This is a genomic window from Blastococcus sp. URHD0036, from assembly GCF_000701365.1.
Classification (GTDB): Bacteria; Actinomycetota; Actinomycetes; order Mycobacteriales; family Geodermatophilaceae; genus Trujillonella.
The window spans coordinates 1-228,734 of record NZ_JNIK01000018.1 but is presented as its reverse complement, the minus strand read 5'-3'; the positions used below and the strand labels follow the sequence as shown (position 1 = coordinate 228,734).

General features: G+C 73.9%; 222 protein-coding genes, 4 tRNA genes and 5 pseudogenes (1 of these 231 running past the window's edge). 182 read left to right on the top strand and 49 right to left on the bottom strand.

Annotated elements, in window-relative coordinates; translation table 11 throughout:
- From N555_RS0121450 to N555_RS0121380, 15 genes are all read left to right on the top strand, one after another.
- Positions 1 to 1,528 carry the 3' portion of a class I adenylate-forming enzyme family protein gene (locus N555_RS0121450; protein WP_029433545.1) on the top strand. It extends 23 nt beyond the left edge of the window, so 1,528 of the gene's 1,551 nt are visible here — the last part of the coding sequence; its start codon lies off the left edge, out of view; its stop codon occupies positions 1,526 to 1,528.
- Entirely contained in the window at positions 1,521 to 1,766 is a 246-nt protein-coding gene (locus tag N555_RS0121445; RefSeq protein WP_029433544.1) for a glutaredoxin family protein, read from the top strand. Before N555_RS0121450 ends, N555_RS0121445 begins: the two co-directional genes overlap by 8 nt.
- A gap of 214 nt (positions 1,767 to 1,980) precedes the next feature.
- Positions 1,981 to 2,670, top strand: a complete 690-nt coding sequence (locus N555_RS0121440) for a redox-sensing transcriptional repressor Rex (protein WP_029433543.1) — start codon at positions 1,981 to 1,983, stop codon at positions 2,668 to 2,670.
- Positions 2,667 to 4,025 (top strand): glutamyl-tRNA reductase, encoded by a 1,359-nt coding sequence (locus N555_RS0121435; RefSeq protein WP_029433542.1) that lies wholly within the window; start codon positions 2,667 to 2,669, stop codon positions 4,023 to 4,025. The genes N555_RS0121440 and N555_RS0121435 overlap by 4 nt, the downstream gene beginning before the upstream one ends.
- The gene (hemC, locus tag N555_RS0121430; RefSeq protein ID WP_029433541.1) at positions 4,022 to 4,960 is read left to right on the top strand and encodes a hydroxymethylbilane synthase; all 939 of its coding nucleotides are present in this window, start codon (positions 4,022 to 4,024) and stop codon (positions 4,958 to 4,960) included. Before N555_RS0121435 ends, hemC begins: the two co-directional genes overlap by 4 nt.
- Positions 4,961 to 5,063: 103 nt before the next feature.
- The gene (locus tag N555_RS0121425; RefSeq protein WP_029433540.1) at positions 5,064 to 6,605 is read left to right on the top strand and encodes a bifunctional uroporphyrinogen-III C-methyltransferase/uroporphyrinogen-III synthase; all 1,542 of its coding nucleotides are present in this window, start codon (positions 5,064 to 5,066) and stop codon (positions 6,603 to 6,605) included.
- Complete coding sequence (gene hemB / locus N555_RS0121420) at positions 6,602 to 7,600, top strand: porphobilinogen synthase (protein ID WP_029433539.1); 999 nt, start codon at positions 6,602 to 6,604, stop codon at positions 7,598 to 7,600. The genes N555_RS0121425 and hemB overlap by 4 nt, the downstream gene beginning before the upstream one ends.
- 20 nt (positions 7,601 to 7,620) lie before the next feature.
- Positions 7,621 to 8,166, top strand: a complete 546-nt coding sequence (locus tag N555_RS0121415) for a hypothetical protein (protein WP_029433538.1) — start codon at positions 7,621 to 7,623, stop codon at positions 8,164 to 8,166.
- Positions 8,163 to 9,542, top strand: a complete 1,380-nt coding sequence (gene hemL / locus N555_RS0121410) for a glutamate-1-semialdehyde 2,1-aminomutase (RefSeq protein ID WP_029433537.1) — start codon at positions 8,163 to 8,165, stop codon at positions 9,540 to 9,542. The genes N555_RS0121415 and hemL overlap by 4 nt, the downstream gene beginning before the upstream one ends.
- A complete protein-coding gene (locus N555_RS0121405; RefSeq protein WP_029433536.1) occupies positions 9,542 to 10,189 on the top strand; it encodes a histidine phosphatase family protein in 648 nt (215 codons plus the stop codon). The genes hemL and N555_RS0121405 overlap by 1 nt, the downstream gene beginning before the upstream one ends.
- The gene (locus N555_RS0121400; protein ID WP_029433535.1) at positions 10,186 to 10,761 is read left to right on the top strand and encodes a TlpA family protein disulfide reductase; all 576 of its coding nucleotides are present in this window, start codon (positions 10,186 to 10,188) and stop codon (positions 10,759 to 10,761) included. The genes N555_RS0121405 and N555_RS0121400 overlap by 4 nt, the downstream gene beginning before the upstream one ends.
- A gap of 1 nt (position 10,762) precedes the next feature.
- Entirely contained in the window at positions 10,763 to 11,572 is an 810-nt protein-coding gene (locus N555_RS0121395; RefSeq protein ID WP_029433534.1) for a cytochrome c biogenesis CcdA family protein, read from the top strand.
- A complete protein-coding gene (locus N555_RS0121390) occupies positions 11,569 to 13,212 on the top strand; it encodes a cytochrome c biogenesis protein ResB (protein WP_029433533.1) in 1,644 nt (547 codons plus the stop codon). The genes N555_RS0121395 and N555_RS0121390 overlap by 4 nt, the downstream gene beginning before the upstream one ends.
- Positions 13,209 to 14,174, top strand: a complete 966-nt coding sequence (gene ccsB / locus N555_RS0121385) for a c-type cytochrome biogenesis protein CcsB (RefSeq protein ID WP_029433532.1) — start codon at positions 13,209 to 13,211, stop codon at positions 14,172 to 14,174. Before N555_RS0121390 ends, ccsB begins: the two co-directional genes overlap by 4 nt.
- Before the next feature lie 139 nt (positions 14,175 to 14,313).
- Positions 14,314 to 14,604: a hypothetical protein gene (locus N555_RS0121380; protein ID WP_156036481.1), complete on the top strand. Its 291-nt coding sequence runs from the start codon at positions 14,314 to 14,316 to the stop codon at positions 14,602 to 14,604.
- Positions 14,605 to 14,619: 15 nt separating this feature from the next.
- Here N555_RS0121380 and N555_RS0121375 read toward each other — a convergent pair whose 3' ends face one another.
- The gene (locus N555_RS0121375; RefSeq protein ID WP_029433530.1) at positions 14,620 to 14,847 is read right to left on the bottom strand and encodes a hypothetical protein; all 228 of its coding nucleotides are present in this window, start codon (positions 14,845 to 14,847) and stop codon (positions 14,620 to 14,622) included.
- A gap of 46 nt (positions 14,848 to 14,893) precedes the next feature.
- Between N555_RS0121375 and N555_RS0121370 the strand changes: the two genes are divergently transcribed.
- Positions 14,894 to 15,391 (top strand): Lrp/AsnC family transcriptional regulator, encoded by a 498-nt coding sequence (locus N555_RS0121370; RefSeq protein ID WP_231503071.1) that lies wholly within the window; start codon positions 14,894 to 14,896, stop codon positions 15,389 to 15,391.
- Positions 15,384 to 15,710, top strand: a complete 327-nt coding sequence (locus N555_RS26300) for a DUF4229 domain-containing protein (protein ID WP_029433528.1) — start codon at positions 15,384 to 15,386, stop codon at positions 15,708 to 15,710. The genes N555_RS0121370 and N555_RS26300 overlap by 8 nt, the downstream gene beginning before the upstream one ends.
- Positions 15,711 to 15,724: 14 nt before the next feature.
- On the opposite strand, the gene N555_RS0121360 is transcribed toward N555_RS26300, so the two are convergent.
- The gene (locus N555_RS0121360; protein ID WP_029433527.1) at positions 15,725 to 16,597 is read right to left on the bottom strand and encodes a 1,4-dihydroxy-2-naphthoate polyprenyltransferase; all 873 of its coding nucleotides are present in this window, start codon (positions 16,595 to 16,597) and stop codon (positions 15,725 to 15,727) included.
- Positions 16,597 to 17,727: an o-succinylbenzoate--CoA ligase gene (gene menE / locus N555_RS0121355; protein WP_029433526.1), complete on the bottom strand. Its 1,131-nt coding sequence runs from the start codon at positions 17,725 to 17,727 to the stop codon at positions 16,597 to 16,599. Before menE ends, N555_RS0121360 begins: the two co-directional genes overlap by 1 nt.
- Positions 17,728 to 17,768: 41 nt before the next feature.
- Between menE and N555_RS0121350 the strand changes: the two genes are divergently transcribed.
- From N555_RS0121350 to N555_RS0121335, 4 genes are all read left to right on the top strand, one after another.
- Positions 17,769 to 18,716: an o-succinylbenzoate synthase gene (locus N555_RS0121350; RefSeq protein WP_029433525.1), complete on the top strand. Its 948-nt coding sequence runs from the start codon at positions 17,769 to 17,771 to the stop codon at positions 18,714 to 18,716.
- Positions 18,713 to 20,413 carry a 2-succinyl-5-enolpyruvyl-6-hydroxy-3-cyclohexene-1-carboxylic-acid synthase gene (menD, locus tag N555_RS0121345; RefSeq protein WP_029433524.1) on the top strand — a complete coding sequence of 567 codons (1,701 nt, stop codon included), beginning with the start codon at positions 18,713 to 18,715 and terminating at the stop codon, positions 20,411 to 20,413. The genes N555_RS0121350 and menD overlap by 4 nt, the downstream gene beginning before the upstream one ends.
- 85 nt (positions 20,414 to 20,498) lie before the next feature.
- Positions 20,499 to 22,163 carry an ABC transporter ATP-binding protein gene (locus tag N555_RS0121340; RefSeq protein ID WP_029433523.1) on the top strand — a complete coding sequence of 555 codons (1,665 nt, stop codon included), beginning with the start codon at positions 20,499 to 20,501 and terminating at the stop codon, positions 22,161 to 22,163.
- On the top strand, positions 22,160 to 23,968 hold the full coding sequence (locus tag N555_RS0121335; protein ID WP_231503069.1) for an ABC transporter ATP-binding protein: 1,809 nt from the start codon (positions 22,160 to 22,162) through the stop codon (positions 23,966 to 23,968). The genes N555_RS0121340 and N555_RS0121335 overlap by 4 nt, the downstream gene beginning before the upstream one ends.
- Here N555_RS0121335 and N555_RS0121330 read toward each other — a convergent pair.
- Positions 23,965 to 24,606, bottom strand: a complete 642-nt coding sequence (locus tag N555_RS0121330) for a class I SAM-dependent methyltransferase (RefSeq protein ID WP_197029111.1) — start codon at positions 24,604 to 24,606, stop codon at positions 23,965 to 23,967. The two genes, N555_RS0121335 and N555_RS0121330, sit on opposite strands and share 4 nt — an antisense overlap.
- Positions 24,607 to 24,617: 11 nt before the next feature.
- Positions 24,618 to 25,895, bottom strand: coding sequence for an isochorismate synthase (locus N555_RS0121325; RefSeq protein ID WP_029433520.1), 1,278 nt, complete (start codon positions 25,893 to 25,895; stop codon positions 24,618 to 24,620).
- A gap of 95 nt (positions 25,896 to 25,990) precedes the next feature.
- Here N555_RS0121325 and N555_RS0121320 point away from each other — a divergent pair, with 95 nt between their 5' ends.
- The 19 genes and pseudogenes from N555_RS0121320 (at position 25,991) to N555_RS0121230 (ending at position 47,448) form a co-directional block, all read left to right on the top strand.
- Positions 25,991 to 26,692 carry a demethylmenaquinone methyltransferase gene (locus N555_RS0121320; RefSeq protein WP_029433519.1) on the top strand — a complete coding sequence of 234 codons (702 nt, stop codon included), beginning with the start codon at positions 25,991 to 25,993 and terminating at the stop codon, positions 26,690 to 26,692.
- A 36-nt stretch (positions 26,693 to 26,728) separates the two neighbouring features.
- On the top strand, positions 26,729 to 27,424 hold the full coding sequence (locus N555_RS0121315) for a phosphoribosyltransferase (RefSeq protein WP_231503067.1): 696 nt from the start codon (positions 26,729 to 26,731) through the stop codon (positions 27,422 to 27,424).
- A gap of 129 nt (positions 27,425 to 27,553) precedes the next feature.
- On the top strand, positions 27,554 to 28,840 hold the full coding sequence (locus N555_RS0121310) for a geranylgeranyl reductase family protein (protein ID WP_051684320.1): 1,287 nt from the start codon (positions 27,554 to 27,556) through the stop codon (positions 28,838 to 28,840).
- A gap of 90 nt (positions 28,841 to 28,930) precedes the next feature.
- On the top strand, positions 28,931 to 29,290 hold the full coding sequence (locus N555_RS0121305) for an NADH-quinone oxidoreductase subunit A (RefSeq protein WP_029433516.1): 360 nt from the start codon (positions 28,931 to 28,933) through the stop codon (positions 29,288 to 29,290).
- A 10-nt stretch (positions 29,291 to 29,300) separates the two neighbouring features.
- Positions 29,301 to 29,768: pseudogene (locus N555_RS0121300) on the top strand (NADH-quinone oxidoreductase subunit B family protein); the annotation flags it as partial.
- Between the two features lie 209 nt (positions 29,769 to 29,977).
- A complete protein-coding gene (locus N555_RS0121295) occupies positions 29,978 to 30,715 on the top strand; it encodes an NADH-quinone oxidoreductase subunit C (protein WP_029433514.1) in 738 nt (245 codons plus the stop codon).
- Entirely contained in the window at positions 30,712 to 32,034 is a 1,323-nt protein-coding gene (locus N555_RS0121290) for an NADH-quinone oxidoreductase subunit D (RefSeq protein ID WP_029433513.1), read from the top strand. The genes N555_RS0121295 and N555_RS0121290 overlap by 4 nt, the downstream gene beginning before the upstream one ends.
- Positions 32,031 to 32,954 carry an NADH-quinone oxidoreductase subunit NuoE gene (gene nuoE, locus N555_RS0121285; protein WP_029433512.1) on the top strand — a complete coding sequence of 308 codons (924 nt, stop codon included), beginning with the start codon at positions 32,031 to 32,033 and terminating at the stop codon, positions 32,952 to 32,954. The genes N555_RS0121290 and nuoE overlap by 4 nt, the downstream gene beginning before the upstream one ends.
- 1 nt (position 32,955) lies before the next feature.
- The gene (gene nuoF / locus N555_RS0121280) at positions 32,956 to 34,284 is read left to right on the top strand and encodes an NADH-quinone oxidoreductase subunit NuoF (RefSeq protein ID WP_029433511.1); all 1,329 of its coding nucleotides are present in this window, start codon (positions 32,956 to 32,958) and stop codon (positions 34,282 to 34,284) included.
- Entirely contained in the window at positions 34,281 to 36,767 is a 2,487-nt protein-coding gene (locus tag N555_RS0121275; protein WP_034511816.1) for an NADH-quinone oxidoreductase subunit G, read from the top strand. The genes nuoF and N555_RS0121275 overlap by 4 nt, the downstream gene beginning before the upstream one ends.
- Positions 36,764 to 38,281: an NADH-quinone oxidoreductase subunit NuoH gene (nuoH, locus tag N555_RS0121270; RefSeq protein WP_029433509.1), complete on the top strand. Its 1,518-nt coding sequence runs from the start codon at positions 36,764 to 36,766 to the stop codon at positions 38,279 to 38,281. Before N555_RS0121275 ends, nuoH begins: the two co-directional genes overlap by 4 nt.
- Entirely contained in the window at positions 38,274 to 38,906 is a 633-nt protein-coding gene (gene nuoI, locus N555_RS0121265; protein WP_081866396.1) for an NADH-quinone oxidoreductase subunit NuoI, read from the top strand. The genes nuoH and nuoI overlap by 8 nt, the downstream gene beginning before the upstream one ends.
- Positions 38,903 to 39,727 (top strand): NADH-quinone oxidoreductase subunit J, encoded by an 825-nt coding sequence (locus N555_RS0121260; protein WP_029433507.1) that lies wholly within the window; start codon positions 38,903 to 38,905, stop codon positions 39,725 to 39,727. The genes nuoI and N555_RS0121260 overlap by 4 nt, the downstream gene beginning before the upstream one ends.
- A complete protein-coding gene (gene nuoK, locus N555_RS0121255; RefSeq protein WP_029433506.1) occupies positions 39,724 to 40,023 on the top strand; it encodes an NADH-quinone oxidoreductase subunit NuoK in 300 nt (99 codons plus the stop codon). Before N555_RS0121260 ends, nuoK begins: the two co-directional genes overlap by 4 nt.
- A gap of 15 nt (positions 40,024 to 40,038) precedes the next feature.
- A complete protein-coding gene (nuoL, locus tag N555_RS0121250) occupies positions 40,039 to 41,952 on the top strand; it encodes an NADH-quinone oxidoreductase subunit L (RefSeq protein WP_029433505.1) in 1,914 nt (637 codons plus the stop codon).
- A gap of 40 nt (positions 41,953 to 41,992) precedes the next feature.
- Positions 41,993 to 43,645, top strand: coding sequence for an NADH-quinone oxidoreductase subunit M (locus tag N555_RS0121245; protein ID WP_051684319.1), 1,653 nt, complete (start codon positions 41,993 to 41,995; stop codon positions 43,643 to 43,645).
- The gene (gene nuoN, locus N555_RS0121240) at positions 43,645 to 45,207 is read left to right on the top strand and encodes an NADH-quinone oxidoreductase subunit NuoN (protein WP_029433503.1); all 1,563 of its coding nucleotides are present in this window, start codon (positions 43,645 to 43,647) and stop codon (positions 45,205 to 45,207) included. The genes N555_RS0121245 and nuoN overlap by 1 nt, the downstream gene beginning before the upstream one ends.
- Positions 45,207 to 46,265, top strand: a complete 1,059-nt coding sequence (locus N555_RS0121235; protein WP_081866395.1) for a polyprenyl synthetase family protein — start codon at positions 45,207 to 45,209, stop codon at positions 46,263 to 46,265. The genes nuoN and N555_RS0121235 overlap by 1 nt, the downstream gene beginning before the upstream one ends.
- Positions 46,266 to 46,287: 22 nt before the next feature.
- Positions 46,288 to 47,448, top strand: a complete 1,161-nt coding sequence (locus N555_RS0121230) for a PQQ-dependent sugar dehydrogenase (protein WP_029433501.1) — start codon at positions 46,288 to 46,290, stop codon at positions 47,446 to 47,448.
- Between the two features lie 54 nt (positions 47,449 to 47,502).
- Here N555_RS0121230 and N555_RS0121225 read toward each other — a convergent pair whose 3' ends face one another.
- The gene (locus tag N555_RS0121225; protein ID WP_029433500.1) at positions 47,503 to 48,606 is read right to left on the bottom strand and encodes a 2-oxoacid:ferredoxin oxidoreductase subunit beta; all 1,104 of its coding nucleotides are present in this window, start codon (positions 48,604 to 48,606) and stop codon (positions 47,503 to 47,505) included.
- Positions 48,603 to 50,498, bottom strand: coding sequence for a 2-oxoacid:acceptor oxidoreductase subunit alpha (locus N555_RS0121220; protein WP_231503065.1), 1,896 nt, complete (start codon positions 50,496 to 50,498; stop codon positions 48,603 to 48,605). Before N555_RS0121220 ends, N555_RS0121225 begins: the two co-directional genes overlap by 4 nt.
- Positions 50,499 to 50,796: 298 nt before the next feature.
- Here N555_RS0121220 and htpX point away from each other — a divergent pair, with 298 nt between their 5' ends.
- Both htpX and N555_RS0121210 read left to right on the top strand, forming a co-directional pair.
- On the top strand, positions 50,797 to 51,675 hold the full coding sequence (gene htpX, locus N555_RS0121215; protein ID WP_029433498.1) for a zinc metalloprotease HtpX: 879 nt from the start codon (positions 50,797 to 50,799) through the stop codon (positions 51,673 to 51,675).
- Between the two features lie 37 nt (positions 51,676 to 51,712).
- Complete coding sequence (locus N555_RS0121210) at positions 51,713 to 52,489, top strand: SGNH/GDSL hydrolase family protein (RefSeq protein ID WP_029433497.1); 777 nt, start codon at positions 51,713 to 51,715, stop codon at positions 52,487 to 52,489.
- Positions 52,490 to 52,530: 41 nt separating this feature from the next.
- Here the strand turns inward: N555_RS0121210 and N555_RS0121205 are convergent, their stop codons facing one another.
- Positions 52,531 to 53,022 carry a YajQ family cyclic di-GMP-binding protein gene (locus N555_RS0121205; RefSeq protein WP_029433496.1) on the bottom strand — a complete coding sequence of 164 codons (492 nt, stop codon included), beginning with the start codon at positions 53,020 to 53,022 and terminating at the stop codon, positions 52,531 to 52,533.
- Positions 53,023 to 53,115: 93 nt separating this feature from the next.
- On the opposite strand from N555_RS0121205, the gene N555_RS0121200 reads away from it, so the two are divergent.
- Positions 53,116 to 53,197, top strand: a tRNA-Tyr gene (locus N555_RS0121200).
- A gap of 47 nt (positions 53,198 to 53,244) precedes the next feature.
- Here the strand turns inward: N555_RS0121200 and N555_RS0121195 are convergent.
- A complete protein-coding gene (locus tag N555_RS0121195; RefSeq protein WP_029433495.1) occupies positions 53,245 to 53,682 on the bottom strand; it encodes a pilus assembly protein TadG-related protein in 438 nt (145 codons plus the stop codon).
- A gap of 624 nt (positions 53,683 to 54,306) precedes the next feature.
- Between N555_RS0121195 and N555_RS0121190 the strand changes: the two genes are divergently transcribed.
- From N555_RS0121190 to N555_RS0121065, 26 genes and pseudogenes are all read left to right on the top strand, one after another.
- A complete protein-coding gene (locus tag N555_RS0121190; protein ID WP_231503063.1) occupies positions 54,307 to 56,820 on the top strand; it encodes a putative bifunctional diguanylate cyclase/phosphodiesterase in 2,514 nt (837 codons plus the stop codon).
- A gap of 67 nt (positions 56,821 to 56,887) precedes the next feature.
- A tRNA-Thr gene (locus tag N555_RS0121185) sits at positions 56,888 to 56,960 on the top strand.
- 55 nt (positions 56,961 to 57,015) lie between these two features.
- Positions 57,016 to 57,089, top strand: a tRNA-Met gene (locus tag N555_RS0121180).
- Positions 57,090 to 57,194: 105 nt separating this feature from the next.
- Positions 57,195 to 57,359, top strand: a complete 165-nt coding sequence (gene rpmG / locus N555_RS28860) for a 50S ribosomal protein L33 (protein ID WP_029433493.1) — start codon at positions 57,195 to 57,197, stop codon at positions 57,357 to 57,359.
- A gap of 35 nt (positions 57,360 to 57,394) precedes the next feature.
- Positions 57,395 to 57,841: an FAS1-like dehydratase domain-containing protein gene (locus N555_RS0121170; RefSeq protein ID WP_029433492.1), complete on the top strand. Its 447-nt coding sequence runs from the start codon at positions 57,395 to 57,397 to the stop codon at positions 57,839 to 57,841.
- Positions 57,838 to 58,266 carry a MaoC family dehydratase gene (locus N555_RS0121165; RefSeq protein ID WP_029433491.1) on the top strand — a complete coding sequence of 143 codons (429 nt, stop codon included), beginning with the start codon at positions 57,838 to 57,840 and terminating at the stop codon, positions 58,264 to 58,266. Before N555_RS0121170 ends, N555_RS0121165 begins: the two co-directional genes overlap by 4 nt.
- A 197-nt stretch (positions 58,267 to 58,463) precedes the next feature.
- Positions 58,464 to 58,536, top strand: a tRNA-Trp gene (locus N555_RS0121160).
- Positions 58,537 to 58,654: 118 nt separating this feature from the next.
- Positions 58,655 to 59,206: a preprotein translocase subunit SecE gene (gene secE, locus N555_RS0121155; protein WP_029433490.1), complete on the top strand. Its 552-nt coding sequence runs from the start codon at positions 58,655 to 58,657 to the stop codon at positions 59,204 to 59,206.
- 42 nt (positions 59,207 to 59,248) lie between these two features.
- Entirely contained in the window at positions 59,249 to 60,127 is an 879-nt protein-coding gene (gene nusG / locus N555_RS0121150) for a transcription termination/antitermination protein NusG (RefSeq protein ID WP_029433489.1), read from the top strand.
- A gap of 43 nt (positions 60,128 to 60,170) precedes the next feature.
- Positions 60,171 to 60,599 carry a 50S ribosomal protein L11 gene (rplK, locus tag N555_RS0121145; protein WP_029433488.1) on the top strand — a complete coding sequence of 143 codons (429 nt, stop codon included), beginning with the start codon at positions 60,171 to 60,173 and terminating at the stop codon, positions 60,597 to 60,599.
- Positions 60,600 to 60,705: 106 nt separating this feature from the next.
- Positions 60,706 to 61,425: a 50S ribosomal protein L1 gene (gene rplA / locus N555_RS0121140; protein ID WP_029433487.1), complete on the top strand. Its 720-nt coding sequence runs from the start codon at positions 60,706 to 60,708 to the stop codon at positions 61,423 to 61,425.
- A gap of 312 nt (positions 61,426 to 61,737) precedes the next feature.
- Positions 61,738 to 62,265, top strand: a pseudogene (rplJ, locus tag N555_RS0121135) (50S ribosomal protein L10); the annotation flags it as partial.
- 107 nt (positions 62,266 to 62,372) lie between these two features.
- Complete coding sequence (rplL, locus tag N555_RS0121130) at positions 62,373 to 62,765, top strand: 50S ribosomal protein L7/L12 (protein WP_029433485.1); 393 nt, start codon at positions 62,373 to 62,375, stop codon at positions 62,763 to 62,765.
- Between the two features lie 282 nt (positions 62,766 to 63,047).
- Positions 63,048 to 64,175: an ABC transporter ATP-binding protein gene (locus tag N555_RS0121125; protein ID WP_029433484.1), complete on the top strand. Its 1,128-nt coding sequence runs from the start codon at positions 63,048 to 63,050 to the stop codon at positions 64,173 to 64,175.
- A 29-nt stretch (positions 64,176 to 64,204) separates the two neighbouring features.
- Positions 64,205 to 64,987 carry an MlaE family ABC transporter permease gene (locus N555_RS0121120; RefSeq protein WP_029433483.1) on the top strand — a complete coding sequence of 261 codons (783 nt, stop codon included), beginning with the start codon at positions 64,205 to 64,207 and terminating at the stop codon, positions 64,985 to 64,987.
- A gap of 2 nt (positions 64,988 to 64,989) precedes the next feature.
- Positions 64,990 to 65,856 (top strand): MlaE family ABC transporter permease, encoded by an 867-nt coding sequence (locus tag N555_RS0121115; protein WP_081866394.1) that lies wholly within the window; start codon positions 64,990 to 64,992, stop codon positions 65,854 to 65,856.
- Between the two features lie 5 nt (positions 65,857 to 65,861).
- Positions 65,862 to 67,241: an MCE family protein gene (locus N555_RS0121110; protein WP_029433481.1), complete on the top strand. Its 1,380-nt coding sequence runs from the start codon at positions 65,862 to 65,864 to the stop codon at positions 67,239 to 67,241.
- Positions 67,238 to 68,275, top strand: a complete 1,038-nt coding sequence (locus N555_RS0121105; RefSeq protein WP_029433480.1) for an MCE family protein — start codon at positions 67,238 to 67,240, stop codon at positions 68,273 to 68,275. The genes N555_RS0121110 and N555_RS0121105 overlap by 4 nt, the downstream gene beginning before the upstream one ends.
- Positions 68,275 to 69,306 (top strand): MCE family protein, encoded by a 1,032-nt coding sequence (locus N555_RS0121100; RefSeq protein WP_029433479.1) that lies wholly within the window; start codon positions 68,275 to 68,277, stop codon positions 69,304 to 69,306. Before N555_RS0121105 ends, N555_RS0121100 begins: the two co-directional genes overlap by 1 nt.
- The gene (locus N555_RS28040; RefSeq protein ID WP_156036480.1) at positions 69,303 to 70,559 is read left to right on the top strand and encodes an MCE family protein; all 1,257 of its coding nucleotides are present in this window, start codon (positions 69,303 to 69,305) and stop codon (positions 70,557 to 70,559) included. The genes N555_RS0121100 and N555_RS28040 overlap by 4 nt, the downstream gene beginning before the upstream one ends.
- Positions 70,556 to 71,716 (top strand): MCE family protein, encoded by a 1,161-nt coding sequence (locus N555_RS28035; protein ID WP_051684317.1) that lies wholly within the window; start codon positions 70,556 to 70,558, stop codon positions 71,714 to 71,716. Before N555_RS28040 ends, N555_RS28035 begins: the two co-directional genes overlap by 4 nt.
- Complete coding sequence (locus tag N555_RS0121085; protein WP_051684316.1) at positions 71,713 to 72,987, top strand: MCE family protein; 1,275 nt, start codon at positions 71,713 to 71,715, stop codon at positions 72,985 to 72,987. The genes N555_RS28035 and N555_RS0121085 overlap by 4 nt, the downstream gene beginning before the upstream one ends.
- A gap of 55 nt (positions 72,988 to 73,042) precedes the next feature.
- On the top strand, positions 73,043 to 73,720 hold the full coding sequence (locus tag N555_RS0121080; RefSeq protein WP_029433475.1) for a hypothetical protein: 678 nt from the start codon (positions 73,043 to 73,045) through the stop codon (positions 73,718 to 73,720).
- 76 nt (positions 73,721 to 73,796) lie between these two features.
- Positions 73,797 to 74,534, top strand: a complete 738-nt coding sequence (locus N555_RS0121075; protein ID WP_029433474.1) for a hypothetical protein — start codon at positions 73,797 to 73,799, stop codon at positions 74,532 to 74,534.
- A gap of 462 nt (positions 74,535 to 74,996) precedes the next feature.
- A complete protein-coding gene (gene rpoB, locus N555_RS0121070; RefSeq protein WP_051684353.1) occupies positions 74,997 to 78,392 on the top strand; it encodes a DNA-directed RNA polymerase subunit beta in 3,396 nt (1,131 codons plus the stop codon).
- An 88-nt stretch (positions 78,393 to 78,480) separates the two neighbouring features.
- Positions 78,481 to 82,383: a DNA-directed RNA polymerase subunit beta' gene (locus tag N555_RS0121065; protein WP_029433472.1), complete on the top strand. Its 3,903-nt coding sequence runs from the start codon at positions 78,481 to 78,483 to the stop codon at positions 82,381 to 82,383.
- A 98-nt stretch (positions 82,384 to 82,481) separates the two neighbouring features.
- Here N555_RS0121065 and N555_RS0121060 read toward each other — a convergent pair whose 3' ends face one another.
- The 3 genes from N555_RS0121060 to N555_RS0121050 all read right to left on the bottom strand — a co-directional run bounded on the left by N555_RS0121060 (position 82,482) and on the right by N555_RS0121050 (position 84,841).
- Entirely contained in the window at positions 82,482 to 83,525 is a 1,044-nt protein-coding gene (locus N555_RS0121060) for an LLM class F420-dependent oxidoreductase (RefSeq protein WP_029433471.1), read from the bottom strand.
- A gap of 61 nt (positions 83,526 to 83,586) precedes the next feature.
- Positions 83,587 to 83,802, bottom strand: a complete 216-nt coding sequence (locus N555_RS0121055) for a hypothetical protein (RefSeq protein WP_029433470.1) — start codon at positions 83,800 to 83,802, stop codon at positions 83,587 to 83,589.
- Positions 83,803 to 83,854: 52 nt separating this feature from the next.
- Positions 83,855 to 84,841: a chymotrypsin family serine protease gene (locus tag N555_RS0121050; protein ID WP_029433469.1), complete on the bottom strand. Its 987-nt coding sequence runs from the start codon at positions 84,839 to 84,841 to the stop codon at positions 83,855 to 83,857.
- Between the two features lie 515 nt (positions 84,842 to 85,356).
- Here N555_RS0121050 and rpsL point away from each other — a divergent pair.
- The 37 genes and pseudogenes from rpsL to truA all read left to right on the top strand — a co-directional run bounded on the left by rpsL (position 85,357) and on the right by truA (position 108,431).
- The gene (gene rpsL / locus N555_RS0121045) at positions 85,357 to 85,731 is read left to right on the top strand and encodes a 30S ribosomal protein S12 (protein ID WP_014377998.1); all 375 of its coding nucleotides are present in this window, start codon (positions 85,357 to 85,359) and stop codon (positions 85,729 to 85,731) included.
- Entirely contained in the window at positions 85,731 to 86,201 is a 471-nt protein-coding gene (gene rpsG / locus N555_RS0121040) for a 30S ribosomal protein S7 (protein WP_026857011.1), read from the top strand. The genes rpsL and rpsG overlap by 1 nt, the downstream gene beginning before the upstream one ends.
- 88 nt (positions 86,202 to 86,289) lie before the next feature.
- Complete coding sequence (gene fusA / locus N555_RS0121035) at positions 86,290 to 88,389, top strand: elongation factor G (protein WP_029433468.1); 2,100 nt, start codon at positions 86,290 to 86,292, stop codon at positions 88,387 to 88,389.
- A gap of 88 nt (positions 88,390 to 88,477) precedes the next feature.
- Entirely contained in the window at positions 88,478 to 89,671 is a 1,194-nt protein-coding gene (gene tuf, locus N555_RS0121030) for an elongation factor Tu (RefSeq protein ID WP_029433467.1), read from the top strand.
- Between the two features lie 124 nt (positions 89,672 to 89,795).
- On the top strand, positions 89,796 to 90,101 hold the full coding sequence (rpsJ, locus tag N555_RS0121025; protein ID WP_014742859.1) for a 30S ribosomal protein S10: 306 nt from the start codon (positions 89,796 to 89,798) through the stop codon (positions 90,099 to 90,101).
- Positions 90,102 to 90,110: 9 nt separating this feature from the next.
- Complete coding sequence (rplC, locus tag N555_RS0121020) at positions 90,111 to 90,776, top strand: 50S ribosomal protein L3 (RefSeq protein WP_029433466.1); 666 nt, start codon at positions 90,111 to 90,113, stop codon at positions 90,774 to 90,776.
- The gene (rplD, locus tag N555_RS26295) at positions 90,773 to 91,648 is read left to right on the top strand and encodes a 50S ribosomal protein L4 (RefSeq protein ID WP_081866391.1); all 876 of its coding nucleotides are present in this window, start codon (positions 90,773 to 90,775) and stop codon (positions 91,646 to 91,648) included. The genes rplC and rplD overlap by 4 nt, the downstream gene beginning before the upstream one ends.
- Positions 91,645 to 91,947, top strand: coding sequence for a 50S ribosomal protein L23 (gene rplW / locus N555_RS0121010; protein ID WP_029433464.1), 303 nt, complete (start codon positions 91,645 to 91,647; stop codon positions 91,945 to 91,947). Before rplD ends, rplW begins: the two co-directional genes overlap by 4 nt.
- A 44-nt stretch (positions 91,948 to 91,991) precedes the next feature.
- The gene (gene rplB, locus N555_RS0121005) at positions 91,992 to 92,825 is read left to right on the top strand and encodes a 50S ribosomal protein L2 (protein ID WP_029433463.1); all 834 of its coding nucleotides are present in this window, start codon (positions 91,992 to 91,994) and stop codon (positions 92,823 to 92,825) included.
- Between the two features lie 21 nt (positions 92,826 to 92,846).
- Positions 92,847 to 93,128, top strand: a complete 282-nt coding sequence (gene rpsS / locus N555_RS0121000) for a 30S ribosomal protein S19 (RefSeq protein ID WP_029433462.1) — start codon at positions 92,847 to 92,849, stop codon at positions 93,126 to 93,128.
- A gap of 20 nt (positions 93,129 to 93,148) precedes the next feature.
- The gene (gene rplV, locus N555_RS0120995) at positions 93,149 to 93,613 is read left to right on the top strand and encodes a 50S ribosomal protein L22 (RefSeq protein ID WP_029433461.1); all 465 of its coding nucleotides are present in this window, start codon (positions 93,149 to 93,151) and stop codon (positions 93,611 to 93,613) included.
- Positions 93,613 to 94,551 carry a 30S ribosomal protein S3 gene (gene rpsC, locus N555_RS0120990; protein ID WP_029433460.1) on the top strand — a complete coding sequence of 313 codons (939 nt, stop codon included), beginning with the start codon at positions 93,613 to 93,615 and terminating at the stop codon, positions 94,549 to 94,551. Before rplV ends, rpsC begins: the two co-directional genes overlap by 1 nt.
- A gap of 3 nt (positions 94,552 to 94,554) precedes the next feature.
- Positions 94,555 to 94,971, top strand: coding sequence for a 50S ribosomal protein L16 (gene rplP / locus N555_RS0120985; protein WP_029433459.1), 417 nt, complete (start codon positions 94,555 to 94,557; stop codon positions 94,969 to 94,971).
- Complete coding sequence (rpmC, locus tag N555_RS0120980; protein ID WP_029433458.1) at positions 94,971 to 95,204, top strand: 50S ribosomal protein L29; 234 nt, start codon at positions 94,971 to 94,973, stop codon at positions 95,202 to 95,204. Before rplP ends, rpmC begins: the two co-directional genes overlap by 1 nt.
- Positions 95,201 to 95,500, top strand: a complete 300-nt coding sequence (rpsQ, locus tag N555_RS0120975) for a 30S ribosomal protein S17 (protein WP_029433457.1) — start codon at positions 95,201 to 95,203, stop codon at positions 95,498 to 95,500. The genes rpmC and rpsQ overlap by 4 nt, the downstream gene beginning before the upstream one ends.
- Before the next feature lie 190 nt (positions 95,501 to 95,690).
- Positions 95,691 to 96,059, top strand: coding sequence for a 50S ribosomal protein L14 (gene rplN, locus N555_RS0120970; RefSeq protein ID WP_029433456.1), 369 nt, complete (start codon positions 95,691 to 95,693; stop codon positions 96,057 to 96,059).
- 47 nt (positions 96,060 to 96,106) lie between these two features.
- Positions 96,107 to 96,421, top strand: coding sequence for a 50S ribosomal protein L24 (gene rplX / locus N555_RS0120965; protein ID WP_029433455.1), 315 nt, complete (start codon positions 96,107 to 96,109; stop codon positions 96,419 to 96,421).
- 5 nt (positions 96,422 to 96,426) lie between these two features.
- Positions 96,427 to 97,011: a 50S ribosomal protein L5 gene (gene rplE / locus N555_RS0120960; protein WP_029433454.1), complete on the top strand. Its 585-nt coding sequence runs from the start codon at positions 96,427 to 96,429 to the stop codon at positions 97,009 to 97,011.
- 34 nt (positions 97,012 to 97,045) lie between these two features.
- Complete coding sequence (locus tag N555_RS0120955; RefSeq protein ID WP_029433453.1) at positions 97,046 to 97,231, top strand: type Z 30S ribosomal protein S14; 186 nt, start codon at positions 97,046 to 97,048, stop codon at positions 97,229 to 97,231.
- A 151-nt stretch (positions 97,232 to 97,382) separates the two neighbouring features.
- A complete protein-coding gene (gene rpsH / locus N555_RS0120950; RefSeq protein ID WP_029433452.1) occupies positions 97,383 to 97,793 on the top strand; it encodes a 30S ribosomal protein S8 in 411 nt (136 codons plus the stop codon).
- 14 nt (positions 97,794 to 97,807) lie between these two features.
- Complete coding sequence (gene rplF, locus N555_RS0120945; RefSeq protein WP_029433451.1) at positions 97,808 to 98,347, top strand: 50S ribosomal protein L6; 540 nt, start codon at positions 97,808 to 97,810, stop codon at positions 98,345 to 98,347.
- The gene (rplR, locus tag N555_RS0120940) at positions 98,347 to 98,763 is read left to right on the top strand and encodes a 50S ribosomal protein L18 (protein WP_029433450.1); all 417 of its coding nucleotides are present in this window, start codon (positions 98,347 to 98,349) and stop codon (positions 98,761 to 98,763) included. Before rplF ends, rplR begins: the two co-directional genes overlap by 1 nt.
- A gap of 52 nt (positions 98,764 to 98,815) precedes the next feature.
- Entirely contained in the window at positions 98,816 to 99,439 is a 624-nt protein-coding gene (rpsE, locus tag N555_RS0120935) for a 30S ribosomal protein S5 (protein ID WP_029433449.1), read from the top strand.
- Position 99,440: 1 nt separating this feature from the next.
- Complete coding sequence (gene rpmD / locus N555_RS0120930; RefSeq protein ID WP_029433448.1) at positions 99,441 to 99,620, top strand: 50S ribosomal protein L30; 180 nt, start codon at positions 99,441 to 99,443, stop codon at positions 99,618 to 99,620.
- Positions 99,621 to 99,633: 13 nt separating this feature from the next.
- On the top strand, positions 99,634 to 100,077 hold the full coding sequence (gene rplO / locus N555_RS0120925) for a 50S ribosomal protein L15 (protein WP_029433447.1): 444 nt from the start codon (positions 99,634 to 99,636) through the stop codon (positions 100,075 to 100,077).
- A gap of 179 nt (positions 100,078 to 100,256) precedes the next feature.
- Complete coding sequence (secY, locus tag N555_RS0120920) at positions 100,257 to 101,567, top strand: preprotein translocase subunit SecY (protein WP_029433446.1); 1,311 nt, start codon at positions 100,257 to 100,259, stop codon at positions 101,565 to 101,567.
- Positions 101,567 to 102,181, top strand: a complete 615-nt coding sequence (locus N555_RS0120915; RefSeq protein WP_029433445.1) for an adenylate kinase — start codon at positions 101,567 to 101,569, stop codon at positions 102,179 to 102,181. The genes secY and N555_RS0120915 overlap by 1 nt, the downstream gene beginning before the upstream one ends.
- 65 nt (positions 102,182 to 102,246) lie before the next feature.
- Positions 102,247 to 103,050, top strand: a complete 804-nt coding sequence (gene map / locus N555_RS0120910; protein WP_029433444.1) for a type I methionyl aminopeptidase — start codon at positions 102,247 to 102,249, stop codon at positions 103,048 to 103,050.
- Between the two features lie 245 nt (positions 103,051 to 103,295).
- Positions 103,296 to 103,517 (top strand): translation initiation factor IF-1, encoded by a 222-nt coding sequence (infA, locus tag N555_RS0120905; protein WP_012950459.1) that lies wholly within the window; start codon positions 103,296 to 103,298, stop codon positions 103,515 to 103,517.
- Positions 103,518 to 103,588: 71 nt separating this feature from the next.
- A complete protein-coding gene (gene rpmJ, locus N555_RS0120900) occupies positions 103,589 to 103,702 on the top strand; it encodes a 50S ribosomal protein L36 (protein WP_012950458.1) in 114 nt (37 codons plus the stop codon).
- A 15-nt stretch (positions 103,703 to 103,717) separates the two neighbouring features.
- Positions 103,718 to 104,092 carry a 30S ribosomal protein S13 gene (gene rpsM, locus N555_RS0120895; RefSeq protein ID WP_029433443.1) on the top strand — a complete coding sequence of 125 codons (375 nt, stop codon included), beginning with the start codon at positions 103,718 to 103,720 and terminating at the stop codon, positions 104,090 to 104,092.
- Positions 104,093 to 104,210: 118 nt separating this feature from the next.
- On the top strand, positions 104,211 to 104,618 hold the full coding sequence (gene rpsK, locus N555_RS0120890) for a 30S ribosomal protein S11 (protein ID WP_014377968.1): 408 nt from the start codon (positions 104,211 to 104,213) through the stop codon (positions 104,616 to 104,618).
- Positions 104,619 to 104,653: 35 nt separating this feature from the next.
- Positions 104,654 to 105,280 (top strand): 30S ribosomal protein S4, encoded by a 627-nt coding sequence (gene rpsD / locus N555_RS0120885; RefSeq protein ID WP_029433442.1) that lies wholly within the window; start codon positions 104,654 to 104,656, stop codon positions 105,278 to 105,280.
- A 110-nt stretch (positions 105,281 to 105,390) separates the two neighbouring features.
- Complete coding sequence (locus N555_RS0120880) at positions 105,391 to 106,455, top strand: DNA-directed RNA polymerase subunit alpha (protein ID WP_029433441.1); 1,065 nt, start codon at positions 105,391 to 105,393, stop codon at positions 106,453 to 106,455.
- A gap of 185 nt (positions 106,456 to 106,640) precedes the next feature.
- Positions 106,641 to 106,988 (top strand): annotated as a pseudogene (rplQ, locus tag N555_RS29285) (50S ribosomal protein L17); the annotation flags it as partial.
- Positions 106,989 to 107,281: 293 nt separating this feature from the next.
- Entirely contained in the window at positions 107,282 to 107,572 is a 291-nt protein-coding gene (locus tag N555_RS0120870; protein ID WP_231503059.1) for a hypothetical protein, read from the top strand.
- On the top strand, positions 107,544 to 108,431 hold the full coding sequence (gene truA, locus N555_RS0120865; RefSeq protein WP_231503057.1) for a tRNA pseudouridine(38-40) synthase TruA: 888 nt from the start codon (positions 107,544 to 107,546) through the stop codon (positions 108,429 to 108,431). Before N555_RS0120870 ends, truA begins: the two co-directional genes overlap by 29 nt.
- On the opposite strand, the gene N555_RS0120860 is transcribed toward truA, so the two are convergent.
- Entirely contained in the window at positions 108,418 to 109,080 is a 663-nt protein-coding gene (locus N555_RS0120860; protein ID WP_029433437.1) for an NAD(P)H-binding protein, read from the bottom strand. The genes truA and N555_RS0120860 overlap by 14 nt on opposite strands.
- A gap of 30 nt (positions 109,081 to 109,110) precedes the next feature.
- A complete protein-coding gene (locus tag N555_RS0120855; protein WP_029433436.1) occupies positions 109,111 to 110,136 on the bottom strand; it encodes an ABC transporter substrate-binding protein in 1,026 nt (341 codons plus the stop codon).
- A gap of 110 nt (positions 110,137 to 110,246) precedes the next feature.
- Here N555_RS0120855 and N555_RS0120850 point away from each other — a divergent pair, with 110 nt between their 5' ends.
- A complete protein-coding gene (locus N555_RS0120850) occupies positions 110,247 to 111,038 on the top strand; it encodes an AraC family transcriptional regulator (protein ID WP_051684315.1) in 792 nt (263 codons plus the stop codon).
- Here the strand turns inward: N555_RS0120850 and N555_RS0120845 are convergent.
- Positions 111,020 to 111,616 (bottom strand): molybdenum cofactor guanylyltransferase, encoded by a 597-nt coding sequence (locus N555_RS0120845; protein ID WP_034511772.1) that lies wholly within the window; start codon positions 111,614 to 111,616, stop codon positions 111,020 to 111,022. The genes N555_RS0120850 and N555_RS0120845 overlap by 19 nt on opposite strands.
- Before the next feature lie 41 nt (positions 111,617 to 111,657).
- Between N555_RS0120845 and fdhD the strand changes: the two genes are divergently transcribed.
- Positions 111,658 to 112,485: a formate dehydrogenase accessory sulfurtransferase FdhD gene (gene fdhD, locus N555_RS0120840; RefSeq protein ID WP_029433433.1), complete on the top strand. Its 828-nt coding sequence runs from the start codon at positions 111,658 to 111,660 to the stop codon at positions 112,483 to 112,485.
- A gap of 32 nt (positions 112,486 to 112,517) precedes the next feature.
- On the opposite strand, the gene N555_RS0120835 is transcribed toward fdhD, so the two are convergent.
- Genes N555_RS0120835 through glp form a run of 3 tightly spaced genes read right to left on the bottom strand, consistent with a single transcriptional unit; the run spans position 112,518 to position 114,666 of the window.
- Entirely contained in the window at positions 112,518 to 113,006 is a 489-nt protein-coding gene (locus tag N555_RS0120835) for a MogA/MoaB family molybdenum cofactor biosynthesis protein (RefSeq protein ID WP_081866411.1), read from the bottom strand.
- Complete coding sequence (gene moaC / locus N555_RS0120830) at positions 113,003 to 113,476, bottom strand: cyclic pyranopterin monophosphate synthase MoaC (RefSeq protein WP_029433431.1); 474 nt, start codon at positions 113,474 to 113,476, stop codon at positions 113,003 to 113,005. Before moaC ends, N555_RS0120835 begins: the two co-directional genes overlap by 4 nt.
- Positions 113,473 to 114,666 (bottom strand): molybdopterin molybdotransferase MoeA, encoded by a 1,194-nt coding sequence (gene glp / locus N555_RS0120825; protein WP_029433430.1) that lies wholly within the window; start codon positions 114,664 to 114,666, stop codon positions 113,473 to 113,475. The genes moaC and glp overlap by 4 nt, the downstream gene beginning before the upstream one ends.
- Positions 114,667 to 114,736: 70 nt before the next feature.
- Between glp and N555_RS0120820 the strand changes: the two genes are divergently transcribed.
- From N555_RS0120820 to glmM, 5 genes are all read left to right on the top strand, one after another.
- Positions 114,737 to 115,225, top strand: coding sequence for a beta-class carbonic anhydrase (locus N555_RS0120820; protein ID WP_029433429.1), 489 nt, complete (start codon positions 114,737 to 114,739; stop codon positions 115,223 to 115,225).
- A complete protein-coding gene (locus N555_RS0120815; protein ID WP_029433428.1) occupies positions 115,222 to 116,424 on the top strand; it encodes a DUF7373 family lipoprotein in 1,203 nt (400 codons plus the stop codon). The genes N555_RS0120820 and N555_RS0120815 overlap by 4 nt, the downstream gene beginning before the upstream one ends.
- A 145-nt stretch (positions 116,425 to 116,569) precedes the next feature.
- Positions 116,570 to 117,013 carry a 50S ribosomal protein L13 gene (rplM, locus tag N555_RS0120810; RefSeq protein ID WP_029433427.1) on the top strand — a complete coding sequence of 148 codons (444 nt, stop codon included), beginning with the start codon at positions 116,570 to 116,572 and terminating at the stop codon, positions 117,011 to 117,013.
- Positions 117,010 to 117,429 carry a 30S ribosomal protein S9 gene (rpsI, locus tag N555_RS0120805; protein ID WP_034511769.1) on the top strand — a complete coding sequence of 140 codons (420 nt, stop codon included), beginning with the start codon at positions 117,010 to 117,012 and terminating at the stop codon, positions 117,427 to 117,429. Before rplM ends, rpsI begins: the two co-directional genes overlap by 4 nt.
- An 8-nt stretch (positions 117,430 to 117,437) precedes the next feature.
- Positions 117,438 to 118,787: a phosphoglucosamine mutase gene (glmM, locus tag N555_RS0120800; RefSeq protein ID WP_029433425.1), complete on the top strand. Its 1,350-nt coding sequence runs from the start codon at positions 117,438 to 117,440 to the stop codon at positions 118,785 to 118,787.
- Between the two features lie 2 nt (positions 118,788 to 118,789).
- Here the strand turns inward: glmM and N555_RS0120795 are convergent, their stop codons facing one another.
- Both N555_RS0120795 and N555_RS0120790 read right to left on the bottom strand, forming a co-directional pair.
- The gene (locus tag N555_RS0120795) at positions 118,790 to 120,577 is read right to left on the bottom strand and encodes an N-acetylglutaminylglutamine amidotransferase (RefSeq protein ID WP_029433424.1); all 1,788 of its coding nucleotides are present in this window, start codon (positions 120,575 to 120,577) and stop codon (positions 118,790 to 118,792) included.
- The gene (locus tag N555_RS0120790) at positions 120,577 to 123,117 is read right to left on the bottom strand and encodes a carboxylate--amine ligase/circularly permuted type 2 ATP-grasp protein (RefSeq protein WP_034511765.1); all 2,541 of its coding nucleotides are present in this window, start codon (positions 123,115 to 123,117) and stop codon (positions 120,577 to 120,579) included. The genes N555_RS0120795 and N555_RS0120790 overlap by 1 nt, the downstream gene beginning before the upstream one ends.
- Before the next feature lie 157 nt (positions 123,118 to 123,274).
- Here N555_RS0120790 and glmS point away from each other — a divergent pair, with 157 nt between their 5' ends.
- The 9 genes from glmS (at position 123,275) to N555_RS0120745 (ending at position 133,865) form a co-directional block, all read left to right on the top strand.
- Positions 123,275 to 125,155 (top strand): glutamine--fructose-6-phosphate transaminase (isomerizing), encoded by a 1,881-nt coding sequence (gene glmS / locus N555_RS0120785; protein WP_029433423.1) that lies wholly within the window; start codon positions 123,275 to 123,277, stop codon positions 125,153 to 125,155.
- Between the two features lie 88 nt (positions 125,156 to 125,243).
- Positions 125,244 to 125,768: a PadR family transcriptional regulator gene (locus N555_RS0120780; RefSeq protein WP_029433422.1), complete on the top strand. Its 525-nt coding sequence runs from the start codon at positions 125,244 to 125,246 to the stop codon at positions 125,766 to 125,768.
- Positions 125,765 to 126,451 carry an ABC transporter ATP-binding protein gene (locus tag N555_RS0120775; RefSeq protein ID WP_029433421.1) on the top strand — a complete coding sequence of 229 codons (687 nt, stop codon included), beginning with the start codon at positions 125,765 to 125,767 and terminating at the stop codon, positions 126,449 to 126,451. Before N555_RS0120780 ends, N555_RS0120775 begins: the two co-directional genes overlap by 4 nt.
- Positions 126,448 to 128,673 carry an FtsX-like permease family protein gene (locus tag N555_RS0120770; RefSeq protein WP_029433420.1) on the top strand — a complete coding sequence of 742 codons (2,226 nt, stop codon included), beginning with the start codon at positions 126,448 to 126,450 and terminating at the stop codon, positions 128,671 to 128,673. Before N555_RS0120775 ends, N555_RS0120770 begins: the two co-directional genes overlap by 4 nt.
- Before the next feature lie 104 nt (positions 128,674 to 128,777).
- Positions 128,778 to 129,641 (top strand): alpha/beta fold hydrolase, encoded by an 864-nt coding sequence (locus tag N555_RS0120765; RefSeq protein ID WP_029433419.1) that lies wholly within the window; start codon positions 128,778 to 128,780, stop codon positions 129,639 to 129,641.
- Between the two features lie 37 nt (positions 129,642 to 129,678).
- Positions 129,679 to 130,071 carry a holo-ACP synthase gene (locus tag N555_RS0120760; protein ID WP_029433418.1) on the top strand — a complete coding sequence of 131 codons (393 nt, stop codon included), beginning with the start codon at positions 129,679 to 129,681 and terminating at the stop codon, positions 130,069 to 130,071.
- Positions 130,068 to 131,516, top strand: a complete 1,449-nt coding sequence (locus tag N555_RS0120755; protein WP_029433417.1) for a bifunctional ADP-dependent NAD(P)H-hydrate dehydratase/NAD(P)H-hydrate epimerase — start codon at positions 130,068 to 130,070, stop codon at positions 131,514 to 131,516. The genes N555_RS0120760 and N555_RS0120755 overlap by 4 nt, the downstream gene beginning before the upstream one ends.
- Before the next feature lie 4 nt (positions 131,517 to 131,520).
- Positions 131,521 to 132,660, top strand: coding sequence for an alanine racemase (alr, locus tag N555_RS0120750; RefSeq protein ID WP_029433416.1), 1,140 nt, complete (start codon positions 131,521 to 131,523; stop codon positions 132,658 to 132,660).
- Positions 132,660 to 133,865: an alpha/beta fold hydrolase gene (locus tag N555_RS0120745; protein WP_051684314.1), complete on the top strand. Its 1,206-nt coding sequence runs from the start codon at positions 132,660 to 132,662 to the stop codon at positions 133,863 to 133,865. Before alr ends, N555_RS0120745 begins: the two co-directional genes overlap by 1 nt.
- Positions 133,866 to 133,867: 2 nt before the next feature.
- Here the strand turns inward: N555_RS0120745 and N555_RS27085 are convergent, their stop codons facing one another.
- Complete coding sequence (locus N555_RS27085) at positions 133,868 to 134,626, bottom strand: TIGR04222 domain-containing membrane protein (RefSeq protein ID WP_081866389.1); 759 nt, start codon at positions 134,624 to 134,626, stop codon at positions 133,868 to 133,870.
- Between N555_RS27085 and N555_RS0120735 the strand changes: the two genes are divergently transcribed.
- The 5 genes from N555_RS0120735 to tsaD are packed head-to-tail and all read left to right on the top strand — an operon-like array spanning position 134,571 to position 137,822.
- Positions 134,571 to 135,206 carry a uracil-DNA glycosylase gene (locus N555_RS0120735; protein WP_034511761.1) on the top strand — a complete coding sequence of 212 codons (636 nt, stop codon included), beginning with the start codon at positions 134,571 to 134,573 and terminating at the stop codon, positions 135,204 to 135,206. The two genes, N555_RS27085 and N555_RS0120735, sit on opposite strands and share 56 nt — an antisense overlap.
- On the top strand, positions 135,203 to 135,658 hold the full coding sequence (gene tsaE, locus N555_RS0120730) for a tRNA (adenosine(37)-N6)-threonylcarbamoyltransferase complex ATPase subunit type 1 TsaE (protein ID WP_029433412.1): 456 nt from the start codon (positions 135,203 to 135,205) through the stop codon (positions 135,656 to 135,658). The genes N555_RS0120735 and tsaE overlap by 4 nt, the downstream gene beginning before the upstream one ends.
- 27 nt (positions 135,659 to 135,685) lie before the next feature.
- Positions 135,686 to 136,345: a tRNA (adenosine(37)-N6)-threonylcarbamoyltransferase complex dimerization subunit type 1 TsaB gene (tsaB, locus tag N555_RS0120725; RefSeq protein WP_029433411.1), complete on the top strand. Its 660-nt coding sequence runs from the start codon at positions 135,686 to 135,688 to the stop codon at positions 136,343 to 136,345.
- Positions 136,342 to 136,791: a ribosomal protein S18-alanine N-acetyltransferase gene (gene rimI / locus N555_RS0120720; RefSeq protein WP_029433410.1), complete on the top strand. Its 450-nt coding sequence runs from the start codon at positions 136,342 to 136,344 to the stop codon at positions 136,789 to 136,791. Before tsaB ends, rimI begins: the two co-directional genes overlap by 4 nt.
- On the top strand, positions 136,788 to 137,822 hold the full coding sequence (gene tsaD, locus N555_RS0120715) for a tRNA (adenosine(37)-N6)-threonylcarbamoyltransferase complex transferase subunit TsaD (protein ID WP_029433409.1): 1,035 nt from the start codon (positions 136,788 to 136,790) through the stop codon (positions 137,820 to 137,822). Before rimI ends, tsaD begins: the two co-directional genes overlap by 4 nt.
- Positions 137,823 to 137,843: 21 nt before the next feature.
- Here the strand turns inward: tsaD and N555_RS0120710 are convergent, their stop codons facing one another.
- Positions 137,844 to 139,088 carry a class I SAM-dependent methyltransferase gene (locus N555_RS0120710; protein ID WP_231503056.1) on the bottom strand — a complete coding sequence of 415 codons (1,245 nt, stop codon included), beginning with the start codon at positions 139,086 to 139,088 and terminating at the stop codon, positions 137,844 to 137,846.
- Between the two features lie 202 nt (positions 139,089 to 139,290).
- Here N555_RS0120710 and groES point away from each other — a divergent pair, with 202 nt between their 5' ends.
- Together groES and groL are read left to right on the top strand one after the other, a co-directional pair.
- The gene (groES, locus tag N555_RS0120705; RefSeq protein ID WP_029433407.1) at positions 139,291 to 139,599 is read left to right on the top strand and encodes a co-chaperone GroES; all 309 of its coding nucleotides are present in this window, start codon (positions 139,291 to 139,293) and stop codon (positions 139,597 to 139,599) included.
- Positions 139,600 to 139,715: 116 nt separating this feature from the next.
- Positions 139,716 to 141,353, top strand: coding sequence for a chaperonin GroEL (gene groL, locus N555_RS0120700; protein ID WP_029433406.1), 1,638 nt, complete (start codon positions 139,716 to 139,718; stop codon positions 141,351 to 141,353).
- A 107-nt stretch (positions 141,354 to 141,460) separates the two neighbouring features.
- Here the strand turns inward: groL and N555_RS0120695 are convergent, their stop codons facing one another.
- Entirely contained in the window at positions 141,461 to 141,760 is a 300-nt protein-coding gene (locus tag N555_RS0120695) for a WhiB family transcriptional regulator (protein ID WP_029433405.1), read from the bottom strand.
- A 260-nt stretch (positions 141,761 to 142,020) separates the two neighbouring features.
- Here N555_RS0120695 and N555_RS0120690 point away from each other — a divergent pair, with 260 nt between their 5' ends.
- Entirely contained in the window at positions 142,021 to 142,773 is a 753-nt protein-coding gene (locus N555_RS0120690; protein WP_029433404.1) for a response regulator transcription factor, read from the top strand.
- A 73-nt stretch (positions 142,774 to 142,846) separates the two neighbouring features.
- Here N555_RS0120690 and N555_RS26290 read toward each other — a convergent pair whose 3' ends face one another.
- Together N555_RS26290 and N555_RS0120680 are read right to left on the bottom strand one after the other, a co-directional pair.
- Entirely contained in the window at positions 142,847 to 143,560 is a 714-nt protein-coding gene (locus N555_RS26290) for a phosphatase PAP2 family protein (protein WP_029433403.1), read from the bottom strand.
- A 50-nt stretch (positions 143,561 to 143,610) separates the two neighbouring features.
- The gene (locus tag N555_RS0120680) at positions 143,611 to 144,006 is read right to left on the bottom strand and encodes a DUF5319 family protein (protein ID WP_029433402.1); all 396 of its coding nucleotides are present in this window, start codon (positions 144,004 to 144,006) and stop codon (positions 143,611 to 143,613) included.
- A gap of 121 nt (positions 144,007 to 144,127) precedes the next feature.
- On the opposite strand from N555_RS0120680, the gene guaB reads away from it, so the two are divergent.
- Genes guaB through guaA form a run of 3 tightly spaced genes read left to right on the top strand, consistent with a single transcriptional unit; the run spans position 144,128 to position 148,363 of the window.
- A complete protein-coding gene (gene guaB, locus N555_RS0120675; protein ID WP_051684312.1) occupies positions 144,128 to 145,645 on the top strand; it encodes an IMP dehydrogenase in 1,518 nt (505 codons plus the stop codon).
- Between the two features lie 4 nt (positions 145,646 to 145,649).
- Positions 145,650 to 146,801, top strand: coding sequence for a GuaB3 family IMP dehydrogenase-related protein (locus N555_RS0120670; protein WP_029433400.1), 1,152 nt, complete (start codon positions 145,650 to 145,652; stop codon positions 146,799 to 146,801).
- On the top strand, positions 146,801 to 148,363 hold the full coding sequence (gene guaA, locus N555_RS0120665; RefSeq protein WP_029433399.1) for a glutamine-hydrolyzing GMP synthase: 1,563 nt from the start codon (positions 146,801 to 146,803) through the stop codon (positions 148,361 to 148,363). The genes N555_RS0120670 and guaA overlap by 1 nt, the downstream gene beginning before the upstream one ends.
- Positions 148,364 to 148,438: 75 nt before the next feature.
- On the opposite strand, the gene N555_RS0120660 is transcribed toward guaA, so the two are convergent.
- Both N555_RS0120660 and N555_RS0120655 read right to left on the bottom strand, forming a co-directional pair.
- Positions 148,439 to 148,744: a hypothetical protein gene (locus tag N555_RS0120660; RefSeq protein ID WP_029433398.1), complete on the bottom strand. Its 306-nt coding sequence runs from the start codon at positions 148,742 to 148,744 to the stop codon at positions 148,439 to 148,441.
- A complete protein-coding gene (locus N555_RS0120655; protein ID WP_029433397.1) occupies positions 148,737 to 149,672 on the bottom strand; it encodes a PspC domain-containing protein in 936 nt (311 codons plus the stop codon). Before N555_RS0120655 ends, N555_RS0120660 begins: the two co-directional genes overlap by 8 nt.
- A gap of 123 nt (positions 149,673 to 149,795) precedes the next feature.
- On the opposite strand from N555_RS0120655, the gene N555_RS0120650 reads away from it, so the two are divergent.
- Positions 149,796 to 150,998, top strand: a complete 1,203-nt coding sequence (locus N555_RS0120650; RefSeq protein ID WP_231503055.1) for an ATP-binding protein — start codon at positions 149,796 to 149,798, stop codon at positions 150,996 to 150,998.
- Positions 150,995 to 151,669 (top strand): response regulator, encoded by a 675-nt coding sequence (locus N555_RS0120645; protein ID WP_029433395.1) that lies wholly within the window; start codon positions 150,995 to 150,997, stop codon positions 151,667 to 151,669. The genes N555_RS0120650 and N555_RS0120645 overlap by 4 nt, the downstream gene beginning before the upstream one ends.
- Before the next feature lie 107 nt (positions 151,670 to 151,776).
- On the opposite strand, the gene N555_RS0120640 is transcribed toward N555_RS0120645, so the two are convergent.
- The 4 genes from N555_RS0120640 to N555_RS27080 all read right to left on the bottom strand — a co-directional run bounded on the left by N555_RS0120640 (position 151,777) and on the right by N555_RS27080 (position 155,162).
- Positions 151,777 to 152,511, bottom strand: coding sequence for a PIG-L deacetylase family protein (locus N555_RS0120640; RefSeq protein ID WP_029433394.1), 735 nt, complete (start codon positions 152,509 to 152,511; stop codon positions 151,777 to 151,779).
- A 10-nt stretch (positions 152,512 to 152,521) separates the two neighbouring features.
- Complete coding sequence (gene sigJ / locus N555_RS0120635; RefSeq protein ID WP_029433393.1) at positions 152,522 to 153,421, bottom strand: RNA polymerase sigma factor SigJ; 900 nt, start codon at positions 153,419 to 153,421, stop codon at positions 152,522 to 152,524.
- Positions 153,418 to 153,969, bottom strand: coding sequence for a carboxymuconolactone decarboxylase family protein (locus N555_RS0120630; RefSeq protein ID WP_029433392.1), 552 nt, complete (start codon positions 153,967 to 153,969; stop codon positions 153,418 to 153,420). Before N555_RS0120630 ends, sigJ begins: the two co-directional genes overlap by 4 nt.
- A gap of 71 nt (positions 153,970 to 154,040) precedes the next feature.
- Positions 154,041 to 155,162, bottom strand: a complete 1,122-nt coding sequence (locus N555_RS27080) for a GGDEF domain-containing protein (protein ID WP_051684311.1) — start codon at positions 155,160 to 155,162, stop codon at positions 154,041 to 154,043.
- 106 nt (positions 155,163 to 155,268) lie between these two features.
- Between N555_RS27080 and N555_RS0120620 the strand changes: the two genes are divergently transcribed.
- Positions 155,269 to 157,611, top strand: coding sequence for a putative bifunctional diguanylate cyclase/phosphodiesterase (locus N555_RS0120620; RefSeq protein WP_156036479.1), 2,343 nt, complete (start codon positions 155,269 to 155,271; stop codon positions 157,609 to 157,611).
- Positions 157,612 to 157,635: 24 nt separating this feature from the next.
- On the opposite strand, the pseudogene N555_RS0120615 reads toward N555_RS0120620, so the two are convergent.
- A pseudogene (locus N555_RS0120615) lies at positions 157,636 to 157,911 on the bottom strand (chorismate mutase); the annotation flags it as partial.
- 255 nt (positions 157,912 to 158,166) lie between these two features.
- Here N555_RS0120615 and pcrA point away from each other — a divergent pair.
- Positions 158,167 to 160,476: a DNA helicase PcrA gene (gene pcrA / locus N555_RS0120610; protein ID WP_029433388.1), complete on the top strand. Its 2,310-nt coding sequence runs from the start codon at positions 158,167 to 158,169 to the stop codon at positions 160,474 to 160,476.
- Between the two features lie 166 nt (positions 160,477 to 160,642).
- Here the strand turns inward: pcrA and N555_RS0120605 are convergent, their stop codons facing one another.
- Complete coding sequence (locus N555_RS0120605) at positions 160,643 to 161,548, bottom strand: M23 family metallopeptidase (protein ID WP_231503054.1); 906 nt, start codon at positions 161,546 to 161,548, stop codon at positions 160,643 to 160,645.
- 218 nt (positions 161,549 to 161,766) lie between these two features.
- The gene (locus N555_RS0120600) at positions 161,767 to 162,657 is read right to left on the bottom strand and encodes an esterase/lipase family protein (protein WP_029433386.1); all 891 of its coding nucleotides are present in this window, start codon (positions 162,655 to 162,657) and stop codon (positions 161,767 to 161,769) included.
- A gap of 338 nt (positions 162,658 to 162,995) precedes the next feature.
- Here N555_RS0120600 and N555_RS0120595 point away from each other — a divergent pair, with 338 nt between their 5' ends.
- The 13 genes from N555_RS0120595 (at position 162,996) to N555_RS0120530 (ending at position 175,102) form a co-directional block, all read left to right on the top strand.
- Complete coding sequence (locus tag N555_RS0120595) at positions 162,996 to 163,928, top strand: hypothetical protein (protein ID WP_231503053.1); 933 nt, start codon at positions 162,996 to 162,998, stop codon at positions 163,926 to 163,928.
- Between the two features lie 252 nt (positions 163,929 to 164,180).
- Complete coding sequence (gene sucC, locus N555_RS0120585; RefSeq protein ID WP_029433384.1) at positions 164,181 to 165,341, top strand: ADP-forming succinate--CoA ligase subunit beta; 1,161 nt, start codon at positions 164,181 to 164,183, stop codon at positions 165,339 to 165,341.
- Between the two features lie 31 nt (positions 165,342 to 165,372).
- Positions 165,373 to 166,251 (top strand): succinate--CoA ligase subunit alpha, encoded by an 879-nt coding sequence (gene sucD, locus N555_RS0120580; RefSeq protein WP_029433383.1) that lies wholly within the window; start codon positions 165,373 to 165,375, stop codon positions 166,249 to 166,251.
- A 160-nt stretch (positions 166,252 to 166,411) separates the two neighbouring features.
- Positions 166,412 to 166,978 carry a hypothetical protein gene (locus N555_RS0120575; RefSeq protein ID WP_156036478.1) on the top strand — a complete coding sequence of 189 codons (567 nt, stop codon included), beginning with the start codon at positions 166,412 to 166,414 and terminating at the stop codon, positions 166,976 to 166,978.
- Positions 166,975 to 167,625 (top strand): hypothetical protein, encoded by a 651-nt coding sequence (locus tag N555_RS0120570; protein ID WP_029433381.1) that lies wholly within the window; start codon positions 166,975 to 166,977, stop codon positions 167,623 to 167,625. The genes N555_RS0120575 and N555_RS0120570 overlap by 4 nt, the downstream gene beginning before the upstream one ends.
- On the top strand, positions 167,622 to 168,629 hold the full coding sequence (locus N555_RS0120565; protein ID WP_029433380.1) for a hypothetical protein: 1,008 nt from the start codon (positions 167,622 to 167,624) through the stop codon (positions 168,627 to 168,629). The genes N555_RS0120570 and N555_RS0120565 overlap by 4 nt, the downstream gene beginning before the upstream one ends.
- Positions 168,630 to 168,760: 131 nt before the next feature.
- On the top strand, positions 168,761 to 169,519 hold the full coding sequence (locus tag N555_RS0120560; RefSeq protein ID WP_029433379.1) for a hypothetical protein: 759 nt from the start codon (positions 168,761 to 168,763) through the stop codon (positions 169,517 to 169,519).
- Positions 169,520 to 169,592: 73 nt separating this feature from the next.
- Positions 169,593 to 170,561, top strand: coding sequence for a hypothetical protein (locus N555_RS28455; protein ID WP_029433378.1), 969 nt, complete (start codon positions 169,593 to 169,595; stop codon positions 170,559 to 170,561).
- Between the two features lie 136 nt (positions 170,562 to 170,697).
- Positions 170,698 to 171,870 (top strand): cell division protein PerM, encoded by a 1,173-nt coding sequence (locus N555_RS0120550; protein ID WP_029433377.1) that lies wholly within the window; start codon positions 170,698 to 170,700, stop codon positions 171,868 to 171,870.
- A gap of 56 nt (positions 171,871 to 171,926) precedes the next feature.
- Positions 171,927 to 172,550 (top strand): phosphoribosylglycinamide formyltransferase, encoded by a 624-nt coding sequence (gene purN, locus N555_RS0120545; protein WP_029433376.1) that lies wholly within the window; start codon positions 171,927 to 171,929, stop codon positions 172,548 to 172,550.
- Complete coding sequence (gene purH, locus N555_RS0120540) at positions 172,547 to 174,097, top strand: bifunctional phosphoribosylaminoimidazolecarboxamide formyltransferase/IMP cyclohydrolase (RefSeq protein ID WP_029433375.1); 1,551 nt, start codon at positions 172,547 to 172,549, stop codon at positions 174,095 to 174,097. Before purN ends, purH begins: the two co-directional genes overlap by 4 nt.
- Entirely contained in the window at positions 174,097 to 174,729 is a 633-nt protein-coding gene (locus N555_RS0120535; protein WP_029433374.1) for a pentapeptide repeat-containing protein, read from the top strand. Before purH ends, N555_RS0120535 begins: the two co-directional genes overlap by 1 nt.
- Before the next feature lie 64 nt (positions 174,730 to 174,793).
- On the top strand, positions 174,794 to 175,102 hold the full coding sequence (locus tag N555_RS0120530; protein ID WP_156036477.1) for a hypothetical protein: 309 nt from the start codon (positions 174,794 to 174,796) through the stop codon (positions 175,100 to 175,102).
- 1 nt (position 175,103) lies between these two features.
- Here N555_RS0120530 and N555_RS0120525 read toward each other — a convergent pair whose 3' ends face one another.
- Positions 175,104 to 175,811 carry a hypothetical protein gene (locus tag N555_RS0120525; protein ID WP_231503052.1) on the bottom strand — a complete coding sequence of 236 codons (708 nt, stop codon included), beginning with the start codon at positions 175,809 to 175,811 and terminating at the stop codon, positions 175,104 to 175,106.
- Between the two features lie 137 nt (positions 175,812 to 175,948).
- Between N555_RS0120525 and N555_RS0120520 the strand changes: the two genes are divergently transcribed.
- The 5 genes from N555_RS0120520 (at position 175,949) to N555_RS0120500 (ending at position 180,891) form a co-directional block, all read left to right on the top strand.
- Positions 175,949 to 176,818: a bifunctional methylenetetrahydrofolate dehydrogenase/methenyltetrahydrofolate cyclohydrolase gene (locus N555_RS0120520; protein ID WP_029433371.1), complete on the top strand. Its 870-nt coding sequence runs from the start codon at positions 175,949 to 175,951 to the stop codon at positions 176,816 to 176,818.
- Entirely contained in the window at positions 176,818 to 177,153 is a 336-nt protein-coding gene (locus tag N555_RS0120515; RefSeq protein WP_051684308.1) for a DUF3017 domain-containing protein, read from the top strand. The genes N555_RS0120520 and N555_RS0120515 overlap by 1 nt, the downstream gene beginning before the upstream one ends.
- 36 nt (positions 177,154 to 177,189) lie before the next feature.
- Complete coding sequence (mdh, locus tag N555_RS0120510; RefSeq protein ID WP_029433369.1) at positions 177,190 to 178,143, top strand: malate dehydrogenase; 954 nt, start codon at positions 177,190 to 177,192, stop codon at positions 178,141 to 178,143.
- 32 nt (positions 178,144 to 178,175) lie between these two features.
- Positions 178,176 to 179,390 carry an NADP-dependent isocitrate dehydrogenase gene (locus N555_RS0120505; protein ID WP_029433368.1) on the top strand — a complete coding sequence of 405 codons (1,215 nt, stop codon included), beginning with the start codon at positions 178,176 to 178,178 and terminating at the stop codon, positions 179,388 to 179,390.
- 163 nt (positions 179,391 to 179,553) lie between these two features.
- Positions 179,554 to 180,891 carry a hemolysin family protein gene (locus tag N555_RS0120500; RefSeq protein ID WP_029433367.1) on the top strand — a complete coding sequence of 446 codons (1,338 nt, stop codon included), beginning with the start codon at positions 179,554 to 179,556 and terminating at the stop codon, positions 180,889 to 180,891.
- A 4-nt stretch (positions 180,892 to 180,895) separates the two neighbouring features.
- Here N555_RS0120500 and galE read toward each other — a convergent pair whose 3' ends face one another.
- Positions 180,896 to 181,855: a UDP-glucose 4-epimerase GalE gene (gene galE / locus N555_RS0120495; protein WP_029433366.1), complete on the bottom strand. Its 960-nt coding sequence runs from the start codon at positions 181,853 to 181,855 to the stop codon at positions 180,896 to 180,898.
- 74 nt (positions 181,856 to 181,929) lie between these two features.
- Here galE and hisC point away from each other — a divergent pair, with 74 nt between their 5' ends.
- The 4 genes from hisC to N555_RS0120475 all read left to right on the top strand — a co-directional run bounded on the left by hisC (position 181,930) and on the right by N555_RS0120475 (position 185,669).
- Complete coding sequence (gene hisC / locus N555_RS0120490; protein WP_029433365.1) at positions 181,930 to 183,054, top strand: histidinol-phosphate transaminase; 1,125 nt, start codon at positions 181,930 to 181,932, stop codon at positions 183,052 to 183,054.
- Positions 183,055 to 183,133: 79 nt separating this feature from the next.
- Positions 183,134 to 184,153, top strand: coding sequence for a tryptophan--tRNA ligase (gene trpS / locus N555_RS0120485; RefSeq protein WP_029433364.1), 1,020 nt, complete (start codon positions 183,134 to 183,136; stop codon positions 184,151 to 184,153).
- Positions 184,150 to 184,734, top strand: a complete 585-nt coding sequence (locus N555_RS0120480) for a 2'-5' RNA ligase family protein (protein WP_029433363.1) — start codon at positions 184,150 to 184,152, stop codon at positions 184,732 to 184,734. Before trpS ends, N555_RS0120480 begins: the two co-directional genes overlap by 4 nt.
- Positions 184,689 to 185,669 carry a YihY/virulence factor BrkB family protein gene (locus tag N555_RS0120475; RefSeq protein ID WP_369794044.1) on the top strand — a complete coding sequence of 327 codons (981 nt, stop codon included), beginning with the start codon at positions 184,689 to 184,691 and terminating at the stop codon, positions 185,667 to 185,669. The genes N555_RS0120480 and N555_RS0120475 overlap by 46 nt, the downstream gene beginning before the upstream one ends.
- On the opposite strand, the gene N555_RS0120470 is transcribed toward N555_RS0120475, so the two are convergent.
- Positions 185,629 to 186,882, bottom strand: coding sequence for a D-alanyl-D-alanine carboxypeptidase family protein (locus N555_RS0120470; RefSeq protein WP_081866387.1), 1,254 nt, complete (start codon positions 186,880 to 186,882; stop codon positions 185,629 to 185,631). The two genes, N555_RS0120475 and N555_RS0120470, sit on opposite strands and share 41 nt — an antisense overlap.
- A gap of 299 nt (positions 186,883 to 187,181) precedes the next feature.
- Here N555_RS0120470 and N555_RS0120465 point away from each other — a divergent pair, with 299 nt between their 5' ends.
- The 11 genes from N555_RS0120465 to N555_RS0120415 all read left to right on the top strand — a co-directional run bounded on the left by N555_RS0120465 (position 187,182) and on the right by N555_RS0120415 (position 199,433).
- The gene (locus N555_RS0120465; protein ID WP_029433360.1) at positions 187,182 to 188,240 is read left to right on the top strand and encodes a BMP family lipoprotein; all 1,059 of its coding nucleotides are present in this window, start codon (positions 187,182 to 187,184) and stop codon (positions 188,238 to 188,240) included.
- Positions 188,241 to 188,367: 127 nt separating this feature from the next.
- Positions 188,368 to 189,951, top strand: coding sequence for an ABC transporter ATP-binding protein (locus tag N555_RS0120460; protein WP_051684306.1), 1,584 nt, complete (start codon positions 188,368 to 188,370; stop codon positions 189,949 to 189,951).
- Complete coding sequence (locus tag N555_RS0120455; protein WP_051684305.1) at positions 189,948 to 191,150, top strand: ABC transporter permease; 1,203 nt, start codon at positions 189,948 to 189,950, stop codon at positions 191,148 to 191,150. Before N555_RS0120460 ends, N555_RS0120455 begins: the two co-directional genes overlap by 4 nt.
- On the top strand, positions 191,147 to 192,415 hold the full coding sequence (locus N555_RS0120450) for an ABC transporter permease (protein WP_029433357.1): 1,269 nt from the start codon (positions 191,147 to 191,149) through the stop codon (positions 192,413 to 192,415). Before N555_RS0120455 ends, N555_RS0120450 begins: the two co-directional genes overlap by 4 nt.
- A 1-nt stretch (position 192,416) precedes the next feature.
- On the top strand, positions 192,417 to 192,830 hold the full coding sequence (locus N555_RS0120445; RefSeq protein ID WP_029433356.1) for a cytidine deaminase: 414 nt from the start codon (positions 192,417 to 192,419) through the stop codon (positions 192,828 to 192,830).
- A complete protein-coding gene (locus tag N555_RS0120440) occupies positions 192,827 to 194,107 on the top strand; it encodes a thymidine phosphorylase (RefSeq protein ID WP_029433355.1) in 1,281 nt (426 codons plus the stop codon). Before N555_RS0120445 ends, N555_RS0120440 begins: the two co-directional genes overlap by 4 nt.
- Positions 194,108 to 194,135: 28 nt before the next feature.
- Positions 194,136 to 195,041, top strand: a complete 906-nt coding sequence (locus N555_RS0120435) for an ABC transporter ATP-binding protein (RefSeq protein WP_197029107.1) — start codon at positions 194,136 to 194,138, stop codon at positions 195,039 to 195,041.
- Positions 195,038 to 195,853: an ABC transporter permease gene (locus N555_RS0120430; protein WP_051684304.1), complete on the top strand. Its 816-nt coding sequence runs from the start codon at positions 195,038 to 195,040 to the stop codon at positions 195,851 to 195,853. Before N555_RS0120435 ends, N555_RS0120430 begins: the two co-directional genes overlap by 4 nt.
- On the top strand, positions 195,853 to 196,941 hold the full coding sequence (locus N555_RS0120425) for an adenosine deaminase (protein WP_029433352.1): 1,089 nt from the start codon (positions 195,853 to 195,855) through the stop codon (positions 196,939 to 196,941). The genes N555_RS0120430 and N555_RS0120425 overlap by 1 nt, the downstream gene beginning before the upstream one ends.
- Positions 196,942 to 197,193: 252 nt before the next feature.
- Complete coding sequence (locus tag N555_RS0120420; RefSeq protein ID WP_029433351.1) at positions 197,194 to 198,753, top strand: DEAD/DEAH box helicase; 1,560 nt, start codon at positions 197,194 to 197,196, stop codon at positions 198,751 to 198,753.
- 77 nt (positions 198,754 to 198,830) lie between these two features.
- Positions 198,831 to 199,433 carry a class I SAM-dependent methyltransferase gene (locus N555_RS0120415; RefSeq protein ID WP_029433350.1) on the top strand — a complete coding sequence of 201 codons (603 nt, stop codon included), beginning with the start codon at positions 198,831 to 198,833 and terminating at the stop codon, positions 199,431 to 199,433.
- Positions 199,434 to 199,467: 34 nt separating this feature from the next.
- Here N555_RS0120415 and N555_RS0120410 read toward each other — a convergent pair whose 3' ends face one another.
- The 5 genes from N555_RS0120410 to N555_RS0120390 all read right to left on the bottom strand — a co-directional run bounded on the left by N555_RS0120410 (position 199,468) and on the right by N555_RS0120390 (position 204,887).
- Positions 199,468 to 200,967 carry a hypothetical protein gene (locus N555_RS0120410; protein WP_029433349.1) on the bottom strand — a complete coding sequence of 500 codons (1,500 nt, stop codon included), beginning with the start codon at positions 200,965 to 200,967 and terminating at the stop codon, positions 199,468 to 199,470.
- Between the two features lie 43 nt (positions 200,968 to 201,010).
- The gene (locus N555_RS0120405) at positions 201,011 to 201,883 is read right to left on the bottom strand and encodes an aldehyde dehydrogenase family protein (protein ID WP_231503048.1); all 873 of its coding nucleotides are present in this window, start codon (positions 201,881 to 201,883) and stop codon (positions 201,011 to 201,013) included.
- Entirely contained in the window at positions 201,880 to 203,328 is a 1,449-nt protein-coding gene (locus tag N555_RS0120400; protein ID WP_029433347.1) for an aldehyde dehydrogenase family protein, read from the bottom strand. The genes N555_RS0120405 and N555_RS0120400 overlap by 4 nt, the downstream gene beginning before the upstream one ends.
- Positions 203,328 to 204,323 (bottom strand): deoxyribose-phosphate aldolase, encoded by a 996-nt coding sequence (gene deoC, locus N555_RS0120395; RefSeq protein WP_029433346.1) that lies wholly within the window; start codon positions 204,321 to 204,323, stop codon positions 203,328 to 203,330. Before deoC ends, N555_RS0120400 begins: the two co-directional genes overlap by 1 nt.
- A 75-nt stretch (positions 204,324 to 204,398) precedes the next feature.
- Positions 204,399 to 204,887: an SRPBCC family protein gene (locus N555_RS0120390; protein WP_029433345.1), complete on the bottom strand. Its 489-nt coding sequence runs from the start codon at positions 204,885 to 204,887 to the stop codon at positions 204,399 to 204,401.
- A gap of 56 nt (positions 204,888 to 204,943) precedes the next feature.
- Here N555_RS0120390 and upp point away from each other — a divergent pair, with 56 nt between their 5' ends.
- Positions 204,944 to 205,567, top strand: coding sequence for a uracil phosphoribosyltransferase (gene upp, locus N555_RS0120385; protein WP_029433344.1), 624 nt, complete (start codon positions 204,944 to 204,946; stop codon positions 205,565 to 205,567).
- A gap of 2 nt (positions 205,568 to 205,569) precedes the next feature.
- Positions 205,570 to 206,460, top strand: a complete 891-nt coding sequence (locus tag N555_RS0120380; protein WP_029433343.1) for a Gfo/Idh/MocA family protein — start codon at positions 205,570 to 205,572, stop codon at positions 206,458 to 206,460.
- 4 nt (positions 206,461 to 206,464) lie between these two features.
- On the opposite strand, the gene N555_RS26280 is transcribed toward N555_RS0120380, so the two are convergent.
- The 6 genes from N555_RS26280 to N555_RS0120350 form a co-directional block, all read right to left on the bottom strand.
- A complete protein-coding gene (locus N555_RS26280; RefSeq protein ID WP_051684303.1) occupies positions 206,465 to 207,121 on the bottom strand; it encodes a TVP38/TMEM64 family protein in 657 nt (218 codons plus the stop codon).
- Positions 207,118 to 207,528, bottom strand: coding sequence for a GtrA family protein (locus N555_RS0120370; protein ID WP_029433341.1), 411 nt, complete (start codon positions 207,526 to 207,528; stop codon positions 207,118 to 207,120). Before N555_RS0120370 ends, N555_RS26280 begins: the two co-directional genes overlap by 4 nt.
- Positions 207,525 to 208,223 (bottom strand): haloacid dehalogenase type II, encoded by a 699-nt coding sequence (locus N555_RS0120365; RefSeq protein WP_029433340.1) that lies wholly within the window; start codon positions 208,221 to 208,223, stop codon positions 207,525 to 207,527. The genes N555_RS0120370 and N555_RS0120365 overlap by 4 nt, the downstream gene beginning before the upstream one ends.
- On the bottom strand, positions 208,223 to 209,848 hold the full coding sequence (locus tag N555_RS0120360; RefSeq protein WP_029433339.1) for a phospho-sugar mutase: 1,626 nt from the start codon (positions 209,846 to 209,848) through the stop codon (positions 208,223 to 208,225). Before N555_RS0120360 ends, N555_RS0120365 begins: the two co-directional genes overlap by 1 nt.
- Positions 209,845 to 210,657 carry a purine-nucleoside phosphorylase gene (locus N555_RS0120355; RefSeq protein ID WP_029433338.1) on the bottom strand — a complete coding sequence of 271 codons (813 nt, stop codon included), beginning with the start codon at positions 210,655 to 210,657 and terminating at the stop codon, positions 209,845 to 209,847. The genes N555_RS0120360 and N555_RS0120355 overlap by 4 nt, the downstream gene beginning before the upstream one ends.
- A 104-nt stretch (positions 210,658 to 210,761) precedes the next feature.
- Positions 210,762 to 211,940, bottom strand: coding sequence for an HNH endonuclease signature motif containing protein (locus N555_RS0120350; RefSeq protein ID WP_197029106.1), 1,179 nt, complete (start codon positions 211,938 to 211,940; stop codon positions 210,762 to 210,764).
- 303 nt (positions 211,941 to 212,243) lie between these two features.
- Here N555_RS0120350 and N555_RS0120345 point away from each other — a divergent pair, with 303 nt between their 5' ends.
- Genes N555_RS0120345 through mptB (N555_RS27075) form a run of 7 tightly spaced genes read left to right on the top strand, consistent with a single transcriptional unit; the run spans position 212,244 to position 222,760 of the window.
- Complete coding sequence (locus tag N555_RS0120345) at positions 212,244 to 213,380, top strand: glutamate--cysteine ligase (protein WP_029433336.1); 1,137 nt, start codon at positions 212,244 to 212,246, stop codon at positions 213,378 to 213,380.
- Positions 213,377 to 214,627: an amidohydrolase gene (locus tag N555_RS0120340; RefSeq protein WP_051684302.1), complete on the top strand. Its 1,251-nt coding sequence runs from the start codon at positions 213,377 to 213,379 to the stop codon at positions 214,625 to 214,627. Before N555_RS0120345 ends, N555_RS0120340 begins: the two co-directional genes overlap by 4 nt.
- A 55-nt stretch (positions 214,628 to 214,682) precedes the next feature.
- Positions 214,683 to 216,587, top strand: a complete 1,905-nt coding sequence (locus tag N555_RS0120335; RefSeq protein ID WP_029433334.1) for a methylmalonyl-CoA mutase subunit beta — start codon at positions 214,683 to 214,685, stop codon at positions 216,585 to 216,587.
- Positions 216,584 to 218,791, top strand: coding sequence for a methylmalonyl-CoA mutase (scpA, locus tag N555_RS0120330; protein ID WP_029433333.1), 2,208 nt, complete (start codon positions 216,584 to 216,586; stop codon positions 218,789 to 218,791). Before N555_RS0120335 ends, scpA begins: the two co-directional genes overlap by 4 nt.
- On the top strand, positions 218,791 to 219,789 hold the full coding sequence (gene meaB / locus N555_RS0120325; protein WP_029433332.1) for a methylmalonyl Co-A mutase-associated GTPase MeaB: 999 nt from the start codon (positions 218,791 to 218,793) through the stop codon (positions 219,787 to 219,789). The genes scpA and meaB overlap by 1 nt, the downstream gene beginning before the upstream one ends.
- Entirely contained in the window at positions 219,786 to 221,255 is a 1,470-nt protein-coding gene (gene mptB / locus N555_RS0120320) for a polyprenol phosphomannose-dependent alpha 1,6 mannosyltransferase MptB (protein WP_029433331.1), read from the top strand. The genes meaB and mptB (N555_RS0120320) overlap by 4 nt, the downstream gene beginning before the upstream one ends.
- Positions 221,252 to 222,760 carry a polyprenol phosphomannose-dependent alpha 1,6 mannosyltransferase MptB gene (gene mptB, locus N555_RS27075; RefSeq protein WP_156036475.1) on the top strand — a complete coding sequence of 503 codons (1,509 nt, stop codon included), beginning with the start codon at positions 221,252 to 221,254 and terminating at the stop codon, positions 222,758 to 222,760. Before mptB (N555_RS0120320) ends, mptB (N555_RS27075) begins: the two co-directional genes overlap by 4 nt.
- Here the strand turns inward: mptB (N555_RS27075) and N555_RS0120310 are convergent.
- Complete coding sequence (locus N555_RS0120310) at positions 222,712 to 223,173, bottom strand: gamma-glutamylcyclotransferase (protein ID WP_029433329.1); 462 nt, start codon at positions 223,171 to 223,173, stop codon at positions 222,712 to 222,714. The genes mptB (N555_RS27075) and N555_RS0120310 overlap by 49 nt on opposite strands.
- A gap of 114 nt (positions 223,174 to 223,287) precedes the next feature.
- Here N555_RS0120310 and N555_RS0120305 point away from each other — a divergent pair, with 114 nt between their 5' ends.
- From N555_RS0120305 to N555_RS27070, 3 genes and pseudogenes are all read left to right on the top strand, one after another.
- Entirely contained in the window at positions 223,288 to 224,694 is a 1,407-nt protein-coding gene (locus N555_RS0120305; RefSeq protein ID WP_029433328.1) for an NAD(P)H-quinone dehydrogenase, read from the top strand.
- Between the two features lie 94 nt (positions 224,695 to 224,788).
- Entirely contained in the window at positions 224,789 to 226,471 is a 1,683-nt protein-coding gene (locus N555_RS0120300) for a zinc metalloprotease (RefSeq protein ID WP_156036474.1), read from the top strand.
- Between the two features lie 71 nt (positions 226,472 to 226,542).
- Positions 226,543 to 228,734, top strand: a pseudogene (locus tag N555_RS27070) (hypothetical protein); the annotation flags it as partial.

Genomic DNA, 228,734 nt, shown 5'->3' with positions numbered 1-228,734 from the left:
CGCCGCGCTGGTCCGGAGCGCCGCGCAGGACCGTCCGGACGCGCCCGCCGTCGTCGCCGGGGACACCCGTCTGACCTGGGCCGAGCTCGACGCGCTGGTCGACCGCGCGGCCGCCGGTTACGCCGACCGCGGGCTGACGCCGGGGGAGCGGGTGGCCGTGCAGCTGCCCAACGGCGTCGCCTGGCTGCGGGCCACGCTCGGTGCCCTGCGGGCCGGGCTCGTCGTCGTCCCGGTGAACACCGCCTACACCGACCCGGAGCTCGAGCACGTGCTCACCGACTCCGGCGCCGTCCTGCTGGTGACCCGCGGGGAGCGGGCGCCGATCGCCGGCGTGCCGGTCTCCCCCGGGCCGCCGGAGGGTGACGGCCCCCCGCCGGACGTCGAGCCCGATCCCGACGGACTGGCCTTCCTCGCCTACACCAGCGGCACCACCGGCCGGCCGCGCGGCGCGATGCTGACCACCGCCGCGGTGCGCGCCAACCAGGAGCAGTGCCTCGCGATGGACCCGCCGCCGGTCCGCTCCGACGACCGCGTGCTCCTCGTCCTCCCGCTGTTCCACGTCTACGGGCTCAACGCCGGGTTCGGCCTGGTCGCCGCCACCGGCGCCTGCGCCGTGCTCATGGAGGCCTTCGAGCCGCGGGCGGCGCTGGCGCTGATGACCGACGAGCAGGTCACCGCCGTCCCCGGCGCGCCGCCGATGTACCAGGCGTGGCTGGCCGTCGCCGACGCCGACGGGGACGCCGTGCTGCGGCGGGCGTTCGCCGCGGTGCGGCTGGCCTCCTCGGGCGCGGCACCGCTGCCCGAGGACGTCTGGACGGCGATGCGCGAACGGGCCGCGATCCGCGTGCACGAGGGCTACGGCCTGACCGAGGCGTGCCCGGTGGTGGCCAGCACCCTGGCCACGGGCCGGTCGAAGCCGGCCTGCATCGGTGGCCCGCTGCCCGGTGTGGAGGTCCAGCTGCGCGACACCGCGACCCACGGCACCGACCCGGCCGGACCGGTGGAGGAGGTCGGGGACGAGGGCCCCGGCGAGATCTGGGTGCGCGGGGCCAACCTCTTCTCCGGCTACTGGCCCGACGGCGCCGACGGTCCGGACGCCGACGGCTGGCTGGCCACCGGCGACTTGGCCTATCGCGACGACGACGGCGACCTGCACCTGGTGGACCGGCGCAGCGACCTGATCCTCGTCAGCGGCTTCAACGTCTACCCCGCGGAGGTGGAGCGGGTGCTCGACGCCCACCCCGCGGTGCGGGAGAGCGCGGTGATCGGCGTCCCCGACGCCCGCACCGGCCAGGCCGTGCGCGCCGTCGTCGTCCTGGAGCCAGGCACCTCCGCGACGCTGGAGGAGCTGCAGGAGTACGCGGCGTCGTCGCTGGCGCGCTACAAGGTGCCCACCTCGGTGCACTTCCTGGCCACGCTCCCGCACTCCCTCACCGGCAAGGTGAGCCGCGCCCGTCTCCGCGAGCTCGGGCTCACCCGGGCCGGCGAGGAGCCCGCCGAGGGGTCGGAGGCACTGAGCCGTGACTGACCCGGCCCGGCTGCAGCTGGTCGTCCGGGACGGCTGCCACCTGTGCGAGGCGGCCGCCGAGGCGCTCGTACCGGTGGCCGCGGCGGCCGGACTGGCCGTCGTCCCCGTGGACGTCGACGCCGACCCGGACCTGCAGGCGGAGTACGGCGACCGGGTGCCGGTGCTGCTGCTCGACGGGCGGGAGCACTCCTACTTCACCGTCGACCTCCCCCGGCTGCGCCGCGACCTCGGTCTCTGAACTCCTTCGGGGGTTCGTCCCTATGGTCCTCACCACAGGGACCGGCATCTGCGCTGCCCAGCGGCCCGGGCGCCTGGCGGCGACTTTGTTCCTGCGTTCACAAGCGGTTAACGTGGGCCGCGCCGGTCGGCGTCTGCGTCCGGTACCCGATGTCGTCCGTCCCGTCCCGGCAGCTGCCGGGTGCGACGGCGCGCCCGCTGTGGAGACAGTCCCCGTGAACCCGTCGAGGCCCCGGATCCCGGAGGCCACCGTGGCCCGCCTGGCCGTGTACCTCCGGGTGCTCGGCGGCCTCGCCGACTCCGGCCGGGCCAGCGTCTCCTCCGGTGAGCTGGCCGGTGCCGCCGGCGTGAACCCGGCCGGGCTGCGCAAGGACCTCTCCCACCTCGGCCCCTGCGGCGTGCGCGGCGTCGGCTACGACGTGGCGGGGTTGCGCGACCGGATCGCCCGCGTCCTGGGCGTCGAGCGCTCCCGCGCCTGCGTGCTCGTCGGCCTGGGCAACCTCGGGTCCGCGCTGGCCGACTACGCCGGGTTCGGCAGCCGCGGCTTCGAGTTCGTCGGCCTGTTCGACAGCTCGCCGCAGCGGATCGGGCAGGTGATCGGCGGCCGCCCCGTGCTGGCGCTGACCGAGCTCGACGACGTGGTCACGGGGACGGCGGCGACCATCGGCGTCATCGCCACCCCCGCCGAGGTCGCCCAGGAGATCTGCGACCGGCTGACCGCGGCCGGCGTCCGCAGCATCCTCAACTTCGCGCCGGTCACGCTGACCGCGCCCGCCGGGGTGGACGTCCGCCAGGTCGACCTCTCCGTCGAACTGCAGGTGCTGGCGTTCCTGGACACCAGCAGGGACGCCGGCCGGGACACCGGCAGCGACGCGCGCGTCCCGGCCGTCGGGGGGATGGCATGAGCCTGCTGGCCGTCGGCATCAGCCACCAGACCGCACCCGTCTCGCTGCTCGAGCAGTTCGCGATGACCTCCGACGACACCGTCAAGGCGCTGCACGAGCTGGTGGGCAACGACCACGTGAGCGAGGCGATCGTCCTGGCCACGTGCAACCGGGTCGAGGTCTTCGCAGAGGTGGACCGCTTCCACGGCGGCGTCACCGAGGTGAGCCGGGTGCTGGCCCGCCAGGCCGGCGCGACCGTCGAGGAGCTCTCGCCCTACGTCACGGTGCACTACGAGGACCAGGCCGTCGCCCACCTGTTCACCGTCGCCGCCGGGCTCGACTCGATGGTCGTCGGCGAGACCCAGGTGCTCGGCCAGCTGCGCAACGCCTACGCCCTGGCCCGCGACCAGGGCACGGTCGGCCGGGAGCTGCACCCGGTGGCCCAGCACGCGCTGCGGGTCGGCAAGCGGGTCCACTCCGAGACCGGCATCGACAAGGCCGGGGCATCCCTCGTGTCGGTCTCCCTCGACCACGCCGAGGAGCGGATCGGGTCGCTGCAGGGCCGCCGGGCGCTCGTCGTCGGCGCCGGCTCGATGGGCGCGCTCGCGGCCGCCACGCTCGCCCGCCGCGGCGCCCGGGTGACCGTGGCCAGCCGGACGCCGGAGTCCGCGGCCCGCCTGGCCGCCGCCGTCGACGGCTCGACCGCCGCCCTCGACGACCTGCCGGCCGCCATCGCCGCGGCCGACGTGCTGCTCACCTGCACCGGGGCCACCGGGCTCGTCGTCGGCACCGACGCGGTCGCCGGCGCGATGCGCGGGCGGGCCGACCGGCCGCTGGCCGTCGTCGACCTCGCGCTGCCGCGGGACGTCGACCCGGCCGTCGCCGGGCTCCCCGGGGTGCACGTCGTCGACCTGGCGCTCCTCCAGGGGGAGCGCACGGCCGCGCACGACACCTCGCTGGCCGGTGCGGTCGCCCGCGACGACATCGCCGCCGCCCATGCGCTGATCGAGGCCGAGACCGCGCTGCTGCGGGCCGAGCGGCAGGCCGCCGCCGTGGCGCCGACCGTGTCGGCCCTGCGCAGCCAGGCCGCGGAGGTGGTGGACGCCGAGCTGCTGCGGCTGTCCACCCGGCTGCCCGACCTCGACGCGCGGGCCCGGTCGGAGATCGCCCGCACGGTCCGCCGGGTCGTGGACAAGCTGCTGCACGAGCCGACGGTCCGGGTGAAGGAGCTGGCGAGCACCCCGGGCGGGGTCGACTACGCCGACGCCCTGCGCGAGCTGTTCGGCCTCGGCATCGACACCGGTGTCCCGGCCGAGCGGGGCCGGCTGGCCGAGGCCGTCGCCGTGGACCCGGACGAGTTCGGGGGGACGGCGTGACCGCCACCCGCACCACGACGCTGCGCCTGGGCACCCGCGCCAGCCAGCTGGCGACGACGCAGTCCCGGCACGTGGCCGACGCCATCACCGCAGCCACCGGGGTCCCGGTCGAGCTGGTGCACATCAGCACCGAGGGCGACCGCTCCGCCGCGGCGATCGCGCAGCTCGGCGGCACCGGGGTCTTCGTGACCGCGATCCGTCAGGCGCTGCACGAGGGCACCGTCGACGTCGCGGTGCACAGCTACAAGGACCTGCCCACCGCGCCCGAGCCCGGGCTGGTGCTGGCCGCCGTCCCGCCGCGGGAGGACCCGCGCGACGCGCTCGTCGCCCGCGACGGCCTGACCCTCGGCGAGCTGCCCGCCGGCGCCCGCATCGGCACCGGTGCGCCCCGCCGGGTGGCCCAGCTGCGCGCCCTCGGCCTCGGCCTCGAGGTCGTGCCGATCCGGGGCAACGTCGACACCCGCATGGCGCGGGTCGTGCCGGGAGACCTCGACGCCGTCGTCCTGGCCCGCGCCGGCCTCACCCGCCTCGGCCGGCTGGACGCGATCACCGAGACCCTCGACCCGCTGCAGGTGCTGCCCGCACCGGCGCAGGGGGCGCTCGCCGTGGAGTGCCGGGCCGACGACGAGGCGACCCGCCGGCTCCTCGCCCCGCTCGACGACGCCGTCACGCGGGCCTGCGTACGCGCCGAACGGACCACGCTGGCCGCACTCGAGGCCGGCTGCAGCGCGCCGGTCGCCGCCTACGCCGAGGTGGCCGAGGGCGAGGACGGCCCCGAGCTGTTCCTGCGCGCGTCGGTGACCGCGCTGGACGGCAGCGACGGCGTCCGCGGCTCGGTCACCGGCCCGGCCGAGGACGCCGAACGGCTGGGCCGCGAGCTCGCGGCCGACCTGCTCGACCGCGGCGCGGCCGAGCTGATGGCCGCCTCCCGGTGAGCCCCCACACGACCTCCCCCCGCCGGGCACCGCTGCCCGGCCACCCAGACCCCAGAACGAGCCCCGGGAGGGGCTCTCAAGTGAAGTGGAACAGGAGCACGCGATGACGCGCTTCCGCAAGCAGAGCGGCGGAGCGGCCGGCACGGTCGTCTTCGTCGGCGCAGGCCCGGGCGACCCCGGCATGCTGACTGCCCGGGCGACCGCGGCGATCGGCGAGGCAGACGTCCTCGTCGTCGACGCAGGAGTGGCCCCGGCGGTGACCGCCGCGGTCCGCGAGAGCCGGCCGGACCTCGAGCCGACGACGGCGACCGGCGAGCCCGACGAGATCGCCAAGGCCACCGTCGCCGCGGCGAAGAAGGGCGACACCGTCGTCCGGCTGGTCGCCGGCGACCCGTTCACCTCCGACGCGGTGGTGAAGGAGGTGCTCGCCGTCGGCCGCACCTCGGTGCCGTTCGACGTCGTGCCCGGGGTCGCCCCGGCCTCGGCGGTCCCCGCGTTCGCCGGCGTGGCCCTCGGTGGCACGACGCTCACCGCGGAGCTGCGCGGCACCGCCGACCTGGCCGCGCTCGGCTCCGCCGCGCACGGTCTCGGCGCGCCGCTGGTGCTCACCGGCGACGCCGCCGACCTCCCCGACGCCGCCGCACGGCTGGTCGAGGGCGGCCTGCCCGGGACCACCCCCGTCGTCGTCACGGCCGCCGGGTCGACCACAGACCAGAAGAGCGTGCTCACGAAGCTCGCCGCGGTCGCCGAGAAGACCGCCGGTCTCGACGCGCTCACCGGCGCCGTGGTGACCACGGTCGGCGCGGTCGTGGACAAGCGCGGCAAGTTCTCCTGGTGGGAGAGCCGGCCGCTGTTCGGCTGGCGGGTGCTGGTGCCGCGCACGAAGGACCAGGCCGGCGACATGAGCGAGCGGCTGCGTGCCTACGGAGCGGTGCCGGTCGAGGTGCCGACCATCGCCGTCGAGCCGCCGCGCAGCCCCGCCCAGATGGACCGGGCGATCAAGGGCCTGGTCACCGGCCGCTACGGCTGGATCGTGTTCACCTCCGTGAACGCGGTGAAGGCCGTGCGCGAGAAGTTCGCCGAGCTGGGCCTCGACGCCCGCGCCTTCGCCGGCGTGAAGGTGGCCTGCGTCGGCGAGCAGACCGCCGCGGCGGTGCGGGAGTTCGGCATCGTGCCGGAGCTCGTGCCCTCCGGTGAGCAGTCCAGCGAGGGCCTGCTCGCGGACTTCCCCGAGTACGACGACGTCCTGGACCCGATCGACCGGGTGCTGCTGCCCCGGGCCGACATCGCCACCGAGACCCTCGCCGCCGGGCTCAAGGAGCGCGGCTGGGAGATCGACGACGTCACCGCCTACCGCACCGTCCGGGCGGCGCCTCCGCCGGCCGCGGTCCGCGAGGCGATCAAGGGCGGCGGGTTCGACGCGGTGTGCTTCACCTCGTCGAGCACCGTGCGCAACCTGGTCGGCATCGCCGGCAAGCCGCACGCCAAGACGGTCGTCGCGGTGATCGGTCCGCAGACGTCGGCCACCGCCGCGGAGTTCGGCCTGCGCGTCGACGTGCAGCCCGAGACCGCCGCGGTCGGCCCGCTGGTCGACGCGCTCGCGGCGTTCGCCGAGGCGCGCCGGGAGGAAGGCGACTCCAAGTGACCTCCGCCGGTGGAGCGAACCCGGGCTTCGCGCGCGGGCGTCGACTGCGGTCGACGCCCGCGCTGCGGCGGCTGACCGCGCAGACGCGGCTGTCGCCGGCCGATCTCGTGCTGCCGGTGTTCGTCAAGGAGGGCCTCGACTCGCCGCAGCCGATCGGCTCGATGCCGGGCGTCGTCCAGCACACCCAGGACTCGCTGCGGAAGGCCGCGCACGAGGCGGCCGAGGCCGGCATCAGCGGGCTGATCCTCTTCGGCATCCCCGCCGACAAGGACCCGCTGGGCACGCAGGCCGACGCCGCCGACGGCGTGGTCAACGTCGCGCTGCAGCAGCTGCGGGCCGACCTCGGCGACGAGCTCGTGCTCATGGCCGACCTCTGCCTGTGCGAGTACACCGACCACGGGCACTGCGGCGTCGTGACCCCCGCGGGCGTGGTCGACAACGACCCGACGCTGGACCGGTACGCCGCGGTGGCGCTGGCCCAGGCCCAGGCCGGGGCGCACGTCATCGCCCCCAGCGGGATGATGGACGGCCAGGTCGCGGCGATCCGCCGGGCGCTGGACGGCGGCGGGTACACCGAGCTGCCGGTCCTGGCCTACGCCGCCAAGTACGCGTCCTGCTTCTACGGCCCGTTCCGCGAGGCCGCCGAGGGAGCGCCGCAGTTCGGCGACCGGTCGACCTACCAGATGGACCCGCCCAACGCCGACGAGGCGCTGCGCGAGGTCGCGCAGGACCTGGCCGAGGGTGCCGACGCGGTGATGGTGAAGCCGGCGCTGGCCTACCTGGACATCATCGCCCGGGTCGCCGACGAGGTCCGGGTGCCGGTCAGCGCGTACCAGGTGAGCGGCGAGTACGCGATGGTCGAGGCCGCGGCGGCCCACGGCTGGGTGGACCGCGAGCGGGCCATCCTCGAGACGCTGACCGCGATCCGGCGGGCCGGCGCGGGCTCCGTGCTCACCTACTGGGCGGTCGAGGCCGCCCGCCTGCTGCGTCGCTGACCCGGGCGCCGGGGCAGGTCATGACCGAGGAGTACGTCGAGCCCGGGGGCTCCTGGCGGGCGTTCTGGCTGGTCGCCGGGGCGCTGGCGGTGCTGCTGGTCATGGACCTGGTGCTGCCCGGGCCCGACGTGCCGCCGCTGCTGTGGGCGCTGGCCGTGCTCGTCGTCCTCGGCATCGTCGCCGCCGGGGCGCTGTCGGCCGCCCGCGTCTGGACGGTCCGGGTGACCGGACCGGACGCCGGCGGCGACGACGCCCGGCCGGCGCTGTCCGTCGGGCGGGAGCGGGTGCTCCTGGCCGACGTCGACACCGCCCACCTGCGCGCGGTCCCGGGGGGTGAGGCCGGCGTCGACGCGGGCGCACCGATCCTCGGCGGTGGCTGGTCGCTGCCCAGCGGCCGCACGGGTCTGCCGCTGCGGCTGACCGACGGGCGCACCGTGCTCGTGCCGACCCGCGACCCGTCCGCGCTCACCCGGGCGCTGCTGGCCGCCGCACCCGGGGAGGCCGGCGCCGATGGGACGGGGCCCACACCCGGCCTGTCAGGAACAGAGGGGACACTGGGCCCGTGACCTCGCTGGACGGTTCCCGCTACCCGTACGAGGCCCCGGTCTCCGCCGAGCTCTTCGCCCGCGGGCAGCGCGTGACCCCGGGCGGGGTGAACAGCCCGGTCCGCGCCTTCCGTGCCGTCGGCGGCACCCCCCGCTTCATGGCCTCCGGGCAGGGCCCCTGGATCACCGACGCCGACGACCGCCGCTACGTCGACCTCGTCGCCTCCTGGGGGCCGCTCATCCTCGGCCACGCCCACCCGGCCGTGGTCGAGGCGATCACCGCCGCCGCCCGCCGGGGTACCTCCTTCGGCGCCCCCACCGAGGGGGAGCTGGACCTCGCCGACGAGATCATCGCCCGCATGCCCCCGGTCGAGCGGGTGCGGCTGGTCAACTCCGGCACCGAGGCCGTCCTGTCGGCCGTCCGCCTCGCCCGCGGTGCCACCGGCCGGCGGCTGGTCGTCAAGTTCGCCGGCTGCTACCACGGCCACGTCGACGCGCTGCTCGCCTCGGCCGGCTCCGGCGTGGCCACCCTCGGCCTGCCCGACACCCCCGGCGTCACCACCGGCGCGGCCGCCGACACCGTGGTGCTGCCCTACAACGACGTCGCCGCGGTCGAGGCCGTCTTCGCCGAGCGGGGCGCCGACATCGCCTGCGTGATCAGCGAGGCCTCGCCGGGCAACATGGGCGTCGTCCCGCCGCTGTCGGGCTTCAACTCCGAGTTGCGCCGGATCACCGCCGAGCACGGTGCGCTGCTGGTCCTCGACGAGGTCATGACCGGCTTCCGGGTGTCCCGGTCGGGCTGGTACGGCCTCGACCCGGTCGACGCCGACCTCTTCACCTTCGGCAAGGTCATGGGCGGTGGCCTGCCGGCCGCGGCGTTCGGCGGCCGGGCCGACCTGATGTCCCAGCTCGCCCCGACCGGGCCGGTCTACCAGGCGGGCACGCTGTCCGGGAACCCGGTCGCCGTCGCCGCCGGGTTGACGACACTGCGGCTGTGCACCGACGAGGTCTACGCCCGCTGCGACGAGGTCGCCGTGACCCTCCGGGGCGCCGCCAGCGCCGCCCTCTTCGCCGCCGGCGTGCCGCACCGGGTGCAGCAGGCCGGCTCGATGTTCTCGGTGTTCTTCGTGCCCGACGAGCGCCAGGTGCGCGACTTCGACGACGCCCGCAGCCAGGAGACGTTCCGCTACACCGCGTTCTTCCACGCCATGCTGGCCCGCGGGGTGTACCTGCCGCCGTCGGCGTTCGAGGCGTGGTTCGTCAGCGCCGCTCTGGACGACGCCGCTGTCGAGCACGTGCTGGAGGCTCTCCCCGCCGCCGCGCGCGCGGCCGCGGAGGCCACCCCGGAGGACGCACCGCGGGCGACCGGCCAGGACCCGAGCGAGGTCAGCACCTGATGAGCGAGACGACCGTCGTCCACCTGCTCCGGCACGGAGAGGTCTTCAACCCCTCGAAGGTCCTCTACGGCCGGCTGCCCGGGTACCGGCTGTCCGAGGCGGGCGAGGAGATGGCCCGGGATGCCGCGCGCTGGTTCACCGGCGTCGCCGCCGACCCGCCGATCACCCACCTGGTCGCCAGCCCGCTGGAGCGCGCACAGCAGACCGCGGCCCCCATCGCCGAGGCGCTCGGCCTGCCGATCACCACCGACGACCGGCTGATCGAGGCCGCCAGCGACTTCGAGGGGCTGCGGGTCGCCGTGGGCGACGGCGCGCTGCGCGACCCCCGGCACTGGTGGAAGCTGCGCAACCCCTTCCGGCCCTCGTGGGGCGAGCCCTACGTGGAGATCGCCGCCCGGATGCTCGCCGCGGTCGAGGCCGCCCGGGACGCCGCCCGCGGCTCCGCGGCGGTCTGCGTCAGCCACCAGCTGCCGATCTGGACGCTGCGCCTGCACCTGGAGGGCCGCAGCTTCGTGCACGACCCGCGTCGCCGGCAGTGTGCGCTGGCCAGCGTCACCTCGGTGACCTACGAGGGCGACCGGTTCGCCGGCGTCACCTACGCCGAGCCCGCCGGTGCCACCGACCCCGACGCGGTCCCCGGCGCATGAGGCGCCTGCTCCCCGCCCTGCTGGGCGGCCTCCTGCTCGCCGCCGGGTGCACCACCGGCGAGGGCTCGGCCGTCGACGTCAACAACGGCGGGGAGTTCCGCTTCGAGGCCGGCACGCCGTTCGGCGAGGTCATCCCGGAGGACGAGCGGGCCACCGCGCCCCAGTTCACCGGGGACCTGCTGGGCGGCGGGGACTTCGACTCCGCGGAGCTGGACGGCGACGTCGCCGTCCTCAACTTCTGGGGATCGTGGTGCGCGCCCTGCCGGGTGGAGACGCCGGAGTTCCAGGAGGTCTACGCCGAGGTGCGCGACGCCGGCGTCCAGTTCGTCGGGCTGAACGTCAAGGACCCCGAACAGCTGGCCCAGGCCTTCGTCGACACCAAGGGCATCGAGTTCCCGTCGGTCTACGACCCGCGCGGGGAGGTGGCGCTGGCGTTCCGGGACTACCCGGCCAACGCCGTCCCGTCCACCATCGTGCTGGACCGCGAGTACCGCGTCGCCGCCGTCTACACCAGCCAGATCTCGCAGGAGGACCTGCGCGCGGTGGTCGACCAGCTGATCGAGGAGGGCTGAGGTGGGGGACACCTTCAGCGGCCTGGTCACCGACGGCCCGCTGCTCGTCGCCGCGGCCGTCGCGGCACTGGTCGGGCTGATCAGCTTCGCCTCGCCGTGCGTGCTCCCGCTCGTCCCCGGCTACCTCTCCTACGTCGCCGGCCTCGCCGGGACCGGTGACCGGCGTGCCGAGGCGGCCGGCGCGGGCGGCGGCACCGCGACGGCCACCGCGGTCGACGAGCGCACCGGCCGCCGCCAGATGGTCCTCGGCGCCCTGCTGTTCGTGCTGGGCTTCAGCGCGGTCTTCGTCGCCCTCGGCACCGCGGCGGGCAGCCTCGGGCGGCTGCTGCTGGTGCACCAGGACGTCATCACCCGGGTCATGGGCGTCGTCGTCATCCTCGTCGGGCTGGGCTTCCTCGGCTGGTTGCCCCTGCTGCAGCGCACGAAGCGACTGGCGCTGCGGCCGGCCACCGGCCTGGTCGGGGCCCCGCTGCTGGGCGTCGTCTTCGGGCTGGGCTGGACGCCGTGCCTGGGCCCGACGCTGGGTGCCGTCCTCACCCTCGCGTACTCGGAGGGGACCGCCGGCCGCGGGGCGTTCCTCTCGGTGGCGTACTGCGTCGGCCTCGGGGTGCCCTTCGTGCTGGTCGCGCTCGGCGCCCGCTGGGCACTGGGGGCCACCTCCTTCCTGCGCCGGCACGCGCGAGCCGTCACGCAGGTCGGCGGCGGGCTGCTCGTGCTGGTCGGCGTCCTGCTGGTCACCGGCGCGTGGGGCGAGATGATGGACTGGCTGCGCTCCTGGGCCGCGTCCACCGGCATCGGGTCGTCCCTGTGACGGTCACCGCGCCGCCGCGCGAGGCCGCGGCGCCGAGCCCGCCGCCGGCCCGGCCGTCCGCCGGCCGCCGGGCCTGGAACCTGTGGGTGCGCTGGTGGCGCCGGCTCACCGCCATGCGGACGGCGATCATCCTGCTGTTCCTGCTGGCGCTGGCCGCCATCCCCGGCTCGCTGCTGCCCCAGCGCTCGCTGTCGCAGACCAACGTCGCCCGCTACTTCGCCGACCACCCGACGCTCGCGCCGGTGCTCGACCGGCTGTACCTGTTCGACGTCTTCAGCTCGCCGTGGTTCGCCGCGGTCTACCTGCTGCTGTTCATCTCGCTCGTCGGCTGCGTGCTGCCGCGGGCCGCCGAGCACTTCCGCGCGCTGCGCACGCCGCCGCCGCCGGCCCCCCGGAACCTGCTGCGGCTGCCGGACTCGGCCGGGCTACAGACGCGTCTCGACGACGCGGCGGCCCTCGACGTGGTCGAGGAGGAGTTGCGGGTCCGGCGCTTCCGCGTCGTCCGCCGCCAGACGGCGGCCGGCCCCGAGCTCTCCGCGGAGAAGGGCTATCTCAAGGAGGCCGGCAACCTCGTCTTCCACCTCTCCCTCGTCGCGCTGCTGCTCGCGCTGGCCGGCGGGAAGCTCTGGGGCTACGAGGGCAGCGTCCTGGTGGTCGAGGGCGGCGGGTTCTGCAACAGCTTCCAGAACTACGACACCTACTCCGCCGGCCCGCTGGTCGAGGGCAACGACCTCAGCCCGCTGTGCGTCGACCTCGAGGACTTCCAGGCCGAGTACGAGGAGAACCTGACCGCCTCGTCGTTCACCGCCGACATCCGCTACGGCGGCCCCGGCGAGGAGGGCACGCCCCAGACCATCGGCGTCAACGACCCGCTGCGCACCGAGGGCGACCGGGTCTACCTGACCGGGCACGGCTACGCGCCGCGGTTCACCGTGACCACGCCGGACGGGCAGCCTCCCCTCGACGTCTCGGCGCCGTTCCTCCCCACCAACCCGTCGACGATGGCCAGCGAGGGCGCGGTCAAGCTGCCCGACCTCGGCGCCGACCAGCCGCAGCTGGCGCTCCAGGGCTTCTTCGCCCCGACCGGGGTCGTCCAAGGCGGGATCCTGACCAGCATCGACCCGCGCCCGCTCGAGCCGCAGGTCGCGCTCATCGCCTACCAGGGCTACCTCGGCCTGGACACCGGCCGCCCGCAGTCGGTCTACGCCATCGACCAGGAGCAGATCGCCCGCGGCGCCCTGAACGAGGTGGGCTCGGCCAACCTCGCCCTCGGCGAGACCCTGACGCTGCCAGACGGCACCGCCATCACCTTCACCGGCTACGACGAGTTCGCCGCGCTGCAGCTGTCCCACGACCCGGGCCAGGTCTGGGTGCTCGGTGCCGCGATCGCCGTCCTCGTCGGGCTGCTGGGGATGCTCCTGCTGCGCCGCGAGCGCGTCTTCGCCCGCCCCACCGCCGCCCCGGGCGGCGGCGGTACCGTCCTGACCGTCGGCTCGCTGACGCGGGGCGGCGGTGAGGGCGGGGAACGCTTCGCCGGCCTCGCCGACGAGCTCCGGGCCGCGCTCTCCGCCCGTGCTCCCGCACGCCCGACCCCGCCGGCCGGCGGGGTCTCCCCGGACCCGGAGGTCCCCACCCCGTGACCGTCGACACGACCCTCGCCGAGCTGTCGGACGCCCTGTTCTCCGTCAGCGTCGGCCTGTACTCCCTCGCGGTGGTCGCCTTCTGCGCCCAGCTGGCCTTCGGCCGGCGCCCCGCCGCGGCCCGCGAGCTGGTCGGCGCGGGTGCGGCGGCCGAGCCCCCGGCGGCTCCGGAGGGACCGGCGGCCGAGCCGCCGGCCGTCCGCCGCTACGGCATCGCGGCGATGGTCCTCACGGTGCTGGGGGCGCTGACCCACGCCGGCGTGCTGCTGTTCCGCGGGCTGGCCACCGACCGGCTGCCCTGGGGCAACATGTACGAGTTCGCCACCGCCGTGGTGCTCGTCGCGGTGGTCTCGTTCGCGGTCCTCGCGGTGCGCCGGCCGGTGCTGCGCCACCTCGGGGTGTTCGTGATGGCCCCCGTCGTCCTGGCGATGGTCGCGATCGGGCTCTTCCTCTACGCGGAGGCGGGGCCGCTCGTGGCGGCACTGCGCTCGAGCTGGCTGGCCGTGCACGTCACGACGGCGATCCTGGGCTTCGGCATCTTCTTCGTCAGCGGCATCGCCAGCGTGATGTACCTGCTGCGGCTGCGCCACGACGCCCGCGTCGCCGAGGGCACGGCCGAGCGGGGGAGCCTGCTGGACCGGCTGCCGGCCCCCGCCGCGATCGACCGGCTGGCCCACCGCACCGCGGTCTTCGGCTTCCCGATCTGGACGTTCGCCGTCATCGCGGGCGCGATCTGGGCGGAGAGCGCGTGGGGCCGCTTCTGGGGCTGGGACCCGAAGGAGACGTGGGCCTTCATCGCCTGGGTCGTCTACGCCGCCTACCTGCACGCCCGCACGACGGCCGGCTGGCGCGGCAAGGGCGCCGCGTGGGTCAACGTCGTCGGCCTGGGCGTCATGGTCTTCAACCTGCTCTACGTGAACATGGTGTCGACCGGCCTGCACAGCTACGCCGGCGTCGAGTAGGGCCTCCGGCCGCGGCTCCGCGAGTGGCCGGGTTGCTCACTCCGGGTGATGCCGGACCCGGTCGGGGGACGCCGCCGGGTGACGGATGCCCCTGCTCCGTGCTGGGATGCAGGCATGGACAGGTGCGAGGCTGATCACTGTGGGTAGGCACGCGGCGCCGGTGGGCGCCGAGGTGGACCCGGTCGTCGCGGCCGCGCTCGCCCAGCGGCCGGACGGCGGAGGCCCCCGACACTCGGGGGAGGCCGGTGAGCGGCGCGAGGGCCCGGTCGGCTGGCCCGGCCGCGAGGACGACGGGGCGCCGGCCGGATCACCCGTCGGCTGGCCCGGGGACATCACCGGCGAACCGGTCCAGCGGCCCGCTCGGGAGGCCGAGCCGGCGCCGGAGCGCGCCACCGGCTGGCGCCGGCTGTTCGGCGGCCGCGCCGCCTAGAGAGGCGCCTGGGCGCTAGGCCGGCGAGCCGTCGTCGCGGCGGGTGCGCCGCTCCAGCTCCCGGAGGAACTCGGGGTCGTCGTCGGGCGCCAGCGGACGTGCCTGCGTGCGCGGCGGCCGTGGACGACGCTGCGGACGGGGAGCCCCCAGGCCGGGACCGCCGGCACCGCCGGACTTCTCCGCGGCTCGCATGACGAGCACGACCACGGCGATCGCCATGACCAGGAACACCAGGAAAATCACGCGGCGCCACCTCTCCGTCTCCCCCTGCACCGCCCACAGTACGTCCGTGGCGATACTCGGGGGTGGTGCCGGATCCTCCCGGCGCCGATCCCGGACGGAGGACGTCATCGACGCGGTCGACCGCAGGCTGATCGAGCTGCTGCAGGCCAACGGCCGGGCGAGCTACGCCGAGCTGGCGCGACAGGTCGGCCTCTCGGCTCCCGCCGTGCACGAACGGGTCGGCAAGCTGGAGGCGGCCGGGGTCATCACCGGCTACCAGGCCGTCGTCGACCCGATGGCGGTGGGGCTCGACGTCACGGCGCTGATCGGCGTCATCGAGAGCGACTCGGTGGACGAGACCGGCGTGGAGGCCGCCCTCGCGGCGATGCCGGAGGTCGAGGACTGCTGGCGGGTGGCCGGCAACGAGGGCTACGTGCTCAAGGTCCGCGTGACCGACATCCCGGCACTGGAGGCGGCCATCAGCGCGTTGAACCGGATCAGAGGAGTCGCACGCACCCGGACCACCGTGGTGCTCTCGACCAAGTGGGAGGGCCGGCATGGCTGACGGGACCGGAGCAGGGACGCCCGGGGCGCCGACCGGCGGACCGGCGACGCCGCCGCGGGTGGGGGGGCCCCTGGCGCTCTACACGGTGGGCCGGGTGCTGATCACGGCCGCGCTCGTCGCGGTCATCTGGGTGGCCGGGCTGCCCGGCTTCCCGGCGCTGCTGTTCGGCCTGCTGCTGTCGATGCCGGTCTCGCACCTGCTGCTGCGCGGGGTCCGCGACCGCCTCACCGAGGCCCTCGCCGCCCGCAGCGTCGCCCGACGGGCCGAGAAGGAGGACCTCCGCGCGCGGCTGTCGGGGGACGATCCCGGCGACGACTGACGGGCCGGTACCGGTCAGCCGCTGAGTGCGAGCCCGGCGGCGAGCAGCACGCCGGTGACCAGCGTGAGCCGGCCGGTCGCGGCCAGCCCGGCGATCAGCGCCGGACCGCGAGCCCCGGACAGCACCAGCCGGGCCGGCGGCACGGCCAGCGGCGCCGCCAGCAGGGCGATCAGCGCCCACGGCCGGACCACGCCGATCGCGACGACGACGACGAAGGTGCCGGCCAGCAGCCCCGCGTAGGCCCACCGGGTGCCGCGCTCACCCAGCAGCACGGCCAGGGTCCGCTTGCCGACCGCGGCGTCCCCGGCGATGTCGCGCAGGTTGTTGATCACGAGGATCGCCACGATCGGCAGGCCGATGGCCACCCCGCCCGCGAACGCCAGCCCCTCGACGGTCTCGGTCTGCACGAACGTCGTCCCCACGACGGCGACGAGGCCGAAGAAGACGAAGACGAACACCTCGCCCAGCGCCCGGTAGCCGTAGGGGATCGGGCCGCCGGTGTAGGTCCAGGCCGCGAGGATGCAGACCGCGCCGACCGCGACGAGCCACCAGCTCGACAGGGCGGCGAGCGCGATGCCGGCGACCGCCGCGACGGCGAAGGAGACCATCGCGGCGACCAGCACCTGCCGGGCCGTGGCCGCGCCCGAGCCGACCAGCCGCATGGGGCCGACCCGGTCGGCGTCGGTGCCGCGCCGGCCGTCGGAGTAGTCGTTGGCGTAGTTGACCGCGACCTGCAGGGCCAGCGCGACGAGCAGTGCCAGCAGCGCGGGGCCGAGCCGGAACCCGTCGAGGGCGGCCGCGGCGCCGGTGCCCACGAGCACCGGGGCGACGGCGGCGGGCAGGGTCCGCGGGCGGGCGCCGGCCACCCACTGCGCAGGCGTGGCCATCAGGCCGCTCCGCCGCTCAGCGCGGCCGCCACACCACGACGGTCGGGCTTGCCGGTGTGCAGGCTCGCGATCTCCTCGATCAGCTGGAGCTCGCGGGGGGCGGACGGGGCGCCCAGCCGCTCGGTGACCCACGGCCGGAGCTCGGCCAGGTCGGGCGCGGCACCCGGTGCCGGGACGACGGCGGCCACCACCCGGTGTCCCCACTCGTCGTCGGGCCGGCCGAAGACCACGGCGTCGGCCACCGACGGGTGCTCCCGGAGCACGCCCTCGACCGCCTGGGGCGCGACGTTGACCCCGCCGGTGACCACGACGTCGTCCAGCCGCCCGTGCACGGTCAGGACGCCGTCGATGAGCTCCCCGGCGTCCCGGGTGTGGAACTCCCCGCCGGCGAACGCCTCCGCGGTCGCCGCCGGGTCACCGCGGTAGCCCAGCGCGAGGACGGGTCCGGCGAGGCGGATCCCGGAGTCGTCCACGGCGACGCGGACGCCGTCCAGCGGGACGCCGTCGTACACGCAGCCGCCGGCGGTCTCGGTCATGCCGTACGTCGTCACCACCGCGACGCCGGCCTCCCGCGCGCGGGCCAGCAGCCCGGGGTCGGTGGCGGCGCCGCCGACCAGGACCGCGTCGAACGAGCGCAGGGCGGCGGGCTCGGTCTCGAGGTACCGGCGCAGCTGGGTGGGCACGAGCGCGGCGTACCGCCGTCCGGCCGGCATCCGCGCAACGGCGGTGGCGAGCGGCTCGCCGCGGCCGAGGACCGTCGGCGTCGTCCCGGCCAGCACCGAGCGGCACAGCACCTGCAGGCCGGCGACGGCCGACACCGGCAGCGCCAGCAGCCAGGCGCCGGGGCCACCGAGCCGCTCGGCGGTGGCCGTCGCGGAGGCGCGCAGCGCGGTCGCGGGCAGCAGGACGGCGCGCCCTCCGCCGGTGGAGCCCGAGGTGACCACGACCAGGTCGGCGCCCTCCTCGAGCGGCTCCTCCGGCCGCAGCACGGCACGGGCCGCGTCGACCGCGGCCGGCGGACCGGCGGGGAGGACCGCCAGCGGTGCGGTGCCGGCCAGGCAGGCGCGCAGTGGCTCCAGGAGCGCCAGGGGATCGTCCGGCGCGGGCACGAGGGTCAGGTGCCGGGCCACGACGAGCGAGCGTACTTCGGCCGCGAACTACCCTCACGACCATGGCGGACGCGGCGGGGATCGACGCCGTGCACGTGTACTCCGTGCCGATGCGCACCCGGTTCCGCGGCATCGACGTCCGCGACGGCGTGCTGGTCCACGGGCCGGCCGGCTGGGGCGAGTTCAGCCCGTTCTGGGACTACGGCGTCGCCGAGAGCCGCCGCTGGTGGGCCGCCGCCCGCGAGGCCGCCGTCGAGGGCTGGCCGGAGCCGGTCCGTGCCGAGGTCCCGGTGAACGTCACGGTCCCGGCCGTCGACCCGGAGCGGGCGCACGCGATCGTGGCCGCGAGCGGCTGCCGGACCGCCAAGGTGAAGGTCGCCGAGCCCGGTCAGACCCGCGCGGACGACGTCGCCCGCGTCGAGGCCGTGCGGGCGGCGCTGGGCCCGTCCGGCGCGATCCGGGTCGACGCCAACGCCGCCTGGGACGTCGACACCGCCGTGGCCCGCATCCGCGAGCTCGACGCGGCCGTCGGCCTGGAGTACGTCGAGCAGCCGTGCGCCACCCTCGCCGAGCTGGCCGCACTGCGCCGCCGCCTCGACGTGCGGATCGCGGTCGACGAGGGCGTGCGCCGGTCGGCCGACCCGCTGCGGGTCGACCTGCGCGAGGCCGCCGACGTCGTCGTCCTCAAGGTGCAGCCGCTGGGTGGGGTGCGTGCCGCGCTGCGCGTGGCCGAGGCGCACGGGCTGCCGTGCGTGGTGTCCTCGGCGCTGGAGAGCTCGGTCGGCATCGCCGCCGGGGTGGCGCTGGCGGCCGCGCTCCCGGAGCTGCCGTTCGCCTGCGGACTGGCCACGGTCGCCCTCTTCACCGACGACGTCGCCACCGACCCGCTGCTCCCGGTCGACGGCGCCCTGCCCGTGCGGACCGTCGTCCCCGACCGGCTCACCGCGCTCCCCGCCCCGGCCGAGGTCGACGCCCGCTGGCGGGCGCGCCTGCAGGAGGTCACCGCGTGAACCCCTCCACCGCCCTGGCGACCGTGCTGGTCGACGAGCTGATCCGTGGCGGGGTGACCGACGCGGTCGTCGCGCCCGGCTCGCGGTCGGCCCCGGTGGCGCTCGCGCTGGCCGCCGCGGAGCGGGCCGGCCGGCTCGCCCTGCACGTGCGGATCGACGAGCGGACGGCGGCCTTCCTGGCGCTGGGCCTGGCCAAGGCCTCCGGGCGGCCGGTGCCGGTGCTGACGACCTCCGGGACGGCGACGGCGCACCTGCACGCGGCGGTGCTCGAGGCCGACGCGAGCGGGGTGCCACTGCTGGCGCTCACCGCCGACCGGCCACCGGAGCTGCGGGCCACCGGCGCCAACCAGACGATCGAGCAGGCGGGGCTCTACGGCCGCGCGGTGCGGTTCGCCGCCGACGTGGGCGTGCCCGAGAACGGCCGCGAGGAACCGCAGAACCGCTACTGGCGGTCCCTCGCGGCCAAGGCCCTGGCGCTCGCCACGGGTGCCCTGTCCGGCGACCCGGGGCCGGTGCACCTCAACCTGGCGTTCCGCGAACCGCTGCTCCCCGACCACTCCGACGGCGCGCTCGACGGCTCCTGGTCCGGCCGACCGGACGGGACGCCCTGGACGGCCGTCGCACCGCTCCCGGGTGATCCGGATCCTGCCTCGGTCCCGGACGGCGGCCGCACGCTCGTCGTCGTCGGGGACGGGCCGGCGGGCTCCGCGCAGCGGGTGTCGGAGTGCGCCGATGCCTTCGGCTGGCCGGTGGTCGCCGAGCCCAGCGGCGGCGTCTGGGGATCCCACGGCACCCTGCGGGCGGGCGCGCTGGTCCTGGGCGCGGCGGACTGGCTGGCCGCACACCGGCCCGACCGCGTGGTCGTCGTCGGCCGGCCGACGCTCTCCCGCCCGGTCGGCGCGCTGCTGGCCGACCCCGCCGTCCGCGTCGAGACGGTGAGCGCCGCGCCGCGCTGGGCCGACGCGGGCCGGTCCAGCGTCCAGGTCACGCGGGACCTGGCCGGGGGAGCACCGGCTCAGCCGGGGGACCCGGCCTGGTCCGAGGCGTGGCAGCAGGCGTCGGGCCGGGTGGGCGCCGCGGTCGACGCGGTGCTGGACGCCGCGCCCGGACTGACCGCCGCCCGCCTGGCCCGCGACGTCGTGGCGGCGCTGCCCCCGGGTGCGCTGCTCGTGCTCGGCTCCTCGACCCCGGTCCGCGACGTGGACCGGCTGGCGGTGCCCCGCCCGGACGTGACGGTGCTGGCCAACCGCGGCGTCGCCGGGATCGACGGCACGGTCTCCACCGCGGTCGGAGCCGCCCTCGTGCACGGCGGCCCGGCGTTCGCGCTGATGGGTGATCTCACGTTCCTGCACGACCTCACCGGGCTGCTGCTCGGCGCGGGGGAGCGGCGGCCGGACCTGACCGTCGTCGTGCCGGACAACGACGGCGGCGGGATCTTCGCCCAGCTGGAGCCCGGGCAGCAGCGCTACGCCGCCGACTACGACCGGGTGTTCGGCACCCCACACGGCCGCGACCTGGTCGCCGTGGCGCAGTCGCTGGGCTGGGCGGCGACGGCCGTCGCGGCGCCGGACGAACTACCGGCGGTGCTCGCCCGCGGCGGACCGCGGGTCGTCGTCGTCCGGACCGACCAGCGTGCCGAGGCCGACCTCGCCGTCCGGCTGCGATCGGCGGCCGACACCGCACTCGCGGACCGCTGACCAGGCCGGCCCGACACTTAGGTTAGGGTGCCCTGACCTGTTGTCCGGCGGCCGAGGAGGAGCCCTGCCTCCCACGGCGCGCACCATGCTCCGGCGAGCCCTGCGCCGGCATCCCCGGCGGCTGGCCGCCTCGGTCCTCCTGCTGTCGCTGCACCAGACGTGCGAGGCGCTGGTCCCCGTCGCCATCGGGCTGACCATCGACCGCGCGGTCGCCACCGGCGAGGTGCCCGCGCTCGTCGTCTGCCTGCTTGGCACCGGGCTGCTGTTCGTCGTCCTCTCCCAGGCCTACCGGTTCGGCGCGCGGGCGGTCGTCGCGGCGTGGTGGGAGGAGACCCACCTGCTCCGCGTCGAGCTCACCGAGCGGGTGCTGGACCCCCGCGGGCTGGCCGACCCGCCGGCGACCGGGGAGCTGCTGTCCACCGCGACCTCCGACGCGGACCGGGTGGGCCGGGTGATCGAGGCGGCGTCGCTGGTCGTCGCCGGCACCACCGCGGTCGTCGTCGCGGCGGTCTCGCTGCTGCTGGTGCACGTGCCGCTGGGCCTGGCGGTCCTGGTCGGCGCCCCGCTGCTGGTCGCGGCGATCCAGCTGCTCGCGCCGCTGCTCACCCGCCGCACCGCCACCCAGCAGGAGGACGTCGCCCGCACCGCCGGGATGGCCACCGACCTGGTCCGGGGCGTCCGGGCGCTGCGCGGCATCGGCGCCGAGGACGCGGCCACCGAGCGCTACCGGCGGACCAGCCGCACCGCGCTGGCCTCGACCCTGCACGCGGCCCGGGCGGTCGGCGTCTACCGCGGGGTCACCACGCTCGGCAGCGGCCTGTTCCTCACCGGCGTCGCGGGCTTCGCCGGCGCCCTGGCGTTCGACGGCGAGCTGAGCATCGGCGACCTGGTCACCGTGGTCGGGCTCGCGCAGTTCCTCGCCGAGCCGATCGGCCTCCTGGGCTTCGCCGGGCAGAAGTACGCCGAGGCGAAGGCGTCGGCGGCCCGGATCGCCGAGGTGCTCGGCCGTCCGCTGCTGACCTCGCGCGGGGGCGGGGGCTCCCCGGCCGGCGAGGGCCGGCTGGAGCTCCGCGACGTCACCGCGCGCTCGCTGGCAGGGGTGTCGCTCACCGCGGCCCCCGGTGAGTTCGTGGGTGTGGTCGCGCCCGACCCCCGGGACGCCGAGGCGCTCGTCACCGTCCTCGCCGGCCGGTTGCCGGCCGCGGAGGTCGGCGGCGCGGTGCTCGTCGACGGCGCCGACGTCTCCGGGCTCGACCCGGCCGCCACCCGGCGCGCGGTGCTGGTCGAGCCGCACGCCGTCGTGCTGTTCGAGGGCACCCTGCGGACGGCGGTCGACCCCGACGGCGCCGCTCCGGACGACCGCTTCCTCGCCGCCGTCCGGGCCGCCGGCGCCGACGACGTCCTCACCGGGCACCCCGACGGGGAACGGCGCGCGGTCGGCGACGGTGGGCGCACCCTCTCCGGCGGTCAGCGCCAGCGGATCGCCCTGGCCCGCGCGCTGCTGGCCGACCCGCCGGTGCTCGTGCTGCACGACCCGACCACCGCCGTCGACGCCGTCACCGAGGAGGCCATCGCCGCCGGCATCGCGCGGCTGCGGGCGGGACGGACGACGGTGCTGGTCACCAGCAGCCCGGCGCTGCTCGGCCGCTGCGGGCGGGTACTGCTGCTGGACGGCGGCCGGGTCGCCGCCGAGGGGACCCACGCGGAGCTCTCCGCCGCCGACGCCTACCGGACGGCGGTGCTGCGGTGACCGTGGAGGCCACGGCGGAGACGGCGGCCGAGGCGGTCGTGGTCGAGCCGCCGGCGGGCGCCGGCCCGGGCGACCTGCTGCCCACGGCGGCCGGACGGCGGGCGGCGCGGGTCGTCGGCCGGTACGCCCGCGAGCGGCCCGGCCTCGCCGTCACGGCGCTGGTCGTCAGCGTCGCCTCGGCCGCCGCCGGTCTCATCGCCCCCGCCGTCCTGGGCCGCCTCGTCGACGCCGTGTCCGGCGGCGGGTCCATCGGCGGGTACCTGCTGGCGCTGGCCGGTGCCGCCGTGCTGGCCGCCGTCCTGACGGGGCTGTCGGCCGTCGCGATCAGCCGCCTGGGCGAGACGGTGCTGGCCCGGCTGCGGGAGGCCGTCGTCGCCCGCGTGCTGCACCTGCGCACCGCCACGCTGGACCGGGTGCGCTCCGGCGACCTGCTCTCCCGCGTCGGCGACGACGTCGCCCGCGTCAGCGAGTCGGTCACCACAGGCCTGCCCGAGGTCATCGGCGCCTCGCTCGCGGTGCTGCTCACCATGCTCGGCCTCGGGGTGCTCGACTGGCGCCTGGCGGTGGCCGGGCTCCTGGCGCTGCCCGCCTACGTCCTCGCCCTGCGCTGGTACCTGCCGCGCTCCGCGCCGGTCTACGCCCGCGAGCGGATCGCCGTCGCCGAGCGCGCCGACGGGCTGCTGGGTGCCGTCGACGGCGCCGACACCATCCGCGCCTACGCCCGCAGCGGCCCGCACGCCGCCGAGGTGGAGCGCCGGTCCGCGGCGGCCCGCGACGTCGGCATCGGCGTCTTCCGGCTCTACACCGACTTCGGCTGGCGGATGAACCGGTCGGAGTACATCGGGCTGGCCGCCGTCCTGGGCGTCGGGTTCGTGCTCGCCCGCACCGGCTCGGCGTCGGTCGGCGAGGTGACGACGGCGGCCCTGCTGTTCCACCGCCTCTTCGGCCCGCTCGGCACCCTGCTGTTCTCGTTCGACGAGGTGCAGGCGGCCGGTGCCGCCCTGGTCCGGCTCGTCGGCGTCGTCGACCTGCCCGATCCGGAAACCCCTCCGCAGCGGCCGGCCCCCGGGACCCGTCCCGGGGTCGAGCTCCGCGGGATCGGGCACCGCTACGGCGACGGGTACCCGGTGCTGTCAGACGTCGACCTCCGGATCGCGCCGGGGGAGCGGGTGGCGCTGGTGGGGGCCAGCGGAGCGGGCAAGACCACGCTCGCCGCCGTGCTCGCCGGCGCCCTGGAGCCGGCCGGGGGCGAGGTGCTCGTCGACGGGGTGCCCGCCGCCGCGCTGCCGGGCCGGGGCCTGCGCGACGTCGTCGCCCTGGTCAGCCAGGAGGTGCACGTCTTCGCCGGCACGCTGGCCGACGACGTCCGCCTGGCCCGCTCCGCCGCGACCGACGACGAGGTGGCCGCGGCGCTGGAGCGGGTCGGAGCCCGCTGGGTCCAGGCCCTGCCCGAGGGGACGGCGACCCGCGTCGGCGAGGGCGGCACCGCGCTCACCCCCGCCCAGGCCCAGCAGCTGGCGCTGGCCCGGCTGGTGCTCGCCGACCCCCCGGTGGCGGTGCTCGACGAGGCCACCGCCGAGGCGGGCAGCTCCGGGGCGCGCGACCTGGAGGAGGCCGCCTTCGCCGCGACGGCCGGGCGGACGACGCTCGTGGTCGCGCACCGGCTCACCCAGGCGGTGCGGGCCGACCGGGTCGTCGTCCTCGACGCCGGGCGGGTGGTCGAGGAGGGGACCCACGCCGAGCTGGTCGCCGCCGGCGGCCGCTACGCCGCGCTCTGGGCCGCCTGGCAGGGCCGCGACCGCTAGCCCGCCGCGCCGGGGCGGTGCCAGACGAGCGAGTACCGCCAGAACAGCAGCCGGCGGACCCGGACGCCGGGGAGGACCTCGGCTGCGCGGCGGCGCACCTCGCGCACGGTCAGCTCGGCGTCCCGCACGGGCATGCCGGCCGAGGCCGGGTCGCCGGAGCGCCGTCCGTGCCACCCCAGGACGCGGCCGGCCGCCAGGGCGAGGCCGACGAGGCGGGCGGCCGCGGCCGCGGCGAGCTCCACCGGGAGTTCCCGCGGCAGGTCCTTGGCGGGCAGGGCGACGACGGCCAGGACACCGCCCGGCCGCAGGGCCGCGGCCAGGTGCCGCAACGCCGGCTCCAGGGGGAGGTGGTGCAGCGCGGTCAGGCTGACGACCGCGTCGTAGCTCCCGGGGGCCAGCTCGAGGGCCAGGACGTCGTCGTGCAGCACCCGCACGTTCGAGGGCGCGCGGGCCCGGGCAGCGGCCACCATCGCGGCGGAGCTGTCCACCGCGTCGACGTGGTCGGCCCGCGCGGCCAGCCGGACGGCGAGCGCCCCGGCGCCGCAGCCCACCTCGAGGACCCGGCCGCACGATCTCGGGAGCGCGCGCAGCAGCAGCCGCTGGTGGTGGGCGTTGTGGTCCCAGGCCAGCCGCCGCACGGTCCGGCCGGTCAGCCCTCGAGCGCGGCCTGGAAGGCGGCGAACTTCGACTGCGTCTCGGCCAGCTCCGCGGCCGGGTCGGAGCCGGCGACGATGCCGCAGCCGGCGAACAGCCGGGCACTGGCGGGGTCGTCGGGGGAGAGCTGCGCGCACCGCAGCGCCAGGCCGAACTCGCCGTCGCCGCGGCCGTCCAGCCAGCCGACCGGGCCGGCGTAGCGACCCCGGTCCATCCCCTCCAGCTCGCCGATCAGCGCGGCGGCCCGGTCGGGCGGGGTGCCGCAGACCGCGGCCGTCGGGTGCACCGCGGCGACGAGGTCCAGCAGTCCGGCCGCGCCCCGCGGACCGCCGCGGCGCTGGACGCCGGTCACGTCGCTGGCCAGGTGTCGCACGTTGGCCAGCGTGAGCAGGGACGGCTCGTCGGGCGCGGTCAGCTCGCTGCAGTACGGCTCCAGCGCACCCACCAGCGAGTCGACGGCGAGGGAGTGCTCGGCCAGGTCCTTGGCCGAGCCGAGCAGCTCGGCGGCCAGGCGCTCGTCCTCGGCCCCGGCGCCGCGCGGTGCGGTCCCGGCGAGGACCCGGGAGGACAGCTGCCGGCCGGTCCGGCGCAGCAGCAGCTCCGGGGTGGCGCCGAGCAGGCCGTCGACGGCGAAGGTCCAGCAGTCGGGGAACCGGGTGGCCAGCCGGTCCAGCAGCCGGCGCGGGTCCAGCGGCACGTCGGCGGTCACGAGCAGGTCGCGGGCCAGCACGACCTTCGCCAGGTCGCCGTTCCCGATGCGGCGGACGGCGGCGGCCACGGCCGCGCACCACGACGCCGGGTCCAGCGCGCCGTCGGCGTAGCGCAGCCGCCCGGGCGCCGGTGCCGGCGCGGACCGCGAGGGGAGCGGGGCGGGGTCGGGGCGGGTCGGCGAGGCGATCGTGGTCATCCAGGCGACACCGTCGCGGCGGCCGACCACCACCTGCGGGAGGACGAACACCGACGTCCCGGCCGCGGGGTCGAACGCGACACTCGCGAAGGCGACCGGTCCCGAACCGGGCACGGCGACCGGGTCGTCGGCGGCGAGCCCGGCCGACAGCTCCGCCCACCAGGCGGCCGCCTCGGCCAGCGCGCGGGGGCCGGAGACCTCCAGCCGCGCGGCCTCGCCCCACCCGACGAGGCCCTCGCCGCGGCGCACCCAGGACAGCCCGCCGGCGGCCGGCAGCAGCCGGAGCAGGTCGGGGGAGTCGGGGAGCTCGACGGTCGTGACCGCGGACGCGGCAGCGTCCGGCGAGGTCACGGCCACTGTCGTCACCTCACCAGAGTAGGCAGCCGCGGCGCTCCGCGGCCGGGGAAGGCTCTGTAACGTCGGTCGCCGTGGCAGACCGGCGAGACAGGGCATCGGGCGACGTGGCATCCCCCGCGGGGCTCCGGGCCGGCCTGGACAAGGCACCCGCCGAGGTGGCCGCGATGTTCGACCGCGTCGCCCGCCGCTACGACGTCACCAACACGGTGCTGTCCGGCGGCCGGGACGCCGGCTGGCGGCGGGCGACCCGGGAGGCGGTCGCCGCCCGGCCCGGCCAGACGGTGCTCGACGTCGCCGCGGGCACCGCGGTCTCGACCGTGGAACTGGCCGCGGACGGGGTGACCGCGATCGCCTGCGACTTCTCGCAGGGGATGCTGCGCGCCGGCGCCGAGCGGCCCGTGCCCAAGGTCGCCGGCGACGCGATGGCACTGCCCCTGGCCGACGCCAGCGTCGACGCCGTGGTGATCTCGTTCGGGCTGCGCAACGTCGCCGACCCGGACGCCGCCCTCCGCGAGTTCGCCCGCGTCACCCGGCCGGGCGGCACCCTCGTCGTCTGCGAGTTCTCCAGCCCCACCTGGTCGCCGTTCCGCACCGTCTACACCGAGTATCTGATGCGGGCGCTGCCGCGGATCGCCCGCGCGGTCAGCAGCAACCCCGACGCGTACGTCTACCTCGCCGAGTCGATCCGGGCCTGGCCGGACCAGGCCGCGCTCGCCGCCCGCATCGGGCACGCCGGCTGGGGCGACGTCGCGTACCGCAACCTGACCGGCGGCATCGTCGCGCTGCACCGCGCCCGCCGTCGCTGAGCGCTCCCCCGCGCGGAGCACGGGCAGTGTGCGCGGGTGGACCGTTCGGCGCCCGGATCGGTCACCCACCGCACCGCGCCCGTGCCACGCTGGGTCATGCGGTTTGCCGACCGGGCCGAGGCCGGACGGGCACTCGCCGCGGCGGTGGCGGAGCGGGTGGCCGGCGAGGCGGTCGTGCTCGGCCTGCCGCGGGGTGGCGTGATCGTGGCCGCCCCCGTGGCCGCCGCCCTGCACGCGCCGCTGGACGTGCTCGTCGTCCGCAAGCTCGGGCTGCCGTGGCGCCGCGAGCTGGCCATGGGCGCGATCGCGGCGGTCGGGGACCGGGTCGAGACGGTGCGCAACGCCGAGGTCCTGGCCGCCGCGGGCGTGGACGACGCAGCCTTCGCCGCGGTCCGCGAGCGCGAGGTGGTCGAGCTCCGTCGCCGGGCGGGGGCCTACCGCGGCGACCGGCCGCCCGTCCCGGTGCGCGGGCGCACCGTCGTGCTCGTGGACGACGGCCTGGCGACCGGCTCGACCATGCGCGCGGCCCTCGCCGCGCTGCGGTCGCAGGACCCGGCGCGGGTGGTCGTGGCGGTGCCCGTCGGCTCGCCGCACGTCGTCGCGGAGCTGGCCGCGCAGGTGGACGTGCTGGTCTGCCTCAGCGCGCCCGCGGACTTCCGGGCGGTGGGCCAGGCCTACGCCGCCTTCCCGGCCGCGTCCGAGGACGCCGTCCGCGCCGCCCTCGCCCCCTAGGCACCGCACCCGGCGTGAGCCTCGTCACGGGGGGCTTGTTCCCTGGCTCACACGCGGGCGTAGGCTCTCATCCGGTCACTTAGTGAAAATGTTCACAAGCACACCGGGAACCGCCGAGGGGGGAGCGACGTGCCACCGAGCGCGCTCAGTCAGCCGCCGCAGGACGGCGATCTGCGGGCCGACGTGGTGGTCGTGGGCGCCGGCCCGGCGGGGTCGTCGGCGGCCCGCACCCTGGCGACCGCGGGTCTCGACGTCGTCGTCCTCGAGAAGGCCGACTTCCCCCGCGAGAAGGTCTGCGGCGACGGGCTGACCCCGCGCGGCGTCAAGGCCCTCGACGACCTCGGCGTCGACACCACCGGCTGGGTGCGGCACAAGGGCCTGCGGGTCTTCGGCGGTGGCGAGGTCGTCGAGGTGGACTGGCCGCAGCTGCGGTCCTGGCCCTCCTACGGCCTCATCCGGACCCGCAGCGACCTCGACAGCCTCCTCGCCGACCACGCGGCCGCGGCCGGGGCGCGGGTGCACACCGCCGTCCAGGTCACCGACCCGCTCCTCGACGACGCCGGCCGCGTGGTCGGGGTACGCACGCTGGTCGGCCCGGGCCGGGAGGCGGCCGTCTGGCGCGCGCCGCTGGTGATCTCCGCCGAGGGCCTCTCCGGCCGGCTGGCCAAGTCCCTGGGCCTGGTCCGTCGCGAGGACCGTCCGCTCGGCGTCGCCGTCCGCCGGTACGTGCGCACCTCGCGGTCGGTCGACGACTACCTCGACATCTCCTTCGACCTCTCCGCCGACGGGCCGAGCGCGGACTCCATGCCCGGCTACGGCTGGTCGTTCGGCATGGGCGACGGCACCGCCAACGTCGGCTTCGGCCTGCTCGACACCCGGCGCGGCAGCGGCGTGGAGCCGCGGGCGGTGCTCCGGCAGTGGCTGGCCACCCTGCCGCCGGAGTGGGAGCTCGGCGAGGAGCACGCGGTCACCCCGCTGCGCGGCGCCGGGCTGCCCATGGCGCTGCACCGCCAGCCCGCGTACACCCGCGGCCTGCTGCTGGCCGGCGACTCCGCCGGGGTGGTCAACCCCTTCAACGGCGAGGGCATCAGCTACGCGCTGGAGACCGGCCGGATGGCCGCGGCGGCGGCGGTCGCGGGACTGCGGGCGAGCGAGGGCCCGGCGCGCGAGGCCGAGCTGCGCCGCTACCCCGCCCGGTTGCGCGAGGAGTACGGCCGTCACCACCGGCTCGGCATGGGCTTCCTGGCCCTGCTCGACCGCCCGGACGTCGTCCGTTTCGCGACGGCGCACGGCCTCAAGCGGCCCGCCCTGGTCAACCGCGCACTGCGGCTGATGGGCAACCTGTCCGACGGCCGGGACGGCGACCGGTTCGACCGCGCCCTGGCCCTCCTGACCCGACTGACCCCGGCGGTGTGAGGTCGACATGACGATCCGGTACCGAATGAGCACCAGCTGTTCGCGACACGCGGCGGGCGTGACCGTCATCACCGTAGGGTGCCGCTGATGCTGTCGATGTACGTGCCGATCATCGGCCTGTTCGCCCTGGCCGCGGCGTTCGCTCTCGGCTCCGTCACGGTGGCCCCGTTCGTCGGCCCGCGCCGCTACAACCACGCGAAGCTGCAGGCCTACGAGTGCGGCATCGAGCCGGTCGACCAGCCGCTCACCGGCGGTCGCTTCCCGATCAAGTACTACCTGACGGCGATGCTCTTCATCGTCTTCGACATCGAGATCGTCTTCCTCTACCCGTGGGCCGTCGCCAACGACGCGCTCGGCGTCTTCGGCCTGGTCGAGATGGTCGTCTTCATCGCCACCGTGTTCCTCGCCTACGCGTACGTGTGGCGACGCGGCGGGCTCGAGTGGGACTGAGGGTCTAGCGATGGGTCTCGAGGAGAAGCTGCCCAGCGGCGTGCTGCTGACGTCGGTGGAGAAGCTGGTCAACTGGACGCGCAAGTCCTCGTTCTGGCCGGCGACGTTCGGCCTGGCCTGCTGCGCCATCGAGATGATGGCCACCGGCGCCGGCCGCTACGACCTGGCCCGGTTCGGCATGGAGGTCTTCCGCGCCTCTCCGCGCCAGGCCGACCTGATGATCGTGGCCGGCCGGGTGAGCCAGAAGATGGCGCCGGTCCTGCGCCAGATCTACGACCAGATGCCCGAACCGCGGTGGGTGCTCGCGATGGGCGTGTGCGCGAGCTCCGGCGGGATGTTCAACAACTACGCGATCGTCCAGGGCGTCGACCACGTCGTCCCGGTGGACATGTACCTGCCCGGCTGCCCGCCGCGGCCGGAGATGCTCATGGACGCGATCCTCAAGCTGCACTACAAGATCCAGCACGAGCCGCTCGGCGAGAAGCGGGCGGCGCAGCTCGCCCGGGCCCGGGCCGACGGCACGGCGCCGGACCTGCTGGTCGAGATGCCGTCGAGCGTGCGCGCCGACAAGGACGCCCGCCGCGCCTACGAGCAGGCCGCGGCCGAGGGGCGCACCGGCCAGTTCGCGATCGAGCAGCGCGGAGGCAAGGCCGTGCTGCTGCCCGAGCCCTACGTCCGGGGCGCGCGGTGACCGGGCCCGGCGACCGGGAGCGCGAGGACGCCGCCCAGGGGGCTGCGGCGCCGTCCGGCGGGTTCCGCAAGGGGGCCTTCGGGGTCTCCGGGAGCGGGGACACCTCCGGGTTCGGCGGCCTGGTCCGGGTCGAGCCCGGCGGCGCGGTGGCGCTGCACTCCACGGAGCGGCCCTACGGCGGGTACTTCGACGAGGTCACCGACGCGCTCGTCGAGGCCGTCGGCGAGGAGACCTACGCCGCGGCGGTCCCGCGGGTGCTCGTCGACCGCGGCGAGATCACCTACTTCGTCGTCCGCGAGCACCTGCCGGTGCTGCTGCAGGCGCTCCGGGACGACGAGGCGCTGCGCTTCGAGCTGCTGAGCAGCCTCTCCGGCGTCGACTACCTCGAGAGCGGCGGCCCCGAGGTGACGCCCGGCCGGCCGCGGCTGCACGTCGCGTACCACCTGACCTCGATGACCTACCGCCGCCGGATCCGGCTGGAGGTGGCGGTCACCGCGGAGGACCCCCACGTCCCCTCGGCGACCGGCGTCTACCCGACCGCGGACTGGCAGGAGCGGGAGACCTTCGACATGTTCGGGATCGTCTTCGACGGCCATCCGGCGCTGACCCGGATCCTCATGCCCGACGACTGGGACGGCTTCCCCCAGCGCAAGGACTACCCGCTCGGCGGGGTGCCCGTGGAGTACCACGACGCCACCATCCCGCCGCCGGACACGCGGAGGGCCTACCGATGACCGCGACCCAGGACCCGTACGCCGGTTCCCGCGAGACCACCGAGGGCCGCGTCTACACGGTCACCGGCGGCGACTGGGACCAGACCTTCGGCCAGGACCTCACCGGCGAGGAACGCCTCGTCGTCAACATGGGGCCGCAGCACCCGTCGACCCACGGCGTCCTCCGGCTGATCCTCGACCTCGAGGGCGAGACGGTGACCAAGGCCCGGGTCACCATCGGCTACCTGCACACCGGCATCGAGAAGAACACCGAGTACCGCAACTGGACCCAGGGCACGACCTTCGTGACCCGCATGGACTACCTGGCCCCGCTCTACAACGAGGCCGGCTACTGCATGGCGGTCGAGAAGCTGCTCGGCATCGAGATCCCGCAGCGCGCGGCGACCATCCGCGTGCTGGTCATGGAGATCAACCGGATCGCCTCGCACCTCGTCGGCCTGGCCACCGGCGGCATGGAGCTCGGCGCGCTCACCGCGATGACCAACGGCTTCCGCGAGCGGGAGCTGTGCCTGGACCTCCTCGAGGAGATCACCGGCCTGCGGATGAACCACGCCTACATCCGCCCCGGCGGCCTCGCGCAGGACCTCCCGCCCGGCGCGGTGGAGCACATCCGCGAGTGGCTGGAGATCATGCCGAAGCGGCTGGCCGAGTACCACCGGATGCTGACCGGCCAGCCGATCTGGCAGCGGCGGCTCAAGGACGTCGGCTACCTCGACGTCACCGGCTGCGTCGCGCTCGGCGTCACCGGGCCGGTGCTGCGTGCCGCCGGGCTCCCGTGGGACCTGCGCAAGGTCGACCCCTACCTGGGCTACGAGACCTACGACTTCGAGGTGCCGACCGCCGACACCTCCGACGCGTGGGGCCGCTACCTGGTCCGCATGGCCGAGATGAGCGAGTCGCTCAAGATCGTCGCGCAGGCGCTGGATCGGCTGGAGCCCGGCCCGGTCATGGTCGAGGACAAGAAGATCGCCTGGCCCGCGCAGCTCTCGCTGGGCGCCGACGGCATGGGCAACTCCCTCGAGCACGTGCAGCACATCATGGCCGGCTCGATGGAGTCCCTGATCCACCACTTCAAGCTGGTCACCGAGGGCTTCCGCGTGCCGGCCGGCCAGGTGTACGTGCCGCTCGAGTCGCCCCGCGGGGAGCTCGGCTACCACGTGGTCAGCGACGGCAGCACCCGCCCGTGGCGCGTCCACGTGCGCGACCCCAGCTTCGTGAACCTGCAGGCCACGGCCGCGATGAGCGAGGGCGGCATGATCGCCGACGTCATCGCGGCGATCGCCTCCATCGACCCCGTGATGGGAGGAGTCGACCGATGAGCGCACTCCCCGGCTCCGCCGAGGGCACCGCCGTCACCGGGCTGGACAGCAGCCCGGTCCAGCCGGCCCCCGCCGACCTGCCGCCGCTGACCGAGCAGACCCGGCTCGAGGCGCGGGAGATCATGGCCCGCTACCCGCAGGCCCGCTCCGCGCTGCTGCCGATGCTGCACCTGGTGCAGTCGGTCCAGGGCTACGTCTCGCCCGAGGGCGTCGCCCTGTGCGCCGAGGAACTGGGCCTGACCAAGGCCGAGGTCGGCGCGGTCGCGACGTTCTACACGATGTACAAGCGCCGCCCGACCGGCCGCCACCTCGTCAGCGTCTGCACGAACACCCTCTGCAACGTGCTCGGCGGCCAGCGGATCATGGACGCGCTGAGCGCCGACCTCGGCGTCCACCACGACGAGACGGCCGCCGACGGCTCGATCACCCTCGAGCACGCCGAGTGCCTGGCGGCCTGCGACTACGCGCCGGTCGTGACGGTGGACTACGAGTTCTACGACCAGCAGGACGTCGAGAGCGCGCGGGAACTGGTCGCGGCCCTGCGCCGCGGCGAGAAGCCGCACCCCACGCGGGGCGCGCCGCTCAGCGACTTCCGCGGCGTCTCCCGGCAGCTCGCCGGGTTCTCCCAGTGGGCCGACGCCGACGCCGAGGCGGCCGCGATCGACGCACCCTGGTCCGCCGGGCCCACGCTGATCGGCGTCCACCTGGCTGACGAGCGGGGCGAGAGCGCTCCGGAGATGCCGCGCGCGTCGGCGACGTCCTCCTCCGGCGCGCCGGCCGCGGAGGCGGCCGGGGTCGAGTCCGCGCAGCGCGGCGCCCCGGAGCCGGCCGGGCGCTCCCTCGCCGACCAGAACGACGGCACCGACACCCCCGCGGGTTCCGAACCCGGCACGAGCGGCCAAGGACCCGGGAAGGCCTGACATGCCCCTGACACCCGTCCTCACCTCCCGGTGGGGTGCCGACCAGCCCTGGCGGCTGTCCACCTACGAGTCGCTGGAGGGCTACGCCGCGCTGCGCACCGCGCTGGGCATGGCCCCCGACGACCTCGTGACCCTGGTCAAGGACTCCGGCCTGCGCGGCCGCGGCGGCGCCGGCTTCCCGACCGGCATGAAGTGGAGCTTCATCCCGCAGCCCAAGCCGGGGGAGACCCCGACCGGCCCGGCGGCCAAGCCCAAGTACCTGGTGGTCAACGCCGACGAGGGCGAGCCGGGCACCTGCAAGGACCTGCCGCTGATGATGACCGACCCGCACTCCCTGGTGGAGGGCGTGATCATCTCCGCGTTCGCGATCCGGTGTCACTTCGCGGTCATCTACGTCCGCGGCGAGGCCGTGCACGCCCACCGCCGGCTGGTCGCCGCCGTGCAGGAGGCCTACGCGGCCGGCTATCTCGGCACCGACATCCTCGGCAGCGGCTACGACCTGGAGCTCGTCGTGCACGCCGGCGCGGGCGCCTACATCTGCGGCGAGGAGACGGCACTGCTGGACTCGCTCGAGGGCTACCGCGGCCAGCCCCGGCTCAAGCCGCCGTTCCCCGCGGTCGCGGGTCTCTACGGCGCCCCGACGGTCATCAACAACGTGGAGACGCTGGCCAGCGTGCCGTTCGTCGTCCGCGGCGGCGCCGAGTGGTTCAAGGCGTTCGGCCCGGAGAAGTCCCCCGGCCCGAAGATCTACTCGCTGTCGGGCCGCGTCGTCCGTCCCGGCCAGTACGAGGCCCCGATGGGGACGACGATGCGGGAGCTGCTGGAGATGGCCGGCGGCGTCCGCCCGGGTCACGAGCTCAAGTTCTGGACGCCGGGGGGCTCCTCGACGCCGTACTTCACCGCCGAGCACCTCGACGTCCCGCTGGACTTCGACTCGGTCGCCGCCGCGGGCTCGATGCTCGGCACCACGGCGCTGATGGTGTTCGACGAGACCGACTCGATCGTCGAGGCCACCCTGCGCTTCACCGAGTTCTACGCGCACGAGAGCTGCGGCAAGTGCACCCCCTGCCGGGAGGGCACGTACTGGCTGGTCCAGATCCTGGAGCGGATCGTGCAGGGCCGCGGGACGGCCGCCGACCTCGACCTGCTGACCGACACCTGCGACAACATCCTGGGCCGCTCGTTCTGCGCCCTCGGTGACGGCGCCACCAGCTGCATCGCCAGCTCGCTGAAGTACTTCCGGGACGACTACGTCGCGCTGCTGCCTCCCGAGGAGCAGGGCCGGCTGGGTCGCTCCCTCCGCCTGGAGCCCGTCGGAGCTGCCTCGTGACGTTGACGCCCACCTCGCCGTCGAGCCCCGAGCCCGCGGCGGCGGTCCCGCCGGGCGCACCCGGGCCGCACACCCCGCCCGACGCCGTCCACTGCACCATCGACGGCTTCGACGTCGCGGTGCCCAAGGGGACGCTGATCATCCGGGCCGCCGAGATGATCGGCGTGCAGATCCCGCGGTTCTGCGACCACCCGCTGCTCGAGCCGGTGGGCGCCTGCCGCCAGTGCCTCGTCGAGGTGGAGGGCCAGCGCAAGCCGGTGGCCTCCTGCACCATGCCGGTCAGCGAGGGCATGGTCGTGCAGACCCAGCTCACCAGCCCGGCGGCCGACAAGGCGCAGCAGGGCACGATGGAGCTGCTGCTGATCAACCACCCGCTGGACTGCCCGGTGTGCGACAAGGGCGGCGAGTGTCCCCTGCAGAACCAGGCGATGAGCAACGGCCGCACCGAGAGCCGGTTCGTCGACGTCAAGCGGACCTACCCGAAGCCGCTGCCGATCAGCAGCGAGGTGCTGCTCGACCGCGAGCGCTGCGTGCTCTGCGCCCGGTGCACCCGCTTCTCCCAGCAGGTGGCCGGCGACCCGTTCATCGAGCTGTTCGAGCGCGGCGCGCTGGAGCAGGTGGCGATCTACGAGGACGAGCCGTTCGAGTCCTACTTCTCCGGCAACACCACCCAGATCTGCCCGGTCGGGGCGCTGACCAGCGCGCAGTACCGGTTCCGGTCGCGGCCGTTCGACCTGCGCAGCGAGGACAGTGTCTGCGAGCACTGCGCGTCGGGCTGCGCCCAGCGCACCGACTACCGCCGCGGCAAGGTGCAGCGACGCCTGGCCGGTGAGGACCCGCAGGTCAACGAGGAGTGGAACTGCGACAAGGGCCGCTGGGCCTTCCGCTACGCGACCGCCAACGAGCGGCTGACGACGCCGCTGGTCCGGCGCGACGGCGTCCTCGAGCCCGCGTCCTGGCCCGAGGCCTGGGCGGCGGCCGCCGCCGGCCTCGCCGCGGCACGCGAGGCCGGCGGCGTCGGCGTGCTGCCCGGTGGCCGGCTGACGGTCGAGGACGCCTACGCCTACGCGAAGTTCGCCCGCGTGGCGCTGGGCACCAACGACGTCGACGCCCGCGCCCGCGCGCACTCCGCGGAGGAGGAGGCCTTCCTCGCCGCCCGCGTGGCCGGCCGGTTCCCCGGCGCCGGCGCCGTCAGCTACGACGAGCTGGGCGAGGCCCCGGCGGTGCTCCTGGCCGGCTTCGAGCCGGAGGAGGAGTCCCCGATCGTCTTCCTGCGGCTGCGCCGCGCCGTGCGCACCCGCGGGCTGCCGGTCTTCGACCTGGCTCCGTTCGCCACCCGCGCGGCCGTCAAGCTGCAGGCGACCGTGCTCGGCACCCTGCCGGGCACCGAGGCCCGCTCGCTGTCGGCGCTGGCGGCCGGCACCTGGGGCGGCCCCGCGGTCGAGGCGCTGCGGCAGCCGGGGGCGGTCGTGCTCGCCGGCGAGCGGCTGGCCGAGGTCCCCGGTGCGTTCAGCGCGCTGGCCGAGCTCTCCCGCGTGACGGGCGCCCGCGTGGCCTGGGTGCCGCGCCGGGCCGGTGAGCGCGGCGCGGTCGAGGCCGGTGCCCTGCCCGGCCTGCTGCCCGGCGGCCGGGTCGTGACCGAGCCCGCGCACCGGGCCGACGTCGCCGCGGCCTGGGGCCTGCCGGTCGACGCCCTGCCGGCGACTCCCGGCCGCGACGCCACCGCGATCCTCACCGCCGTCCGCGACGGTGCCCTCGGCGGCCTGCTCGTCGGCGGCGTCGACCCGCACGACCTCCCCGACCCCCGGCTGGCCGAGGCGGCCCTGGCGGCGGCCGGCTTCGTCGTCAGCCTGGAGCTGCTGCCCAGCGCGGTCACCGAGCACGCCGACGTCGTCCTCCCGGTCGCCGCGGCGCCGGAGAAGGCCGGCAGCTACCTGGACTGGGAGGGTCGGGTCCGGTCCTTCGACGCCACGCTGCACGGCACCGGCCAGCTGACCGACGGCCGCGTGCTGCACGGCCTGGCCGAGGAGATGGGCGTCGACCTGCGGCTGCCGGCCGTCGAGGCCGCGCAGGCCGAACTCGGCGCGCTCGGGCTGCCGGGCACGGTCGCCCCCGTCGCCGGCCTCGACGTCACCCCCGCCACCGAGGCCGCCCCCGGCGAGGGCGAGGCGGTCCTCGCCTCCTGGCGGCAGCTCCTCGACGTCGGCACCCTGCAGCGCGACGAGCCCGAGCTCGCGGGGACGGCCCGTCCACCCGTGGCCCGGCTGGGCCGCGAGGCGGCCGCGCGGCTCGGCATCACCGACGGCGACCGGCTGACCGTGACCGGTGCAGCCGGCGCGATCACGCTGCCGGTCCGCGTCACCGAGATGCCCGACCGCGTGGTCTGGCTGCCGATGCGCTCGCCCGGCAGCGAGGTCCGCGACTCCCTCGGGACCGCCCCGGGCGGCGTCGTCCGTCTCGCCGTCGCAGGAGGCCCCGCGTGAACGTCCTCGCCAGCGCCGACCAGCCGACGCTGGAGGACTTCGGGCACGACGTCTGGTGGATCGTGCTCATCAAGATCGTCGGCGTCTTCGTCGTGCTGGTCGTGATGACGCTGTTCGCGATCGTCTTCGAGCGCAAGGTCGTCTCGCGGATGCAGCAGCGGATCGGCCCCAACCGAGTCGGCCCCCGCGGCTACCTGCAGAGCCTCGCCGACGGCCTGAAGCTCGCCTTCAAGGAAGACATCATGCCGGCGCTGGCCGACAAGCCGGTGTACTTCCTGGCCCCGGTCATCGCGGCCGTCCCGGCGTTCCTGGCCTTCTCGGTCATCCCGATGGGGCCCAGCGTCAGCATCTTCGGCCAGGTCACCCCGCTGCAGCTGACCGACGCCCCCATCGGCGTGCTCGTCGTCCTGGCCTGCTCGGCGATGGGCGTGTACGGGATCGTGCTCGCCGGCTGGGCCTCCGGCTCGACCTACCCGCTCCTGGGCGGCCTGCGCAGCGCCGCGCAGATGGTCAGCTACGAGATCGCGATGGGGCTGTCGATCGTCGCGGTCTTCCTCTACGCCGGCTCGATGTCGACGTCGGAGATCGTCGCCGCGCAGGCCGAGGGCAACGAGGTGTCCTTCTTCGGCTGGGAGTTCACCGGGCCGAGCTGGTTCGCCGTGCTGCTGCCGGTCAGCTTCGTCATCTACGCGATCGCCGTGGTCGGGGAGACCAACCGTGCACCGTTCGACCTGCCCGAGGCCGAGAGCGAGCTGGTCGGCGGGTTCCACACCGAGTACTCGTCGCTGAAGTTCGCGCTGTTCTTCCTGGCCGAGTACATCAACATGGTCACCGTCTCCGCCCTGGCCGCGACGCTGTTCCTCGGCGGCTGGCGGGCGCCGTGGCCGCTGTCGATCTGGGACGGCGCCAACTCCGGCTGGTGGCCGATGCTGTGGTTCTTCGGCAAGGTCGTCGTCGCGCTGTTCGTCTTCATCTGGCTGCGCGGCACCCTGCCCCGCCTCCGCTACGACCAGTTCATGCGGTTCGGCTGGAAGGTCCTGGTCCCCACCGCCCTGGTGTGGATCCTCGCCGTCGCCACGATGCGCACCGTCTCCCGCGAGGCGGACCTCTCCACCGGCCAGGTCGCCCTGTTCGTCGGGGTGCCCATCGCGCTGCTGGTGCTCGGCGGGCTGGCCGTCGCCAGCCGGGCGGCCAACCGGGACACCCGGCTCATGGCCGAGGAGGCCACGGCCGGCGCCGTGCACGCGGTCGACCCCGAGCCGGAGGTGCTCGCCCCCGCCGGGCCGCGCCGCCGGCCGGCGCAGCGCACCGGCCCGAGCCGGGCCGAGGGCGGCTTCCCCGTCCCGCCGATGGACCTGCTCGTCCCACCGTCGCCGCGGCTGCGTCGCGGCGAGCCGGTCGGCGCCGTCGCGCGCAGCGAGGGCGGCGTGGTCTCCACGGGCCGCCGCGGCAGCACCCGCACGGGCCTCTCCGACGCCCCCTCGACCACCAGCACGGAGGACGGCGATGTCTGACCAGAGCCCCACGACCGGCGGCGGCGAGAAGGGCGTCACCCGGGCGGCGCGGGGTGGCGAGGTCGAACGGGCCGGGCGCGGCTCCGCCCCGGCCCCGGCGACCCGCCGCAGCCTGCTGCCCGCACCGGGCCAGGGCTTCGGCGTCACCTTCGCGCAGATCTTCCGCAAGGTGACGACCGAGGAGTACCCCGAGGTCCCGAAGGTGACCAAGCCGCGCTACCACGGGCGGCACGTGCTCAACCGGCACCCGGACGGGCTGGAGAAGTGCGTCGGGTGCGAGCTGTGCGCCTGGGCCTGCCCGGCAGACGCCATCTACGTCGAGGGCGGCGACAACACCGAGGACGCCCGCTTCTCCCCGGGCGAGCGGTACGGCCGCGTCTACCAGATCAACTACCTGCGCTGCATCTTCTGCGGGCTGTGCATCGAGGCCTGCCCCACCCGCTCGCTGACGATGAGCAACGACTTCGAGCTGGCCGACGACAACCGGCAGGACCTGATCTTCACCAAGGAGCAGCTCATGGCCCCGCTGCTGCCGGGCATGGAGGCGCCGCCGCACGCGATGCGCCTCGGGAACGACGAGAAGGACTACTACCTGGCGGCGACCCAGCGCGGGGAGGCGCAGTGAGCGTGCTCGCCGCGGCCGACACCGGTGTCTCGCTGGGCACCGGCGAGGCCGTCGTCTTCTGGGTGCTGGCCCCGATCGCGCTGGCCGGGGCGCTGGGGATGGTGTTCTCCCGCAACGCCGTCCACTCGGCGCTCTGGCTGGTGAACACGATGCTCGCGCTGGGCGTCTTCTACGTCGTCCAGGAGGCGCCGTTCCTCGGCGCGGTGCAGATCATCGTCTACACCGGCGCGATCATGATCCTCTTCCTGTTCGTGCTGATGCTGGTCGGCCGCGACTCCTCCGACTCGGTCGTGGAGACCCTGCGCGGGCAGCGGGTCGCGGCGATCGTGCTCGGCGTCGGCTTCGCCGGCCTGGCGGGCACCGGGATCGCCCGGGCGACCGAGGACCTGTCGGCCACCGGCCTGGACGACGCCCAGCCCGACGGCAACATCCAGGCGATCGCCGAGCTGCTGTTCACCCGCTACCTGCTCGCCTTCGAGGTGACCAGCGCGCTGCTGATCACGGCGGCGGTCGGCGCCATGGTGCTGGCGCACATCGAACGCGACCCCGGCACCAAGCAGACCCAGAAGGAGCTCTCGCGGGCCCGGTTCCTCACCGACCGGCCGCAGACCCACCCCGGTCCCGGCGTCTTCGCCCGGGCCAACTCGGTGGCCACGCCGGCGCTGCTGCCCGACGGCAGCCTCGCCGAGTCCAGCTTCGCCACCGGAATCGATCCCGCGGAGGTCGACCAGATGCCGCGTCCCACCGGCCGCCGCCAGCTGGGCAGCCCCGACGCCGCGCTCGGCACCACCGACGGCGCACAGGACGGTGACCTGCGGTGACCCTGAGCCACTACCTGGTCCTCGCCGCGATCCTGTTCACCATCGGCGCCGTCGGCGTGCTGGTGCGGCGCAACGCGATCGTCGTGTTCATGTGCGTCGAGCTGATGCTGAACTCGGTGAACCTGACGCTGGTCACCTTCGCCCGCGCCACCGGCACCGTCGACGGCCAGATCATGGCGTTCTTCGTCATGGTCGTGGCCGCCGCCGAGGTCGTGGTCGGCCTGGCGATCATCATGTCGATCTACCGGACCCGCCGTTCGGCGTCCGTCGACGACGCCAACCTGCTCAAGTACTGATCGGGGACGCCGGACATGGACACCGTGCCTGCTGACGGGCTGCTCTCTGCCTCCTGGCTGCTCATCGCGCTGCCGCTCGCGGGCGCGGCGGTGCTGCTGCTGGGCGGCAAGCGCACCGACCGCTGGGGCCACCTGCTGGGCACCGCCACCATCGCGGCGAGCTTCGTCCTCGCTGTCGCCTGCACCTTCCAGCTGGACGACCGGCAGGTCGCCGTCGACCTCTTCACCTTCATCGACAGCGGCAACCTCGACGTCCAGGCCGGGCTGCTGTTCGACCCGCTGTCGGCGGTCTTCGCCCTGCTGATCACCGGCGTGGGCGCGCTGATCCACGTCTACTCGATCGGCTACATGGCGCACGACCCGCGCCGCCGCCGGTTCTTCGCCTACCTGAACCTGTTCGTCGCGGCGATGCTGCTGCTGGTCCTGGGCGACAACTACGTGGCGCTGTACGTCGGCTGGGAGGGCGTCGGCCTGGCCTCGTACCTGCTCATCGCCTTCTGGCACGAGCGCCCGGCCGCGGCCACGGCGGCCAAGAAGGCCTTCATCATGAACCGCGTCGGGGACGTCGGCCTGGCGCTGGCCATCTTCGTGATGTTCACCCAGCTGGGCACGGTCACCTACGAGGGCGTCTTCGGATCGGTCGGGCTGCTGGCCGGGGGCACCGTCACGGCGATCGGCCTGCTGCTGCTCCTCGGCGCCTGCGGGAAGTCCGGCCAGTTCCCGCTCCAGGCGTGGCTGCCCGACGCCATGGAGGGCCCCACGCCGGTCTCGGCGCTCATCCACGCCGCGACCATGGTCACCGCCGGCGTCTACCTGATCGCGCGGTCGGCGCCGATCTTCGACCTCACCGAGACCGCCCGGACCGTGGTGCTCTGCGTCGGGGCGATCACGCTGATGATCGGCGCGATCGCCGGCTGCGCCTTCGACGACATCAAGAAGGTCCTGGCGTACTCGACGGTCAGCCAGATCGGCTACATGTTCCTGGCCGTCGGCCTCGGTCCGATCGGCTACGCCGCGGCGATCGCGCACCTGCTCACCCACGGCTTCTTCAAGGCCGGGCTGTTCCTCGGCGCCGGCTCGGTCATGCACGCCATGGACGACCAGGTGGACATGCGCCGGTTCGGCGGTCTGGCCAGGAAGCTGCCGGTCACGTTCGTGACCTTCGGGCTGGGCTACCTGGCCCTCATCGGGTTCCCGTTCCTGTCCGGCTACTGGACCAAGGACGCGATCATCGAGGCCGCGTTCGACCGGGGTGGCGCCTCCGGCTGGGTGCTCGGCGGCGTGGCGGTGCTCGGTGCCGGTCTCACCGCCTTCTACATGACCCGGCTGATGTTCATGACGTTCTTCGGCCGGCCCCGCTGGGCGCCGTCGGAGCCGGGCCGGGAGACGCCGCACCCGCACGAGTCGCCGCCGGTGATGACGGTGCCGATGATCGTGCTGTCGGTCGGGTCGATCGCGGCCGGCTTCCTGCTGGTGCAGGCCTTCCCGCTGGACGAGTGGCTCGAGCCGGTGTTCGGCGTCCCGGAGGAGGCCGAGCACGTCGTCGCGCCGGCCGTCGTGGGGATCGCCGTCACGGTGGTGATGCTCCTCGGGGTGCTCGCCGCCTGGCTGTTCGTCGGCCGCCGCGAGGTCCCGGTCGTCGCCCCCGCGCGGGTCTCGCCGGTCACCCGGGCCGCCCGCAAGGCGCTCTACGCCGACGCGATCAACGAGTCGCTGTTCATGCGCCCCGGGCAGTGGCTGACGCGGGCGCTGGTGTGGGTGGACAACCGCGGCGTGGACGGCGCGGTCAACGGCCTCGCCGCGGGGCTGGGCGGGTCCTCCGCCCGGCTGGGCCGCGCGCAGACCGGCTTCGTCCGCACCTACGCCCTGGGGATGCTCGGCGGCGCGGTGCTCGTCGTCGGGGCGCTGCTGGCGGTGACGGCGGGATGAGCGGGAAGGCCACGTTGACGACGGACCGAGAGGCTGCCCGGTGAGTGACTTCCCGTTCCTGCTGCTGATGATCGTGGTGCCCGCGGTCGGGGCGGCGGTCGTCGCGGCGCTCCCCCGCGGCCGCGAACTGCTGGGCAAGCAGATCTCGCTCGGCGTCAGCCTGCTGGTGCTGCTGCTGGCGGTGCTGGCCACGGCCGCCTTCGACGCGGGCGGCGACCGGTTCCAGCTGACCAGCTCGGTCTCCTGGATCGAGGACTTCGGCGTCTCCTTCGCCCTCGGCGTCGACGGCATCGCCCTGGTCATGCTGCTGCTCATCGGCGTCCTCGTGCCGGTGGTCGTCGGGGCCTCGTGGGACGACGCACCGGTCGGCACCCGCTCGACCACCACCTTCTTCGCCTGGATCCTGCTGCTCGAGGCGATGATGGTCGGCGTCTTCGCCGCGACCGACGTGTTCCTGTTCTACGTCTTCTTCGAGGCGATGCTCGTCCCGATGTACTTCCTGATCGGCAGCTTCGGCGGGCCGCGCCGGCAGTACGCGGCGGTGAAGTTCTTCCTCTACAGCCTGGTCGGCGGGCTGATCATGCTCGCCGCCGTCATCGGCCTGTACGTCGTGAGCGCCCAGCAGGGCGAGGGCAGCTTCGCCTTCGAGGTGCTCAACGCCATCGACATCGACCCCGACGTGCAGAAGCTGCTCTTCCTCGGCTTCTTCATCGCCTTCGCGATCAAGGCACCGCTGGTGCCGCTGCACACGTGGCTGCCCGACGCCGGTGCCGAGGCGCCCATCGGGGGAGCGGTGCTGCTGGTCGGCGTCCTCGACAAGGTGGGCACCTTCGGCTTCATCCGCTACTGCCTGCCGCTGTTCCCCGACGCCTCCCGCGACTTCGCGCCCTACGTGCTGGCCCTCGCCGTCGCCGGGGTGCTCTACGCGGCGCTGCTGGCGATGGGGCAGAGCGACATGAAGCGACTGGTGTCCTACACGTCGATCGCGCACTTCGGGTTCATCGCGCTGGGCATCTTCGCGTTCACCACCGAGTCCCTCACCGGCGCGGTGCTCTACATGGTCAACCACGGCATCGCGACCGGGCTGCTGTTCCTGGTCGTCGGCATGATGATCGCCCGGGGCGGTTCGCGGCGGATCGCCGACTACGGCGGCGTCGCGGCGCAGGCGCCGGCCTTCGCGGGGGTCTTCCTCATCGCCGGGCTGGCCTCGCTGGCGCTGCCGGGCACCAACAGCTTCGTCAGCGAGTTCCTCGTGCTGATCGGCTCCTACCCGACCCGGCCGGTCTTCACGATCATCGCGACCGTCGGCATCATCCTGGCCGCGCTGTACGTGCTGCTGATGTACCAGCGCACCATGCACGGCCCGGCGCGCGGGCTCATGGCCGCGCCGGGGGCGGCCCGCCCGGCCGCCGGGGAGCCCGCCCCGGCCGGTGGGCACGGGACGACCACGGCCACCGCGACGGCCACCGCCACCACGGCCACGGCCCGGCGGTTCGCCGACCTGAGCCGCCGGGAGATCGCCGTGGTGGCCCCGCTCGTGGCGCTGATCATCGTCCTGGGCGTCTACCCGCAGCCGCTGATCGACCTGGTCGAGCCGGCGGTGGCCGACACGGTCTCCGACGTCGGCGGCGACCCCGGCGGGGTCACCCCCGACGTGGACCAGAACGGTGCCGAGACGGAGGCGGGGAACTGATGATCGAGGCACCGGACCTCTCGCTGGCGGGGCTGTCCCCGCTGCTCTTCCTGTTCGGCGCGGCCTGCGTCGGCGTGCTCATCGAGGCGTTCGCGCCCCGGGACACCCGGCACCCCGCGCAGGTCGCGGTGGCCCTGGTCGGCACCGTCGGCGGCTTCGTGAGCACGCTGCTCCTGGCCGGCACCCGGGAGGTGACCGCGGCCGGCGCGCTCGCCGTCGACGGCGCCGGGCTGTTCCTCCAGGCGACGATCGCCGGTCTCGGCGCGCTGTCGATCCTGCTGTTCGCCGAGCGCGGGCTGGACCCGGCGCGGTCGTCGTTCGTCGCCTCGGCCGCCGTCCCCGCCGGCAGCGTCCGCGACCGGGAGCTGCTCACCTCGTCGCGGGTGCAGACGGAGGTCTACCCGCTGGCGACCTTCGCGATCGGCGGCATGATGCTGTTCGTCGCGGCCAACGACCTGCTGGTCATGTTCGTCGCCCTCGAGGTGCTCAGCCTCCCGCTGTACCTGATCAGCGGCCTGGCCCGGCGTCGCCGGCTGCTGTCCCAGGAGGCGGCGCTCAAGTACTTCCTGCTCGGCGCCTTCGCCTCGGGCTTCTTCCTGTACGGGCTGGCGCTGGTCTACGGCGCCGTGGGCAGCGTCCGGCTGTCCGACATCCAGGAGGCGGTGACCGACGAGGGCGGCGGCACGCTCCTCGTCCTCGGTCTGGCACTGCTGCTGGTCGGGCTGATGTTCAAGGCCAGCGTGGCGCCCTTCCACAGCTGGACGCCAGACGTCTACCAGGGCGCTCCCACGCCGGTCACCGCGTTCATGGGTGCCTGCACCAAGGTGGCGGCCTTCGGCGCGATCCTCCGCCTGCTCTACGTCGGGTTCGGCACCGACGAGTGGACCTGGCGGCCGTTGATCTACGGCATCGCCATCGTGTCCATGGTCGTCGGCGCGGTCCTGGGGCTGACCCAGACCGACCTGAAGCGGATGCTCGCCTACTCCTCCATCGCGCACGCCGGCTTCCTGCTCACCGGCGTCATCGGCTTCGACGCGACCGGGGACAGCCCGGGCCTGTCCGCGACGCTCTTCTACCTGCTCGCGTACGGGCTCACGACGCTCGGTGCCTTCGCCGTCCTGACCATGGTGCGGGACGGCGACGGCGAGGCGACCCACCTCTCGCAGTGGGCCGGCCTGGCCCGCCGCTCGCCGGTCCTCGCGGCCGTCATGACCCTCTTCCTGCTCGCCCTCGCCGGCATCCCGCTCACCAGCGGGTTCACCGGCAAGTTCGCGGTGTTCCGGGCGGCCATCGACGACGGGGCCTGGCCGCTGGCCGTCGTCGCCCTGCTGACCAGCGCGATCGCCGCGTTCTTCTACCTGCGCGTCGTCGTCCTCATGTACTTCTCGGAGCCGGCCGGGAGCTCGGCCGCGGGTGGCTCGCTCGAGGGCCCGACGGTCGGCGTCCCCGGGCTGCCCACGACGATCGTGCTCGCGGTGACCGCCGCGGCCACCCTCGTCCTGGGCGTCCTGCCCGGGTCGGTGCTCGACCTCGCAGGCCAGGCGGCTAGATTCGTCGGCTGATGACCGGAGCCCGCGCCGCGTTCGACGCCACGCCCCCCACCCCGGTGTGGCAGCGCGCGTCCGCCCCGGCGTCCACGATCGGCAGCTGGCTGCCCGAGGGTCCCCTCGGCGAGGCTCTCGCCGCCGGTCTCGCGGACGTCGAGACGGCGTTGACGGCGTCCGTCGACAGCCCGCACGCCTTCGTGCGGGAGGCCGCCGCGCACCTCATGGCCGCGGGTGGCAAGCGGTTCCGGCCGCTGCTGACCCTGCTGGCCGCCCAGCTCGGCGACGCGGACGCACCGGAGGTGATCCGCTCCGCAGTCGTCTGCGAGCTCACCCACCTGGCGACGCTGTACCACGACGACGTCATGGACGAGGCCGCCGTCCGGCGGGGCGCCCCCAGCGCGAACACCCGCTGGACCAACAGCGTCGCCATCCTCACCGGCGACTTCCTCTTCGCCCGGGCCTCGGACCTGCTGGCCGACCTCGGTCCGGAGGCGGTCCGCGTCCAGGCCCGGACCTTCGAGCGGCTGGTGACCGGGCAGATCCGGGAGACCGTGGGTCCCGTCCCCGGCGACGACCCGGTCGACCACTACCTCGAGGTGCTCGCCGACAAGACCGGCTCCCTCGTCGCGACCGCGGCGCGCTTCGGCGCCTCGTTCGCCGGCGTCGACGCCGCCCTCGTGGAGTCGCTGACCGCGTTCGGCGAGGAGGTCGGCGTGGCCTTCCAGCTCTCCGACGACCTGCTCGACATCGTCAGCGAGGGCGACGCCTCCGGGAAGCTGCCCGGGACCGACCTGCGCGAGGGCGTCGCCACGCTGCCGGTGCTCTTCGTCCTCGCGGGCGACGACCCGGCCGAGGACCGGCTGCGGGAGCTCGTCGCCGCCCCGCTGACCGACGACGCGGAGCACGCCGAGGCGCTGGCGCTGCTGCGGGCGTCGGCGTCCCTGGAGCGCGCGGCCCAGGTCCTGCGCGACTACGCCGACCGCGCCCGTGCCCGCCTCGGGGAGATCCCCGCCGGCGACGTCCGGGACGCGCTCTCGGCCCTCTGCGACTACGTGGTCACCCGCACCAGCTGATCACGGCGGGGATGCTGGCGGAGTGCCCGCCGCCCGCTCTCTCGCCGTCCTCCTCTGCGCCACCGGCCTCCTGACCGCCTGCGGCGCGGACGACGCTCCAGCCGCCGATGCGCCGGACGATGCGCCCGGGCTGGCGGTCACCGTCGTCCTCGACGGGTTGGACCACCCGTGGGACGTCGCCCAGGCACCGGACGGGACCCTGCTCGTCGACGAGCGCCCCGGCCGGCTGACCGCCGTGCGGCCGGACGGCGACGTGCTGGACGTCGCCGCCGACCTCGACGACCTCTACGCGCAGGGGGAGACGGGCCTCATGGGCCTCGTGCTCGACCCGGGGTTCGAGGCGAACCGGCGGCTCTACACCTGCCAGGGCGTGCTCGACGGCGACGGGGCCTCGATCGCGGTCGTCGCGTGGACCGTGGCCGCGGACTGGCGGTCGGCCACGCGCGTCGCGGACCCGCTGGTCGGCGGCCTCCCGGCCAACGAGGCCTCCGGCCGGCACGGCGGCTGCCGGCTCCGGTTCGACGCCGACGGGGCGCTGCTGGTCGGCACCGGTGACAACGCCGTCGGCTCCTACCCGCAGGACCGCGGCTCGCTCGGCGGCAAGGTGCTGCGCGTGGACCCGCTCACCGGGGCCGCGGCGCCCGGGAACCCGTTCGCCGGGGAGCCCGGGGCGTCACCGCTGGTCTGGACGTACGGGCACCGCAACGTGCAGGGGCTGGCGGTGCGGCCGGGCACCGGACAGGTCGTCGCGGTCGAGCAGGGCACCGACCGGGACGACGAGGTGACGCTGCTGTCCGCGGGCGCGAACGGCGGCTACGACCCGGACGGCGGGGGCATCTACGACGAGAGCGTGCCCATGACCGACCCCGCGCTGCCCGGCGTCGTCCCGGCCACCTGGGCGTCGGGCGACCCCACGATCGCCACCTCGGGCGCGACGTTCCTCGCGGGGGAGCAGTGGGGCGTCTACGACGGGCTGCTCGTCGTCGGCGTGCTGAAGGACACCGGCCTGCTGGCGCTGCGGATCGACGCGGTCGGCGGTCTGGTCGAGCAGTTCCGGGTCCCCGAGCTGGAGGACGCGTACGGCCGGATCCGCACCCCTCAGCTGGGGTCGGACGGCGCCCTGTACGTCACCACCGACAACGGCGGCGGCGAGGACCAGCTGCTCCGGGTGACCCCGGGATGAGCGGAGGGGATCGGTGGGCGGAACGCCCCCCGATCCCCTCCGGTCAGGTCCAGCTCAGGCGGAGACGGTCCAGGTGTCGTTGCCGGCGAGGATCGAGTCCAGGTCGGCGCTGCCCTCCGCGGCGGCGACGTCCAGCTGCTCGGACATCATCCGGTCGTAGGTCGGCTTCTGCACGGAGCGGAAGACGCCCATCGGGGTGTAGCGGAGGTCCTGGCTGGACAGCCGGGACAGCGCGTACGCGTACGAGGAGTCCTGGCGGTGCGCGTCGTGGACGACGATGTCCGCGGCGTCGACCTGGTTGGTCTCGGCGATGCGCAGCCCGCCGAAGTCGTCGCGGACGACGCACGCGGCACCGTCGGGGCCGAACACCAGCGGCTCGCCGTGGACCAGCGGGATCGACCACTGGGTGCCCGTGGTCGGGTCCTTGAGCAGGTCGAACGCGCCGTCGTTGAAGATGTTGCAGTTCTGGTAGATCTCCACCAGCGCGGTGCCCTCGTGCTCCGCGGCCTGGCGCAGCACGTCGGTCAGGCCCTTGCGGTCGGAGTCCATCGCCCGGCCGACGAACGTGGCCTCCGCGCCGATGGCCAGCGAGACCGGGTTGAACGGGTGGTCCAGCGAGCCCATCGGCGTGGACTTCGTGACCTTCCCGACCTCCGAGGTCGGCGAGTACTGGCCCTTGGTCAGCCCGTAGATCCGGTTGTTGAACAGCAGGATCGTGATGTTGACGTTGCGGCGCAGCGCGTGGATGAGGTGGTTCCCGCCGATGGACAGCGAGTCGCCGTCACCGGTGACGACCCAGACCGAGAGGTCCGGACGGGAGACGGCCAGGCCGGTGGCGATCGCCGGGGCACGGCCGTGGATCGAGTGCATCCCGTAGGTGTTCATGTAGTACGGGAACCGCGAGGAGCAGCCGATCCCGGACACGATCACCATGTCCTCGCGGGCGATGCCGAGCGACGGCAGGAAGCTCTGGACCGCGTTGAGGATGACGTAGTCACCGCACCCGGGGCACCAGCGCACCTCCTGGTCGGTCTTGAAGTCCTTGGCCTTCAGCTCGGTCTGCTTGTCGCCCTGCGTGGCGACCGACGCGGCGATGGCGGCGTCGATCGGGTTCGCGGCGGGCATGCCCAGGTCGTGCACGTGCTCGGTGGTGCTCATTCCCCGCCTCCGGTGGGGTCGGCGGCCAGTTCCGCGCCGCTGGTGGAGTCGATGACGTCCTGGATCACCGCGGCGAGCTCGGCGGCCCGGAAGGGCAGCCCGCGCACCTGGGTGTGGCTCTGGACGTCGACCAGGTACTTGGCCCGCAGCAGCAGCGCGAGCTGGCCGAGGTTCATCTCCGGGCAGACGACCCGCTCGTAGCGGCCCAGGACCTCGCCGAGGTCGGCCGGGAACGGGTTGAGGTGCCGCAGGTGGATCTGCGCCACCTTGCGTCCCGAGCGGCGGACCCGGCGGACGCCGGCGCCGATCGGCCCGTAGGTGGAGCCCCAGCCGATGACGGCCACGGTCGCGTCGCCGTCCGGGTCGTCCACGTCGGTGGGCCCGATCGAGGCGGCGATGCCGTCGATCTTCGCCTGCCGCGTGCGGGTCATGAAGTCGTGGTTCTCGGGGTCGTAGGAGATGTTGCCGGTCTTGTCGGCCTTCTCCAGACCACCGATGCGGTGCTGCATGCCCGCCGTCCCGGGGATGGCCCACGGGCGGGCCAGCGTCTCCGGGTCGCGCAGGTAGGGCAGGAACTCGCCGTCCTCGCCGTTGGGCTCGGTCGCGAAGTCGACCGCGCCGGTCAGGTCGGGCAGGTCCGCGCTGTTCGGCACCGCCCACGGCTCGGACCCGTTGGCCAGGTAGCCGTCGGACAGCAGGATCACCGGCGTGCGGTAGGTCAGGGCGATCCGGGTCGCCTCGATGGCCGCGTCGAAGCAGTCACCGGGCGAACGCGGGGCGACGACCGGCAGCGGGGCCTCCCCGTTGCGCCCGAACATCGCCTGCAGCAGGTCCGACTGCTCGGTCTTGGTGGGCAGTCCGGTGGACGGGCCACCGCGCTGCACGTCGATGACGACCAGCGGGAGCTCGGTCATGATCGCCAGGGCCAGCGCCTCGGACTTGAGCGAGATCCCGGGACCGGACGTCGTCGTGATGCCGAGCGCGCCGCCGAAGGAGGCACCGATCGCCGAGGCGATGCCGGCGATCTCGTCCTCGGCCTGGAACGTCCGGATGCCGAAGGACTTGTGCTTGGACAGCTCGTGCAGGATGTCCGACGCCGGGGTGATCGGGTACGCGCCGAGGAAGATCGGCAGCCCGGAGCGCTGCCCCGCGGCCACCAGGCCGAGGGACAGCGCCTGGTTGCCGGAGATGTTGCGGTACTTGCCGGGTGCCATCGGCGCCGGCTTGATCTCGTAGGAGACCGCGAACGCCTCGGTGGTCTCGCCGTAGTTGTAGCCGGCCCGGAAGGCGGCGATGTTGGCCGCGGCGATGTCGGGCTTGCGGCGGAACTGGCGCTCGAGGAAGCGGACGGTGCCCTCGGTCGGCCGGTGGTACATCCAGGAGAGCAGCCCGAGCGTGAACATGTTCTTGCTCCGCTCGGCCTCCTTCTTGCCGAGCCCGGAGTCGGCGAGCGCCTCCAGCGTCATGCTGGTCAGCGGCACGCTGACGGTCTGCCACCCCTCGAGTGAGCCGTCCTCGATCGGGTTGGTCGCGTAGCCGACCTTCGCGAGGTTGCGCGCCGTGAACTCGTCGGCGTCGAGGATGAGCAGCCCACCGCCCGGGAGGTCGGCCAGGTTGGCCTTCAGGGCGGCCGGGTTCATCGCCACGAGGACGTCCGGGGCGTCGCCCGGCGTCATGATGTCGTGGTCGGCGAAGTGCAGCTGGAAGCTGCTCACGCCCGGCAGGGTCCCCGTGGGCGCCCGGATCTCGGCGGGGAAGTTGGGCAGCGTCGACAGGTCGTTGCCGAACGACGCGGTCTCGCTGGTGAAGCGGTTGCCGGTCAGCTGCATGCCGTCGCCGGAGTCACCGGCGAGCCGGATCACCACCCGGTCGAGTTCGACGACGCTCTTCACGAGGCCGCCAGGTGCCGAGCTTCCCGCGGACACAGCCGGGTCGGTCGCAGTCATCAGTGGTCTACCTCCACCGGGCGAGGTTACGTGTGTGTGAAGAAAGAGGAGTGTGGAATCGCACACTCCCGCCGTCGCTGTCACGCATGTCGAGATCCTGTCACGGAGAGCGAGACGATGGGCGTTTGTGCGGGCGCTTTCCGCGCAGTACCCGTTCCGGAGACGTCGCATACCGGCGCCGGGTGACGATCCCCGGGGGCCGGGGGCGGGGAACGGCGTCCCCGGCACCCGCGTTGAGCCGGACGTGCACCGCTGGAACAACGCGCTGAAGACGGCCCTGCTGATGGGCCTCATGGGCGGGCTCATCCTCGCCGCCGGTGCGCTCATCGGCGGGCGGGGCGGGCTCTTCATCGCCCTGCTGATCGCCCTCGCCGTCAACGGTTACGCCTACTTCAACTCCGACAAGCTCGCCCTGCGGTCGATGCGGGCCTTCCCCGTGACCGAGACCCAGGCGCCGCAGCTGTACGCGATCGTCCGGGACCTGGCGACCGAGGCGCGCCAGCCCATGCCACGGCTGTTCGTCAGCCCCACCGACCAGCCGAACGCGTTCGCCACCGGACGCAACCCGCGCAACGCCGCCGTCTGCTGCACCCAGGGCATCCTCGAGCTGCTCGACCGCCGGGAGCTGCGCGGGGTGCTCGCGCACGAGCTGTCCCACGTCTACAACCGCGACATCCTGATCAGCTCCGTGGCCGGGGCCATGGCCACGGTGATCACCTACCTGGCGCACATGGCGATGTTCGCGTCGCTGTTCGGCGGCCGCTCGGACGACGACCGCGGCGGCGGGAACGCCCTCGGCTCGCTGTTGCTGGTCGTCCTCGGTCCCGTGGCCGCCGGCCTCGTGCAGATGGCGGTCAGCCGCAGCCGCGAGTTCCAGGCAGACGCGACCGGGGCCCAGCTGTCCCAGGACCCGCTCGCCCTGGCCTCGGCCCTCCGCAAGATCGAGCAGGGCGCCGCCGCCCGTCCCCTGCCGCAGGAGGACCGGCTGGTCACCCAGAGCCACCTGATGATCGCGAACCCCTTCCGCGGGCAGGGGCTGGCCTCGCTGTTCTCCACCCACCCGCCCATGGCCGAGCGCATCGCCCGGCTCGAGCAGATGGCGAGGGACGGCGGGCAGCTGTAGCCGCCTAACCTCCCTGCGGGACGACGGGAGGAGCGCTGTGCGGTACGTGGCGGTGGGGGACAGCTTCACCGAGGGCGTCGGGGACGAGCTCGGGGACGGCGGCGTCCGGGGCTGGGCCGACCTGGTGGCCGGTGGGCTCGCCGCGGCCTCGACGGAGCCGGTCGCCTACGCGAACCTGGCGGTGCGTGGTCGTCTGCTGGCGCCGATCGTCGCCGAGCAGGTGCCCGCCGCCCTGGCGCTGGACCCCGCCCCCACGCTGCTCACCTTCAACGGCGGCGGCAACGACCTCATGCGGCCGGGCATCGACGCGGGGCGGCTCGTCGCGCTCACCGAGGAAGCGGTCCGCCGCGTCGTCGACGCCGGGGTGCACCTGGTGCTCATCAGCGGCGCCGACCCCTCGGACCGGCTGCCGTTCGGCCGGACCGTGCGCCGCCGGGCCGCGCAGCTGACCGACGCGATCGAGGCGCTCGCAGCCCGCCACGACGTGACCTTCGTGAACGCGTTCGCCGACACCGAGCTGCACCGGGCCGGCTACTGGTCGCCCGACCGGCTGCACCTCGGTCCGGCCGGGCACCGCCGGGTCGCGGCCCTCGTGCTGGCCGCGCTCGGGCACGACGTCGCCGCCGCGGCCGTGGACCCGGGCCCCGAGCCGCGCCGGCGCCTCCGGGCCGAGGCGCGGTACTACCGCGAGCACGTCCTCCCGTGGGTGGGGCGGCACCTGCGCGGGCGCTCCTCCGGGGACGCGCGCACCGGCAAGCACCTCGACTGGGTCCCGGTCACGCCGGTGCCCACGGGCAGCGCTCCGCTGGCCTGACCCGGCGGGCACCCGGTCGCAGGTCGCCCGCCGGGCGCGGCTCAGCGGTAGTTGTCGAACTGCAGGGCGACGTCGAGGTCGGCGCCCTTGAGCAGCTGCTGCACGGCCTGCAGGTCGTCGCGCTTCTTGCCGCTCACCCGCAGCTGGTCGCCCTGGATCTGCGCCTGGACGCCCTTGGGACCCTCGTCGCGGATGAGCTTGGCGATCTTCTTGGCGACATCGGACTCGATGCCCTGCTTGATGCGCGCCGAGATCTTGTACGACTTGCCCGAGGACTGCGGCTCGTCGGCGTCCAGCACCTTCAGCGAGATGTTCCGCTTGATCAGCTTCTCCTTGAACACCTCCAGGGCGGCGTTGACGCGCTCCTCGGTGTCGGCGGTGAGGGTGACCCCCTCCTCGCCGGCCCAGCTGATGGCGGCGTTGGTGCCCCGGAAGTCGAACCGCTGGGACAGCTCCTTGCCGGTCTGGTTGAGCGCGTTGTCGACCTCTTGGCGGTCGACCTTGCTGACGACGTCGAAGGACGAGTCGGCCACGTCCCCTCCTTCCTCCTGCGGCCCGGCGCTCCGCCGGGAGGACCCCGGCGAACGGGCACGGCCCGTCTTGTACTCTCGTCCCGGTGCCACCACGGCGGGTTGCCCGAGTGGCCAATGGGAGCGGACTGTAAATCCGTCGGCTTAGCCTACGAAGGTTCGAATCCTTCACCCGCCACCGGTACGCCACGGCCCCCGACCGTCAGGTCGGGGGCCGTTCGCCGTTCAGGGGACGATCGGTGCGCGGGCGCTCGCGACGGCCGTGCGCTCCAGCGGCCGGCCGCCGAGGAACAGCCAGCCGAACGCGATGTCGACGTCCCGCGTGCACGTCACGGTGACCTCGGCGCCGTCGGTGTCCGCCGACCACGAGTCCAGTGCGCTGTCGCCGGCCGCCAGCGAGTCGGCGACCGCGGCCTGGGCGCCGGCCCGCGTCAGCGGCAGCGTGCCCCCGTCGATCCCGCTGCGGTAGACCACCGCCTCGTCGGCCGCGTTCGCGGCGGCGAGCGCGGCCGAGTCGCAGATGCCCTGCACCGAGCGCTGCTCGAGGAAGGCATCGGAGGCGGCGACGGCACCGAGGGCCATCAGTGCTGCGACGAGCCAGCAGACGAGCGCCAGCGGGAGGGAGGAGCCCCGTTCGCTCGTCGACCCGACAGTCTCCCGCACGCCGGGGAGCGTAGGTCGCCGTCCACTGCCTGTGGATCCCCCTGGGGACGGATGTGGACAGCCGACCCCGGACCCCCGCGTGCCGTGGACATGCGCTGTGGACGGGCCACCAGGGTCCGTGGACCCTGGTGGTCACGCGAATGGGTGACGCTCACAGGAAGATTCGTGACACCCCGTGACGACATCACGAATCGTCACCCTGTCGTGATCGTCGGTGCTTGCCCTGATCGGGTGACGGGAAGCAATGTCCCGGGTGCGGTCCGTACCGACTGACGCTCTGTCCCCGCGCCCTGGGTGCCAGCCCGCATCGAAGAGAGATCAGTTCTTCATGCCTGAGGAGGCGTCATGAACGCACAGCCTGGTTCGACCCTGTCCCGTGGAGCTTCCTGGTCGCGTGGAGCGTCCTGGTCGCGTGGCGCGTCCTGGTCGCGCGGCGCGTCCTGGTCGCGCTGACCAGCAGCACACTCGATCCCCGAGGGGGCGGGCGGTCCGTCGACCGCCTGCCCCCTTAGGGGTGGGCGGACTCTCGACGCGTTCCTCGGGACGGCGGTGCGCTGTTAGCCTCGGCGCGCTCCTTTCCTCCTCACGAGTCGGGTGACGGTGACCACTTCCGAGCCTGCGCGTGTGCGACTCGGGGCCCCTCTCCGACCGTGGACGATCGCCGCGGGGGGCTGCGCGCTCGCGCTCCTGTCCGCCGCTCTCGTCTTCCCCGGCGGCACCGGTGGATTCGAGCTCCTGCCGTTCCTCCTGGTCACCGTCGCCTTCGCGGTGGCGGAGTCGGTCCTGCTGTTCATCGAGTTCCGCCGGCAGACGCACCGCTGGTCGGTCAGCGAACTGCCCCTGGCCGTCGCCCTGGTCCACCTCGGCGGCCCGTGGGTCGCCCTCGCCCGCGGGATCGCGGTCGGCATCACGTTCCTCCGGCGGCCCTACGCGCCGCCCAAGGCGGTCTACAACCTCGCGGTGACCGTCGTGGAGGTCGCGGCCGCCGTCGCGGTCCTCGACCTGCTGCCCTCCCGGCCGCTGACCGACCCCGTCTCGTGGCTGTGCCTCATGGCCGCCGTCATGGTGGCCGACGTGGTCGGCAACTCCATGGTGGTCGCGGCCATCGGGCTCAGCGGAGGACACCCCGGCCGGCACGTGTGGCAGGAGCTGCTGGTGCCCATCGCGGTGGTGAGCCCCTTCGCCGTGTCGGTGGCCGTCGTGGCGATGCTGCTGGTCCCGTTGACCGCGTGGGCCACCCTGCTGGTCCTCCCCGTGATGGCGGCGGTCGTCCTGCTCTTCCGCCGGTTCGCCGCGGTGTCGCAGGAGCGGCGCAGCGTCGAGCAGGTGTACGACTTCGCCCGCCGGGTGGAGAGCCTGAGCCCGGACGACGAGGGGACGCGCGAACTCGTCGTCGCCGTGCGGGAGCTGCTCAACGCCGAACGGGTCGCCCTGTGGCTGCCGCCCTACCTGGACCAGGAGCCGCGGCTCGTCGTCGACGCCGAGGACGGCGCGGCCTGGTACGACGGCCCCGGCGACCCCGACGACCTGGTCCGCCAGCGCGCGGTCGACGCACGGTCCACCGGCGCGGTGCTGGTCTCGGCCTCCCGCGCGGATGAGGCCGGGATGGCTGCCCTCCGCCGGCGCGGCGCCCAGGAGGTGCTCGGCGCGCCGATCGCCACGGCCGCGGGCGAGCCGGGCTACCTGGAGATCTGCGACCGCCGCAACGACACGCTCAGCTTCGCCGACGACGACCGCGCCGCGCTGGACTCGATGCTCACCCACGTCAACGCGGCGATCCGGCAGCAGCAGCTGCTCACCCAGATCCGCTACGACGCCGACCACGACCGCCTCACCGGTCTGCCCAACCGGCAGCGGCTGGTCGCCGAGATCGACGGTCTCCTGGCCGCGGACCCGGCCGGCACGCGCGCGGGCCTGATCCTGGCGTCGCTGGACAACCACACCGAGATCGTCGACACCCTCGGCCACGCGGCCAGCGACGAACTGCTCCTGGTGACCGCCGGCCTCCTGCGCGAGCACGCACCCCCGCAGGCGGTGCTGGCCCGGATGGAGGGCGAGCAGTTCGCCGTCCTGCTGCCCGGCCTGTCCCTGGCCGCGACCGAGCGGGCGGCCCGCCGGCTGCGCGAGGCCACCTCCACCCGCGCGCGGGTCGCCGGGCTGGACCTCGAGGTCTCGATCACCATCGGCGTCGCCGCCGCCCCGGTGCACGGCACGGACTCCGGCACGCTCATGCAGCGGGCCGACGTCGCCCTGCTGGCCGCGGCCGCGGGCCCGGGCGTCGCCAGCTACCACCCGGTGCTCGACCAGCAGAGCCTGCGCCGCCTGCAGCTGGGCACCGAGCTGGAGCAGGCGATGGCCGAGGGCCAGATCAGCGTCGTCTTCCAGCCGATCATCGACGCCCGGACCTCCGACATCGTCTCCGTGGAGACGCTGGTCCGCTGGGCGCACCCCCGCTACGGGGCGGTCGTGCCCGACGAGTTCATCCACCTGGCCGAGCAGATCGGCCGCATCGGCCCGCTCACCGACCACGTCCTGGACCTGGCGCTGGCGCGCTGCCGCAAGTGGCTGGACCAGGACATCTCGCTGTCGGTGGCGGTCAACCTGTCCGCCCGGTGCCTCACCGAGCCCGACCTCGTCGACCGGGTGGCCCGCGCGCTGCGCCGGCACGGCGTCCCGGGGGAGCTGCTCACCCTCGAGCTGACCGAGGGCAGCGTGGTCGACGACTCGGTGCGCAGCAGCACGGTCCTCGCCGACCTGCACGCCCTCGGGCTGCGGCTGTCGATGGACGACTTCGGCACCGGCTACTCGTCGCTGTCCCAGCTGCGGCAGCTGCCGATCGACGAGGTCAAGATCGACAAGTCCTTCGTGCTCGGCATGTCGACCAGTCAGGGGGAGTCGTTCATCGCCCGCTCGATCATCGAGCTGGCCCACAACCTGGGCCTGCGCGTGGTCGCCGAGGGCGTCGAGGACGAGCTCACCCGCAACGCCCTGGCCGAGATGGGCTGCGACAAGCTGCAGGGCTTCCTGGTGAGCCGGCCGCTGCCCGACGACCGGCTGGAGAGCTGGCTGCTGGCCCGCGCCGGGGTGCGTGCCGCGGCGCCCGGAGCGACCCACCGCCGGCTGTTCGTCCGGGCCTGACGCGCCGGTGCCCCCGGGTCGGTTGCCGGGGACCGGTCAGGTAGAGTTCTCGACGGCTCCGGCCACCGCCCCTTTAGCTCAGTCGGCAGAGCGTCTCCATGGTAAGGAGAAGGTCTACGGTTCGATTCCGTAAAGGGGCTCGCACAGAAGAACCGACCACCGGTCCGGTCCCGCGACCGGCCCGCACGGTCACCCGGCGGTGTAGCTCAGCCTGGTAGAGCAAGCGGCTCATAATCGCTGTGTCACCGGTTCAAGTCCGGTCACCGCTACTCATGACGGACCCCGCCCGGGGTCCGTCTCCGTGTGATCGGCCTCCCGGCCGGTCGCGCGAACCCCGCCCGGGAGGGCGGTCCCGACAAGGCGAGGAGCGCCCCGTGGCAGCCACCGATGTCCGTCCGAAGATCACCCTGGCCTGCCAGGAGTGCAAGAACCGCAACTACATCACCCGTAAGAACCGGCGCAACGACCCCGACCGGCTCGAGCTGATGAAGTACTGCCCCCACGAGCGCAAGCACACGCTGCACCGCGAGACGCGCTGACCGCGTAGCCGAGCACTGCCGGGAGGGCGGGGAGCATGGCGCTGGACGCAGGACTGGTCGGGCGCAGCTACCCGCCCTCTGCCGTGTACGAGGTCGGCCGGGCGAAGATCGCCGAGTTCGCCGCTGCCCTGGGGTCCGCCGATCCGGTCCACCTCGACGTCGCGGCCGCCCGTGCGGCGGGTCATCCCGACGTCATCGCGCCGCCCACCTTCGCCATCGCGCTGACCCTCTCCGTGGCCGCCTCCGTGGTCGAGGACCCCGACGTGGCGCTGGACTACAGCCGGGTGGTGCACGGCGAACAGCGGTTCGTGCACCACCGGCCCATCCGGGCCGGCGACCGGCTGGTCGCCACCCCCACCATCGAGGCGGTGCGTTCGATGGGCGGCAGCGACCTGCTGACCACGCGGGTCGACGTCGCCACGGAGGACGGCGAGCCGGTCTGCTCGGCCACCTCCATGCTCGTCGCGCGGGGGGAGGGGTGAGCGCCCGTGTCGACGCGGCCGACGTCGCCGTCGGCACGGAGCTGCCCGAGCAGGTCTACGCGGTCACGCGGGCCGACCTGGTCCGGTACGCCGGCGCGTCGGGTGACCTCAACCCGATCCACTGGAGCGACCGGGTCGCCACGTCGGTCGGCCTGCCCGGCGTCATCGCGCACGGGATGCTGACCATGGGGCTGGCCGGCCGGGCGGTCAGCGAGTGGGCCGGCGATCCCGCCGCCCTGGTCGAGTACCAGGTCCGCTTCGGCCGCCCGGTGGTGGTGCCCGACGACGACACCGGCGCCGAGGTCACCGTGCGCGGCCGGGTGGCCGTCGTCCTCGACGACGGGCGGTTCCGGGTGGACCTCACCGTGACCAGCGGCGGCGAGAAGGTCCTCTCCCTGGCCCGCGCCGTGGTCCGGCTGGCCTGACGGTCCCGCCCCCGGCCCCGACCGGGCCGACCGGGCAGGCGGGCGGGGCGATGGCCCGAGGTCCTGCCGGTCCCGTACACTCGACGTCCTGGGGTTCGACCCCGCCACCGGCGTGCCCCGGATCCCCTCGGGGAATCGGTGCCCGCGCGAGGCGAGGCGCCCCCCGGGCCCAGCTCAGGGCAGCCGTCCCGGGCACTAGGGGTGTAGCTCAATTGGCAGAGCAGCGGTCTCCAAAACCGCAGGCTGCAGGTTCAAGTCCTGTCACCCCTGCCCGTGCCGCCGGTGATCCCGCCGGCGACCAGCACGCACAGCACGACCGCACGACACCGGACCAGCACGCCGGCCGCGCCCCGCGGCCGCGGCCACCACGACGAAGCAGCGAGGCGCAGTGAGCGACGAGAAGAGCGGACGCGAGGACGACCCCCGCGACGCCTCCGACGCGACCGACGAGCAGCTCGACCGGGAGGCCCCGGGCGTCGACGACGCCGGTGAGCTGGAGGCCGCCGAGGACGCACTCGCCGAGGAGGCCGAGTCCGAGGAGGACAAGGTCGTCCCCCGCTCCGCCCGCCGTCGCGGCGGCCGCATCACCGCCGCGGACGACGAGGACGAGGACGACGACGAGGAGCCGGTCGCCCGGCGCACGCCGCGCCCCGCGCGCGAGCGGACCCCGGCCCGGCCCGCCGGCCGCTCCGACGCCGGCACGGGCACCCGCTCCCGGGCCGCCGCCGAGCGCGAGCGCGCTGCGGAGCAGCGCCGTCGCCGCAGCCTCCGCCGGTTCCTCCGCGAGGTCGTCGCCGAGCTCCGCAAGGTCATCTGGCCCGGGCGCCGCGAGCTCATCACCTACACGACCGTCGTCATCGTCTTCGTGACCTTCATCGTCGCGCTGGTGGCCGGCCTGGACCTCCTCTTCGCGAAGGGCGTGCTCGCCGTCTTCGGCTGACCGCCCCCGCCCGCAGCACACGACGCAAAGGAAGCAAACTCCGTGACCGACCCCCGCGAGCCCTTCGAGACCGACAGCGCCGTCCCCGCGATCGACCTGGACGACGCCCGCGCCGACGAGTTCGGCAGCGTCGACCTCGAGACCGGTGCCGGGGAGACCGGCGCGGCCGAGGGCAGCGTCGACACCGTCGACCAGGACACCGCCGGCCCCGAGGCCGACGTCGTCCCCGAGATCGAGACCGGCGACCCGGACACGCTGGCCAGCGACCCGCTCGTCGAGCCCGCCGCCGAGGAGCCGGAGGAGGACGCCGACCCGATCGAGGCGCTGCGCAACCGGCTCAAGGCGCAGTTCGGCGACTGGTACGTCATCCACTCCTACGCCGGCTACGAGAACAAGGTGAAGACCAACCTCGAGTCGCGGATCCAGTCCCTGGACATGGAGGACTACATCTTCCAGATCGAGGTGCCCACCGAGGAGGTCACCGAGATCAAGAACGGGAAGCGGACCCAGGTCAACCGGAAGAAGCTCCCCGGCTACCTCCTCGTCCGGATGGACCTCAACGACGAGTCGTGGGGCGCGGTGCGCAACACCCCCGGCGTCACCGGGTTCGTCGGTGCCACCTCCCGGCCCTCGCCGCTGTCGATCGACGAGGTCGTCACCCTCCTCGCGCCGCCGGCCACCCCCCAGTCGGCAAAGGTGGCCGAGCCGGGCGCCACCGGCGGGACCACCGCCGCGGCGCCGGTCGCGGTCGTCGACTTCGAGGTCGGCGAGTCGGTGACGGTCATGGACGGCCCGTTTGCGACGCTGCCCGCCACCATCAACGAGATCAACGCCGAGCAGCAGAAGCTGCAGGTCCTGGTCTCGATCTTCGGGCGCGAGACGCCCGTCGAGCTGTCGTTCACCCAGGTCAGCAAGATCTGATCCGGGTATCCCGGACCGAACACACGAGAAGAAGAAGGAAGCCATGCCTCCCCGGAAGCGGTTGACCGCGGTCATCAAGCTCCAGATCAACGCCGGTGCGGCGACCCCCGCGCCGCCCGTGGGTCCGGCGCTCGGCCAGCACGGCGTCAACATCATGGAGTTCTGCAAGGCGTACAACGCCGCCACGGAGTCGCAGCGCGGCAACGTGATCCCGGTCGAGATCTCGGTCTTCGAGGACCGCTCGTTGACCTTCGTCACCAAGACCCCGCCGGCGGCGCGCATGCTGCTCAAGGCCGCTGGTGTCGAGAAGGGCTCGGGCGAGCCGCACAAGACCAAGGTCGCCACGGTCACGCGTGACCAGGTCCGCGAGATCGCGCAGACCAAGATGGCCGACCTGAACGCCAACGACCTCGACGAGGCCGAGAAGATCATCGCCGGCACCGCCCGGTCGATGGGCATCACCGTCCAGTAGTCGACGGACCCGCCGTCCCACCGGACGGCGGCAGCACTCGTGGGAGGGCCGCGCCAGGCCCGCGAACCACACGACCCCGCCCGACGGGCGGAGGAGAGGAACCACCATGGCGAAGCACGGCAAGAAGTACCGCGAGGCGGCGACGAAGGTCGACCGCGACAGCCTGTACACCCCGCTGCAGGCCGCGGGGCTGGCGAAGGAGACCTCGCCGACCGCCTACGACGCGACCGTCGAGGTCGCCATGCGGCTCGGGGTCGACCCCCGCAAGGCCGACCAGATGGTCCGCGGCACGGTGAACCTGCCGCACGGCACCGGCAAGACCGCCCGCGTCATCGTCTTCGCGACCGGTGACCGCGCTGCCGAGGCCGAGGCCGCGGGCGCCGACGTCGTCGGCTCCGACGACCTGATCGAGCGCATCCAGGGCGGCTTCCTGGACTTCGACGCGGCGATCGCCACCCCCGACCAGATGGCCAAGGTCGGCCGGATCGCGCGCATCCTCGGCCCCCGTGGCCTGATGCCGAACCCGAAGACGGGCACGGTGACCCCCGACGTCACCAAGGCCGTCAACGACATCAAGGGCGGGAAGATCAACTTCCGCGTCGACAAGCAGGCCAACCTGCACCTGGTGATCGGCAAGGCGTCGTTCGACGAGACGAAGCTGGTGGAGAACTACGCCGCCGCGCTCGACGAGGTGCTGCGGGCGAAGCCGGCCGCCGCCAAGGGCCGCTACGTCAAGAAGGTCACCATCTCGACCACCATGGGCCCGGGCATCCCGGTCGACCCGAACCGCACCCGCAACCTGACGGTGGACGAGCCCACCGCGTAAGCAGGACTGCCGTACGAGGGCCCCGCCGCGCACCTGCGCTGCGGGGCCCTCGCGCGTCACCGACCCGGCGGGGGACCGCCCACGGGCGCGTGTACCCTTGTCGACGTTCCCCCCACGACCGCTGGTCGTCGCACGTCCGCGTGCGATCGAAGGTCCCGGAATGCCGGGCGACCCGCGCAGGAGGACGGTTCGATCGTGGGCCTCGTGCCCGCCCTCGCCCCGTGCGCCTGCGCCGGGGCGTTCGTCGTCTCCGGGCCGGAGATCGTCGTCGTGCAGCGACCCGAGGTCGCCCGACAGACGAGAGGAGGCCCCGTGCCCACACCGGCCAAGGCCGCGGTGATCGACGAGATCACCGAGCGGTTCCAGAAGTCCAGTGCGGCAGTGCTCACCGAGTACCGCGGGCTCACCGTGGCGCAGCTGACCCAGCTGCGCCGTTCCCTCGGTGCGGGCAGCAGCTACGCCGTCGTCAAGAACACCCTGACGAAGCGGGCGGCGGACTCGGTCGGTCACTCCGACCTGGCTCCGCTGCTGAACGGCCCGACCGCGATCGCCTTCATCGAGGGCGACGTCGTCGAGGCCGCCAAGGCCATCCGTGACTTCGCGCGCGCCAACCCGCTGCTCGTCGTCAAGGGCGGCGTGGTCGAGGGCCGTACGGTCTCGCCCGCCGAGGTCACCGCCCTGGCCGACGTCGAGCCCCGCGAGGTGCTCCTGGCCAAGCTGGCCGGCGCGATGAAGGGCAACCTGACCAAGGCCGCCGGGCTGTTCCAGGCCCCGCTGTCGCAGGTCGCCCGTCTGGCCGCCGCGCTGCAGGAGAAGAAGGAGTCCACCGAGGGCTCTGCCGCTCCTGCTGCCGACGACAGCGCTGCCGCTGCTGCTGACACCACCCCCGACACCGCTGACGCCGCCGATGCCGCGGCCAGCACCGACTGACCCAGAAGGAGACGACCATGGCCAAGCTTTCCACCAGTGACCTGCTCGACGCGTTCAAGGAGATGACCCTCCTCGAGCTGTCCGAGTTCGTGAAGCAGTTCGAGGAGACCTTCGAGGTCACCGCTGCTGCGCCCGTCGCCGTCGCGGCCGCCCCGGCCGCCGGTGGCGGCGGCGGTGGCGCCGAGGAGGCCGCCGAGCAGGACGAGTTCGACGTCATCCTCGAGGCTGCCGGCGACAAGAAGATCCAGGTCATCAAGGAGGTGCGCGGCCTGACCTCGCTCGGCCTCAAGGAGGCCAAGGACCTGGTCGACGGCGCGCCGAAGCCGGTCCTGGAGAAGGTCGCCAAGGACGCCGCCGAGAAGGCCAAGGCCGCTCTCGAGGGCGCCGGCGCCACCGTCACCGTCAAGTGACCCCTCCCCGGCTGATCACCGCCGGGTAGCTCCACCCGCACCACAGAGGCCGTCCTCCCCCTCGGGGAGGACGGCCTCTGCGCGTTCGGGTGAACGATCGGAGACGCCCGTCACGTCGTCTCCGTGAGCCACGTAACCTCTCGCCGGACCGCTCGTTACTGGCTGGTAGGTACGGAGCGTGGCTCTGACGTGCGACGTGTCGTACGGCGACCCACAATTCCGGAGCCGCTCGCCGATCTCGAGCGGTCACCGGCAACGGAGCTGGGGAAACGGGAGGACGACGTGGGCGTCGAGGTCCGGGTCGAGGGGCTGACGAAGTCGTTCGGCAGCCAGAACATCTGGAGCGACGTCACGCTCACGCTGCCGCCCGGCGAGATCTCCGTACTGCTCGGGCCGTCGGGCACCGGCAAGTCGGTCTTCCTCAAGTCGCTGGTGGGGCTGCTCAAGCCAGAACGCGGCTCGATCGTCATCAGCGACACCGACATCGTCCGGACCAGCGAGCACCGGCTGTACGAGGTGCGGAAGCTCTTCGGCGTCCTGTTCCAGGACGGCGCCCTCTTCGGCTCGATGAACCTCTTCGACAACATCGCCTTCCCGCTGCGCGAGCACACGAAGAAGAGCGAGTCGGAGATCAGGCGCATCGTCCTCGAGAAGATGGACATGGTCGGTCTGCAGGGCGCCGAGGGGAAGCTGCCCGGCGAGATCTCCGGCGGTATGCGCAAGCGCGCCGGTCTCGCCCGCGCCCTCGTGCTCGACCCCGAGATCATCCTGTTCGACGAGCCGGACTCCGGTCTCGACCCGGTCCGCGTCGCCTACCTGAACCAGCTGATCGTCGACCTCAACGCCCAGATCGACGCGACCTTCCTCATCGTCACCCACGACATCGGCACCGCCCGCACGGTGCCGGACAACCTCGGCCTCCTCTTCCGCCGGCACCTGGCGATGTTCGGGCCGCGCGAGCAGCTGCTCACCAGCCAGGAGCCCGTCGTCCGGCAGTTCCTCAACGGCCGGCGCGAGGGCCCGATCGGGATGAGCGAAGAGAAGGACGTCGCCCAGGTCGAGGCGGAGATGGCGGCCCTGGAGGCCCGCGGTGGGGACGCGCACAACGGCATCGGGCCCAAGGGCGCCAGCGGAGGGGACGCCGTCCCGCCGCAGCTGGAGCCCTCGCCGGGGCTGCCCGAGCGCAAGGCGCAGCGGCGGCGTCAGGAGCGGGTCGCCCGGATGCTGCACGAGTTCGACGGCGACACCGCCGAGGCGATCCGCGCCTCCCTGCCGCCGGACCTGCTGGCCCAGGCCGACGCCGGCGTCTTCCAGCCGACCGCCGGTGCCGGCGGACGGCACTGGGACGCCGACGGCGTCCCGGCCGGCAGTGCCACCGCGGTGCTGCCGGCGTCGCGGGGCCGGTCGTGACGGCGACCGACAAGCCGAAGGCCCCTGGACTGCTCGACGGGAAGTTCTCCCCGGTCCGCCCGCTGCGCGCCAGCGGCAACCTCTTCGCCTTCGCGCTGGACGTCGCCCGCTCCCTGCCCCGGCGCCCCTTCCAGTTCCGCGAGTTCGTGCAGCAGACCTGGTTCGTGGCCAGCGTGACGATCCTGCCCACCGCCCTGGTGGCCATCCCGTTCGGCGCGGTCATCGCCCTGCAGCTCGGCTCGCTGACCCGGCAGCTCGGCGCCCAGTCGTTCACCGGGTCGGCGTCGGTGCTGGCGGTGCTGCGCGAGGCGAGCCCGATCGTGACCGCGCTGCTCATCGCCGGCGCCGGCGGATCGGCCATCTGCGCCGACCTGGGCGCGCGCAAGATCCGGGACGAGATCGACGCCATGGAGGTGCTGGGCATCAGCCCCATCCAGCGCCTCGTCGTCCCCCGGGTCCTCGCCGCCATGCTCGTGGCCACCCTGTTGAACGGTCTGGTCAGCGTCGTGGGCGTGGCCGGTGGCTACTTCTTCAACGTCGTCCTGCAGGGCGGGACGCCGGGCGCCTACCTGGCCTCGTTCGGCGCGCTGGCCCAGGTGGAGGACTTCTGGTCCGGCGAGATCAAGGCGCTGATCTTCGGGCTGATCGCGGGCATCGTGGCCTCCTACAAGGGGCTGCGGGCCGGAGGTGGGCCCAAGGGCGTGGGCGACGCCGTCAACCAGTCGGTGGTCATCACGTTCCTGCTGCTGTTCGCGGTGAACTTCGTGCTGACCGCCCTGTACTTCCAGATCGTCCCGCCCAAGGGGTCGTGACGATGGCCCTCCTCAGCCCGGTCGACCGGGTCCGCGTCGGCCTGCGCAAGGTCCGCGCCGTCTCGCGCAAGCCGCTGGACACCCTCGACGACCTCGGCGACCAGCTCGGCTTCTACGGCCGGGCGCTCGCCTGGACGCCCCGCACGCTGCGCCGCTACAAGAAGGAGGTCGCGCGGCTGCTGGCCGAGGTGACCTTCGGCAGCGGCGCGCTGGCCGTCATCGGCGGCACGGTCGGCGTCATCGGCTTCCTGTCGTTCTTCACCGGCACCGAGGTGGGACTGCAGGGCTACCAGGCGCTGGACCAGCTGGGCACCTCCGCCTTCACCGGCTTCCTCTCCGCGTACTTCAACACCCGCGAGATCGCCCCCCTGGTCGCCGGGCTGGCGCTGTCGGCGACGGTGGGCTGCGGCTTCACGGCGCAGATCGGGGCCATGCGGATCAACGAGGAGATCGACGCCCTCGAGGTGATGGGCGTGCCGTCACTGCCCTTCCTGGTCACCACCCGCATCGTCGCCGGCTTCGTCGCCGTCATCCCGCTGTACGTGATCGGACTGCTCAGCAGCTACTTCGCCACCCGGCTGATCACCACCCAGGCCTATGCCCAATCGGCGGGCACCTACGACCACTACTTCAACCTGTTCCTGCCGCCGCAGGACGTCCTCTGGTCGTTCGTCAAGGTGCTGGTCTTCTCCGTCGTGATCATCCTCAGCCACTGCTACTACGGGTACCGGGCCTCCGGTGGCCCGGCGGGCGTGGGTCTGGCCGTCGGCCGTGCCGTCCGGTTCTCCATCGTGGCCGTGATGGTCATCGACCTGTTCCTGTCGCTGGCCATCTGGGGCTCGACGACGACCGTCCGGATCGCGGGGTGAGCGGCGTGGCACGGGGGGCGGTCGTCCGCCGGCGCCTGCAGGGGCTGGCCTTCCTGGTGGTCCTCGCCCTCCTGCTGGGGCTGACCGTCGCGCTCTACGACAAGGCGTTCACCGGCTTCGCCCGCGTCACGCTGGAGACCGACACCGTCGGCAACCAGCTGCAGGAGACGTCCGACGTCAAGGTGCGCGGCATGATCGTCGGCGAGGTCCGCGACGTCGAGGCGAGCGCCGACGGCGCGACCATCGAGCTCGCGATCCGGCCGCAGTACCTCGACCGGATCCCGGCCGACGTCTCCGCGCGGCTGCTCCCCAAGACGCTGTTCGGCGAGCGGTACGTCTCCCTGGTGCTGCCCGACGAGCCCGGCGCCGAGCGCCTGTCCGACGGCGACGTGATCGGGCAGGACCGGACGGAGAACGCCATCGAGCTCCAGCGGGTGATCGACGACCTGCTCCCGCTGCTGCAGGCGGTCGAGCCGCAGGACCTCAGCTACACCCTCGCCGCGGTCGCCGGCGCGGTGCGCGGTCGCGGGGAGTCCCTCGGCGAGAACCTGGCGGACATCGGGGAGTACGTGGGGGAGCTGAACACGGTCCTGCCCGACATCCAGCACGACATCTCCGCGCTGGCCGACTTCGCCGACACCTACTCCTCGGCCGCCGACGACCTGCTGGCGGTGCTGGACAACCTGTCGGTCACGGCGGACACGCTGGTCGACCAGACCGAGCAGCTGCGCCGGACCTTCACCGTGGTCGACGCCTCGTCGACCACGGCGGCGGAGTTCCTCGAGCGCAACGAGCCGAACCTGATCTCCCTCGCCGAGACCTCGCGGCCCGTCCTCGGGTTGTTCGCCGAGTACTCGCCGGTCTACCCGTGCGTGCTCAACGGGCTCTCGCGGTTCAACCCGATGATCAGCGAGGCCTTCGGCGGCGACGGCGACCCGGCGCTCAACCTGAACATCACCATCACGCTCCCGCCGCGGAACCCGTACCAGCCCGGTGACCAGCCCGCGTACCTCGACAGCTCGGGCCCGGACTGCCAGGGCCTGGACGACATCGACGGCCTCATCGCCGCGACCGAGCAGGGCGAGTACTACTGCCCCCGGCCGCCGGAGGACGGCGTCGACTCGGTCGACAACCCCGTCTCCGGCAACCCGCGCTGCCTGGGCGGTCGGAGCCCGCAGGAGGTGCCGCTCGACGCGAACGACCCCAACCCCGGCGGGGCGGCGGGCGACCGGGTGCCCGGTCAGCTGACCGGATCGACGGCGGAACTGGACTTCGTGCGCAGCCTGATCGGGTACCAGACCGGCAGCGACCCCGACGACGTCACCGACCTGGCCGCCTCGGCCCTGACGCCGCTGCTGCGGGGGAGCCGGGTGCTGGTCCCGTGAAGTCACTGGTCGCGCCGCTGACGAAGCTGGCGGTCTTCGCGCTGGTCACCATCCTGGCCAGCTACGTGCTCATCGCCACGATCACCAACGCCGGGTACGGCGAGCAGCTCACCTACCGGGCCCAGTTCACCGACGTGGCCGGTCTCGTCGAGGGCGACGAGGTGCGCATCGCCGGGGTCCGGGTGGGCCAGGTGACGGAGATCGGGCTCGCCGAGGGCCGCGAGACCCCGGTCGCCGAGATCGGGCTGGAGGTGGACGCCGACGTCCCGCTGCCGGCCGGCGTCCAGGCGACGATCCGCTACCGGAACCTGGTGGGGCAGCGGTACGTGGCGCTGGCCGAGGGCGACGGGTCCGGCGGCGACACCCTGGACGAGGGCGACACCATCCCGCTGGCGCAGACGAAGCCCGCGCTGGACCTGACCACGCTCTTCGGCGGGTTCCAGCCGCTGTTCCAGGCGCTGTCGCCGACGGACGTCAACCGGCTGTCCTTCGAGATCATCCAGGTGTTCCAGGGCGAGGCGGGGACGGTGGAGAGCCTGCTCGGGCACGTCGGGTCGCTGTCGACGTCCCTGGCCGACCGGGACGCCGTCATCGGCAGCCTCATCGACAACCTGACGACCGTCATGGGCACCGTCGCGGCACGCGACGAGCAGCTGTCGTCGCTGGTGGTCAGCCTCCAGCAGTTCGTCACGGGCCTCGCCGACGACCGCGAGGCGATCTTCGACTCGCTCCAGACGATCGACACGCTGGCCTCGACGACGACCGGCTTCCTCGAGGACGCGCGGGCGCCGCTGGCGGCCGACATCCAGGGCCTCGGGGACCTCGCCGGGAACCTGGCCGACACAGGGGACGTCGTGGAGGACTTCCTGCAGCTCGCCCCGACCAAGATCGATCTGATCACCCGGACCGCGGTGAACGGGAGCTGGTTCAACTTCTACGTCTGCGCGGCGTCGGGCTCGGTCGTCCTGCCCGGGCAGACGGAGCCCGCGACCATCCCGGCCGGCGGCTTCTCCAGCGGCGCGGAGGGCTGCTGATGGCCCGCCACCCGAAGCCGTTCCGCGACCGCAACCCGGTCGTCATCGGCGCGATCAGCCTGAGCGTGATCGCGGCGCTGGTCCTGCTGGCCTTCAACGCGCAGAACCTGCCCTTCATCGGGGGCGGCACCGTGTACTCGGCGCAGTTCTCCGAGGCCGCGGGCCTGCGCCCGGACGACCCGGTCCGCATCGCCGGCGTCAAGGTCGGCCAGGTCGAGGACCTGCGCCTGGAGGACGGCGCGGTGACCGTCGACTTCCGCGTCGAGGACGCCTTCGTGGGCGACCGGTCCCAGGCCGCGATTCGCATCGAGACGGTGCTGGGCGCCAAGTACCTCGCGCTGGTCCCCCGGGGCAGCCAGGAGCTCGACCCCGACGACCGGATCCCGCTGGAGCGCACCGCGTCGCCCTACGACGTCGTCGAGGCCTTCGCCGACCTCTCGGCGACGGTCGACGAGATCGACACCGGACAGCTGGCGTCCTCCTTCGAGGTGCTCGCCGACACCTTCGCCGACACCCCGGACGAGGTGCAGGCCTCGCTCGAGGGCCTCGCCCGGCTCTCGGACACCATCTCCTCGCGGGACGCCGAGCTCGAGCGCCTGCTGTCGGCGACCCGCGACGTCTCCGCCGTCCTCGCCGACCGCAACGGCGAGTTCACCCGGCTGATCGTGGACTCGAACACGCTGCTGGAGGAGGTGCAGGCGCGTCGGCAGCTGATCGACTCGATCCTGACCAACACCCAGCTGCTCTCCGACCAGCTGACCGGACTCGTCGCCGAGAACCGCGAGGCCCTCACCCCGGCCCTGCAGCAGCTGGCCACGGTGACCGACATCCTGTCCCGCAACCGGGCCGCCCTGGGGGAGACCGTGGAGAACTTCGCCCCGTTCGTGCGGGTGTTCACCAACACCCTCGGCAACGGCCGCTGGTTCGACAGCTTCGTGGACAACCTCATCCCGGGCGTGGTGGCCTCGGTCGTCTGCGGCTCGACCACCCAGGTCCCCGGCGGCGTGGTCACCTGCGATGGTGCCCCGTGAGCGGGACGTTCCAGCGCGGGGTCGCGATCGCGGCGGCGCTCGTGCTCCTCGGCGCCATCGGCTGGACCGTCCTGCGGCCGGTCGACCAGTACCGGGTCACCGCGTACTTCACCCAGGCCGTCGGCGTCTACGAGGGCAGCGACGTGCGCATCCTCGGCATCGACGTCGGGGAGATCACCGGCGTCGTCCCGATGGGCGACCGGGTGCGGGTGGAGATGCTGGTCGACGAGGGATACGACATCCCGGCCGACGCCGACGCCGTCATCCTCGCGCCGTCGCTGGTCTCCGACCGGTACGTGCAGTTCGCCCCCGTCTACAGCGGCGGGCAGAAGATGGCCGACGGCGCCGAGCTGGGCCTGGACCGGACCGCCACCCCCGTCGAGCTGGACGCGGTCTACGGCGCGCTCGACGAGCTCTCCGCCGCACTCGGCCCGACCGGCGCCAACGCGAACGGCGCGCTCGACGACCTGCTCGAGGTCGGTGCGGCGAACCTCGACGGCAACGGCGAGGCCCTCAACCGGACCCTGACCGGGTTCTCGCAGGCGGTCGAGACCCTCGCGGAGAACCGCGACGACCTCTTCGGCTCGATCGAGAACCTGCAGACCTTCACCTCGGCGCTGGCCACCATCGACGCCCAGGTGGGGCAGTTCAACGACAACATGGCGGCGGTCGCCGCGCAGCTGGACGAGGAGCGGACCGACCTCGCCGCGGCCGTCCAGCTGCTCTCGGACGCCCTCGGGGAGATCGCGACCTTCGTGCAGACCAACACCGACCTGCTGACCACCAACGTCGACCGCCTGGCCGACGTCACCCTCACCCTGGTCCAGCAGCGGCAGGCGCTCGGCGAGATCCTCGACGTCGCCCCCGCGGCGCTGGGCAACGTGGCGCACGCCTACAACCCCGACTACGGGACGCTCGACACCCGGGACAACTCCCTCGGGTCGACCAGCCCCGAGGTCGTCGTCTGCCAGCTGCTCGGGACCGCGGGCCGGCTGAACGTCGCCGGGATCTCGATCAACAGCCTCGCCGACCTGCTCACGCTGCCGCCGACGGACCAGATCTGCCTCCGGCTGCTGTCCGGCGACCCGGGCAACGACGGCGTCCCCGACGACCTCAACGGCAACGGCACGCCGGACCTGGAGGAGCTGCTCCAGCAGCTCTTCGGGACCGGGGCCACCCCCGGCGCACCGGCCGGTCCGCCCGCGAACGGTGGCGTCCTCGGCCTGCCGGTGCTCACCGGGAGCGCCTCGTGAGGGCCGGGCTGCGCCGCGGCGCCGCGCTGGCCGCCGGCGTCCTGCTGCTCAGCGGCTGTGGTTTCCGCGGGGCGTACTCGCTGTCCCTGCCCGGCGGCGCCGACCTGGGCGAGGACCCCTACACCGTGCAGATCCAGTTCCTCGACGTCCTGGACCTCGTCCCGCAGGCCGGGGTCCGGGTCGCCGACGTCGCGGTCGGCCGGGTCGAGGAGATCGAGCTGTCCGACGACTGGACGGCGCTGGTCACCGTGGAGGTCAACGGCGACGTCGACCTCCCCGCCAACGCGGTCGCGATGATCCAGCAGTCCTCCCTGCTCGGGGAGAAGTACGTCGAGCTGGCGGCCCCGGGCAACGAGGACCCCGAGGGCGAGCTGTCGGACGGCTCGCTCATCGCGCTGGACCGGACCAACCGCAACGTCGAGGTCGAGGAGCTGCTCGGTGCGCTGTCCCTCGTCCTCAACGGCGGCGGGCTCGCCCAGCTGCAGACCATCAGCCGCGAGGTCGGCGTCGCCCTGGAGGGCCGGGAGGACGCCATCCGCGACACCCTCGACTCCCTCGACGTCCTGATCGGCGGGCTGGACCAGCAGCGCGCGGAGATCAACCGGGCGCTGGACAGCGTGAACGCGCTGGCCGAGACCCTGGCCGGACGCACCGAGACGATCGAGACCGCGCTCGACAGCATCGGGCCGGGTCTGGACGTCGTCACCTCGCAGCGCGAGCTGCTCGTGTCGATGCTGGACAGCCTGGCGCGGCTCGGCGACGTCGGGACGCGGGTGGTCAACCAGGCGGGGCAGGACACCGTCGAGGACCTCCGGCTGCTGCAGCCGATCCTCAGCCAGCTCGCCGCGGCCGGCCCGGACCTCGCCAACTCGCTGGACCTGCTGCTGACCTATCCCTTCCCGGCCAGCTCGGTCCAGGGCTGCCTGACCGGCGACCCGTGTCCGCTGAACCCGCGCTACGACGCCCGGACCGGTGGCTACGGGCTCTACACGAACATGACGGCCACGCTGGGCTTCGACCTGCGCGAGCTGCTCTGCCGCTACGTCGTCGACCCGGTGACCGGTGCCCTGGAGGTCCTGGACCCGGCGGACCTCGCCGGGGGCTCCTGCGGCGTGCCCGGCAGCCCGCCGGGCAACGGGGCAGGAGGGCCGCCGTGATCACCCGGAAGACGAAGCTGCAGCTGCTGGCGTTCACGGTCGTCGCGCTGCTGGGCATCTCCTACGTCGGCTTCAACTACGTCGGCCTCGACCGGCTGCTGCTGGGCACCGGCTACGAGGTCGACGCGGACTTCGCCGACTCCGGCGGCATCTTCGTCAACGCCGAGGTCACCTACCGGGGCGTCGCCGTCGGCCGGGTCAGCGACATGCAGCTGACCGAGGACGGCGTCCGCGTCACGCTGACCATCGACCCGGACGCCGAGGACATCCCCGCCGACACCGACGCCGTGGTGGCCACCCGCAGCGCGGTGGGGGAGCAGTACGTCGACCTGCGGCCCGCCGGCGACGACGGCCCGTACCTCGAGGACGGCGCGGTCATCCCGGTGGAGCGCACGGCGATCCCGATCCCCGTCGAGCAGCTGCTGCTCAACGTGGACGAGCTCGTGAACTCCCTGGACCCCGAGGACCTGCGGGTCGTCGTGCAGGAGCTCGGCGACGCCTTCGAGGGCGCCGGTGACGACCTGGCCCGGCTCATCGACAACGGCGACCTGCTTCTGGCGCGCGCCGAGGAGTCGCTGCCGCAGACCCTGGCGCTCATCACCGACGGCCGCACCGTGCTCGACACCCAGGTCGAGAGCCGCTCGGCCATCGAGTCGTGGGCCGCGGACCTGCGGGGGGTCAGCGACACCCTGGTCGACATCGACCCCGACCTGCGCAGCCTGCTGGTCAGCGCGCCGGGGGCCGGGGACGCCCTGCAGCGCCTGCTGGACCGGGCCGGCCCCGGGCTGGGCTCGCTGGTGAGCCACGTCGACATCCTCAACGGGGTCACGATCCCGCGGCTGGCCGGCGTCGAGCAGCTGCTGGTCACCTACCCCGACGTCGTCTCCGGCGGCTTCACCGTCGTCCGGCGCGACGGGGACCAGATGCGGGCGCACTTCGGTCTCGTCCTCAACTCCGACGACCCGCGCGCCTGCACCAGCGGCTACGTCCCGACCGGCGCCAACGACAGCCCCGACGACATCCTCCGCGTCGACGTCGGGTCGGTGGGGTGCGACGTCATCAACGGCGCCGACCCGAACGGGGGCGACGGCGTCGACGAGAGCGGCTCGAGCCTGCGCGGCGAGCAGAACATCGGGCGCACCGGCGGCGTCGGCTCGCCCGGGCCCCAGGGGCAGGCGGGCTCGCTCCCGCCGATCCTCTCGACCCTCGACGGGGTGCTGTCGACCATCCTGGGCGGCCTGCCCTTCGCCGACGGCGTGAGCGTCCCGTGACGGCGTCCCGTCGGCTCCGCCGTCCGCCCGCCCGACCGACCGAGAGGACCCACCCGTGAGCGACCCCGACCGGCCGCACCCGAGCGCACGGTCCACCGCCGTCGCCGAGCACGGCGAGGACCCCGCGACGGACGTCGACGCCCCGACGACGACCGCGGGGACCGCCACCACGACGGACCGCTCCGGGACCGACGCCGCGGCCGAGGACCCGGCCGACGTCCCCGCGCGGCGGCGCCGGCGGACCAGCGTGCCGCTCGCGCCCCTGCTCGGCGTGCTGTTGCTCCTGCTCCTGGCGGGGAACGCCTACCTCCTGGCGCCGCGGCTGTTCGGGGAGGAGTCCTCGGTGCGCACGGGCACCTACGTCGACGTGCTCCAGGCCGCGCGCTCCGACGTGGTCGACCTGACCTCCTTCGACTACCTGACCATCGACGACGACATCGAGCAGGCCCGTCGGGTCACCACCGGCGACCTCACCGACGAGTCCGTGTCCGGCCTCGAGGGGGCCCGCCAGCAGATCGTCGACGCCCAGGCCGTGACCAGCTCCGAGGTGGTCGGCGCCGGGGTGACCCGGGCGACCGAGGACGAGGGGACCGTCGTGATGGTCATCGCGACCACCCGGCAGGCGGCCGGGGTGCCCGCGCAGGTGCGCCGCGACCGCATCGAGGTGGACCTGCAGCGCGAGGGCGACCGCTGGCTGCTCTCGGCGATCCGGGGGACCGGGTCCGATGACTGACCGGCCCGACGACCGGCCCCGGCCGACCCCGCGACCCCGCCCGGCTGCCACTCCGCGGCCCAGCCCCCGCCCCCGCGTGGCCGGCAGCCGCCGCGACCGGGAGGACGCCGCCGCCCCGGCGCCGGCCACCCCGGACCGTCCCGCCCCCGGGCCCCGGCCGTCCGGCACCGGGGCGTCGGCGCGCCGCGAGCGCCGGGCCGGCACCGGGACCGTCCCGGCACGGGCGGAACGCGCGGCCCGGGACGCGCGACCGGCCCGCGCCGAGACCGTCCCCGCCCGGCGCGGCCGACGGGTGGGCCTCGTCGCGGTGCTGTCGGTGCTCTGCCTGCTGGCGGCGGTCGCCGCCGGGCTGCTGCTCTGGCAGCGGCCGGACCGCACCTACGTGGACCCGGAGATCTTCACGGCGGCGGAGGACAGCGTCGAGGCCGTGTACCGCTACGACTACGAGGACTCCGACGGCAGCGTCGCCGGGCAGCTCGACGTCCTCACCGGCGACCTGCGCAGCCAGTACGAGGCCGAGGCCCAGGGCGCGCTGATCGACACCTACGAGCAGGTGTCGGCGACCATCCGCTACGACGTGCGCGACGTCGCGGTGCAGCAGGTCGACGAGGAGCAGGACGAGGCCACGCTGGTGGTCTTCGGGCAGCTGGTGGCGAAGTCGGTGAACACCGGCACCCAGCCGGCTCCCGAGGGCAGCGAGTGCGTGGTGACCGCCGACGGCGAGCAGTCCTGCGTGCGCACGGTGCAGATCCGCCTGGTGCACGAGGACGACGCCTGGAAGATCAGCGAGCTGACGGTCCTCACCACCGGCTGAACGCGCTCCGGCGTGGCTGCCGGACGGGGACCGTCGCGGGCTGGCATCATGGCCCGCGACGGTCCCGCCGGTCGGTGGGCACTGGTCCTTACCGGGTGTCGGTCGCCACAACCCCCGACGTGGACAGTGTCTCCGATCAGGGGTAGGGTTCCCTGTTGCGCTGCCCCCTGACTGCATGCCCGCCGAGACGGGTCACCTGGGGTGCCCGGGAACTGCTGCCCAGGCCCCTCGGACACCGCTCGGACAGGGCCTCATCAGCCTCGGGTCAGCCCCGCCGAAACCGACGACGACCCAGGACGAAACAGCACCACCGACCGCCCGCACGTCGTGAGGTCCTTGGAAGGACGCATCTTGGCAGGCTCTCGCCCCACCAGCATCTCCGCAGGCACCACCGATTCACCCAGTCCGCAGAGCACCACCCCGCAGTCCGGCCCCCGCACCGGTGAGGCCGACCAGCAGAAGATCCCGGGCGCGCCGCTGCGCGTCTCCTTCGCCAAGATCAACGAGCCGCTCGAGGTGCCGGACCTGCTGGCCCTGCAGACCGCCTCGTTCGACTGGCTGGTCGGCAGCCCCGAGTGGCGCGCCACCCTCTCTCCCGAGGAGCAGGCGGCCGCCGTCGGCGGCCTCGCCGAGATCCTCGAGGAGATCTCGCCGATCGAGGACTTCAGCGGCTCGATGTCCCTGTCCTTCTCCAACCCGCGCTTCGAGGACGTCAAGGCGTCCCTCGAGGAGTGCAAGGACAAGGACATGACCTACGCGGCGCCGCTGTTCGTCACCGCCGAGTTCATGAACAACACCACCGGCGAGATCAAGTCGCAGACGGTGTTCATGGGCGACTTCCCGATCATGACGAGCAAGGGCACGTTCGTCATCAACGGGACCGAGCGCGTCGTCGTCTCGCAGCTCGTCCGCAGCCCGGGCGTCTACTTCGACAAGACCCTGGACAAGACGTCGGACAAGGACGTCTTCAGCGCCAAGGTCATCCCCAGCCGCGGTGCGTGGCTGGAGTTCGACGTCGACAAGCGCGACACCGTCGGCGTCCGCATCGACCGCAAGCGCCGCCAGCCGGTCACCGTGCTGCTCAAGGCGCTGGGCTGGACCGAGGACCGCATCCGCGAGCACTTCCAGTGGTCGCCCACGGTGCTGGCCACCCTCGAGAAGGACCACATCGCCGGCCAGGACGAGGCCCTGCTCGACATCTACCGCAAGCTGCGTCCGGGCGAGCCGCCGACGCGCGAGTCGGCCCAGGCGCTGCTGGAGAACCTCTTCTTCAACCCGAAGCGCTACGACCTCGCGAAGGTCGGCCGCTACAAGGTCAACAAGAAGCTGGCCGTCTCGGTGCCGCAGAGCACCAGCACGCTGACCGAGGACGACATCGTCGCCACCATCGAGTACGTCGTGCGTCTCCACGCCGGCGAGCCCGACCACGGCGTCGACGACATCGACCACTTCGGCAACCGCCGGCTGCGCACCGTGGGCGAGCTGATCCAGAACCAGATCCGGGTCGGCCTCTCCCGCATGGAGCGCGTGGTCCGCGAGCGGATGACGACCCAGGACGTCGAGGCGATCACGCCGCAGACCCTGATCAACATCCGGCCGGTCGTCGCCTCCATCAAGGAGTTCTTCGGCACCAGCCAGCTGTCCCAGTTCATGGACCAGACCAACCCCCTCGCGGGCCTGACCCACAAGCGCCGCCTGTCGGCGCTGGGTCCGGGTGGTCTGTCCCGCGAGCGGGCCGGCATGGAGGTCCGCGACGTCCACCCGAGCCACTACGGCCGCATGTGCCCGATCGAGACGCCGGAAGGCCCGAACATCGGCCTGATCGGCTCGCTGTCCTCGTTCGGTCGCGTCAACCCGTTCGGCTTCATCGAGACGCCGTACCGCCGGGTCGACGAGAACGGCACCGTCACCGAGCAGATCGACTACCTGACCGCCGACGAGGAGGACCGCTTCGTCGTCGCCCAGGCCAACTCGCCGCTGGACGCCGCGGGCCGGTTCACCGAGGACCGCGTCCTCGTCCGGACCAAGGGTGGTGAGGTCGACTACCTGTCGCCCGAGAACGTCGACTACATGGACGTCTCGCCGCGCCAGATGACCTCGGTCGCCACGGCGATGATCCCGTTCCTCGAGCACGACGACGCCAACCGCGCGCTCATGGGCGCCAACATGCAGCGTCAGGCGGTGCCGCTGCTGCGCAGCGAGGCCCCGCTCGTCGGCACCGGCATGGAGCTGCGTGCCGCCGTCGACGCCGGTGACGTTGTCGTGGCCGAGAAGGCCGGCGTCGTGGAGGACTCCACCGCCGACTACGTGACGGTCATGGCCGACGACGGCACCCGGCAGACCTACCGGCTGCTGAAGTTCCGTCGCTCGAACCAGGGCACCTCGATCAACCAGAGCCCCGTCGTCGACGAGGGTCAGCGGGTCGAGGTCGGCCAGGTCATCGCCGACGGGCCGTGCACCGACGAGGGCGAGATGGCGCTGGGCAAGAACCTGCTCGTCGCCTTCATGCCGTGGGAGGGCCACAACTACGAGGACGCGATCATCCTGTCGCAGCGCCTCGTGCAGGACGACGTCCTGTCCTCGATCCACATCGAGGAGTTCGAGGTCGACGCCCGCGACACCAAGCTCGGTGCCGAGGAGATCACCCGGGACATCCCGAACGTCTCCGAGGAGGTCCTCGCCGACCTCGACGAGCGCGGCATCATCCGCATCGGTGCCGAGGTCGTCCCCGGCGACATCCTCGTCGGCAAGGTCACGCCCAAGGGCGAGACCGAGCTGACCCCCGAGGAGCGGCTGCTGCGCGCGATCTTCGGCGAGAAGGCCCGCGAGGTCCGCGACACCAGCCTCAAGGTCAAGCACGGTGAGTCCGGCAAGGTCATCGGCGTCCGCGTGTTCTCGCGTGAGGACGGCGACGAGCTGCCTGCCGGCGTCAACGAGCTGATCCGGGTCTACGTCGCCCAGATGCGCAAGATCTCCGACGGCGACAAGCTCGCCGGGCGCCACGGCAACAAGGGCGTCATCTCGAAGATCCTGCCGCAGGAGGACATGCCGTTCCTCGAGGACGGCACCCCGGTCGACATCGTGCTCAACCCGCTGGGCGTGCCCGGCCGGATGAACGTCGGCCAGGTCCTGGAGATGCACCTGGGCTGGGTGGCCAAGCAGGGCTGGCAGGTCGAGGGCACCCCCGACTGGGCCGCCAACCTGCCGACGGCCGCGCGCGCTGCCGAGCCGAACACCCGGACGGCCACGCCGGTGTTCGACGGCGCCAAGGAGGACGAGATCGTCGGCCTCCTGGGCTCGACGATCCCGAACCGGGACGGCGACCGCATGGTCAAGGAGACGGGCAAGGCCCGGCTGTTCGACGGTCGCTCCGGGGAGCCCTTCCCCGAGCCGATCGCCGTCGGCTACGTCTACATCCTGAAGCTGCTGCACCTGGTCGACGACAAGATCCACGCCCGGTCGACCGGCCCGTACTCGATGATCACGCAGCAGCCGCTGGGTGGTAAGGCGCAGTTCGGTGGCCAGCGCTTCGGCGAGATGGAGTGCTGGGCGATGCAGGCCTACGGCGCGGCCTACGCGCTGCAGGAGCTGCTGACCATCAAGTCCGACGACATCCTCGGCCGCGTCAAGGTCTACGAGGCCATCGTCAAGGGCGAGAACATCCCCGAGCCGGGCATCCCGGAGTCGTTCAAGGTGTTGCTCAAGGAGCTCCAGTCGCTGTGCCTCAACGTCGAGGTGCTGTCCGGTGACGGGCAGGCGATCGAGCTGCGCGACACCGACGACGAGGTCTTCCGGGCCGCGGAGGAGCTGGGCATCGACCTGTCCCGCCGCGAGCCGTCGTCCGTCGAGGACGTCTGATCGGCCGCCGGCCGGCCCCTGACCGGGGCCGGCCGGCGCCCCCGACTCCCACATTGAAGAAGAACTAGCCCCTGAAAGGGGTAATCAGTTGCTCGACGTCAACTTCTTCGACGAACTGCGTATCGGCCTGGCCAGTGGTGACGACATCCGTCAGTGGTCCCACGGCGAGGTGAAGAAGCCCGAGACCATCAACTACCGCACGCTCCGTCCCGAGAAGGACGGGCTCTTCTGCGAGAAGATCTTCGGTCCCACCCGGGACTGGGAGTGCTACTGCGGCAAGTACAAGCGGGTCCGCTTCAAGGGCATCATCTGCGAGCGCTGCGGCGTCGAGGTGACCCGGGCCAAGGTCCGCCGCGAGCGGATGGGCCACATCGAGCTCGCCGCGCCGGTCACCCACATCTGGTTCTTCAAGGGCGTCCCGTCGCGCCTGGGGTACCTGCTCGACCTGGCGCCCAAGGACCTCGAGAAGATCATCTACTTCGCGGCCTACCTGATCACCACGGTCGACGACGAGTCGCGGCACCGCGACCTGCCGACGATCGAGGCGGAGATCAGCGCCGAGAAGCACAACCTCGAGACCCGGCGCGACGCCGACATCGAGGCCCGCCAGCAGAAGCTCGAGGCCGACCTGGCCGAGCTCGAGGCCGAGGGCGCCAAGTCCGACGTCCGCCGCAAGGTCCGCGAGGGCGGCGAGCGCGAGATGCGCCAGATGCGCGACCGCTCGCAGCGGGAGATCGACCGCCTCGAGGAGGTGCTCGACACCTTCCGCAAGCTGGAGGTCAAGCAGCTCATCTCGGACGAGGGCCTCTACCGCGAGCTGCGCGACCGCTTCGGTGAGTACTTCGAGGGCGGCATGGGCGCCGCGGCGCTGCAGAAGCTGCTGGCCGGCTTCGACCTCGACGCCGAGGCCATCTCGCTGCGCGACACCATCCGCAACGGGAAGGGCCAGCGCAAGCTGCGCGCCCTCAAGCGGCTCAAGGTCGTCGCGGCGTTCCAGCAGACCCGCAACTCGCCCATGGGCATGGTGCTGGACTGCGTCCCGGTCATCCCGCCGGACCTGCGCCCGATGGTGCAGCTCGACGGTGGCCGCTTCGCCACCAGCGACATGAACGACCTGTACCGCCGGGTCATCAACCGGAACAACCGGCTCAAGCGACTGCTGGACCTCGGCGCGCCCGAGATCATCGTGAACAACGAGAAGCGGATGCTCCAGGAGTCCGTGGACGCACTGTTCGACAACGGCCGTCGCGGCCGGCCGGTCACCGGCCCGGGCAACCGCCCGCTGAAGTCCCTGAGCGACCTGCTCAAGGGCAAGCAGGGCCGGTTCCGCCAGAACCTGCTCGGCAAGCGCGTCGACTACTCCGGCCGTTCGGTCATCGTCGTCGGCCCGCAGCTGAAGCTGCACCAGTGCGGTCTGCCCAAGCAGATGGCCCTGGAGCTGTTCAAGCCCTTCGTCATGAAGCGGCTGGTCGACCTCAACCACGCGCAGAACATCAAGTCCGCCAAGCGGATGGTGGAGCGCGCGCGGCCGGTCGTCTGGGACGTGCTCGAGGAGGTCATCACCGAGCACCCGGTGCTGCTGAACCGCGCACCGACCCTGCACCGCCTGGGCATCCAGGCCTTCGAGCCGCAGCTGGTCGAGGGCAAGGCCATCCAGATCCACCCGCTCGTCTGCACCGCGTTCAACGCGGACTTCGACGGGGACCAGATGGCGGTGCACCTGCCGCTGTCGGCCGAGGCGCAGGCCGAGGCCCGGATCCTGATGCTGTCCAGCAACAACATCCTGAGCCCGGCCGACGGTCGTCCGATCACCGCGCCGACCCAGGACATGGTGCTCGGCCTGTACCACCTGACGACCCTCGTGGCCTCGCCGCGTGAGGCCGACGGCGGTCAGGCGCGCTCGTTCTCCTCGACCGCCGAGGCCGTCATGGCCTACGACAAGGGCGACCTGGCTCTGCAGGAGCGGGCCTGGATCCGCCTGGACGAGGTCTACGGCGTCGACAACGGCGTGAACGACGCGTGGGAGCAGCCGGAGGACTGGACGCCGGGCGCCCCCGCGCGCGTGCTCACCAGCCTGGGCCGGGTGCTGTTCAACGAGGCCCTCCCCGAGGACTACCGCTTCGTCAACTACCAGGTGCCGAAGAAGGAGCTCGGGGCGATCGTCAACGACCTCGCCGAGCGCTACCCCAAGGTGCAGGTCGCGGCGACGCTGGACGCCCTCAAGTCCGCCGGGTTCCACTGGGCCACCCGCGCGGGGATCACGATCGCCATCGACGACGTGGTCACCCCGCCGGCCAAGGCCGAGATCCTGGAGCGCCACGAGGCCGAGGCGCGGGCCATCGAGAAGCAGTACGAGCGCGGCGTCATCACCGACTCCGAGCGTCGTGGCGAGCTGATCGAGATCTGGACCCGCGCGCGGGCCGAGGTCAGCCAGGCGATGGTGGACAACTTCCCCACCACGAACCCGGTCTGGGTCATGGTCAACTCGGGCGCCCGAGGCAACATGATGCAGATCAGCCAGATCGCCGGTATGCGCGGCCTGGTGGCGAACCCGAAGGGCGAGATCATCCCGCGGCCGATCAAGGCCAACTTCCGGGAGGGTCTGTCCGTGCTGGAGTACTTCATCTCCACGCACGGCGCCCGCAAGGGTCTGGCGGACACGGCGCTCCGGACCGCCGACTCCGGCTACCTCACCCGCCGGCTGGTCGACGTCTCGCAGGACGTCATCATCCGCGAGGAGGACTGCGGCACCGACCGCGGCGTCATCATGCCGATCGGCACGGTCGTCAACGGTCAGCTGACCCGCGACGCCCACGTCGAGACCAGCGTGTACGCCCGTGCCCTGGCCGCCGACGCGGTGGCCGAGGACGGGACGGTCATCGCGCAGGCCGGCTCCGACCTGGGTGACGTGCTCCTGGCCGAGCTGATCGACGCCGGCGTGGCCGAGGTCAAGGTCCGCTGCGTCCTCACCTGCGAGTCCCTGCTGGGCACCTGCGCCACCTGCTACGGCCGGTCGCTGGCGTCGGGCAAGCTCGTGGACGTCGGCGAGGCGGTCGGCATCATCGCCGCCCAGTCGATCGGCGAGCCCGGTACGCAGCTGACGATGCGCACCTTCCACACCGGTGGTGTGGCCGGTGCCGACATCACGCACGGTCTGCCGCGTGTGGTCGAGCTCTTCGAGGCCCGTGTCCCCAAGGGCAAGGCGCCGATCGCCGAGCTGGCCGGCACCCTGCGCATCGAGGACGGCGAGCAGTTCCGGAAGCTCACCATCACCCCGGACGACGGCTCCGACGAGGTCGTCATCGACAAGATGTCGCGTCGTTCGCGCATGCGGGTCGAGGACGGTGCCCACGTCGAGGTCGGCGAGCAGCTGACCGAGGGTGCGGTGGACCCGCACGAGGTGCTGCGGATCATGGGCCCGCGCGAGGTGCAGCTGCACCTCGTCCGTGAGGTCCAGGAGGTCTACCGCAGCCAGGGCGTGTCGATCCACGACAAGCACATCGAGGTGATCATCCGCCAGATGCTGAAGCGGGTGACCATCATCGACTCGGGCGCCACGGAGTTCCTGCCGGGTGCGCTGGTCGAGCGGACGCTGTTCGAGACCGAGAACCGCCGCGTCGTCGCCGAGGGCGGCGAGCCGGCCTCGGCCCGTCCGGTCCTCATGGGCATCACCAAGGCCTCGCTCGCGACCGAGTCGTGGCTGTCGGCCGCCTCCTTCCAGGAGACGACCAAGGTGCTCACCGACGCCGCCATCCAGGGGAAGAGCGACAGCCTGCTCGGCCTCAAGGAGAACGTGATCATCGGGAAGCTCATCCCGGCCGGTACCGGCATCAGCCGCTACCGCAACATCACGGTCGAGCCGACCGAGGAGGCCCGCGCCGCCGTCTACACGATGGCCGGGTACGACGACGGGCAGTACTACAGCCCGGACGTCTTCGGCTCGGGCTCCGGCGAGGCCGTGCGCCTGGAGGAGTACGACTGGCGGGGCTGATCCCCGAGTAGACGCAGAGGGCCCCGCAGGCAGCAGCCTGCGGGGCCCTCTCGCGTCATGTGACGCAACCGGGTCGGGGTCGTCCCCGGCCCGGTGGACTACTTGTCACACAGCTGGCGCATCGTCGCCACCGTCTTCAGCCGGTTCTCCCGGCTGTCGTCCAGCGGCTGCAGGGCGAGGGTGGTCACGCCGGCCTCGCGGAAGGCGGCGATCCGCTCGGCGACGTAGCCCTCGGGCCCGATGAGCGACACGGCGCGGACGAGCTCGTCCGGCAGGGCGGCGGCGGCCTCGTCCTTCTTGCCCGACAGGTAGAGGTCCTGCACGGTGCCCGCGGCGTCAGCGAAGCCGTAGCGCACGGCCAGGTCGTTGTAGAAGTTCTTGCCCTTGGCGCCCATCCCGCCCACGTACAGGGCCAGGTGGGGGCGCACGAGGTCGTGCAGCGCGTCGACGTCGTCCCCGATGGCGACCGGGACGCCGACGACGACCTGGAGCTCGCCCAGCGACGGGTCGCGCTTGGCCTTGCCGGCGGCGAGGGAGTCGCCCCAGACGTCGGCGGCGCGCTCCGGCATGAACCAGATGGGCTCCCACGCCTCGGCGATCTCGGCGGCGAGCTCGACGTTCTTCGGGCCCAGGGCGGCCAGCATGATCGGCACCCGCTCGCGCACGGGCGTGTTGATCAGCTTCAGGGGCTTGCCGAGGCCGGTGCCCTGCTCGGGGGGCAGCGGGATCGTGTACTTCGGGCCGGCGTGCTCGAGCTTCTCCCGTCGCCACACCTGCCGGCAGATCTCGACGATCTCGCGGGTCCGCTGCAGCGGGGCGTCGTAGGCGACGCCGTGCCAGCCCTCGATGACCTGCGGGCCGGAGGCGCCGAGGCCGAGGGTGAAGCGCCCGTCGGACACGAAGTCCAGTCCCGCCGCGGTCATGGCCAGCAGCGCGGGGGTCCGGCTGTAGATCGGCAGGATGCCGGCCAGCAGCTCGACCCGTTCGGTGACCGCGGCGAGGTAGCCGAGCTGGCTCACCGAGTCGAAGGTGTAGACCTCGGCGACCGTCGCGACGTCGAGGCCGGCGGCCTCCAGATCGCGGATCTCTGCCGCGGTGTCGCGGAAGCCCCCGCTGTAGCTGGCCTGGATGCCGATGCGCACGTGCCCTCCCGGGGTCGTCGGCGCCCTCGTCGGCGCCGGGACGACCGTATCGGCGGGGGGATCAGAGCGGGCGGACGACCCCGACGACCTGGGTCACCACACGGACGCCGTCGACGTCACCGGGCACCCGGCCGGCCGCGCCCGGATCCGCCAGGTCCACCTTCACCACGTAGCCGGCGCCGCGGCGGGCCAGCCCGATGCCCACGACCTCGGGCACGGCGGCGAGCCGCTGGCTCAGGGCGCTCTTCGCCGCGCGGGCGGCGGCACGGTCGGACACACCTCCATGGTGCGCCACTCCCGCCGATACGAACAGTGTCCGCGGGCATCGGTCACCCGCCGATCCCCCAGTCGGCACCCAGGACGTCGAGCACCGTGGCCAGCGGGCTGGCGTAGGTGACGCCTCCGCCCTGCGCGCCGCCGATGTCGCTCCCGGCGAACAGCAGTGCCAGCGGCGCCCGGTCGGCGCTCCGCCAGATGACCGACCCGCTGTCGCCTCCGGCGCTGAAGGCACCGTCCAGCCCCTCGATCTCGAGTTGCCCGTCGAAGGTGTGGACCACCTCGTCGTACTGCACCGCGACGCCGTCCACTTCGACGGCGGTGATCCGCCCGTGCGTGTGCCCCGTCGTGCGGCCCAGCTTCTCGACCCGCTCGTCCGGGTCCACCTCGTCCCCGTCGACGACCGTGGGCCCCAGTGGGCCCCCGGGATAGGCCCCCGGGTCGGTCGCCACGCCGTCGTCCAGGACCGCCACGGCGGCGTCGACCAGGTTGCGCCCCGTCGCGAAGCGGGGGAACGCGCTCAGCGTGGCCACCCGGTCGGCCGCGGCGCCGCCGTCGGCCGGCCCGGGCTGCAGCACCGGGTCCCCGGGGACGGCGGCGTCGCTGGCGGCGAGGACGTGGTTGTTGGACAGGACGGCGGGCCGACCACCGACCCGCACGAAGCCGCCCAGGGTGCCCGCCGTGACCGTGGGATGCGCGATGGAGCACCCGGGGCGCAACGGCCGGACCCGGCGCTGCAGGTCGGCCGGGGAGGTGGCGGCGCCGGTGGGGGAGCGGAGGGCGCGCACCGGCCCGATGACCCGGACGTCCACCTCCGCTCGCAGCGCGTCCGACACCCCGTCGAGCAGCACGACCGCGTCGCTCCGGGTGGCCACCCGGACGGCCAGGCGCACCTGCCCGGGGGACAGGGGAGCCAGACCCAGGGCGGGCCGGAACCACGGCCGGCCGGGCGCCAGCCCGCTGGCGCTCACCGGGGCGTCCCAGCCCTCGACCCGCGCCCCCAGCCGGAGCTTCAGCTCCCGCGCCGCATCGATCTGCACCGTTCCCCCTCGCTCCCCGGATCGTCGCCCAGGGTGTCCGTCCTGGCACCGACGGTAGGGCCGGGGTGTGACAACCTCTCGGCGCCGACGGGCCGGGCTGCCGCCGGCGTGGGTACAGTCCCCGACGGCTCACCGCGTGCCGGAATGAACCGGCGGCTGCGGTGTTGGACCCACCGGGTGCTGCATGTCACGGGCCCCTGCCCGTCGACATGGGGACCCGGTTTGCACCGGCCTCCGCGGCGCGGGTATCGTGGTCAGCCGTGCCCAGGATGCCCTGGGCCTGCTCCCGTTCGCGGTGCGCTCGCCGGCAGGTTGGTGGCGCCGAGTCGCGGGGGGCTACCGATCCGGTTGGCAACGCCGACCGGTCCCGGGAAGGGCGACACGCCCGACCGCGGGGACCGGAGGTGCAGCGCGCCCGGAACGGCCTCGGCCCCGGGCAGGACCGGCACCCCGCACCGAAGACAGAGCACCGACCGACAGCACGACCCAGCGCAGGTAGGAGATCCAGGCCCCCCATGCCCACGATCAACCAGCTGGTCCGCAAGGGCCGCGAGGACAAGGTCGTCAAGACCACGACGCCGGCGCTCAAGGGTTCGCCCCAGCGCCGCGGCGTGTGCACCCGCGTGTACACGACGACGCCGAAGAAGCCGAACTCGGCGCTGCGCAAGGTCGCCCGTGTCCGGCTCACCAGTGGCATCGAGGTCACCGCCTACATCCCCGGCGTCGGCCACAACCTGCAGGAGCACTCGATGGTGCTCGTGCGTGGTGGCCGGGTGAAGGACCTCCCGGGCGTGCGTTACAAGATCATCCGCGGCTCGCTGGACACCCAGGGTGTCCGCAACCGCAAGCAGGCTCGCAGCAAGTACGGCGCCAAGAAGGAGAAGAGCTAATGCCGCGCAAGGGCCCCGCGCCGAAGCGTCCGCTCGTCGTCGACCCGGTGTACCAGTCGCAGCTGGTGACCCAGCTCGTGAACAAGGTGCTCGTCGACGGCAAGCGCTCCATCGCCGAGGCGATCGTCTACGGCGCCCTCGAGGGCGCCCGGGCGAAGAGCGACACCGACCCCGTCGTCACGCTCAAGCGCGCGCTGGACAACGTGAAGCCCTCCCTCGAGGTCCGCAGCCGCCGCGTCGGTGGTGCGACCTACCAGGTCCCGGTCGAGGTGCGCGCCTCGCGCAGCACCACGCTGGGCCTGCGCTGGCTGATCCAGTACAGCCGGGCGCGTCGCGAGAAGACGATGACCGAGCGCCTGATGAACGAGCTGCTCGACGCGAGCAACGGTCTGGGAGCCGCGGTCAAGCGCCGCGAGGACACCCACAAGATGGCCGAGTCCAACAAGGCCTTCGCGCACTACCGCTGGTGACGGAACTCCACCAGCACACGCTGCCCGCAGTTCAGCCGGGCGATCCCCGGCCGCCGCGCGCGGACCGAACCGAAGAGGAGAAGTAGAGATGGCCAGCAACGCGGCCCAGCTCGCCAAGACCCGCAACATCGGGATCATGGCGCACATCGACGCCGGCAAGACCACGACGACCGAGCGCATCCTCTTCTACACCGGTATCAACTACAAGATCGGTGAGGTCCACGACGGCGCGGCCACGATGGACTGGATGGAGCAGGAGCAGGAGCGCGGCATCACCATCACGTCGGCCGCGACGAAGTGCTCCTGGAACGGCCACGACATCAACATCATCGACACCCCCGGGCACGTCGACTTCACCGTCGAGGTCGAGCGGTCGCTGCGCGTGCTCGACGGTGCCGTCGCCGTCTACGACGGTGTGGCCGGTGTCGAGCCGCAGACCGAGCAGGTCTGGCGTCAGGCGGAGAAGTACGGCGTCCCGCGCATGTGCTTCGTCAACAAGCTCGACCGCACGGGCGCGAACTTCTTCCGCTGCGTCGACATGATGGTCGAGCGGCTCAACGCCAACCCGTTGGTGCTGCAGATCCCGATCGGCGCCGAGGCCGACTTCATCGGCGTGGTCGACCTGGTGCAGATGAAGGCCCTCACCTGGCGCGGCGAGACGAAGCTGGGCGAGGACTACCAGATCGAGGAGATCCCCGCGGAGCTGGCCGACCAGGCCGCCGAGTACCGGGAGAAGCTGCTCGAGGGTGTCGCGGAGAACGACGACTCGATCATGGAGGCCTACCTCGCCGGCGAGGAGGTCTCGGTCGAGACGATCAAGGCCGCGATCCGCAAGGCGACGATCGCCGGCCAGGTGAACCCGGTCGTCACCGGCTCGGCGTTCAAGAACAAGGGCGTGCAGCCCATGCTCGACGCCGTCGTGGACTACCTGCCCAGCCCGCTGGACATCGAGGCCATCGTCGGCACCGCCCTCGACGGCACGACCGAGGTCCTGCGGCACGCCGACGAGGACGAGCCGTTCGCGGCGCTGGCGTTCAAGATCCAGACCGACCAGCACCTGGGCAAGCTGACCTACATCCGCGTGTACTCCGGCAAGCTCGACGCCGGCTCCCCGGTGCTGAACAGCACCAAGGACCGCAAGGAGCGGGTCGGCAAGATCTACCAGATGCACGCCAACAAGCGCGAAGAGCGCCAGGGCGTGGGCGCGGGCGAGATCGTGGCCGTCAACGGCATGAAGCAGACGACGACGGGTGACACCCTCTGCGACCCGCAGAAGCCGGTGATCCTCGAGTCGATGACCTTCCCCGCGCCGGTCATCTCGGTCGCCATCGAGCCCAAGACGAAGAGCGACCAGGAGAAGCTGGGCACGGCCATCCAGAAGCTGGCCGAGGAGGACCCGACGTTCCAGGTCCGCCTCGACGAGGAGACCGGTCAGACGGTCATCTCCGGCATGGGCGAGCTGCACCTGGAGATCCTGGTCGACCGCATGCGGCGTGAGTTCAACGTCGAGGCGAACGTCGGCAAGCCGCAGGTGGCCTACCGCGAGACGATCCGCAAGGCCGTCGAGCGCTACGACTACACGCACAAGAAGCAGACGGGTGGCTCCGGCCAGTTCGCGAAGGTGCAGATCGCCCTCGAGCCGCTCGAGATGAGCGGCGACTCGGCGACCTACGAGTTCGAGAACAAGGTGACCGGCGGTCGCATCCCGAAGGAGTACATCCCCTCGGTCGACCAGGGCATGCAGGACGCCATGCAGTACGGCGTGCTCGCCGGCTACCCGATGGTGGGCGTCAAGGCCTCGCTGCTCGACGGCCAGTACCACGAGGTCGACTCCTCGGAGATGGCCTTCAAGATCGCCGGCTCGATCGCCTTCAAGGAGGCTGCTCGCAAGGCCAGCCCCGCGCTGCTCGAGCCGATGATGGCCGTCGAGGTCGTCACGCCCGAGGAGAACATGGGCGACGTCATCGGCGACCTGAACTCCCGCCGCGGCACCATCCAGGCGATGGACGAGCGCTCCGGCGCCCGCGTCGTCAAGGCGCTGGTCCCGCTGTCGGAGATGTTCGGCTACGTGGGCGACCTGCGCAGCCGCACCCAGGGGCGGGCGAGCTACTCCATGGTCTTCGAGACCTACGCCGAGGTCCCGCAGAACGTCGCCAAGGAGATCATCGCCAAGGTGACCGGCGAGTGACCCGCCGGGCGACACCCTCGCCCGGCACCCCTCAGCAACCCCACCCCAGACTCGCGTACGACTGCGACACCACGAGGAGAGGAACCCAGTGGCCAAGGCCAAGTTCGAGCGGACCAAGCCGCACGTCAACATCGGCACCATCGGGCACATCGACCATGGGAAGACGACGCTGACCGCGGCGATCACCAAGGTCCTGCACGACAAGTACCCGAACCTGAACGAGGCGTCCGCGTTCGACCAGATCGACAAGGCGCCCGAGGAGAAGGCTCGCGGCATCACGATCTCGATCGCGCACGTCGAGTACCAGACGGAGAGCCGGCACTACGCGCACGTCGACTGCCCCGGGCACGCCGACTACATCAAGAACATGATCACCGGTGCGGCGCAGATGGACGGCGCGATCCTCGTGGTCGCCGCCACCGACGGCCCGATGCCGCAGACCAAGGAGCACGTGCTCCTGGCCCGCCAGGTCGGCGTCCCCTACATCGTCGTGGCGCTCAACAAGTCCGACATGGTCGACGACGAGGAGATCCTCGAGCTCGTCGAGCTGGAGGTCCGTGAGCTGCTGTCCGAGTACGAGTTCCCGGGCGACGACGTCCCCGTGGTGCGCGTCTCGGCGCTCAAGGCGCTCGAGGGCGACGCCGAGTGGGGCGACAAGCTCATGGAGCTGATGAACGCCGTCGACACCGCGATCCCGGAGCCGGAGCGCGACATCGACAAGCCGTTCCTCATGCCCGTCGAGGACGTCTTCACCATCACCGGCCGCGGCACCGTCGTGACCGGCCGTGTCGAGCGTGGCATCGTCAAGGTCGGTGAGGAGATCGAGATCGTCGGCATCCGCCCGACCTCGACCAAGACCACCGTCACCGGTGTCGAGATGTTCCGCAAGCTGCTCGACCAGGGCCAGGCCGGTGACAACGTCGGTCTGCTCCTGCGTGGCATCAAGCGCGAGGACGTCGAGCGCGGCCAGGTCGTCGTGAAGCCGGGGTCCATCACCCCGCACACGAACTTCGAGGCCTCGGTCTTCATCCTCTCGAAGGACGAGGGCGGCCGGCACACGCCGTTCTTCAACAACTACCGTCCCCAGTTCTACTTCCGGACGACGGACGTGACGGGCGTCGTGACGCTGCCCGCCGGCACCGAGATGGTCATGCCCGGCGACAACACCGAGATGACGGTGGAGCTGATCCAGCCCATCGCCATGGAGGAGGGCCTCAAGTTCGCCATCCGTGAGGGTGGTCGGACCGTGGGCGCCGGTCGCGTCGTCAAGATCAACAAGTAGTACCCGCGGACGGGCGGCGGCCGGACAGGCCGCCGCCCGTCTCCCGGGTCCGGACACGGACCCGCCTGGTCCCGACCAGGGACCACCACACACAGATTTCCGATCGGCAGGAGCGAGAACACCGATGGCGGGACAGAAGATCCGCATCAGGCTGAAGGCCTACGACCACGAGGCGATCGATGCCTCGGCACGGCGCATCGTGGACACGGTGACGAAGACCGGTGCGCGCGTCGTCGGCCCCGTGCCGCTGCCGACGGAGAAGAACGTGTACTGCGTCATCCGCTCCCCGCACAAGTACAAGGACTCGCGGGAGCACTTCGAGATGCGCACGCACAAGCGGCTCATCGACATCCTCGACCCGACGCCGAAGACGGTCGACGCGCTCATGCGCATCGACCTCCCGGCCTCGGTCGACGTCAACATCCAGTAAGGGGGAGTCATGGCGAGCAACTTCCGCGGACTCCTCGGCGAGAAGCTGGGCATGACCCAGGTCTTCGACGAGAACAACCGCATGGTGCCGGTGACCGTCGTCAAGGCGGGGCCGTGCGTGGTGACCCAGGTGCGCACGCCCGAGGTGGACGGCTACTCGGCCGTGCAGCTCGGCTTCGGTGAGATCGACCCGCGCAAGGTGAACAAGCCCGAGGGTGGGCACTTCGCCAAGGCCGGCGTGACGCCGCGCCGGCACGTGGTCGAGCTGCGTACCAACGACGCTGCCACCTACACCGTCGGCCAGGAGCTGACGGCCGAGGTCTTCGACGGCGTCGGCAAGGTCGACGTCATCGGCACGAGCAAGGGCAAGGGCACCGCCGGTGTCATGAAGCGGCACGGGTTCAAGGGCCTGGGCGCCGCGCACGGCACCCAGCGCAAGCACCGGTCGCCCGGTTCCATCGGCGGGGCCTCGACGCCCGGCCGTGTCTTCAAGGGCCTGCGCATGGCCGGCCGCATGGGCCACGTCAAGACGACGACGCTCTCGCTGGTCGTCCACAAGGTGGACACCGAGCGCGGGCTGCTGCTGATCAAGGGCGCCATCCCCGGCCCGAAGGGCGGCCTCGTGCTCGTCCGCTCGGCCGTCAAGGGCGGTCCCGTGGGGAGTGACACGAAGTGACCCAGTCGACCCAGGACCGGACCGACCGTCAGGTCGACGTCCGGACGCCGGCGGGCGAGAGCTCCGGCAGCGTGACGCTGCCCGGTGAGCTCTTCGACGCCAGCGCCAACGTCTCGCTGATGCACCAGGTCGTGGTGGCCCAGCTGGCCGCCGCCCGCCAGGGCACGCACGCGACGAAGACCCGCGGCAAGGTCAGCGGTGGTGGCGTCAAGCCCTACCGCCAGAAGGGCACCGGCCGCGCCCGTCAGGGCTCGATCCGCGCGCCGCAGTTCACCGGCGGTGGCACGGTCTTCGGCCCCCAGCCGCGCGACTACACCCAGCGGACCCCCAAGAAGATGAAGGCCGCCGCCCTGCGCGGTGCCCTCTCCGACCGGGCCCGCGAGGACCGCGTCCACGTGATCACCACATTCGTCGAGGGCGACGCCCCGAAGACGAAGGAGGCCCTCAAGGCGCTGGACGCCGTGACGCAGGCCAAGCGCGTGCTGGTCGTCCTCGACCACGACGACGTCCTGAACTGGATCAGCCTGCGCAACGAGCCCCGGGTGCACCTGCTCGAGGCCGGCCAGCTGAACACCTACGACGTCCTGCTCTCCGACGAGATCGTCTTCACCGAGGCCGCTCTCGCCGAGTTCGTCGCCGGGCCGCGCAGCGGCAAGGGCCGGGTCGCCAAGCCCGACCTGACCACGCCGCACATCCCCGGCGCGATCCCCTCCATCGAGGGTGTCGGGACGACGGACCTCGACCTGGGCGAGCCCACGGTCGACCCGGCTCCGGCTGCCAAGCCGCGCAAGCGCGCGGCCGCGACGTCCGACGACGACGCGGCGGCCGCCGAGGCCGGCACCCCCGACACGACCGAGGAGGAGAAGGCGTGACCTTCCACGACCCCCGGGACGTCCTGCTCGCGCCGGTCATCTCGGAGAAGAGCTACGGGCTCCTGGACGAGAACCAGTACACGTTCCTCGTCCACCCCGACGCCAACAAGACGCAGATCAAGATCGCCGTCGCCCAGGTCTTCAACGTGAAGGTCCTCGACGTCAACACGATCAACCGTCAGGGCAAGAAGAAGCGCAGCAAGGGCAACAAGCTCGGCAAGCGCCCCGACACCAAGCGCGCCATCGTGTCGCTCGCGCCTGGCGACCGCATCGAGATCTTCGGTGGTCCCGGCGCCTGAGGCGCCAGGACCGTTCGGACCAGAGATAGAGGACTGAGTCAGCAATGGCTATCCGCAAGTACAAGCCGACGACGCCGGGCCGCCGTGGGTCCAGCGTCGCCGACTTCGCCGAGGTCACCCGCGACCATCCCGAGAAGTCGCTGGTCCGGCCGCTGCACGGTCGCGGCGGGCGCAACGTGCACGGGAAGGTCACCGCTCGCCACCAGGGCGGCGGCCACAAGCGCGCGTACCGCCTGATCGACTTCCGCCGGGCCGACAAGGACGGTGTGCCGGCCAAGGTCGCGCACATCGAGTACGACCCCAACCGGACGTCGCGCATCGCGCTGCTGCACTTCGCCGACGGCGAGAAGCGCTACATCATCGCGCCGGCCCGCCTCAAGCAGGGCGACACGGTGGAGTGCGGTCCCGCGGCCGACATCAAGCCGGGCAACAACCTGCCGCTCCGGAACATCCCGGTCGGCACGGTCGTTCACGCCATCGAGCTCCGCCCCGGTGGCGGCGCGAAGATCGCCCGGTCGGCAGGCACCAGCGTCCAGCTGGTCGCCCGCGAGGGCCGGTTCGCCCAGCTGCGCATGCCGTCGGGCGAGATCCGCAACGTCGACGTCCGCTGCCGCGCGACGATCGGCGAGGTCGGCAACGCCGAGCAGTCGAACATCAACTGGGGCAAGGCCGGCCGCATGCGGTGGAAGGGCAAGCGCCCGACCGTCCGCGGTGTCGCCATGAACCCCGTCGACCACCCGCACGGTGGTGGTGAGGGCAAGACCTCCGGTGGGCGCCACCCGGTGAACCCGAAGGGCAAGCCGGAGGGCCGCACGCGCAAGCGCAAGGCCAGTGACGCCCTGATCGTGCGCCGCCGGCGCGCCAACAAGAAGCGCTGAGCGGGATAGGAGCCGACAGACATGCCACGCAGCCTGAAGAAGGGCCCGTTCGTCGACGACCACCTGCTCAAGAAGGTGGACGCCCAGAACGAGCAGGGCACCAAGAACGTGATCCGTACCTGGTCGCGCCGCTCGACGATCATCCCGGACATGCTGGGTCACACCCTCGCGGTGCACGACGGCCGCAAGCACGTCCCGGTGTTCGTGACCGAGGCGATGGTCGGGCACAAGCTCGGCGAGTTCGCGCCCACGCGCACCTTCCGTGGGCACATCAAGGACGACCGCCGCTCGCGGCGCGGCTGACCGGGTAGAGAGAGATTCAGATGACTTCCCAGTTGGGACAGGAGGCGCCGGTCGCCCGGGCTACGGCCCGGTTCGTCCGCGTGACCCCGATGAAGGCCCGCCGGGTGGTGGATCTCATCCGCTACCTGCCGACGGACGAGGCACTGGCCCTGCTGCGCTTCGCGCCGCAGTCCGCCAGTGAGCCGGTCGCCAAGGTGGTGGCCAGCGCCGTCGCCAACGCCGAGCACAACCTGCAGCTCGACCGCACCGCGCTGGTCGTCAGCGCGGCGTACGTCGACGAGGGCCCGACGCTGAAGCGGATCCGTCCGCGTGCGCAGGGCCGGGCGTTCCGCATCAACAAGCGGACCAGCCACATCACCGTCGAGGTGAGCGAGGTGGCCAGCAGCGCCGAGCTCGCGCAGAAGTCGCGCAAGGCGCGCCGGGACACCGGTCAGTCCGGCCCCGCCACCCAGCAGCAGGGCAACACGAGGGGAGGGACCCGCTAGTGGGTCAGAAGGTCAACCCGCACGGGTTCCGACTCGGGATCACCACCGACTACAAGTCCCGGTGGTACGCGGACAAGCTGTACAAGGACTACGTCAAGGAAGACGTCGCGATCCGCAAGCTCATGTCCAAGGGCATGGAGCGGGCCGGCATCTCCAAGGTGGAGATCGAGCGCACCCGTGACCGGGTCCGCGTCGACATCCACACCGCCCGTCCGGGCATCGTCATCGGCCGCCGCGGCGCCGAGGCCGACCGCATCCGCGGCGAGCTGGAGAAGCTCACCGGCAAGCAGGTGCAGCTGAACATCCTCGAGGTGAAGAACCCCGAGTCCGACGCGCAGCTGGTCGCCCAGGGCGTCGCCGAGCAGCTCTCCAGCCGGGTGAGCTTCCGTCGTGCCATGCGCAAGGCCATGCAGTCGGCCCAGCGCAGCCCGCAGGTCAAGGGCATCCGGGTGCAGTGCTCCGGTCGCCTGGGTGGCACCGAGATGAGCCGGTCGGAGTTCTACCGCGAGGGCCGGGTGCCGCTGCACACGCTCCGCGCGAACATCGACTACGGCATCTACGAGGCCCGCACGACCTTCGGCCGCATCGGCGTGAAGGTGTGGATCTACAAGGGCGACGTCAGTGGTTCCCGCGCCGAGCGTGCCGCCCTCGAGGCGCTCGCCGACCGGCAGCAGCGGCGTGAGCGCGCCCAGCGTCCGCAGCGTCGGTCCGGGTCCTCCGGCACGACGGCCGGGGGCACCGAGGCCGGCCGCGCGGCGGTCGAGTCCTCCACCGGGCCGGTCGCCGACACCACCGAGGCCGTCGTCGCGCAGACGTCCGGCGAGGTCGCGCCCGAGACGACGGTCGCCGAGATCGCCGGTCCCGAGGGCACCGCCGCCGCGGAGGCGACGACCACCGAGGTCGCCGCTCCCGAGGCCACCGAGAACACGGAGAGCTGAGCCATGCTCATCCCACGGCGGGTCAAGCACCGCAAGCAGCACCACCCCAGCCGTTCCGGCCGGGCCAAGGGCGGCACGGCGATCAACTTCGGTGAGTTCGCCATCCAGGCCCTCGAGCCGGCGTACGTGACGAACCGTCAGATCGAGTCCGCCCGTATCGCCATGACGCGGCACATCAAGCGTGGCGGCAAGGTGTGGATCTCGATCTACCCGGACCGTCCGCTGACCAAGAAGCCGGCCGAGACCCGCATGGGTTCCGGCAAGGGTTCGCCGGAGTGGTGGGTGGCCAACGTCAAGCCGGGCCGGGTGCTCTTCGAGCTCTCCGGTGTGGCCGAGCCGGTCGCCCGCGAGGCCATGCGCCGCGCGATCCACAAGCTGCCCATGAAGTGCCGCTTCATCACTCGTGAAGGAGAGGTGTGATGGCCGCCGGTCTGACCGCTCCGGAGCTGCGCGAGCTGTCTGTCGACGAGCTCGCCTCGCGGCTGCGTGACTCCAAGGAAGAACTGTTCAACCTGCGGTTCCAGGTGGCCACCGGCCAGCTGGACAACAACCGGCGACTGCAGACCGTCCGCCGCGACATCGCGCGGATCTACACGATCATGCGTGAGCGCGAGCTGGGCCTGTCGGTCGCCCCGAACGAGGGTGTGGCATGAGCGAGGCCCAGGAGACCCAGTCCTCGAGCGGCCCCGGCCTGGCCGGCCGTGGCTACCGCAAGGTCCGTGAGGGCCTCGTGGTCAGCGACAAGATGGAGAAGACCATCGTCGTCGAGGTCGAGGACCGCGTGAAGCACGGCCTATACGGCAAGGTCATCCGCCGTACGAGCAAGCTGAAGGCCCACGACGAGCAGGGGGTCGCCGGCATCGGCGACCGCGTGCAGATCATGGAGACCCGGCCGACGTCGGCCACCAAGCGGTGGCGGCTGGTCGAGGTCGTCGAGAAGGCCAAGTAGTACCGGCCCTCCGGGGCTGTGGAGTACCGAGTACTCTGGACGACTGGCGCCCCTGCGGGTGCGCGCCACATCCCGGTACCCGTGCCTCGGACGCACCGGCGGCCTCGCCGCCGGTGCGTCCGCACGTGGGTATCGGACAGCCGGTTCACCGTTCCGGCCCGGCTGTCACCAATGAGATCTGGGAGTAGAAGTGATCCAGCAGGAGTCGCGACTCCGGGTCGCCGACAACACGGGTGCCAAGGAGATCCTCTGCATCCGTGTCCTCGGCGGGTCCGGGCGACGCTACGCGGGCATCGGCGACGTCATCGTCGCCACCGTGAAGGACGCGCTGCCGGGTGCCGGTGTGAAGAAGGGTGACGTGGTCAAGGCCGTCGTCGTCCGCACCGTGAAGGAGCGCCGTCGTCCCGACGGCTCCTACATCCGCTTCGACGAGAACGCCGCCGTGATCATCCGCGACAGCGGCGACCCGCGCGGGACGCGCATCTTCGGCCCGGTGGGCCGGGAGCTCCGCGACAAGCGCTTCATGCGGATCATCTCGCTGGCCCCGGAGGTGCTGTGATCATGGCTGCCCACAAGAAGGACCCCGGCACCAAGAAGGCGCCGTCGATGAAGGTCAAGAAGGGCGACCAGGTCGTCGTCCTGTCCGGCAAGGACAAGGGTGCCAAGGGCCGGGTCATCGCCTCGTACCCGCAGACCCAGAAGGTCCTCGTCGAGGGCGTGGGCCGGGTCAAGAAGCACACCCGGATCAGCTCCAACCAGCGCGGCGCCCAGCAGGGCGGGATCGTCACGCAGGAGGCTCCCATCCACGTGAGCAACGTGATGGTGATCGACTCCGAGGACAAGCCGACCCGGGTCGGCTACCGCAAGGACGAGGAAGGCCGCAGCATCCGGGTCTCGCGGCGAACCGGTAAGGACCTCTGAGCATCATGAGCGCACCCACCCGTGAGCTGCCCCGCATGCTGGCCCGGTACCGCGAGGAGATCGTGCCGGCGCTGCAGTCGGAGTTCGGCTTCGAGAACGTCATGCAGATCCCCAAGCTGACCAAGATCGTGGTCAACATGGGCGTCGGCGAGGCCACCCGTGACGCCAAGCTGATGGACGGCGCGGTCCGCGACCTCACCGCCATCACCGGCCAGAAGCCGGCCGTCGTCCGTGCCCGCAAGTCCATCGCGCAGTTCAAGCTCCGCGAGGGCATGCCGATCGGCGCGAAGGTCACCCTCCGCGGCGACCGCATGTGGGAGTTCCTGGACCGGCTCCTGTCGCTGGCCCTGCCCCGCATCCGTGACTTCCGCGGCCTGAACTCGAAGCAGTTCGACGGCCACGGCAACTACACCTTCGGTCTGACCGAGCAGTCGATGTTCCGCGAGATCGACGTCGACCGGATCGACCGGCCGCGCGGCATGGACATCACGCTGGTCACCACCGCCACCAACGACGACGAGGGTCGCGAGCTGCTCCGGCTGCTCGGCTTCCCCTTCGCCGGCCAGCCCGTCGTGACGACGACGCGCTGAGCCCGGGCCACCGAGAGAGCTAGAGGAGACCGAGATGGCCAAGAAGGCCCTCGTCAACAAGGCGGCCCGCAAGCCGAAGTTCGCGGTCCGTGGCTACACCCGCTGCCAGCGCTGCGGCCGTCCGCACGCCGTGTTCCGCAAGTTCGGCCTGTGCCGGATCTGCCTGCGGGAGATGGCGCACGCCGGCGAGCTGCCGGGCGTGAGCAAGTCCAGCTGGTGACGGACCCCGGTGCCACCCGCAGCGCGCTGGGAGTGGCACCGGGTCCCCAGACTCACCTGAGTCGACAGAGCACCACCCGTAGCACCACCGATCGCCGAGAGGCCCACGCGAGATCCGCGTGCGGAACCGCGGCGAGAGAGGCACGACACCCATGACGATGACCGACCCGATCGCGGACATGCTCACGCGCATCCGCAACGCCAACCAGGCGTACCACGACTCCGCGACCATGCCGTCGTCGAAGATCAAGACGCACATCGCCGAGATCCTCCAGCAGCAGGGCTACATCGCCGGTTGGACGGTGAACGACGTCGAGGTCGACGGCAGCACCCGCAAGGAGCTGGTCATCGACCTCAAGTACGGACCGAACCGCGAGCGGAGCATCGCCGGGGTCCGTCGGGTGTCCAAGCCCGGTCTGCGCGTGTACGCCAAGTCCACCGCGCTGCCCAAGGTGCTCGGCGGCCTGGGGGTGGCGATCATCTCGACGTCCACCGGGCTGCTCACCGACCGTCAGGCGAACACGAAGGGCGTGGGTGGGGAAGTCCTCGCCTACGTCTGGTAAGAGGAGCTGCAGAGATGTCACGGATCGGACGACTCCCGATTCCGGTGCCCGGTGGCGTGGACATCGCCATCGAAGGCCAGACCGTCAACGTGAAGGGCCCCAAGGGCTCGCTGTCCCACACCGTCGCCGCCCCCATCACGGTGGCGCGCGACGAGGACGGCACGCTGCGGGTGGCCCGGCCGGACGACGAGCGGGAGAGCCGCGCCCTGCACGGGCTGTCGCGCACCCTGATCGCCAACATGATCACCGGCGTCACCGAGGGGTACAGCAAGACCCTCGAGATCGTCGGCGTCGGTTACCGCGTCCAGGCACGGGGGTCTGACCTCGAGTTCGCGCTCGGCTTCAGCCACCCGGTGCCCGTGAAGGCCCCCGAGGGGATCGCCTTCACCGTCGAGTCGCCCACCCGCCTCCGGGTGACGGGCATCGACAAGCAGCAGGTCGGCGAGGTCGCCGCCAAGATCCGCAAGATCCGCAAGCCCGACCCGTACAAGGGCAAGGGCGTGCGGTATCAGGGCGAGGTCGTCAAGCGCAAGGTCGGGAAGACGGGTAAGTGATGGCTGCAACCAGTTCACAGAGCGGGACCAAGCGGGTCCACACCCCCGTCGGCACCGATGCGAGCACCGCTCGCCGCGTCTCGCGGCTGCGGCGCCACAACCGGCTGCGCAAGCGGGTCTCCGGCACGCCGGCGCGCCCGCGGCTCGTGGTCAAGCGCAGCTCGCGCCACATCCACGTCCAGGTCGTCGACGACACCGTCGGCCACACGCTGGTCAGCGCGTCCACGCTGGACGCCGGCCTGCGCAACGCCGACGGCGACAAGTCGGCGCTGGCCCGGCAGGTCGGTGCCCTCGTGGCCGAGCGCGCCAAGGCGGCCGGCATCACCGCGGTCGTGTTCGACCGTGGTGGCAACCGCTACCAGGGCCGGATCGCCGCGCTCGCCGACGGCGCGCGCGAGGCTGGGCTGGACTTCTGATGACCAGCACCCAGACCGGCAACACGATGACAGTGATCGAGAGGGACGTCTGATGCCAGGACCACAGCGACGCGGCGGTGGCGCCGGTGGCGCCGGCGGCGGCAACGACCGCCGCGACCGTCGTGACGGCGGTCGGGGGCCGGGCGGCGCTCCCGCCGAGAAGAGCAACTACATCGAGCGCGTGGTCGCCATCAACCGCGTGTCCAAGGTCGTCAAGGGTGGTCGGCGCTTCAGCTTCACCGCCCTGGTGATCGTGGGCGACGGTGACGGCACCGTGGGCGTCGGCTACGGCAAGGCCAAGGAGGTGCCCGCGGCGATCGCCAAGGGCGTCGAGGTGGCCAAGAAGAGCTTCTACAAGGTGCCGCGCATCGCCAGCACCATCCCGCACCCCGTGCAGGGTGAGGCGGCGGCCGGTGTCGTGCTGCTCAAGCCGGCCAGCCCGGGTACCGGCGTCATCGCCGGTGGCCCGGTGCGTGCCGTCCTCGAGTGCGCCGGCATCCACGACGTGCTCTCGAAGAGCCTCGGGTCCTCCAACCCGATCAACATCGTCCACGCGACCATGCAGGCGCTGAAGGACCTCGTGCGTCCCGAGGAGATCGCGGCCCGCCGCGGTCTGCCCCTCGAGGACGTCGCTCCGGCCGCGATGCTGCGCGCCCGTGCGGGCCAGGGGGTCTGACATGCCTCAGCTGAAGGTCACCCAGGTCCGGTCGGCGATCGGCACGAAGCCCAACCAGCGCCAGACGCTGCGCTCGCTGGGCCTCAAGCGGATCCACGACTCGGTCGTCCAGGAGGACCGTCCCGAGATCCGTGGGATGGTCGCGACGGTGCCGCACCTGGTCACCGTCGAAGAGATCTGAGCAGGGAAACTCCATGACTCTGAAGGTCCACCACCTGCGCCCGGCCGAGGGCGCCCACACCAAGAAGACCCGCGTGGGTCGTGGTGAGGGCTCCAAGGGCAAGACGGCCGGCCGCGGTACCAAGGGCACCGGCGCGCGGGGCAACACGTCCGCGCGCTTCGAGGGCGGGCAGACGCCGCTGCACATGCGGCTGCCCAAGCTGTCGGGGTTCAAGAGCCCCAACAAGGTCGTCTTCCAGGTCGTCAACCTCGACCGGATCGCGGCGCTGTTCCCGCAGGGCGGCACCGTGGACGTCGACGCGCTCGTCCAGGCCGGCGCGGTCCGTCGCGGCCAGCCCGTCAAGGTCCTCGGCACCGGCGAGCTGGGCGGCGTGACGGTCGACGTGCACGCCACCGCGTTCTCGTCGTCGGCCGCCGAGAAGATCGCCGCGGCCGGCGGCAGCACGACGCTGGTCTGACCAGCCGCCGACCCCCGGGGTGCGCCCTCCTCCACGGAGGCCCGCGCCCCGGGGGTCGTCTGCTGCCCGGCCCACCGCGGGCGCCGTCCGGCGGCCGCACAGGGGGGTCCTCCGCGAGCCCGTGAGCGGTTCGCGACCGGGTGGCTCCTACACTCACACGACCGACTCGGGGAGGGCACGTGCTGCAGGCGTTCGCCGCGGCGTTCCGGACGCCAGACCTCCGGCGCAAGATCCTGTTCTCCCTGGGGATGATCGCCATCTACCGGCTGGGGGCATCGGTCCCCGGGCCGGGGGTCTCCATCGAGGCGATCAACAGCTGTCTCGAGCAGGCGCAGGCCTCCGACCAGCGCGACATCTACTCGCTGGTCAACCTCTTCTCCGGCGGCGCGCTGCTCCGGCTGTCGATCTTCGCGCTCGGGATCATGCCGTACATCACGGCGAGCATCATCGTGCAGTTGCTGGTCGTGGTCATCCCGCGCTTCGAGCAGCTGAAGAAGGAAGGGCAGGCCGGGCAGCAGAAGCTGACCCAGTACACCCGCTACCTCACGATCGCCCTCGCGATCCTGCAGAGCACCGGGATCATCGCGCTGGCCCGTAGCGGCCAGCTGTTCCCGAACTGCTCGGAGTCGATCATCCCGTCGGACTCCATCTGGACAACGGTCGTCCTGGTCATCGCCCTGACCGCCGGCACGGCCGTGATCATGTGGCTGGGCGAGCTGCTGACCGAGAAGGGGATCGGCAACGGCATGTCCGTGCTGATCTTCACCTCGATCGCGGCCCGCATCCCGGCCGAGGGCGGCTCGATCCTGCAGACCCGCGGCGGCGTCGTCTTCACGCTGATCCTGCTTCTGGCGCTGGTGATCATCACGTCGGTCGTCTACGTCGAACAGGCCCAGCGGCGCATCCCGGTGCAGTACGCCAAACGGATGGTCGGTCGCCGCATGTACGGCGGGACCTCGACCTACCTGCCGCTGAAGGTGAACCAGGCCGGCGTCATCCCGGTCATCTTCGCGTCCTCGCTGCTGTACCTGCCGCAGCTGCTCAGCCAGCTGCAGGGCGACGACACCGGTGGGGTGCGGCGGTTCATCGAGAAGTACGTGATCGACCAGGGCAGCTGGACGCACATCGTCCTGTACTTCGCGCTGATCATGTTCTTCACGTACTTCTACGTGTCGATCACGTTCAACCCGGAGGAGCGGGCCGACGACATGAAGCGCTACGGCGGCTTCATCCCCGGCATCCGTCCCGGCCGGCCGACGGCGGAGTACCTGCAGTACGTGCTGTCCCGCATCACCCTCCCCGGCTCGATCTACCTGGGGCTCGTGGCAGTCTTGCCCAACCTGTTCCTGTCCGTGACGCAGCAGGGGCAGAACCAGAACTTCCCGTTCGGCGGGACCGCGGTGCTCATCATGGTCGGAGTGGGGTTGGAGACGGTGAAGCAGATCGAGACGCAACTCAACCAGCGCAACTACGAAGGGTTCCTGAAGTAGTGCGCGTCGTGCTGCTCGGCCCTCCCGGCGCCGGCAAGGGGACCCAGGCCCAGGTGATCGCCGGCCAGCTCGGTGCGCCGGCCATCTCGACCGGTGACATCTTCCGCGCCAACGTGAGCGGCAGGACCGAGCTGGGCACGAAGGCCAAGGCGTACATGGACGCCGGTGACCTCGTCCCCGACGAGATCACCGTCGCGATGGTCAGGGACCGGCTGGCCGAGCCCGACGCCAAGGCCGGGTTCCTGCTGGACGGTTTCCCCCGCACCATCGCCCAGGCCGAGCAGCTGCGCGAGTCCCTCGCGGAGCTCGGCAACCACCTCGACTGCGTGCTCGAGCTCGTGGTCGACGAGGAGGAGCTGGTCCGCCGGCTCTCCGGTCGGCGCATGCTCGTCGACGGCGAGTGGATCCAGCGCGACGACGACAAGCCCGAGACCGTGCGGCACCGGCTGCAGGTCTACCGGGAACAGACCTCGCCGCTGTCCGGGTTCTACGAGCGCGAGGGGCTGCTGGCCCGCATCGACGCCATCGGCACGGTCGAGGAGGTCACCGAGCGCGCCCTCCGCGCCCTCGGCCGGACCCCCGGCGCAGGTGCCCCGGCGCGGGACTCCGAGTAGGCGCACGGCAGATGTCGGCCGGGATCCTCGCCCGCGTGCCCCTGTTGGCGAAGTGGAGTGGACGGATGATCCAGATCAAGACCCCCCACGAGCTCGAGCTCATGCGGGCCGCCGGCCTGGTGGTCGCCTCGGCGATCGCGGCGGTCCGGTCCGCGGTGCGTCCCGGCGTCACCACCGGGGAGCTCGATGCCATCGCGGAGGACACGATCCGCAGCGCCGGCGCCGTCCCGTCGTTCCTGGGGTACCACGGGTTCACGGGCAGCATCTGCGCGTCGATCAACGACGAGATCGTGCACGGCATCCCGAACGGCACGCGAGCGCTCGCCGAGGGCGACAACATCTCGATCGACTGCGGGGCGATCCTGGACGGCTGGCACGGCGACTCGGCCGTGACGCTGACGGTGGGTCCGCCCTCCGCGGAGGACGCCGCGCTCATGGCGGTGACCGAACGCTCGATGTGGGCCGGTCTCGCCCAGGCGGTGGCCGGCAACCGGCTCACCGACATCAGCCACGCGGTCGAGCAGGTCATCGCCGCCGAGGCGCACCCGTACGGGATCGTCGACCACTACGGCGGCCACGGCATCGGCACCGAGATGCACCAGGACCCGCACGTCCTCAACTACGGGCGTCCGGGCCGCGGCCCGCGGCTCGTGCCCGGTCTGGCGCTGGCCATCGAGCCCATGGTCACGGTGGGGGACCCGGCGACCGAGGAGCTCGAGGACGGCTGGACCGTGGTCACCAAGGACCGGTCGCGGGCCGCGCACTTCGAGCACACCGTCGCGGTCACCCCGGAGGGCCCCTGGGTCCTCACGGCGGAGGACGGCGGCCTGGCGGGCCTGGCGCCGTTCGGCGTCACACCGCGCCAGTAGCGGGGAGTCCCGGTTTCCGTTGTGACGGGGACCCCGTTGGAGCAGCGGGCCGGGGCGGGGTACAGTGAACGACGGCGTTCGCGCCGTCCTGTTGTTGTGCTGTGGCCGCATGACCCGGGACGCCCTCGCGAGAACGTCTGCACCGTGTGTCAGATCTCCGAACGACTCCTGCCGGGTACCGGCTTGGGCGCGCGGGGACGGAGCACCAGCCATCAGCAGCACCGAACAGGGAGGCCGTGTAGGGCATGGCGAAGAAGGACGGGGCCATCGAGGTCGAGGGTCGTGTCGTCGAGCCGCTGCCCAACGCGATGTTCCGCGTGGAGCTGCAGAACGGGCACCGGGTGCTCGCCCACATCAGCGGCAAGATGCGACAGCACTACATCCGCATCCTGCCCGAGGACCGCGTGGTCGTGGAGCTCTCGCCCTACGACCTGACGCGCGGTCGCATCGTCTACCGCTACAAGTAACCGTCAGGCCAGCGCCTGCCCACCGGCAGGGACGCGGCCGGCGCACGATCGAGGAATGAGGGGCGGCACCGGTGAAGGTCCAGCCGTCGGTGAAGAAGATCTGCGACAAGTGCAAGGTGATCCGCCGGCACGGCCGGGTCATGGTCATCTGCGACAACGCCCGGCACAAGCAGCGCCAGGGCTGAGGGAGTACCTGAGACATGGCACGACTGGCAGGCGTCGACCTCCCCCGCGAGAAGCGGCTCGAGGTCGCGCTGACCTACATCTACGGCATCGGCAAGACCCACGCCAAGGAGACGCTCGCGGCGACGGGTGTCAGCCCGGACCTGCGCGTCAAGGACCTCGGCGACGAGGACCTGCTGAAGCTGCGCGACTACATCGACGAGCACTTCCGCGTCGAGGGTGACCTGCGCCGCGAGGTGGCTGCCGACATCCGCCGCAAGGTGGAGATCGGTTGCTACCAGGGCCTGCGTCACCGTCGTGGGCTCCCCGTCCGCGGGCAGCGCACCAAGACGAACGCGCGCTCGAGCAAGGGCCCGCGCAAGACCATCGCGGGCAAGAAGAAGGCTCGCTGACCCACAGCACGTCGCCGTGCGGTCACAGCGACCCGTGAGGGCGGGAGTGACGGCACGACGCGTGTGCTGCCCCTCGGCAGCAACCCCAGGCCACAGAAACTGAAGGAACCGGAGAGACATGCCTCCCAGGGCTCGCGCCGCGGCTGGTGCCAAGAAGGTCCGCCGCAAGGAGAAGAAGAACGTCGCCCACGGCGCCGCGCACATCAAGAGCACCTTCAACAACACGATCGTGTCGATCACCGACCCCAACGGGAACGTGATCAGCTGGGCCTCGGCCGGGCACGTCGGGTTCAAGGGCTCGCGCAAGTCCACGCCGTTCGCTGCGCAGATGGCGGCGGAGAACGCCGCCCGCAAGGCGCAGGAGCACGGCATGCGCAAGGTCGACGTCTTCGTGAAGGGCCCTGGCTCCGGCCGGGAGACCGCGATCCGCTCGCTGCAGGCCACCGGCCTCGAGGTGGGTCAGATCCAGGACGTGACGCCGCAGCCGCACAACGGCTGCCGCCCCAAGAAGCGCCGCCGGGTCTGACCGGTTCCTGACGAGAAGTAATAGGAGAACCTGACGTGGCCCGTTACACCGGAGCCGACTGCCGCCTGTGCCGGCGCGAGAAGATGAAGCTGTTCCTCAAGGGCAGCAAGTGCGAGTCCCCGAAGTGCCCGATCGAGATCCGGCCCTACCCGCCGGGCGAGCACGGCCGTGGCCGCACCAAGGACAGCGAGTACCTGCTGCAGCTTCGCGAGAAGCAGAAGGCCCGTCGTATCTACGGCGTGCTGGAGAAGCAGTTCCGCGGCTACTACGAAGAGGCCAACAAGAAGTCGGGCAAGACCGGTGAGGTCCTGCTGCAGATCCTCGAGTCCCGCCTCGACAACGTGGTCTACCGGGCCGGCTTCGCCGAGTCCCGTGACATGGCCCGCCAGCTGGTGCGCCACGGCCACATCCGGGTGAACGGCCGCAAGGTCGACATCCCGTCCTTCCGGGTCAGCGCGAACGACATCCTCGAGGTCGCGGAGAAGTCCCGCACCATGCTGCCGTTCGAGATCGCCCAGGCCCGTGCCGGCGAGCGCCCCGTGCCGCCGTGGCTGGAGGTCCTGAGCAGCCAGCTGCGCGTGCTCGTGCACAGCATCCCGGCGCGCCAGGTGATCGACACCCCGGTCCAGGAGCAGCTGATCGTCGAGCTCTACTCCAAGTAGCAGCTCGCTGCACCACCGGCTCCGGCGGGCGGACCGATGTCCGCCGGAGCCCGCACCACCCCCTCACGGCGTCATATGGCGGTCGCCGGAGGACACGAAGGAGAACCACCGTGCTCATCGCACAGCGCCCCACCCTTACCGAGGAGACGATCTCCGAGCAGCGCTCGCGGTTCGTCATCGAGCCGCTCGAGCCGGGCTTCGGCTACACCCTCGGCAACTCCCTGCGTCGCACCCTGCTGTCGTCGATCCCCGGTGCTGCTGTCACCAGCATCCGGATCGAGGGCACCCTGCACGAGTTCACCACCGTGCCGGGCGTCAAGGAGGACGTCACCGAGATCATCCTGAACCTCAAGGGTCTCGTGGTCAGCTCCGACTCGGACGAGCCGGTGACCATGTACCTGCGCAAGCAGGGCCCCGGTGAGGTGACCGCGGCCGACATCGCGCCGCCGGCCGGCGTCGAGGTGCACAACCCCGAGCTGCACATCGCCACCCTCAACGGCAAGGGCCGGCTCGAGATCGAGCTGGTCGTCGAGCGGGGTCGCGGCTACGTGCCGGCGCCGCAGAACAAGCAGCCCGGCCAGGAGATCGGCCGGATCCCGGTCGACTCGATCTACTCGCCGGTCCTCAAGGTCACCTACGCCGTCGAGGCCACCCGCGTCGAGCAGCGGACCGACTTCGACCGCCTCGTCGTCGACGTCGAGACCAAGCCGTCGATCGTCCCCAGGGACGCCATCGCCAGCGCCGGCTCCACGTTGGTCGAGCTCTTCGGCCTGCTGCGCGAGCTGAACCTCGACGCCGAGGGCATCGAGGTCGGGCCGAGCCCGGCCGAGGCCGCCGACATCGCGAACTTCTCGATGCCGATCGAGGACATGGACCTCACCGTCCGGTCCTACAACTGCCTCAAGCGCGAGGGCGTGCACACCGTCGGTGAGCTCGTCACCCGCTCCGAGGCGGACCTGCTGGACATCCGCAACTTCGGCGCGAAGTCCATCGACGAGGTCAAGATGAAGCTGGCGGCCATGGGCCTCGCGCTCAAGGACAGCCCGCCCGGGTTCATCCCCAGCTCGATCGAGAGCTACGACGAGGGCTACGAGACCGACGCGTACCAGACCACCGGGTACGCCGACGGTGGGGAGTACGGCGACGCCGTGTTCCAGGAGACCGAGCAGCTCTGAGCACTCCGGCGCCGGACGGCGGGTCAACCCCACCGTCCGGCGCCGTCTCGGTACCCGCCACACTGGGAGCCGAGGCACCACCGCGCAGCTCCACCCCGGCGTTCCGTCGGCGGGGCGACGAACAGCACTCCACAACGCTTGGCCGCAGCCGGCACGCCCGCCCGGCCGCCTGAGGAAGGACCGACATGCCCACCCCCACCAAGGGCCCCCGTCTCGGCGGTTCCCCGTCGCACGAGCGGCTGATGCTGGCGAACCTCGCCACCTCGCTGTTCGAGCACGGCCGGATCACCACCACGGAGACGAAGGCCAAGCGGCTGCGTCCCCTGGCCGAGAAGCTGGTGACCCTCGCCCGGCGCGGTGACCTGCACTCCCGTCGGCAGGTCATGACGACGATCCGCGACAAGGACGTCGTCCACCACCTCTTCGCCGAGATCGGTCCTCGCTACGAGAACCGTCCCGGTGGCTACACCCGGATCACCAAGGTCGGCGCCCGCAAGGGCGACAACGCCCCCATGGCGGTCATCGAGCTGGTCGAGGCCCTCACGGTCGGCCAGACGGCCGTCGGCGAGGCCGAGCGCGCCCGGGGCACCCGCTTCGCGACCGGCGCCGGCTCCTCCGCCGCCGCCGGTGAGGTCACCGCTGACGCGCTGGAGACCACGGCTCCGGCCGAGGCCGACGCCGCGGCGCCGGACGAGGTCGACCCCGCGGACGAGACCGCCGACGTGGTCGCCGACGACGCGGCCGAGACGGCGGAGGCCACCGAGGCCGGCGCCGAGGCCGCCGACGAGCCCGCCGAGGGCAACGACGAGGACGCGGACGGCGCCAAGTGACCACGGGTCCTGGCGGCGACACCTCGCCGGCCGTCACCTCCGGCCAGGTCGACCCCGAGGCCCAGGAGGTCGTCACCGACCTCTACAACCCCGACGGCGACCGCCAGGACGACGGCAACGTCACCCCGCAGCCGACCGCCGAGAACCTCGCCGTCGTCGACGACCCGGGCCTCTCGCCGGAGGTGGCCGCGGCCGCCGCGGCCGAGATCGAGGCCGCCGAGCTCGGTGACGCCGCCTCCGCCAGCACGCACGCGCCCGGTGGGGACTCCGCCCCCGACCCCGCCTGACGTCCTGGACACGCACGACCTCGACGAGCCCGCCACCGATCCCGGTGGCGGGCTCGTCCGTCTCCGGTTCGACATCTCCTACGACGGGACGGCGCTGCACGGCTGGGCCCGGCAGCCCGGGGACCACGGCCGCACGGTGCAGGCCGACCTCGAGGAGGGGCTGGCCCGGGTGCTGCGCCGGCCGGTCTCGCTGACCGTCGCCGGCCGGACCGACGCCGGCGTGCACGCGACCGGCCAGGTCGCCCACGCGGACGTGCCGCGGGCGGTCTGGGAGGAGCAGGGGGCGAAGCTGGTCCGCCGGCTGCGCGGCGTGCTGCCCCGCGACCTCGCCGTGCGCGCGGTCCGCGAGGTGCCGCCCCAGTTCGACGCCCGGTTCGGGGCGCTGGCCCGGCACTACGTCTACCGGCTGACCGACACCGACGCGGGGCCCGAGCCGCTGCGCCGGGCCGACACCGTGGGCTGGCCGCGCCGCCTGGACGCCGACGCCATGGCCGCGGCCGCCGCACCGCTGGTGGGCCTCCAGGACTTCGCGGCCTTCTGCCGCCGCCGCGAGGGCGCCACGACCATCCGGACCCTGCTGGACCTGCGGGTCGAGCGGGAGGGGGACCTGATCCGCGTCTTCGCCTCGGCCGACGCGTTCTGCCACTCGATGGTGCGCAGCCTCGTGGGCGCCCTCACGGCCGTCGGGGAGGGCCGGCGCCCGCCGGAGTGGCCGGCCGCCCTGCTCACGGCCACCGAGCGCTCCAGCGAGGTCCCCGTCGTCCCGCCGGGCGGGCTGACCCTGCTCGCGGTCGACTACCCGCCCGACGACGAGCTCGCCGCCCGGGCCGAGGTCACGCGGGCGGTCAGGCCGACCTGACCGCCTCGACGATCGGCGTGGGCCCGGAGACCGCCTCCAGCACCGCCCCGGCCCGTGGGGCGTCCAGCAGGGCGACCAGCAGTGCCGCGACGTCGTCCCTCGGTATGGAGCCGCGCTCCACCGACCGGTGCAGCGTGACGGAGCCGGTGCCGGGGTCGTCGGTCAATCCGCCGGGGCGCAGCACCGTGACCGTCAGTCCGGTGCGGCCCAGGAGGTCCTCCTCGGCGGCGAGCTTGGCCCGCAGGTAGGCGGTGAAGACCTCGTCGACGCCCTCGGGGGTCGCACCGCCGGCCACGAGGTCCGCGCCCATCGAGGAGACGAGCAGGTAGGTCCGCACGCCGGCCCGCTCCGCGGCGTCGGCCAGCAGCACGGCCGCGGCGCGGTCGACGGTGTCCTTGCGGGGGATGCCGCTGCCCGGCCCCGCGCCGGCGGCGAAGACCACCGCGTCGGCGCCTCGGGCGACCGCGGCGACGTCGTCGACCGAGGCGCTCTCCAGGTCCAGGACGGCCGGCTCGACCCCGTCCTCCCGGAGATCGGTCTCGTGCGCCGGGTTGCGCACGATCCCGACCACGGTGTCGCCGCGGGCGGTGAGCAGGCGGCCGAGGCGGCGGGCGATCTGGCCGTGGGCTCCGGCGATGACGATGCGCATGTCTCGACCCCTACCCGCGCCGGCGGAGGGTCACCCGGCCGCGGGCAGGGTCGCCGGGTCGCCGGCCACGGCGGCCTCCAGCCGGGGCACGAGCTCGTCGAGGACGTACGGCAGGCTCAGCGGGCTGGTGAAGTAGATGGCCCCGGCAAGGACCTCGTCGGTGAAGGCGAGCCGTCCGGCCTGCACGGCCGCCAGGGTCCGGTAGACCGCCTGCTCCTCCAGCGCGGGGCGGTCCTCCGGCGTCTCGGTGCCCCAGACGAGGACCTCGGCGTCGTTGAGCACCCCGGCCTGCTCCAGCGGGATGTAGGCCTGCCCGTCGGCGGCGAACTGCTCGATGCTCGACGGGACGACGAAGCCCAGGTCGGTGAGGAAGTCGGTGGACAGCCCATCCTGGTAGGCGATGAAGGACCCGTCGTAGACGGCGTTCTGCAGGAAGACCGCAGTGGTGCCGGCGAACTCCGGGTGGGCTGCCGCCGCGTCGGCGAACTGCCCCTTCACCTCGTCGATGAGCGCGAGCGCCTCCTCGCGCCGGCCCAGCGCCGTCCCGATGAGCTCGGCCTGCACGTCCCAGGGCTCGAAGTAGGCGTCCTGCTCCCCGGAGTGCGCGATCGTGGGCGCGATCCCGGAGAGCGCCTCGTAGGTCTCCTCGTCGAGGCCGGCGTTGGTGCCGATGATCAGGTCGGGCTCGAGCGCGGCGACGGCCTCGACGTTGATCCCGTCGTCGGCGGACAGCACGGTGGGCTCGGCGTCCCCGAGCTCGTCCTGCGCCCAGGGCCAGACCGCGGACGGCTGGTCGCCGTACCACTCGGTGACGCCGACCGGGACGACGCCGAGGGCGAGGACGGTGTCCTGCTCGGTGTAGCCGACGGTGACCACCCGCTGCGGCCGTTCCGGGACCGTCGTCCCGCCGAAGGCGTGCTCGACGGTGACCGGGAAGACGCCGTCGCCGTCCCCTGCGGCGGACGGCTCGTCTCCGTCCTCCGCGGAGCAGGCGCCGACCAGCGACAGGACGGCGAGCGGGATCAGCAGGCGGGTGCGAAACGGACGGCGGGACACGGGTGATCTCCTCGGACCGGGACGGTGAACGCCGTGAGGTTAGGCTGCCCTTACCGACGCCGGACGTAGCTGAGCGCTCGGGATCGGACGACCAGCGCCCAGGAGGTGCAGTGACCGCGACGGTGGCGGCCGTGCCGCGCGACGTGCACCCCGGCGTCGACGGGCTCCCGGCGTGGACGTGCCGCTTCCCGGCGGAGGAGCCGGGCGGGTGGGGTCTCCACGACCACGCGGAGCACCAGCTGGTGTGGACGGCGACCGGGGCGGCCCGCGTCCTCACCGGCCGGCAGTCGTGGCTTCTCCCGCCGTCACGGGCGCTCCTCGTGCCGGGCGGGACGGCGCACGACGTCGTCCTCGTGCTCCCGGCGGCGCTGCACTGCCTGTACGTCCGGCCCGCCGCCTGGCCGGACGCGGCGCCGGTACCGGTGCAGGTCGCGGTGAGTCCGCTGCTGCGCGAGCTCCTGGTCTTCCTCGCCGCCGCCGAGGGGGTGCAGCCGCTGGCCGGCGAGGCGCTGGCCCTGGTCCGGCACGAGCTCGACGGTGCCGCCGTGCCCGACGACGGGCTGGCCGTGCCGGCCGATCCCCGGGCCCGCGCGGTCGCCGCCCGGCTGCTCGCCGACCCGGCGGACGGCACACCGCTGCGGTCGTGGGCGCGCCGGTTGCGGGTCGGCGAGAGCACCCTCCGGCGGTCCTTCGTCGACGAGACCGGCCTGCCGTTCACCGAGTGGCGCAGCCGGGCGCGCGTCCGCGCCGCGCTGCCGCTGCTGGAGCGGGGCGTCCCGGTCGCGGCGGTCGCCCGGCGCGTGGGCTACTCGTCGGCGACGGGGTTCGCCGCGGCGTTCCGCCGGCGGTACGGCATGCCCCCGGGTGCCTGGCGGTCGGCCGGTCAGCCCGGCGGGGCCTGACCGGCCGCCGTGGCCCGGGCCCGGGCGAGGTCGGCCGGGGTGTCGCAGTCGGTCCACGGCGCGGGGCTCCCTGGCTCGACCGGCGGCCGCCAGCGGGTGACGGCGAGGCCGGCGACCACCCGCCGGACCGGCGCGTGGGCGGGCGCCCCGGCGAGGGCGCGCCGCAGTGAGGCGGCCCGCCAGACGCCGAGGAGGAACTGGTCGCGCCCGGCGTCATCGACCACCAGGACGCCGTCGTCGGTGAGCCGCTCCCGCAGCTGGGTGACGATCGCGGCGGTGAGGAACGGCAGGTCCCCGGCGAGGACGGCGACGACGTCGGCCTCGACCCGCGCCAGTCCCGCGCGCATCGCCGCGACCGGGCCGCCGCCGGGCGGCGTCTCGCGGAGGACCACGACGCCGTCGGGGACCGGCTGCGGCGGGCCCACCACCACCCGCGGCTCGGCGTCGGTCACCGCCGCGAGCACCGCGGCCAGCATGGTGCGGCCCCCGACCTCGAGCTGGGGCTTGGCCTGGCCTCCCAGCCGGGCCGCGCGCCCACCGGCGAGGACGACGGCGGCGTAGGGCGTCAGGGCGGGCACGGGCGAACCGTATTGCCCCGGCGTGGGTACCGTCGCGACTCGTGGGACGAGTCACGAGCCGAACGCCGGTGCTGCGCATCCGCGGAGAGCACCGGACGACCCGCCCGGACACCGTGGCGGCCGAGGAGCCGCTGGAGATCCGGCTGTCGGGGACCCCGCTGGCGGTCACGATGCGGACCCCCGGCGACGACTTCGACCTCGTGCACGGGTTCCTCGCCACCGAGGGCGTCATCGCCTCCGACGCCGACGTGCTGGCGCTGCGCTACTGCGACTCCGTCGACGCCGACGGCCGCAACACCTACAACGTGGTCGACGTCGACCTGGCCCCGGGCGTCGAGGCGCCCGACACCGCGCTGGACCGCAACTTCCTCACGTCCAGCTCCTGCGGGGTCTGCGGCAAGGCCAGCATCGACGCCATCCGCACCCGGACCCGGCACGACGTCGCCGCCGACGGCGTGCGGCTGCCGCTGGAGACGCTGCTGGCCCTGCCGGACCGGCTACGGGCCGCCCAGCAGGTGTTCGACAAGACCGGCGGGCTGCACGCCGCCGGGCTGTTCACCGCCGACGGCGAGCTCGTGGCGCTGCGCGAGGACGTCGGCCGGCACAACGCCGTCGACAAGGTGGTGGGCGACGCCCTCCGCGCCGGGCGGCTGCCCCTGGCCGGGCACGTGCTCATGGTCAGCGGCCGGGCGAGCTTCGAGCTGACCCAGAAGGCGGCGATGGCCGGGATCCCGGTCCTGGCCGCGGTGTCGGCGCCGTCGTCGCTGGCGGTGGAGCTCGCGGCCGACGTCGGCATCACGCTGGTCGGCTTCCTCCGCGGCGACGGCTGCAACGTCTACACGAGGACCGAGCGACTGAGTGGAGTGTGAGAGCGCAGGAAACCTGTGTTCTCACACTCCACTCAGTGGTCGCCGCCGCGGAGCTGGCTGACGACGTGGGGGAGCAGTGGACCGAGGACGGCGAGGCCGTCGCGCACCCCACCGGTGGAGCCCGGCAGGTTCACGATCAGCGTCCGCCCCGCGGTCCCGGCCAGCCCCCGGGAGAGCACCGCGGTGGGCACCTGAGGAGCTCCGTACCGGCGGACGGCGTCGGCGATGCCCGGCGCCTCCCGCTCCAGCACGTCGCGGGTCGCCTCCGGGGTGACGTCGGTGGGGGAGAGGCCGGTGCCGCCGGTGGTGAGGACGACGTCCGCCCCTGACGCCACGGCCTCGCGCAGCACCCCGGCCAGCGCCGCCCGGTCGTCGGGCAGCACGTGCGGGCCCTCGACCGCGAACCCCAGCCCGCGCAGCCCCTCGGCGAGCACCGTCCCGCTGCGGTCCGCGTAGACCCCGGCCGACGCCCGGTTGGAGGCGGTGACCACGACGGCCCGCGCCCCCTCGGGGAGGGTCACCGCCGCCACTCCCCGCTCTTGCCGCCGGACTTGGCCAGCAGCCGCACGTCGGTGATCGAGGCCCGCGGGTCCACGGCCTTCACCATGTCGATCACCGTCAGCCCGGCGACGGCGACCGAGGTCAGCGCCTCCATCTCGATCCCGGTGCGGTCGGCGGTGCGCGCGGTCGCGGTGATCTCCACGGCCTCGTCGGTCACCTCGAGCTCGACCGTCACGCCGTGCAGCGCGATGGGGTGGCACAGCGGGATCAGGTCCGGCGTCCGCTTGGCCCCGGCGATGCCGGCGATCCGGGCCACCGCGATCGCGTCGCCCTTCGGCACGCCCTCCCCGCGCAGCAGCGCCACCACCTCGGGGCTGACCAGGACCCGGCCGGCGGCGGTGGCCTCGCGGGCGGTCACGGCCTTGGCGGAGACGTCCACCATCCGGGCTGCCCCGGTCTCGTCGACGTGGGTCAGCCTCGCGTCGCTCATTGCAGTGCTCCCTCGATCAGGACGACGTCCACGGCGGCGCCGGCGGGCAGTTCGGTGACGTCCTCGGGGACGACGACCAGGCAGTTGGCGCGGGCCAGGTGGGCGACGAGGTGCGAGCCCGGACCGCCGACCTGGGAGACCTGCCCGCCGTCGTAACGGCCGCGCAGGAACTGGCGGCGGCCGGGCGGGGAGCGCAGCGGCTCGGTGAGCGTCGCCGGGGCGCGCAGCCGGTCCGGCGAGGCGTGGCCCAGGGCGCGGCGCAGCGCGGGGCGCACGAACACCTCGAAGGAGACGAACGAGCTGACCGGGTTGCCGGGCAGGGTGACCACCGGGACGCCGTCCACGGTGCCCGCCCCCTGGGGGCCGCCCGGCTGCATGGCCACCTTCACGAAGTCGACCGTGCCCAGCCCGGCGAAGGCGTCCTTGACCACCTCGTAGGCGCCGGCGCTCACGCCGCCGCTGGTGACGAGCAGGTCGGCGGTGGCCAGCTCGGCGCGCACCGTGGTGAGGAACTGGTCGACGTCGTCGGGCACGAAGTGCAGCCGCCGGGCGGTGCCGCCGGCGTCCTCGACCGCGGCGGCGAGCAGCGCGGAGTTGGACTCGTAGATCTGGCCGGGTAGCAGCTCGGCGCCGGGTGCGACGAGCTCGCTGCCGGTGGAGAGGACCAGGACCCGCGGCCGCCGGGCGACCGGCAGCTCGGAGTGGCCGACCGCGGCCGCCAGGCCGAGCTGTGCGGCGCCGAGCGGGGTGCCGGCCGCCAGCGCGACGGTGCCCGCGGCGATGTCCTCCCCGGCCCGCCGCAGGTGGGTGCCGACCGCCGGGCAGGACCGGATCTCCACGACGTCGGTCCGGGCGTCGGTCTGCTCGACGGGGATGACGACGTCCGCGCCGGTGGGCAGCGGTGCGCCGGTCATGATCCGCTGCACCGTGCCCGGCTCCAGGGGGCGGACGTCGGTACGGCCGGCCGGGATGTCGTCGGCGACCGGCAGCCGGGCGGGCAGCTGGGCGAGCTCGGCGGCCCGGGCGGCGTAGCCGTCCATCGCCGAGTTGTCGAAGCCGGGCAGCGCGACCAGCGCCGGCAGGTCCTCGGCCAGCACCCGCCCGTGCGCCTGCTCCAGGGGTACCCGCTCCACCGGCATGCGCGGCAGCAGGCCGGTGACCACTGCCCGGTGTTCCTCGACGGTCCGCACCCCGCCATCCTGGCCGACGCGCCGCCGTTAACCTCTATCCGCCCTGGCGGAACCCACAGGAGGCTGGTCGATGGCCGAGTACGAGCAGATGCTGGCAGCGAACGAGGAGTGGGCGCAGTCCTTCTCCGGGGGGCTGCCGGTGGCCCCGGCGCGCAAGGTCGCGGTCGTCGCCTGCATGGACTCCCGCATGCCGCTGTTCCCGCTGCTGGGGCTCGCCGTGGGCGACGCCCACGTCATCCGCAACGCCGGCGGCGTGGTCACCGAGGACACCATCCGGTCGCTCACCATCTCCCAGCACGTGCTCGGCACCCGGGAGATCGTGCTCGTCCACCACACCGACTGCGGTCTCCAGAAGACCGACGACGCGTCGTTCGCCGACCTGGTGGAGCAGGCCACCGGCGCCCGCCCGCCGTGGGCCGCGCGCACCTTCACCGACGTCGATGCCGACGTCCGGGAGTCCATCCGGCTGCTGCAGGAGAGCCCGTACCTGATCTCCAAGGACATCTGCGGCACCGTCTACGACGTCGCCACGGGACGGCTGCGCCAGGTCTCCCCGTGACCCGGCGCGCGCGTGCCCTCGCCGTGGCCGCCGCGGTCGCGGTGCTGGCCGGGTGCACGAGCACGCTGGACGGCACGGCCAGCCCCGCGTCGACGCCGGAGCCGACGCCCGAGCCGTCGCCCAGCACGAGCGCCCCGCAGACCACCGAGCCCGACATCGACGTGATCCCGCCGCCGGCGCGCGGGGTGGGACTGCTCCTGGAGGCCCACCGCATCGCCTCGGTGACGGCGCTGGTCGAGACGAGCTTCCCCGACCGCACGGAGCCGTGCTTCCCCTCGGGGCCGGCCACGACGGCCGACGGCATCGAGGGCACCTACTTCACCCGGGGGACCGCCGCCGACGTCCTCGAGCGCTGGGGCTTCGTGACCGCCTGGGGGCAGTGCAACCAGACGGCGGACGGCACCTACGCGACCCTCACCCTGGTCATGGAGCTCTCCGACCCGGAATCGGCCGTGCAGGCGGCGGAGGAGCTGGTCGCCGCGCAGGCGATCGACGGGTACGAGGAGGTGCCGGTCGCGACCGACGGTGGGGCGCTGCTCCTGCAGGACGGCGCCGACGCCACCGTCCAGGCGTTCGTGCCGGTCGGCCGGATGGTGGCCTACGTCTTCCACGAGGGCCCGGCCGCGGCAGCCGGGGACGACATCGCCCGCGTGCTCGGCGACCAGGTCGGCCTGCTGCAGGGCTTCACCCCGACGCCCCAGGCGGACGTCCCGGCGCTGCCCACCGACCCGGACGGCCTGCAGGCGATGACGCTCGACCCGCCGGGGGACTTCAACGACTTCTCCGGTCCCTACGACTTCGAGGGCTACCTGCGGGTCGCCATCGACCCGGCCCGCGAGCGGCAGCTGCTCGGCGCCAACGGGTTCACCGGCTTCTACGCCAAGCAGTCCGACGAGGGCGACGCGCTCTACGCCGTCGCGGTGTACCGGTTCGGCACGGTGGACCAGACGAACGCGGTCTACAACGGGTTCCGCGAGCTGGAGACCACCGCGTTCGGCGGCACCCCGTTCGTGCTGCCGGCCATCCCGGCGGCCCCCTGCTTCGTGTTCGACGCCGGCGACGGCGCGTTCTACCAGCGCTGCTACGTCGGGTTCCGCACCTTCCTGGCCAGCGTCGACGTCGGCGGCCTGACCGCGCCGGACGACTACACGCGGATGAACGAGCTGCTCCCGGCCCAGCGGGACCTGATCGCCGACTAGGCCCTGCCAGGGGGCGCGCCGCCGGCTGGTATCGTCGTCGGCTGGTGCGCGGCCGCCGGCTGGTGCGCGCGCGCCTCCCATGTCTCCCGTGCTCGGTGAGGCGATCCCACCAGCCACCCCGACGACGACGGAGGACACGAGCGCCGTGCGCACGTACACCCCCAAGCCCGGCGAGATCGCCCGGACCTGGCACGTCATCGACGCCACCGATGTGGTGCTCGGTCGACTCGCCACCCAGACTGCGATCCTGCTCCGTGGCAAGCACAAGCCGCAGTTCGCCCCGCACCTCGACGTCGGTGACTTCGTCGTCGTCGTGAACGCCGGCAAGGTGGCCCTCACCGGCTCCAAGCGGGACGAGAAGGTCGCCTACCGCCACTCCGGCTACCCGGGCGGCCTCAAGACGATCAACGTCGGCGACCAGCTGCGCACGCACCCCGACCGCGTCATCGAGCGCGCGGTCAAGGGGATGCTCCCGCACAACAGCCTGGGTCGTCAGATGCTCAAGAAGCTGAAGGTGTACGCCGGGCCCGAGCACCCGCACACCGCCCAGCAGCCCCAGACCTTCGAGATCAAGCAGGTGGCCCAGTGACCAGCTCGCTGACCGTGACCGACGCCGACGGGCGTCCGATCCAGACCGTCGGCCGGCGCAAGGAGGCCGTGGTCCGCGTGCGGCTGCTGCCCGGCACCGGCCAGTTCAAGCTCAACGGCCGCACCATCGAGGACTACTTCCCGAACAAGGTGCACCAGCAGCTCATCCGTGAGCCCTTCACCATCCTGGAGAAGGGCGAGCAGTACGACGTCGTCGGCCTGCTGCACGGTGGCGGCACCTCCGGCCAGGCCGGCGCGCTGCGTCTGGCCATCGCCCGGGCGCTCATCGAGGTCGAGCCCGAGGACCGTCCGGCCCTGAAGAAGGCCGGCTTCCTCACCCGCGACCCCCGTGTCACGGAGCGCAAGAAGTACGGCCTGAAGAAGGCCCGCAAGGCGCCTCAGTACAGCAAGCGCTGACGCGCGCCGTGGGTCGCCTGTTCGGGACCGACGGCGTCCGGGGTCGGGCGAACGACGACCTCACCCCGGAGCTGGCCCTGGCGGTGGCACGTGCCGCCGCGGGAGTGCTCGCCGACCGCGACGGGACCACGCGTCCCGTCGCGGTCGTCGGGCGCGACCCCCGTGCCAGCGGGGAGATGCTCGAGGCCGCGGTCGTCGCGGGGCTGTCGAGCGCGGGCGCCGAGGTGCTGCGCGTGGGTGTGCTGCCCACGCCGGCCGTCGCCTTCCTGACCGCCGGGACCGGCGCCGACCTCGGCGTCATGATCTCCGCGAGCCACAACCCGATGCCCGACAACGGCATCAAGCTGTTCAGCCGTGGCGGGCACAAGCTCCCGGACGCCGTCGAGGCGGCGATCGAGCACACCGTCACCACCGCCCGGCGGCGGACCGACGGCCACCGCCCTACCGGCGCCCAGATCGGCCGCGTCCGTGACCTCCCGGACGGCGCCGCGCGGTACGTCGAGCACCTCCTCGGCACCGTGACCCAGCCGCTGACCGGCGTGACCGTCGTCGTCGACTGCGCCCACGGTGCGGCCGCGACCGCGGCGCCGGAGGTCTACCGCCGCGCGGGTGCCACGGTGCACGTGATCGGCGGCGAGCCCGACGGCTGGAACATCAACGACGGCATCGGGTCCACCCACCTCGACCCGCTGATCGAGGCGGTGCGCGCCACCGGCGCCGATCTCGGCATCGCCCACGACGGCGACGCCGACCGCTGCCTGGCCGTCTCGGCCACCGGGGACCAGGTGGACGGCGACGCGATCCTCGCCGTCTGCGCGCTCGCCCTGAAGGAGCGCGGCGAGCTGCGCGAGGACACCGTCGTCGCCACCGTGATGAGCAACCTCGGCTTCCACCACACGATGCGCCGGGCCGGCATCGCGGTGCAGACGACCGCGGTCGGGGACCGGTACGTGCTCGAGGCGCTGCGCCGCACGGGCCTGAGCCTCGGCGGCGAGCAGAGCGGCCACCTCGTCTTCCTCGACCACGCCACGACCGGCGACGGCCTGCTCACCGGCCTGGCGCTGATGGACCGCATGAAGGCGACCGGGGCGTCGCTCGGGGAGCTCACCGCACAGGTGGAGAAGCTGCCGCAGGTGCTGGTCAACGTGCCGGTGCGCGACCGCATCGCCGTCGTGGAGAGCACCTCCGTGGCCGACGCGGTGAACGCCGCCGAGTCCGAGCTCGGGGACGCCGGGCGGGTGCTGCTGCGGCCCTCGGGCACCGAGCAGCTCGTCCGGGTCATGGTCGAGGCGCCCACCCAGGACCAGGCCGACGACGTCGCCCACCGGCTCGCGAAGGTCGTCGCCGAGGTCGGCTGAGCTCAGCGCGGGTCCACGACCTCCTGCAGCCACATCTCCAGCAGGGCCAGCTGCCACAGCGCGTTGGAGCCCAGCGTCGTCCGGGCGCCGTTCGGGTCGCGGAGCATCCGCTCCACCGCGTCGGGCCGGAACAGGCCGCGGCGCTTGGCCGCCGGGTCGGTGAGCGCGTCGCGCACCCGCTCGAGGTAGGGGCCGTCGAGCTGGCGGATCGCCGGCACCGGGAAGTAGCCCTTGGTCCGGTCGATCACCTCGTCGGGGACCACCCCGCGGGCGGCCCGCTTGAGCACGCCCTTGCCGCCGTCGGCCAGCTTGAGCTCCGGCGGGATGCGTCCGGCGAACTCGACCAGCTCGTGGTCGAGGAACGGGACCCGGGCCTCCAGCCCCCACGCCATCGTCATGTTGTCCACCCGCTTCACCGGGTCGTCGACGAGCATGACCGTGGTGTCGTTGCGCAGCGCGGCGTCCACCGCGGTCTCGGCGCCGGGCGCGGCGAACTGCTCCCGGATGAACGCCGTCGGTGCGTCCTCCTCGAGGAGCCACTCCGGCTCGAGGACGTCGGCCATCGCCGGCCAGCGCCGGTCGAAGAACACCCTCGAGTAGGCCTCCACGGCGTCGGAGCGGGCGACCCCGGCCAGCGGCGGGTACCAGTCGTACCCGCCGAGCACCTCGTCGGCGCCCTGCCCGGACTGCACCACCTTGACGCTCTTGGAGACGTCCTCGCCGAGCAGGTGGAAGGCGACGCAGTCGTGGCTGACCATCGGCTCGCTCATCGCGGCCACGGCCGCGCCGATGCCGGGCAGCAACCGCGCGCTGTCGATGCGGATGCGGTGGTGGTCGGTGCCGAACCGCTCGGCCACGAGGGTCGAGTACTCGAACTCGTCGCCGGACTCGCCGCCGGCGGAGTCGAAGCCGATGCTGAACGTCGCCAGGCCGGTCTGGCCCTTCTCGGCAAGCAGCGCGACGACCAGGCTGGAGTCGATGCCGCCGGAGAGCAGCACGCCGACGGGGACGTCGGAGACCATCCGCCGGTCGACGGCGATCCGCAGCTTCTCGAGCAGGCCCTCCTCCCAGTCACGGGCCGTCCAGTTCCGCCGGTCGTCGTCCCGGGTGAACTCCGGCCGCCAGTAGACGGTGTCGCGGACGGTGCCGTCGGGCTCGACGACGCGCACGGTCGCCGGCGGGAGCTTCCGGATGCCGGTGAGGATCGTCCGTGGCGCGGGGACGACGGAGTGGAAGGTCATGTAGTGCGCCAGGGCCGTGCGGTCGATCGAGGTGTCGGCCCCGCCGCCGGCCAGCAGCGCCTGCAGGGTCGAGGCGAACCGGATGCGATCGGGGCGGGCGTCGACGTACAGCGGCTTGATCCCCAGCCGGTCGCGGGCGAGCACCAGCCGGCCGGAGGCGTGCTCCACGATCGCGAAGGCGAACATGCCGAGGAACCGGTCGACGCACCGGGTGCCCCACTCCGCGTAGGCGCGCAGCACGACCTCGGTGTCCGACGTGGAGAAGAAGCGGTGCCCGGACCGCTCCAGCTCCGCGCGCAGCTGCCGGTGGTTGTAGACGATGCCGTTGAAGACGACGGTGAGTCCGAGGTGCGGGTCCACCATCGGCTGGGCGCCGCGCTCCGACAGGTCGATGATCGACAGCCGCCGGTGCCCGAACGCGACGGGTCCGCGGGCCCACAGCCCGTCCCCGTCGGGCCCGCGGTGGGCCTGGCAGGCCGTCATCCGGTCGACGGCGGGAACGTCCGCCCGCTGCCCGTCCAGGCGCAGTTCTCCCGCGAGTCCGCACATCAGCGATCCACCTTCCCGTCGGGACCGGCGACGATCCAGGTGTCCTTGGCCCCGCCGCCCCGTGAGCTGTTGACGACCATGCTGCCCTCGGTCGCGACGCGGGTGAGCGCGAGCGCCGGCACGCGGTAGTCGCCGGCGCCGGTGCCGGTGACGTGCACGAAGGCCCGCAGGTCGACGTGCCGCGGGTGCAGCTCCCCGGAGTCCAGCGTCGGGGCCGAGGAGAGCGCCACGACCTCCTGGGCGACCCAGCCGGCCGGCTGCGCGGCGATCTCGGCCCGCCGGCGGGCCACCTCGCCGGCGGTGGCGGCCGGTCCGATGAGCACTCCCTCGCCGCCGAAGCCGTCGACCGGCTTGGTCACGAGCTCGCCCACGCGCTCGAGCACGCCGCGCAGCTCGGAGTCCTCGCCCGGCCGGTAGGTCGGCACGGACTCCAGCAGGGGGCGCTCGTCGAGGTAGTAGCCGATGAGCTCGGGCACCCGGCAGTACATCGCCTTGTCGTCGGCGATGCCGTTCCCCGGTGCGTTGGCCAGCACGACACGGCCGGCCGCGGCGACCTCGAGGACCTCGGTGCCCACGGCTCGTCCGGCGGCGTCGGCGAGATCGGCGAGCTCGCCGTCCAGGCGCAGGTAGAGCGAGCCGATCGGCCGCCCGTGGGTCCGGTGCACCACCCGGCCGGCGACGACGTCGAGGTCGTCGGCGGTCACGAGCAGCAAGCCGGCGCCCTCGGCCAGGCGGCGGTGCTCGAACCACGCCGAGCTGTCCGGGCCCGAGCTGAGCAGGGCGCCGGACGAGCCGGGGTCGGCGTGGCGCAGCAGCGTGGCGCGCAACCGCTCGAAGACGGCGGCGGGGTGTGCCAGCCCCTCCGGGCGGGGGAGGTCGGGCATGACCGCGTCCAGCAGGCCGCGGGCGGCGACCGCGTAGGCGGCGCCACTGGGATCGCGGAGGTTGTCCTCCAGCACCCGCCAGCCGCCGTACTCGGTGCGGACGACGTCGAAGCCCATGACGGCTGCCCGCACCGCCGAGGCCGGCAGGCGCCGGGCCTCGTCGCGCCAGCCGGGGGACCCGATGACGGCCTCCCGCGGGACGACGCCGTCGGCGACCACCCGCTGCTCCCCGTACACGTCGCGCAGGAACAGCTCGAGGGCCCGGGCGCGCTGCACGAGGCCGGCGGCCAGCTCCTGCCACTCGTGGCGGGTCACGAGCCGGGGCACGAGGTCGACGAGGAAGGGGCGCTCCTCGCCCTTCACGCGGAACGTGACGTCCTGCTCGGCCAGCCAGGTGTCCCGGACGTCGGTGCGGTGGGCGAGCTCCTCCTGGGGGAGGCCCGACACGACGGCGAGCAGGTCGCGGTAGGCCGGCCTCGGCTGGGCGCCGGCACCGATCGCCTCGTCACCGGCCCGGGACCGGTAACGGCGCTGGGCCGGGCCGAACGGTGCCTGCCCGGCGGCTGAGCCGTGGGTCTCCTCCACGACCAGCCGCATGACGTCGGTCAGGTCCCCGGACTCGGCGAAGGCGGCCCGCTGGCGGTCGGCGGAGTTGCCCCGGGCGAGGGTGTTCTCGGCGAGCTCGGTCACGGTCTCCCAGTCGCCGAGCTCCTCCAGCTGGGGGCGGAGCCGGCGGACCAGGTCGCGCACGACGTCCGCGGCGGCCCGCGGGTGCGGGTGCGGGGTGCTGTCGGGGAGCTCGCGGGTCAGCCCGCCGCGGGCCGCCTGCCACATGGCCGCCCGGTGCAGCGGCGCCGGCGCCGGCCGGAACGGCCGGCCGGCCTCGACGTCGAGTTCGGCGGCCCGGACCATCGCCCGGAAGAGCCCGGCGATGAGCACGGCGTCGTCGACCAGCGGGCAGGCGTCGCAGACGCGCAGCTCCAGCGTGGGGGCGTGCGAGGAGGGGCGGACGTCGAAGTAGGCCATCTTGGCGTCGGCGATGACCCCGGACTCGATGAGGTCGGCGATCAGCTGGTCGTACTCGGCCGCGTCGGCGAGCGGGCCGGTGCTCCCGGCGGTGGGCCAGCGCTGCCAGATGATCGTGCGGATGCTGCTGTACCCGGTGTCGTTGCCGTTCCAGTACGGCGAGCTGGCCGACAGGGCCAGGAGCGTCGGCAGCTCCCGGGCGACCCGCTGCGCGATGTCCACGGCGAGGTCGCGGTCGGACACCCCGACGTGCACCTGGGTGCCGCAGATCAACTGCTCGTCGACCAGGAGCCGGTACTGCTCCTGCATGCGCCCGTACCGACCCGTGCTGGTCAGCTCGAAGTCGGCGAACGTCGACCGGGGCGCCGTCCCGACCGCGGCCAGGCCCAGCCCCTCCCGGCCGGCGACGGCGACCAGCTCCTTGCGCAGCCGCAGCAGCTCCTCGCGCAGGTCCGACAGCGACCGGACCACGGCGCTGTTGGTCTCGACCGTGGTGCGCTGGATCTCCGCCGAGTAGGACGCCGAGGGCAGCCTGCTGAGCAGCTGCGGCGCTCGCGCCGACAGCTCCCAGCGCTCGAGGTCGATGAGGTGGAGTTCTTCCTCTGCGCCGAGCGTCAGCTCCGCTGCCATCTGCCGACCGTAGGCGCCCGGTGGCGTCAGCGGCGCGTCGTGATCGTTGCGGGCGTGTGACGGCGCGGTCGGCGACCGTCCCGGAGGTGAGCGGGGACCCCCCTCGCCTGAGTGGGAAGAGGCGGTCCGGCGTCCTCTCGCCGGTACCCTCGGGTGAATGTGCGGCATCGTGGGATACGTCGGTCCGCAGGAGGCGCTGGGCGTCGTTCTGGAGGGCCTCCGCCGGCTGGAGTACCGGGGGTACGACTCGGCGGGCGTGGCCGTCCGGGTCGACAGCGGTGAGCTGGCCTCGGCCAAGAAGGCCGGGAAGCTGGCCAACCTGGAGAAGGTGCTGGCCGACGAGCCGCTGCCGCCCTCCACGATCGGCATCGGGCACACCCGGTGGGCCACCCACGGTGGGCCGACCGACCGGAACGCGCACCCGCACCTGTCCGCCGACGGCCGGGTCGCCGTGATCCACAACGGGATCATCGAGAACTTCGCCGGCCTGCGCGCCCAGTGCGAGGCGCGCGGCGTGGAGTTCTCCTCCGACACCGACACCGAGGTGGCCGCGCACCTGCTGGCCGCCGCCTACGACGACCTGCCGGCCGGGCCCGACCGGTTCGCCGAGGCCATGCGGGTCGTCTGCCGCGCGCTCGAGGGTGCGTTCACCCTGGTCGCCACCCACGCGGACGAGCCCGACACGGTGGTCGCCGCGCGCCGCAACAGCCCGCTGGTGGTGGGCGTGGGGGAGACCGCCGACGGCACCCCGGAGTACTTCCTCGGTTCCGACGTCGCCGCCTTCATCGCGCACACCCGCGAGGCGCGCGAGCTGGGCCAGGACCAGGTCGTGGAGATCGACCGCACCCGCGGGCTCACGGTCACCGACTTCTCCGGCGCGCCCGCCGAGCCCAAGGCCTACACGGTCGACTGGGACGCCGCGGCCGCGGAGAAGGGCGGCTACGACTGGTTCATGCTCAAGGAGATCGCCGAGCAGCCGCAGGCGATCGCGGACACGCTGCTCGGCCGCCTGGGCGAGCACGGGGAGCTGGTGCTCGACGAGGTGCGACTCTCCGACCAGGAGTTGCGCGACATCGACAAGATCTTCGTCGTCGCCTGCGGGACGGCGTACCACGCCGGCCTCATCGCCAAGTACGCCATCGAGCACTGGACGCGGATCCCGGTCGAGGTCGAGGTGGCGTCGGAGTTCCGCTACCGCGACCCGGTGCTGGACCGGTCCACCCTGGTCATCGTGATCAGCCAGTCCGGCGAGACGATGGACACCCTCATGGCGCTGCGGCACGCCAAGGAGCAGAAGGCCCGCGTCCTCGCCATCTGCAACGCCAACGGCTCGACGATCCCGCGCGAGTCCGACGCCGTCCTCTACACCCACGCCGGGCCCGAGGTCGCCGTCGCCTCCACGAAGGGCTTCCTCACCCAGATCGTCGCCTGCTACCTGGTCGGCCTCTTCCTCGCCCAGGTCCGCGGGATCAAGTACGAGGACGAGGTCGCGGCGATGGTGGCCGATCTCCAGTCGCTGCCCGGCAAGGTGGCCGAGGTCCTCGAGCAGATGGAGCCGGTCCGGGAGCTGGGCCGTTCCCTGGCCGGCGCGGACACGATCCTGTTCCTGGGCCGGCACGTGGCCTACCCGGTGGCGCTGGAGGGGGCGCTGAAGCTCAAGGAGCTGGCCTACATCCACGCGGAGGGCTTCGCCGCCGGGGAGCTCAAGCACGGTCCGATCGCGCTGATCGATCAGGGAACGCCCGTCGTGGTCGTCGTCCCGTCGCCCCGGGCGCGGGAGTCGGTGCACGGCAAGGTCGTCTCCAACATCCAGGAGGTCCGCGCCCGTGGCGCGCGCACCATCGTGATCGCGGAGGAGGGTGACGACGACGTCGTGCCGTACGCCGACCACATCATCCGGGTGCCCCGCACACCCACCCTGCTCGCGCCGGTCGTGACCACGGTGCCGCTGCAGGTGCTCGCCTGCGAGATCGCCGACACCCGCGGGTACGACGTCGACCAGCCGCGCAACCTCGCGAAGTCGGTCACGGTCGAGTAGTTCCCGCACAGTCCCGGCCGGGGCGACCCGGCCGGTTCTGTGCACCTGACTATTCCCTCGGGGTATACACCGGGGTTACAGTGCCGCCATGAGCGTGCCGCTGACCCTCCTCGGCCTGCTGGAGCGAGAGCCCTCGCACGGCTACGACCTCAAGCGCGACTACGACGCCCTCTTCGGCCGCGGCCGACCGCTGCCGTTCGGGCAGCTCTACTCCACCCTCGGCCGGCTGGCCCGCGACGGGAAGGTGGTGGTCGGGGAGACCGAGGCCGGGGCCGGCCCCGACCGCAAGCGGTACGTGATCACCGACCAGGGGGCCACCGAGTTCGAGGCCTGGCTGCGCGAGCCGGTGGAGGCCGAACCGCACCTGCAGACGGTGCTGTTCGCCAAGGTGACCCTCGCCCTGATGCTGGGCCGGGACGCGGAGGCCTACCTCGACGCCCAGCGCGCCGCCCACCTGCAGCGGATGCGCGAGCTCACCGAGGTCAAGCGCGGCGGCGGCCTGGTCGACGCGCTGCTCGCCGACCACGGGCTCTTCCACCTCGAGGCGGACCTCCGCTGGATCGACCTGACGACGGCCCGGCTCGACGCGCTGCGGACCGAGGTGCGGTCGTGACCGCCGCGGTGGAGGCGCTCGACGTCCGCTTCTCGTTCGGCAGCACCCCGGCCCTGCGGGACGCGACGGTCGCGGTGGAGGCCGGCGAGATCCTCGCGGTGATGGGGCCCAGCGGCTCCGGCAAATCGACGCTGCTGCACTGCCTGGCGGGGATCCTCGTGCCCGACGGCGGGGAGATCCGGGTCGCCGGGCGCCGGACCGACGACCTGCCGGAGGCCGAGCGCAGTGCCCTGCGGCGCGACCGGTTCGGCTTCGTCTTCCAGTTCGGCCAACTGGTGCCCGAGCTGACAGCCGAGGAGAACGTCGCCCTGCCGCTGCTGCTGGCCGGTGTCCGCCGCCGCGAGGCGCTGGTCCGCGCGCGGGGCTGGTTCGAGCGGCTGGACCTCGGCGGTCTGGAGCAGCGCCGGTCCGGCGAGCTCTCGGGCGGTCAGGCGCAGCGGGTGGCACTCGCCCGCGGCATGGTCGCCGAACCGGAGGTGCTCTTCGCCGACGAGCCCACCGGTGCGCTGGACTCGCTGACCGGTGAGCACGTCATGGACATGCTCGTCGGCACCGCCCGCGAGCGGGGCACCACCGTCGTCCTGGTCACGCACGAGGCGCGGGTCGCGGCCTACGCCGACCGCGAGGTCGTCGTCCGGGACGGGCGGGTCGTCTCCCTGACGCCCGCGGCCGGCCGGCCGTGATCCGGTTCGGGCTCCGGCTCACCCTGGCCGGGGGCCGCGAAGCCGTCACCCGGCTGGCGCTCGTCGCCGTGGCCGTGACCCTGGGGGTCGCCCTGCTGCTGACCACGCTCGCCGGCATCAACGCCGTCCACGCCCAGAACGACCGCTATGCCTGGCTCGAGACCGGCGCCGAGGGGGTGCAGCACACCTCCGGCGGCGACCCGCTGTGGTGGCGGCTCACGGCCGACACGTCCGGCGGCGAGCAGATCGGCCGGGTCGACCTCGCGGCCACCGGGCCGGCCTCCGACGTCCCACCCGGCCTGCCGCGGCTCCCGGGGCCCGGTGAGTACTACGCCTCCCCGGCACTCGCGCGGCTGCTGGCCGAGGAGCCCGCCGACCAGCTGGCCGACCGCTACCCGGGCCGGCTGGCCGGCACCATCGCCCCGGCCGGGCTGCCCTCCCCGGACACGCTGGTCGTCGTCGTCGGCCACTCGGCCGCCGAGCTGTCCGGTCAGCCGGGCGCCGAGGAGGTGCCCGGGATCAGCACCACGACGCCGGCCGCCTGCAACGGCCCGTGCTTCGCCATCGGCATCGACGCCAACGGCATCGCGCTGGTGCTGTCGGTGGTCACGGCGGCCCTGCTGTTCCCCGTGCTGATCTTCATCGGGACGGCGACGCGGCTGTCGGCGGCGCGGCGCGAGCAACGCTTCGCCGCCCTCCGGCTCGTGGGGGCGACGCCGCGGCAGGTGGCCGTGGTCGCGACGGTGGAGTCGACCGTCGCCGCGGTGATCGGCGTCGTCGCCGGCTTCGCGCTCTTCGCGGTGCTGCGCCCGGTGCTCGCCCCCATCCCGTTCACCGGCACCCCCTTCTTCGTCGACGACCTCTCGCTGACCGCGGCCGACGTGCTGCTGGTCGCGCTCGGCGTCCCGGTGGCCGGCGCCGTGGTGGCCCGCCTCGCGCTGCGCCGGGTCGTCGTCTCGCCGCTGGGGGTCACCCGGCGGACGGCGCCGAGGCCGCCCAGCGCCTGGCGGCTGCTGCCGCTGCTGGCCGCGCTCGCCGAGCTGACCTGGTTCGTGGTCGCCGGCCGGCCGGCGACCACGACGGGGCAGATCTACGCGTACACCGCCGGCATCCTGGTCACCATGGCCGGCCTGGTCGCGGCCGGCCCGTGGCTCACCCATCTCGGCTCCCGGTCGATGACCCGGTGGGCCCGCCGGCCCGCCACGCTCCTCGCGGGACGACGGCTCGCCGACGACCCGCGGGCGGGGTTCCGGGCGATCAGCGGCCTGGTCCTCGCGCTGTTCGTGGGCAGCGTCTCCGTCGGTCTCATCACCTCGATCGACGCCTACGAGGCCGCTCCGAGCGACACCCCCGCCGGTCGGCAGACGCTGCTCGCCGACGTCTCGGACTGGACGACGATCCCGCCGTCGAGCCCGGTCGACGCCCTGCCGGCCTCGCTCGCCGCGGACCTGCAGGCGATCCCCGGGGTGCGCGCCGTGGTGCCGGTGCACCTCGCCCCGGCCGACGACGGGCTGCCCACCGGTGTGCTGGCGTGCGCCGAGCTCGCCGCCGTGCCCGTCCTCGGCCGGTGTCCGGCCGGGTCCGCCGCCGCGCGGATCGAGCCGGGACTGGCGGGATCGCACTTCGTGCCCGACGCGTGGCCGGCGACCGACCTGACCACCGCCCGGATCGACGCCCTGCCGGTGCACACGGTCGCCGTCGTCACCGACGGGACGGCGACGGCGATCGAGCGCGCCCGCACCGTGCTCGAGACCGGCCTGCCGGCCGGGGTCTCCGCCTTCGCGCCGCAGACGATCGCCGAGGCGAACGCCGAGCGCGGCCGGCTGAACGACCAGTACCGGCAGCTGGCCGACGTCGTGGTCCTGACCAGCCTGCCGATCGCCGGCTGCACCCTCGCGGTCAGCGTCCTCGCCGGGCTCAACGACCGCCGGCGGCCCTTCGCCCTGCTCCGCCTGACCGGCGCCCGCCTGGCGACCCTCCGCCGGGTCGTGGTGCTGGAGAGCGCGGTCCCGCTGCTCCTGGGTGCCGCGGTCGCCATCGGGATCGGCTTCCTCGTCTCCGCGCTGTTCCTGCACTCCCAGCTGGGCTACGACCTGTCCCCGCCGGGTGGTGCCTTCTACGGCGTGGTCGCGGTGGGACTGGCCGCCGCGCTGGCCGTGCTGGCCTCGACGCTCCCGGTCCTGCGCCGGATCACCGCTCCGGAGGCGGCCCGGTTCGAATGAAGGACCTCGCTGCCCCCCACGCCTCGCACGCTCGGCGTGGGCCCCTGCAGCGAGGCCGACCCCCGGGTTCCGGCGGGTCGGTTGCGCGTGGCAACCTCCGAGGGGTGACGACGATCGAGGCGCCGGAAGCGGTCTCCTACGACTGCGGGGACGTCGTCCTGCGCGGGGACCGCTGGTCCGGTGGGGGCCGCGGCGAGGTGCTGTTCCTGCACGGCGGTGGGCAGACCCGGCACTCCTGGGGTGGCGCCGCCCGCGCGCTCGCCGCCCGCGGCTGGAGCACCACGACGCTGGACCTGCGCGGCCACGGGGACAGCGACTGGTCACCCGACGGCACCTACGGGATGGAGCGCTACGCCGGCGACATCGCCCAGGTGGTCCAGCAGCTCGGCCGGGACGTGGTCCTGGTGGGCGCCTCGCTGGGCGGTCTCACCTCGCTGACCGTCGTCGGCCGGGACCCGCGCGCCGCCCGGGCCCTGGTGCTGGTCGACATCGTGCCGCGCACCGCGCCCGGGGGCGTGAAGCGGATCGGGGAGTTCATGCGGGCCCACCTCGACGGCTTCGACGACCTGGACCAGGTCGCCGACGCGGTCGCGGCCTACACGAAGCGGCCGCGGCGGAAGAACCCCGAGGGGCTGAAGAAGAACGTCCGCCTGCGCGAGGACGGCCGCTGGTACTGGCACTGGGACCCCGCGATGATGTCGATCGTCCCCGACGACGAGCCGCGCCCCGGCGTGCAGCCCGAGCCGCTGATGGACCTCGCGCGCACGGTGACCCTGCCGGTCCTCGTCGTCCGCGGTGGCCGCTCCGACGTCGTCGACGACCAGGGCATCGAGGAGTTCCTGGCCGCCGTCCCCACCGCCCGCGTGGTCGACGTCGCCGAGGCCGGGCACATGGTGGCCGGCGACGACAACGACGACTTCACCAGCGCTGTCGACGCCTTCCTCGAGGAGCTGGGCGACCCCGCCTGAGCCGCGCCGCCGGCCCGCTCACGGCAGACTGGGCGACGTGATCATCGGGATCGGCATCGACGTCGTCCCCGTCGACCGCTTCGCCGCCTCGCTCGCGCGCACCTCCGGACTGCGCGATCGGCTGTTCACCGCCGCGGAGCAGCGCACCCCGTCGGGCGCTCCACGCACCGGTGAGTCACTGGCGGCGCGGTTCGCGGCCAAGGAGGCGCTGGCGAAGGCGCTCGGCGCCCCCGGGGACCTGCACTGGCACGACGCCGAGGTGACCGTCGGCGAACACGGGCGGCCCCAGCTGAGCGTCCGGGGCTCGGTGGCCCGGCGGGCCCACCAGCTCGGCATCACGTCGTGGCACCTGTCGCTGAGCCACGACGGGGGGATCGCCTCGGCGTTCGTGCTGGCCGAGGGCATCCCGCGCACCGAGGACACCCCGTGATCGGGCTGTACACGGCCGAGGAGATCCGGGCCGCGGAGGCGCCGCTCCTGGCCGCCGGCCCGGAGGGCGCTCTCATGCAGCGCGCCGCGACCGGGCTGGCCACCGTCTGCCTGCGGCTGCTGGGCCGGGCGCACGGGGCCCGGGTCACCGCGCTCGTCGGCGCCGGCAACAACGGCGGGGACGCGCTGTTCGCCGGTGCCTCCCTGGCCGGCCGCGGGGTGCGGGTGACCGCCGTGCTGCTCGACCCCGACCGGGCGCACCGGGCCGGGCTCGCGGCGCTGCGGCGGGCAGGGGGCCGGGTGGTCGGGCCGGACGGTGCCACCGGCCTGGACCGCGCCGACCTGGTGCTCGACGGCATCGTCGGCCTCGGCGCCCGGGGCGGACTCCGGCCCGCGGCGGCCGCGCTCGTCGGGCAGGCGGCCGCCGGGCCGGGGCTGATGGTCGCCGTCGACCTGCCCAGCGGCGTGGACCCCGACACCGGAGCGGTCGAGGGGGTGGCCTTCCCCGCCCAGCACACCGTGACCTTCGGTGCGGGGAAGCCCGGCCTGGTCGTGGGGGAGGGGCGCGGGTACGCCGGGGAGGTCCACCTCGTCGAGATCGGGCTGCCGCTACCGGCGCCCCGAACCGTCCGGCTGACCGACGACGACGTGGCCGCCCGGCTCGACCCGCCGACCGACGACGACGACAAGTACACCCGCGGCGTGGTCGGGATCGTGGCCGGCTCCGCCACCTACCCCGGCGCCGCCGTCCTCTGCACCGGCGCCGCGCTGCGCACCCGACCGGGGCTCGTCCGCTACGCCGGGACGGCGGCCGAGGGGGTGCGGGCCGCGTGGCCTGAGGCGATCGTCACGGCGGGCCGCCCGTCCGACGCCGGCCGGGTGCAGGCCTGGGTCGTGGGCCCGGGCCTGGGCACCGACGACGCCGCGGCCGACGTCGTCGCGGAGGTGCTCGCCACCGACCTCCCGGTGCTCGTCGACGCCGACGCGCTGACCGTCGTCGCCCGTCGTCCCGAGCTGGTCCGCGACCGGCCGGCACCCACGGTGCTGACCCCGCACGACCGCGAGTACGCGCGCTTCGGAGGTGAGGTGGGGTCCGACCGGATCGGCGCGGCCCGCCGGCTCGCTGCCGACCTGGGCGCGGTCGTCCTGCTGAAGGGGGCCGCCACCGTCGTCGCCGGCGCGGACGGGCGGGCCTTCGTCAACGGCACCGGCACCCCGTGGCTGGCCACCGCCGGCACCGGCGACGTCCTCTCCGGGATCGCCGGCGCGCTGCTGGCCACCGGCCTGCCGCCGGCCGAGGCGGCCGCGGTCGCCGCCCACGTGCACGGCCGCGCCGGGCAGCTGGCCGCCGAGGCGGGGCCCCTGATCGCCGGTGACCTGGTGCGGCGACTCCCCGCGACTCTGGCCCGCCTGCGACGGGGCGGAGGCGCCGGCCTGGGAGACTGAGCGGATGAGCAGTGCACCGGCCCGGGCTGAACTGGTCGTCGACCTCGACGCCATCGCCGCCAACACCGCGGCCCTCCGCGAGCGCGTGGGCCGGCCGCTGATGGCGGTCGTCAAGGCCGACGGCTACGGCCACGGGCTGGTCCCCTCCGCGCGCGCGGCGCTGGCCGGCGGCGCGGACGCGCTCGGCGTCGCGGTGGTCGAGGAGGCGCTCGCCCTGCGCGCCGCCGGGGTGACCGCACCGCTGCTGGCCTGGCTCAACGCCCCCGGCGAGGACTTCGCGGCCGCGCTGACCGCCGACGTCGAGGTGTCGGTCAACGCCACCTGGGGGGTCGAGGAGGTCGTCGCCGCCGCCCGTGCCACCGGCCGCACGGCGCGGCTGCACCTCAAGGTCGACACCGGGCTCTCCCGCGGTGGGGCGACCCCCGACGAGTGGCCCGCGGTCGTCGCCGCGGCTGCGAAGGCCGCGGCCGACGGCGACGTCGAGGTGGTCGGGCTGTGGAGCCACCTGGCCTACGCCGACGCGCCGACCCACCCCACGATCGGCCGGCAGAAGGCGGTGTTCGAGGAGGCCGTCACCGTCGCCCGGGACGCCGGACTGCGCGACGCCCGCCGGCACCTGGCCAACTCCGCGGCCACCGTCGCCCTCCCCGAGACCTGGTACGACCTGGTCCGCCCCGGCATCGCGATCTACGGCCTGGACCCGCTCGGCGGGGACCCGGCCGCGTACGGGCTGCGTCCGGCCATGACCGCCGAGGCCCGCGTGATGCTGACCAAGCGGGTGCCCGCCGGTGTCGGCGTCTCCTACGGCCACACCTACTCGCCGTCCACGGAGACGACGCTGGCGATCGTGCCGGTCGGCTACGCCGACGGCATCCCGCGTGCGGCGAGCAACCGCGCGCCGGTGCTGGCCGGCGGCGCGCAGCGGCCGATCGCCGGACGCGTGTGCATGGACCAGTTCGTGCTCGACGTCGGCGACGCGGACGTCCACGCCGGTGACCGCGTCGTGCTGTGGGGCCCGGGGACCGACGGCGAGCCCACCGCCCAGCAGTGGGCCGACGCCGCCGACACCATCCACTACGAGCTGGTCGCCCGCATCGGCGGCCGCTTCGCCCGCCGCTACACCGGGACGGCGGGGACGGTCTGATGGCGGCACGGAAGACGACGGCGAAGCCCGCCGCGAAGACCGCTCACGGTCCGCACTCCACCGTCGGGGTCGTCGGCGCGGTCGCCGGCCTGGCCGCGGCCGGCACCGCGGTCGGGGTCGCGGTCCACCGGCACGCCGCCCGCCGGGTCGACGCCGAGCGCGTCGGCTCCGCGGCCGGCCTGCCCGCGGAGGCCTCCGACGCCGAGCTGCGCGAGGAGGACCCGCTCGGGCCGTCGTCCCGCCGCGCCGACCGCACCGCCCTCGTGCAGGCCGACGACGGCGTGCTGCTGGCCGTCGAGGAGGTCGGCCCGCTCGACGCGCCGCTGACCGTCGTCTTCGTGCACGGCTACACGCTGTCGATGAACTCCTGGACCTACCAGCGCCGCTCGCTGGGGGCCGAGCTGGCCACCGCCAACGGCTCCCGCCCCCGGGCCCGGCTGGTGTTCTACGACCAGCGCGGCCACGGCGGCTCGGGCCGCGGCCCGGCAGAGCACTCCACGATGGAGCAGCTGGGCCACGACCTCGCCGCGGTGATCGAGGCCCGGGCGCCGCGCGGGCCGGTGGTCCTGGCCGGGCACTCGATGGGCGGCATGACCGTGATGGCGCTGGCCGAGCAGCACCCCGAGCTGTTCGGCACCCGCGTCGTCGGCGCCGCGCTGCTGTCGACCTCCAGCGGGAACCTCGCCGAGCTCTCCTTCGGCCTGCCCGAGTTCCTGACGCGGATCCGGGCCGCCGTCATCCCGGTCGCGGCGTGGACGATGCGCCGCCGTCCGGGCGTCGCCGAGCGGACCCGGAAGATCGCCGCGTCGGTCATCTCCGCCGCCACCTGGTCGCTGTCGTTCGCCTCGCGCGACGTCGACCCGGCGCTCGGCCGCTACGTCGACTCGATGATCGCCGGCACCCCGGTCGACGTGATCGCGGAGTTCTACCCGGCACTGGCCGGCCTGGACGAGACCGGGGCGCTGGAGCCACTGCGCGCCGTCCCGACGCTGGTGCTGACCGGCGACAGCGACACCCTGATCCCGCCGGAGCACAGCGCCAAGCTCGTCGAGCTGCTCGGCGGGCCGGACGCCGAGCTGGTGGAGCACCTGGTCGTGCCCGGTGCCGGGCACATGGTGCCGCTGGAGAAGCCCGCCGAGGTCACCGCCGCGCTGTCGGCCCTCGTCCGCCGGGTCGGCGCGGAGCGCACGGCCGCCACCGCCTGAGCTCAGGTGCCGCCTCCGGCACCTCCGTCGAAGAGCATCGCCGCACCTTGGGCCTGGACGCCGTTGTGCGCCGGGTCGCCGTAGAGGACGTCCCGCCGGTGGTCGCGGATCGATCCGACGTCCGGGCCGGGGGTCGGGGCGGGAGCGGCCGGGCGCTCGGTGAGGGGACGGAGTGCCGGGTCGGGCACGTCGTCCCAGCCGTCCAGGGCGACCCGCATCGGCAGCGTCCGGCGGGGATCGCCGGCCAGCTGCCGCAGGACATCGCGGCCGGCGCGCGTCGGCGCCGGGGGAGCACCCGGCCGGCGGGGCCAGAGGGGCCGGCGCGGGAGCAGACCGGCATCGGTGAGCCGGCGTCCCAGCGCGAGCAGCCGGTCGTCGTCGCGCACCCGCCACCCGACGGTCTCCACCGAGCGGTGGCCGCGGGTGCCGACGGCGTCGAGGACGGCCGCCTCCACTGGGTGTGACCGCACGGGATCCACCGTCGACAGGAGACCTCCGTTGGCCCGCACCCGCCCGGCCGTCACCAGCGTGGTGAGGGCGGCCTGCACCACCCGGGCCGGGCCGCCGGCGAGGAAGGCGACGTCGTAGACGTCCAGGTCCCGTGATGCGGTCACGGCGTCTCCTCCGGGTGGCGCGGTGCTGGGGGCACGGTCCCACCGGACCGGCCGGCCGGGAAGGGCCGGAGGCCCGTCGTAGGGTCGGCGCGTGGCTGCCCCCCGTCCGCCCCGGTCCGACGCCGCGGCCGAGGAGGTGGCCCGCACCGCCGCCGCAGCACCCGACTGGGAGTCGCTCGCGACGTCCGCCCGCGGGTGCGTCGCCTGCCCCGAGCTCGCGGCCACCCGGCAGCACGTCGTCGTCGGGGACGTGCCGGTCGGTGGCCGGCCGCGGGTCCTCGTCGTCGGGGAGGCGCCCGGGGCGACCGAGGACGAGACCGGCCGGCCGTTCGTCGGGAAGAGCGGTGCCCTGCTCGACCAGCTGCTGGCCGAGGCCGGTCTCGACCGCGCCGAGGTCGCCGTCGTCAACATCGTGAAGTGCCGGCCGCCGGGCAACCGCACCCCGAAGGCGCCCGAGGTCGCCCGCTGCAGCGGGTGGCTGCGCCGCCAGGTCGAGCTGCTGGACCCGCCGGTGGTCGTCGCGCTCGGGCTCTCGTCGGCGAAGTGGTTCCTCGGCCCCCGCACGGTGCTGGCCCGCGCGCGCGAGGGAGGACCGGTCGCCTGGGAGGGCAGGAGCCTGTTCGTGACCTACCACCCGTCGGCGGCGATCCGGTTCGGCCCGAACGGTGCCCCGCGGGCCGCGCTCGCCGCCGACCTGCGGCTCGTGGCGCAGGCGGCGGCGTCGTGAGGCGCGAGCACGTGCTGCCGACGCCGGCGGACACCCGCGCCCTCGGCGTCGCCCTGGCCGGCCTCGCCCGCCCCGGCGACCTGGTCGTGCTGGTCGGGCCGCTGGGTGCCGGCAAGACCGCGCTCACGCAGGGGATCGGCGCCGGGCTGGGGGTGCGGGAGCCGGTCACCTCGCCGACGTTCGTCATCGCCCGCGTGCACCGGGACGGCCGGCTCCCGCTGGTGCACGTGGACGCCTACCGGCTGGGCGGCGTCGCCGACGTGGACGACCTCGACCTGGATGTCACGGTCGCCTCGTCCGTCACCGTCGTCGAGTGGGGGCAGGGGCTGGTCGAGCAGCTCGCCGACGAGCACCTCGAGGTGCGTCTCGACCGCCGGGACGACGACGTGCGCACCGCCGTCCTCGTGCCGCACGGCCCCGGCTGGGAGCAGCGGCTCGGCGACCAGCCCTGACGGGACGCGTCAGTAGGCTGGTTCCTCGTGCTGGTCCTGGCCCTCGACACCGCGACCCCGACCCTGCTGGCCGGGGTCGCCCGCCGCTCCACCGACGGCGCGGTCGAGGTGCTCGCCGAGCGCGCCGTCCCCTCGGGCACCCGGCACGCCGAGCTGCTGACGCCGGCCGTCCGCGACGTCCTCGCCGATGCCGGGGTGGCGCTCGCCGACCTGGGCGCGGTCGTGACCGGTCTGGGGCCCGGGCCGTTCACCGGACTGCGGGTCGGCATCGTCACCGCGGCCGCGATCGCCGACGCCCGCGGGCTGCCGGTGATCGGTGTCTGCTCCCTCGACGCCATCGGCTCGGGTGCCCGGACGGTGGTCACCGACGCCCGCCGCAAGGAGGTCTACTGGGCGACGTACGACGCCGACGGCAGCCGGATCTCCGGGCCGTCGGTGGACAAGCCGGCCGACGTGACGCTGCCCGAACCGGTCGTCGGGGACCCGCCCTTCGCCGCCGAGCGGCTCGGCCGGACGGTGACCGAGGCCCAGGTGACGACGGCGGGGCTGCTCCGCGCCGCCGCGGACCAGCTCGACGACCCGGCTCTGTTCGACGGCCCGACCCCGCCCGCCCCGCTGGTGCCGCTGTACCTGCGCCGTCCCGACGCCACCCCGCCGACGTCGTTCAAGCCGGTGACGACCGCATGAGCGACGTCCGCCTGCGGCCGATGCGGCTGGCCGACCTGCCCCGGGTGATGCAGCTCGAGGAGGAGCTCTTCGCGCCCGACACGTGGACGGTGTCGATGTACCGCGACGAGCTCTCCCGCACCGACACCCGGCACTACCTGGTGGCGGTGGCGGACGACGAGGTGGTCGGCTACGCCGGGCTGATCGCGTACGCCGACGAGGCGCACGTGGCGACCATCGGCGTCGCCGGGAAGCGGCAGGGGGAGGGGATCGGCGCGCTGCTGCTCGACGCCCTGCTCGCCGAGGCCGACCGGCGCAGCCCCGTCGTCCTGCTCGAGGTGCGGGCCGACAACGAGGTGGCGCAGGGGCTCTACCGGCGCCGCGGTTTCACCGAGATCGGCCGGCGGCGCGGCTACTACCAGCCGAGCAACACCGACGCCGTGGTGATGAGACGGGAGAAGCTGTGACCGAGCCGCTGGTCCTCGGGTTCGAGACCTCGTGCGACGAGACCGGCGTCGGGCTGGTCCGCGGCCGCACGCTGCTGTCGGACGCGCTGGCCACGTCGATGGCCGAGCACGAGCGGTTCGGCGGCGTCGTCCCGGAGATCGCCTCGCGCGCGCACCTGGAGGCGATGGTCCCGACGGTGCACCGCGCGCTGTCCGAGGCCGGCGTGCAGGCCGCCGACGTGGACGCCGTCGCCGTCACGGCCGGTCCCGGGCTCACCGGCGCGCTGCTCGTGGGGCTGGCCGCGGCCAAGGCCTACGCGCTGGCCCTCGACGTCCCGCTGTACGGGGTCAACCACCTCGCCGCGCACGTCGCCGTCGACGAGCTGCAGCACGGCGCGCTCGAGGAGCCGTCGCTGGCGCTGCTGGTCTCCGGCGGGCACAGCTCGCTGCTGCTCGTGCCCGACCTCTCCCGCGAGGTCATCTCGCTCGGCCGCACCGTGGACGACGCGGCGGGCGAGGCGTTCGACAAGGTGGCCCGCGTGCTGGGCATGCCCTTCCCCGGCGGCCCGCCGATCGACCGGGCGGCGCGCGAGGGCGACGGCTCGGCCATCGCCTTCCCGCGCGGCCTCACCGGGCCCCGCGACGCCCCCTACGACTTCTCGTTCTCCGGCCTGAAGACCGCCGTCGCCCGCTGGGTCGAGGCGCGGCAGAAGGCCGGCGAGCCGGTGCCGGTCGCCGACGTCGCCGCCTCGTTCCAGGAGGCGGTCGCCGACGTGCTCACCGCCAAGGCCGTGCGGGCCTGCCGCGACCACGGCGTGGACCACCTCGTGCTCGGCGGGGGAGTGGCGGCCAACTCGCGGCTGCGGGCGCTGGCCGAGGAGCGCTGCGCGGCGGCGGGCATCGTGCTGCGGGTGCCCAGTCCCCGGCTGTGCACCGACAACGGGGCGATGGTGGCCGCGCTGGGCTCCCGGCTCGTGGCGGCCGGCGTCGCGCCCTCGGCCCCCGACCTCGGCGCGGACAGCTCGCTCCCGATCGACGTCGTCGGAGTGTGAGAGCGCAGGAAACCTGCGCTCTCACACTCCGCAGACGAGGGCGGTGGGCCTCCCGGCGACCCGGGTGACGACGACGACGGCGGACGCGTTCCCCGGTCCGCGCAGCTGCCGGGCGATCTCCTCCGGCTCGATCGCCGACCCCCGCTTCTTCACCGTCACCCGGCCGACGCCCCGGGCCCGCAGCAGCGCCTTGAGCTTCTTGAGGTTGAACGGCAGCACCTCGTCGACCCGGTACGACGAGACCCACGGGGAGTCCGGCGCGGCCGCGTCGGAGGTCAGGTAGGCGATCGTCGGGTCGACCAGCGTCGCGCCCAGGTCGGCCGCCACGAGCGAGACCAGCCCCGAGCGGATCACCGCGGGGTCCGGCTCGTGCAGCCATCCGCGCACCGGTCCGGAGGGTGCGAACCCGGGATCGGCGTCGGCGGTCAGCTCGTGCGCGACGCCGTCCCGGACGACGGTCGCCCGCCGCCAGACAGTGGACACCGCCCGTCCCCACAGGAGGGCCTCGACGATCGACCCCTTCACCGACACCCACTCGGCCTCCACGCCCTCGGGCACCCGGTCGTGGTCCAGCCCCGGGGCCACCTTGACGGCGGTCACCGGCACGCGGTCGAGCAACTCGGTGACGGTGGTCCAGGGCGGTGACCAGCGGTCGGGGTCCAGCTGCCGTCGTCCGCCGGCCCGCCGGGCGGGGTCGAGCACCGCGGCCGCGCAGTTGGCCACCTCCCCGCCGCGGACGGCGGCGACCAGGTCGACGGCGTCGCCGGCCACCACCCACACCCGGTCGGACAGGCCCAGCGCCTCGACGTTGGCCGCAGTGAGCTCGCGGGCGAGCGGGTCGACGTCGACCGCGAGCACGCTGGCGCCCGCCCGGGCCAGCGCGATGGTGTCGGTGCCGGCGGCGCAACCGAGGTCGGCGACGGAGTCGACCTCCCCGTCGCCGGCGGCCAGCAACCGGGCGGCCCGGCGCGCGGCGAGCTCCGGGCGGCCGGCCTGCTCGAGGGTGTCGTCGGTCAGGAAGAGCCGGTCGGCGTCGGCCCCGAACACCGGTCGGGCCCGGGCGCGCAGCCGGGCGAAGCCCCAGGCCGGCCCGGCCAGCTCGGCGCCGACGGAGGCGCGCAGCCGGTCGAGGCCGGCCAGGACGTCGACCCCGTCGGCGTGCAGCGAGCCGGCCAGCTCGAGGGCCGCGGTGCCGTCGGCGGTGCGGAGCAGGGCGAGCTGCTCGAGCATCCCCTCCGGGTGGGTTCCGGACGCGTCGGCGGGCACGGCGACAGCGTGACGCACCGGTCCGCGACACCGTCGGGGGACCCGCTTGAGGGGCTGGCACTCTCGTGGGTAGAGTGCCAGACGACACGGCAGCCGCCTGACCCCCGCGACGGCAGGTGCGCAGGTCCGTGCCACAGCATCAGCACCACGCACCACCATCCACACCCACCAGCTCCACGATCCCGAAGGGGGCGTCACCGACGTGACGACCGCTACCAAGGTCAGCATCAAGCCGCTGGAGGACCGCGTCGTGGTCCAGGCCAACGAGGCCGAGACCACCACCGCCTCCGGTCTGGTCATCCCGGACACCGCCAAGGAGAAGCCGCAGGAGGGCACGGTCATCGCCGTGGGCCCCGGCCGCGTCGACGACAACGGCAACCGCGTCCCCCTCGACGTGAACGTGGGTGACGTCGTCATCTACTCGAAGTACGGCGGCACCGAGGTGCGCTACGGCGGCGAGGACTACCTCGTCCTGTCGGCGCGCGACCTGCTCGCCGTCGTGGAGAAGTGACCTCTCCGCACCTGCACCACCAGCACTGACCACCGCCCCGGCGACCCGAGACACCGGGTCCCGGGGCGGTCGTCGTCCGCCTTCCTGAACCCCCACTGATCGAGAGGTCCGGCCCCATGGCCAAGATCATCAAGTTCAACGAGGACGCCCGTCGGGCACTCGAGCGCGGCGTCGACAAGCTCGCCGACGCGGTCAAGGTGACGCTCGGCCCGCGCGGCCGCAACGTCGTCATCGACAAGAAGTTCGGTGCCCCGACGATCACCAACGACGGCGTCACCATCGCCCGCGAGGTCGACCTCGAGGACCCGTACGAGAACCTCGGCGCCCAGCTGGCCAAGAACGTCGCCACCAAGACCAACGACGTCGCCGGCGACGGCACCACCACCGCCACCGTGCTCGCCCAGTCCCTGGTGCACGAGGGCATGCGCAACGTCGCGGCCGGCGCCAACCCGATGGGCCTGGGACGCGGCATGCGCGCGGCCGTCGACGCGGTGCACGCCGCCCTCGACGCCGCGGCCATCCCGGTCGAGAAGCAGGACGCCATCGCCGAGGTGGCCACCATCTCCGCCCAGGACGCCGAGGTGGGCACCCTGATCGGCGAGGCCATGCAGAAGGTCGGCAAGGACGGCGTCATCACCGTCGAGGAGAGCAACACCCTCTCCACCGAGCTCGACGTGACCGAGGGCCTGCAGTTCGACAAGGGCTACCTGTCGCCGTACTTCGTCACCGACACCGAGGCGATGGAGGCCGTCCTGGAGGACGCCGCCGTGCTCCTCGTGCAGGGCAAGATCGGCGCCCTGGCCGACCTGCTCCCGCTGCTGGAGAAGGTGCTCAGCGGCGGTGGCCGTCCGCTGCTGATCGTCGCCGAGGACGTCGAGGGCGAGGCCCTGTCGACCCTCGTCGTCAACTCCATCCGCAAGACGATCAAGGTCGTCGCGGTCAAGTCGCCGTTCTTCGGTGACCGCCGCAAGGCGTTCATGACCGACCTCGCGATCGTCACCGGCGGTCAGGTCGTCAGCGAGGACGTCGGCCTGAAGCTGGACTCCGTCGGCACCGAGGTGCTCGGCAGCGTCCGCCGCGTCGTCGTCACCAAGGACGACACGACGATCGTCGACGGCGGCGGCGGCAGCGAGGCCATCGCCGACCGGGTCGCGCAGATCCGCCGCGAGATCGACGCCACGGACTCCGACTGGGACCGCGAGAAGCTGCAGGAGCGGCTCGCGAAGCTGGCCGGCGGCATCGGGGTCATCCGCGTCGGCGCGGCCACCGAGGTCGAGATGAAGGAGAAGAAGCACCGGATCGAGGACGCCATCGCCGCCACCCGCGCCGCGGTGGAGGAGGGCGTCGTCCCCGGTGGCGGCTCCGCGCTCGTGCACGCCGCGGCCGCGGTCGACGCGCTCGACCTCACCGGTGACGAGCTGACCGGTGCCCGCGCGGTCCGCAAGGCGCTGGACGCCCCGCTGCACCGCATCGCGGAGAACGCGGGCTTCGAGGGCCGCGTCGTCGTCAGCAAGGTCCGCGAGGCCGGCGTCGGCACCGGCTTCAACGCCCAGACCGGCGAGTACGGCGACCTGGCCGCCCAGGGCGTCATCGACCCGGTCAAGGTCACCAAGGCCGCGCTCGGCAACGCCGCCTCCATCGCGGCGATGATCCTCACCACCGACTCGGCCGTCGTCGAGGCGCCGGTCGAGGAGGACGAGCACGCAGGTGGCGGTCACGGGCACTCGCACGGCGGCCACGGCCACGCGCACTGAGTGAACGCCCCGTCCCGAGGCCCTGCGCCTCGGGACGGGGCACACAGAAACGGCGAGGGCCGGTCCAGCGACTGCTGGACCGGCCCTCGCCGTCGTGTCTGCGGGCGCTACACGCCCGCGGCGACCGCGGCGGGCTCGGCGGCGATCAGCCGGGCCCGCTCCTCCTCGCTCATCCCGCCCCACACGCCGTACGGCTCGCGGACGGCGAGTGCGTGCTTCAGGCACGCCGCCACCACGGGGCAGGTGGCGCACACGGCCTTGGCCGCGTTCTGCCGCCGGGCCCGAGCGGGCCCGCGCTCACCGTCGGGGTGGAAGAACAGGGCCGTGCTCTCGCCACGGCAGGCGCCGTGCAGCTGCCAGTCCCACACCTCGGCGACGGGGGTGGGCAGTCGGCGGATGTCAGCCATGGTGGTCCTCCTCGGCTCGATGCGAGCCGGAGGGGGCGGTCCGGCTGCAAGGGGCCGGTGCCCGACGCCCACGTGCGTCAAACACGGGAGGCCGCCGCATTTTGACGCCTCCCGGCTCACCCCGCTGGGTGAGGGCATCTGTCGCCTGGTCCCCGAGCCGATCAAGGTGGTCCTCGGTCGTGCCGAAACCGGCGGGGGAGCCCCGTCCGACGTCGGCGGGGGAATCGCCCGGACACCGTGCCGGGAGCGAGGAGCAAGGCGTGATCGACGACAGGATGCGCGGTCCCGGCAGCGGGACGACGACGGTGTGGGTCTACGACGAGCGCCGGCGGGTCCGTGAGGACATCGCCTCGCGGCTCGTGGCCCTGCCGTTCGTCGGCCGGGTCGAGGCCGTCGGCGACGCCGCCCAGCTCATGTCCCGGCTGGCCACCCGGCACCCCGACGTCCTGCTCATCGGGACGCAGCGGGCCATGGACTCCGGCCTCACCGTCGCGACGCAGGCGCTGCGGGCCTTCCCGCGGCTGCCGGTGCTCGTGCTCGGGTCCTCCGACGACGCGGAGACCGTCCGTGCCGCCGTCGCCGTCGGTGCCCGCGGCTACCTGCGCTGGGACGCCACCGCCCTCGAGATGGGCCTGGGCCTGTCCCGGGTGGGCTTGAGGGTCGACGGGCGGACGCCGCAGCCGCACAACGGCGCCTCCGTGCCGCTGGCCAGCGTCGGGGCGCACTCCGGTGCCCCCGCCCCGGCCTGGAGCGGCGCCAGCCCGCTGGCCGGCTCCGCGCCGACCACGGTCCGTGCCGCCGTCGCCCAGGTGCCGGCCGTGAGCCTCTCCATGCGCGAGATGCAGGTGCTGACCGGCATGAGCCAGGGCAAGAGCAACGCCCAGATCGGCCGCGAGCTCTACCTCTCCGAGGACACCATCAAGACCCACGCGCGCCGGCTGTTCCGCAAGCTCGGCGCCAAGGACCGCGCCGAGGCGGTCGCCACCGGCTTCCGCCGGGGCATGATGACCTGACGTGTGGGCGGCGCAGCCGCCCGTACGCGAACGGATGGCGGTCGTCCCCTCGGGACGGCCGCCATCCGGCGTCTCAGGGCCCGTGCGCGCGGGACCCCTCCGGCAGGTGCAGGACCGCCACGGTGACGAGCAGCCACGGGAGGGCGAACAGCACGCTCCCGAGGACGTCGGTCGGGTAGTGCGCCCCGCGGTACAGCCGGGCCGCCGCCACCACGAGGACGACCAGCACGGCGAGGACCACCGCGAGGCGGCGCCAGCGCTCGCGTCCCCCGGCGAGCAGCAGGGCGGCCACCGCGCCGTACAGGCAGATGGCCGCCGCCGTGTGTCCCGAGGGGAAGCTCGACGTCGGCGGCAGGTGCGCGTCCAGGTGCGGGACGTCCGGCCGGGGACGGTCGATCAGCGCCGTGGTGGTGAGGAAGACGGCGAGCTCCCCGCCCAGGGCGACCGCCAGCACGACAGCGGGCCACCACGAGCGGCGGGCGATGCCGATCCCGGCCGCGGCGACGACGGCCACGGCCACGACGACCCGGGTGTTGCCGAGCTCGGCGGCCGGGCCGGACAGGGTGTCCAGGAACGCGGTCCGGTGCGCGGCGAACCACCGGACGAGCGCGGCGTCGCGACGTTCGAAGGCGTCGCCCTCAGCCGACCGGGTCAGCAGCCAGCCGGTGGCCAGGGCGAGACCGAGCAGCGCCACCAGCGCCAGCGCGAGACGGGCCGCGGTGGGACCCGGACGGACCCGGTTCCCCGCGGCCGGGGCCGCGTTCCTGCGGTGCTCGACGGCGGGCATGGGCGAAGCGTCCCGCTCCGCCGCACCTCCCGCCAGGGAGTGCGCCCTGCTCAGTCCTCGCGGGCGTGCCTGCCGCCGCGGCCGTTGCCCGGTTCCTCGCGGTCGGCGACCGCGGCGACCCCGTCGGCGTAGCCGCTCGCGTAGTCCCAGCTCACGTAGTCGTCGGGGTCGGGGTCGAACGGCGGCTCGTGCCGGCCGGTCTGCCCCTCCTCGAGCAGCTGCCGCAGGTTGGCCTGCATGAGCGCCCAGTCGACGTGGTGCTCCTCGTCGCAGTCCGGGCAGTCGACGACGATGCCCTTGATCCCGCTGGGCTCCAGCAGCGTGCGGAAGATCTCGAGCTCGGCCAGGTCGTCGAGGACGCCGGCCCGCTCCTCCATCGTCAGCGGCGGCGGACCCGACGGGTCGGCGGGCCCGAAGTCGGGGCCGGTCGCGTCGTCGAAGTTCACGTGTCCACGGTAGCCGCCTGGCAGCCGACGGTCCGCCCCACGAGGGTCGCCGCCTACGATCGAGGCGGTTCCCCGCTCGCCCAGCAGGGCGCAGACCGATCCCGGGAGGGTGGCGGCAGGCATGCAGCCCGATGAGTTCGTACCCGAGCTGCCGGCGAAGTTCGCCCCGCTCGGCCTGACCTACGACGACGTCCTCCTCATCCCCGGCGCCTCCGACGTCGTCCCGGCCGAGGTGGACACCAGCAGCCGGCTGACCCGGGGCATCCGCCTCGCCGTCCCGCTGCTGTCCAGCGCCATGGACACGGTGACCGAGGCCCGCATGGCGATCGCCATGGCCCGCGTCGGCGGCGTCGGCGTGCTGCACCGCAACCTCGCCGCCGAGGAGCAGGCCGGCCAGGTCGACCTGGTGAAGCGGTCCGAGGCCGGCATGGTGACCAACCCGGTGACCGTCTCCCCGGACAACACCCTCGCCGAGGTCGACGCCCTCTCCGCGCGCTACCGCATCTCCGGCGCCCCGGTGGTCGACGGCGACGGCGTCCTCGTCGGCATCTGCACCAACCGCGACATGCGGTTCGAGACCGACCACCACCGGCTCGTGCGCGACGTGATGACGCCGATGCCGCTGGTGACCGCGCCCGTCGGGGTGGACCCGGACACCGCGCTCGCCCTGCTCTCCAGGCACAAGATCGAGAAGCTGCCGATCGTCGACGAGGCGGGCCGGCTGCGCGGGCTCATCACGGTCAAGGACTTCGTCAAGCGCGACCAGTACCCGAACTCCACCAAGGACGCCGACGGCCGCCTCGTGGTCGGGGCCGCCCTGGGCGTCGGCGAGGACGCCTACAAGCGGGCCGGCCTGCTGGTCGACGCCGGTGTCGACGTGGTCGTGGTCGACACCGCGCACGGCCACCAGCGCGCCGTCCTCGACATGGTCGCCCGTGTGCGGAAGGACTTCGGCGGCGACGGTGGGGTGCAGGTCGTCGGCGGCAACATCGCCACCCGGGCCGGCGCCCAGGCCCTGATCGACGCCGGCGCGGACGCGGTCAAGGTCGGCGTCGGGCCGGGTTCCATCTGCACCACGCGCGTGGTGGCCGGGGTCGGCGTCCCGCAGGTCACCGCCATCTACGAGGCCTCCCTGGCGGCCCGCCCGGCCGGCGTGCCGGTCATCGCCGACGGCGGGCTGCAGTACTCCGGCGACATCGCCAAGGCACTGGTCGCCGGCGCCGACACGGTGATGATCGGTGGCCTGTTCGCCGGCGTCGAGGAGGCCCCGGGCGAGCTGGTCTTCATGAACGGCAAGCAGTACAAGACCTACCGCGGCATGGGGTCGCTGGGCGCCATGCAGAAGCGCGGCAACCAGTCCTACAGCCGCGACCGCTACTTCGCCGACGACGTCCTCTCCGACGACAAGCTCGTCCCCGAGGGCATCGAGGGGCAGGTGCCCTACCGCGGTGCCCTGTCGACGGTGGCCCACCAGCTCGTCGGCGGCCTGCGCGCCTCCATGGGCTACGCCGGCGCGGCGACGATCGCCGACCTGCAGGAGCGCGGCCAGCTCACCCGCATCACCTCGGCGGGCCTGACCGAGAGCCACCCCCATGACATCCAGATGACGGTGGAAGCACCGAACTACCGGGCCCGGTGACCTGATGTCCGCACGCGACACCGTCGAGATCGGCCTCAACCGCTTCGCCCGCCGGGGGTACGACCTCGACGAGGTCTCGATCGTCCCGTCCCGCCGCACGCGCGACACCGACGACGTCTCCACCGCCTGGCAGATCGATGCCTTCCGGTTCGAGATCCCGCTCGTCACGAGCGCCTCGGACGCCGTCGTCAGCCCGGCCACCGCCGTCGCGGTCGGCGAGGCCGGCGGCCTGGGCGTGCTCAACGCCGAGGGCCTGTGGACCCGGTACGACGACCCGGCGCCGGCCTACGCCCGCATCCGGGACGCCGCCGCCGGTGGCCCCCCGCCGGTCTCGGTGCTGCAGGAGGTCTACGCCGAGCCGGTCAAGCCCGACCTGATCACGGCGCGGATCAAGGAGATGAGCGCGGCCGGGGTCACCACCGCGGTGCGGATCTCCCCGCAGCACACCCTGCAGCTGGCGCCCGCCGTGCTCGCCGCGGGCGTCGACCTGCTGGTCATCCAGGGCACCATCGTCTCGGCCGAGCACGTCACCACGACCGGTGCGGCGCTGAACCTCAAGGACTTCATCGCCGACCTCGACGTCCCCGTGATCGTCGGTGGCGCGGCGAACTACCAGACCGCGCTGCACCTGATGCGCACCGGCGCGGCCGGCGTGATCGTCGGGGTCGGCGCCGACAGCTACTCGACCGGGGACGCCGTCATGGGCATCCGCGTGCCGCTGGCCAGCGCGATCGCCGACGCCGCCGCCGCGCGCCGCGACTACCTCGACGAGACCGGCGGCCGGTACGTGCACGTCATCGCCAACGGCCGGATCGAGACCAGTGGCGCGATCGCCCGCGCGCTGGCCTGCGGCGCGGACGCCGTCCAGCTCGGCGAGCCGCTCCGTGCGGCGGCCGAGGCGCCGGCCGGGGGCATCTGGTGGGACTCCGTCGCCGCGCACCCGCGGCTGCCCCGCGGCGGCACCTCGGCGCCGATCGAGCCGGCCGGGTCGCTGGCCGACGTCCTGCTGGGTGAGGCGCACGCCGCCGACGGCCGCACCAATCTCTTCGGCGCGCTGCGGCGCACCATGGCCAAGACCGGCTACCGGGACCTCAAGGAGTTCCAGCGGGTCGACCTCGTCGTCGGCGGCCACGTGACCGGGGAGACCGCGGACTGATGGACTTCCCGACCGTCCTCGTCGTCGACTTCGGCGCGCAGTACGCGCAGCTCATCGCCCGGCGGATCCGCGAGGCCGGCGTCTACTCCGAGATCGTGCCGTCGTCGGTGCCCGCCGAGGAGATCGTCGCCCGCAAGCCGGCGGCGATCGTGCTGTCGGGCGGTCCGTCCAGCGTCTACGCCGAGGGCGCTCCGCAGGTCGACCCGACGCTGTTCGAGGCCGGCGTGCCGGCGTTCGGCATCTGCTACGGCTTCCAGGCCATGGCCGCCTCGCTCGGCGGGACCGTGGCCCGCACCGGGGACCGCGAGTACGGCGGCACCCCGCTGACCGTGACCACCGGCGGCCGCCTGTTCGGTGAGCTGCCGTCGCTGCAGTCGGTGTGGATGAGCCACGGGGACGCCGTGCACGAGGCCCCGCCCGGGTTCACCGTGACCGCCACCTCCACCGGGGCGCCGGTCGCCGCGTTCGAGGACGTCGACCGCCGGCTGGCCGGGGTGCAGTTCCACCCCGAGGTCCGGCACACCTCGCACGGGCAGACGGTGCTCGAGCACTTCCTGTTCGACATCGCCGGCCTCGAGCCCAGCTGGACGATGGCCAACGTCGTCGAGGAGCAGGTCGCGGCGATCCGCGAGCAGATCGGCGACCGCCGGGCGATCTGCGGCCTCTCCGGCGGCGTGGACTCCGCGGTGGCCGCCGCCCTGGTGCAGCGGGCCATCGGCGACAAGCTGACCTGCGTGTACGTCGACCACGGCCTGATGCGCGAGGGCGAGACCGAGCAGATCGAGCGCGACTTCGTGGCCGTCACGGGCGCGGACCTGCGGGTCGTCGACGCCAGTGAGCGGTTCCTCGGGGCCCTGGCCGGGGTCAGCGATCCCGAGGAGAAGCGCAAGATCATCGGCCGGGAGTTCATCCGGGTCTTCGAGCAGGCCGCCCTCGACGTGGTCAAGGACGCGGAAGAGCACGGCGAGACCGTCGACTTCCTCGTGCAGGGCACGCTCTACCCCGACGTCGTCGAGTCCGGCGGCGGCACCGGCACGGCGAACATCAAGAGCCACCACAACGTCGGCGGCCTCCCCGAGGACCTCACGTTCACCCTCGTCGAGCCGCTGCGGACGCTGTTCAAGGACGAGGTCCGCGAGGTCGGCCGGCAGCTCGGCCTGCCCGACACCCTCGTGCAGCGCCAGCCGTTCCCCGGCCCCGGGCTGGGCATCCGCATCGTCGGCGAGGTCACCCGCGACCGGCTCGACGTGCTGCGCCGGGCCGACGCGATCGTGCGGGCGGAGCTCTCGGCGGCCCAGATGGACACCGAGATCTGGCAGTGCCCCGTGGTGCTGCTGGCCGACGTCCGGTCGGTCGGGGTGCAGGGGGACGGGCGGACCTACGGGCACCCGATCGTGCTGCGGCCGGTGTCCAGCGAGGACGCGATGACCGCGGACTGGACCCGGCTGCCCTACGACCTGCTGGCGAGGATCTCGACCCGGATCACCAACGAGGTCGCCGAGGTCAACCGCGTGGTCCTCGACGTCACGAGCAAGCCGCCTGGCACCATCGAGTGGGAGTAGCGGCCACGCTCCGCTGCACGTGAGAGGCCCGGAACCGCTGCGGTTCCGGGCCTCTCACGTTCGATCGCGGCTGGCTCACCGGCGGCGACGGGCCCGCCGGATCTCGCTGACCAGCAGCGCGATGCCGCCGCCGATCAGGACGACCCAGAGGATGCCGCCGTCCTCGAAGATCCCGAGCGGCAGGTCCGCCGAGACGAGCCCGACCAGGGCGATCAGCACGAACACCACGCCGGGGACGAGCGCCGTCAGGTCGGGCCGGCGCTGCACCGGCGGCGGGGGCTGCAGCGCCGGGACCGGAGCCGGGTCGGGTGCCGTCAGCTCGCGCAGCGCCTGCTCCTGCCAGGCGGTGGGCGTCGTCGGGAACTCGCTGAAGTCAGCCACGGGACACCTCCGTGTCGCCGACACCGTGGTCGACGGTCAGGACGAACTCGGGTTCGTCGTCGTCCACGCCGGGGCCGGAGCCGGACCCGGGGAAGTAGCCGCCCTCGGACGAGCCGCCGTCGAAGACCTGGTCCTCGCCCACGCCGGTGTCCAGCGACAGCTGCACGTCCGCCTCGCGCGGCAGGACGATGTCGAGGTCGCCGACGCCGTGGTCGATCTCGATGCGCAGCGGCTCGTCGATGTCGGCGACGTCGATGCGGCTCAGGTCGACGGTCATGTCCCCGGCACCCAGCCGGTAGGCGTCCCGGACCTGGCTGACGTCGGCCGGCCGGTAGTCGCGGTCGCCGACCCCGCCGCCGTTCCACGGCACGGACGAGGTGAGCACCAGGGCGAGGGAGAGGACGACGCCCAGCGCGATCAGTCCGCCCCGCGCACTGCGGCCGGGGGTGAAGGCCGCGGCGACGAGGCCGAGCCCCACCACGAGCAGCGCGGTGCCGAGGAAGACACGGGGACCGGGCTCCCAGTCGGTCAGCCGGACCGCCAGCACGAGCGACCCCACCGCGATCAGGACGCCGGCCATCGTGAGCCGGCCGACCGGGGAGCGGGGGAGGGTCGGTGCGTCGGCGACCCGGGCGACAGCGGCGCCGTCGTCCGCGCGGCGGGGACCGGCCGGCATCACCACCCACAGCAGCAGGTAGACGAGGATTCCGGTGCCGCCGGCGAGGGTGAGGGCGACGAAGCCGACCCGCCACAGCAGCGGGTCGATCCCGCTGTAGTCGGCGAGGCCGCCGGCGACGCCGCCGACCATCTTGTCGTCGCGGCTACGGCGGGCCTGGGGACGGGCCGGCGGTCCGGACGGCGGTGGGGGCGGTGGCCAGGCGGGAGGCGGGTCCACCGTGGGCGGTGCGGGAGGCGGAGCTGCGGTCATGCCGGAGAGCCTGGCCCGCCGGGGGCCGTCGGGACATCAGGGAAGCCCCCCATCGGACCCTGGTCCCGCCCGCCGGGGTGATCACCGGTGCCTGATGCGCCGGGCCGGTGCGACGATCGACGGGTGACGGTGGACAGCACGCCCGCGACGGGCGTGGCGACGACGGACGCACCCCTGGCGCGCCCGCCGCTCGTGCGCCCGCGGTCGGGCCGGATGCTCGCCGGTGTCGCCGCCGGCACGGCCGCCCACCTGCGCACCGACCCGCTGGTCGTCCGGGTCGGGCTCGTGGCGCTGGCCGTGACCGGGATCGGCGTCGTCGTCTACGGGCTGCTGTGGCTGTTCATGCCGATCTCCGACGCCGAGGTGCCGGCCGCCCCCACGGTGGACCGGCCCAGCCGCCGGCAGACGATCGGCCTGGTCCTGCTCGGCATCGGCGCGCTGGCGCTCGTGACCAACCTGGCGAGCTGGGGGAACGGGGACGTCACCGTCCCGCTGCTGCTGGTCGGCGTGGGTCTGGCGACCATCTGGCGGCAGCTGGACACCGACCGCACGCTGGCCCGGCCCCGCGTCCGCTGGGTGCTGGCCGGCGGCGTCGCGCTCGGCGTCATCGGCGTGGTCCTGCTGCTCGCGAGCACCGGCCAGCTGGCCAACGCCCGCAACGGGTTCGCCGCCACCCTCGTGATCCTGGTCGGCGTCACGCTGGCGACCGCGCCGCTCTGGCGGCGGCTGCTCACCTCGCGCGAGGTCGAGCGCACCGCACGGATCAGGTCCGAGGAGCGGGCCGCCCTCGCCGCGCACCTGCACGACTCGGTGCTGCAGACGCTCGCGCTGATCCAGCGGCACGCCGGCGACCAGCAGGCCGTCGCCCGGCTGGCCCGCAGCCAGGAGCGCGAGCTGCGCACCTGGCTGTATGAGCCGGCGAAGGCGTCCGAGGGCACCTGGGCCGGCCTGGTGTCGGCGATGGTCGCCGAGGTGGAGGCCGACCACGAGCTCACCGTGGACCCGGTGGTCGTGGGTGACGCGCCGGTGGACGACGCCCTCGCCGCCCTGGGGGCGGCCACCCGCGAGACGCTGGTCAACGCCGCGAAGCACTCGGGGGCGGCGTCCGCCGACCTCTACACCGAGGTCACCGCGCAGTCGGTGTCGGTATTCGTCCGCGACCGGGGGCAGGGCTTCGACCCCGCCGCCGTCCCGGCCGACCGCCGCGGTCTGCGCGACTCGGTGGCCGGCCGCCTGACGCGGTTCGGCGGGACGACGGCCGTGCGCTCCGCGCCGGGAGAGGGGACCGAGGTGGAGCTGCTGCTGCCCAGGGAGGCGTCCGCGTGAGCGAACCGGTCGGGAGCGGGGTGCCGCGGGTCTTCGTCGTCGACGACCACGGGATGGTCCGGGCCGGCGTGCGGGCGGAGCTCGGCGACTCGGTGACGGTCGTCGGCGAGGCCGCCGACGCCGACGCGGCCATCGCCGGCATCCGCGCCACCGTGCCCGACGTCGTCCTCCTCGACGTGCACCTGCCCGGCGGCGGTGGGCGGGCGGTGCTGGAGACGCTGCGCGCGGAGCTCCCCGCCGTCCGCTACCTGGCGCTGTCGGTGTCCGACGCCGCCGAGGACGTCATCGCCGTCATCCGCGCCGGCGCCCGGGGGTACGTCACCAAGACGATCTCCGGGCCCGACCTGCGGGCCGCGGTGCAGCGGGTGGCCGACGGCGACGTCGTGTTCAGCCCGCGCCTGGCCGGGTTCGTGCTGGACGCCTTCTCCGCCACCGCCGCACCGTCCCCGACCGAGGACCCCGCCGTCGATCCGGGCCTGGACCTGCTGTCGGCGCGGGAACGCGAGGTCATGCAGCTGCTGGCCCGCGGGTACACCTACCGGGAGATCGGCTCGCGGCTGTTCATCTCGGTGAAGACCGTGGAGTCCCACGCCTCGAACGTGCTGCGCAAGCTCCAGCTGTCCAACCGCAACGAGCTCACGAGGTGGGCGGCGACCAACCGGCTCCTCTGATCGTCGGCCTCCGGCCGACACCGCGGCCACGTGCCGTCCCCACCTGCGCTGAGCCCCACCGTCGCACCCTTCGCGGAACCCTCCGGGCCCCACTCGGGCACGACAGTTCACTCCGTGAACACGACGTGGAAGGCCTCGGCGAGGCGGCCGGCGGGCAGGCCGAAGGTGCGGCCGACCTGCTCCATCCAGCCGGTGACGAACTGCTCGAGGTCGCCGCGGTGGCCGACCTGGCTGACGTGGGACTTGAGCGCGGCGAACTTCAGCTCGACGACGTCGGTCACGTCGACCGCGTGGTCGGCGCGCGGGCTGGCGCCCAGCCACACCTCCGACACCGTCCACGCCTCCAGGCCCTCGTCGGCGAGCAGCTCGGGGAAGGCGAACGGGTTGCGGGAGTCGGGGTAGACCGCGCGCAGGGTCGACTCCCCGGTGATCATGTGGTCGGGGTGGCTGGCCCCGATCCGCTCGTACCAGCGCTCGGGGGAGCTGGTGAGGACGCGCTGCGGACGGACCTGCCGGATGACGCGGGAGATGTCGCGGCGCAGGTCGAGCGTCGGCTCCAGCCGGCCGTCGGGGTAGCCGAGGAAGCGGACGTCGGTCACGCCGACCGCCGCCGCGGCCGCGCGCTGCTCCTCCTGCCGCAGCGGGCCCATCAGGTGCCGCGGCGTCTCGTCGAAGCCGCCGGCGTCGCCGTCGGTGACGATGCAGTAGGTGACCTCGGTGCCGGCCGACGTCCAGGTCGCGACGGTCCCCGCGCTGCCGAAGTCGACGTCGTCGGGGTGGGCGAGGACGCACAGGACGCGGTCGACGTGCTCGGCGGGACGGCGGGGGAGGGGAGCGGTCACCCGGCGGAGCCTAGGAGGCCCGCCCGGGGGACCGCAGACCGGCGAGCTTGTCGGGGTTGCGGAAGACGAGCACCTGCTCGACGCGACCGTCGGTGACGACCAGGGTCGTCGCCATGAACGGGCCCTCCGGCGTCGACGCCACGACGCCGAGCTGGCCGTTGACCTCGGTGAGCTCGACGCGCATGCCCGGGATGGCGGCACCCTCCGGGCCGACCGCCGCCAGGAACCGGGCCACCTTCTCCGCGCCGACGATGGGCCGCAGCGCCGCCTTGGCCTTCCCGCCGCCGTCGGTGACCAGCACGGCGCCCGGGGCCAGGACGGTGAGCAGCTCCTCGACGTCCCCACCGACCGCGGCGGCCAGGAACCGCTCGGTGACCTCCCGCTGGGCGGTGGCGTCGGTGTCGAACCGGGGTCGGCGCGCGGCCACGTGCTCGCGGGCCCGGTGCGCCAGCTGACGGATGGCGGGCTCCGTGCGCCCGAGGACCGCCGCCACCTCCGCGCTCGGCAGGCCGAACACCTCGCGGAGCACGAACACGGCCCGCTCGACCGGGGAGAGCGTCTCGAGGACGACGAGCAGCGCCAGCGACACCTGCTCGCCGAGCTCGACCTCGTCGGCCGGGTCCGGCGCGGTGCCGGTGAGCAGCGGCTCGGGCAGCCACGGGCCGACGTAGGTCTCCCGGCGGCTCTGCGCCGAGCGCAGCCGGTCCAGCGCCAGGCGGGTGGTGATGCGCACGAGGTAGGCGCGCGGGTCCTCGACGTCGTCGCGACCGGCGGCCGACCAGCGCAGCCAGGCGTCCTGCACGGTGTCCTCGGCGTCGGCGACGCTCCCGAGCATCTGGTAGGCGACTGTGAACAGCAGCCGCCGGTGCGCGTCGAAGGACCCCAGGACCTCGGGAGGGACGCCGGTCATGCCGCCGGCACCGCGCACCGGTCGCGGAACCCCTGGCTGGTGAGCCCCAGCGCGGCGTTGAACCGGGACCGGCTGTTCTCCACGGCGACCATCATCGTGAGCTCCACCAGGGCCGCGTCGTCGAGGTCGCGCCGCAGGCCGGCGACCATCTCGTCGGTCACCACCGGCGGGGTGGCGGTCATGGCCTCCGCGTACTCGAGCACCCGGCGTTCGAGGTCGGTGAACGCGTCGCTGTCGCGCCAGTGCGGCACGGCGAGGAGCTTCGCCGGGTCGACGCCGTCCCTGGTGCTGATCCAGGAGCCGAAGTCCACGCACCAGGAGCAGCCGATCCCCACCGCGGAGGCCATGACGGCAAGGGCCTCGAGCGTGGGGTCGAGGCGGTGGCACCGGGCCAGGGCCCCCTCCTGGAGCGCCGAGGCCAGCAGGACGCCGGGGTGGTGCCCCATCGCCGCGGCCGGGTCCAGCTCGGCGCCGTAGCTGCGACGCGACCACCACCGGGCCAGACGGTTGACGACGGTGCGCGGCGGGTCGAGCGGGATGCGGGCCATGTCGGGCGTCCTCTCCGGAGGGTGGTGCCCATGGAGACGACGCAGCAGATCCGGATGTGACAGGCGGGGGCTCAGCCGGGCAGGACGGCCGGCGCGCCCGGCTGCGGACGGGTCGCGGCCATCGCGTCGGCCACGTCCGGCGTGAGCACCCGGTTCCGGCCGGCCGCCTTGGCGGCGTACAGCGCACGGTCGGCCTCCCGGAGGACCTCCGAGAGCGTCGCCGTGGCCCCCCGGGTGCTGGTGACGCCGGCGGAGACGGTGATCGGGAGCCCGGCGACCGGGGTGGCCGCGACCGCCTGACGGACGCGCTCGGCGACCAGGGCGGCGTCGTCGATGTCCCGGCCGGGCAGCAGCAGGACGAACTCCTCGCCGCCGACCCGGTAGGCGACGTCGGTCGACCGGAGGCTGCTCCGCAGGCGGTCGGCCAGCTCCACGAGGACGTGGTCGCCGCGGTCGTGCCCGTGGGTGTCGTTGACCTGCTTGAAGTGGTCGACGTCGCACATCACCACGCCGATGCACTGGCCGGTCCCCTGCGCCAGGCGCTGGGCCTCGGCGAACCGCGAGGAGAGGGTCAGCCGGTTGAGCAGGCCGGTCATCGGGTCGGCGACCGCCTCGTCGCGGCTCTGGAGGTCCGCGGAGGCGAGGTGCGAGCCGACCAGGCCGACGGAGACGACCAGCGAGGCGAACACGGTCAGGTGCAGCACCGGCGGCGCCTCCGGGGCCGGCGGGAGGGCGGGCGCGAACAGCACGGCCGGGGTCAGCAGCGCGGCGATGGTGCCCACGGCCGCCACCAGCACCTGCGGCCGGAAGCAGACGGCCTGGGCGAGGACGGGGACGACGAGCAGCGGGAGCAGCGGGCTGGCGGCCCCGCCGGTGAGGAGCACGGCGGCGACGAGGTCCAGCTCGAGCACGCCGAAGGTCAGCGCGGTGACGTGCTCGGGGTTCTGGCTGCGCCGGTGCAGGACCGTGCCGACGGCCATCGTGGCGGTACCGACCAGGACGACCACGACGAGGGCCGGGCCGTACCAGACCGCGGAGACCAGGCAGGCGGCCCCGACCGCGGCACCGAGACGCTCGGGCCGGCTCAGCGCGCGGCGCATGTCCGCGTAGCGCGCGCGGTCGACGGCGCCACCGCGCAGCCAGCGCACGGTGCGCGACTCGGCCGCCGGTGCGGCCTCGGATGGGGATCCCACGCTCCGTGTATCGACTCCAATTAGTCCGACCTTGAGAGCGCCGAGCCCTTCTCATGAGGAGAGGGGAGGACCAAGATGTCCTACCGTGCTGCCGCAGACACGGGGCGTGACGACGTCCGGAGGCCGGGAGGCCTCGCAGGAGTCCCCGCCGTCGGCCCTGCCGCCACTCCTCCCCACGACGGCGGTCTGCAGCGCGGGTGCGCTCCTCGCGGTCGTCGTCGGTCTCGCGTTCGTCCTGCCGGCCGACGTCCACGACCGCGTGGTCTCCAACCTCGCCCAGCTGGTCGCACCCGCCGCCGCGGCCGGTGCGCTGCTGCGGCGGGCACGGCGGTCCCTCGGCCGGTCGCGCCTCACCTGGGCCGCCCTCGGGACCGCGTGCGCGAGCTGGGCGGCGGGTCAGGCCTGGTGGACGTCGCAGGAGATGACCGGTGCCGGCATCCCCTTCCCGTCCGTGGCCGACGTGGGCTTCGTGGCGTTCGCCGTCCTGGCAGCGGTGGGCCTGCTGCTCCACCCGGCCGACGGTGGCGGGCGCGCCCGCTGGCGGCGCACGTCCGACGCCGTGATGTGCACCGCCGCGGTGGCGCTGGTCAGCTGGCAGTTCGTGCTCGGTCCGGTGGTGGACCGGCAGGCCGCGACCCCGCAGCTGGACTGGCTGCTCTTCCTGACCTACCCCGCCCTGGACGTGGCGCTCATCGTGCTGTGCCTGCTCACGGCGGCCCGCGCACGGATGCGGCAGCCGGACCTGCTGCTGGTCTGCGCCGGTCTGCTGGCGCTGAGCATCTCCGACGGCACCTTCGCCTATCTGCAGGCGACCATGCGCTACGCCGGGTTCTCCGCCGACCTCGGGTGGGTTGTCGGCTTCCTGCTGCTCGCGCTCGCGGGCATGGCGCGCCCGGCCGGCACTCGGGTCGGGTGCGCCGGGGATGCGAGGCGCGACCGTGCGGCGCTCGCCGCGCACCTGCTGCCCTACGTCCCGGTCGCGGTCGCGCTGGTGACCACCGTGCTGCACGTCCTGCTCGGCGGGGAACTGGGCGTCGTCGAGGTCTGCCTCGCCACCGTCGTGATCACCCTCGTCCTCGCCCGGCAGTACCTGGCGCTCCGGGACAACGTCCGTCTCTCCGCCGAGCTGGCGGCCCGGGAGGCCGTCCTGCGCCACCAGGCGTTCCACGACGTGCTCACCGGCCTGGCCAACCGGGCGCTGTTCCTCGACCGGCTGCAGCACGCCGTCGCCCTGCACCGCCGGGACCGGCGCCCGGTCGCCGTCGTCTTCCTCGACCTGGACGACTTCAAGGTCGTCAACGACACCCTCGGGCACGCGGCGGGGGACGAGCTCATCGTCCGGGCGGCCGACCGGCTCGGCCGCGCCACGCGCGCCGGGGACACCGTGGCCCGGCTCGGCGGGGACGAGTTCGCCGTCCTGCTGGAGGACGGCGGGGACGCCGAGGAGGCGACCTCCCGCCTGCTCGAGGCGCTGCGCGAGCCCTTCCAGGTGGCGGGCAGCCCGGTGCTGGTGCGGGCGAGCGTGGGCATCTGCGCGCTCGGCCCGGACGACCCGCCGCTCCCTGCTGACACGTTGCTCGGCCGGTCCGACACCGCCATGTACGCCGCCAAGCGCGCGGGCAAGGGCCAGGTCGTCCGCTACCGGCCCGGCCTGACCCTCCAGGAGCGGGAACCGGCGGGGCTCGCCGCCGAGCTGCGCCGCGCGGTGCACGCGGGGGAGGTGACGCTGGCCTACCAGCCCATCGTCGACCTGGGCAGCGGGCGGGTCGTCGCGCTCGAGGCGCTGGCGCGCTGGACGAGCGACTCGGGGGCGGTCGCGCCCGACGTCTTCGTCCCGGTGGCCCAGCGTGCGGGACTGCTCGACGAGCTGACCGGCCAACTGCTGGCCCAGGCCTGCGAGCGGCTGGCCTGCTGGTCGGCCGACCGCGAGGGCGATCTCGCGGTGCACGTCAACGTCGCGCCGGCCTCGCTCGTCCGGCCGGGGCTCGTGCCGCGCGTGCGGGAGCTCGTCGAGTGGTACGGGCTGACGTCCGGTCAGCTGGTCCTGGAGGTGAGCGAGTCGGGGCTGCTGGCCCACGAGGAGGCCGCCGAGGTCGTGATCGGTGAGCTGTCCCAGCTCGGGGTGGGCGTCTCGCTGGACGACTTCGGGGTGGGGCACTCCTCCCTGGCCCGCCTCGGGGCGCTGTCGCTGGAGTCGGTCAAGATCGACCGGTCCCTCCTCGCGCGCATCGACCGCGACCCGCGCGAGGCGACGCTGCTGGGGGCGGTCTTCCGGCTGGCGCGCGACCTGACGCTGCCGGTGATCGCGGGGGGCGTCGAGCGGCCCGGGCAGCTGTCGGCGCTGCGCCGGATGGGCTGTCCGCAGGCGCAGGGCTTCCTGCTCGCCCGCCCGGTGCCGGCCGAGGCCGTCCCGGACCTGCTGGGCGGTTCCCGCCTCCTCGCCGTCTGACCCCGGGGTCCGGCGCCGGGCGGGTCAGAGCCGGCCGCGGCCCTGCCGGAGCAGCATGAGCGCGAGCGTCGCGCCGTCGTCGCCCAGGGCGGAGCGGAACCGCGCCAGGACCTGCGACTCCCGGGAGAGGGAGAGCCGGGTGCCGCCGGAGGCGGCCCGCAGCGCGCCGATCTCGGCGGACACGGCCAGCCGGCGCTGCACCAGGTCGATGATCTGGGCGTCGCAGGCGTCGATCTGCTCGCGCAGAGCGCCGATGCGGTCGGCCGGGTCGGTCGTGGCGGTGGTGGTGGTCATGACGTTCTCCTGCGGGTCGGGCTCGTCGGCCGTCGGACCCGGGAACGAGAAACGCCCCGGGCTCCTCGGGCCCGGGGCGTCTGTTGCGGCGTGTGCTCAGCCAGCGGTGACGGACACCGGATCCCGGTGGCCGTAGTAAAAGCTGACCGTGGCGAGCACGGCGGGGAGTCTGCCACAGCGCGCCGGCGCCGGCGAGCGCCCCTGCGGAGTGCCCCGGACGGCCGCGGCGGTGTCACCCGTCCGAACTACAGTGGTGTGGCTATGAGCAGCGTCCAGCAGGCCCTCCCCGGCACGGCCACCCTCCAGCGGTCCGCGCGCGGCCAGACGGGCCGGGAGCTCGACCGCATGCTCGCCGGGCTGAACGGCCCGCAGCGCGACGCGACCGTCCACGAGGGCGGTCCGCTGCTCATCGTGGCCGGGGCGGGGTCGGGCAAGACCCGGGTGCTGACCCACCGCATCGCCTACCTGCTGGGCGCCCGGGACGTGCAGCCGGGCGAGATCCTCGCGATCACCTTCACCAACAAGGCCGCGGGCGAGATGAAGGAGCGGGTGGCCGCTCTCGTCGGTCCCCGGGCGCGCGCGATGTGGGTGTCGACCTTCCACTCGATGTGCGTGCGCATCCTGCGCGCGGAGGCGGCGAAGCTCGGCCTGAAGTCGTCGTTCACGATCTACGACCAGGGCGACTCGGTCCGGCTGATGTCGATGGTGGCCCGCGACCTCGACCTCGACGCGAAGCGCTATCCGGGCCGCAGCCTCGCCAACCAGGTCTCCAACCTGAAGAACGAGCTGGTCGACGAGGAGAGCTTCGTCCCGCAGACGGCGCCGGAGAAGGTGCTGGCCGAGGCCTACACGCTCTACCAGCAGCGGCTGCGCCAGGCGCACGCCATGGACTTCGACGACCTGATCATGAGCACGGTGCACCTGTTCCAGGCGTTCCCGGACGTCGCCGAGCACTACCGCCGGCGCTTCCGGCACGTGCTGGTCGACGAGTACCAGGACACCAACCACGCGCAGTACATGCTGGTGCGGGAGCTCGTGGGCACGGGCGAGGGCCCGGTGCCCATGGCGGAGCTGTGCGTCGTCGGCGACGCCGACCAGTCGATCTACGCCTTCCGCGGCGCCACGATCCGCAACATCGACGAGTTCGAGCGCGACTACCCGCAGGCGACGACGATCCTGCTGGAGCAGAACTACCGCTCGACGCAGCGGATCCTGCGGGCGGCCAACACCGTCATCGCGAAGAACACCTCCCGGCGGCCGAAGAACCTGTGGACCGACGCCGGCGACGGCGACCTGATCGAGGGCTACGTCGCCGAGAACGAGCACGACGAGGCGGCCTGGGTCGCCGAGCAGATCGACGCGCTCGTCGACGAGGGCAAGGCGCAGCCCAAGGACATCGCGATCTTCTACCGGACCAACAACGCCTCCCGGGTGTTCGAAGAGGTGTTCATCCGGGTCGGCATGCCCTACAAGGTCGTCGGCGGGGTGCGCTTCTACGAGCGCAAGGAGGTCCGCGACGCGCTGGCCTACCTGAAGGTCGTCGCCAACCCGGCCGACGTGGTGAGCCTGCGCCGGGTCCTCAACACGCCGAAGCGGGGGATCGGCGAGCGCGCCGAGGCCTGCATCGAGCAGTACGCCGACCGGGAGCGGATCCCGTTCGCCTCCGCGCTGCGACTGAGCTCCGAGGTCCCGGCGCTGGCCACGCGGTCGCTCAAGGCGATCCAGGAGTTCGTGGCGCTGCTGGAGGAGTTCGAGCAGCTGGTCGAGACCGGTTCCGGTCCGGCCGCGCTCCTCGAGAGCATCCTCGACCGCACCGGCTACCTGACCGAGCTGTCGGCCAGCACCGACCCCCAGGACGAGGGTCGGGTCGACAACCTCAACGAGCTCATCTCGGTGGCCGCGGAGTTCGAGGCGGCGCACCCGGGGGGCACGGTCACCGACTTCCTCGAGCAGGTGTCGCTGGTGGCCGACGCCGACCAGATCCCGGTCGCCGGCGACGAGGCCGGCGTCGTCACGCTGATGACGCTGCACACGGCCAAGGGCCTGGAGTTCCCGGTCGTCTTCCTGACCGCGCTCGAGGACGGCGTCTTCCCCCACCTGCGGGCACTCGGCGACCCGCGCGAGCTGGAGGAGGAGCGCCGGCTGGCCTACGTGGGGATCACGCGGGCGCGGGAGCGGCTGTTCCTGTCGCGGGCGACCGTGCGCACCAGCTGGGGGCAGCCGGCCTACAACCCGCCGTCCCGCTTCCTCGACGAGCTGCCCGCCGACACGGTGCACTGGGCGAACCTCGCGCCGACGCCCGCACCGAGCACCGGCTACAGCCGCGGCTACTCCTCGGCGCAGACGCGGGTGGCGGCAACCGGGCTCTCGACCGGCGGGCTGCGCGGCGGTGCGGGCAACCGGGCGGTCATCTCGGTCGAGGTGGGCGACCGGGTCAGCCACGACGCGTTCGGCATGGGCACCGTCGTCGAGGTCAACGGCGTCGGCGACAAGGCCCAGGCGACCGTGGACTTCGGCAGCGGCGGCACCAAGCGCCTCGTCCTGCGCTACGCCCCGCTCGTCAAGCTCTGACCGACGAGCGGGGGCCCGGAGGGTCCCCCGAGGAGGTCAGCGAGCCGCCCCGCGAGGCACCGCGACGAGGCGGGCCCGGAGGGTCCCCGAGGAGCGTGTGGGAAGGGCTCCACGCGGCCGGGGGACGGCACGTGGCCGCGGTGTCGGCCGGAGGCCGACAGATCACTCACACCTCGACGCCGCGCTCGGCCAGGTAGTCCTCGGGGTCGATCCGCCGGCCGTCCTCGCCGCCACGGTGGATCTCGTAGTGCAGGTGCGGACCGGTGGACTGGCCCTCGCTGCCGACCTTGGCGATCTCGTCGCCGGCGTGCACGATGTCGCCCGCGGCGACGCTGTAGTAGCGCATGTGACCGTAGATGTGGACGTCGCCGTCGGCGTCCTGGATGTAGATCGCGTTGCCGTAGCCGGACGCGCGCCCGGCCCGCAGGACGACGCCGTCGGTGGCCGCGTAGATCGGGGTGCCGAGCGGTGCGGCGAGGTCGATGCCCCAGTGCATGGTGCCCCAGCGCATGCAGAAGCAGGTCGTCATGCGGGCGCCCGGGAGCGGGTTGGCGGTGGTGGGCGTCCGGGCGGCGCGGGAGGCGGCGAGCTCGCCCAGGCGGACCTCGGCCTCGGCGGCGCTGATGCCCTGGCGGACGCCGGCGTCCTCCATGCCGCCGGAGAACCCCGAGTCCTCACCGAGGCCGTAGTCGGCCGCGCTGACGCTCTCCGGGGCGGGCTCCCCGTCGCCCAGCAGGCCCGGGGCGCCGGCGGCAAGCGCGCCCACGACGAGGGCGGCCAGCCAGAGCGGAGCGCGGCGGCCGGGAGGACGGCGGAGGCGGCGGCGCAGTCCGGCGGTGATCCGCGACCCGGCGGGTGCGACCGCCTCGGTGGTCCCCGGGGCGTCGGTGTCGCTCTCCGCAGAGCCGGTCTCGGCGGTCCCGGTGGCCGGCGACTCCTCGGTCGCGGGCTCGGCGGGCGCTGCCGTCGAGCGGCCGCGGCGGGCGAAGCGACCGGGTACCTGGGGGGCCTCGGGGAGCTCGCCCGAGGCGGCCGAGCGCTCCAGGAGCGTGGGACCGGCTGAGCGAGACACGTCGTACCTCCCGTGGGGCTCCTCCCGCCGGGGCACTCGGAGAGGGCCCGTCGGGGGAGCGACGGCGGCGGAGGCGTCCGGTCCTGAGACGCCCGCCGGTGGAGTCCCGGCGCCGTGATCGGACCGTAACCCTCAGTCAGCTCCGGGCTGCGGAGGCGGACCTGCGTGTCGCCATGTCGAGACGGCGACCACGGGAGGCCGGCCGGAGAGTGAACCGGTCAGGCGACGGCGGCGGCCGGAGCCGCCGGCGCGGGGCGCAGGCCCGCGAGGGTGGCGGCGACCTCGTCGACCACCGACCGCGAGAAGGGCAGCGACATGTGGCCCACGCCGCGGACCAGGACGTTGCGGGCCCCGAGGTCCGGGTGCTCGCACCGGGCGGCGCTGGTCGGCAGCACGAGCTGGTCGAGGTCGCTGTAGATGGCGGTCACGGGGGTGGCGAAGCCCGGCGCGGGCTCGGCGAGCTCCCGCAGCAGCGGGGAGCCGGGGCGCAGCTGCCTGACCATCGGCGTCGGCAGGAGGTGGGCGAGCACGGAGCCCTGGTGCGGGGTGCCCAGCGTGACCAGGGTCTGGATCCGGCGGGCCCCGTCCTGACGCTGCAGGTGGTAGCGGGCGATGAGGCCACCCAGGCTGTGGCCGACGACGTGGATCCGGTCGTGGCCGGTCTGCGCACAGATCCGCTCGATCTCCCGACCGAGGTCGGCGGCACCGCGGGCGGCGTCGCCCAGCATGGGGCTGTAGTTCCAGGTGCACACCGAGGCGAAGCCGCGCCTGCGCAGCCCCCGACGCATGGCCGTGAAGATCGACCGGTTGTCCACCAGGCCGTGGACGAGCAGCACGGGAACGCGGGCGGCCAGCGGATCGGCGGCGAAGAGGGCGCGCGCACTCGGCGGGGCCGGAGCGGGCCGCCGGCTCGCATCGGGGCGCAGGACCTCGGTGCGGGCACCCAGCGGGTACATGAGGACGTGGGCGCCGACGAGGGCCAGTTCGGTGATCCCGCCGGTCAGCGTGGCGGGGCGGGCGAGGGCGCGCAGGACACCTCGTGGCGCTCCCGGGACCGGTGCGACCGTGTGCGACGCTGGAGTCGACCCCGGGTCGGTGGACGGGCTCATCGGCACTCCCTCCCCGTCGGTCCCGCGCGGGACCGGCTGCCAGCCCGTCGTCGCTCGGAGCACGTATGTGCTCCGTTCACCTGACGGTAATACCGCTGCGTGTTGCACGTCACACTCGGGACGCCGGGGCCGACCGCATCGACACCGGTTCGTGACCGGACGAAGGGGGCCCCGTGTCCGCCCGCGAACGCCCGGCCCGCGAGGCCGGAGCCGCCACCGCCCGACGGACGGGGGGCCGACCCCCGACCGGTCGCACCCGCCCGACGTCCGGCCGGGACCGGACCGCAGGGGCCTCGCGCGCCTCGCGTCCGGCGGGCGGGCGGAAGGCGCCGGCTCCGGTGGCGCACTACTCGGTGGTCGTCGGGACGACGCCGGTCGTCGCCCGGGTGGCCGGGGGACTGCTCGTCCTGGCCGGTCTCCTGGGCGTCGCCGCGCTGTTCCCCACCTACCTCGTCCTCGCCGGGACGGCGGTCCCCCTGGCCGACGGTCCGGTCGGCCTCCTCGGCGGGCTCGTCGTGCCGGGAACGGCCCTCGCGGTCGGCGGGACCCTCGCCGCGGGGCGGCTGCCGAAGTTCGGGCTGGCCCACGCGGCGGTGGCCGGCTCACTGGCGCTCGGGGCGCTGCTCATCGAGCTCTACAACGGCAGCGAGTCCGTCCAGCGGGCCGGGCGCGAGGTGCTGGGCGGGCGGTGGCTGCTCACCACCTCGGTCGACCGCGGGGCCGGGTGGTGGCTGCAGGTCCTCTCCCTGGGCTGCCTCGTGCTCGCGGCCGGCTGTGCCGCGGCCGCCTGGGGCCGCACGGTGATGGAGGACGACGGCGCCCTCGACCCGGCGCGCCCGGGACTGGCCGGCCTGGCGGTGCTCGTCGGCGCCGGCACGGTGCTGTGCCTCGCGCAGCCCGCCGCGCAGCTGCCGGAGCTGCTGGTCACCAACCCCCGCACCCTGGAGCAGGTCGTGGTCGAGCAGCAGGGGCCGCAGGCGCTGTACGAGCGCCCCGGCTGGGCGCTGCTCGGCGGTCTCCTGCTGGCCGGCGCGCTGCTCCTGTGCTCGGTCCTGGCACCCTCGCTGCGACCGCGGCTGGCCGCCGTCGGTGGCCTGCTCGCCATCACCGCCGTCGTCCTGTCGGCCGGCCTGGCCGGCATCCGCGCCGCCGCCACCCCGGAACTCGAGTGGTCCCTGCCGGGCATGGGCCTGCTCGTCATGGGTCTGGCCTACGCCGGGCTCACCCTGCTGGCCTGGCGACTGCACCGGCGGCCGGCGCCCACCGCCTGACCGCGGCTCGGTCCCCAGACCCGTGACGGTGGGGGTCAGGTCGCGCGGCGCGAGGTCCGTCGCGGCGGCCGGACGGCGCCCGCGATGCCCATCCCCGCCCCGAGCAGGGCGGTTCCCGGGGTGGTGCCGGGACGGCGCACGCCGGGCTCCTCGACGTCGGGGACCTCGAAGGGGTGGTCGGCCTGTGATGCCGCCCACCCCCTCCGACGCCGACGAGACGACGGGGTCACAGGGGCGTTACGGTGCCTGCTCGTGGATCTCTTCGAGTACCAGGCTCGTGACCTGTTGGCCTCGCACGGCGTCCCCGTGCTCCCCGGTGGCGTCGCCGAGACGCCGGACCAGGCGGAGGCGATCGCCCGCGAGATCGGCCAGCAGGTGGTCGTCAAGGCGCAGGTGAAGGTCGGCGGCCGCGGCAAGGCCGGTGGCGTCAAGCTCGCCGCCGACGCAGACGAGGCGCGCGCCCGCGCCCAGGACATCCTCGGCCTGGACATCAAGGGGCACATCACCCACAAGGTGATGGTCGCCCAGGCGTCCGACATCGCCGAGGAGTACTACTTCTCCTACCTGCTGGACCGCTCCAACCGCACCTTCCTGGCCATGGCCTCGAAGGAGGGCGGCATGGAGATCGAGCAGCTCGCCGTCGAGCGCCCCGAGGCCCTGGCCCGGATCCCGATCGACGCGTCGGTCGGCGTGGACGCCGCGAAGGCCGCCGAGATCGTCGACGCGGGGAACTTCCCGGCCGAGGTCCGTGACCAGGTCATCGCGATCGCCGTCCAGCTGTGGGAGGTCTTCACCCAGGAGGACGCCACCCTGGTGGAGATCAACCCGCTGGCCAAGGCGCCCGACGGCACCGTGCTCGCGCTGGACGCGAAGGTGACCCTCGACGAGAACGCCGGCTTCCGGCACACCGAGCACGCCGCGCTCGAGGACTCCGCCGCCGCCGACCCGCTCGAGGCGCGCGCCAAGGAGAAGGACCTCAACTACGTCAAGCTCGACGGCGAGGTCGGCATCATCGGCAACGGCGCCGGGCTCGTGATGAGCACGCTGGACGTCGTCGCCTACGCCGGCGAGGAGTTCGGCGGCGTCAAGCCGGCCAACTTCCTCGACATCGGTGGCGGCGCCTCGGCCGAGGTCATGGCCAACGGCCTGGAGATCATCCTCTCCGACCCGGCGGTCAAGAGCGTGTTCGTCAACGTCTTCGGCGGGATCACCTCCTGCGACGCCGTGGCCAACGGCATCGTCTCGGCGCTGGGCATCCTCGGCGACGAGGCCACCAAGCCGCTGGTCGTCCGGCTCGACGGCAACAACGTGGACGAGGGCCGACGGATCCTCGCCGAGGCCAACCACCCCCTGGTGACCGTGGTCGACACGATGGACGGCGCCGCGCGCCGGGCCGCCGAACTCGCCGCCTGACCGCCGCCCCGACTCCCGACAGGACACCAGAATGTCGATCTTCCTCAACGAGAACAGCAAGGTCATCGTCCAGGGCATGACCGGCTCCGAGGGCAGCAAGCACACCGCGCGCATGCTCGCCTCCGGCACCGCGATCGTCGGCGGCGTGAACCCCCGCAAGGCCGGCACCAGCGTCGACTTCGACGGCACCAGCGTGCCGGTGTTCGGCGGCGTCGCCGACGCGATGAAGGAGACCGGCGCGGACGTCAGCGTCATCTTCGTGCCGCCGCCGTTCGCCAAGGCCGCCGTCATCGAGGCCATCGACGCCCAGATCCCGCTCGCGGTCGTCATCACCGAGGGCATCCCGGTGCACGACTCGACCTACTTCTGGGCGCACGCCCAGGGCGGCTCGACGCGGATCATCGGCCCGAACTGCCCCGGCCTGATCAGCCCCGGCCGCTCGAACGCCGGGATCATCCCGGCCAACATCACCAAGCAGGGCAAGATCGGCCTGGTCTCCAAGTCGGGCACCCTGACCTACCAGATGATGTACGAGCTCCGGGACATCGGTTTCTCCACCGCCATCGGCATCGGCGGCGACCCGGTCATCGGCACCACGCACATCGACGCGCTCCAGGCCTTCCAGGACGACCCGGAGACCGAGGCCATCGTCATGATCGGTGAGATCGGTGGCGACGCCGAGGAGCGGGCCGCCGACTTCATCAAGGCCAACGTGACCAAGCCGGTCGTCGGCTACGTCGCCGGCTTCACCGCGCCCGAGGGCAAGACGATGGGCCACGCCGGCGCCATCGTCTCCGGCTCGGCCGGTACCGCCGCCGCCAAGCAGGAGGCCCTCGAGGCCGCCGGCGTGCGGGTCGGCAAGACCCCGTCCGAGGCCGCCCGCCTCATGCGGGAGCTCGTCGGCGCCTGATCCCGCGCCCTGCACTCCCCGCTGCCCCGGCTCCTCCTCGGAGGGCCGGGGCAGCGTCGTCTCTGGCGAGCCACCGATTCCGCGCCGTCCCGTTCCGGTAGGAAGGTCGCGCCGCGCACCGGCGCGGGTGACGGGGGAGGACCACGGGGTGAGTACGGCGATGACGGCACGTCCGGCCGGACCAGGGCAGGTGCGGGTCCTGCGGCCCGTGCGCGTGCGGCAGGTGTCAGCCGGCCTGGCGGTGGGCGCCGCGGTGTCGGCGCTGCTGTCCCTGGCGCTGAGCCTGGGCACCACCCGCTTCTTCTTCGACGGTGAGGAGATCCAGGTCGTCACCCGCGTGGCCTCCGGGGAGACGGCCGGCGACGGCGGCGGCCTGGACACCTTCACCTGGGTCGGCCCGACGGTGCTGGCCGCGGTGCTGCTGGCCGCTGCCGCGGTGGCGGCGGTCGGAGCCTCGCGGACCGACCGGCCCGGGCCGTGGGGGGCCGCCGCCCAGCAGCTGGCTGCCGGCGCGACGGGTCTGCTCGCCGGCGTGACCGGCCTCCTCGTCGTCTTCGAGGTCTCCGAGGTCTCCACGTACCGCCTCGGCGAGGGCGTCGTCACCCGTTGGGGCCCCGCACCCGCGGTCCTCGCCGTGGCCGCCGTGCTCGCCCTGGCCGCCGCGCTCACCGCCCGGCGCGGCTCCGCCACCGTCCTGGCCACCATCGGCGCCGAGGGCACCTCGTGACCGGGCCGTCGCCGTCCTGGTCGCCGCCGCCGGTCCAGTACCCGCAGCCGGGCGGGCAGGTGGCCTGGGCCGGCGGGGTCGCCGCGCCGCCGGTGCCCGGCCCGCCCCGGTCGCCGGTCGACGTGGGCGGCGTCCTGCGCCTCGTCTCGGGCGGCCTGCTGGTCGCCGCGGGTGTCCTCACCGCGATCGCGTGCGCGCTCACGATGTACGCGATCGACGGCTTCTCCGACGGCTCCCCGTTCGAGGCGACGGCCTGGAGCGACAGCGGGGACCGCTACCCGACGCCGGTCCGCTGGGGCATCCCCATGGCCGTCGTCGCCACCGTGCTCGTGGTCGGCGGCGTGCTGCTGCTCGCCTCCCGGTGGGCGGTCCGGCTGCGCGGCGCTGCGGCGGCGACGGGGACGGCGGCGGTCGGCGGTGTGCTGGCCGTGGGCTGGATGGTCGGCAGCTACGTCGGCGGGCTGGCCGACCTGCTGCGCGAGACCGGTGCCGACGTCGGGGGCGGCTCCGAGGCGCTGGACACCGGCGGCGGCACCGTGCTGCTCCAGATCGCCCTGTGGACGGCGCTGGCAGCCGTCGTCCCGCTCGTCCTCGCGCCGGTGGCCGACGCCGTCCGCGCCCGCACCACCGCAGGAGGTGCCCGGTGACCTGGGCGGACGACCCCCGTCAGCAGGGCCGGCCCGACCCCGCCTGGGGCGGCCCCGTCGCGCAGGCGCCCGTGCCCGCGCCGCCGCCGGCTCCACCGGCGACGCTGGTCGTCGCCGCGGTCCTGGCGCTGGTGGGCGTCGTGGCCACGGTGGTCGCGGCGGTCACCGGCGGCCCCGGGGACGTCCTGGGCGGCTCCGACTGGCTCGCCGCCGACACCGACGCCGTCGCCGCGCTGCTCGCCGTCCCGCTGGTCGCGGCGCTGATCGGTGGCGCGGTCGCCGCCCTGGCAGGCCGCGGCGGGGGCCTGCTGCTCACCGCGGGCGTCGCGCTCGCCGTCGTCGCCGGTGCCGTGGCGGTGGCCACCGCGGTCGTCGACGGGATCGGCGAGGAGGCCGTGCGCTTCGGCCTGGCGGTGGCGACGGCCCTGGTGGGGATCGCGATCGCCGTCCTGGCCGTGGTCGCGCCCTCGGCGGCCTGGTACCGGGCGGCCGAGCGGCGGGCCGCCGAGCAGGTGGTCGCCGGCGTGCTGGCCCGGCCGGTCGCCGACCGGGCCGAGATCACCGGTCGCGGACCGGGCTGGGCAGTCGCGGCGGCGCTCCTCGCCCTGGCCACGGTGGGGGCGGCGGCGCTCGTGGTCGGCGGGATCGCCGACGACGACGACGCGCCGGGGAGCGGCTTCTTCGAGTCCGACTCGGGCTCCGGATACGCCTACGGCCCCGACCCGGGCAGCCCGTTCGGGAACGACTCCGAGAGCCCGTTCGGCGAGGACGTCGACGTCGACACCGGCGTGACCGGTGCGCCGGTCCCGGTGGACGAGTCCGACGCCGAGTACGACCCGTACTTCGACCGACTGGCCCGGGCCTGCCGCGTCGGCGACCTGGACGCGTGCGACGAGCTCTACTACTCGACCCCCGTCGGCAGCGAGTACGAGGACTACGGCACGACCTGCGGAGGTCGCACCACCGACGAGTACTACGGGACGTGCGCCGCCGAGTTCGACTGACCGGGGCGTTGCAGGGCGGTCACGAAAGCGACCCGGTCGGGGGATCTCTAGGCGTGGCGCGGTTGCGTGCGACAACATCAGCAGGCCAGCATCGCCTTACGTAGCGTGCCCTCACCCTGGAGAGTCGATCGATGACCAGCAGTCAGCCGCCCCAGCCGCCCGAGTACGGCCAGCAGCCGCCTGCCGGTCAGCCCTACGGCCAGCCGCACCCCGGCCCCGCGCACAACCCCTACGCGCACCCGTCCGGTGGTGGCTCGCAGGTCTCCTTCGACGTGAAGCGGCTGAAGCTGGCCGACTACGTCGTCGCGGGCGGGGCGCTGCTGTTCCTCGTCTTCGCGATCATCCCCTGGTACTCCGAGGACTTCGGCTTCGGCGCGAGCATCTCGGTGAACGGCTTCGACCTCGGCACGATCACCACGGCCTTCATCCTCTTCCTGCTCGCGGCCGCCTGGGCGCTGCTCCCGGCCGTGACCGAGCTGCCGCTGCCGTTCCCGCGGAGCCTGGTGACCGTCGGCCTCGCCGGGCTGGGTCTGCTGCTCACGCTCATCGGCTGGATCGACTCCTTCGACCTGCCCGACTTCAGCTTCTTCGCGCTGCTGACCTTCCTCACGGCCGTCGCGATCACGGCCTTCGCCGTGCTGCGCCTGCTCCCCGAGCTCAAGAACCGTCCGGGTCTGCCCGGCGGCGTGGCGAACGCCGCGCAGTGGGCCAACCAGCAGGCGCCCGGCTTCGGGCAGCAGGCGCAGGCCCCGCAGCAGTACGGCCAGCCCCAGCAGTACGGCCAGCAGCAGCAGTACGGCCAGCCGCAGCAGCCGTACTCGCCGCCGCCGGCACCGCCGGCCCAGCCGGGGCAGGGCACCCACCCGGGTCAGCCGACCGGCGGGATCTGAGCCCCGCGGTCAGGCTGTACGCACCACCGACGGGCACCTGCCCGCCGGGTCATGACAGAGGAGAACCGACCAGATGACCAGCAGTCAGCCGCCCGAGCAGCCCGGAGGCTTCGGGCAGCCGGCTCCGGGCCAGCAGCCGGGATACGGCCAGCAGCCGGCCGGCTCCTCGCCGTACGGGCAGCCCCCGCAGCCCCAGCAGCCGCCGCAGCAGCCCGCCTACGGTCAGCAGCCGCCGGCCCCGCCGCAGTACGGGCAGCAGCCCGGCTACGGCCAGCAGCCCGGCTACGGCCACCAGCCGGCGTTCGCCGGCCACGGCGGTGGCCACGCGCAGTCCGGGGTCGACCTCAAGCGGGTCCACCTCTTCGACTGGCTGATGGTCGGCGGCTGGGTGCTGCTGACCCTGTTCATGATCCTGCCCTGGTTCGGGTTCTCCGAGGACGAGGACGGGATCGACGACTCGGTCAACGGCTTCAGCAACTCCGTCGACACCCCGTTCGGCAGCTTCGACCTGGACTACTCCTCGGCGCTGTCGATCCTGGGATGGCTGCTGCTCCTCGCCGCCGTCATCTGGGCGATCCTGCCGGCCTTCACCCAGCTGAAGCTGCCCTTCCCGCGCAGCTTCGTCACCGTGGGCCTGGCCGGTCTGGGGCTGCTGCTCTTCCTGATCGTCTGGATCCAGGTCCTGACGATCGACGAGGCGCCGTTCAGCCTCATCGCCTTCCTCGCGCTGCTCACCGCACTGGCGATCACCGCGCTCGCCGTCCTGCGGCTGCTGCCCGAGCTGAAGGGCCGCAAGGCCGGCGGCGCCGGTTCCGGTGGCGGCTTCGGTCAGCCGCAGCACCAGCAGTACGGCCAGCCCCAGCAGCAGTACGGCCAGCCGCAGCCGCCGCAGCAGCAGTACGGCCAGCCGCCGGTCCCGCCGCAGCAGTACGGCGGGCAGACGCAGCAGCAGTCCTTCCCGCCGCCCCCGCCGCCCGCCCCCGGGCAGCCGGGCCAGTCCGGACAGGGGCCCCACCCGGGGCAGCCCACCGGCGGGTTCTGACCGCCGGCGTCCCCTGTCAGGGGACGCCAGCACCACCGGCACGCACGAGGGCCGGCGACACTCCGTCGCCGGCCCTCGTGGCGTTCTCCGGCGCGTGCACACCCCGCGCGGGCGCCGCTCTTGGGACAGTGGGGGCGTGGTCCCGCTGCTCTCCCGCCTGACGTCCCCGGGACGGCGGGCCCCGGGACACCCCGTCTGGTTCGCCGCGGCCGCGGCGGCGGCCCTCTCCGTCCTCGGACTCGTGGGACTCGGGCTGGCACTCGTCGTGGTGCAGACGCTCGACCCGACCGGTGGCCTCCCCGTCGGCGGGTCCGCCACGCTCGCCGGACGGCTGTGGCTCCTGGCCCACGGTGGCCGGCTCCAGCTGGACTCCGGGCCGCTCGCGGTGGCCCCTCTGCTGCTGACCGTCGCTCTCGCCTGGGGCCTGAGCCGCCTCGGGCGCGGGGTCGTGGCGGCCGGGCGGGTCGAGTCGGGCCGGGCGGCCGCCGAGCTCGTGGCGGTCGTCGTCGCCGTCCACGCGCTGCTCGTGCTGCTCGTCGGGGTCGCGGTGGGGGCTCCCGGACGCGGACTGCTCCAGGCCGTCGCCGGCGCCGCGGCGCTGGCGCTCCTCGCCGCCGGCTGGGGGGCAGCGCGCGAGAGCGGCGCCCTGGACGACGCCCTGGACCGGCTGCCCGCGGCCACCGGCCCGGTGGTGCGCGGTGCCGTCACGGGCCTGCTGACCGCCCTCGCGCTGTGCACCGCGGTCGTGGCGATCGCGGTCGCGGCCGACGCCCAGGGGTACGCCCGCCTGCAGGACGAGCTGGGGGGTTCGGGCGCCGGGGCGGTCGGCTCGCTGGGCCTGGCGCTCCTGCTCCTCCCGAACGCCGCCGCCGCCGTGCTGGGCCTCGCCGCGGGGCCCGGCTTCACCGTCGGGGCCGGCACGCTCGTCTCGGTGCACGGCGTCTCGCTGGGCCCCCTGCCCGCACTGCCCCTGCTGGCCGCGCTGCCCGACACGCAGGCGGTGCCGCTCATCGCCTGGGTGTCCCAGGCGATCCCCGCGCTCGCCGGGCTGGCCGCGGGCACCGCGGTGGGCCGGCGGCTGACCGGGGGCGGTGGGTCGGTCGGCGCCGCCCTCGCCGGTCTGGTCGCGGGGCTGCTGCTGGGGGCGGGCGCCGCGGCGGTCGCCTGGGCCGGCGGCGGTGTCCTGGGCGACGGCGGGCTGGCCGACGTCGGCGCGCCACCCCTGTCGACCGGCATCGCGGTCGCGGCCCAGGCGGGGATCGCCGGTGCCGTGGCGGCGGCGGTCAGCCGCTGGCGGGCGCGGGGCTGAACGCCCGGCCCCCCACGGGGCAGATGACGCCGGGTGGCCCTCCTAGGATCACCGGCGTGCCGACCGCCGAACCGACCCGGCGCGCCCGGGTCGTCGTGCTGGTCTCCGGCACCGGGTCGCTGTGCGCCGCGCTGCTCGACGCGGCCGAGGACCCCGCCTACCCGGCCGCCGTGGTCGCCGTGGGCGCCGACCGGGAGGCGCCCGGCCTCGAGCACGCGCGCCGCCGGGGCCTCCCCACGTTCGTCTGCCGGCTGGGCGACCACCCCGACCGGGCCGACTGGGACCGGGCGCTGGCCTCCGCGATCGCCGCGCACCGGCCCGACCTGGTGGTGTCGGCCGGGTTCATGAAGATCGTCGGCCCCGCGGTGCTCGACGCGTTCGGCGGGCGGCTGCTCAACACCCACCCCGCGCTGCTGCCGGCCTTCCCGGGGGCGCACGCGGTCCGGGACGCGCTGGCCGCCGGGGTGGAGGTCACCGGCAGCACCGTGCACTGGGTCGACGCCGGCGTGGACACCGGCCCGGTGATCGCCCAGCGCGAGGTGCCGGTCCTCCCGGGCGACGACGAGGACAGCCTGCACGAACGGATCAAGGCCGTGGAGCGGACGCTCCTGGTGGACACGGTGGCGCGGGTCGCCGCCGATCCGCCGTCCCGACCCACCCCCAGGGAGAACCCCCGATGAGCGACCGCATCCCCATCCGCCGGGCCCTGCTCGGTGTCTACGACAAGACGGGGATCGAGGAGCTGGCCCGCGGTCTCGCCGAGGCCGGGGTCGAGCTCGTCAGCACCGGCGCCACCGCCCGCCGGATCGCCGAGGCCGGGGTGCCGGTCACGCCGGTCGAGGAGGTCACCGGCTTCCCCGAGTGCCTCGACGGCCGGGTGAAGACCCTGCACCCCGCGGTGCACGCCGGGATCCTGGCCGACCGCCGCCGTCCCGAGCACGTGGCCCAGCTCGAGGACCTCGGCATCGCTGCCTTCGACCTCGTCGTGGTCAACCTCTACCCGTTCTCCGAGACCGTGGCCTCCGGCGCCGCACCGGACGAGTGCGTCGAGCAGATCGACATCGGCGGCCCCGCGATGGTGCGGGCGTCGGCGAAGAACCACCCGTCGGTCGCGGTCGTCGTCGACCCGGCGCGCTACGACGACGTCCTCGCCGCCGTCCGGGCCGGGGGCTTCACCCTCGCCGAGCGGCAGCGACTGGCTGCCGCCGCCTTCCGGCACACCGCCACCTACGACATCGCCGTCGCCTCCTGGATGGGCAGCGTGCTGGCCCCCGACGACGAGTCGGTGTTCCCGGCCTGGGCCGGGGCGAGCTGGGAACGCGCGGACGTCCTGCGGTACGGGGAGAACCCGCACCAGCAGGCGGCCCTGTACCGCGGCGGGCAGGCCGGGCTGGCGCACGCCGAGCAGCTGCACGGCAAGCAGATGTCGTACAACAACTACGTCGACACCGACGCCGCCTGGCGCGCGGCGCACGACCACAACGACCCCTGCGTGGCGATCATCAAGCACGCCAACCCGTGCGGCATCGCCGTCGGCGCCGACATCGCCGCGGCCCACCGCAAGGCGCACGCCTGCGACCCCGTGTCGGCCTTCGGCGGCGTCATCGCCGCCAACCGCGAGGTCGACCTCGCCATGGCCGAGCAGATCGCCGACGTGTTCACCGAGGTGGTCGCCGCGCCGTCGTTCACCGCGGACGCGGTGCAGGTGCTGACGGCGAAGAAGAACATCCGCCTGCTGCGGCTGCCCGCCGCCCAGCGGGGCGCCGTCGAGTTCCGGCCGATCAGCGGCGGCGTGCTGCTGCAGTCGGTCGACCGGCTCGACGCGGCCGGGGACGACCCCACGACGTGGCGGCTGGCCACCGGCGAGCCGCTGGACGCCGCGGAGCTGGACAACCTCGTGTTCGCCTGGCGCAGCGTCCGCGCGGTGAAGAGCAACGCGATCCTGCTGGCCCACGACAAGGCCACGGTGGGCGTCGGGATGGGGCAGGTCAACCGGGTCGACTCAGCCCGGCTGGCCGTCGCGCGGGCGGGGGAGCGGGCCGCGGGCTCCGTCGCCGCCTCCGACGCGTTCTTCCCCTTCGCCGACGGGCTCCAGGTACTGGTCGACGCCGGGGTCCGCGCGATCGTGCAGCCCGGCGGTTCCGTGCGTGACGAGGAGGTCGTCGCGGCCGCCGCTGCCGCCGGCGTCGCCATGTACCTCACCGGGACCCGGCACTTCGCCCACTGATGCCGGGCCCGAAGCCGCACGTGGAGCCGCCGGAGCAGGGAGCGGTGGTCGAGGACGCCGACCTGGCCCGCGTGGACTGGTGGGGAGCGGAGCTGGCGGAGGTCACCTTCACCCGCTGCCGGTTCGACGATGCCGACCTGACCGAGCTGGTCACCCGGCGCTGCGTCTTCACCGACTGCGTGCTCACCGGTGCCCGGATGGCCGGGTCACGCCACGTGGGGACGGCGTTCCTGTCCTGCCGCTTCGACCGGGCGCGGCTGTTCGACGCGGTGTGGGACGGCTGCAAGCTCACCGGCTCGTACTTCCTGGGCGCGACGCTGCGGCCGCTGACCAGCACGGACACCGACTGGAGCTGGACGTCGCTGCGGGGCGTCGACCTGTCCGGCTCGGACCTGTCGGGGCAGCGGTTCACCGAGGCCGACCTCTCCGACGCCGACCTGCGCGAGTGCGACCTCACGGCCGCGGACCTGGCCCGCGCGCGGATGCAGGGGACGAAGCTGCGCGGCAGCGACCTGCGCGGCGCCGACACCGAGGCCGTCAACTGGCGCGCGCTGGACCTGACGGGGGTCCGCCTCGACCTCGCCCAGTCGGTCCAGGTCGCCCGCGCCCACGGTGCGCTGGTGGCCGACTGAGATCCGTGTGACCCATGTGAACCGGACTTTTCCGTCACGGGTTTGGAATACCGATGATGAGGGCATGCTCCCCGCTTTGCTCCTCGTCCTGCTGATCGGCTGTGCGCTCGCCGTCTGGAAGGACCTGGTCCACCAGCGCAGCGACGTCTCGACCAGCCGGGTGGAGTACGCGCGGGAGGCCACGGCCGCGACCCGGCGGAGCCTGCGTTCGTTCCTGCCGCGGTCCCGCAAGCCGGTCCTCCCGCGGGAGGACCGCGCTCCGCTGCCCGGGCGCATCGCCTGCTCCGACATCTCCGACTACGTGGCGCACGGCTACCAGGGGATCGTGATCCACCTGGCGCAGGCCGCCCGCCGCCGGGGCCTGCAGGCCTGACTCACCTCGTCCGGGGGCTGGTCAGCATCGCCTTCAGGCTGCCGAGCAGGCCCAGGACCGGGACCGCGCACGCCACCCAGAAGCCGACCTCGAAGAAGTCCCAGCTGTACCGGCTGGCGTCGAGGACCACGAGGACGCCGCCGGCCGCCGCCATCGTCGCCAGCAGTGCCAGCACACCGAGCGTGCGGTGGCCGCGGGCCGGCAGCAGCACCAGCAGACCGAGCACCAGCAGCGCCCCGCCGGCGACCACGATCACCGGCGGCTGCCAGGAGACCTGGTCGAAGTCCTCGAAGCCGTCGCGGACGAGGTCCCAGCCCTTGCTGTCGGGGGCCCACTCCAGGAGCAGGCTGGCCGCGGCGGCGATGCCGGCCAGCACGAGGAGCAGGCCGGCCAGGACGTCGGGACGGCGCAGGGTGACCGGTGCGGTCGAGTACTCCGGCGTCGTCCCCCGGTAGTCGCCGGGCTGCTGGTCGTCGTGCAGCCGGTCCCAGTGCTGCTGCTCCCCCTGCCGGGGGTAGGACCACGTCTCGGTGCCGTCGGGGGTCCCGCCGCCCGACCAGCCGGCGCCGACCGCGCTGGCCCCGGTCCCCGAGTAGGGGGCGTTCCCCGCCGCCTGCAGGCCCGGCGTCGTCTCGCTCTCCCACTGCGGCTGCGGCTGCGGCGCCGCCCCGGGGTGCGGCGTGGCGGGGTACGGGTCGCGCTCGCTCATGGGCTCTCCTGCGGGGGTGGCGCGGGCGCGGGGAGGACGCCCACTGCCGGGCCAGCCTAGGGCCGCGGCCGTCCCGCCGCCGGGGCTCTCGGGCAGTCGGTCGATGGGCCGGACCGCGATCAGGCAAACTCTCGGCCGTGCCCGCGCAGACCCTCGACGGCAAGGCGACCGCTGCCGCCATCCGCACCGAACTGACCGAGCGGGTGTCCGCGCTCACCGCCGCGGGCCACCGGCCCGGCCTCGGCACGCTGCTCGTCGGCGACGACCCGGGCAGCCGCTGGTACGTCAACGCCAAGCACTCCGACTGCGCACAGGTCGGGATCGCCAGCATCCAGCGGGAGCTGCCGGCGACCGCCACGCTGACCGACGTGCTCGCCGTCGTCGAGGAGCTCAACGCCGACCCGGCGTGCACCGGCTACATCGTCCAGCTGCCGCTGCCGCGCCAGGTCGACGAGTACGCCGTCCTCGAGGCGATGGACCCCGCGAAGGACGCCGACGGGCTGCACCCGACGAACCTGGGCCGGCTGGTGCTCGGCGTCGACGGGCCGCTGCCGTGCACCCCGGTCGGCATCGTCGAGCTGCTCCGCCGCCACGACGTCCCGATCGCCGGGGCGGAGGTCGTCGTGGTCGGCCGCGGCATCACCGTGGGCCGCCCGCTCGGCCTGCTGCTCACGCGGCGCAGCGAGAACGCCACCGTGACCCTCTGCCACACCGGCACCCGCGACCTGGCCGCCCACCTGCGCGCGGCCGACATCGTGGTCGCCGCCGCCGGGGTCCCCGGTCTCGTCACCAAGGAGCTGGTCAAGCCGGGTGCCGCGGTCCTCGACGTCGGGGTCAGCCGGGTCGACGGGAAGATCGCCGGCGACGTCGCGAAGGACGTCGTCGAGGTCGCCGGTCACGTCGCGCCCAACCCCGGCGGGGTGGGTCCGATGACGCGGGCGATGCTGCTGCAGAACGTGGTGCTCGCCGCCGAGCGGGCGGCCGGTATCGAGCTGCTGACCGCCTGATGGCCCGCCCGCCGCTCTACACCCGCCGGCCGTTCCTGGCCGGGCTGCTGCGGCAGCTGCCGCTGCTGGCGGTGCTGATCGCGGTCGGGGTGGGGCTGGGCATGGTCGCACTGGAGCACTGGCGCCGCGGCCTGGTCGTCATCGGGTGCGCCCTGGTCGCCGCTGCGGTCCTCCGGCTGCTGCTGCCGGTCCGGCGGGTGGGCTTCCTCGCCGTCCGCAGCCGGCCCGTCGACGTCGTCCTCTTGGCCGGGATGGGGGTGGCGGTGGTGGCCATCGCGCTCGCCGTCCCGGCGGAGGCCGCCGGGGTCCCCGTCATCGCGCCCGGAACCCGCTGAGGCGCGGGGGTGCGCTCTGCCGCTAGGTTGGCCGCCATGGCAGAGCAGCCTCGGAACGGCAAGGTCACCGTCGTCGGTGCCGGCTTCTACGGCTCGACCACCGCCCTCCGTCTGGCGGAGTACGACGTCTTCGAGACCGTCGTCCTCACCGACATCGTCGAGGGCAAGCCCGAGGGCCTGGCCCTCGACATCAACCAGTCCCGCCCGATCGAGGGCTTCGAGACCGAGGTCGTCGGGGTCGGGGGCGGCTCCTACGAGGGCACGGAGGGGTCCGACGTCGTCGTGATCACCGCCGGCATCCCGCGCAAGCCGGGGATGAGCCGGATGGACCTCATCGAGACCAACGCCGGGATCGTCCGGCAGGTCGCCGAGAACGTCGCCCGCACCTCGCCCGACGCGGTGGTGATCGTCGTGTCCAACCCGCTCGACGAGATGACCGCGCTCGCCCAGCTCGCCACCGGCTTCCCCAAGGGCCGGGTCATGGGGCAGGCCGGGATGCTGGACACCGCGCGGTTCACGAACAACGTGGCCGAGGAGCTGGGCGTGCCGGTCTCCTCGGTGCGGACCCTGACGCTCGGGTCGCACGGCGACACGATGGTGCCGGTGCCCTCGCGCTGCACCGTCGACGGGAAGCCGCTGGCCGACGTGCTGGCCGCCGACCGCATCGAGCACCTGGTCACGCGGACCCGCAACGGCGGGGCGGAGGTCGTCGCGCTCCTGAAGACGGGCTCGGCGTACTACGCGCCCTCGGCGGCGGCGGCCCGGATGGCCAAGGCCGTCATCGAGGACTCCGGCGCCGTCATGCCCGTGTGCGCCTGGGTCGACGGTGAGTACGGCATCTCCGGCGTCTACCTCGGCGTGGAGGCCGAGGTCGGGCGTGGGGGTGTGCGGAAGGTCGTCGAGGGCGACCTGACCGAGAGCGAGCTGGCCGGGTTGCGCGAGGCGGCCGAGGCCGTGCGCGCCAAGCAGGCAGACGTAGCCGACCTCTGACCACACCTGGTCGGAGCTGTAGAGAGGGAACCATGAGCAAGATCAAGGTCGAGGGCACCGTCGTGGAGCTCGACGGCGACGAGATGACCCGGATCATCTGGCAGTTCATCAAGGACCAGCTGATCCTCCCGTACCTCGACGTCAACCTCGAGTACTACGACCTGGGCATCGAGTCGCGGGACGCCACCGACGACCAGATCACCATCGACTCCGCCAACGCCATCAAGAAGCACGGCGTCGGCGTCAAGTGCGCCACCATCACGCCCGACGAGGCCCGGGTCGAGGAGTTCGGCCTGAAGAAGATGTGGCGGTCCCCGAACGGGACGATCCGCAACATCCTCGGCGGCGTCATCTTCCGCGAGCCGATCATCATGCAGAACGTCCCGCGCCTGGTGCCGGGCTGGACCAAGCCGATCATCGTCGGCCGTCACGCCTTCGGCGACCAGTACCGCGCGACCGACTTCACGTTCCCGTCGGCCGGCAAGCTCACCGTCACCTTCACCCCGGACGACGGCTCGCAGCCCATCGAGCACGAGGTCTTCCAGGCCCCCGGCGCCGGTGTCTCGCTGTCGATGTACAACCTCGACGCCTCGATCCGCGACTTCGCGAGGGCCTCGCTCAACTACGGCCTCGACCGCAACTACCCGGTCTACCTCTCCACGAAGAACACGATCCTCAAGGCCTACGACGGCCGGTTCAAGGACATCTTCGAGGAGGTCTTCCAGGCCGAGTTCAAGGAGAAGTTCGACGCCGCCGGCATCACCTACGAGCACCGGCTCATCGACGACATGGTCGCCGCCTCCCTCAAGTGGGAGGGCGGCTACGTCTGGGCGTGCAAGAACTACGACGGCGACGTGCAGTCCGACACCGTGGCGCAGGGCTTCGGCTCGCTGGGCCTCATGACGTCGGTCCTGGCGACGCCGGACGGCCGCACCGTCGAGGCCGAGGCCGCGCACGGCACGGTGACCCGGCACTTCCGCCAGCACCAGCAGGGCAAGGAGACGTCGACCAACCCGATCGCGTCGATCTTCGCCTGGACGCGTGGCCTGGCCCACCGCGGCAAGCTGGACGGCACCCCCGAGGTCACCCGCTTCGCGGAGACCCTCGAGCGGGTCTGCGTCGAGACCGTGGAGAGCGGTCAGATGACCAAGGACCTGGCCCTGCTGATCAGCAAGGACAGCCCGTGGCTGACCACCCAGGACTTCCTGGCGGCCATCGACACCAACCTGCAGAAGGCGATGGCGTAAGCCTCCTCGCCTCCGGCCGACGGCCCCCGCACCCCTCGGGTGCGGGGGCCGTCGCGCGTGACCGGGGTGTGATCCGTTCGAGGGGGTGCGCGGTGGGCAGCCCGCCCCGCGACGGGCAGCATGGGCACGTGCGCAGCACCCGATCGACAGGAGTACGCCGCCGGTGAGCGACGTCTGGCTCAACATCGTCATGGTCGTCGTCTTCGTCCTGATCGGCGGCGCCTTCTCGGGCGCGGAGATCGCGCTGGTGTCCCTGCGCGAGTCGCAGGTCCGCGCGATGGCCGAGAACGAGGGGCGTCGCGGCCGGGCGGTGTCGAAGCTGCTCAGCGACCCCAACCGCTTCCTCGCCGCCGTCCAGGTCGGCGTCACCCTGGCCGGCTTCTTCTCGGCCGCCTTCGGTGCGAGCACGCTGTCCGAGCCGCTGGCCGACGTGCTGGAGGACCGGGGGATGTCGGAGGGGCTGGCCGGCACGCTGGCGCTGGTCCTCGTCACCATCGCGATCAGCTACCTCTCCCTGGTGGTCGGCGAGCTCACCCCCAAGCGGCTCGCGCTGCAGCGCGCCGAGGGCTTCTCGCTCCTGGTCGCCGCGCCGCTCAACGGCATCGCCAAGGGCGCCCGGCCGGTGATCTGGCTGCTGTCGCGGTCGACGAACCTCCTCGTCCGGCTGCTGGGCGGTGACCCCAAGGCCGGCGGCGAGCAGATCAGCCAGGAGGAACTGCGCGACATGGTCGCCGCGCACGAGTCGCTCAGCAGCGACGAGCGCCAGCTCATCAACGAGGTCTTCCGCGCCGGGGACCGCGAGGTCCGCGAGGTCATGACCCCGCGCACCGAGGTGGACTTCCTCGACGCCTCGCTGACCGCCAGTCGCGCCGCCCGCCAGGTCGCCGACAGCAGCCGGTCGCGCTACCCGGTCGTCGGCCGGGACCAGGACGACGTCCTCGGCTTCGTGCACATCCGCGACCTGCTGCTGCCCAACCACCCGGCCGGCCGGGCGGCGACGGTCGGCGACCTGGCCCGCGAGGTCAAGCGGCTGCCCGGCACCGCGGGCGTGCTGACGGCCCTGTCGGAGATGCGCCGGGAGAACCAGCACCTGGCGATCGTCGTCGACGAGTACGGCGGCACCGACGGCATCGTGACCCTCGAGGACCTCATCGAGGAGGTCATCGGCGAGATCTACGACGAGTACGACGACGACGTCGCGGCCGACGCCGAGGCCGTGCCCGGCGGGCCGCAGGAGGTCGACGGCCTGCTCAACCTCGACGACTTCGCCGAGCACACCGGCCTCGAGCTGCCCGAGGGGCCCTACGAGACCGTCGCCGGGTACGTCCTCGCCGAGCTCGGCCGGCTGCCCCGGCTGGGGGACGTCGTGCTGGTCGAGGGCCGCCGGCTGACCGTCCTGGAGCTGGACGGGCGGCGGATCTCGCGGTTGGCGGTCACCCGCCCGGAGCCGCCGCCGGAGGTCGACCCGGCGGACGTCTCGACCCCGACCGTCGGCGCCTAGCCCGTCAGCGTGTCCGCGCCTGCGCGACGTCCCAGGCGTCGCGGACGATGCCGGCCAGGTCGGTGTGCCGCGGCGTCCACCCGAGGTCGGCGCGGATCCGGTCGCTGGCGGCCACCAGTTGCGCCGGGTCGCCGGCCCGCCGCTCCCCGACCTGCACCGGCACCGGGTGGCCGGTGACCTCGCGGACGGCGTCGACCACCTGCTGCACCGAGAAGCCGGTGCCGTTGCCCAGGTTGTAGATGCGGTGCTCGCCGGGCTGCGGCGCGGTCAGCGCGAGCAGGTGGGCGTCGGAGAGGTCCTGCACGTGGATGTAGTCGCGGACGCAGGTGCCGTCGGGCGTCGGGTAGTCCTCGCCGTACACGGTGATCGCCTCGCGCTGCCCGGCCGCGACCTGCAGCGCGATCGGGATGAGGTGGGTCTCGGTGGTGTGCCGCTCCCCGAGGCCGTAGGCGGCGCCGGCGACGTTGAAGTAGCGCAGGCTCACCGCGGCGAAGTCGTACGCGGTCGCGTAGGAGGTCAGCATCGCGTCGACGGCGAGCTTCGTGGCGCCGTAGGTGTTGGTCGGCCGGGTGGGGGAGTCCTCGCGGATCGGCACCTGTTCCGGCTCGCCGTAGGTAGCCGCGGTGGAGGAGAACACGATCCGCCGGCAGTCCGCCGCCCGCATCGCCTCCAGCAGCGCCAGCGACCCGCCGACGTTGTGCTCCCAGTACAGCTCGGGCTCCACCTGCGACTGACCGACCAGGGACTTCGCGGCGAAGTGCAGCACCGCCTCGGGCCGGACCTCCGCCAGCACCGGGGCCGACTCCTGCAGCGTGGCCTGCACCAGCCGGGCACCGTCGCTGACGGCGTCGGCGTGCCCCGTGGACAGGTCGTCGAGGACCGTCACCTCGTGCCCGGCCTCCACCAGGGCGGCCGTGACTACGCTGCCGATGTAGCCGGCGCCGCCGGCGACGAGAACGCGCATGGGCCCACCCTAGGGACGGCGCGGCGGTCGCACCCGCCGCCTCCCGGGACGGGCGCCCCGGGAGGACGGACGACGTGGTCAGCGCACGCCCGGCGGTGCAGTCGCTGCCCGCCTACAAGCCCGGGCGCAACCCCGCCGACCTGGCCCGCGAGCTCGGGGTGGCTCGCGCGGTCAAGCTCGCCAGCAACGAGGTGGCGTTCCCGCCGCTGCCCGCCGTGGTGCAGGCGCTGGCCACCGCCGCCGCGGAGACCAACCGCTACCCGGACAACGGCGCGGTGGTGCTGACCGAGGCGCTGGCCACCCGCTACGGCGTGGACCCCGCCCAGGTGGTCCCCGGCTGCGGCGCCGTCATGCTCTGCCAGCAGCTGGCCCAGTCCTTCAACGACCCGGGCAGCGCGATCGCCTTCGCCTGGCGGAGCTTCGAGATGTACCCGCTGCTGGCCCAGGTGGCGGGTGCCCGGTCGATCCAGGTTCCGTTGACGCCCGGCCGCCCCGGGGGCCCGGCCGACACCCACGACCTCGAGGCGCTGGCCGCCGCGGTCGACGACAGCACCCGGCTGGTCTTCGTCTGCAACCCGAACAACCCGACCGGCACCGCCGTCCGCCGGCCCGAGCTGGAGCGGTTCCTCGACGCCGTGCCCGCCGACACCCTCGTCGTGCTCGACGAGGCCTACCGCGAGTTCGTCACCGACCCCGAGGTGCCCGACGGCATCGAGCTCATGCGCGGCCGGCCCAACGTGGTGGTCCTGCGGACGTTCTCCAAGGCCTGGGGGCTGGCCGGCCTCCGGGTGGGCTACCTGGTGGCGGAGGACCCGGCCGTCGCCGACGCCGTCCGTCGCACGCACGTGCCCTTCAGCGTCTCGATGCTCGCCCAGGCGGCCGCGGTCGCGGCCCTGGCCAGCGAGGACGAGGTCCGCCGCCGGGTCGCCGCCGTGGTCGCCGAGCGGGACCGGCTGACCGCGGGCCTGCGGGAGCGCGGCTTCGACGTGGCCGACAGCCAGGCCAACTTCGTGTGGCTGCCCACGGGGGAGGCGACGGCGGAGCTCGCCGCCGCACTGGAGTCCCGGGGCGTCATCACGCGGCCGTTCGCCGGTGAGGGTGTCCGGGTCACCGTCGGCGCGCCGGACGAGGACGACGCGCTGCTCGCGGCCCTGGACGAGATCTCCGCCGGGAGTGCGACCGCCACGCCGGGGTCGTGAGCGCAGTCGCCCGTCCCGGCCTCGGGGTTCACCGCGGCAGGCGGGAGGGGCGGCCCCGCCCCGGCCGGGGGCTGGTTTGATGGCCGACGTGCCTCTTCCCCGTGTCTTCTCCGGCATCCAGCCGACAGCGGGCTCGTTCCACCTCGGCAACCACCTCGGCGCGCTCCGTCAGTGGGTGGCCCTGCAGGAGACGGCCGAGGCCTTCTACTGCGTCGTGGACCTGCACGCGATCACGATGGACTGGGACCCCGCCGAGCTGCGGCGTAACACCCTCGTCTCGGCCGCGCAGCTGCTGGCGCTGGGCGTCGACCCCGAGCGCAGCACGCTGTTCGTGCAGAGCCAGGTGCCCGAGCACGTTCGGCTCTCCTGGGTCCTCGAGGGCATCGCCCGGTTCGGCGAGGCGAGCCGGATGACCCAGTTCAAGGACAAGAGCCAGAAGGACGGCGCGGCGGGCTCGTCGGTCGGGCTGTTCACCTATCCGGTGCTCATGGCCGCCGACATCCTGCTGTACGGGACCGACCAGGTCCCCGTCGGCGACGACCAGCGCCAGCACCTGGAGCTGACCCGCGACCTCGCGATGCGTTTCAACGGCCGCTTCGGCGACACGTTCACGGTGCCCGCGGGGCTCATCCCCGAGGGTGCCGCGCGGGTCATGGACCTGCAGTCGCCGGAGAAGAAGATGAGCAAGAGCCTCCCGTCGGCCGGCTGCGTCCTGCTGCTCGACGACCCCAAGGTGACGGCCAAGAAGATCCGCTCGGCCGTCACCGACACCGGTCGCGAGGTGGTCGCCGACCGCGAGAACAAGCCCGGGGTCACGAACCTGCTGACCATCCACAGCGCGCTCTCCGGTCGGTCCGTCCCGGAGCTGGAGGAGCACTTCGCCGGTCGCGGGTACGGCGACCTCAAGAAGGAGCTCGCCGAGCTCGTCGTCGACTTCGTGACGCCGGTCCGCGAGCGCACCCAGGAGCTGCTCGACGACCGCGCCGAGCTGGAGCGGGTGCTCGCCGCCGGTGCCGCCCGGGCCCGCGAGGTGGCGGCGCCGAACCTGGCCACGGTGTACGACCGGGTCGGTTTCCTCGCCCCGGGCTCCGGCGCATGACCTCCCGGCCGATGAACGACGACACGTTCGTCCCGCGCAGCCGAGGGGTGCGGGTGGAGACCGCGGTGGTCGGCATCGTGGTCGCCGTCCCGGAGCCCTGGGCCCAGTTGCTGACCGACTGGCGGGCCAAGTGCGGTGATCCGCAGGCCGGGCTGGTGCCGCCGCACGTGACGCTGCTGCCGCCCACCGAGGTGCCGGCCGCCGACCGTCCGCTGATCACCGAGCACCTGGCGTCGGTCGCCCGCCAGCACCCCCCGTTCGACATGCACCTGTCGGGCACCGGCACGTTCTCGCCGGTCTCGGAGGTCGTCTTCGTCGCGGTCGCCCGGGGGATCGGCTCCTGCGAGCTGCTGGCCAACGACGTGCGGGGTGGCCCTCTGGACCGGTCGCTCGCCTACCCGTACCACCCGCACGTGACGGTGGCGCACGACGTCTCGCCGGACATGCTGGAGCTGGCCTACAGCGCGCTGGGGGAGCTGTCCGCGGAGTTCCGCGTCGACCACTTCACCGAGTTCGAGCAGGCGCCGTCGGGAGCCTGGGTCGTCGCCCGCGAATACCCCCTCTGCGGCCCACCGCGCTGACGGGTCCCCGCGGCACGAGATGGGCCGGCCGAGCCTGGGGGCGCGGCTCGGACGCCGTCCGCGCGGCGCGGCGGCGCTGGCGCTGGTTCGACCACCTGGCCCGCGCGGGCGGGCGCTACCAGCGCCACCAGGGTGAGTTGCTGGCCGCCGGGGTCACCTACTACGCGTTCCTGGGCCTCTTCCCCGTCCTGCTGCTGGTCGCCTCGGTGATCGGGATCGTCCTCGCCAACGACGACCCGCTGCAGCAGGAGCTCTACGACGCCATCCGGGAGACGTTCCCCGGGTCCACCGGGGACAGCATCGTCGAGGAGCTCGAGGGCGCGGTCCACTCCGCAGGGCTCGTCGGCGTCATCGGGCTGGTCGGGTTCCTCTATGCCGGCCTGCGCGCCACGGACAAGCTGCGGATCGGCATGGAGCAGATCTGGCGCGGCCGGGTCGACGAACCGGAGTTCTGGCGGGACAACGTGGCGGACCTGCTCGCCCTCGTGCTGCTGGGCGCCGTCGGGCTGCTGAGCCTGGTGCTGACCGGCGCCGCCACGACCGCCACCTCCGCAACGCTGCGCCGGCTCGGCCTCGACGACGTCACGGGCGCGGGGACCCTGATCACGGTGCTCGGGCTGCTCCTCGCCCTGGTCACCGACGTCGTCGTCTTCCTGTGGCTGCTCAAGGTCGTGGCCGGTACGCCGCACCGGCCGCGCGACCTGCTCCTCGGTGCCCTGTTCGGTGCGGTCGGGTTCGAGGTCCTGAAGGTGGCGGGCTCCTTCTACCTCTCGCTGATCGACGACAGCGTCACGGCGTCGGCCCTCGGCGGCGCCGTGGGCATCCTCGTGTGGATCAACCTGGTCTTCCGCTTCGCCTTCTTCACGGCCGCGTGGACGGCGACCCTGCGCCGCTTCAGCGACGCGGGGGCCCAGCCGGGTCCCGCGGCCGGGTGACCGCCCGGCGCCGGCCCACGACGGTGGCGACGACGACCCCGCCGGCGAGGGCCGCCAGCACGACCCCCGCGAGGACCGGCGCGTCGTCCTCCTCGTGCCGGGCGGTGAGGGGCGAGACGCCTCCCGGCGGGGCGGCGCTGCGCGCCGCGGTCGTCGGATCGGCCGTCGGGTCGGCCGCGGCCAGGACCTCGGCGCCGGAGTCCACGAGCCGGCCCACGCCGTCGGTGGCCCGGTCGGTGGCGAAGCCCCAGTCGAGCAGCGCCCGGGCCTGGTCGGCCGGGCGCACCGGCAGGTTCTCGCTGCCCATGATGCTGACCACGAGGCGGCGGCCGTCCCGCTCGGCCGCGGCGACGAAGGTGTGCCGGGCCGCGTCGGTGAACCCGGTCTTGCCGCCCAGGACGCCGGGGTAGCTGCCGAGCAGCGGGTCCTGGTTCTGGATCTGGTAGCCCGGGGAGCGGCCCTCGACCGGCGGCATCTGCGCGGTCGGCGTTCCGAGCACCGCCGCCGTCGCCGGGTCGGCGACGAGCCGGCGGAAGACCAGCGCCAGGTCGTAGGGGGACGACGACTGCCCGGCCACGTCGAGGCCCGACGGCGTCCCCGCGACCGTGTCGAAGGCGCCGATCTCCACGGCGGTGGCGTTCATCGCCGCGAGTGTGGCGTCGACGCCGCCGGCCGCTCGGGCCAGGGCGTTCGCCGCGTCGTTCCCCGACTGCAGGACCAGCGCCTGGAACAGCAGCGAGACCGGGTAGCGGCCGCCGGCCACCAGCCCGACGCGGGTGCCCTCCATCTGCTCGTCCTCGACGGTCCCGTCGACCACCTGCGCGGGGTCCAGCCGCGGCATCAGGGTCAGCAGGGTGAGCGTCTTGAGCGTGCTGGCCGGGTAGTAGCGGCCGTGCGGGTCGCGGGCGGCGAGCACCTCGCCGGAGGTCGCGTCGGCGACCAGCCAGCCCGGGGCGGTGACGCCGTCGGGGAGCGGTGGCGTCCCGTCGGCGACGACCAGGCCGCGGGTGTCCAGACCCTCGCCGCCGACCGTACTGCCGTCCGGCGCGCTGCCCTGCGGTGGGCCGCCCGGGTACGGCGCCGTGGGTGTCGGCGCGGTCGGGTCCACCGTCGGGCGAGCGGGGGCCGCGAGCGCCGGGCCGGCACCGGCGAGCAGCACGACCACGGCCGCGAGCGCCGCACCGGTCAGCCGCCGCACCGCGCCCCTCCGCACGGTCCCGACGCTAGCCGTCGCCCGGCCGGGGGACGGCTCGGCTGCGGTTCGTGACGGTGGTGTGACGCGGACGTGATGCGGTTCACCGCCCGTCCGGAGATTGGCAACGATCGCGTCTCTATCCGCTCCGGGGCTGGTGGCGGGGTCGGTACCCGCGAGTAGCTTTCCCGCATTGCCGCCTGCGGTCCGACCCGGTCAACCGCCGGTCGGGTCGCCGACGGCAGACGAGCCCACCGGGCCGGCCCGGCGACACCGGGCCGCGCCCCCACGAGGAGGAGACAGGCGTGCGCGGAGCGCGGATGAGGAAGGCCGGCCTTCGGGCAGCGGCCCTGTTGACGGCCGGGAGCCTGGCCCTGGCCGGATGTGCCAGTGACGACAGCGACAGCGACAGCAGCGGCAGTGGCAGCAGCGGTGGCGGCGACGGCGACGTCAAGATCGGTCTGGCCTACGACACCGGCGGCCGCGGCGACAAGTCGTTCAACGACTCGGCGTACGCCGGTGCCTCGGCCGCGGCCGAGTCGCTGGGTGCCGAGCTGCAGGACCTCTCGCCCAACGCCGACGCGTCCAACCGCGCCGACCTGCTGACCCAGCTGGCCGACGACGGCTTCAACCCGATCATCGCGGTCGGCTTCGCGTACGCCGACGCCCTCGCCGAGGTCGCGCCGCAGTACCCGGACGTCAGCTTCGCGATCGTCGACTCGGCGGTCGACGGCACCGGGCTGGACAACGCCACCGGGCTGCTGTTCGCGGCCGAGCAGGGCTCGTTCCTCGGTGGTGTCGCGGCGGCGCTGAAGACCGAGACGGACCACATCGGCTTCGTCGGCGGCGTCGACGTCCCGCTCATCCAGACCTTCCAGGCCGGGTACGAGCAGGGCGCGCGGGCGGTGAACCCGGACATCGTCATCGACGTCCAGTACATCTCCCCGGCCGGTGACTTCAGCGGCTTCAACGCCCCGGAGAAGGCCACCGACATCGCCGGCGCCATGTACGCCAACGGCGCCGACATCGTCTACCACGCGGCCGGCGGATCGGGTCAGGGCGTCTTCGAGGCGGCTGCTGCCGCCGGCGGGCTCGCCATCGGCGTCGACTCCGACCAGTACGAGACGGTCGGCGACGCCGCCCTGCAGCAGGTGATCCTCACCTCGGTGCTCAAGCGGGTCGACGTCGCGGTCCAGTCGTTCATCGAGGACTTCGAGTCCGGTGACGTCGAGGGCGGCACGGACATCGTCAACGACCTCTCGACCGAGGGCATGGAGCTGTCGACGTCCGGTGGCTTCATCGACGACATCCAGGCGCAGATCGACGACTACCGGCAGCAGATCATCGACGGCGACATCGAGGTCAGCTCCACTCCCTGACCGATCCGTTCGGACACCAGGTGGACCGCCGGCGGGCCCGGGAGCGCACGCTCCCGGGCCCGCCGTGCTGTGTACCGTCGCGACGACCGGCTGAGCCGGACCGCCGCCCTCCTCGAGGAGATACGAGTTGACCGAATCGGCCCCCCTGGCGGTCGAGCTGCGGAAGGTCACCAAGCGCTTCCCCGGCGTGGTGGCCAATCGGGACATCGACCTGCGCGTCCGGCGCGGCGAGGTGCACGCCATCGTCGGTGAGAACGGCGCGGGCAAGTCCACGCTGATGAAGACGCTCTACGGGATGCACCGGCCCGACGAGGGTCAGATCCTCGTCGACGGGCGCGAGATCGTGCTGCGGAGCCCCAACGACGCCATCGCCGCCGGCATCGGGATGGTGCACCAGCACTTCATGCTGGCCGACAACTTCACCGTGCTGGAGAACGTCGTCCTCGGCCAGGAACCGCGCCGCGGCCCACGCCTGGACCGCGCGGAGGCTCGGCGGCGGATCCGCGAGATCAGCGACGCCTACGCGTTCGGCATCGACCCCGACGCCCTCGTCGAGGACCTGGGGGTCGGCGACCGGCAGCGGGTGGAGATCGCCAAGGTCCTCTACCGCGGCGCCCGGATCCTCATCCTCGACGAGCCGACGGCGGTGCTCGTGCCGCAGGAGGTCGACGAGCTGTTCGCCAACCTCGCCGAGCTCAAGCGGGAGGGCCTCACCGTCATCTTCATCTCGCACAAGCTCGACGAGGTGCGCAAGGTCGCCGACTCGATCACGGTCATCCGTCGCGGCACGACCGTCGGCGAGGCCGACCCGCGGACGACGACCGCGCGCCAGCTGGCCGAGATGATGGTCGGCAGCGAGCTGCCGACCCCCGAGACCCGCGAGTCCACCGTCCGCGAGGCCGCGGCGCTCGTCGTCTCCGAGGTGACCGTGCACGCCCCCGACGGGCGCGCACTGGTCGACGACGTGTCGTTCACCGTGCACGAGGGCGAGGTCGTCGGCATCGCCGGCGTCGAGGGCAACGGCCAGTCCGAGCTCGTCGACGCGATCATGGGCCTGCGCCCGCTCGTGGCCGGCAGCGTCCGGCTCGGCACCCACGACGTCTCCGCCTGGAGCACCCGCCGCCGCCGGGAGAGCGGCCTGGCCTTCATCCCGGAGGACCGGCACCGCCAGGGCATGCTGCTGGACGCCTCGCTGTGGGAGAACCGCGTGCTCGGGCACCAGACCCAGGCGCCGTCGGTCCGCGGGCCGTTCATCGACCGCCGCGGCGCCCGCGCCGACACGGCCCGCATCATGCGCGAGTACGACGTCCGCGCGCCCTCGCCGGACACCCCGGCGGTCGCGCTGTCCGGCGGCAACCAGCAGAAGCTCATCGTGGGCCGCGAGATGAGCGGCCGGCCGCGGCTGCTCATCGCCGCCCACCCGACCCGCGGCGTCGACGTCGGCGCCCAGGCCAAGATCTGGGAACTGCTCCGCCAGGCGCGGGCGGAGGGACTGGGGATCGTGCTCATCTCGGCGGACCTCGACGAGCTCATCGGGCTGTCGGACAGCCTCGCGGTCATGCTCCGCGGCCGCATCGTCGCCACGCTCGACCCGACGGGGATCACCCCCGAGGAGCTCGGCGGCCACATGACGGGCGGGCGCGGGGGCACGACGGCCCCGGGCGCGACGCCCGCCGGCGCGACCCGCGCGGGTGGGGGAGTGGCCTCGTGACCGTCGTCCGGCGCATCGGGACGGCGCTGATCGCCCCGCTCATCGCCATCGTCATCGCGGTCGTCATCTCGGCCGGCGTCATGCTGATCCTCGGCGTGGACCCGCTCGAGGCGCTGTCGGTGATGTTCGACTTCGGCGACGACCCGGTCCAGCAGATCACCTCGATGGTGACCGTGCTCAACCGCGCCGTCCCGCTGTTCCTCGCCGGCATCGCCGTCGCCATCGCCTTCCGCGCCGGGCTGTTCAACATCGGCGTGGAGGGCCAGTACCGGCTGGCCACGGTCGTGGCCGCGGGCATCGGGGCGATGGTCACCCTGCCGGCCCCGCTGCACGTGGTGCTGGTCATGGTCGTCGCCATGACCGTCGGCGGGATCTGGGCCGGCATCGTGGCGGTGCTGAAGGTGACCCGCGGCGTCAGCGAGGTCATCAGCTCGATCATGCTGAACACGATCGCCCTGGGGCTGGCGTCCTTCCTGCTCACCGGGCCGTTCCTGGGCAGCGAGCCGGGCGCCTCGATCATCCGGACGGAGACGCTGCCCGAGTCGGCCTGGATGCCCTCGCTCGACGGGCTGCTGGGCGGGCTGGGCCTGGAGCTGCCGCGCCGTCCGCTCTACGGCTTCCTGGTGATCGCGGTGGTCATCGGGGTCGTGGCCTGGGTCGTGCTGCAGCGCACCCGCTTCGGCTTCGACCTGCGGGCCAGCGGCCTGAACGCGTCGGCGGCCTCGGCCAGCGGCGTCGACGCGAAGCGGATGGTCCTCAAGACCATGCTGATCTCCGGCGCGGTGGCCGGGCTGATCGGCCTGCCGGACCTGCTGGGCCGCAACCACAACTACAACACCGACTTCACCAGCGGGCTGGGCTTCCTCGGCATCGCGGTGGCCCTGCTGGGCCGTAACTCGCCGATCGGGATCGCGGTGGCGGCGCTGTTCTACGCCTTCCTCGACCGGGCGTCGGCGCCGCTGCAGGCCGCCGACATCCCCTCCACGGTCGTGCAGATCATGCAGGGCACGATCCTGCTCGCCGTCGTCGTCGCCAACGAGCTGGCCCGCCGGCTCGCCCGCCGCCGCGCCGAGCAGGCCAACCGGCAGGGCGACGGCGCCCCACCTGTGATCGACCCCGGCGCCGCCACCGCCCAGCCGGCGGGGGTCGGCGGCCCGGCGCCCGCCACCGCCACGACCGACGGAGGGGGGACCCCGTGACCACCGCGACCCGGGCCGAGGGTGCGGCCGACCCGCAGGAGGGCCGGACGCTGACCCGGTCCCCGCGCCGCCGGCTGCTGTACATCGCCGGCGGGATGTTCCTGCTGCTGGTCGTCGTCCGGCTGATCAGCGGCGAGCACGCGCTGACCTCCGGCCAGGTCATCTCCACCGCCGTCGCCGTCAGCGTGCCCCTGGCGCTGGTCGGTCTCGGCGGCCTCATCAGCGAGCGGGCCGGCGTGGTCAACATCGGCCTCGAGGGCATGATGATCCTGGGTACCTGGGGGGCCGGGTACGCCGGTTACCAGTGGGGCTGGTCCGCGGCGATCGTCGGCGGCGTCCTGTTCGGGATGCTCGGCGGCCTGCTGCACGCGCTGGCCACCGTGACCTTCGGCGTCGACCACGTCATCTCCGGCGTCGCGATCAACATCCTCGCGCTGGGCGTGGTGCGGTTCCTCTCCGAGGCGCTCTACGAGGACGTCCCGGGCGGTGGCCCGAGCCAGTCGCCGACGCTGTCCAGCCGCCAGCCGGAGCTGACCCTGCCGGGCTTCTCCAGCGGTCCCAACTGGCTCGGCGACCTGGAGGCCCGGCACTGGCCGGTGGTGTCCGACCTCGCGGGGGTGCTGCGCGGCCTCACCACCGACATCGGGCTGCTGTCACTGGCCACGGTGGCGCTCGTGATCGGCACCTACCTGCTGCTGTGGCAGACGCCGTTCGGGCTGCGGCTGCGCTCGTGCGGGGAGAACCCGACGGCGGCGGACTCCCTCGGCGTGCCGGTGTACCGGATGAAGTACATCGCGGTGGTCGCCTCCGGGGCCCTGGCCGGGCTGGGCGGCGTCGCGCTGGTGTTCGCGGCGAACTTCTACCTGCAGAACCAGACCAACGGCCGCGGCTACATCGGGCTGGCGGCGGTCATCTTCGGCAACTGGCGGCCCGGCGGGATGGTGGCCGGCGCGGTGCTGTTCGGCTACGCCGACGCGATGGAGCGGGTGGCCGGCGACGCCATCCCCGCGCTGCTGCTGCTCGTGGCGATCCTGCTCGGCATCGCCGCGATCTGGCAGTGGCGGGTCGGGCGGCAGATGCTCTCCGCGATCGCCGCCGGCGTCTCCGTGGCCAGCCTGATCGGCTACCTGAGCATCGACGAGCTGCCCGGCTCGCTGGTGTCGTTCACCCCGTACCTGATCACGCTGCTGGTGCTCTCACTGGCCAGCCAGCGGTTGCGGCCGCCGAAGGCCGACGGGCTCGTGTGGCGACGAGGGGAGCAGTGACGTGGACGTCGACTGGGACGCGCTGCGGTCCGCCGCGCGCGAGGCCATGACGCACGCCTACGCCCCCTACTCGCGGTTCCCCGTCGGGGTGGCCGGACTGGTGGACGACGGCCGCGTGGTCACCGGCTGCAACGTGGAGAACGCCTCCTACGGGCTCGGTCTCTGCGCCGAGTGCGGGATGGTCAGCGACCTCGCCCGCACCGGTGGCGGCCGGCTGGTCGCGGTGGCCTGCGTGGGCGGGGACGGGCAGCCGCTGATGCCCTGCGGGCGCTGCCGGCAGCTGCTGTGGGAGCACGGTGGCGCCGACATGCTGATCGAGACGGTGTCGCTCGGCATCGTGCCGATGCGCGAGGTGCTGCCCGACGCGTTCGGCCCGGACGACCTGCTGGCGGCCGAGGCGCGGGGACAGCGATGAGCGCGTTCGACGCGATCGACGTCATCCGCGCGAAGCGGGACGGCGTCGAGCTGACCGGCGACCAGATCCGCTGGGTGATCGGCGCGTACACCGCCGGCGAGGTGCCCGACGAGCAGATCAGCGCCCTGCTGATGGCGGTGTTCTTCCGCGGCATGTCGCCGGCGGAGCTCGCCGTCTGGACCCAGGCGATGATCGACTCCGGCGAGCGCAAGGACCTCTCGTCGCTGGGCCGGCCGACCGCCGACAAGCACTCCACCGGCGGGGTCGGCGACAAGATCACCCTCCCGCTCGCGCCGCTGGTGGCGGCCTGCGGGGTGGTGGTGCCGCAGCTGTCCGGCCGCGGGCTCGGGCACACCGGCGGCACGCTGGACAAGCTGGAGGCCATCCCCGGCTGGCGGGCCGACGTGCACGAGGAGGCCTACCTCCGGCAGCTGCGGGAGGTCGGCGCGGTGGTCTGCGCGGCGGGCAACGACCTCGCGCCGGCGGACAAGAAGCTCTACGCGCTGCGCGACGTCACCGGCACCGTCGAGTCGATCCCGCTGATCGCCAGCTCGATCATGAGCAAGAAGATCGCCGAGGGCGCCGACGCGCTGGTGCTGGACGTGAAGACCGGCTCGGGCGCGTTCATGAAGGACCCCGAGGCCTCCCGCGAGCTGGCCCGCACGATGGTGGGGCTGGGGGAGGCGGCCGGCGTCCGCACGGTGGCGCTGGTGACCGCGATGGACCGCCCGCTGGGCCGGGCCGCGGGCAACGCCGTCGAGGTCGCCGAGTCCGTCGACGTGCTCGCCGGCGGCGGTCCGGCCGACGTCGTGGAGCTGACCCTCGCGCTGGCCGGGGAGATGCTCGCCGGTGCCGGCCGTGGCGACGTCGACCCCGCCGACGCGCTGGCCGACGGCCGGGCCATGGACGTGTGGCGGCGGATGATCGCCGCCCAGGGCGGGGACCCGGACGCACCGTTGCCGCGGCCCGCCGAGCGGCACGTGGTGACCGCCCCGGCCACCGGGACGCTCACCCGGCTGGACGCCTACGCCCTCGGTGTCGCCGCGTGGCGGCTGGGCGCCGGCCGGGCGCGCAAGGAGGACCCGGTCTCGGCCGCCGCCGGGGTGACCTGGACCGCGACGGTGGGGGAGCACGTGACGGCGGGCCAGCCGCTGCTCGAGCTGCACACCGACGACGCCGCCCGGATCCCGCGGGCGCTGGAGGCGCTGGAGGAGGCGGTCGGCGTGGACACCGACGACCGCCCGCTGCCGCTGGTCCTGGACCGCATCACCGGGTGAGCAGCGGCGAGGGGGAGACTGTCCTCTCGTGAGCAGTCCGACCGCGGTACCGACGGCGAGTGCCGCGCGCCGTACCGACGTCCCGCTGGACCCCGACGCCGCGATCTCGATCCGCGGGCTGGTGCGCCGCTACGGGGACTCCACCGCCGTGGACGGGCTGGACCTGGACATCCGCCGCGGCGAGATCTTCGCGCTGCTCGGCCCCAACGGCGCCGGCAAGACGACGACGGTCGAGATCTGCGAGGGCTTCCGCCGACGGGACGCCGGCGAGGTGCGGGTCCTGGGCACCGACCCCGCCACCGGCGGCCGGCGCTGGAAGGCCGAGCTCGGCATCGTGCTGCAGTCCGGTGCCGGCGACAGCCAGCTCACCTGCCGGGAGCTGCTGCGTGCGCAGGCGTCGTACTACGCCGACCCCCGCGACCCCGACGAGGTGCTCGAGCTGGTGGGGCTGACCGAGAAGGCCGGCGTCCGCGGCCGCACGCTGTCCGGGGGGCAGCGGCGCCGGCTGGACGTCGCCCTGGGGATCGTCGGCCGGCCCACGCTGCTGTTCCTCGACGAGCCGACGACCGGCTTCGACCCCGAGGCGCGGCGCCAGTTCTGGTCGCTGATCCGGTCGCTGCGGGATCTCGGCACCACGATGCTGCTCACCACCCACTACCTGGACGAGGCCGAGGCGCTCGCCGACCGCGTGGGGGTCATCGCCCGCGGCCGGCTGGCCGAGGTCGCCGTCCCCGCCGAGCTGGGCGGCCGGGGGAGCGCCCCCGTCGTCGTCAGCTGGACCGAGGACGGCGTCCGGCGCAGCGCGGAGACCCAGACGCCGACGGCGCTGGTCGGCGAGCTGGCCGGCCGCCTCGGCGGGGAGGTCCCCGACCTCACCGTCGCCCGGCCCACCCTCGAGGACGTGTACCTGCAGATGATCGGAGACCGGGCGTGACGGCCACACGGGAGCGGACCCTGCCCTCGGTGGTGGAGGTCTGCCGCACCCGGGCGGGGGTGGAGCTCAAGGAGTTCTTCCGGCAGCGCGAGTCGGTCGTCTTCACGCTGATGTTCCCGGTGATCCTGCTGCTGGTCTTCGGTGCGGTGCTCGACTACGACCTGGGCCACGGGGTGAAGTTCACCCAGTACTTCATGGCCGGCGTGATCGCCGCGGGCATCCTCGGCGCGAGCCTGCAGAACATGGCCATCAGCATCGCCGCGGAGCGCTCGGACGGGACGCTGAAGAGCCTCGCCGGGACGCCGATGCCCCGGAGCGCCTTCTTCGTCGGCAAGATCGTCCAGGTCCTCGTCGTCACCCTGGCGCTGATCGCGATCCTGCTGGTCATCGGCGTCCTGTTCTACGACGTCGACCTGCCGTCGGGCACGGGCTGGCTGACCTTCGCCTGGGTGACCACGCTCGGGTCGGCCGCCTGCACGCTGCTCGGCGTCGCCGTGTCGAGCCTGTGCCGCAACGGCCGGTCGGCCTCGGCCACGGTCACGCCCGTGGCGCTCTTCCTGCAGTTCATCTCCGGCGTCTTCTTCCTCTTCAGCGACGTCCCGGCCTGGCTGCAGACGGTGGCGGCGCTCTTCCCGCTGAAGTGGATGGCGCAGGGCCTGCGGTCGGTGTTCCTGCCCGACGTGCTGGCCGCCGAGGAGCCGGCCGGCAGCTGGGAGCTGGGGCGCGTCGCGCTCGTGCTGGGGCTCTGGTGCGTCGTGGGGCTGGCACTGTGCGTCCGCACCTTCCGCTGGCAGGACAGGGGAACCGACTGATGCCGCGCACACCGATCGCGGCCCCTGCGGCCGAGCAGCTGCGGCGCGCGCCGAAGGTGCTGCTGCACGACCACCTCGACGGCGGCCTGCGACCGCAGACGGTGCTCGAGCTGGCCGAGGAGATCGGCTACCGCGAGCTGCCCTCCGGTCACGCCGACACCCTCGGCACCTGGTTCCGGCAGGCCGCCGACTCCGGCTCGCTGGTCCGCTACCTGGAGACCTTCGCGCACACCGTCGGGGTGATGCAGCGGCCGGAGGCGGTCCGCCGGGTGGCCCGCGAGTGCGCGCTCGACCTGGCCGCCGACGGCGTCGTCTACGCCGAGGTCCGGATGGCGCCGGAGCTGCTGACCGCCGAGGGCACGCCGATCGAGGAGGCCGTCGAGGCGATCCTCGACGGCTTCGCGGCCGGCAGCGCCGAGGCCGCCGCGGCCGGGACGCCGATCCGGGTCGGCGCGCTGCTGTGCGCCATGCGCCAGTCCGACCGCTGGGACGAGGTGGCCGGGCTCGTCGTCCGCTACCGCGACGCCGGCGTCGTCGGCTTCGACCTGGCCGGCCCGGAGATCGGTTTCCCGCCCGACCGGCACCCCTCCGCCATCGCGCTGCTGGACCGCGCCGGGGCGCACCGCACGATCCACGCGGGGGAGGCCGCGGGCGTCGACAGCATCCGCGCCGCGCTCGACGGCGCCCGTGCCGAGCGGCTCGGGCACGGGGTGCGGATCGCCGACGAGGTCGGCGCCGACGGGACCCTCGGCCCACTGGCGCGGCGGGTGCTGGACGACCAGGTGCCGCTGGAGATCGCGCCGTCGTCCAACGTGCAGACCGGGGCCTACCCCTCGCTGGCCGACCACCCGGTCGACCGGCTGCACCGCGCCGGCTTCGCCGTCACCGTCAACACCGACAACCGGCTGATGAGCGGCGTGAGCGTGACCAGCGAGCTGGCCGACGTCGCCGCGACGTTCGGGTGGGGCTGGGACGACGTCCGGCGGGTCACCGAGCGGGCTCTGGCGGCGGCGTTCCTCGACGACGCCGAGCGGACCCGTCTGCTCACCGAGGTCGTCCGCCCCGGGTTCGCCGCACTGGCCCCCTGACCTGCGGGGTGACCACGGCCACCCTGCCCGGGGGAACAGCGCGGGGCCTCCCGCTGCTAACCTGGGTGTGCCGGCGAACGTCGGCCACCTCCCGGACAGTCCTGTCCGGGCACATGCGCATCCGTGCAGATCCAAGCGTCACAGCAGGCCGACACGCCCCAGTTGATGTAGCTGATCACCAGTGACGGCGCCGATCATCGGCAGCCAGCACCACACCACGGGACGTGCGCCGATCTGTATCGGAGTCCCCGCTTGTCTTCGTTCGACACTGTCGACGTCCAGAACACCCCGGAGTTCACCGCTCCCGAGAGCACCGGCCCCGAGGCCGCTCTCGAGTCCCCCGTCGAGGCGCCCGCCGCCGAGACCGCTGTCCCCACCGGCCCGTCCTTCGCCCAGCTGGGCCTGCCCCAGCAGCTGGTGAGCGCGCTGGCGCGCAAGGGCATCAGCCACCCCTTCGCCATCCAGACCGTCGCCCTGCCCGACGCCCTCGCCGGGCGTGACGTGCTCGGCAAGGCCGCCACCGGCTCCGGCAAGACGCTGGCCTTCGGTCTGCCCCTGCTCGCCCGCCTCGGCGCCGAGCCGGCCCAGGGCCGGCGCGACCCGCGCGGCCTGATCCTCGTGCCGACCCGCGAGCTGGCCCAGCAGGTGCACGACGCGCTGGCCCCGCTGGGTCAGTCCATCGGCGTCCAGCTGGCCGCCGTCTACGGCGGTGCCTCGATGTACCGCCAGATCCAGCAGATGCGCCGCGGCGTCGACGTCGTCATCGCCACCCCCGGTCGCCTGCAGGACCTGATCGAGCAGCGCGAGGTCACCCTCGCGGAGGTCTCGCTCTCGATCGTCGACGAGGCCGACTTCATGTCCGACCTCGGCTTCCTGCCGGTGGTCAAGGAGCTGCTCGACCAGACCCGCCCCGACGCCCAGCGGATGCTGTTCTCCGCGACGCTGGACGGCGAGGTCGACTCGCTGATCCGCCGCTACCTCAAGGACCCGGCGCGGCACGAGGTCAAGCGCGACGGCGACGAGGCCCCGCCGGCCGAGCACCTCGCCTACAGCGTCGCCTTCCGCGACAAGGTCCCGGTGACCCAGGAGCTGGCAGCCCGCCCAGGCCGGACGATCGTGTTCGTCCGCACCCAGCTCGGTGCCGACCGGCTGGCCGAGAACCTGCAGGCCGTGGGCATCAAGGCCGAGCCGATCCACGGTGGTCTGCCGCAGGCCGCCCGCCGCCGCGCGCTGGAGGCGTTCACCGACGCCCGCAGCCCGGTGCTGGTCGCCACCGACGTCGCCGCCCGTGGCATCCACGTCGACGACGTCTCGCTGGTCATCCACTACGACCCGCCGGCCGACCACAAGACCTACCTGCACCGCTCGGGCCGCACCGCCCGCGCCGGCGCCGGTGGCGTGGTCGTCTCGCTGCTGCTGCCCGACCAGGTCGGCCAGTCCAAGCGGCGCTTCCGCTCGGCCAAGGTCGACCCGGTCGTGAGCCGGGTCCGTCCCGGTGACGCCCCGATCGCCGAGCTGGTCGCCAAGGGCGTGCACGTGGAGCCCGTCGAGCGCCCGGTGCGCGAGTCGCGCCGGCCCGCCGGTGGACACGGTGGCCCCGGTGGCCGTCGTCCCCGCCGCGACGGCGAGCGTCCCCGCCGCGACGGTGACCGCCCGCGTCGTCCCTACGGCGACCGGCCGGCCGGCGAGCGGTCGGAGCGGCCCTACCGCTCCGAGCGTCCGGCCGGCGAGCGTCCCTCCGGCGACCGCCCGTACGGCGGCGAGCGCCGGTCCAGCTCGTACCGCGGCCAGAGCCGCCGCGTCGCCGAGTAACGGCACTCCAGCACCACCGCGAACGGCCGGTCCCGGATCCCGGGGCCGGCCGTTCGGCGTTCCCTAGGCTGCCGGGGATGAGCGAGGACGCCGTGCGGAGCGCCTACTCGGGCCTCGCCGAGCTGTACATCGAGCTGCTCGGGTCGATCGGGTCCGTGCACGCGGGGGACCTCGAGTTCATCGCCGGCCACCTCGGCGGGACGGCGGGGCCGGTCCTCGACCTCGGGTGCGGCCCCGGGCACCTCACGGGCTTCCTGCACTCCCTCGGCGCCGACGTCAGCGGGGTCGACCTGGTGCCCGAGTTCGTCGCGCACGCCCGTGCGGCGCACCCCGCGGTGCGCTTCGAGGTCGGGTCGCTGATGGACCTCGAGCGGGCCGACGGGTCGGTGGCGGGGGTCCTGGCCTGGTTCTGCCTCATCCACCTCGACCCGCGCGAACTGGACGGCGCCCTCGCCGCGATCCGGCGGCTCCTGGCCCCCGGCGGGACCCTCGTGCTGGGCATGTTCGAGGGTGCCGCCGTGGAGCCGTTCGACCACAAGGTGCTGACCGCCCACCGCTGGCCGGCCGACGAGCTGTCCGACCGGCTCGCGGGGAGCGGCTTCGCCGAGGTCGACCGCCTGTTCCGGGGGCAGGAGGGCGACCGGCGTCCCTACGTCGTCCTGGCCGCGCGAGCGGTCTAGCCCCGGCCGCCGAGCGCCGGAGCGGGGCGTCCCGCTAGTCGCGGAAGACCAGCGCGCCGCCGACCTCGCGGACGACCTCGTCCCAGTCGGCGCGCAGCGCGGCGGCGTCCTCGGCGCGCAGCGTCGCCTCCGGCTCCCGGTCCGCGAGGGCCACCGCCCGGCCCAGCGGTGCCGACGGCGCGAGCAGCTCACCGACCCGGGCGAGGTCGGCGTACTCGGCGACGTCGCGCACACCCTCCACCGGCTGCAGCAGCGCCTCGTGCCGGACCAGCCCGGCGGCGCCGTCGGCCACCTCGCCGAGGACCTCGGCGAGCTCGGTGAGGTCGTAGCGGTCCTGGTCGGCGGGAACCGGCGGGACGTCCGTGGCGGCGACCTCGGGCCACGAGGCGATGCCCGTCAGGTCGTGCTCCTCGTCGCCGGCGCAGAAGCGGGCCAGCTCGGCCGGGGTGGCGAACAGGTAGATCTCGCCGTCGCGGCCGAGGAAGCGGGCCTCGTCCTCGACGTAGCAGCGCAGCGTCAGCCCCGCGCCCTCGGGCACGACGAGTTCGACCGGCAGGATGCCCACGCCCTCCCAGAACTCCGCCGCGGCCGCGGCCACCGCCGGCGGGGCGGTGATCCGGGCACCGCCGCTGATCGTGCTCGTGCCCGCGCTCGCCTCTGGGGCGGCCGCGACGGGCGCGGCGGCAGCGGGGACGGCGGCCGGCCGCTCGTCGGCGCCGTCGTCGTCGTCGCGGTCGGGGTCGAGCTCGTCGCCCTCGTCGTCCAGCTCGTCGTCCTCGAGGGACTCGGCGGCCGAGGGGTAGTCGTCCAGGCCGACCGTGCCCGCCCCGGTCCAGTCGAGGTGCGCGGACAGCTCCTCGACGACGTCCTCCCACAGCTCGTCCAGCGCGGAGCCCATGCCCACCCAGGCGTCCTCGCCGGCACGACCGGCGAACGCCTCGACGCCGAGGCCCAGCGAGCCGACCTCGGGACGGGCGACCAGCTCGGCCAGCGCCTCGAACTCGCCCTCGCGTCCGGTGGCGTCGGCCGAGGGACGGGTCTCGAGCTCCACGTCGGGGTCGACGTCGCGGGCGTCGTCGTCGGCCGCCAGGTCCTCGTCGTCCAGGTCCTCGCCGAGTTCGTCGTCCAGCTCGTCGTCGTCGGCGGTGTCGAGGCACTCGGCCAGCCGGCTGACGATGTCGATCGTGGCGGCGAGCTCCTCGACGGCCCAGCGGTCCGGGTTCTCGGCGGCGATGTCGTAGACGCCGTCGAGGTCGTAGCGGTGGTCGTCGTCCGGGGTCAGGTCGGCCGCGCCCAGACCGGTGACGACCGGCCACACCGGGTGGTCGGCGAGGTCGTGGTCGGTCGCGGTGCGGCAGAACGACGCCAGCGCCGCCGGGGTCGGGAAGAGGTGCACGCGGGCCGCGTCGTCCTCGGTGGTGCCGAGGAACGCCTGCCACTCCTCGCCGTCCTCCTCCCACGGCGGAGCCCAGAGGGTGTAGCCCGTCCGGTCGTCGAGGGTGAGCGCGATGGGCACGATGCTTGGCCTGGCCACGCGCACATCCTGCCCGGTGGGCCTGGGAGCCCGCTGCCCGGTTCTAGAACCCCTTCGGGTGCCACACCGTCTTGGTCTCCAGGAACGCGCGCATCCGGGTGAGTCCGGGGTCGCCCGCCCAGTCCGGCTCCTCCGCCGGTGGCCGCAGCACGCGCTTGATGCTGCCGGCCGCCTCGCGCTCGAACTCCATGGCCCGTCCGGGCGGGGCGCCGGTCAGGTCGATGGCGTCGACGTCGTCGTGCTCGGCCAGCCAGGAGCCCAGCTCGGCGGCGTCGCCGGTGAGGAGGTTGACGACCCCACCCGGCACGTCGCTGGTGGCCAGCACCTCGCCGAGGGTCACCGCCGGCAGCGGCCGCGCCTTCGAGGTGACGACGACGGCCGTGTTGCCGCTGGCGAGGACCGGCGCGAGCACGCTGACCAGGCCGAGCAGCGACGAGCGCTGGGGAGCCAGCACCGCCACCACGCCGGTCGGCTCGGGCAGCGAGAAGTCGAAGTACGGGCCGGCGACGGGGTTGGCGCTGCCGAGGACGGCGGCCAGCTTGTCGGTCCACCCGGCGTACCAGACCCAGCGGTCGATCGCGGCGTCGACGGCGGCGCGGGCCTTGCCCGTCGACAGCCCCTCGCCGGCGGCGACCTCCTCGCAGAACTGCGCGTGCCGGCCCTCCATCACCTCGGCGACCCGGTAGAGCACCTGGCCACGGTTGTAGGCGGTGGCGCCCGACCAACCAGCGAAGGCGGCGCGGGCGGCCACGACGGCGTCCCGGGCGTCCTTGCGGGAGGCCCGGGCGGCGTTGGCGAGGAAGGCGCCCTTGCTGTCGGTCACCTCGTACGTCCGGCCCGACTCCGAGCGGGGGAAGGCCCCGCCGAGGTACAGCTTGTAGGTCTTGCGGACGGCGAGCCGCTCGTTGCCGATCACTGTCCATCCTCCGAGGCCAGGTAGGAGGCCAGCCCGTGCCGGCCGCCCTCGCGGCCGTAGCCGGACTGCTTGTAGCCGCCGAACGGCGACGTCGGGTCGAACTGGTTGAACGTGTTGGCCCACACCACGCCGGCGCGCAGCTTGTCCGCGATGGCGAGGATCCGCGAGCCCTTCTCCGACCAGATGCCGGCGGACAGGCCGTACGTGGTGTTGTTCGCCTTCGCCACCGCCTCGTCCGGGGTGCGGAAGGTGAGCACCGACAGCACCGGGCCGAACACCTCGTCGCGGGCGATCCGGTGCGCGGCGGAGACGTCGGTGAAGACGGTCGGCGGGAACCAGAAGCCGCGGTCGGGCAGGTCGCAGGCCGGCTGCCAGCGGGTGGCGCCCTCCGCCTCGCCGATGTCGGAGAGCTCGCGGATGCGGGCGAGCTGCTCGGCGGAGTTGATCGCGCCGATGTCGGTGTTCTTGTCCAGCGGGTCCCCGACGCGCAGGGTGCCGATCCGCCGCTGCAGCGCCGCGACGACCTCGTCGTGCACGTTCTCCTGCACCAGCAGCCGGGAGCCCGCGCAGCAGACGTGGCCCTGGTTGAAGAAGATGCCCTGCACGATGCCCTCGACGGCCTGGTCGATCGGGGCGTCGTCGAACACGATGTTCGCCGCCTTGCCGCCGAGCTCCAGGGTCAGCTTCTTGCGGGTGCCGGCGACCGCGCGGGCGATCGAGCGGCCGACCTCGGTGGACCCGGTGAACGCCACCTTGTCGACGTCGTCGTGCTCGACGACCGCACGCCCGGTGTCACCGGCGCCGGTCACGATGTTCACCACACCCGGCGGCAGGTCGGCCTGCCGGCACACCTCGGCGAACAGCAGCGCGGTCAGCGGGGTGGTCTCGGCCGGCTTCAGGACGACGGTGTTGCCGGTGGCCAGCGCCGGCGCGATCTTCCACGCCAGCATGAGCAGCGGGAAGTTCCAGGGGATGACCTGACCGGCCACACCGAGCGGTCGAGGCGCCGGACCGAGGCCCGCGTGCTCGAGCTTGTCGGCCCAGCCCGCGTGGTAGAAGAAGTGCGCCGCAGCCAGGGGGACGTCGACGTCGCGGGACTCCCGGATCGGCTTGCCGTTGTCCAGCGACTCCAGGACGGCGAACTCCCGCGCGCGCTCCTGCAGCAGCCGGGCGATGCGGAACAGGTACTTCCCGCGGTCGGCCGGGCGCATCGGCCCCCACACGCGGGAGAACGCGCGGCGGGCGGCCTTCACGGCGCGGTCGACGTCGGCGTCGGTGCCGACGGCGATCTCGCTGAGCACCTCCTCGGTCGCCGGGTTGACCGTCTTCATGGCCTCGCCGGTGCCGTCGACGAACTCGCCGTCGATGAACAGGCCGTAGCTGGGGGCGATGTCGACGATCGACCGCGACTCGGGGGCGGGGGCGTACTCGAAGACGCTGCTCATCAGTCGACGCTCACGTGGTCGGGGCCGGAGTAGTGGCCGGTGCGGAGCTTCTGCCGCTGCAGGAGCAGGTCGTTGAGCAGGCTGGAGGCGCCGATGCGGAACCAGTCGGGGGTCAGCCAGTCGGGCCCGGCGGTCTCGTTGACCAGCACGAGGTGCTTGATGGCGTCCTTCGTCGTCCGGATGCCGCCGGCGGGCTTGACGCCGACCTGGCGGCCGGTGGCGGCGCGGAAGTCGCGGACGGCCTCCATCATGACCAGGCAGACGGGCAGGGTGGCGGCCGGCGAGATCTTGCCGGTGGAGGTCTTGATGAAGTCGCCGCCGGCCAGCATCGCCAGCCAGGAGGCGCGGCGGACGGCGTCGAGCGTGACCAGCTCGCCGGTCTCGAGGATCACCTTGAGGTGGGCGTCGCCGCACGCCTCCTTCACCGCCACGATCTCGTCGAAGACGTCGAGGTAGCGGCCGGAGAGGAAGGCGCCGCGGTCGATGACCATGTCGATCTCGTCGGCGCCGTTCGCGACGGCGTCCCGGACGTCGGCCAGCTTCACGGCGAGGCTCGCGCGGCCGCTGGGGAAGGCGGTGGCGACGGCGGCGACGTTGATGCCGGTGCCGGCCAGCGCCTCCTTCGCGATGCCCGCGAGGTCGCCGTAGACGCAGACCGCGGCGACCGGCGGGCAGCCGGGGTCGGTCGGGTCGGGACGGCGGGCCTTGGCCGCGAGCGAGCGCACCTTGCCCGGGGTGTCGGCGCCCTCGAGCGTGGTCAGGTCGACCATCGAGATGGCGGTGTCGATCGCCCAGGCCTTCGCCGTGGTCTTGATCGACCGGGTGCCGAGCATGGTCACGCGGGAGGAGGCGCCGACCTGGTCGACCCCGGGGAGGCCGTGCAGGAAGGCGCGGAAGGCCGACTCGGACCGGGTCACGTCCGCGTACGGGGTCGGCGGTTCGCGCCGCGGCGGGGTCCCCGCCGTCAGGGCGTCCGGATCGAGCACGTGCGTCATGGGGCCATCATCCCCTGCCGAGGGCCCGTGCCCGGAGCTCGCCCACCCGCCCGGGTGGGCGAGCGCCGCCCGGGTTCAGGCGGGGGTGACGGCGAACTGGGCCCGGAGTACTGCGAGGTTGGCCTGCATCTGCGGGCGCATGTCCCGGTGCTGGGGGAGCAGCGCCCCGGTGAACGCCTTCAGCGGCCGGGGCAGGGGCTTGGTGATCGTGTAGCTGTGGGTGACCCGGGTGCCGCCGTCGGCCGGTTCGAGGTCGTACCGCCAGGTGGTGGAGTCGGGGATGAGCGCGGTGGGCATCGTCCGGAAGGCGAACGCCCGGCCCGGGTCGGCGACGAGCACCTCGCACCGCCGGGACCAGCTCGTCGCCCACTGAGCCCGGTTGGAGCCGACGAAGACGGACCCGACCTCGCCCGCCGCGGCACCGGGCAGCCAGACCGCGGAGTGGCACTCCGGGCTGCGCTCGCCGATGCGGGTCACGTCGGCGACCACGGCGTAGACGGCGTCGGCGGGGGCGGCCACGACGAGCTCGACCGAGCCGGAGGTCAGCCAGGGACGGGAGGTCACGGCGGCACCGTGGACCAGGCCCCCCGCCGGGTCAAGGGGTCGCTACGGTGGCGCGCGTGCAGCTGACCGTCGTCGACCACCCGCTCGCCCGTGCCCGGCTCTCCCGCATGCGGGACGAGCGCACCGACAACGCGGCCTTCCGCGCGGCGCTGCAGGACCTCACCCAGATGCTGGTCTACGAGGCCACCCGCGACCTGGCCGTCGCCGAGGAGCCGATCCGCACGCCGGTCACGGACACCACCGGCTACCGGATCGCCGCGCCGCCGCTGATCGTGCCGGTGCTGCGCGCGGGCCTGGGCATGGCCGACGAGGCGCACCGGATGCTGCCCGAGTCGCAGATGGGCTTCGTCGGCCTGGCCCGCAACGAGACGACCTTCCAGCCCGAGGCCTACATGGCCTCGCTGCCGGAGACCCTGGTCGACCGGCACGTGTTCGTCCTCGACCCGATGCTGGCCACCGGCGGCTCGCTCGTGCACTGCTGCGGGCTGCTCACCGAGCGCGGCGCCACCGAGATCACCGTCCTCTGCGTGCTGGCCGCACCCGAGGGGCTGCGCCGGCTGGAGGAGAGCGGCCTGCCGCTGCGGGTGTTCACCACCAGCATCGACGAGGGCCTCAACGAGAACGCCTACATCGTGCCGGGGCTGGGCGACGCCGGGGACCGTCAGTTCGGCGCGGTCTGACCGTGCGCTTCGCCGTCCTGGGCACCGGTTTCTGGGCCCGGGAGGTCCACGCCCGTGCGCTGGCCGGGCACCCGGACGCCGAGCTGGTCGCCGTCTGGGGCCGGGACCGGGGCCGGGCGCGGGAGGCCGGCGCGGAGTTCGAGGTGCCGGGCACCGACGACCTGGACGCCGTCCTCGACGACGTCGACGCGGTCTCGATCGCCCTGCCGCCCGACGTCCAGGCCCCGCTCGCCGAGCGGGCCGCCGCCGCGGGCAAGCACCTGCTGCTGGAGAAGCCGACCGGGCTGAGCCTGCCCGTCGCCGACCGGCTCGCCGCCGCGGTGCGCGAGGCCGGGGTGGCGTCGGTGGTCTTCTTCACGATGCGCTTCCAGGACGCCACCTCGACCTGGCTCGCCCAGGCCGCCCGCACCCGGCTCGCGGGTGGGTCGGCCAGCTGGCTCGGATCGATCGCGGGGTCGCCGTTCGCCGCGTCGGCCTGGCGGCAGGAGCACGGCGCGCTGTGGGACATCGGCCCGCACGTGCTCTCCCTGCTGGTGCCCACGCTCGGCCCGGTGGTCGCGGTCCAGGCGGGGGCGGGCCTGCGCGACACCGTGCACCTCGTGCTGCACCACCCCGAGGGCGTCGCCAGCACCGTCACCGTCTCCCACACCGTGTCGCCCATGTCGGCCGGCACGGAGTTCTCCGTGCACGGCGACGCCGGCCGGCTCGTGCTCCTGCCGCAGCTGGACGCCGGGATCGAGTCCTTCCGGGTCGCCGTCGACGAGCTGCAGGCGGCCGCGCTCACCGGCGCCGCGCACCCGCTCGACGTCTCCTTCGGCCGGGACGTCGTCGCGGTCCTCGCCGCCGCGGAGCGGTCCCTGGCCACGGGGTGCCGGGAGACCGTCGGGAGCTGACCGGTCAGGCCCGGCGGCGCCACCACAGCGCCAGCCCGCCGGCCGCCAGCAGGACGAGGACCGCGACGGCGGTCGCCACCGGCGCGGTCAGCAGATCCGCCCACCGGTCGAGGTGCTCCACCGACGCGCCGGCACCCACCTGCAGCACGGTGCTCGGCACGAGACCGAGGGCGGTCGCCGCGACGTAGGGCCCCGGACGGACGGCGGACAGGCCCGCGCCGTAGCTGACGACGGTGAACGGCGCCGCCGGGAAGAGCCGCAGGGCCAGGACCGTGCCGAAGCCGCGGGTGCCGAGGAACCGGTCGGTCGCCGCGATCCGGGGGCCGGCCAGCGCGGCGACCGCCGGTCGGCCGAGCAGCCGGGCGAGCGCGAAGGCGCCGATCCCGCCCAGCAGCCCCCCGGCCAGCGAGATCGCCAGGCCGCCCCAGAAGCCGGCGACCAGCCCGGCCAGCACGGAGAGGGCGGTGCGGGGGACCGGCCCGAGGAGGGCGACGCCGACGCCCAGGGTCAGCAGCAGCGGACCCGCCGGGCCGCTGCGGTCGAGCCACGCGCGGGCGGAGTCGACGGCGGGCAGGTCGACCGTCGCGACGACGACCACCCCCGCGCCGACGAGGAGGGCCAGCAGCCCGGCGCGCAGCCACGTGCCGGCGTCCCTGCTCACTCCTTGAAGACGACGAGCCGCAGCATCACGAAGTTGACGGCGGTGCCGAACCCCTGCGAGACGGCCCAGGCGAGGGTCTTCTGCCAGCTGCTCTCGGGCAGCACCGCCAGCGCGAGCTCGTTCACGCCGAGGATGACGAAGAACGTCGTCCCGTAGAGGAGGGCGAAGCCCGTCGCCCGCCGCGCCCCGCCCTCGACCTGGAAGGCCCACCGCCGGTTGAGCGCGTAGGCCGTGGTGGTGCCGGCGATGAAGCTGATCGCCCGGGCGGCCGTCGTCCAGAGCCCCAGGTGCAGGCCCAGCGTGTAGACGGAGAGGTCGACCACCGCGCCGAGCAGGCCGACGGCGACGAACCGCACCAGCTGGTCCAGCAGCCCGCGGCGGCCGCCGGTCTCCTCCGGTGCGGTCACGGGGCGCCGAGCCGGTCGGCCAGCTCGCCGAAGGAGACCACGGAGAAGTCGGCGTCCGGGTCGGAGGCCGGCGGTGTCCGGCGCCCGCCGAATTCGGCCGGCCGGTGCACGTACGCGGTACGCAGGCCCCGGTCGCGGGCGGCGGCCAGGTCGGAGACGTGCGCCGCCACCATGAGCACCTGTCCCGGCTCCAGGCCGAGGAGCCGGGGCGCGGAGTCGTACACCTCCGCGTCGGGCTTGTAGTGCCCGACGACCTCGGCGCCGAGGACGGCGTCCCAGGGCAGCCCCGACCGGCGGGCGAGCGCGACCTGCAGCGCGATGCCGCCGTTGGAGAGCGGGGCGAGCACGAACCGGGGCGAGAGCCGTCGCATGCCGGGGACGACGTCGGGCCAGGCGTCGAGCCGGTGCCAGGCGAGCACCAGCTCGTCGCGGACGGCGGCCGGGACGTCGTCGGCGCCGTGCTCGGCGAGCACCTCGTCGACCGACTCGCGGTGCAGGACGTCGAGCGTCGCGTAGGGGCGGCGGCCGGTGCGCACCTCGTCCATCGAGGGGGAGTAGCGCCCCCGCCAGTCGTCGGCGAACCGCTCGGCGTCCACCCGGTCGCCCAGCAGCCGGGTCATCTCGCGGGCGACCCCGGAGCGCCAGTCGACGACGGTGCCGAAGACGTCGAACACCAGGGCGCGGACCTCGTCCATCACAACCCCAGCGCCGCGGACATCTCGGCGCGCAGCGCGTCGAGCTCGTCGGCGCCGCGGCCGCGGGCGGCGATCACCCCGGCGTCGTCGTGCACCGGAACGACGGTCTCCAGGTAGGCCTTGAGCTTCGGCTCGGTGCCGCTGGGCCGGACGACCACCCGCACGCCGTCGCCGAGCAGGCGGACGGCGTCCACCGGCGGGTCCTCGTGCGCCAGGTCGGTCGCGGTGACCGGCCGGCCGAGCAGCGTGGCGGGTGGCTGGGCGCGCAGCCGGGCCATCGCGGCGCCGATCAGGGAGAGGTCCTCGACGCGGGCCGAGAGCTGGCCGGTGGCGAACAACCCGTGCTCGACGGCCAGCTCGTCGAGCCGGTCGAGCAGTGTGCGCCCGTCGGCCTTCAGCTCGGCGGCCAGCAGCGCCACGGCGAGTGCGGCGGAGATGCCGTCCTTGTCGCGGACCACGCCGGGGGCAACCGCGTAGCCCAGCGCCTCCTCGTAGCCGAAGACCAGCGGCCGATCGGCCTCACCGGCGCGGATGATCCACTTGAAGCCGGTCGGGGTCTCGGCGAACGGCACCCCGTGCGCGGTGGCCAGCGCCGACAGCAGCGATCCGCTGACCAGCGAGGCCGCGTAGGTGCCGCGCACGCCGCGGCGCAGCAGCCAGTCGGCCAGCAGGCCGCCGACCTCGTCGCCGGTCAGCTGCCGTCCGCCGCAGACGACCGAGCACCGGTCGGCGTCGGGGTCCTGGGCGATCGCGACGTCGGCGCCGGTGCGCTCGGCGACCGCCAGCAGCAGGTCGACCGCGCCGGGCTCCTCCGGGTTGGGGAAGGCGACGGTCGGGAAGCGGGGGTCCGGGGAGTCCTGCTCGGGGACGGCGGCCGGGGCGGCGAACCCGGCGGCGGCGAAGAGGGTGCGGGTGGTCGAGGACCCCACACCGTGCATCGCGGTGTAGGCGATCCGCAGGGCCGCGCGGTCGGCGGCGGGCACGCGGTCGGGTGCCAGGGCGGCCAGCACCGCGGAGACGTAGTCGCCCTCGACGTCGTCGTCCAGGGTGAGCCAGTCGTCCGAGAGTGGGATCTCCCGGGCGGGGCCGGCCGCGGTGATCGCGGCCTCGATCTCGCTGTCGGCCGGGGGCACCAGCTGGGCGCCGTCATCGAGGTAGACCTTGTAGCCGTTGTCGTCGGGCGGGTTGTGGCTGGCCGTCACCATGATCCCGGCGGCGCAGCCGAGGTGGCGGACCGCGAAGGCCAGCACCGGGGTCGGGAGCGGCCGCGGAAGCACCTGGACGGCGAACCCGGCGCCGGAGAGCACGGCGGCCGAGATGCGGGCGAACTCGTCGGAGCGGCGGCGCGCGTCGAAGCCGATGACGACCCCGCCACCGGCATGGCCGGCGCCCTCGAGGTATCTCGCGAGCCCGGCGGCCGCCCGGGTGACCACGGCGGCGTTCATCCCCGCGGGACCGGCGCGCAGGGGGCCACGGAGCCCGGCGGTGCCGAAGGTGAGCGGACCGGCGAAGCGGCGGGCGAGCTCGGTCAGGTCCCCGGCCGCGACCAGCGCCTCGATCTCGGTGCGGTCGCCGGGGTGCGGGTCGGCCGCCGCCCAGGCCCGCGCCTCGTCGAGCAGGCTCACGGCAGCCGGCTCACCAGCTCGACCAGGAAGTGGCCCATCCGCCCGGCGGCCTCCTTGCCGGCGGCGAGGACCTCCTCGTGGTTCAGCGCCTCGCCGGTGATGCCGGCCGCCGCGTTGGTGACCAGCGACAGGCCGAACACCTCCATGCCGGCCGCCCGTGCCGCGATCGCCTCGAGTGCCGTGGACATGCCGACGAGGTCGGCGCCGAGCGTCCGCAGCATGCGGATCTCGGCGGGCGTCTCGAAGTGCGGACCGGGCAGCGCCGCGTACACGCCCTCGGTCAGCGACGGGTCGATCTGTCGCGCGAGCTCGCGGAGCCGCGCCGAGTACAGGTCGGTGAGGTCGACGAACGTCGGACCGACCAGCGGCGAGCGCGCGGTGAGGTTGAGGTGGTCGCTGATCAGCACCGGCTGGCCGACGCGGTGCTCGGGCGCGAGGCCGCCGGCGGCGTTGGTGAGGATGACGGTGCGCACGCCCACGGCCGCCGCCGTGCGCACGCCGTGGACGACCGAGGAGACGCCGCGGCCCTCGTAGAGGTGCGTGCGGCCCAGGAACAGGAGCACGCGGCGCGAGCCCACCCGCACCGAGCGGACCTCCCCGCCGTGCCCGGCGACGGTCGGCACGGCGAAGCCCCGCAGGTCCTCGATGGCGACGGTGGACTCGGCGGCGCCGAAGGCCTCCGCGGCGGGGGCCCAGCCCGAGCCCATGACGACGGCGGTGTCGTGCCCTCCGCCGAACGCGTCATCGAGGTCCTCGGCGGCCAGCCGGGCGAGGGTCGCGGGATCAGGGCCGGTGGACACGTCGCTCACCCGCGCGACGGTAACGCAGCGCGGACGGTCGCCCGGCGCGCACGCCGCCTGCCCCACCGGAGGGTCTCCGGTGGGGTCGTGGACGGGTGCGCCCGCGATGCTGCTCAGACGGGGACGAGGAGGTCGTCCCGGTCGAGGAGGTCCGGTCGGTAGGGGAGGATCTCGGTGCCGTCGGGGCGGTAGGTGTGCCATCGGCCGTCGGGTCCGCGTTCGACCCGGAAGCCGGCGTGGAGCTTGCCGTGGTGGCGTTCGCAGAACAGGCCGGTGTTCTCCAGGGTGGTCTCGCCGCCGAAGGCCCAGTGCAGGAAGTGGTGGGCCTCGCACCATTCCGGTGGGGCGTCGCAGCCGGCGAACAGGCAGCCGCCGTCGCGCAGGTCCAGCAGGTGCCGCAGCGGGGCGGGCACGATGCGGACCTCGCGGCCGCGGTCGATCGGGACACCGTCGGGTCCCATCACGATCCGGGCGACGGTGGAGTCGCACGCCAGCCAGCGGGCGCGGGCGGCGGAGATGGTGGCGCCGAATCCCATCCGGGCGGCGGTCTGGCCGGTGGCCGGGTCGACCAGGGCGTCGACGTCGATCACGGCGGCGATACCGGGCTTGCGGGTGCGCTGGATGGGCACGTTGCCGGCGGCGAGGGTGTTGTCGGCCCACTGCACGAACGCGTCGCCGCGGACCTGGCCGGGGGTGCGCTCGTCTCCGGCCGTGCGGGAGGTGGCGGCCATCGGCTCGATCACCGCCTTGACCTTCTCCCCGGCGACGGCGTCCAGTTCCACGTGGATGGTGACGGTGCCGTCGGGATGGGTGGTGATGGTCAGCGACCGTTCGTGCGTGGGGTCGGGTTCGGGCCCGTCGGGGTCCAGCTGGGCCAGGTAGTGGTGCACCGCCTCGGTCAGCTTCCGGAAGGTCTGCCCGGCCGCGACCGTGGCCAGGGCGGCGTCGACCTCGCTCAGGTCCACGCCCTGCTCGGCGGCGGCGGCCAGCTCCCGCCGGCCGGTGATCGTGGCGATCTCGGTGACGTGCTCGACGCCGATCGCACCCGCCGCGAACGCCGCGCCCGTCGCCGGCAGCAGGTCCAGGACCCGCCCGCGCTGCACCAGCGCCGCCGCGGCCGAGTTCTTCATCCCGGTGTGGGTGCGCAGCCACGACTGCATCGTCTTCAGCCCGTCGTGCTCGCAGGCCAACCGCGCATCGGCGACCCGCACAGCGCGGGTCAGCCGGGCCTCCACCCGGTTCCGCTCCGCCACCAGCCCACCGACCTCGGCCAGCAGGTCGGCGTCCGACATCGCGTGCAGATCGCCGCCTGGATCACTCGAACACATGTACGGATCCTATCGGCTGAGCAGCGGCTCGACGCCATGAATTCCCAGCTCAGGGCGTTGTCCACAGATTCCACCGGGCCATTGACCCGGTGGGCGACAGAGCTCCTGGTCCCCGCCCACCGGGGGCCGACCCTGCGTGCCGCGAACCGCGGACCGAGCGCGGTTCTCCTGACCGGGAGAACCGTGCGGGGTCGCGATGCACAACCCATCGGGGGAACGCGCCCCGCTCAGCCGGTGGAACAGCGTGATCGTCCATAGGATCTGCGGGTGCAGATCCCCTTCAACTCCTCCGAGCGCGCCAGTCTCGGCGTCGAGTGGGAGCTGCAGCTGGTCGACCGCGAGACCCGCGAGCTGACCGCCGGCGCCGTCGAGATCCTCCAGGAGCTGACCCCCGAGGGAGCCGAGGAGCCGGAGAAGGCCAAGCACGAGCTCCTCCAGTCGACGATCGAGGTCATCACCGGCGTCTGCACGACCGTGGCCGAGGCGCAGGCCGACCTGGCCGGCACCGTCGCGCAGGTCGTGGCGGCCGCCGACCGGCGCGGGCTGGACCTCATGTGCGCCGGCACCCACCCGTTCACCGACTGGCAGACGCAGCTGATCTCGCCGAAGGAGCGCTACGCGCTGCTGGTCGAGAAGATGCAGTGGCTGGCCCGCCGGCTGCAGATCTTCGGCGTCCACGTGCACGTCGGGGTGCGGGCGCCGGAGAAGGCCGTGCCGATCGTCAACGCGCTCACCCAGTACGTGCCGCACTTCCTCGCGCTGTCGGCGTCCTCGCCGTACTGGGTCGGCGCCGACACCGGGCTGGCGTCGGCGCGCAGCAAGGTGTTCGAGGCGATGCCCACCGCCGGGCTGCCCTACCAGCTCTCCGGCTGGGACGAGTTCGAGACCTACATGGAGACGCTCATCTCCACCAACGCCATCGAGAGCGTCCGCGAGGTGTGGTGGGACATCCGCCCGCACCCGGACTTCGGCACCGTGGAGCTGCGGATCTGCGACGGACTGCCCACGCTCGACGAGATCGGCGTCGTGGCTGCGTTCTCCCAGTGCCTGGTCGAGCAGTTCGACACCCAGCTCGACCGCGGCTACACCCTCCCCACCCCGCCCAGCTGGGTGCTGCGGGAGAACAAGTGGCGGGCCGCCCGCTACGGCCTGGACGCCGACATCGTGACCGACGAGAAGGGCACCGTCCGGCCGGTCCGCCAGGCGCTGCTCGACCTCGCCGAGGAGCTCGAGCCCACCGCCCGCCGCCTCGACTGCGCGGAGCAGCTCGCCGACGTCGAGCGGGTCCTGGCCGCCGGTGCCTCCTACCAGCGTCAGCGCGCGGTCGCGGCGGCGCACGGGGGAGACCTGCGGGCCGTCGTCGACGCGCTCGTCGTCGAGTTCCGCGACGGGCTCGGCTCGTGACGTCGGTCGTCGAGGAGGCCGGTGCCGCGGTCGACCGGTGGACGACGGCGCACGCGCAGCACCTCGTCTCCGTGCGCCGGCACCTGCACGCCCATCCCGAGCTGGCCTACGCCGAGTTCGAGACGACCTCGTTCATCGAGCACAAGCTGCGCGGGGCGGGCCTCTCGCCCAAGCGGCTGCCGACCGGCACCGGCCTGGTGGTCGAGGTCGGCGGCGGGGACGGGCCGACGGTGGTGCTCCGCGGGGACATCGACGCGCTGCCGCTGGCCGACCTCAAGGACGTGCCCTACGCCTCGACCCGCGAGGGCATGTGCCACGCGTGCGGACACGACGTGCACACGACCGTCGTCCTCGGCGCGGCCCTGGCGCTGGCCGAGCTCGACGACCTCCCCGGGACCGTCCGCCTGGTCTTCCAGCCGGCCGAGGAGACGGTTCCCGGCGGTGCCACCGAGGTGGTGGCGGCGGGGGTCCTCGACGGCGCGTCCCGGGCGTTCGCCCTGCACTGCGACCCGTCGATCCCGGCGGGCACCGTCGGGCTGCGCACCGGCGCGATCACCGCGGCCTGCGACCGCATGGACGTCGTCCTCACCGGGCCGGGCGGGCACACGGCGCGGCCGCAGCTGACCGTCGACCTCGTCGACGCGCTCGGCCGGCTCATCACCGACCTCCCGGGGCTGCTCTCGCGCCAGGTCGACCCGCGCGCCGGGATGTCCGTGGTGTGGGGCGCGGTCAACGCCGGCGTCGCGGCCAACGCGATCCCGCAGCGCGGCCAGCTGCGCGGCACCGTCCGGGTGCTGGACCGCGACGCCTGGCAGTCGGCCGAGGACCTGCTGCACGCGCTGGTGGAGAAGGTGGTCGCGCCGACCGGGGCCGGCGTCGAGGTCGACTACGTGCGGGGGGTCCCGCCCGTCGTCAACGACCCCCGTGCCGTCTCGCTGCTGCGCGCGGCGGCGATGGAGACCGTCGGCGCCGACGGCGTCCGGCTCTCGCCGCAGAGCATGGGTGGGGAGGACTTCGGCTGGTTCGCCGACGTCCTGCCGATCGCCCTGGCCCGGCTGGGCACCCACGGCGGCGGACCGCCCCTGGACCTGCACCGCGGCACCTTCGACGTGGACGAGCGCGCGATCGGGGTGGGTGTCCGGCTGCTCGCCCGGACGGCGCTGCACGCGCTGGTCGCCGATGTCGGGACCTCCTCGGAAGGGCGGTCCCCGGCCCCCGGGCGACCGGCGCCGCGCGAACGCCGGTAGAAAACTCCCCAGCGCACCGCCTCTCCGCCACCCCTGTTGCACCGGAGCCCGACTGATGGATGCCCCCGCTCAGCCCGCCCCGGCGGACGCCGACGTCCCGGCCGAGCACGAGGTCCCCGAGGACCTCGTGCTGGCGGGCGAGTTCCCCGCGGCCACCCGCGAGCAGTGGCGCGGACTCCTCGCCGGCGTGCTGCGCAAGGCCGGCCGCGAGGACCTGCCGGAGCACCCCGAGGACGCCCTCCGTCGCACCGTGGCCACCGGCGTCTCCGTCGCCCCGCTGTACACCGCCGAGGACGCCGGCGACCTGCCGTCGGCGGCGGGCGTGCCCGGGCTCCCGCCCTTCGTGCGCGGTGCCCGCGCCGGCGCCGCGGGCGAGACCGCGGCCGGGGGAGCGGACACTGACGTGCCGGCCGGCTGGGACGTCCGCCAGCGGCACGCCGACCCCGACGTCGCCGCCACCCGCGAGGCGATCGCGGCCGACCTGGAGAACGGCGTCTCCTCCCTCTGGCTGGTGCTCGGCGAGGGCGCGGTGCCGGTGCAGTCGCTCGGCGACGTGCTGGCCGACGTCTACCTCGACCTCGCCCCGGTGACGGTGCAGGGCGGCCTGCTGGCGGCGGAAGCCTTCCTCTCCCTGATCGAGGGCCGCGACGACGTCGCCCCCGGCGGCTCGCTGGGCCTCGACCCGATCGGCGTGCAGGCGGCGACGGGGGAGGAGCAGGACCTCTCCGGCCTCGCCGACGTCGCCCGGCGCGCGTCGGCGCACACCGGCCTGCGCACCGTCGTCGTCGACGGGACCGTGTTCGCCGACGCGGGCGGCGGTGCCGTCGAGGAGCTGGGCTGCTCGCTGGCCGCCGGTGCGGCCTACCTGCGCGCGCTGACGGACGCCGGGCTGACCGTCGACGAGGCGTTCGGCCAGCTGGAGTTCCGCTACTCGGCCACCGCCGACCAGTTCACGACGATCGCGGCGCTGCGGGCCGCCCGCCGGCTGTGGGACCGGGTGGGCGAGCTCTCCGGTGCCTCCGCCGACGTCCGCGGCCAGCGTCAGCACGCCGTCACCTCGTCGGTGATGACGACCCGCCGCGACCCCTGGGTCAACATGCTGCGGACCACGGTCGCCTGCTTCGCCGCGGGCGTGGGCGGCGCCGACGTCGTCACCGTCCAGCCGTTCGACGCCGCGCTCGGCCTGCCCGACGCCTTCTCCCGGCGGATCGCCCGCAACACCCAGAGCCTGCTGGTCGAGGAGGGGTCCCTGGCCCGCGTGCTCGACCCGGCCGGCGGCTCCTGGTACGTCGAGTCGCTCACCGAGGAGCTGGCCCAGGCCGCCTGGGCCTGGTTCACCGAGATCGAGCGGGCCGGCGGCATCGTCCGGGCGCTGGCCGACGGGCTGGTCCGCGACCGCCTGGCCGCGGCGTGGGAGGAGCGGCGGAAGCGTCTGGCCAAGCGCTCCGATGCGATCACCGGCGTCAGCGAGTTCCCGAACCTCACCGAGAAGCTTCCGCAGCGGAAGCCGGCGGCGGAGGTGCTCCCGACCGGCCCGGGTGGGCTGCCCCGCGTGCGTGCGGCGCAGGACTTCGAGGAGCTGCGCGACGCCGCGGACTCCGCCGCGTCGCGCCCGAGGGTGTACCTCGCCACCATCGGCCCGGAGGCCCGGCACACCGCCCGCGCCTCGTTCGCCGCGAACCTCTTCCAGGCCGGCGGCCTGGAGACCCCCGCCGCCGACGGCGCCGCCGGGCTCGCGGACGCGGGGACGACGGTCGCCTGCATCTGCGGCACCGACAAGGACTACGCCGCGTCGGCCGCCGCCCTCGCCGCCGAGCTGCGGGCCGCCGGGGCCACCTCCGTGTGGCTCGCCGGGAAGCCGTCGCTGGACGTGGACGGCGTCGACGGGTACGTGTACGCCGGATGCGACGCGCTGCAGGTCCTGCGCGCCGCCCACGAGCAGCTCGGAGTGACGGCATGAGCACCATCCCCGACTTCGGCTCCGCGGAGCTGGGCCGCCCGGCCGCGCACGGCTCGGCCGACGACTGGGCCAAGCGGTACGAGGAGGCCACCGGGCGCAGCGTCGCCGAGGCCACCTGGCACACGCCCGAGGGCATCGACGTCCCGCCGCTGTTCACCCCCGCGGACCTCGCCGGGGTGGACTTCCTGGAGACCTACCCGGGCGTCCCGCCGTTCCTGCGCGGGCCCTACCCGTCGATGTACACGACCCAGCCGTGGACGATCCGCCAGTACGCGGGCTTCTCCACCGCCCAGGCGTCGAACGCCTTCTACCGGCGCAACCTCGCCGCGGGGCAGAAGGGCCTGTCGGTCGCCTTCGACCTCGCCACCCACCGCGGCTACGACTCCGACCACCCGCGGGTGAGGGGCGACGTCGGCATGGCCGGCGTCGCGATCGACTCGATCCTGGACATGCGGCAGCTGTTCGACGGCATCCCGCTGGACCAGATGAGCGTCTCGATGACCATGAACGGCGCGGTGCTGCCGGTGCTGGCGCTCTACGTCGTCGCCGCCGAGGAGCAGGGGGTGTCGCCCGCGCAGCTCGCCGGGACCATCCAGAACGACATCCTCAAGGAGTTCATGGTCCGCAACACCTACATCTACCCGCCGACGCCGTCGCTGCAGATCATCAGCGACATCTTCGCGTTCACCGCGCAGGAGATGCCGCGGTTCAACTCGATCTCGATCTCCGGGTACCACATCCAGGAGGCCGGGGCGACGGCCGATCTCGAGCTGGCGTACACGCTGGCCGACGGCGTGGAGTACCTGAAGGCCGGCCAGGACGCCGGGATGGACGTCGACACGTTCGCCCCGCGGCTGAGCTTCTTCTGGGCCATCGGCATGAACTTCTTCATGGAGGTCGCCAAGATGCGGGCCGGGCGCCTGCTGTGGGCGAAGCTCGTGAAGCAGGCCGGCGGGACCAACCCCAAGTCGCTGTCGCTGCGCACCCACTCGCAGACCTCGGGCTGGTCGCTGACCGCGCAGGACGTCTACAACAACGTCGTCCGCACCTGCCTGGAGGCCATGGCCGCCACCCAGGGGCACACCCAGTCGCTGCACACCAACGCCCTGGACGAGGCGCTGGCGCTGCCCACCGACTTCTCCGCCCGCATCGCCCGCAACACCCAGCTGCTGCTGCAGCAGGAGTCGGGCACCACCCGGGTCGCCGACCCGTGGGGCGGCTCGGCCTACGTCGAGAAGCTGACCTACGACCTGGCCCGCCGGGCGTGGGCGCACATCGAGGAGGTGCGCGAGCACGGCGGCATGACCCGGGCCATCGACGACGGCATCCCGAAGATGCGCATCGAGGAGGCCGCCGCCCGCACCCAGGCCCGCATCGACTCCGGCCGCCAGCCGGTGATCGGCGTGAACAAGTACCGGGTGGACGCCGACGAGGCGATCGAGGTCCTCCGCGTCGACAACGCCCAGGTGCTGGCCGAGCAGACCGCCAAGCTGGAGCAGCTGCGCGCCGAGCGTGACGAGCCGGCCACCCGCGAGGCGCTGTCCCGGCTGACCGATGCCGCCCGTGCCGCCGCCGAGGGCCGCCGCGGCAACGAGCTGGACACCAACCTGCTCAAGCTGTCGATCGACGCCGCCCGTGCGAAGGCGACGGTGGGCGAGATCTCCGACGCGCTGGAGGCCGTCTACGGGCGGCACCAGGCGCAGATCCGCACCATCTCCGGTGTGTACCGCGACGAAGCAGGAGCATCAGGCCCCGTGGAGGAGACCCGCCGCATGGCGGAGGCGTTCGAGGAGGCCGAGGGCCGCCGCCCCCGGATCCTGGTCGCCAAGATGGGCCAGGACGGCCACGACCGCGGTCAGAAGGTCATCGCGACCGCGTTCGCCGACCTCGGCTTCGACGTCGACGTGGGCCCGCTGTTCCAGACGCCGGAGGAGGTCGCCCGGCAGGCGGTCGAGGCCGACGTGCACGTCGTCGGCGTCTCGTCGCTGGCCGCCGGCCACCTGACGCTGGTGCCCGCGCTCAAGGAGGCGCTGGCCGAGCTCGGTGCCGACGACGTCGTCATCGTGGTCGGCGGCGTGATCCCGCCCGACGACGTCCCGACGCTGAAGGAGATGGGCGCGGCCGCGGTGTTCCTGCCGGGCACGGTCATCGCCGAGGCGGCCCAGGGTCTGCTGCGGACACTGTCGGAGCGGCTCGGCCACTGATGGCACAGATCGACGTCCCGGCGCTGGTCGAGGGGGTCCTCGCCGGGAACCGGCGGGCGATGGCGCGCGCCATCACGCTCGTCGAGTCCCGGCGGGCCGACCACCGGGACCGCGCGCAGGAGCTGCTGGTCGAGCTGCTGCCACACGCCGGGAACGCGCGCCGCGTCGGCATCAGCGGCGTGCCCGGCGTGGGCAAGTCCACCTTCATCGACCAGCTCGGGGTGACGCTCACCGGCGGGGGCGCGAAGGTCGCCGTCCTCGCCGTCGACCCGTCGTCGGCGCGCTCGGGCGGGTCGATCCTCGGGGACAAGACGCGGATGCAGCGTCTGTCGGTCGACCCGCGCGCCTTCGTGCGGCCCTCGCCCACGGCGGGCACCCTCGGCGGTGTGGCCCAGGCGACCCGCGAGTCGATGGTCGTCGTCGAGGCCGCCGGCTACGACGTCGTCCTCGTCGAGACCGTCGGGGTCGGCCAGTCCGAGGTGACCGTCGCGGAGATGGTCGACTCCTTCCTCTTCCTCACCCTCGCGCGCACCGGCGACCAGCTGCAGGGGATCAAGCGCGGGATCCTCGAGATCGCCGACGTGATCGCGGTCAACAAGGCCGACGGGCCCGGTGCCGCCGACGCCCGCAAGGCCGCCCGCGAACTGGCCGGCGCCATCCGCATGCTCCGGGGCCACGGCGAGGACTGGGACGTCCCGGTGATGACCTGCGCCGGGCTGACCGGCGAGGGCCTCGACGAGGTCTGGGCCAAGCTGGTAGAGCACCAGGACCGCGCCCGGGTCTCCGGCGCCTTCGACGAGCGCCGCCGCACCCAGCAGGTCCGCTGGACCTGGCAGCTGGTGCGCGGCGGACTCGAGCACCGGCTGCGGGCCCACCCCGGCGTGCGCGGCCGGGCGCCCGACCTGGAACGGGCGGTGCTGGCCGGGGAGGCCACGCCGGCGCTCGCGGCGCAGGAGCTCCTCGAGCTGTTCCTGGCCAGCCCCGACGGGGCGCCGTGACGGGCAGCACGGCGGCCACGCGCAGCGCCGTCGGCACGGGCGCGCCCGACCGCCGCCGGCAGTGGACCCTCGTCGCCGCCGCGGTCACCGGGACGCTGGCCACCACCTACCTGGCGCTGGCCGGGACCGGAGTCGGCCGACACGTCGCCGCCCGCGACCTGTGGTTCTTCCAGGTCGAGGCCGTCACCCGCAGCGAGCTCGGCCCCCGGCCGGCCCTGGTCCTCTGCGGCCTCGCGCTCGCCCTGCTGGCCGGCGCGTGGCTGCTGCTCGGGCGGGCCCTGCAGCTCGGGGCGGGCAGCCGCGCGGTCGCCTGGCTGGCGGTGCTGTGGTCCGTGCCGCTGGCCGTCGGCATCCCGCTGTTCAGCCCGGACGTCTACCACTACGCGGCGGTCGGGGCGAGCACCCAGCACGGCGTCGACCCCTACGTCGACGGCCCCGGCGCGGCGGGGGACATCCCCGGCATCCGCGGCGGGGAGGAGATCTGGCTCGACAACCCCTCGCCGTACAGCCCGCCGTTCGTCCGGCTCCTCGACGGGCTCGCCGGGCTGTTCGGCGAGGAGCCGCGCGCGATGGTGCTCGCGCTCCGGGTCCTGACAGTCCTCGCGCTGGTGGGCATCGCCCTGGTGGTGGTCCGGATCGCCCGGCTGCAGGGCCTGGACCCGACGCGGTCGCTGTGGCTGACCGTCGCCAACCCGCTGGTGCTGCTGCACGCCGTCTCCGGCAGCCACAACGACGCGCTGATGCTCGTCTTCGTGCTCGCCGGGGTGTGGGCGGCGCTGCTGCGGCGGCCCTACCTCGCCGCGACGCTGTGCGCCCTCGGCGCGGGGGTGAAGGTCATGGCCCTCGCCGTCGTCGTCATCGTCGCGATCGACGCGGCCTGGCGGCACACGGAACTGCGCGACCGGCTCCGCACGCTGGTGCAGGTCGGCGCGACCGGACTGGCCGTCTTCGTCGCGGCGGTGACGGTGTCCGGCTACGGCTGGGGGTGGACCGGGGCGCTGTCGGTGCCCGGGCTCGCCGTCGAGCCGCTGTCCCCGCCGAGCGCGCTGGCGGTCCTGATCAGCCGGGACGACCCGCCGCTGGACGCCGTCCGCGCCGCGGCACTGGCCGTCGGCGCGCTGGTCTCCCTGTGGCTGTTCACCCGGGTGCCTCAGTGGGGCGTCATCCGGGTCACCGCGTGGGTCTTCGTGGTCGTCCTGCTCACCGGCAGCGTCGTCTGGCCCTGGTACTTCCTGTGGCCGCTGCTGTTCCTGGCGCTCACCGGCATCCGGACCGACCGCGTGCTCGTCGTCGTCAGCTCGGTGGCCGGCACGTTCCTCCTCCTACCGGGAGGGGACGCCACGCTGCGGCGGTTCGGCCGTCCGCTGGCCGACGCGATCGTCCTCGGCGTCCTGCTCGCCGTCGCCGCCTGGGCGCTGTGGACGCGGAGCCGGCGCAGCCGCGAGCCGGTGACGGCCGGACCGTGAGCACCCCGGCGGTGGTCGAGTCCGGCGCGGTCCCCGGCCACGAGCCGGCCCGCCCGCTGCCGCTCCTGGCCGTCGCCGGGCTGCTGGGGGTGGCCGCCACCGCCTTCCTGGCGCTCGCCGGCCTCGGCCTCGGCCGCAACGGGCGGATCGTCGACCTGTGGTTCTTCACCGTCTCCGGCCTGTCCGAGCGGGCGCTGGGCGAGGCCACCGCCGTCACGCTGACGATGGTCGCGCTCGCCGTCCTGGCCGCTGCCTGGTTCGTGCTGTCCGCGGCACTGCACCGGGGCGCCGGTGTCGGGGCCGTCCTGCTGGTCGGCGGGCTGTGGGCGCTCCCGCTGCTGGCCGGACCGCCGCTGTTCAGCCCGGACGCCTACGCCTACGCCGCGATCGGCTCCGCGATCCAGCACGGCGTCGACCCGTTCGTGCAAGGTCCGGCCGCGGCGGGCGACATCCCGGGCACGCGTGGCGCGGAGGACTTCTGGGCGGAGTCGCCCACGCCCTACAGCCCGCCGTTCGTCGTCCTGCTGAACCTGTTCTCGAAGGTCTTCTCCGAGGACCTGCTGCACTTCCTGGTCGGAATGCGGGTGCTGGTGGTGGTCGTCTGGGCCCTGCTCGCCTACCTGGTCGTGCGGCTGGCCCGGCACCGTGGGCTGGACCCCGCACGGACCGTCTGGCTCACCGTCGCCAACCCGCTCCTGCTGCTGCACTCCGTCTCCGGGCTGCACAACGACGCGCTGATGACCCTCCTGGTCATGGCCGGGATGGCGGCCGCGCTGGGCGACCGGCCGTACCTCGCCGTGACGCTCGTCGCCGCCGGCGCGAGTGTGAAGGTCACCGCCCTGGCGCTGGTCCCGGTGATCGCCGTGTACGCCGCGTGGCAGCTGCCGGAGTGGTCGCGCCGGCTCCGGGTCCTGGTCGGCACCGGTGCCCTCGGGCTCGCCGTGTTCGCCCTCGGGGTGCAGGTGTCGGGCTACGGCTGGCGGTGGACGGAGAACCTCGACGTCCCGGGCAAGGCGGTGGAGCCGCTGTCGCCGCCCACCGCGCTGGCGGTCCTCATCGACTACGACGACCCGCCCCTGGACCTCGTGCGGGGGATCGGCCTCGGCATCGGCGTGCTCGTGTGCCTCTGGCTGCTCACCCGGGTGCCCCGGTGGGGGCTGCTGACGACGGCCGGCTGGGTGTCCCTCACCGTCGTCCTCTCCGGCGCCGCGATGTGGCCGTGGTACCTGACGCTGCCCACCGTCCTGTTCGCCCTGACCGGTCGCCGTGGGCACGCCTGGATGGTGACCGGCTGGTCGGTGGCCGGGTTGTTCCTCGCGCTCCCCGGCGGGCAGGCGACCCTGTCGCTGCTGAGCCGGCCGTTCACCGACGGCGCCGTGCTGGTGGTGCTGCTCGCCCTCGGCGCCGCCGCGGTGTGGGTGCGGCGGCGCGGCCGGAACGACCGGGCGCCGGAGGATCAGACCCCGGTGGAGCGGCACTCCCGGGCCCGCAGCTCGGCCACGTAGTCGTCGGGGGCGCCGGCCTCCTGCGCCGCGTCGGACAGGGCCCCGAGGTACCGGGCCGACGGCAGTCCGCCCTCGAAGGCGTCCAGGGCGTGGACGTAGGCGACGACGTCACCGGCCAGCGTGTGCACCCGCAGGTTGAGCTTGCGGTAGAGCCCCAGGTCGGCGCCCTCCCAGGCGTCGAGGGCCCGCTCGTCGGCGTCGGTGAGGTCGTAGAGGGCCACGAAGACGCCGGTGGGGTCGAGGCCGTCGGCGGGCACCAGCGTCGCCAGCGCCCCCTCCCAGCCGAACTCCTCGGCCCCGAAGGTCAGCCGCCACCCGCGGATCCAGCCTGTGCCGGTGTGCGGGGAGGAGGGGCAGCGGCGGAGCATCTGCGCCGGGTCCATGTTGGAGCCGTACGCCGCGTAGAGGCCCATCGCGTCGAGCCTACGGCGGCTGTGGCGGGCCTGACCCGTGAGGATGCCGACACCCGTGGGCGGCACCTGGGACGATGAGGCCGGCACGTCCACGAGCAACGCACAGGAGCACCCATGACCCGGATCGTCATCATCGGCGGTGGCCCGGCCGGCTACGAGGCCGCCCTGGTCGGCGCCTCCCTGGGTGCGGAGGTCACCGTCATCGAGCGCGACGGCGTCGGCGGGGCCAGCGTGCTCACCGACTGCGTCCCCTCCAAGGCGCTGATCGCGTCCGCCGGGGCGATGACGAGCGTCCGTGACTCCGCGGCGCTGGGCGTGCTGGGCAGCGACCTGCGCACCGCCGGCATGGACCTCGCCGCGGTCAACCACCGGGTCAAGGGCCTGGCGGTCGCCCAGTCCGCCGACATCCACGCCCGGCTGACCGCCGAGGGGGTGCGGATCATCGCGGGGCAGGGCCGCCTGGCCGACGACGTGCGCGGCCTGGTGGAGCACCGGGTGGAGGTGCTCGACCGGGAGGGCGCGGTCGCCGAGGTGCTCGAGTGCGACGTCGTCCTCATCGCCACCGGCGCGGACCCGCGGGTGATCGCCGGCGCCGAGCCCGACCACGAGCGGATCCTCGACTGGCGCGACGTGTACGAGCTCGAGGAGATGCCCGAGCACCTCGTCGTCGTCGGCTCCGGCGTCACCGGTGCCGAGTTCGCCTCCGGCTACCTGGAGGCCGGTGTGCCGGTCACCCTCGTCTCCTCCCGCGACCGCGTCCTGCCGGGCGAGGACGCCGACGCCGCCGAGGTCCTGGAACAGGTCTTCCAGTCCCGGGGTGGCCGGATCACCTCGAAGGGCCGCGCCGCGACCGTGCAGCGCACCGAGAAGGGCGTGCTGGTCACGCTCACCGACGGGCGCACCGTGGAGGGCTCGCACGCCCTGATGACGGTCGGCACCGTGCCGAACACCGCGGGGCTGAACCTCGAGCAGTGCGGCGTGCGGCTCGCCGAGAGCGGGCACGTCGAGGTGGACCGGGTGTCGCGGACCTCGGTGCCCGGCATCTACGCCGCGGGCGACGTCACCGGCGTCTTCCAGCTGGCCAGTGTCGCCGCCATGCAGGGCCGCATCGCGATGTGGCACGCGCTCGGCGAGGCCGTGCAGCCGATCCGCCTCAAGACGGTGGCGGCCAACGTCTTCACCCACCCCGAGATCGCCACGGTCGGCGTCCAGGAGGGGTCGCTGCCGGAGGGCGCGCCCATCGACGTCGTCCGCCTCCCGCTGGCCACCAACGCCCGCGCGAAGATGGCCGACATGCAGGACGGCTTCGTGAAGCTGTTCGCGCGGCAGTCGACCGGTGTCGTGGTCGGCGGCGTCGTCGTGGCGCCCGGGGCCTCCGAGCTGGTGCTGCCGATCGCGCTGGCGGTCACCAAGGGGCTGACCGTCTCCGACCTCGCGCAGACCTTCGCGATCTACCCGTCGCTGTCGGGCTCGATCACCGAGGCCGGCCGCCGGCTGATGGGCGCCGACGCACTGGCGTGATGCCGGACCACTCCTGATGCGGATGTGACGGGAGTTCGGCTCAACTCCGCCGATCCGGTGCCGACGCGCGCGACGGCCGCCGATGGAGCAGGGGATGCCTCCCGTCCCCGCTGCCGGCCCCCGCCCGCGTCGCCTGCGCCTGCTGATCGCCGCCGCGGTCGCCGTCCTGGCGCCCGTCGCCCTGGCGGCGCCCGCCTCCGCGGAGGAGGCCCAGGCCCCCGCCCAGACCGTCGTCGGCCAGCTGGTCCAGGCGTGGCCCGAGGACGGGCTCGCCGGCGAGCACGACCCCGGGACCGGCGACCAGCCGCTCACCTGGGTGGAGACCGCCCGGGGCGAGACCGTGCCGGTGTCGACCGGCGACGTCGCCGGGCTGCCGGTCGGCGCCACGGTCGAGCTGACCCTCGGCGCCCCGGACGACACGGCCGGCGGGCCCGACGACACCCGGTCGGTCGTGGACGGCGAGGTGCGCGTCGCCGCCCCCGTCGCGGCGGCCACCCCGAGCAACGGCGTGACCGTCGTCCGGGTCGTGCCCGCCGGCGGCGTGGAGGACACCACGACCGTGGCCGCGCTGACCGCCGCCGTCGACGGCCCGGTGGCGCGCTTCTGGGCCGATCAGACCGGTGGCGCGGTGCGCTTCGGCGTCACCTCCGCCGTGCCCGGCTGGGTGCACACCGCAGCCGGCTGCGACGCCCCCGCCGCGCTGTGGGACGAGGCCGCCGCCGCGGCCGGGTTCCAGGCCGGGCCCGGCCGCCACCTGCTCGTCTACGTCAGCAGCCTCCCCGCCGAGCTCCCCGGCTGTGCCGTCGCGCTCGGCGAGGTGGGCACCGGACCCGGCGCCGGCGGACGGGTCTACGTCCGTTCCGCGATGCCGGCCCTCGTCGCCCACGAGCTGGGACACAACCTCGGCCTCGGTCACTCCTCCGGCCGCCAGTGCGACGGTGCCGTCGAGACCGGCAGCTGCCGGACCGCCGGCTACCGCGACTACTACGACGTCATGGGTGCCTCCTGGGAGCAGCTGGGGTCGCTCAACGCGGCCCAGGCGGCCCGGCTCGGCGTGCTGCCGGCCGGCGCGCAGGCCGACGTCGCGGCCGGCGCCGCCCCGGCCACCGTCACGCTGGCACCGCTCGGCGGCAGCACCGGCACCCGCGCGCTGCGGCTGACCGGCACCGACGGCGCCGTCTACTGGCTGGAGTACCGCGGAGCCGACGGGCAGGACGGCTGGCTGGCCGGCGTCGCCAACCGGTTCCGCCTCGACTCCGGTGTCCTGCTGCACCGCGCGGGCGACTCCGCCGACACCTCGCTGCTGCTCGACGGCACGCCCAGCTCCGCCGCCGCCTGGGACGCCGACCTGCAGGCCGCGCTCCCGGTAGCCGCGCCTGTGCCGGTGGCGGGCGCCTTCACCGTCACCGTCCAGGCTGTCACCGGCGCGGGCGCGACCGTGCTGGTCCAGCCGGCCGCCGTCCCCGCCCCGGCCCCTCCGGCCGGGACCGGCACCGGCCCGGCCCCGCGGGTGCAGCGCGCCGCGGCGGGAGCCCCGCCGGCGGCCGACGCCGGCTCCGCGGCCGACAGCGGCTCCGCGCCGGTCGCCGCCCCCGCACCCGCCTTCCCGCCGCCCTCCGTCATCGCGGTCCCGGCCGCCGACGCCCCTGCCCTCCAGCCGCAGGCCCGGACCACCTCGACGCTGTGGCTGCTGCCGCTGCTCACCGGCCTCGTCGTCACCGGGACGGCCCTCGTCGCCGGCCGGGCCCTGCAGCGGCGACGGGCCGCCCGCAGCTGACCCTGCCGTCTGCTCAACTCCGGCCCCCTGGGAGCCGAAGGAGAGGACGGTCCCTTCTCTCTGGAGTTCCCGTGCGCCCCGTGCTCCGGTCCCGGCCCCTGCGGTCGCCCGTCCTCGCCATCGCCGTCCTGGCGCTGGCCGTCCTCGTCGCCCCCCCGGCGGGCGCGGAGGAGGAGGCGGGGCCCGCGGCGGGGGACACCGTCGTCGGCGAGCTGGTGCAGGCCTACGCGGACCCGCAGCCGGCCGGCACCGACGACCCGCACGACGGGCTGCTCAGCTGGATCGAGACCGCAGCGGGGGAGACCACCCGGGTCCCCACCGAGGACCTGGGCGACGTCGAGGCCGGGGCCACGCTCGCGGTGACTCTCGGCGCGGACGTGGCGGACGACGCCGCGGACCAGGGCCTGGAGCCGGCGCAGGAGGTGCTCGCCACGGAGGTGGTGGCACCGCCCGAGGAGCCGCCGACGGCGCCGGCCGCCGGGCCGGTCAACCACCCCGTCACCGTCGTCATGCTCCAGCCCGCCGGGGTGAACCGGGACGCGACGACGCTCGCCTCGGTCGAGGACCTGGTCAACGGGCCCGTGGCCGACTTCTGGGAGCAGCAGACGCGCGGCGCGGTCACCTTCGGCGTCGCGGGGTCCGTCGACTGGGGCGCTCCCGCCACGGTCGGCTGCGACAAGCCCTTCCAGCTGTGGCAGCAGGCCGCCGCGCGCGCCAACTGGACGCCCACCAGCAACAGCCACCTGCTCGTGTACCTGCCGGCCGGCGCGCCGGGGTGCTCGGACGGCCTGGGCACCGTCGGCACCGCCTCGGACGGGAGCGCCCGCGCCTACGTCGCGCTGCCGAACGCGTCGGTGATCACCCACGAGTTCGGCCACAACCTCGGGCTGGGGCACTCCTCGGCCCTGCAGTGCGACGCCGCCGTCGACTCGGGCAGCTGCCAGGTGGTCGGCTACAGCGACTACTACGACGTCATGGGCTACTCCTGGCAGCAGCTGGGCACCCTGAACGTCGTCCAGGCCGAGCGACTGGGCCTCGTGCGGCCCCAGGACTCCGTGGTCTTCACGCCGTGGACGGCCGGCGCCGACGTCGTCCTGGCACCGGTCTCGACGGCGACGCCGGCGACCGGCCTGTACCGGGCCGTGGAGCTCGTCGACGCCGACGGCACCCAGCTGTGGCTGGAGTACCGCCAGGCCAGCGGGCAGGACGCCTGGCTGGCCGACCCCGCCCGCAACCGCGGTCTGCAGCAGGGCGTCACGTTGCGTCGCGCGGCCGCGTCGGGGGACACCTCCCTGCTGCTGGACGGCACGCCGTCGGCGCGGGCCGGCTGGGCGGGCGACCGGGCGGTCGTGCTGACCACTGGTTCGCCCGTCACCGTCGCCGGGACCCGCTTCACCGTCCGGGTGGTCGCGACGTCGGCGTCCGGCGCCACGGTGCGGATCACCACGCTCCGGCCCACGGCGGCTGTGCACTCCCTCGCCGGCGGCGACGCCGGCCCGCAGGGGACGCTGACCGAGGCCGAGGCGTGCGACGCCGACAACCGCTGCCTCGCCCGCTACCAGGGCGCCCGGGTCTTCTGGTCGCCGACGACCGGGGGCCACTCCGTCGCGGCGCCGGAGCTGGCCCGCTGGGAGGACCCCGCGACGGACCTCGGCTTCCCGGTGGGTGACCGCCGGTGCGGGCTGCGCGACTCCGGGTGCTTCCAGGGCTTCGAGCACGGCGGCGTCTACACCTCGCCGGCGACCGGGACGCACGCGGTGTCGTGGGAGTTCTACGACCGGTGGGCCGCGACCGGCTGGGAGTTCGGCTCGCTCGGCTACCCCGTCGGCGACGAGAGCTGCACGATGGTGGACGGCGGCTGCTACCAGCACTTCCAGCGCGGCACGGTGGTGGCCGGTCCCGGGGGTACGTGGGCGATCAGCGGGGGGCTGCGGGACGGCTGGTTCTCCTCCGGCTCGGAGCTCGGCTACCTCGGCTACCCGACCGGGGCGGCGGTCTGCGGCCTGCGCGCCGGTGGCTGCTTCCAACCCTTCGAGGGCGGCCCGCTCTACTGGTCGCCCACCACCGGCGGCCACGGCGTCGCGGAGCCCGTGTACGGCCGCTGGGCGGCGACCGGCTGGGAGTTCGGCTCGCTCGGCTATCCGGTCTCCGACACGGTGTGTGGGCTGCGGGACGGCGGTTGTTTCCAGCACTTCCAGGGTGGGTCGGTGTACTGGTCGTCGGCCTCTGGTGCGCGCGTGGTTTCCGGCGCTGTCCGAGGCCG

Bases quoted from the DNA above. Each gene is read 5' to 3' on its own strand.
- N555_RS28455 (WP_029433378.1), top strand. From the start codon at position 169,593: ATGACCAGCAGTCAGCCGCCCGAGCAGCCCGGAGGCTTCGGGCAGCCG.
- fusA (WP_029433468.1), top strand. From the start codon at position 86,290: ATGGCCAGCAACGCGGCCCAGCTCGCCAAGACCCGCAACATCGGGATC.
- rplE (WP_029433454.1), top strand. From the start codon at position 96,427: ATGAGCGCACCCACCCGTGAGCTGCCCCGCATGCTGGCCCGGTACCGC.
- sigJ (WP_029433393.1), bottom strand. From the start codon at position 153,421: ATGACCGGCGTCCCTCCCGAGGTCCTGGGGTCCTTCGACGCGCACCGG.
- galE (WP_029433366.1), bottom strand. From the start codon at position 181,855: ATGCGCGTTCTCGTCGCCGGCGGCGCCGGCTACATCGGCAGCGTAGTC.
- nuoF (WP_029433511.1), top strand. From the start codon at position 32,956: ATGCCCCTGACACCCGTCCTCACCTCCCGGTGGGGTGCCGACCAGCCC.
- N555_RS0121360 (WP_029433527.1), bottom strand. From the start codon at position 16,597: ATGGCCACGCCTGCGCAGTGGGTGGCCGGCGCCCGCCCGCGGACCCTG.
- N555_RS0120535 (WP_029433374.1), top strand. From the start codon at position 174,097: ATGCCGGGCCCGAAGCCGCACGTGGAGCCGCCGGAGCAGGGAGCGGTG.
- N555_RS0120600 (WP_029433386.1), bottom strand. From the start codon at position 162,657: ATGAGCCCGTCCACCGACCCGGGGTCGACTCCAGCGTCGCACACGGTC.
- N555_RS0120575 (WP_156036478.1), top strand. From the start codon at position 166,412: ATGACGGCACGTCCGGCCGGACCAGGGCAGGTGCGGGTCCTGCGGCCC.
- rpsK (WP_014377968.1), top strand. From the start codon at position 104,211: ATGCCTCCCAGGGCTCGCGCCGCGGCTGGTGCCAAGAAGGTCCGCCGC.
- pcrA (WP_029433388.1), top strand. From the start codon at position 158,167: ATGAGCAGCGTCCAGCAGGCCCTCCCCGGCACGGCCACCCTCCAGCGG.
- N555_RS0120480 (WP_029433363.1), top strand. From the start codon at position 184,150: ATGACCTCCCGGCCGATGAACGACGACACGTTCGTCCCGCGCAGCCGA.
- deoC (WP_029433346.1), bottom strand. From the start codon at position 204,323: ATGACGCACGTGCTCGATCCGGACGCCCTGACGGCGGGGACCCCGCCG.
- sucD (WP_029433383.1), top strand. From the start codon at position 165,373: ATGTCGATCTTCCTCAACGAGAACAGCAAGGTCATCGTCCAGGGCATG.
- N555_RS0120655 (WP_029433397.1), bottom strand. From the start codon at position 149,672: ATGACCGCAGCTCCGCCTCCCGCACCGCCCACGGTGGACCCGCCTCCC.
- N555_RS0120530 (WP_156036477.1), top strand. From the start codon at position 174,794: ATGCTCCCCGCTTTGCTCCTCGTCCTGCTGATCGGCTGTGCGCTCGCC.
- N555_RS0120400 (WP_029433347.1), bottom strand. From the start codon at position 203,328: ATGAGCAGCGTCTTCGAGTACGCCCCCGCCCCCGAGTCGCGGTCGATC.
- N555_RS0120465 (WP_029433360.1), top strand. From the start codon at position 187,182: ATGAGGAAGGCCGGCCTTCGGGCAGCGGCCCTGTTGACGGCCGGGAGC.
- N555_RS0120305 (WP_029433328.1), top strand. From the start codon at position 223,288: ATGACCCGGATCGTCATCATCGGCGGTGGCCCGGCCGGCTACGAGGCC.
- N555_RS0120415 (WP_029433350.1), top strand. From the start codon at position 198,831: ATGAGCGAGGACGCCGTGCGGAGCGCCTACTCGGGCCTCGCCGAGCTG.
- N555_RS0120335 (WP_029433334.1), top strand. From the start codon at position 214,683: ATGGATGCCCCCGCTCAGCCCGCCCCGGCGGACGCCGACGTCCCGGCC.
- rpsL (WP_014377998.1), top strand. From the start codon at position 85,357: ATGCCCACGATCAACCAGCTGGTCCGCAAGGGCCGCGAGGACAAGGTC.
- moaC (WP_029433431.1), bottom strand. From the start codon at position 113,476: ATGAGCGACGCGAGGCTGACCCACGTCGACGAGACCGGGGCAGCCCGG.
- rplC (WP_029433466.1), top strand. From the start codon at position 90,111: ATGGCGAGCAACTTCCGCGGACTCCTCGGCGAGAAGCTGGGCATGACC.
- N555_RS0120795 (WP_029433424.1), bottom strand. From the start codon at position 120,577: ATGTGCGGACTCGCGGGAGAACTGCGCCTGGACGGGCAGCGGGCGGAC.
- N555_RS0121100 (WP_029433479.1), top strand. From the start codon at position 68,275: ATGGCCCGCCACCCGAAGCCGTTCCGCGACCGCAACCCGGTCGTCATC.
- nuoI (WP_081866396.1), top strand. From the start codon at position 38,274: ATGTCTGACCAGAGCCCCACGACCGGCGGCGGCGAGAAGGGCGTCACC.
- N555_RS0120630 (WP_029433392.1), bottom strand. From the start codon at position 153,969: ATGGCCCGCATCCCGCTCGACCCGCCGCGCACCGTCGTCAACCGTCTG.
- rplV (WP_029433461.1), top strand. From the start codon at position 93,149: ATGACTTCCCAGTTGGGACAGGAGGCGCCGGTCGCCCGGGCTACGGCC.
- N555_RS0120365 (WP_029433340.1), bottom strand. From the start codon at position 208,223: ATGGACGAGGTCCGCGCCCTGGTGTTCGACGTCTTCGGCACCGTCGTC.
- N555_RS0120560 (WP_029433379.1), top strand. From the start codon at position 168,761: ATGACCAGCAGTCAGCCGCCCCAGCCGCCCGAGTACGGCCAGCAGCCG.
- groL (WP_029433406.1), top strand. From the start codon at position 139,716: ATGGCCAAGATCATCAAGTTCAACGAGGACGCCCGTCGGGCACTCGAG.
- rplX (WP_029433455.1), top strand. From the start codon at position 96,107: ATGAAGGTCAAGAAGGGCGACCAGGTCGTCGTCCTGTCCGGCAAGGAC.
- N555_RS0120440 (WP_029433355.1), top strand. From the start codon at position 192,827: ATGAGCGCGTTCGACGCGATCGACGTCATCCGCGCGAAGCGGGACGGC.
- N555_RS0121290 (WP_029433513.1), top strand. From the start codon at position 30,712: ATGACCGCGACCCAGGACCCGTACGCCGGTTCCCGCGAGACCACCGAG.
- rplP (WP_029433459.1), top strand. From the start codon at position 94,555: ATGCTCATCCCACGGCGGGTCAAGCACCGCAAGCAGCACCACCCCAGC.
- nuoL (WP_029433505.1), top strand. From the start codon at position 40,039: ATGGACACCGTGCCTGCTGACGGGCTGCTCTCTGCCTCCTGGCTGCTC.
- rpsE (WP_029433449.1), top strand. From the start codon at position 98,816: ATGCCAGGACCACAGCGACGCGGCGGTGGCGCCGGTGGCGCCGGCGGC.
- guaB (WP_051684312.1), top strand. From the start codon at position 144,128: ATGCAGCCCGATGAGTTCGTACCCGAGCTGCCGGCGAAGTTCGCCCCG.
- scpA (WP_029433333.1), top strand. From the start codon at position 216,584: ATGAGCACCATCCCCGACTTCGGCTCCGCGGAGCTGGGCCGCCCGGCC.
- N555_RS0120745 (WP_051684314.1), top strand. From the start codon at position 132,660: ATGGCGGCACGGAAGACGACGGCGAAGCCCGCCGCGAAGACCGCTCAC.
- N555_RS0120860 (WP_029433437.1), bottom strand. From the start codon at position 109,080: ATGCGCATCGTCATCGCCGGAGCCCACGGCCAGATCGCCCGCCGCCTC.
- N555_RS0121405 (WP_029433536.1), top strand. From the start codon at position 9,542: ATGAGCGAGACGACCGTCGTCCACCTGCTCCGGCACGGAGAGGTCTTC.
- N555_RS0121225 (WP_029433500.1), bottom strand. From the start codon at position 48,606: ATGAGCACCACCGAGCACGTGCACGACCTGGGCATGCCCGCCGCGAAC.
- N555_RS0121340 (WP_029433523.1), top strand. From the start codon at position 20,499: ATGCTCCGGCGAGCCCTGCGCCGGCATCCCCGGCGGCTGGCCGCCTCG.
- glmS (WP_029433423.1), top strand. From the start codon at position 123,275: ATGTGCGGCATCGTGGGATACGTCGGTCCGCAGGAGGCGCTGGGCGTC.
- map (WP_029433444.1), top strand. From the start codon at position 102,247: ATGATCCAGATCAAGACCCCCCACGAGCTCGAGCTCATGCGGGCCGCC.
- nuoN (WP_029433503.1), top strand. From the start codon at position 43,645: ATGATCGAGGCACCGGACCTCTCGCTGGCGGGGCTGTCCCCGCTGCTC.
- guaA (WP_029433399.1), top strand. From the start codon at position 146,801: ATGGACTTCCCGACCGTCCTCGTCGTCGACTTCGGCGCGCAGTACGCG.
- N555_RS0121435 (WP_029433542.1), top strand. From the start codon at position 2,667: ATGAGCCTGCTGGCCGTCGGCATCAGCCACCAGACCGCACCCGTCTCG.
- nuoE (WP_029433512.1), top strand. From the start codon at position 32,031: ATGAGCGCACTCCCCGGCTCCGCCGAGGGCACCGCCGTCACCGGGCTG.
- alr (WP_029433416.1), top strand. From the start codon at position 131,521: ATGAGCAGTGCACCGGCCCGGGCTGAACTGGTCGTCGACCTCGACGCC.
- meaB (WP_029433332.1), top strand. From the start codon at position 218,791: ATGGCACAGATCGACGTCCCGGCGCTGGTCGAGGGGGTCCTCGCCGGG.
- N555_RS0120695 (WP_029433405.1), bottom strand. From the start codon at position 141,760: ATGGCTGACATCCGCCGACTGCCCACCCCCGTCGCCGAGGTGTGGGAC.
- N555_RS0120525 (WP_231503052.1), bottom strand. From the start codon at position 175,811: ATGAGCGAGCGCGACCCGTACCCCGCCACGCCGCACCCCGGGGCGGCG.
- rplB (WP_029433463.1), top strand. From the start codon at position 91,992: ATGGCTATCCGCAAGTACAAGCCGACGACGCCGGGCCGCCGTGGGTCC.
- N555_RS0120820 (WP_029433429.1), top strand. From the start codon at position 114,737: ATGGCCGAGTACGAGCAGATGCTGGCAGCGAACGAGGAGTGGGCGCAG.
- purH (WP_029433375.1), top strand. From the start codon at position 172,547: ATGAGCGACCGCATCCCCATCCGCCGGGCCCTGCTCGGTGTCTACGAC.
- rplF (WP_029433451.1), top strand. From the start codon at position 97,808: ATGTCACGGATCGGACGACTCCCGATTCCGGTGCCCGGTGGCGTGGAC.
- N555_RS0121415 (WP_029433538.1), top strand. From the start codon at position 7,621: ATGACCGAGGAGTACGTCGAGCCCGGGGGCTCCTGGCGGGCGTTCTGG.
- N555_RS0120300 (WP_156036474.1), top strand. From the start codon at position 224,789: ATGCCTCCCGTCCCCGCTGCCGGCCCCCGCCCGCGTCGCCTGCGCCTG.
- N555_RS26290 (WP_029433403.1), bottom strand. From the start codon at position 143,560: ATGCCCGCCGTCGAGCACCGCAGGAACGCGGCCCCGGCCGCGGGGAAC.
- N555_RS0120515 (WP_051684308.1), top strand. From the start codon at position 176,818: ATGGCCCGCCCGCCGCTCTACACCCGCCGGCCGTTCCTGGCCGGGCTG.
- rimI (WP_029433410.1), top strand. From the start codon at position 136,342: ATGAGCGACGTCCGCCTGCGGCCGATGCGGCTGGCCGACCTGCCCCGG.
- rpsJ (WP_014742859.1), top strand. From the start codon at position 89,796: ATGGCGGGACAGAAGATCCGCATCAGGCTGAAGGCCTACGACCACGAG.
- N555_RS0121115 (WP_081866394.1), top strand. From the start codon at position 64,990: ATGGCCCTCCTCAGCCCGGTCGACCGGGTCCGCGTCGGCCTGCGCAAG.
- N555_RS0120310 (WP_029433329.1), bottom strand. From the start codon at position 223,173: ATGGGCCTCTACGCGGCGTACGGCTCCAACATGGACCCGGCGCAGATG.
- N555_RS0120790 (WP_034511765.1), bottom strand. From the start codon at position 123,117: ATGGCAGCGGAGCTGACGCTCGGCGCAGAGGAAGAACTCCACCTCATC.
- rplL (WP_029433485.1), top strand. From the start codon at position 62,373: ATGGCCAAGCTTTCCACCAGTGACCTGCTCGACGCGTTCAAGGAGATG.
- rplO (WP_029433447.1), top strand. From the start codon at position 99,634: ATGACTCTGAAGGTCCACCACCTGCGCCCGGCCGAGGGCGCCCACACC.
- N555_RS0121170 (WP_029433492.1), top strand. From the start codon at position 57,395: ATGGCGCTGGACGCAGGACTGGTCGGGCGCAGCTACCCGCCCTCTGCC.
- N555_RS0121400 (WP_029433535.1), top strand. From the start codon at position 10,186: ATGAGGCGCCTGCTCCCCGCCCTGCTGGGCGGCCTCCTGCTCGCCGCC.
- N555_RS0121235 (WP_081866395.1), top strand. From the start codon at position 45,207: ATGACCGGAGCCCGCGCCGCGTTCGACGCCACGCCCCCCACCCCGGTG.
- N555_RS0120780 (WP_029433422.1), top strand. From the start codon at position 125,244: ATGAGCGTGCCGCTGACCCTCCTCGGCCTGCTGGAGCGAGAGCCCTCG.
- N555_RS0120955 (WP_029433453.1), top strand. From the start codon at position 97,046: ATGGCCAAGAAGGCCCTCGTCAACAAGGCGGCCCGCAAGCCGAAGTTC.
- rpsH (WP_029433452.1), top strand. From the start codon at position 97,383: ATGACGATGACCGACCCGATCGCGGACATGCTCACGCGCATCCGCAAC.
- N555_RS0120350 (WP_197029106.1), bottom strand. From the start codon at position 211,940: ATGTCGGACGCCGACCTGCTGGCCGAGGTCGGTGGGCTGGTGGCGGAG.
- rplR (WP_029433450.1), top strand. From the start codon at position 98,347: ATGGCTGCAACCAGTTCACAGAGCGGGACCAAGCGGGTCCACACCCCC.
- rplA (WP_029433487.1), top strand. From the start codon at position 60,706: ATGGCGAAGCACGGCAAGAAGTACCGCGAGGCGGCGACGAAGGTCGAC.
- N555_RS0121425 (WP_029433540.1), top strand. From the start codon at position 5,064: ATGACGCGCTTCCGCAAGCAGAGCGGCGGAGCGGCCGGCACGGTCGTC.
- rpmD (WP_029433448.1), top strand. From the start codon at position 99,441: ATGCCTCAGCTGAAGGTCACCCAGGTCCGGTCGGCGATCGGCACGAAG.
- infA (WP_012950459.1), top strand. From the start codon at position 103,296: ATGGCGAAGAAGGACGGGGCCATCGAGGTCGAGGGTCGTGTCGTCGAG.
- trpS (WP_029433364.1), top strand. From the start codon at position 183,134: ATGGCCGACGTGCCTCTTCCCCGTGTCTTCTCCGGCATCCAGCCGACA.
- rplK (WP_029433488.1), top strand. From the start codon at position 60,171: ATGCCTCCCCGGAAGCGGTTGACCGCGGTCATCAAGCTCCAGATCAAC.
- N555_RS0120425 (WP_029433352.1), top strand. From the start codon at position 195,853: ATGCCGCGCACACCGATCGCGGCCCCTGCGGCCGAGCAGCTGCGGCGC.
- mdh (WP_029433369.1), top strand. From the start codon at position 177,190: ATGGCAGAGCAGCCTCGGAACGGCAAGGTCACCGTCGTCGGTGCCGGC.
- N555_RS0120505 (WP_029433368.1), top strand. From the start codon at position 178,176: ATGAGCAAGATCAAGGTCGAGGGCACCGTCGTGGAGCTCGACGGCGAC.
- rpmC (WP_029433458.1), top strand. From the start codon at position 94,971: ATGGCCGCCGGTCTGACCGCTCCGGAGCTGCGCGAGCTGTCTGTCGAC.
- N555_RS26300 (WP_029433528.1), top strand. From the start codon at position 15,384: ATGGCTGACGGGACCGGAGCAGGGACGCCCGGGGCGCCGACCGGCGGA.
- N555_RS0121350 (WP_029433525.1), top strand. From the start codon at position 17,769: ATGGCGGACGCGGCGGGGATCGACGCCGTGCACGTGTACTCCGTGCCG.
- rpsG (WP_026857011.1), top strand. From the start codon at position 85,731: ATGCCGCGCAAGGGCCCCGCGCCGAAGCGTCCGCTCGTCGTCGACCCG.
- rpsQ (WP_029433457.1), top strand. From the start codon at position 95,201: ATGAGCGAGGCCCAGGAGACCCAGTCCTCGAGCGGCCCCGGCCTGGCC.
- rpsS (WP_029433462.1), top strand. From the start codon at position 92,847: ATGCCACGCAGCCTGAAGAAGGGCCCGTTCGTCGACGACCACCTGCTC.
- rpsM (WP_029433443.1), top strand. From the start codon at position 103,718: ATGGCACGACTGGCAGGCGTCGACCTCCCCCGCGAGAAGCGGCTCGAG.
- N555_RS0120670 (WP_029433400.1), top strand. From the start codon at position 145,650: ATGTCCGCACGCGACACCGTCGAGATCGGCCTCAACCGCTTCGCCCGC.